The sequence below is a fragment of the Gilliamella sp. wkB178 genome (genome assembly GCF_001690705.1).
Taxonomy (GTDB): domain Bacteria; phylum Pseudomonadota; class Gammaproteobacteria; order Enterobacterales; family Orbaceae; genus Gilliamella; species Gilliamella apicola_K.
On sequence record NZ_LZGK01000014.1, the window covers coordinates 115344 to 287599 of the forward strand.

Sequence of the window (172256 nt, forward strand, 5' to 3'; positions counted from 1 at the left end):
CCATTTTTAGAAGAAACGGTAATTGACTATGTTACTGATGAACTAGGCTCTCAATTAACATTAAAAGCACCAAATTCAAAAATGAAAAAAGTTGCTGATGATGCTCCTTTAATAGAGCGTGTTAATTATGTGATTCAAGCACAAGTGAATCCACAATTAGCAAGTCATGGAGGTCATGTTAGTTTGATTGAATTGACCGAAGATAATTATGTAGTGTTACAATTTGGTGGTGGTTGTAATGGTTGTTCAATGGTAGATTATACCTTGAAAGAAGGAATCGAAAAGCAATTATTAGCCGAGTTTCCAGAGCTTGCGGGTGTTAAAGATGTTACGGAACACCAAGCAGGAAGTCACTCTTATTACTAAAATAATTTTTATTTTATTCTTGCTTATTATGGTGATTAAGTCATAATCGCATGATGTTTTTCAGTTCACTATAAGATGGGGTTTTATGAATCAAGTTAGTATTATTTCAGATCTTATCGTTTGGATTGAGAAAAATCTGGAGCAGCCGTTATCTATCGATAATGTGGCGCTAAAATCTGGCTATTCAAAATGGCATCTGCAACGGATGTTTAAAGAAGTAACTGGTCAAGTATTAGGTACATATATTCGTCATCGACGTTTAACTTATGCGGCGCTATCTTTACGCATGACCAGCAAACCTATTTTAGATATAGCCATGCAGTATCGTTTCGATTCCCAACAAACGTTTACGCGGTCATTTAAAAAACAGTTTAATGAAACTCCAGCTAGCTATAGGCGAGCAGAGTTTTGGGATCCTACCGGATTAACACCAGCAATTGATTTAAATAAAAACCATCTTGCGTTACCCGAGCCAACTTTTGTTGATATGCCAAAGCAAAGATTTTGGGGAATTACTTATAAAAATAATTGTAATTTAAGTAGATTGTTGGATGAAGAAAATAATTTAAGAGTACAATTCTTTCATAACTATTTGTCTCGATATTCTAATAAAAAAGAACAATTACCCGATAAGATTTATGCTTTTAGCCGAATTTTAAAAAGTAATGATAATGCTAATGAACAAGAATTACTTTATACAATTGCTTTAGATCACAATAATGATCTTGAATATATTGAAGAAATTACCAGTGAAGGTGGGTTATATTTGTGTTTTAAATATATAGGTTCACTTGATAATTTTAAAGATTTTATTTCTCAGGTACATCTGGCAGCAATGCCAGCTTTAAAGGTTCGTTTACGGGTAGGCAGTATAATTGAAATTCATCATAACCGTCACGATGAGACGGTTGAATCGGTTAAAGATGTTCAATGTATGGAATGTGATTATTGTGTTCCTGTAGTAACAGAAGATGAAGTTAATCTTCATTAAGATCTGTAATCTTAAATACAAATTTATTCATCATTCAATTTTAATAAAGTCTTTTCTAACCAAGTTTTAAATTCTGGTGTGGCTTCTTTTAAACTATTTGATCCCCGGGTTACTGTTGCTATACCTATCCCTAGTTGTTCTTTAAGTTGACGTTGATTAATTGAACCATCAAGTAATGAGTGAATAATTTTCACTCGTGTGATTAAAGCTTCCCTTTCATCAGCCGTCATGAGCAGTTTTAACATATCAATTGCATAACCATCATTAAATGCTTGGTGTAAGATTGCTATTGTTTGTTGCCATTGTTCAGTTTTCATTTTAAATACCATTAATATTGTCGTTCGAATTCATTTTTAGAAAGAATATTAGTGTTTGGTTGCCCTAAAATTATTTGATAAATATAAGCGTAAACTAGTACATTTTTGACATAGTTGCGCGTTTCTGTAAAAGGAATGCTATCAATAAAAGCGATAACATCAAGCTTACCATCACTGGTGTTAAGCCAACGTTTTACTCGGTTAGGTCCAGCGTTATATGCAGCAGAAGCTAGAATACGATTATTATCATTTAGTAGGTATAAATTATTTAAAAAATAAGTACCTAATTGTATGTTTATTTGAGGGTCAAATAATTGTGACGGTGAGTAATAAGTCACAGAACTAACTTTTTTTGCTGTTTCTTTTGCTGTTGCTGGCATTAATTGCATTAAACCACTAGCACCAGTAGGTGATTGTACGCTGGAGTCAAATGCACTTTCTTGACGAGAAATGGCTAATGCATAGGATAAAGGAATTGCTTTATCATTTAATGCTTGAATATAGAAATCATTATACATAATAGGTAAACGTTCAGTCCAATTATCCCATAACTTGCCGACAATTGTTGCTTGGATGCTAAGATCCCCCCAACCTTTTTGGTAAGCATATTTGGCCAAATTTAAGTATTCATTGTTGGCTGTATGGTTATTTAACATATAGCGCCATTCACGATTAGACTCAGCTAACATGCCCCAATATCGTAATTCAGCAATTCTTTGTATAACTGGTTTATTTTCATATTTATCTTTTAAGTTAGTAAATTCGGTTTTTGAAATATTAGTTGATTGATTATTAAGTGAATAGGGTTTATTCAATTGCTGAGCACTAACCATGCCATAAAAACCGCGATTATTTGTTAGTGTTTGTAAAATAGTATTAGCTTCATTTTTTTGATTATTATTGATTAACACTTGTGCTTGCCAATATTGCCAATCTTCTTTTGTCTTTGCTTCAGAAGGTAGTAGATCCAACCAATAACTGATATCCGTATAATTATTTTCGCTAATTGCCAAACGAATGCGTTTTTCAATTAATGTAGTATCGTGGCTTTTAGCAATATAATCATCGCGCCATTTAATTTGATCGTTAGTTACTGAATCATTAAAGTAACTATTGGCTAAACTTTTTTGCAATAAACTTTGTTCAGTTTCATTTAATGTTTGTTGTTTAATTAATTGTGGTAACAAGGAGGCAGCTAGATTCATATCTGCTTTAACTAAACGAGGAAAAGATGCTATAACAATTTTTTTAGTAAATGGGCTAGGGGTTATATTCTTCGAAAAATCAGCTAGTTTTCGCGGATTATCTAATAAAGCTAATAAATTAGCTTTGGTGGTTTTGTAGTCGGATTCTAATAAATTAGTTAGATGACGAGCTAGCCTTAAATTGTTTGTTTCAAAGGCTAATTCTGTACGCAGTAATATCAAATTAGCCGTTCGATTACCTGCTTGAGCCCAGGCATCTAATAATGGATCGCATTCTGAAGGCAGTTCTTTACCTGTCCTCCATAATTCGTCAATAGTACTAAAAGCAGATTCATTATCACCTTGCTGTAATAATGCATAGTTATATCGACAAGTTGATATCATAGAGTTGTCTTTAGGAAACGCAACAATTGAATTCCAATCTTGGCGATTGGTTAATTCGGTTAAGTAAGCTTGAATAAGTGATGAAGTTAAAGGAAATTCATTATATTCATTAACAAAATTGCTTACTATTTGTGGTTGAAGCATTGTCAGGTTTTTTTGAAAAAATTGAACGGCTACATAAGGATATAGAGAATAACTCTTTAAGGAGTTAAGTAATGTTTGTTGTTCATCAAAATTCATTGATTGATAGGAGTTAAGCCATTTTTGATAATTTACTCGTAGATCTTGTTGAGAATAACTTGCTAAACTATTTCTTGAAAAAAAGAATAGCCCTATTATCAAAAAATAACGTAAAACTAATTTCATCCTTAAACTCCTGTATCAAATTAGTTTATTAGATTAGCATATTATGTTATTGCTCGTCGATGAAGAACTATAGTTTAATTCCTACTAAAATGCTCAACTAAATACTTGACTAAACTAAGAGGATATATACAATATTAACTATCAATAATTGAGGGATATGATTAATGAAGTTAACATCAAAAGGGCGATATGCAGTAACTGCAATGCTGGATGTTGCATTACATTCTAATGCCGGTCCAGTATCACTTGCCGATATTTCAGTGCGTCAGGAAATCTCTCTCTCTTATCTTGAACAATTGTTTGCCCGATTACGGAAAAATGGCTTAGTTATGAGCGTAAGGGGTCCTGGTGGTGGTTATGTACTCAGCCGAAGCATGGATCAAATTGCGATTAGTTCTATTGTTAAAGCAGTAAATGAAAATGTACATGCAACAAAATGTAATGGAGAAAAGGGTTGCCAAGGCGGTGTAAAATGTTTAACCCATTCTCTATGGAATGACCTAAGCGATCGTATAGATGATTTTTTAACCAGTATTACCTTAAGTGAATTAGTTAATAACAAAGAAGTTAAAGCGGTAGCTGATAGACAAACCAATTTACAGCGCGTTAGAGTTAATTAATAAAAGAAAAATATAAAGTTTTTAATTTGGAGCAATTAATGAAATTACCTATTTATATGGATTATGCAGCGACTACTCCAGTAGATCCAAGAGTTGCTGAAAAAATGATGCAATATCTAACTCCAGATGGGATTTTTGGTAATCCGGCCTCTCGATCACATAAATTTGGTTGGCAAGCAGAAGAAGCCGTCGATATAGCACGTAATCAAATTGCTGATCTGATTGGTGCAGATTCTCGAGAAATAGTGTTTACATCAGGTGCAACAGAAGCTGATAACCTTGCTATCAAAGGTGCTGCTCATTTTAATCAAGCAAAAGGTAAGCATATTATTACCTGCAAAACGGAACATAAAGCTGTACTGGATACTTGCCGTCAATTAGAGCGTGAAGGATATGAGGTTACTTATTTAGCACCAGAATCAAACGGTATAATTGATCTCGCTAAATTAGCGGCTGTAATGCGCCCAGATACAACAGTTGTATCAATTATGCACGTAAATAATGAAACTGGAGTGGTTCAAGACATTGAAAAAATAGGTGAAATGTGTCGGCAAAGAAAAATTGTTTTCCATGTTGATGCGACCCAAAGTGTTGGTAAATTACCAATAGATCTTACTAAATTAAAAGTTGATTTAATGTCTTTTTCAGGTCATAAGATCTATGGTCCTAAAGGTATTGGTGGTCTTTATGTAAGGCGTAAGCCTCGAGTACGTATTGAAGCTCAAATGCATGGTGGTGGACATGAAAGAGGCATGCGTTCAGGTACTTTACCAGTTCATCAAATTGTAGGTATGGGTGAAGCTTATCGTATTGCTAAAGAAGAAATGGCAACAGAAATGCCACGTTTATTGGCTTTGAAAAACCGCTTATGGAATGGCTTAAAAGATATTGAAGAAGTTTATCTTAATGGTTCTTTAGAGCATAGTGCACCAAATATTATTAATATTAGCTTTGCTTATATTGAAGGTGAATCATTGATGATGGCACTAAAAGATTTAGCTGTGTCATCGGGATCTGCTTGTACATCTGCTAGTTTAGAACCTTCTTATGTTTTGCGAGCATTAGGCCTTAATGATGAGTTGGCTCATAGTTCAATTCGTTTTTCCTTTGGTCGTTTTAGTACTGAAGAAGAAGTCGATTATGTTATTAAACTAATTAAAAATTCTATAGGTAAATTAAGAGATTTATCCCCAATTTGGGAAATGTTTAAACAAGGCGTTGATCTAACTAAAATCAAATGGTCTGCACATTAAAATTAGGAGTAAATTATGGCGTATAGTGAAAAGGTTGTTGATCATTATGAAAATCCTCGTAATGTAGGTTCTTTTGATCAAAATGATCCTAATGTGGGTAGTGGCATGGTGGGTGCACCTGCGTGTGGTGATGTTATGCGCTTACAAATCAAAGTGAATGATGATGGGATTATTGAAGATGCTAAGTTTAAGACTTATGGATGTGGTAGTGCAATTGCATCGAGCTCACTGGTGACTGAATGGATAAAAGGTAAGTCTTTAGATGAAGCTGAAGCGATAAAAAATACCGATATTGCTAAAGAACTTGCTTTACCACCTGTTAAAATTCATTGTTCAATTTTGGCTGAAGATGCAATCAAAGCTGCAATTGAAGATTATAAAACTAAAAAAGGACAACACTAATGGCAATTACCTTAACCAGTAGTGCAGCTAATCGTGTTCAATCTTTTTTAGCTAATCGAGGTAAAGGAGTCGGTCTTCGATTAGGAGTTAAGACATCGGGTTGTTCTGGCATGGCTTATGTTTTAGAGTTTGCCGATACCATCAATGATGAAGATAGTGTATTTGAAGATAAAAATGTCAAAGTGATTGTTGATAAAAAAAGTTTAGTTTACATTGATGGAACTGAACTTGATTTTGTTAAAGAGGGATTAAACGAAGGTTTCAAATTTAATAATCCCAATGCACAAAATGAATGTGGTTGCGGCGAAAGCTTTAATGTTTAATTGGATCTATTATCATGACTAATTACTTTGAGCTATTTGAATTACCTACTCAATTACCTGTTGATACCACAATATTGACCAAACATTATCAGCAATTGCAAAGGCAATACCATCCAGATAATTTTGCTTCCGTAAATGATAATGAAAAAGTCTTAATCATTCAGAAATCAGCAATGATTAATGATGCATATAAAATATTAAAGAATCCTATTACAGCAGCAGAATATTTTTTATCTCTCCAAGGTTTTGACGTTTCAACAGAACAGAATATTATCCATGATGCTGATTTTTTACTGGAACAATTTTCTCTACGTGAGAGGCTTGATAATATAGAAAATCAGGATGATTTTGATTTATTAGATGATTTTCATGCTGAAATTGTTGAATGTAGAAAAAATGTTTATGATCAATTATTGCAATATATTAAAGAGCAAGATTGGAAAGCTGCACTTAATCACATCTATAAAATTCGTTATCTCAACAGATTAATTGAACAAATTGAAAAGATACAAGAAAAGCAGTTTGCTTTATAATTTGAGATAAATAAATGTCAATTAGAGATATATTACATGGTACTTTTACAGATCAGTGAACCCGGACAAACACCAGCCCCTCATCAACGTCGTTTAGCAATAGGCATTGATCTAGGAACAACTAACTCATTAGTTGCAACTGTACGTAGTGGAAAAAGCGAAGTTTTAGCTGATTTAGAAGATGAACCATTATTACCTTCAGTTGTACATTATGGGCGCGACCATGATGACAATCTTATTGTTACTGTTGGGAAAAATGCTAAAATTAATTCAGCTAAAGATCCACAGAATACTGTTAGTTCAATCAAACGACTCATGGGTAGAAGTTTATCTGATCTTGATCTATCCCAGTTCCCTTATTCATTTTCGCAAAGTGAAAATGGTGTACCTTTGCTTAATTTACCTAATGATCAAGTTAATCCAGTACAGGTTTCCTCAGAAATTTTATTGGCACTAGTTAATCGAGCTAAAGAGGCATTAACTGGCGAAATTGATGGTGCAGTGATTACTGTTCCTGCCTATTTTGATGATGCTCAACGGCAAGCAACTAAGGATGCAGCTAAATTAGCTGGACTACATGTATTACGTCTTTTAAATGAACCAACATCAGCAGCTATTGCTTATGGTTTAGACTCCGGTAAAGAAGGGGTAATTGCAGTTTATGATCTAGGTGGTGGGACATTTGATATTTCTATTTTGCGTTTACATAAAGGTGTATTTGAAGTTTTAGCAACTAGTGGCGATTCTGCACTTGGTGGTGATGATTTTGATCGCTTGCTTGCAGACTACATAAAATTAGAATTGGGAATTGATAATAATACCGATCCTTTTCTTAATCAGACAATCATTAATCAAGCTGTTAATGCAAAAATTGCCTTAAGTAATCAAGATTCCGTTTTATTTAATCTTGATAATCAATCATTGGTAATAACTCGAAAGCAATTTGAAAAGTTAATCGAACCGTTGGTAAAAAAAACTTTAGCTGTGTGTCGAAGAGCGCTAAAAGATGCCAATATTAGTATTCATGAAGTAGTGGAAGTTGTCATGGTTGGAGGGTCTACCCGAGTACCGTTAGTTCGCCAGTTAGTGGGGAATTATTTCCAAGCAGAACCTCTAACTTCTATTGATCCCGACAAAGTGGTTGCGATTGGTGCTGCCATACAAGCAGATATCTTGGTCGGTAATAAACCTGATTCTGATATGTTATTGCTAGATGTAATTCCCTTATCTTTAGGAATTGAAACTATGGGGGAACTGGTTGAAAAAATTATTCCTCGTAATAGTACTATTCCATGCGCAAGAGCTCAAGAGTTTACAACATTTAAAGATGGTCAAACCGCGATGTTAATCCATGTTTTACAAGGTGAGCGAGAAAGTGTTGCTGATTGCCGATCATTAGCAAAATTCACTTTGCATGGAATACCTCCTATGTCTGCTGGAGCAGCTCATATTAGAGTCACCTTTCAAGTTGATGCTGATGGTTTATTAAGCGTTACTGCTATGGAGAAATCGACGGGAATTGAAGCTGCAATTCAGGTTAAACCATCTTATGGGCTAACGGATAATGAAATTGCTAGTATGATTCAAGATTCAATAAATTATGCTGAACAAGATAAGCAATCTAGACTACTTACAGAACAAAAAGTTGAAGCAGCAAGAGTACTTGAAAGTTTGCAAAGTGCTTTAGATAAAGATGCAGATTTATTAAATGAACAACAACTTAATCAAATTTTAGTTGCTAAGCATCAGTTAGAGGCAGCTAGTCATGCGAACAATAGTTACGAAATTGAAAAACAAATTAAAATTGTTGATAACGTTACTCAAGAATTCGCAGCAAAGCGTATGGATCGATCTATTCGTGAAGCATTAGCTGGTCATAAGGTTGATGATATTTAATTAACGGGATTATTATGCCAAAAATTACTTTTTTACCCAATGCTGATCTTTGCCCAGAAGGGAAAGTTGTTGAGGCAGAGGAAGGGGAATCTATTTTAGAAGTCGCGTTACGCAATGATATTGAAATTGAACATGCTTGTGAAATGTCCTGTGCTTGCTCAACATGTCATTGTATTGTTCGAAAAGGTTTTGATTCTTTAGAAGAAAGCGATGAACAAGAAGATGATATGCTTGATAAAGCATGGGGTGTTGAACCTCAGAGCCGTTTAAGTTGCCAAGCTCGCGTTACTGATGAAGATCTTGAAGTTGAAATTCCAAGATATAGCTTAAATCATGCCAAAGAAGATCATTAATGCCACATTAAAGTGGGTTTATTTTTATAATTTAACTATGTATTTTATTAATTTTTTATTTTAGTAATCTTACTGTGATAATAATCATATTTTCTTACTAATATTGTTACCTAGTTTTTAACTCTATTATCATAAAACAGATGACTTAACTTGCCAAATTAGCTTCAGAAATAGCTCTCCATTATTGCAATATCCGATAAGTTATATTATAAACTTACTCCGTAAAAATGCGAAAATCACAATCATGTGTTCGCACAGTATTAGTAAGGAGAATTTATGGATGCATTTAGAGGATTTATTGCTATTGCAGTATTACTTTTAGTTGCTTATATTTTTTCGAAAAATCGTCGGAAAATAAATGTACGGACAGTTGGGTCTGCATTATTACTTCAATTTGTGCTTGGTGGATTGATGTTATTTATTCCTGCTGGGCGTTGGTGTGTTGAAGTTGCAGCAAAAGGTATTACTGATTTAGTTTCATTTGCGAATGCTGGTGCTGCATTTGTTTTTGGCGGATTAGTAGGTCCAAAAATGGGTGAACTTTTTGGTGACGGAGCTTTTGTGTTTGCTCTAAATGTTATTCCATCTATTATTTTTGTTACCGCTTTAATTTCCCTTTTATACTATATTGGATTTATGAAATGGTTTATCCATATTTTAGGTACTTTGTTTCAAAAACTATTAGGTGTAAGTAAAGTTGAAGCCTTTGTTGCGGTAACAACAATGATTCTTGGACAAAATGAAATTCCGGCCGCGGTTAAACCATTTATTAATAAGATGAATACCAATGAACTATTTACTGCAATGTGTAGTGGTATGGCTTCGATAGCTGGTTCTATGCTAATTGCATATGCGGGATTTGGTGTACCATTGGAATATTTACTAGCTGCATCGTTAATGGCAATCCCTGGCGGTATATTATTTGCACGTATTTTAAGCCCGGCAACAGAGGAATCTAGAGTAGAATTTAAAGAAATGTCTTTTGGTGATAAAAAAGCTGCGAGTATTATTGAAGCAGTTTCTACAGGTGCTATGGTTGGCTTAAAGATCGGTGTTGGTGTTGCTACTGTGGTTATGACATTTGTTGCATTAATTGCTTTAATTAATGGTCTTTTAGGTGGTATTGGTAATTGGTTCGGCTGGGAATCATTAAGTCTACAAGGTATTTTGGGTTATGTGTTTTCTCCATTAGCTTATGTAATGGGGATTGGTTGGGATGATGCAACACTAGTAGGTGGTTTGATTGGTGAAAAATTAGCAATTAATGAATTTGTTGCTTATGCAGATTTATCTCATCATATGGCCTCATTAGATACAAAATCGGTTGCAATTATTTCATTTGCATTATGTGGTTTTGCTAATTTTGGTTCTATTGGTGTTATTGTTGGTGCATTTGGGGCAATATGTCCAGAACGAATTTCTGAAATTGCCAAATTAGGAGTCAGAGCTTTATTGGCGGCAACACTATCTAATTTAATGAGTGCAACTATTGCCGGAATATTTATAGGATTTACTCTTTAACTATTATTTTTAAACGTTGAACATTATCAATAAAGCTAATGGTGAAACCAATAGCTTTATTGATAATTACTGTATAATGATCATATATAAATGAATCAATATTTATTATATAAGAGTATATATCCAAAAAATTTTTAGTATCATTGTAATTATTTAATTACTCCTTGCAAAAACTAATAATTTACGTATAATTAACCGCACTTTGCTTATTGGTCTTCCTTAAGTAAATGCGTACGAAGATATAAGCAATAGTTAAATATATTGAATTATATCAACAATACTCCCGATTTGGGGGTTACGAAAAAGAACGGATTACACTCTCCTGTCAATCGAAACAGGATAAGAGGAGTAGTCTTTTGTTATAACTTTTAAATAGTGGAGCTCTGGTCTCATGTCGAACCAAAGAATCCGTATTCGGTTAAAAGCGTTTGATCATCGTTTGATTGATCAATCAACTGCTGAAATTGTAGAAACTGCGAAGCGCACTGGTGCGCAGGTTCGTGGTCCTATTCCATTACCGACACGCAAAGAGCGTTTCACCGTATTGATTTCTCCGCATGTTAATAAAGATGCGCGTGATCAGTATGAGATTCGCACTCATAAACGTCTAGTTGATATTGTTGAACCAACTGAAAAAACAGTTGATGCTTTAATGCGTCTAGATCTTGCTGCCGGTGTTGATGTGCAGATCAGTTTAGGTTAGTCCTAGGCTGAATGATTGAGAGGTTTAAACAATGATTGGTTTAATCGGTCGTAAAGTGGGAATGACACGAATTTTCACCGAAGAAGGTGTTTCTATTCCTGTCACCGTAGTTGAAGTTCAAAGCAACCGTGTTACTCAAGTTAAAACTCTTGAGAATGATGGTTATCAAGCAATTCAGGTTACTACTGGTAGCAAAAAAGCAAACCGTGTAAACAAACCTGAAGCAGGTCATTTCGCTAAGGCTGGCGTTGAAGCTGGTCGTGGTCTATGGGAATTCCGTTTTGAAAATGGTGAATTTACTGTAGGTCAAAGCATTAACGTTGATATTTTTACTGACGTTAAAAAAGTTGATGTTACTGGAACATCTAAGGGTAAAGGTTTTGCTGGCGTAACTAAACGTTGGAACTTCCGTACTCAAGATGCAACACATGGTAACTCTTTGGCACACCGTGGTCATGGTTCTATTGGTCAAAATCAGACTCCAGGTAAAGTGTTCAAAGGTCGTAAAATGGCTGGTCACCTAGGTAATGAACGTGTAACCGTTCAAAACTTAGATATTGTACGTGTTGATGCAGAACGTAATCTTTTATTAATTAAAGGTGCAGTTCCAGGTGCAATCAATAGTGACGTAATTGTTAAACCGGCAATCAAGGCTTAACGTCGAGGAGATAGAGATGGAATTAGTAGTAAAAGACGCGCAAGCGCTTTCTGTTTCCGAAACTACCTTCGGACGTGAGTTTAATGAAGCGCTAGTTCACCAAGTAGTTGTTGCTTATGCAGCTGCAGCTCGTCAAGGTACTCGTGCACAAAAAACTCGTGCAGAAATCGCTGGTTCAGGTAAAAAACCATGGCGTCAAAAAGGTACAGGTCGCGCTCGATCAGGTTCTATTAAGAGCCCAATTTGGCGTAGTGGTGGTGTAACATTTGCAGCAAAACCACAAGATCATAGCCAAAAAGTTAACCGTAAAATGTATCGTGGTGCATTAAAGAGTATCTTCTCTGAATTAGTGCGTCAAGAACGTTTAATTGTGGTTGAAAATTTTACTGTTGAAGCACCTAAGACTAAATTATTAACTCAGAAATTAAATGAGATGAATCTTAATGATGTTCTTATTATTACTTCTGATGTTGATGAAAATCTTTTCTTAGCAGCAAGAAACTTATATAAAGTCGATGTGCGTGATGTAGCAGGTATTGATCCAGTTAGTTTGATTGCATTTGACAAAGTGCTTATCACTGTTGATGCTGTTAAACAAGTAGAGGAGAGATTAGCATGATTCGTGAAGAGCGTCTGCTTAAAGTCCTGCGAGCACCACATGTTTCTGAAAAAGCATCTATTTCAATGGAAAAAACAAATACATTAGTATTGAAAGTTGCTAAAGATGCTACTAAGAAAGAGATTAAAGCCGCAGTTGAACAGCTATTTGAAGTTAAAGTAGATGACGTTAATACTCTTATTATTAAAGGTAAAGTTAAACGTCGTGGTCAACAAATTGGTCGCCGTAGCGACTGGAAAAAAGCTTACGTTACTTTAGCTGAAGGTCAAAACTTAGACCTTGCTGGCGTCGCTGAGTAATTCGGAGGAGTAAGAACAATGGCAGTTGTTAAGTGTAAACCTACATCTCCGGGTCGTCGCCACGTTGTTAAAGTGGTTAACCCAGAGTTGCATAAAGGTAAGCCTTATGCACCGTTGCTTGATTCAAAAAGCAAAACTGGTGGTCGCAATAATAATGGTCGAATCACTACCCGTCATATTGGTGGTGGTCATAAACAACATTATCGTATTGTCGACTTTAAGCGTAATAAAGATGGTATTCCAGCAGTTGTTGAACGTTTGGAATATGATCCAAACCGTAGTGCAAATATTGCATTGGTTTTATATAAAGACGGTGAACGTCGTTATATTTTAGCGCCTAAAGGCTTAAAAGCAGGTGATCAGATCCAATCTGGTATTGATGCATCAATAAAAACAGGTAACTGTTTACCTATGCGTAATATTCCAGTCGGTTCTACCGTACATAATATTGAAATGAAACCAGGTAAAGGCGGTCAACTTGCTCGCTCTGCTGGTAGTTATGTGCAAATCGTTGCGCGTGATGGTGCGTATGTAACATTGCGTTTGCGTTCAGGTGAAATGCGTAAAGTATTATCAGATTGCCGTGCCACTATTGGTGAAGTTGGTAATTCAGAACATATGCTTCGCGTGTTAGGTAAAGCGGGTGCAACGCGTTGGCGTGGTATTCGTCCTACTGTTCGTGGTACAGCAATGAACCCGGTAGACCATCCACATGGTGGTGGTGAAGGTCGTAACTTTGGTAAACATCCTGTGTCTCCATGGGGTCAAAAAACCAAAGGATTGAAAACGCGTAGCAACAAACGTACTGATAAGTATATTGTTCGCCGTCGCAATAAGAAATAATTAATATAGAGGATTAGCTATGCCACGTTCTCTCAAGAAGGGTCCTTTTATTGACCTACACTTGCTGAAGAAGGTAGAGAAAGCGGTGGAAAGCGGGGACAAGAAACCAATTCGTACTTGGTCCCGTCGTTCAACGATCTTTCCTAACATGATCGGTTTGACCATCGCTGTCCATAATGGTCGTCAGCACGTTCCAGTTTATGTATCCGACGAAATGGTTGGACATAAATTGGGTGAATTCGCGCCGACTCGGACTTATCGCGGCCATGCGGCTGATAAGAAAGCTAAGAAGAAATAAGTAGGAGAAAGAGATGGAAACAATTGCAAAATATCGCCACGCTCGTTCTTCTGCACAGAAAGTTCGCTTAGTAGCAGATCTTGTTCGCGGTAAGAATGTGTCACAGGCACTAGATATTTTAACGTACACCAATAAAAAAGCGGCTGTACTGGTTAAAAAAGTATTAGAGTCTGCTATTGCTAACGCAGAGCATAACGATGGTGCTGATATTGATGATCTAAAAGTTGCGAAAATTTTCGTTGACGAAGGCCCAACCATGAAGCGAATTATGCCTCGTGCAAAAGGTCGTGCAGATCGAATTTTGAAGCGTACGAGTCACATTACCGTGATCGTCTCAGATCGCTAGTCTGGAGAATAGCAATGGGTCAAAAAGTAAATCCAAATGGTATCCGATTAGGTATTGTCAAACCTTGGACATCTACATGGTATTCGGGTACAAAGACATTCGCTGATAATTTAGAAAGTGATTTTAGAGTGCGTCAATTCTTAAATAAAGAATTAGCACAAGCGTCAATCTCTAAGATTGTGATCGATCGTTCAGCAGAAACTAACGTTCGCATTACTATTCATACTGCTCGTCCAGGCATTGTGATTGGTAAAAAAGGCGAAGATGTTGAAAAATTACGTAATGCCGTAGCTTCTATTGTCAATAAATACAAAGACAAAAGAGAGAAACGTGATGTTGCAGTACAAATTAATATTGCTGAAGTTCGTAAACCTGAACTTGATGCAAAATTAGTTGCTGATAGCATTACTTCTCAATTAGAACGCCGTGTTATGTTCCGTCGTGCAATGAAACGTGCGGTTCAAAACGCAATGAAAGCGGGTGCTAAAGGTATTAAAGTGGAAGTAAGTGGTCGTTTAGGCGGTGCAGAAATTGCCCGTAGCGAATGGTATCGTGAAGGTCGTGTTCCTTTACATACATTACGTGCTGATATCGACTATGGATTATCTGAAGCGTTAACTACCTACGGTATTATTGGTGTAAAAGTGTGGATCTTCAAAGGTGAGATCCTTGGTGGTATGGCTGCCGTTGAACAAGCAGAAAAACAACCTGCTGCTCAACCTAAAAAGCAGCGCAAAGGCCGAAAACAATAAGGAGCGTCGCTGATGTTACAACCAAAGCGTACAAAATTCCGTAAAATGCACAAGGGCCGCAATCGTGGTCTTGCTGTAAGTACTGATGTTAGTTTCGGTACATTCGGTCTTAAGGCTGTTGGTCGCGGTCGTTTGACTGCGCGCCAGATCGAAGCAGCACGTCGTGCAATGACTCGTGCAGTTAAGCGTCAAGGTAAAATCTGGATTCGAGTTTTCCCTGATAAACCAATTACTGAAAAACCACTTGAAGTGCGTATGGGTAAAGGTAAGGGTAACGTTGAATACTGGGTTGCACAGATTCAACCAGGTAAAGTCCTTTATGAAATGGACGGTGTACCGGAAGAAGTTGCTCGTGAAGCATTTGCGTTGGCAGCTGCAAAACTGCCAATTAAAACCACCTTTGTGATTAAGACGGTGATGTAAATGAAAGCAAAAGAGCTACGCGAAAAAAGCGTTGAAGAGTTAAATACTGAACTTCTTAATTTATTACGTGAGCAATTTAACTTACGTATGCAATTAGCTGGAGGACAGTTAACACAAACTCATATGTTGAAACAAGTGCGCCGTAATATAGCACGAGTTAAAACATTATTAACTGAAAAGGCGGGTGCGTAATATGACTACTGAAGTAAAAATTCGTACTCAGCAAGGTCGTGTTATTAGTGACAAAATGGATAAATCTATTACAGTTGCTATTGAACGTAAAGTGAAGCATCCGTTATATGGTAAGTTCATTAAACGTACGACTAAATTGCATGTACATGATGAAAACAATGAGTGTGGTATTGGTGATACTGTTGAAATTAAAGAGTGTCGTCCATTGTCAAAAACCAAATCTTGGACTCTTGTTCGCATCGTTGAAAAGGCAGTTATCTAATCAGTTTGATTAAAAACTGTACATAAAATCATAAACGGCTTAATTTAGCCGTTTATTTTATGCTATCCATTTTATTTGAGTGGTGTTATACTATGCGCCCTCACGTAAGTGGGTTTTGGTTGTCTATTCTTATCCATGGTAGTTGAGGTGGATGAAGGTAGATTAGACAATAATTTATTTATACGGAGCATTAAAATGATCCAAGAACAGACTAGGCTCGATGTTGCTGATAACTCTGGCGCACGTAGCGTAATGTGTATCAAGGTTCTCGGTGGATCGCATCGTCGTTATGCAGCAGTAGGTGATATCATCAAAGTTACCATTAAAGAAGCAATCCCACGTGGTAAAGTAAAAAAAGGTGATGTACTTAAAGCTGTTGTGGTGCGGACTCGAAAAGGTGTTCGTCGTCCTGATGGATCTGTCATTCGTTTCGATCGTAATGCTTGTGTTATTTTAAATAATAACAGTGAGCAACCGATTGGTACGCGTATTTTTGGACCGGTCACTCGTGAACTTCGTTCTGAGAAGTTTATGAAGATCATTTCATTAGCACCAGAAGTACTGTAAGGAGCGGGTAATGGCAGCGAAGATCCGTCGAGAAGATGAAGTTATCGTGTTAACTGGTAAAGATAAAGGTAAACGCGGTAAAGTAAAAAGTGTTTTGTCTACTGGTAAAGTGATTGTTGAAGGTATTAATTTGGTGAAAAAACACCAAAAACCAGTACCTGCATTAAATCAAGATGGTGGAATTGTTGAAAAAGAAGCGGCTATTAATGTTTCTAATGTAGCAATTTTTAACCCTAATACAGGCAAAGCAGATCGTGTAGGCTTTCGTTTTGAAGACGGTAAAAAAGTCCGTTTTTATAAGTCTACTAATGAATTAATCAATTAAGTAATTTGGAGTGTACGATGGCGAAACTGCATGATTACTACAAAGCACAGGTAGTAAATAAACTGCAAGAACAGTTTGGCTACAAATCTGTCATGCAAGTCCCTCGGATCGAAAAGATCACCTTGAATATGGGTGTGGGTGAAGCAATTACTGATAAAAAATTATTAGATAATGCGGTTGCAGATTTAGCTGCAATCAGTGGTCAAAAACCACTAGTCACTAAAGCACGCAAGTCAGTTGCTGGTTTTAAAATCCGTCAAGGGTATCCTATTGGTTGTAAAGTGACTTTACGTGGCGAACGTATGTGGGAGTTTTTTGAACGCCTAGTTTATATAGCACTTCCTCGAACTCGAGATTTTCGTGGTTTAAGCACAAAATCTTTTGATGGTCGTGGAAATTATAGTATGGGTGTTCGGGAACAAATCGTTTTCCCTGAAATCGATTATGATAAAGTTGATCGTGTTCGAGGTTTAGATATTACAATCACTACTTCTGCACAATCAGATGAAGAAGGCCGAGCTTTATTATCTGCCTTTAACTTCCCATTTCGTAAGTAAGGTAGGGCATAATGGCTAAACAATCAATGATTGAACGCGATAAGAAACGCGTAAAGCTAGCAGAAAAATATTTTGCAAAGCGTCAAGAATTAAAAGCGATTATCTCTGATCTTAATGCATCAGATGAAGATCGTTGGAATGCAGTGCTAAAATTGCAAACGCTTCCTCGTGATTCTAGTCCATCACGTCAACGTCGTCGTTGTCGTCAAACTGGTCGTCCTCATGGCGTCCTTCGTAAGTTTGGTTTAAGCCGTATTAAGGTTCGTGAATCTGCCATGCGTGGTGAGATTCCTGGTCTTAAAAAGGCAAGTTGGTAATCAGGGGAGTGTTATAGATGAGCATGCAAGATCCTATTGCAGATATGTTGACCCGTATTCGTAACGGTCAATCTGCGAATAAAGTTGCAGTCACCATGCCTTCCTCTAAGCTAAAAGTGGCAATCGCCAATGTGCTGAAAGAAGAAGGTTATATCGGGGACTATAAAGTTGTTGGTGACACTAAACCAGAATTGGAAATTACTTTAAAATATTTCCAAGGTAAGGCAGTAGTAGAAAGTATTAAACGTGTTAGCCGTCCAGGTTTACGTATTTATAAACGTAAAGATGAATTGCCAAAGGTAATGGCTGGATTGGGTATCGCGGTTATTTCTACTTCTAAAGGTGTTATGACTGATCGAGCAGCCCGCCAAGCAGGACTTGGTGGTGAAATTATCTGCTACGTAGCGTAAGGAGGAAAAGAATGTCTCGTGTTGCAAAAGCACATGTCGTTATTCCTGCTGGCGTAGAGGTAAAACTCAATGGTCAGGTAATTACGATTAAAGGTAAAAATGGCGAGTTAACTCGTTCTATTAATAATGCGGTTGTAATTAATCAAGAAGAAAAAAATATTAAATTTTCTCCTCGTGATGGTCATGCTGATGCTTGGGCGCAAGCAGGTACTGCACGTGCATTGATTAATGCAATGGTGGTTGGTGTTACTGAAGGTTTTACTAAAAAACTTCAGCTAGTAGGTGTCGGTTATCGAGCACAAGTTAAAGGTTCAACAATTGGTTTATCACTTGGATATTCACATCCAATTGAACATCAATTGCCTAAAGGTGTAACCGCTGAGTGTCCATCCCAAACTGAAATCGTTCTGAAAAGTGCTGATAAACAGTTAATTGGACAAGTTGCGGCAGATATCCGTGCTTATCGTCGTCCTGAACCTTATAAAGGTAAAGGTGTTCGTTACGCAGATGAAGTTGTGCGTACTAAAGAAGCTAAGAAAAAGTAAGGTAACACTATGGATAAGAAATCAGCTCGTATCCGTCGTGCAACTAAAGCGCGTCGCAAGATGCATGAACTACTTGCTACTCGTTTAGTAGTTCACCGTACTCCGCGTCATATTTATGCGCAGATTATCGCACCAAACGGATCAGAAGTACTGGCAGCGGCTTCTACGTTAGAAAAAGCTATCAGTGAAAGTTTAAAATACACCGGAAACAAAGATGCAGCAGCCGCAGTTGGTAAAGCAATAGCAGAACGCGCATTGGCGAAAGATATCAAAGAAGTTTCATTTGATCGTTCGGGTTTCCAATATCATGGTCGAGTTCAGGCGCTAGCAGATGCTGCTCGCGAAGCTGGCCTACAGTTCTAAGGTAGGAGTTAAAGATGTCAAACATCGAAAAACAAGCTGGTGAACTGCAGGAAAAATTAATCGCAGTTAACCGTGTTTCTAAAACCGTTAAAGGTGGCCGTATTTTTAGTTTTTCTGCACTAACCGTGGTTGGTGACGGTAATGGCCGTGTAGGTTTTGGATATGGTAAAGCACGTGAAGTGCCAGCAGCAATCCAAAAAGCAATGGAAAAAGCACGTCGCAATATGATTAACGTTGCTTTAAATAATGAAACTTTACAGCATCCTGTTAAAGGTGCTCATACGGGTTCTCGTGTTTATATGCAACCAGCATCAGAAGGTACAGGTATTATTGCCGGTGGTGCTATGCGTGCTGTGTTAGAAGTTGCTGGAGTTCGTAACGTTCTAGCTAAAGCTTATGGTTCTACTAACCCAATTAATGTGGTTCGTGCAACTATCGATGGCTTAGAAAATATGAAATCACCAGAAATGGTTGCTGCTAAGCGTGGTAAAACCGTCGAAGAAATTTTGGGGTAATTAGCCATGGCAAAGACAATTAAAATTACACAAACTCGTAGTTCTATTGGTCGTCTACCGAAGCATAAAGCAACGTTAGTAGGTCTAGGATTACGTCGTATTGGTCATACTGTTGAACGCGAGGATACTCCAGCAATCCGCGGTATGGTAAACCAAGTTTATTACATGGTTAAAGTAGAGGAGTAATAGTAATGCGATTAAATACTTTATCTCCTGCTGAAGGTTCAAAGCATGCACCTAAACGTCTAGGCCGAGGTATCGGTTCTGGATTAGGTAAAACTGGTACTCGTGGTGTTAAAGGTCAAAAATCTCGTTCAGGTGGCGGCGTACGTCGTGGCTTTGAAGGTGGGCAAATGCCTTTATACCGTCGTTTGCCTAAATTTGGTTTTACTTCTCGTAAAGCTTTAGTTACAGCTCAAGTTCGCCTTTCAGATCTTATGAAAGTTGAAGGTGATATTGTTGATCTAAATAGCTTAAAAGTTGCGAATGTGATTAATTCACAAATCGAATATGCAAAGATTATGTTATCTGGTGAAGTGACTAAACCAGTAACGATCCGAGGAATTCGAGTAACTAAAGGTGCTAAAGCTGCAATTGAAGCTGCTGGCGGAAAAATTGAGGAATAATTAGAAAGATGGCAAAGCAACCAGGATTAGATTTCCAAAGTACACGAGGTGGTAGCGGTGAGCTTAAAAGACGATTGATATTTGTGCTTTTAGCGCTTATTGTTTTCCGTCTTGGTTCTTACATTCCCGTTCCTGGTATTGATACTAAGGCGTTATCGGACTTACTAACACAAGCTTCATCAAATGGGATTGTGGGTATGTTCAATATGTTCTCTGGTGGTGCTTTAAGCCGTGCTTCAATTTTTGCATTAGGGATAATGCCTTATATTTCTTCATCAATTATTGTGCAGTTATTGACAGCAATTAGCCCTAAATTAGCAGAATTGAAGAAAGAAGGTGAATCAGGTCGTAAAAAAATCAGTCAGTACACCCGTTATGGTACATTAGCCATAGCTGTTGTTCAGGCTGTTGGGATTGCAACAGGTTTGCCAAAAATTCCAGGTTATGGTCACGTAGTGATTAATCCAGGTTTTTCTTTCTATTTTATCGCATCGGTTAGCTTAGTTACTGGCACTATGTTTCTTATGTGGTTAGGTGAACAGATCACTGAACGAGGCGTAGGTAATGGTATTTCTATCATTATCTTCGCTGGTATTGTAGCTGGTCTTCCTCATGCAATATATGAAACAATTGAACAAGCTCGTTCTGGTTCATTGCATCCGATTTTATTATTAGTTGTTGCAGCATTAGTAATTGGTGTAACTTACTTTGTTGTATTTGTAGAACGTGGTCAACGACGTATCGTAGTTAACTATGCACAAAGACAACAAGGTCGTCGTGTTTATGCAGCACAAAGTACACATTTACCATTAAAGATAAATATGGCAGGTGTTATACCTGCAATATTTGCCTCAACAATTGTTATGTTACCATCAATGATGGCTTCTTGGTTTCAAGGAGATGGTGAAGGGTGGAGATATATTATTGTTCTCATTGGGCAATACTTTTCACATGATCAGCCGTTATACATAATCTTTTTTGCGGCAGCGATTATTTTCTTTTGTTTCTTCTATACGGCATTGGTTTTCAATCCAAGAGAAACAGCTGATCAACTTAAAAAATCAGGCGCATTTATTCCAGGTATCCGTCCAGGTGAACAAACATCTAAGTATATAGATAAAGTGATGACTCGTTTAACACTAGTTGGCGCAATATATATTACTTTTGTATGTTTGGTACCAATGTTTATGACAAGCGCAATGAAAGTTCCAGTTCAATTTGGTGGAACCTCATTATTAATTGTGGTTGTGGTAATCATGGATTTTATGGCACAAGTACAGACTTTAATGATGCCAAATCGTTATGAGTCAGTGTTAAAGAAAGCGAATCTTAAAGGCTATGGCCGATAAGTAAGCAAGAAGTTACGGAGAAAAAAATGAAAGTTCGTGCTTCAGTCAAGAAATTATGCAGAAATTGTAAAATCATTAAACGTAATGGCATAGTTCGTGTTATTTGCGTTGAAGGTAAACATAAACAACGTCAAGGTTAATTAATTTAACTATAACGTTGAACTTTTGTATATTTTACTTGCCAAAGTATAGTAAAGCTGGCTAGAATAGCCAGCCTAAATTTATTTGTAAATCCACTGTTTGAGTATCCTGAAAACGGGCTTTTCAGTATAGTGGATTTGCTAAACTTTAAAAATAAAGGAGTGCATAGTGGCCCGTATAGCAGGCATTAACATTCCTGATCAACAACATGCAGTGATTGCATTACAAGCAATCTATGGTATTGGTAATACTCGTGCTAAGACTATTTGTGCTGAAGCCGGGGTTCCTGAACATGTTAAGATCAGAGAACTATCTGAAGATCAGATTGAAAAGTTACGTGAACAAGTCGCTAAATTTACTGTAGAAGGTGATTTACGTCGTGAAGTAACTATGAGTATCAAGCGTTTATTAGACCTTGGTTGTTATCGTGGCATGCGTCACCGTCGTGGACTTCCGGTTCGTGGTCAACGCACTAAGACTAACGCTCGTACCCGTAAGGGACCGCGTAAGCCAATCAAGAAATAATTGAGGTGATAAACAAATGGCAAAGACACCTGTTCGTACACGTAAACGTGTAAAAAAACAAGTTTCTGATGGTGTAGCTCATATTCATGCATCATTTAACAATACAATCGTGACCATTACTGATCGTCAAGGTAATGCGTTAGGTTGGGCAACCGCGGGTGGTTCTGGTTTCCGCGGCTCTCGTAAGTCAACTCCTTTTGCTGCTCAAGTAGCTGCAGAACGTTGTGCCGAGGCCGTAAAAGACTACGGAATTAAGAACTTAGAAGTTATGGTAAAAGGACCTGGTCCTGGTCGTGAGTCAACTATTCGCGCATTAAATGCAGCGGGTTATCGCATCACTAATATTACTGATGTTACTCCGATTCCTCATAACGGTTGTCGTCCACCAAAGAAACGTCGCGTTTAATTTCAATTAAACAGCGATTGTTTAGGATTATTGGAGAAATAAAATGGCAAGATATTTGGGACCAAAACTCAAATTAAGTCGTCGTGAGGGTACAGATTTATTCCTTAAGTCTGGTGTCCGAGCGGTTGATAGTAAATGTAAATTAGAACAAGCTCCTGGTCAACACGGTGCGCGTAAACCGCGCTTATCCGATTATGGTGTCCAGTTACGTGAGAAACAAAAAGTTAGACGTATTTATGGAATATTAGAACGTCAATTCCGTAATTACTATAAAAATGCAGCGCGTATTAAAGGCAATACAGGTGAAAACCTTCTTGCTCTTTTAGAACGACGCTTAGATAACGTTGTTTATCGTATGGGATTTGGTGCTACTCGCGCTGAAGCTCGTCAATTAGTTAGTCATAAAGCCGTTCTTGTTAATGGTCGTGTAGTAAATATTGCATCTTATCAGGTATCTCCTGAAGATGTTATTAGTGTTCGCGAAAAATCAAAAAAACAAGCACGTATTAAAGCCGCTTTAGAGTTAGCTGAACAACGTGAAAAACCAACATGGTTAGAAGTTGATGCTAGCAAAATGGAAGGTGTTTTTAAACGCTTACCAGAACGTTCAGATTTATCTGCTGACATCAACGAACATTTGATCGTCGAACTTTACTCTAAGTAAAGTTTAGCACTTAAGAGAGGACATAATGCAGGGTTCTGTAACAGAGTTTTTAAAACCTCACCTAGTTGATGTTGTTCAATACAGTCAAACTCACGCTAAAGTGACTTTAGAGCCACTAGAGCGTGGTTTTGGTCATACTTTAGGTAATGCACTACGCCGCATTCTATTATCATCAATGCCTGGTTATGCAGTAACTGAAGTTGAAATTGACGGTGTTCTGCATGAATACAGTACTAAAGAAGGCGTTCAAGAGGATGTACTAGATATTTTGCTTAATTTGAAAAAATTAGCTGTGCGTGTACATACTAAAGATGACGTTATGCTGACTTTAAATAAATCAGGGATTGGCGCAGTAACTGCATCTGATATTACTCATGATGGCGATGTAGAAATTGTTAATCCTGATTTAGTAATTTGTCATCTTACTGATGAAAACGCTTCAATTAATATGCGTATTCGTGTACAACGAGGACGTGGTTATGTCCCTGCTTCTGCTCGCGTTAAGTCAGAAGATGAAGATCGACCAATCGGTCGTCTATTAGTTGATGCATGCTATAGTCCTGTTGAGCGTATCGCATATTCTGTCGATGCGGCTCGTGTGGAACAACGTACAGATTTGGATAAGCTGGTTATCGATATGGAAACCAATGGTACTATCGATCCGGAAGAGTCTATCCGTCGTGCATCTACTATTTTGGCTGAACAACTTGAAGCTTTCGTTGATTTACGTGATGTACGTCAACCAGAAGTAAAAGAAGATAAACCGGAATTTGATCCTATTCTTCTACGTCCAGTAGATGATTTAGAATTAACTGTTCGGTCTGCTAATTGCTTAAAAGCAGAAGCAGTTCATTATATTGGTGATTTAGTCCAACGTACTGAAGTTGAGTTACTTAAAACCCCTAATCTTGGTAAAAAATCACTTACTGAAATTAAGGATGTACTCGCATCACGTGGTTTATCTTTAGGCATGCGCCTTGAGAACTGGCCACCTGCAAGTATTGTTGAAGACTAAAATAAAATTTATATAAGAAGGATAAAGTTATGCGCCATCGTAAAAGTGGTCGTCAACTGAACCGAAATAGCAGCCACCGTCAAGCAATGTTTCGTAACATGACTAGTTCACTTGTTGAACATGAAATCATAAAAACTACATTGCCAAAAGCAAAAGAGTTGCGTCGTGTTGTTGAACCGTTAATTACGCTAGCCAAAAGCGATAGCGTAGCTAATCGCCGTTTGGCTTTTGCACGTATCCGTGATAAAGATACAGTAAAAAAATTATTTTCTGATTTAGGACCACGTTTTGCTACCCGTCCTGGTGGTTATGTACGTATTTTAAAATGTGGTTTCCGTGACGGAGATAATGCTCCAATGGCTTATATTGAATTAGTTGATCGTCCTGCTGTAGAAGCAGAAACCGCAGCTGAATAATTATTAAATCATTGTTTATTAAAACCGGCATATATTGCCGGTTTTTTTATTGTATTGATTAACACTAGTATGCTCAAACAATCATAGTAATGTCATAATGGTCAATAGAGTAATTGTTAGTTTCAATTTCTTTAATAATCTAATAGTAGTAATTGCATTTATATATCAATAATATGGTTTAGTTTTGCTTGACGTTAGATCTTAATAGAAAAATAATTTAATAGTGCGGTGGTGGGGTTTCTTCAGTTAAGTTTGCAATATTAGATGGTTGGATAGATTGTAATTTTTGAGATAGCAACATTAATTGTTCTTTTAATTTACATACATCTACTTGTAGATTTGTTACCATTTGATTAAGTTCTTCAATCGTAATTTCTTGGAAGGCTATTTTAGTTTCTAAAAGTTCTAGCTGCTGTTTCATAAAAAATAGTTACATTAATTAGTTAATTATTCACTTATTGTAAGTAAAAAAAACTATTAAATCCATCCTCGTTCTGCAAAAGATACATATTCTCCCTTACCTATTACAATATGATCAAGTATGCGAATATCGATCAATTCACAAACTTGTTCAATTTTTTGAGTTAGATTACGATCTGCTTGACTAGGTTCAGATATTCCAGAAGGATGATTATGGGCTAAAATCAATGCGGCAGCATTATGTTGTAACGCTCGTCTGGCAATTTCTCGAGGATGAACTTCTACACAGTTATAAGTACCAATAAACATTTCTTCTGAAGTAATCACATGATTTTGATTATCTAAAAAAATAACCATGAAAATTTCACGATCTTTGTTTACTAATCGACTAGCTAAGTAGTGGTGGGTTAATGATGTTGAAGTTAATGAATTTGTATTAGTCATCTTTATTTTTAAATAACGATGAGCAAGTTCAACGACTGCTTGTAATTGCGTATATTTTGCTGTACCAAGCCCACGTATTTTACAAAAATCACTATGGTCGGCATTAATTAAATGATAGAAAGAACCAAATTCACTTAATAATCGCTGCGATAATTCCAAAACAGGTAAATTCCGTGTACCTGTACGTAAAAATAACGCTAATAATTCAGCATCACTTAATGTTTCAACACCAAATTTTAAAAGTTTTTCACGCGGCATCAATGCTGGGGTAGGTGATACCATAATAATTTTTCCAATTAGATTAAAAAAAGATTATTAATGGTATTATTGAAAAGGTAAAACGATATTTAAAAATGTTGCGAAGTATCTCTCAGAAGCATTAAAACATTTAAATATAAAAAAGAAAGCGCTGTCACAGCGCTTATCTTAACTAAATTAGTTACCAAAATTAATGACAACCACAACCACCATGTCCACCACCACAGCAACCGCTATTTTCATCATCTTCATCATGACCTCCACAACCGCAACCACCGTGGTCATGAGCTCCATGAATATGTCCATGAGCAATTTCTTCTTCAGTGGCATCACGAATATCAACAACCTCAACATTAAACAACAGATCTTGTCCGGCTAACATGTGATTGCCATCAATAGTAATTGTATCACCATCAATAGCTGTGATTTCAACCGGTAATGAACCATGTTCAGTATCAGCAAAAAAACGCATACCCACTTCAAGTTCATCAACACCGACAAAAACATCACGAGGAACATTTTGTACCAATGAATCATTAAAATCGCCATATGCATTAATTAGTTCAACATCAAATTTATCACCAATTTGGTGACCGTCTAATGCAGTTTCAAGATTTTGTAATAAATTACCTGCACCATGTAAGTATTTAAGAGGAGAAGCAGTTGTAGCCTCATCAACTAAAACTCCATCTTTTGTTCTAACTTGATATGCCAAGCTAACTACTTTATTTTTTGCTATTTTCATTTTTTCTCCGACAAACTATTACTAAGCAAACTAGGAGTAGATTTTAACGGAAAATGAAGCATAAGTATTCATAATTCTTTTATATAAAACCGATAAAATATAATTTAGACTGATAAATGGTACTTTATATATATACTTAATTAATTATACAATATGGTATAACCACTGGATTGGTTTTTTATCAAAATTTGTTTAATTCAATATACTATTAACCTGCTTTACCTGTTTATTATTTATTGAGGATTTTTATGTCGTACGATATGTTACAAACTTTAATAGGGCTGGCATTATATTTGTGGTTCCCTTTATGTACTATCTTTTTTATTTATCTTATTTGTCGAGTCAGAAGAAAAGTGTTAAAGCGTTGTAATGAAAAAGGTGGATCAGTTATTAGTATGTGTTTTATCTATTCGTTACCTTCACTATTTATCTATATCATTATTATTATTCCGGTTTTTTATATTAATCATTTAGGTAGTCAATATGATGTATGTATGAACATTGTTAGAGTGAACAAGATAACAACAGTAGATAATGAGTTCTTACAAGAAAGATGTGGAACTTTCGATTTACCTGAATTGATTCAAAAATCAAAGGCTGAAGTCAAAGTTGATAATTAAGTTCAGTTAAAATAGGGCTCTAAATTCATAAATTTAAATATGCATAATTGCAGCTGATTAATGTGTTTACTGCCCTTTTTTATCATAAAAAATCAGAAAATAGACCAATAAACAAGGCATCAAGATAATCATTGATGCCTTGTATTATTTTTAATAATACATGTTATTTAAGTTCTAATTCATTCATTGCTGCAATGCTAAATCCACCATCAACATGTACTACCTCTCCAGTGATACCTGAAGCTAAGTTTGAACATAAAAATGCAGCAGAATTGCCAACATCTTCAGTGGTTACTGTACGACGGATAGGGGTAACTGATTCGCAGTGAGATAACATCTTTTTAAAATCTTTAATACCAGATGCGGCTAGTGTACGAATTGGTCCTGCTGAAATGGCATTAACACGAATACCTTCAGGTCCCATTGCATTTGCCATGTATCGAACATTTGCCTCTAATGACGCTTTAGCTAGCCCCATTACGTTATAATTAGGGATCGCACGTTCAGCACCAAGATAAGAAAGAGTTAATAAAGCAGCATTTGGGTTTAGCATTGTTCGACATGCTTTCGCTAAAGCAACAAAACTATATGAGCTAATATCATGTGCAATTGAAAAACCTTCGCGAGTAACTGCATTAACATAATCACCATCTAATTGATCACTAGGGGCAAAAGCTATAGCATGTACAAATCCGTCAAATTTAGTCCAGACTTTTGCAAGCTCTGTAAACAAGTCTGTAATGCTTTCGTCATGTGCAACATCACAAGGTAGAACGATTTTAGAACCAAAATCAGCTGCAAATTCTTCAACACGGCCTTTTAATTTTTCACTTTGATAAGTAAAGGCTAATTCAGCGCCTTCACGATGCATTGATTGCGCGATACCGTAAGCAATAGAACGATTACTTGCAACACCCGTAACGAGTATACGTTTGCCTGTTAAAAATCCCATAAATTATTCCTCTAATGTTTTTTCTCTATCGTCTAGGATGATGACGATTATATGTTGATAAAGCCAACTTCGCTACCATAAATTTATTTATAGCCATCTTATTGTTATTAAAATTTCGCTAAAAAAACTGTTTACTATTCGAATAGTTTACTATAATAGTCAACTATTCATTGTTATTAATAGTGATATCATCATGGAAAATTTAGTTTGTTATAAAAAGTTACCTATCTGGAATGCAAAAACACTACCACAACCATTCTGTGAAAAACACAACACTCAAATTGGTACTTGGGCAAAGCTACAAATTATTGCGGGTAATTTAGATTTTGATATATTAACTTCAGAAGGTGAAATTGTTAATCGGCAACATTTTAACACTCAACATCAGCCACCATTTATAGCCCCACAGCAATGGCACCGTATTGCAGCGGTATCAGATGATCTTAGCTGCCAATTATCTTTTTATTGTTTACCTGAAGATTATACTAATAAAAAATATCAAATGACGAAAACACATTCTGACGTATTAGAAACATGCCAATTAGTACCAGTTGGTAGAGCATTAGATCTTGGTTGTGGTTCTGGACGAAATTCGTTATATCTACAATTACTCGGTTTTAATGTTGATGCGGTTGATAAGTCCGAACTAAACATTGATAATTTGCAAGAAATTATTACTAATGAACATTTACCCCATATTAATACGTTTGTTTATGATATTAATCAAGCAAGTTGGCAAGGTGAATATGATCTAATTATTTCAACTGTGGTAATGATGTTTTTACAACCAGATCGTATTCCAGATATTATCTATAATATGCAAGTAATTACTAAAACAGGCGGTTATAATTTAATTGTTAGTGCCATGTCTACTCAGGACTATCCTTGCCCAGTTGGTTTTTCATTTACTTTCAAAGAACAAGAACTACTTAATTACTATAAAGATTGGGAAATTCTGAAGTATAACGAAGATATTGGTGAACTACATAAAACAGATATACATGGCAATCGAATTAAATTAAGATTTGCCACTTTATTAGCTAGGAAAAAATAATAACAGGGCATTGCCCTGTTATAGCGGGACATTAATATGTCTTAATTAGTACTGAGTATCTGACCAACAACAAACCATGCTTTGCGGGAATTTAATAAATCTTGTGCTGACATCGGTTTTTTACCGGCAGGCTGTAGCAACGTCATATTTAACGCGCCGTCACTTGTTGCAATGCAAATCCCTCGTTTATCAGCTTGAAGAATTGTGCCTGTAGGTTGTTTATGTTTAGTAGCTACTACTTCAGCTTGCCAAACTTTAACCATTTCTCCATTGACTTCGAAATAACTTACCGGCCATGGGTTAAAAGCACGAACACATCGTTCAAGTTGTATGGCTGATAAATTCCAGTCTAGCTTTGCTTCTTGTTTAGATAACTTTTCAGCATAAGTAACAAGTGTTGGATCTTGTTTTTCGGGTTTAATTTTTCTTTCACTTATCAATGTTAGTGTTTCAAGTAGGGCTTTAGGACCTAGTTTAGCTAATTTGTCATAGAGTGATGCACTGGTGTCGTGTGATTCAATAGGGCAAGCAAGTTTATAAAGCATATCACCTGTATCAAGACCAGCATCCATTTGCATTATGGTGATACCAGTTTGTGTATCACCAGCCCAACAAGCGCGCTGAATAGGTGCCGCTCCACGCCATCTTGGCAAGAGTGAACCATGCACATTCAAGCAACCTAAATTAGGCATATCAAGCACAGCTTGCGGGAGAATCAAACCATAAGCCACTACAACCATAATATCGGCGTTAAGTTTGGCAATCATATTTTGGCTTTCTTCGCTTTTAAGTGTAGCAGGTTGATAAACAGGCAAGTTGTTTGCTAGCGCTAACTGTTTAACCGGACTGGACGTTAATTTATTGCCACGACCAGCAGGACGATCAGGTTGGGTAAAAACAGCTATTACATTATGTTTAGCTTCTATTAGGGCTTGTAGATGTCTGGCTGCAAAATCAGGGGTACCTGCAAATATAATATTTAGTGGTTTAGTCGTGTGAGGCATAGTAATGTCCATAATCTAGAAATTATTGGCATTATACTAGAAATTTTATAGAGAAGCTTTAATCTGAAAGGAGTCACTATTGAATAGTTTCCCCTTTCTTTATCTTATTGTATATTACAAAGGTAGATTACGTTTAATTATACCTTGCTCATAAGCTACAAAAATATCATTTTGTATTGTTATCCATTGTTTATAAAAAATACCAGCAGACATAATTGCTGCAAATTTACTATCTTTCCCTTTTTTACATTGATTATATAAGCGTATTAATTTTGCATCACTTATTTTTCCAGCATTAATTTGACGGATAAGTGTTTTGCTTTTGAGTTTACCTACTATAACTAACATAAGACTTAAAAATAAAAGTATAGCTATAACTAAATCAAAAGCGAGAATATAGCGTAATAAAACATTCATTTTTACCATTTCTTAAATATACAAATATAATCATTTTGTAATCAATAAAAACCTATTAATATGATTTATAAGGTTATCATGGTTAAAAAAACTTAATTTATACATAATAATAGGTATCTGAATTTAAAAAGGGAAAAATATGGGTACTATTGCAATATCTATAGCCATTACTAGAAAGGTTAACGGGACGCCAATTTTTACAAAATCACCAAAGCTATATCCACCTGGAGCTACAATCATTGTCTTAACAGGAGATGATACAGGAGTAATAAATGATGCCGAGGTGGCAATAGCAACTGTCATAGCAAATGGATAAGGTGAATAACCAAATTTTATTGCTAAATCGATGGCGATTGGGGCTATTAAAATTGCTGTAGCTGTATTAGATATAAATAACCCAACTGTTGAACACAGTAAAAAAATAAATGTTAGCACCATATATGGGCCATAAGATTTTAAATGTATTTCCAGCCAATCCGAAATTAGTGAAATGCCACCAGTTTTACTTAATGCTATTGCAAAAGGCATCATACCGATAATTAAAATTAATGATGGCCAGTGTATGGACTTATATGCACTGTTCATATCTATGCAACGGGTTGCTCCCATTAATAAGCAGGCAATGAGTGCAGCAACTACATTAGGTACAATACCTGTTACCATTAATAAGATCATTATGGCAAGATTTATTAATGCTGCATAAGCTTGAGAACTTGCTGGTGCAATATCATCTATATCTGCTGGGAAATCTAATACTACAAAATCATTGGTGCGTGTTTGCAATTTTTGAATCGATCCCCATCCACCACAAACTAGCAGAGTGTCACTCATTTCTAAACGTTCTTGAAATAGGTTATTTGTTTCAACTGGGGCATGGTTACGCCAAATACCAATCACTGTCAAAAAATATTTTGCTCTGAAATCGATTTCATTTAATGTTTTGCCACATAGTGTTGATTCGGGTAGTAATGCTACTTCGGCCATACCTACTTCTTTAACTTGTTCGGAGAAATATTCACCACGTAAAACTTTAGGTTCAAGGTTATTGTTGGCTAAAAAAGTACGGTAATCATTTTCGGAATGCGACATATCAAGTAATAAGATATCATTTTCACGAAATTCAGTGGTACCGTTAACTGGGATTAAAACTTTTCGGAATTTACGCCAACGTTCAATACCTATAACATTTACTCCATGTTCGCTACGTAAATGCAAACTATCTATAGTTCTCCCAACAAATGGTGAACCAGCTAATATTTGTGCGCGATGGGCGCGACCAGTTAATTTATAATCTTTGATTAAGTCAGTAATTTTTCGTCTTTGTGGTTGTGATTTTGTTGGCGTTACTTGTTCAGCGGTAAGTAACCAATTGCGAGTAATTATGCAATAAATAATCCCAAATATTAAAACGCATAAGCCAATTGGTGTAATGGAGAAAAATTTAAATTCAATTAATGAAGATCGGCTTAGTTCACTATTCACAACTAGGTTAGGTGCTGTAGCAACCAAAGTCATCATACCGCTAATTAACGCCGCAATACAAATTGGCATCATCAATTTTTTGATATGAATGCCAGTGTGATTAGCGATACTAATTGCCACTGGAATAAAAATAGCAACCACTCCGGTTGAACTCATTACCGAACCGAGTAAAGCAACACCTAACATAATATAAGTAATAATACGAATATCATTTTTACCAGCTATTTTTAATATATACTCGCTCATCTTATATGAAATGCCAGTTCTGACCAGACTTTCGCCAATAATAAAAAGTAATGCGATTAAGATGATGTTGGGGTCACTAAAGCCAGCTAATGCTTCGGCTGGTGTTAATACACCAGTAATGGTAATGGCCATAATTGTTAGTAAGGCAATAATGTCCATTCTTAACTTGCTGAATGAGAACAGTAAAATTGCAATTAATAATAGTAAGCAGACTGTAATGAGAGAATAGTTTTCAATAACATAATTAGGTAAAATATCAGTAATCGATGATATCCAATTATGTCCCGATGACGATGGTTTCACAGAAAGTAACTCTATTTTAAACTGACTATATTTTCGACATAATACCTTGATTTATTGCAATAGGGAATATTTTTAATCAAAGTTTATTGTATAAAATCATATTAATCATTGATCTTTTAACATTTATTGCTATTTGTTATTAAGTCTATTCGCTTTTTTGAAACTTGGGTGTAATTTAACCAAAAAATTCTATTTAATAATTAAATTTATCAGGAGAGCTTATGTCGTCAAAAAAAACTGTCGCACAAATTATAGTTGATATTTTAGCAGAAGCTGGAGTTAAACATTGTTATGGTATTGTTGGCGATACATTAAATCACATAACTTCTGCCATCAGAAAGAGTGATATTGAATGGGTACATGTCCGTCATGAAGAAGTCGGTGCTTTCGCTGCAGGAGCAGAAGCTTATTTAACTAATCAAATTACTGCTTGCGCCGGATCTTGTGGCCCTGGTAGCTTGCATTTTATTAATGGTATTTATGAAGCACAACGTAATAAAGTACCAGTTATTTTATTAGCTAGCCAATTAGTTACATCGCAACAGGGAACGGATTTCCCACAAGAGGTGGATTTTGAATCTCTTTATAAAAATTGTTCAGTATTTTGTCGACAAATTAATGATCCTACGCAAGTAAGAGAAATTACAACTGCGGCTATTCAAGCTGCCATAAATCAACGTGGTGTTGCAGTATTAGTAATACCTTATAACATTAGTAAAGAGCATGTAGAAGATAAAAGCAGTCATAAAATTTATCATCCTAACCCAGTTATACGCCCATCTGACACAGAACTCACTGAAATAGCGAATATTTTAAACCAACACAAAAAAGTTACAATTTTTGCAGGACAGGGTGTTTTTGATGCACATGCTGAATTAATTGATCTAGCAGAAAAATTGAAATCACCAATTGTACATACTTCCCGAGCTAAAGATTTTGTTGAATATGATAATCCTTATAATGTTGGTATGACCGGTATGTTTGGTATGGAATCAGGTTTAACTGCTATTAAAGATTGTGAAGTACTCTTAATGTTAGGTGCTGATTTTGCTTGGTCACAGTTTTATCCAGATAAAGCAATTATTATTCAAGTTGATATAGATGCCACTCACTTAGGTCGCCGGCATCCAGTGGATATTGGCGTAGTGGGTAGTAGTAAACCGACTTTATCTGCATTATTACCATTAGTTAATGAAAAACATGAAACTAAATTTTTAGAAGGGTGTTGCCAATTATATACAAAATCCATGAACAAATTGAATAAAAAGGCTCTCCCATCACATTCTACCATTCACCCACAATATTTAACTGAACTTATTGATAAATATGCTGCAGATGATGCAATACTTTGTGCTGATGTTGGTTCAGCAATGGTGTGGGCATGTCGTCACTTCAATACTAATGGCAAAAGACGTACATTAATAAGTTTAAAACATGGAACCATGGCGAATGCTATGCCACAAGCTTTGGGAGCACAAAAAGCATTTCCAAATCGACAAGTGATTACTTTATCTGGTGATGGTGGTATTAGTATGTTATTAGGTGATTTATTAACTACAATACAAGAAAAATTACCCATAAAAATCATTGTACTCAATAATGGTTCCTTAAACTTTGTTGAATTAGAGCAAAAAGTTGAAGGGTTAATTGATCACTATACTGATTTACAAAATCCTGATTTTGCGAAAGTTGCTGATTCAATTGGTTTGTTTTCCATCAGAGTTAATGATTCTGATTTACTTGAGGCCGCGATGCAATCATTTTTATCTCATCCTGGACCCGCGTTATTAGATGTTAAAACTAGTCCTAATGAACTAGTTATGCCACCAGAAATTCAAACATCACAAGTAATGGGTATGGCTCTTTATGGTGTTAAGGCATCTTTAAATGGAAAAATGGGCGATGTGGTTAATTTATTGGTAGATAATTTTGTTAAAAAATAGAATTACTCAACTGTCTAATTTGAGAGTCTTACACTTTTGTAAAGATGTTTCCTGAGAACTATACGTTTCAGTATATTTTAAAAAATTCTGCCGCTTTATACGGCAGAATAATTAGGATTAGAAGTTAACCGCACCTTCTTCTGCAGAAGTAAGATTTTCACGAATAATCGTAAAAAGTTCACGACCAAAGCCATGATGAGAGTCGGTTAAATTAAATGGATAAGGTTCACGTTTCGCAAGTTCCGTGTCATCAACTAGTAATGTTATTTCACCTGTTTGACCATTAACTCTGATCATATCGCCATCTTGTACCTTACTTAATAAACCACCTTCATAAGCTTCGGGAGTAACATGAATAGCCGCAGGCACTTTTCCCGAAGCACCAGATAAACGGCCGTCGGTTAATAATGCTACTTTATAGCCGCGATCTTGTAATACACCTAATGGTGTAATAAGTTTATGAAGTTCTGGCATACCAATAGCTTTTGGTCCTTGGTAACGGACCACAACAACACAGTCTTTATCAAGTTTGCCAGCTTTATATTCAGCATCTAAATCATATTGGCTATTAAAAACTACGGCGGGCGCCTCAATAATTTGATGTTCAGGAGCAATTGCAGATGTTTTCATAACTGCACGCCCAATATTACCAGACATTACTTTTAATCCTCCATGTGAATTAAAAGGTTTTTTTATTGATGCAATGACATTTTCATCAAGTGATTTTGTTGGTCCTTCACGGTAGATTAATTTACCATTTTCTAAAATAGGTTCTTTGGTATAACGGCTTAGACCTCTACCTACAACTGTCTCGACATCTTCATGAAGCAAATCACCATTTAGTAGTTCTCTAACTAATAATGAAGTACCACCCGCAGCTTGAAAATAATTGATATCAGCTGGTCCATTGGGATAAATTCGACAAAGTAAAGGGACAACTGTAGACAAATCAGAAATATCATCCCAATTAATGATAATACCTGCTGCTTTTGCCATAGCAACAATATGCATCGTCAGATTGGTTGAGCCGCCAGTAGCAAGTAAGGCAACTAAACCATTTACAATTACTTTTTCATCAACCATTTTACCTACTGGCATGTAATTTCCTGATTGATTTGTTAGGCGGGTAATTTGTTTGGCCGCAGCATTGGTTAATTCAAAGCGTAACGCTGTTTCTGGATGAACAAATGCGGCACCCGGTAAGTGCAAGCCCATTAACTCAATAACCATTTGGTTACTATTCGCGGTTCCATAAAAAGTACAAGTACCACTGGTGTGGTATGAGGCGGATTCTGATTCTAATAAATCTGCACGGGTTGCTTTACCTTCAGAATACAGTTGACGAATACGGACTTTTTCTTTGTTTGGTAACCCGGAAGGCATTGGTCCGGCTGGTACAAAAATTGCGGGTAGGTGGCCAAAGGTTAAAGCGCCAACAAAGAGCCCAGGTACAATTTTATCACATATCCCTAAGTATAAAGCGCCATCGAACATATTGTGAGATAAAGCAACGGCAACAGACATAGCAATTATATCACGGCTCATTAGGGAAATTTCCATTCCAGGTTCACCTTGAGTAACGCCATCACACATAGCTGGTACACCTCCAGCCATCTGACCGACAGCACCTACTTCATGTAGTACTTTACGGATTTGTTCTGGATAAAACTCATAAGGTTTATGAGCAGAAAGCATATCATTGTAAGAATTAATAATACCAATATTACTTTTTAAGATGTTTTTTAAATCATTTTTATCATTAATACAACAAGCGGCGAAACCATGTGCCAAATTACTACATGGTAAACTAGCTCTGGTCACTTTTTTTAACATGGCTTGTTCTATTTTTTGTAAATAAGCCTCACGTGAAGCTTTAGAACGATCAATAATACGCTGAGTTACAGCTTTAATAGTAGGATTCACATTAACCTCTTAGCTTTTATTATTTTTTAATTCTATTTATAATTTTAGCAATGACAGATTGCTCTTATAACTTCTTCGGTATCATGCACGACATTATTTAATGGTTGTTCAATATTAACTGTGTAGACATCCTTTTCATCGGAAGTTGGTTCTTCAAGGGTATCAAATTGTGATTGCAGCATGCCGGTTTTTTGATAGTGACCTATACGTTTAGCTAAACGATTTGCAATAACTTCAAAGCTACCTTTTAAATAAATAAAATGAACATTCTCATTTTCACCACGAATAATATCCCGGTATTGTCGTTTTAATGCTGAACATATAATAATTGATATATCATTGACATTACTCATTGCAAAAGCGGCATTACTAATTAAATGAAGCCAAGGAAAACGATCTTCATCATTTAAAGGTGTACCACTGCGCATTTTTAAAATATTAGCTTTAGGATGCAAGAAATCACCATCTAAAAAAGCTGCATCCAGATCGTAAGCTACTTGTTTAGCAACTGCCGATTTCCCACAACCAGATACCCCCATTAATATAAAAACCTGTTTATGTTTTTTCATTATAATTATTCCTATATCGTTATTTGTTACTGGTAACATTTTGCTATGTTAATCTTTTTTGGCAATTTAAAATATCTTTTTTTGTGATCTAGATCAGATTTTTAATAAAGTTATTAAAATAAAGGAAATAATAAATTAAAAATATACGATATCCCTATAAAACGTTATAGGAATATCAGCTAAGTCCTTACGATTTTATGAATTAGCTGATTTTTTCATTTTAGTTACAAAAATCATCACAATAAAAGCGATTATAGTTAAATAGATGAGAAAAGCTCCATAAGTAGCTAACATATCTATGAGTGAACGTCCTCGCATGGCAAAGTCACGGAAAAAACGGAATAACCAGACTAATGGAAATGCGTGACTGACATAGTAAGTCCAGATAGGCATAATCCCTACCGCCATTGTTGACCCACCCATGATAAATCCAGGTGGTACTAAAAATATCATCCGACTAGCACCTTCTCCTGGATTGTTAGTATTCCATGAAAGTAATAATCCTAACCAACCAAATGCTAATCCGGTCATAAATACACTAGGTAAGTAAGCAAAATAGTTTCCGTCAAAGCGTAATTGCCCAAAGATGACTAACACCGCTGTAATTAAGGTTAAGGCGGTAGTGTAAAATAACGCATATGGAATTGTTCTAGCTAATAAAGCTAATGGTCCTCTTTCTAATGCAATATTCCACATTCCGGTTACTTTTAAGCGACCTATTATCATCAATGAGGTTAAACCATAAGTTAATGATGAGAAAAAATAAACAAAATAAATAATTGTTGATATTGTTGAAGAGCTTGCTGGATTAAACATGTACCTTGTTTTAAGTTGCATTGGCGACAAGACTGCTTCAGTACTATCTTTACCTAATCCTAGGGCCGCTACTTGATTAACACTTATTTCAGCACCTAATTCAGGTATATATTCATTAAGATTCTGTAATACTTTAGCATTTTGTGCATCATTGGTATCATCAGCAAAATAACCTAAGCGAACAGTTTGATCGCCCTTTTTTAAGCTTTTTTCTAAACCTTTAGGAATATATAACACCCCTAAATTGCGATCATGGGAGACCAATGGTATTGGATTTACTGGAGCTCTAAGCACCTCAGATACTTCAATGTAAGGAGAAGTATTAATTTTACTAATTAATTCTGTAGAATATTTGGAACCATCTAGATCAATAACTGCAATTTTTCCCTCAAAAACTGCACCATGACTTAAAACTAAGGAAAAGATTAGTGCAACGATAGTAGCTAATCCAATCGATACTTTATAATAAGGTATGAAATGGCCTGATAACATTGCATCAAGCTCTTCAAAAATAGATTTAATGATGTTTTGCATCATCGACCTCAAGTGTCATTCCTGTTAATAATTGTGGAATAGATTCCATATAAATTCTAACTTGATAAGAAGTTAGATCTGCTTGGCCTCGTTCTCGTGTCATTCTTAAGTCTGCAAAGGAAGGTGCGGCTGTAGCAAAGCGAATAATGCCTTTGACTTTTTTGTCAAGAGCAATGGCATTAGCTGTCACGGATGTTCCTGGTTGATAATCTTTAACCATATTTTCATTAACATAAATATCCACATATTTACGATCGGTTTCTAATAATACTGCCGGTGCTCCATTTGGTACTACTTCACCATCTTCATACATAATCTTCAATACTTTACCACTTTCAGGTGCAACTAAAGTAAGTCGTTTATAGTTAACTTGTAATTGCTTTAACTCTGCTTCAGATTGATTTAATTGACCACGTAATTGTGCTAATTGATTTTGACGATTTTTGATTTTATCTCTAGCAATAGTAATCGCCTGTAAAGTCATGCCTGTTGCATTTTTAGTTTGTTGAAACTGACTAATTTGTTCTTTTGTAGCACCTATCATCAATGTTGCTAATTGACTTTCTATCTGTATTACTTGCATTTTAGTCGCAATAAAAGTATTACGGGTACTATCTAATTGTGATTGTGAAGTACCACCCGTTTTACGTAATTGGCTATGGCGATCAAATTCTATACTTGCTAAATCTCGTGCAGACCTAGCTGCTTCTAAATTAGCTTGAACTTCTTCTATTTTTCGCCAAGTTGATAATTCAGTTAAATCTGTATCGTTTTCTGCTATGCTGATTGCAGCTTGTTCTTGATTAACTGAAGCTTGTTGACTATCAACAACTGCTTGAAGGCGTTCAATGGCAATTTTTGTATCAACATCATCAAGTTGCATTAAAGGATCCCCTTTGTTTACAAATTCCGATTCTTGTACAAACCGTTTAATTACCCGCCCTCCAACATTTTCAAATGCCACATTAACTTCATCGGCAGTTAATACTCCCGATTTGATACTTTTAGCTACCGAAACAGCATCATTTCTTGAACCAAAGTAAATCAGCAAAGATCCGAAAGTAAGTAATAATAAAAATATGGCTGGGATTTTAATATTTTTTTTCATCATCATAATATAGCTTATTTTCCATTTTATTTAGTCAGCTAACTATTTAAGTAATATATAACCACTTTAATCTTTTTAAAGTTAATTATTTTCGTAATAATTTACGTAACATAACTATTAAAGACTCTTGTTCTTGGCGGTTTAAAACCTGAGCAAAAGCACGAATCGATTTTAGGTGGTTAGGTAATGCATTTTGAATAAGACGGATACCCGCTGGGGTTAAGGCTATTAAACGCGACCGACCATCTTCATCATTTTTTGACATTGAGATTAAAGGTTCTTTAGCAACCAGCATTCGTTTAACCATTACCGATACTGTAGCCGCTGTTACCCCTAAACGTAATGCCAGATCACCGGCACAGGTTTCACCTTCTGAAAATAATGACATCAATAAGGCAAACTTACCTTCAGATACATCATAATCTTTAGCCAATTGGGCATATATATTTGAACGAATTAAATCGGCGGTGGTAATCAAGCTAAGTACTAAATCAACGCCAGAAACATCTACGATATCATCATTAAGTCTTTGAGCTCGAGCTAAGGTTTCACGAGAAGGAAGCTTTCTAGAATTATAATTCAATGATCATTACCTAATTTATTTAGTCGGCTAATTATACTAGTCTAATAATAATTTGCAATATTTTTAGTGATGATTTTTTTATTTTTATAGGGTTTTACACTTAAGAAATAAAATGAACTATTTTTACTGTTAAAATAATTGTCACTAAGAAATAGTATATTGTGTGATCTTTTATTCGATATGATGATATTTACACGTTTATTAAAATAAATATATTACATACTAGATAATATTTAATAGAGCTAATGAAGCTAAAATAGTATCTCCCTGATCTTTTTTTATAACTTTTTGCGATCTTTTGCTAAAGAGCACTTGCAACCAACTCTATTTTTGCGTAAAATTCACGCCCTATATGATTAATCAATGCAGACATATTTGTTAAATCAGTGATCGTCTGCTTTTTATGCGGAGTTAAGTATGTACGCAGTTTTCCAAAGTGGTGGTAAACAACACCGAGTTAGCGAAGGACAAGTCGTTCGCTTGGAAAAAATTGAAGTCGAAACTGGCGGTGAAGTTGTTTTCGATAAAGTTTTAATGGTAGCAAATGGTGAAGACATCAAAGTTGGTGCCCCGTTTGTTGAAGGTGCAACAATTAAAGCAGAAATTGTTGAACACGGTCGTGGTGACAAAGTAAAAATTGTTAAATTTCGTCGTCGTAAACACTATCGTAAACAACAAGGTCATCGTCAGTGGTTTACTGATGTGAAGATCACTGCAATCGCTTAATAGGAGTATCTAACAATGGCACATAAGAAAGCTGGTGGTTCATCACGTAATGGTCGTGATTCCCAGAGTAAACGTTTAGGTGTAAAACGTTATGGTAGTCAAGAAGTTCTTGCTGGTAATATTTTAGTTCGTCAACGTGGAACTCAGTTTCACCCAGGCACTAATGTAGGTTGTGGTCGTGATCATACTTTATTTGCTTTAATTGATGGACAAGTTAAATTTGAAGTCAAAGGACCTAAAAACCGTCGTTATGTTAGTGTAGTTGCTAACAGTTAATTTTATTACGGTTTGACAGTTTCTAAAGCCTCACAATCATTGTGGGGCTTTTTTCATTTCTTGAAACTTACATAAATATACTCATTATGATAAAACAACAAAATGTTAAATTAGGTTTTGCATTAGCTATGTTAACTGCAGTTATGTGGGGAATAGTGCCGATTGCAATGAAATATGCACTAGTTGTTATAGACCCATTAACGTTGGCATGGTCTCGTTTAGGACTGTCAGCGATAGGTATTACTATCTGGTTAGCTTATAAAAAACAATTTCCTAATTTTGCTATTTTTAAAAAACGGCGTCGTTTTATCTTATTGATGGTTGCCGGATTTGGATTACTAGGTAATTTTGCGTTATTTGCTAGTGCCGTACAATATCTATCCGCAACAACAGCTCAAGTTATCGGGCAAATGGGTATTGTTGTATTTATGATTTCAAGTGCGTTTGTCTTTAAAGAAAAGCTTCGCCCAACACAGATTATTGGTATAGCTGTATTACTTATAGGATTAGTTCTATTCTTTAATAAGAATTTTGCCGATCTTTTTACTAATATGTCTTCATATGCTATTGGCGTTTGGCTTGGATTATTAGCTTCAGTTTCTTGGGCTTGTTATGCATTGGGGCAAAAAGCATTATTACGTAAATTACGAGCAGAACAATTACTGTGGTTAATTTATCTTATTTGTACCATTTTTTTATGGCCATTTGCTTCCCCGAGTAAGATAGCTAAAGCAGATGCTACACAATTATTTGCAATAATATTCTGTGGATTAAATACTATTATAGCTTATGGCGCTTTAGTTATGGCAATGGAAAGGTGGCAAGCCGCTCAGGTGAGTGCGATAACCACACTCACTCCATTATTTGCATTGATTTTTTCAGATTTATTCGCATTAATTTGGCCAGAAAAATTTGCTATGCAATATTTAAATATTTTAGGTTATATTGGCGCAATTTCTGTTGTTGCTGGTGCTATGTTTGCCACAATAGGGCACCAAATATGGCACCCTAGAAAAGGTTGGCTGATTAACCGCAGAAAAGAGGAAAAATAATGAAATTTGTTGATGAAGCTTCAATCCGAGTCGAAGCTGGTGATGGCGGCAATGGTTGTGTCGGGTTTCGTCGTGAAAAGTATATTCCAAAAGGTGGTCCTGACGGCGGTGACGGTGGTGATGGCGGTGATGTATTTTTTATCGCTGATGAGAATTTAAATACTCTGGTAGATTTTCAATTTGAAAAAAATTATCGAGCGGAACGTGGTCAGAATGGACAAGGATCTGATTGTACAGGTAAAAGAGGACGAGATATTACAGTTAAAGTTCCTGTAGGGACAAGAATCACTGATAAATATACTGGCGAAATTATTGGAGATTTAACACATCACCAACAAAAAGTTCTAGTAGCTAAAGGTGGATTTCATGGGCTTGGTAATGCACGTTTTAAATCATCAGTAAATAGAGCACCGAGGCAAAAAACAGATGGAACCCCAGGTGAAAAGCGCGATGTATTATTAGAACTATTATTACTAGCTGATGTAGGTATGTTAGGGTTACCGAATGCGGGTAAATCAACTTTTATTCGATCTGTTTCAGCAGCTAAACCAAAAGTCGCAGATTATCCATTTACAACCTTAGTACCGAGTTTAGGCGTAGTAAGAATGGATAATGCACAAAGTTTTGTGATCGCTGATATACCAGGTTTGATTGAAGGAGCGTCAGATGGAGCAGGACTTGGGATTCGTTTTTTAAAACATCTTGAGCGTTGCCGAGTATTGGTGCATTTGATTGATATTGCGCCAATTGATGGTTCTGATCCAATTGAAAATGCCAAAGTGATTATCAATGAACTCCATCAATATAGTGAAAAATTAGCCCATAAACCACGGTGGTTAGTTTTTAATAAAATGGATGTGTTAGGTCCAGAAGAAAGTTATAAACGCGCAGCTGAAATTGCTGCAGCTCTCGATTGGCAGGATAAATATTACGTTATTTCTGCAGTTAATCAAGCTGGTGTTAAAACACTATGTTGGGATTTAATGGAATATATAAACACTCATCCTCGTGAAGCCGAACCAGAAGAATTATTATCTGAAAAAGTAGAATTCATGTGGGATGATTATCATCAAAAAGCCATAGATGAAGCATTTGATGATGAAGATGATTATGATGATTGGGATGAAACTGATGAAGAAGGAGTAGAAACTATTTATCAACAATAATTATTATGATATATTCATTCATCATAACTGAAATAATTAAGAATATTTTTTAAAAATGCAGGGAAATTCCCTGCTCAATTCTAGTATTTTTCATTTCTATAATCCAATCCATATTTTATAAAGCCATTGAGTTAGAAAAATTTTTTTAACATTTTTTGAAAAATATCAAAAAAACACTTGCTTTTAATAATGAGAATGATTATCATTATTTCGTACTTTGTTAGCAAGCTTAATTGCTTCTAAGAAAGTATGACATTGCTCACATTGCTTCCAATGTTTGCCAGCCTAGTATAACTAAGCTGGCTTTTTTGTTTTTATAATATAATTATCTTATTTATACTAAAGTCATAACTATAATTTAATATTAAATATAAATGGTTAAGAATAATGATTATCAGCTAGTTCATTATTGATATCAAATAAAACCAGTAATGCAGCAGTGCCTCCAAATTCTTTAGGAGCTTGATGAAAACAGATAATTTGTGGGTGTTGTGCTAACCACATCGGTGTTTGCTTTTTTAGTATATTTTTACCATGCCCATACATAATACAAGCACAATGTGCTCTTTCTTGCAGACACGCAGCAATAAGAGCAGATATTTCTTTTTTTGCCTCAGCAAGTGTTAATCCATGTAAATCCAAAAAAAATTCTGGATCATAAAAACCACGGCGTAATTTTTTTATTTCGTTGGGATCGGCATTTTCTCGACTATATCGAATCGGATCTTCTTGTAATAATGGATGATAGTCATCAGAAAAATAGAACTCGGTATTAATTTTTTCATATTGTTGTTTTTGAGTTGCTATTGCTTGTTGTGAACGTTTTATCGGTTTATGAATAACAGTATCTTGTTTTAGTCTTTTGGTATTACCGATACTATTTTTAAACAAGTTTATTTCATCATTGCTTAATTTAAATTTCTCTGACATTGCGCCTCACTCTGGGTAGATTTTATGTTTGAATTCACATAAATCTTCAATAACACAAGAACCACACCTTGGTTTTCTTGCGATACAGGTATAACGCCCATGCAAAATTAACCAATGGTGGCAATTTAATTTATATTCATTAGGAACCACTTTGAGCAATTTTTTTTCAACATCTTCAACAGTTTTTCCCGGAGCAAATCCAGTTCGATTACAGACTCGAAAAATATGTGTATCAACGGCAATAGTTGGCCAACCATAAGCGGTATTTAAAACAACATTAGCGGTTTTCCTACCAACACCCGGAAGTTCTATAAGTGATTCAAAATTTTCTGGTACTTCACCTTGATATTTATCTACTAATATTTGACAAGTTTTAATAATATTTGTGGCTTTGCTATTGTAAAGCCCAATCGTGCGAATGTAATTTTTTAATTTATCAACGCCAAGATCTAAAATTTTTTCAGCAGTATTGGCAACAGCAAATAGTGGTTTGGTTGCTTTGTTGACACTAACATCAGTTGCTTGAGCAGAAAGTACTACAGCAATAAGCAACTCGAAAGGGGTTGTATAGACAAGTTCAGTTGTTGGATCTTTGATATGATCCTTTAACCGATCTAAAATTTGAATTCGAGTAGCTTGTTTCACAAAATATTTCTAATTAAAAAATTGATACTTATTATTATATACTTTATTTATTGAGTTTATGTAAATTAAAAGTCATTTTTATAATAGCTGAAATTAATAAATCAAGTAACATTGTAAAAAGTCGCTTTTGTCTATAATATCTTTTCTGTTACCAGACGTGATATTCACTCATCACCTGCTTTTTAGCATGCTGTTTTTATGATAAGCTTACCGACTTAATTTTTAAATTTATAAACAGGATTTTATAATTATATGTCATTACCAATGATTGTCACTTTTGCTGTGTACATTTTAGGCATGATTGCGATTGGTTTTTTTGCGTTTCGTGCAACGCAGAATTTTGGCGATTATATTCTGGGCGGGCGCCGTATTGGTAGTGTTGTAACTGCACTTTCAGCAGGGGCTTCGGATATGAGCGGTTGGCTGTTGATGGGGTTACCTGGTGCTGTTTTTTTATTTGGTATCTCTCAAAGTTGGATTGCAATTGGCTTAATTATTGGCGCCTATTTAAATTGGTTACTTATTGCTGGACGCTTACGAGTTTTTACTGAAATCAATCATAATTCATTAACCTTACCGGATTATTTTGCTCGTCGTTTTGACGATAAAAGTTCATTATTACGCATTATATCTGCAGTTATTATTTTAATCTTTTTTACTATTTATTGTGCTTCTGGAGTAGTTGCTGGTGCAAAACTATTTGAAAGTACTTTTGGTATGAGTTATGGTTGGGCAATGTTAGCTGGTGCTGGGGCTACTATTGCTTATACTTTTATTGGTGGTTTTTTAGCAGTTAGTTGGACAGACACGATTCAAGCTAGTTTAATGATGTTTGCCCTTATCTTAACTCCAATTATGGTAATGATTAATTCAGGAGGATTTACTGGTGCATTGGTGAACATTGAATCTTTGAATCCAGATTATACCAATTTATTTGCACATATGGATTTTATTGCCATTATTTCATTATTAGGTTGGGGGCTTGGCTATTTTGGGCAACCACATATTTTAGCTAGATTTATGGCTGCTGATTCCCATGAAGTAATGAAAAATGCCCGCCGCATTAGTATGACTTGGATGATTTTATGCTTATTAGGAGCCATTACCGTCGGTTTTTTTGGCATCGCTTTTTTTGCTAATCACCCTGACTTAGCTTATTTAATTGATAATGGTAAGCATGAACGTATTTTTATTGAATTATCTAAATTACTTTTTAATCCTTGGATTGCAGGTGTTCTATTGGCAGCTATTTTGGCGGCGGTAATGAGTACTTTAAGCTGTCAGTTACTTGTTTGTTCCAGTGCTTTAACTGAGGATTTTTATCGTGCTTTTCTTAGACCTAAGGCAAAGCAAAGAGAACTAGTTTGGGTTGGTCGTATAATGGTATTGTTTGTTTCAGTCGTAGCCATTTTATTAGCAATTAATCCAAACAATAGTGTACTTGATTTAGTTAGTCATGCTTGGGCTGGATTTGGTGCCGCATTTGGTCCTATTATTGTTTTTTCAGTTTTTTGGTCACGTATGACGCGAAATGGTGCACTAGCAGGTATGATAACTGGTGCCATAACAGTGTTACTTTGGATTAATTTTAAATGGTTTGATCTTTACTCACTTATTCCTGGGTTTTTACTAGCTTCAGTAGCAATAATTATTTTTAGCTTATGTAGTAAAAAACCGAATCCAATAGTGGCAGATCATTTCAAACAAGCGTATAAACGTTATCATAATAAAACAGAATAATTTTAGCTAACGTAATAGAATATAAACAAAAATTTAATAGGTAAAATATCATGACAAAAAATGTGATCAAACAACTTCAAGAGCGTGGATTGATTGCTCAGCTTACCGATGAAAAAACTCTAATAGAGTTGATTGAACAAAATCCTATTGCACTTTATTGTGGTTTTGATCCAACGGCAGATAGTTTACATCTTGGGCATTTAGTCCCATTACTTTGTTTGAAGCGTTTTCAATTAGCTGGTCACAAACCAGTAGCCTTAGTCGGTGGGGCAACCGGTTTAATAGGAGATCCAAGTTTTAAAGCAGTTGAACGGAAATTAAATACCGAACAAACCGTTGTGGAATGGAGCGAAAAAATTAAACAACAAGTTTCGCCATTTCTAGATTTTAATTGCGGGGAAAATGCTGCTATTGTCGCCAATAATTATGATTGGTTTGGTGGCATGAATGTACTCACTTTTTTACGAGATATTGGTAAATATTTTTCAGTCAATGCCATGATTAACAAAGAATCAGTTAAACAACGTATTGATCGTGATGATGTTGGTATTTCGTTTACTGAATTTTCTTATAGCTTATTACAGTCTTATGATTTTGCATGTTTAAATAAATCACATAATGTGGTTTTACAAATTGGTGGTTCTGATCAATGGGGAAACATTACTGCAGGTATAGATTTAACTCGCCGTTTACAGCAAAAACAAGTTTATGGTTTAACCGTTCCGCTAATTACTAAATCTGATGGTACTAAATTTGGGAAAACAGAAAGTGGTGCGGTATGGCTTGACCCGAAAAAGACTAGTCCATATAAATTCTATCAATTTTGGATTAATACTGCTGATGCAGATGTTTACCGATTCCTAAAATTCTTTACTTTTATGGCATTAAGTGAAATTGATGCGTTGGAAGTAGAAGATAAAAATAGTGGCGTGGCGCCGCGGGCACAATATGTTCTTGCAGAACAAGTAACGCGGTTAGTGCATGGTGAAGAAGGATTAACTGCAGCTAAACGTATTACAGAAAGTTTATTTTCCGGGAAGTTAAGTGATTTATCGGAGGATGACTTTGCTCAATTGGCTCAAGATGGTATGCCAACATTAGCAGTAGCAAATGATGTAGATTTACAACAAGCAATTGTTAATGCAGAGTTTGCACCATCTAGAGGACAAGCAAGAACCATGATCGAATCAAATGCAATCTCAGTTAATGGTGAGCGCAACGCTACGATAGATTATCGTTTTTCAAATAATGATAAACTTTATAATCGTTATACATTATTGCGTCGTGGTAAAAAATACTATTGCTTGCTGATTTGGAGTTAACAGGTGAAAAATATTTTACCTATTTAGTCAAATATAGTGACCATGTTGGGAATAGCTCTGTTGTATTCCCCATGGTGAATTATTTTTTTGTAAGTATTCTTACTAAGAAAATAACTAGTTGGTGTGTTTGAACATACAATTGTAAACAGTAAAACAGGATAAATAAGAATAGCAATTAGTTGTAGCACTAAATGAAATAGATAGACTAACTTAATAGTTTACTGCAAAAAAAATTGATTAATTGTAAAAATATGTAAAAATGAAAGCGGATAATCATAAAAATAAATTATGAGGGGATAATGGACAATATTTCGTTGGGTGTGATGCTATCAAATTTGAGGGAACAAAAAGGGCTAACTCAAGATGATATTGCCAGTAAACTCCATGTGCGTAAAACAATAGTAGCCGACATTGAAAATGATAAAATAATCGATACACCTCTGGTTTTTATAAAAGGCTATATTCGTTCTTATGCTGAGATAGTAGGGTTATCCGCTGAAGAATATCAACCTTTTATAGATGTCTTAACTCAACAATATAAGTCTTACCAAGTAAAAAATCATATACCCAAGTATCAAAAAAGAAAACGAGGGATAAAATTATTATTTATCTGCTTGATTATTCTTATTGGTGCTCTTGGTGTAACCATATATTGCGTAAATAAAGAAAGTAAAAGTAATTTAGTCGAAGTTAGTCATTATATTTCCCCATCATCCAATCATATTAATAGTTAACAAATTTTGTTATTCTGATACAGACATTTGTTTTAAATCTTGTTAAGATCGCTGGCTAGTTATTTTATGATAAAGTTAGGCGTGTTATGAGTCATCAAGATTCACCAATTATAAGGCGAGAGTCAACCCGAATTTATGTCGGCAGTGTGCCTATTGGTGGCGGAGCTCCAATTGCAGTTCAATCTATGACGAATACGCGAACGACTGATGTTGAAAAAACAGTCGCTCAGATCCATGCTCTTGAACGAGTTGGGGTAGATATAGTTCGTGTTTCAATCCCAACGATGGATGCTGCAGAAGCCTTTAAATTTATTAAACAACAAGTAAAAGTACCACTAATTGCAGATATTCATTTTGATTACCGCATAGCTTTAAAAGTGGCAGAATATGGTGTGGATTGTTTAAGAATTAATCCAGGTAATATAGGTAACGAATCTAGAATTCGTTCAGTAGTTGATTGTGCCAAAGATAAAAATATTCCGATCCGAATTGGTGTTAATTCAGGATCTTTAGAAAAAGATATTCAAGAAAAATATGGTGAGCCTACTCCGCAAGCGATTGTTGAATCGGCCATGCGTCATGTTGATATACTTGAACGGCTTGACTTTGATCAGTTTAAAGTTAGTGTTAAAGCGTCAGATGTTTTTACTGCTGTTGATGCTTATCGATTATTAGCCAAACAGATTAAACAACCTCTACATTTGGGAATTACTGAAGCTGGAGGTGTTCGTAGTGGAGCAATTAAATCAGCAATTGGTTTAGGACTATTATTATCCGAAGGAATTGGCGATACTTTGCGAGTATCCCTTGCAGCTGATCCAACGGAAGAGGTAAAAGTCGGATTCGATATTTTAAAATCATTACGAATTCGTGCGCGCGGTATTAACTTTATTGCTTGTCCGACTTGTTCACGGCAAGAGTTTGATGTGATTAGTACGGTAAATACTTTAGAACAACGCCTAGAAGATATTATTACGCCAATGGATGTATCCATTATTGGTTGTGTTGTAAATGGTCCCGGTGAAGCTTTAGCCTCTACTATGGGAGTTGCCGGCGGTCATAATAAAAGTGGTTTTTATGAAGATGGAGTGCGAATTGGTCGGATTGATAACGAAAAGATGATAGATGAGCTAGAGGCTAAAATTCGTGCCAAAGCTTTAATATTGAAAAACCGAATTGCCACGACGGAATTATAATTTTATTAAATAGTGAATAAACGAATGACAGATAAAAAAATCCAATCCATACGGGGAATGAACGATTTACTGCCAACAGAAAGTGCTAGTTGGCAACAGATCGAAAAAATAGTTAAAAATGTATTAAATAGTTATGGTTATAACGAAATCAGAACCCCAATTGTTGAAGACACTGCATTATTTAAACGTGCGGTTGGTGAAGTAACAGATATCGTTGAAAAAGAAATGTACACTTTTAACGATCGTAATGATGAAAGTATCACTTTACGTCCTGAAATTACGGCAGGATGTGTTAGAGCTGGAATTGAACATGGTCTATTTTATAATCAAGAACAACGACTATGGTATTTAGGACCAGCGTTTCGTTATGAAAAACCACAAAAAGGCCGTTATCGCCAATTTCATCAATTCGGTGTAGAAGTATTTGGGCTTGAAGGTCCAAATATTGATGCTGAACTTATCTTATTAACAGCCCGTTTTTGGAAAGCTTTAGGTATTGAAAAGCATACTACACTTGAACTTAATTCCATTGGTTCATTAGATGCTAGGGCTAATTATCGTAATGCATTAGTGAGTTTTCTTGAGCAGCATAAAGATAAATTGGATGAAGATTGCTTACGTAGAATGTATACTAATCCACTACGCGTACTTGATTCAAAAAATTTAGTGGTTCAAGAACTACTGAATCAGGCACCAAAACTGTTTGATTATTTAGATGATGAATCGAAAACGCACTTTGATGGATTATGTCGCTTATTAGATAATGCTGGTATAAAATACAATATTAATCAAAGATTAGTGCGAGGTTTAGATTATTATAATCGTACAGTCTTTGAATGGGTGACCAACAGTTTAGGTGCACAAGGTACTGTATGTGGTGGTGGTCGATATGATGGACTGGTTAGCCAATTGGGCGGGCAGTCAACACCAGCTGTTGGTTTTGCAATGGGTGTTGAACGATTAGTTTTATTAGTTCAAGCTGTAAATCCATTACTAAATTGTGATAACTCAATTGATATTTATATGATTTCATCAGGTGATGAAAAAACCCTTTCTTCAGCACAATGTGTTGCCGAACAATTAAGAGATGGTTTACCAGATAAACGGATTGTAACCAATTATGGTTCGAGTAACTTTAAGAAACAATTTGCCAAAGCCGATAAATTGGGTGCTAAAATAGCGGTTATTATTGGGGAAAATGAAATAACTAACCAATCAGTAACGATTAAAAATTTACAAACAGGCGAACAAGTTGAAGTAGCACAAAAAGAGGTTGTTCAAACTTGTTTGGCTTTAGTGTAAAGTAAAAGTACGGGAAACAGGAGAAAAACGTGAGTCATCAATTATCGAGTGAAGAACAATTTGCCGAGATAAAAGAGTTTCTTGCTAAAACTTGGAAAATCATTGTTGCTGTTATTATTATCGGATTATTAGCTTTTTGGGGTTGGCGTTATTGGCAATCTTATCAAAGCCAAAAAATGATAGACGCATCAGATAAATATGAACAATTAATTGCAAAGTTAGATGATACTAAGGCTGATTCAGTTAATGAATTAGTCGCTTTTGCTAAAGAAAATAATACAGTTTATGGTGTGTTTGCTAATCTCCGTGCAGCACAATTTTATGTTGAGGTATTAAAGGATTATTCCGGAGCTCAAGAACTATTAGTTGATGGATTGAAAAAAAATAAAGCAGAGCCGATTAAAGCTGTTATTAATATTCGAATTGCGCGTTTGCAATACCAACAAGGGCAATATGAACAGAGTTTAAATTCTTTAAATAATGTTACTGAGGAAAGCTGGGCTCCAGTTGTTAATGATATTCGAGGTGATGTATTGGCGAAAATGACGCGATATGCCGATGCCGTTGATGCTTATAAAGTTGCTCTAAACTCGCAACCGACTAAAGAATTAGAAGTAAATATTAAAATGAAATTGAACCAAACCGAATATTTAAGCGAACAACAACAAATTGAACAGAAAGCTCAAGCTGATAAAGAAAAAGCAGAGCAAGAGGCTCAGGCTAAAGAAGCTGAAAGCGAGCAAAGTAAAAATTAATTTATCCTGATATTAAGGGTCATATACAATGAAGTTATTAAAATGTGTCTTTACCAGTGTTTTTATGTTATCACTTGCTGGATGTTCTTTATTTGGTGGTGAAGAAGAAGTCGTTCATGTTTCCCCTTCGCCGACAGTAAACAATCAATTCCCTATACAACAAATATGGCAAAATAGTACCTCAGGTAACACTCATATTTATTCATTATTGGGGCCAATCAATTATGACAATGCTATTTATGTCGCCAGCCGTAGTGGACAGGTGAAAGCAGTAGATTTATCGAGTGGTAATACCTTATGGGATGTGAATTTATCCAAAAGCACACTGTTTAGTAGTCATACGGCATTATTCTCTGGTGGGGTAAGTGCGGATGATAAATATGTCTATGTTGGTAGTGAGCGTGCTGTGGTTTATGCATTAGAACGTAATACTGGCAAAGTGATTTGGGAAAAAGCTGTAAAAGGCGAAGTCCTGGCTCGCCCGGTATCATCTGAAGATAAAGTAATTTTGCATACAGCTAATGGTTTTTTACAAGGATTAAATCGTGATACAGGTGAGGATTTATGGGATATTTCTCTTGAAGTTCCACCTTTATCATTAAGAGGTAATTCAACACCAACGATCGCACATGGCGCAGCAATTGTTGGGGATGATAATGGCCGAGTAAATGCTTACTATATTAATGATGGTGAACTAATTTGGCAGCAACGTATTTCCCAACCATCAGGATCAACTGAAATAGCCAAATTAAACGATGTTGATTCTACCCCTGTTGTTGAAGGCAATTTAGTTTATTCAGTGGGTTATAATGGTAATGTGGTTGCGCTTGATTTAAGTAATGGTCAAATTGTATGGCGTAAAGAACTCGGTTCTACCCATAGTTTTGCGGTTGATTCCACGCGATTATTCGTTGTTGACCAAGATGATAACGTTCAAGCTGTTTCTAAAAATGGTGGTGCAGAAATTTGGAAACAAACTGGTTTTTTACATCGTCAATTGACCGATCCTGTAATTTATCAAAATTATATTATTGTGGGTGATTTCGAAGGTTACCTTTACTGGCTAAATATTGACAATGGTGAAGTTGTTGCGAAAACACAAGTAAGTAGTAGCGGCCTAATATCTAAACCATTAGTAGTGGATAATAAATTAATTGTTCAAGCCAAAAATGGTGATATTTACGCTTTTATAAAGAATTAAAGTAATCAGAGAATAAGCATGATACCAGTTGTAGCACTTGTTGGCCGACCTAATGTTGGAAAGTCCACTTTATTTAATCGGTTAACACGAACACGTGATGCGTTAGTTGCTGATTTTCCCGGATTGACCCGTGACCGTAAATATGGTCGCGCTGAAATTAAAGGTCATGAATATATTGTCATTGATACCGGTGGTATTGATGGCACCGAAGATGGCGTAGAAAGTTTTATGGCTGAACAATCCTTACAAGCCATAGAAGAAGCTGATATTGTCCTTTTTTTAGTAGATGCCAGATCCGGAGCGATGCCTGCCGATCATGCAATTGCTAAGCATCTACGAGCTCGTCAAAAAGCTACATTTTTAGTTGCCAATAAAATTGATGGCATTGATGCTGATACAGCAATTTCCGATTTTTATGCCCTAGGGCTAGGTGATATTCATCCAATTGCGGCCAGTCATGGAAGAGGGGTAAGTTCGTTAATAGAAACGGTATTAGATCCTATTTTCCAATTTGAAAATGATGAAAACATTGTCGATGCTAATCCGGATGAGCAATTTCAAGATTTGCCTGAATCATACGATGATTTAGTATTAGATGAAATTGAATCAGATTCACTAATTAATCAACCCATTAAAGTGGCTATTGTTGGTCGTCCTAATGTTGGTAAGTCAACACTAACTAACCGGATTTTAGGTGAAGATCGTGTTGTGGTTTATGATATGCCCGGTACCACGCGTGACAGTATCTATATCCCTATGACGCGCGATGAACGCGAATATATATTAATTGATACCGCAGGGGTACGTAAACGAGGCAAAGTAACTGAAATAGTTGAAAAGTTTTCGGTTATTAAAACATTACAAGCCATTGAAGACGCTAATGTCGTCATTTTGGTCATAGATGCCAGAGAAGGCATATCTGATCAAGACTTGTCGTTACTTGGTTTTATTATTAATAGTGGGCGCTCACTTGTTATTGCTGTCAACAAATGGGATGGTTTAACCCAAGATATTAAAGAACAAGTAAAAACCACTTTAGATGATAGGCTTGATTTTATTGATTTTGCGCGCTTACATTTTATTTCTGCATTACATGGTAGTGGGGTTGGCAATTTATTTGATTCTATCCAAGAGGCCTATGATTGTGCCACTCGTCGCGTTAATACGGCATTATTAACAAAAATTATGCAAATGGCGCAAGATGATCATCAACCACCATTAGTTCGTGGTCGTAGAGTTAAATTAAAATATGCTCATGCTGGTGGTTATAATCCTCCTATTGTGGTTATTCATGGTAATCAAGTTGAAGATTTGCCTGATTCATACAAACGTTACTTAATGAACTATTTTAGGCGGTCATTGAAAATAATGGGTTCACCAATCCGTATTCAATTTAAAGAAGGTGCTAATCCATTCGAAGGTAGAAAAAATAGTTTAACGGCGTCGCAACAACGTAAACGTCGTCGATTAATGAAACATGTTAGAGGTCGTAAATAGTTTATGCCAAACCAAACATTGGATAGTAATAATCAAGAAGGTTTATGCCCTAAATGTCATAATAAAATGAATGTGGTTTCACCACAGCATTATAATTGTCCGCATTGTAAACAACATTATCGTGAGCAGTTTATTTGCCCAACTTGTCAAAAGCCAGCTCAAATGATTAAAGGTTGTGGAGCTATTAATTACATTTGTCAAACAGACGGACTCATATCGAGCAATAAAGTTATATTTCATTATTTACCAGAATAAAGAAGTCTTTTCAATAAAGCCATAAGAGGTTATTTCATGCGAATTATTTTATTAGGAGCACCCGGAGCGGGGAAGGGAACCCAAGCACAATTTATTATGCAAAAATATGGTATTCCTCAAATTTCAACCGGCGATATGTTACGTTCAGCTGTAAAAGCTGGAACTACCCTAGGTTTGCAAGCTAAAGAATTAATGGATGCCGGTAAATTAGTTACAGACGAATTAGTTATTGCATTAGTTAAAGAACGCATTGCACAAAGTGATTGTGCTAATGGTTTTTTATTGGATGGTTTTCCACGGACTGTTCCACAAGCAGATGCGATGAAAGCTGAAGGCATAAATGTTGATTATGTTCTTGAATTTGATGTGCCGGATTCAGTCATTATTGATCGAATGAGCGGGCGTCGAGTTCACCCAGGATCAGGTCGCGTTTATCATGTTCGTTATAATCCGCCGAAAGTTGATGGTATTGATGATGTAACTGGGGAGCCATTAACCACACGTAAAGATGATAATGAAGAAATTGTCCGCAAACGTCTGGTTGAATATCATGATTTAACTAAACCGCTAATTAGTTATTATCAACAGGAAGCTAAAAACGGTAACACCAAGTATTTTTGTATCGATGGTACCAAAGCGGTTGCTGATGTAACTAAAGAGTTAGCCAAAATTTTAGGCTAATAGCTATTTCCAATCAAAAAATGGGGAAGCTATATAGTCTTCCCCATTTTCGTATCTTATAAAAGCTGAGTAGCTTTTATAACCTGCTTATGGTCTGCAATAATATCATTAAAAGGCTCTATCTTTGGCTAAGAATAATACAACCGTAAAAGGTTATAAAACCATTCTTACAATATCAATTTCACCTAACTCTTTGTATAAATTTTCAACTTGATCAATATGTGTAGCATTAATTGTGATTGAGACGGAATGATAGTTGCCTTTACTACTTGGTTTTATTGACGGCGAATAATCCCCTGGCGCATGGCGCTGGATAACGGTGATCACTTTATCAACTAATTCAGGTTTAGCTTCGCCCATCACTTTATAAGTGAAAGAGCAAGGAAAATCTAATAATTCATTTAATTTAGTCTGTTGCATAATTTTATTGTTCTCATTTTTTATGGCATATGTACAAGGTATCACTACCTATGGTAACAAGTATATATAGGCATTTTGTTCTACTTCAAGTCAGTTAAGTTTAAACACTGCTTTTTAAAGTATATAAATTGATCTATGATGGACAAATTTTAGCACAATTCAGTTTTAAATATTTTTATTTATTAATATAAGGTCAATGCAGCATGTTAGTTAATCCAGATCATAAGGAACCTTTTGGCACATTATTAGGTTATGCACCAGGAGGAGTGGCTATTTATTCATCTGATTATGACTCAGTGGATAAGCAACAATACCCCGATGATTCTTCATTTCGCAACTACTTGGAGCGTGAATATATGGGCTATAAATGGCAATGTGTTGAATTTGCTAGACGGTTTTTATATTTAAACCATGGGCAGGTTTTTACTGATGTTGGAATGGCGCATGAAATTTTCTCACTACGTTTTTTACGGCAAGCTATCACTGAAGCTATTTTACCACTGCAAGCATTTGCTAATGGTAGTAAAAAACGACCTGAAGTTGGCGCTTTATTAGTTTGGGATGACGGCGGTGTTTTTAAACGTACCGGGCACATTGCCATTATTACAGAAGTATTCGATGATAAAATTCGAATTGTTGAACAAAATCTAACACACACTCGACTGCCAAATGGCCAGCAGTGGACTCGCGAGCTGTCAATGACTGTTTCAGATAGTGGTTATCTTTTACATGACACCTTTAATGATACTACTATTTTGGGGTGGATGATTCAAACCAGTGATACCAAATATAGCTTGCCACAACCACATGTACCCAAAGCGTTGCTTACTATACATAGTGCGCATATAAATAATCAAAATCAATTTGATAGTAAATGGTTAAACGAACAAGAACCGCTGGAAAAAGCCTATATATTAGCTTCCGGACATGCGATTAATCATGACGATCATTATCGTTATTTCACTATATCTGAAAGTGCTGAACAAGAACTGATTCGAGCGACCAATGAATTACATTTGATGTATTTACATGCAACCGATAAAGTCTTAAAAGATGATAATTTATTGAAATATTTTAATATCCCTGAAATATTATGGCCAAGATTACGTTTGTCTTGGCAACAACGTCGTTACCAAATGATTTCAGGACGATTAGATTTTTGTATGGATGAACGTGGTTTAAAAGTTTATGAATATAATGCGGACTCCGCTTCTTGCCATACGGAAACCAGCGTTATTTTACAAAAATGGGCAATTCAAGCAGGATTAAAAGTAGGTACCGATCCTGGTAGAGGGTTACTTAATTCTCTGGTTAGTTGCTGGAAACATAGTGATGCCCAACCTTTTGTTCACATTATGCAAGACAATGACAGTGAGGAAAACTATCATGCACTTTTTATGCAAAAAGCGTTAACTCAAGCAGGCTTTAGTAGCAAAATTTTGTGTGGATTAGAAGGGTTGCATTGGGACAAACGTGGGCGCCTAGTCGATGATGAAGATCGCCAAGTTACTTGTGTATGGAAAACATGGGCGTGGGAAACAGTTTTAGAACAGCTACGAGAAGAAAGCGAAGCACAAACCGCTGGCTTACCAATTCGTACCGGTCATCCTGAAAATGTCGTTAGATTAATTGATGTTTTATTGCGACCCGAGGTATCGGTTTTTGAACCACTATGGACAGTCATTCCAAGTAATAAAGCTATCTTACCCGTATTATGGTCTTTGTTCCCTAACCATCGTTATTTATTAGAATCAACTTTTACGCTTAATGATAGTTTAATAAAAAAAGGTTATGCGGTTAAACCTATTGCCGGTCGTCGCGGTAGTGATATTCAACTAGTGAGTAATCAAGAACAGATTTTAGATCAAACAGTTGGGAAATTTGCTGAACAGGAAAATATTTATCAAGAATTATGGTGCTTACCCAAAGTGGACAACCGTTATGTTCAAATATGTACTTTTACTGTCGGTGGGCATTATGGCGGCACATGTTTGCGTTCAGATCCGTCTTTGGTTATTAAAGGTGAAAGTGATATGCAACCATTACGAGTTTTAGCAGATGAAGATTTTTTAAAACAGTAATGGATTGTCAAGATGTTTCCTGAGAAGTATACGTTTCAGTATAAAAATAAAATAAATGTTACCCTATAAAAAGTTAAAAATGATTATGTTGTCGACATAATCATTTTTTATATTTTGTTATTGCTCAAATCTTACTCAAATTTTTATAAAAAAATGACTAAAAAGTCATAATATCTGTTTATCTACCAATTACATCAACTCGTATTTCTGTTAAAATCAATCCAGTTATCTAAAAAGTATAAAAATTATATGCAGGGATACCAAGGAATATATGGCAAATACATTACTAAGAAGTGGTGATATTAAGGATTTTAAAATACTCGGTCATGATGGTAAAGCCGCTTATTTAGTCGCTACTCAAATCCGGGAAATGTTTAGAGTAAAATTAGGTAAACAATATGCCGATTTTCTAGCTATTCCCCAACGCAATGATCAAGGAAATATTATTGATTGGTATATCCCTTTTGACTCCAGTCAACCCGATGGCCAGTATGATATTGTGCCTTGGACTTCGGCTAGCGAAGCTGAACAAAGCTCGGCACTGATTTTACTTAAAGAGTTTGAACAACAGGTTGTGAATCTAGGTAAGAAGTTAGCCAATAACCCTAATCTGGAAGGTGATCAATTACTTTTTAGTCGTTTGATTTATGATCCTAAGCATGATGCTAATAGTCTCGAACCTAATTTGATGGCAATACGTTTTCCAAGTAATCAGTTTGTTTACATTGTTGATGGCAAACCAGTGATTACCTTTTGGGGATTTATTAATTCACAAACACCACAAGCCAGTTCGCCATTTTATTGCTTAGAGCCAGTAAAAAAACAACCAGCGGTCGTACCACCTGTTATTCCTGCAAGTGAAGAGCCCGTTATAGCCAAAAAACCTTGGTGGCAACGTTGGTGGGTATGGTTACTAGGGTTATTACCTTTGTTGTTACTATTGTTGGCAATATTTTGGCTCCGAGGTTGTTTTCTAAAACCACAAGCTTCACTTAATCCAAATCTATCATTAAATAATGATAATACCAGCTTACCTGCTGCAGTAACTGAACAACAAAAGGAAAAAGATCCACAAGCTAGAGACGTTATCATTGATAGAAACGTCGGCGTTGTTAATGGAACAGCAACCAATGGTACTACTGCGCTTGATAATAATGGTGTAGCGACGAGTGTTGATGAAAAAGATGCCAATATAGCCAATGCAGGTAATGCAGATAATGCAGCTAAAGATAGCGGCGATAATAACCAAAATTTAGGTGAACAACCCAATAACGATGGCCAAGCTAATACTCCTGAGACTAATAATCCAGATAATCAAAATCAACAACCGCAGCCAGCTGATTTGAACAATAAAGATAATCCACAACCGCAAACCGGTACTGATAGCCAAGATCAAACTTCAATGCCAGCAAATAAAGATAATAATGCTGAAGCAAATGTTGATGCTAATAAGCTAACTTTGCCAAAAGATGCAATGCAGCAAGGCTCGACAAAATTTCTTAATGGTCAATGGTCTGTAGGTGGTGGTATTCAAGATAAGGCAACCGGCAAACCATTACAGTTATCTTATAATTTTAACCAAGGGAATGGTGAAGTCACAGTTACACGCAGTGACGGCGTTAAATGTGTTGGTAAAGTGGGTAGTGGTATTCAAAATGCCAATTTAAATATTGCTAGTAATACCGAAGCTATCTGTAGCGATAATTCTAAATATCAATTACCAAAAATTCAATGTACATCTGGCAAAAACAATCAAGCTAATTGTCAGGGAACTTATAATAACGGGATTTCGTTCCCAATTACTATGAAACAACAATAGGGTTGTATATGCTTCCGGAAATACGCAACTATGGTCAAGAAGTCACTTTAATAATGAATAGTGGTATTCAATTTCTTGATTTTGCACTAAAAATAGATTGGAAAAATAATCAATGGCGTAATAAATTAAATGGTTGTTTTATCGACCCTTCAGAAAGTGGCGCCCTCATTAGACTGATTGAAGATGTTGATAGTGGTAAATTTTTTGCTCCTGATAATCTATCTTTTGCTGTTACACCAACACAAGAAATTAGTGTTGATCAATCTTTGAAACTATATGATGGCATTTGGTTACCGATTCCGGTGTTAAGATCAATACCACCTGAACGTTTTGATAAAGGCCCTCATAATTGGAGTCGAGTCCGTATTGTTAGTATTCCTGAAGGGGCAGATCCGGATGGCAACACTCACCGTATCACCTTTGCGTTTGATACTAAGATTTTTGCTAATATGCAAGATGTTGCCTATCTTGCTCCAACCGACAACGATGTTAAAACTGGCTCGGTATTTAGCTTAGCTCATCGTTCCGATCAAGTTTCATGGTTTTTAGAACTTAAATGGATAACTAACTGGTTAATAGACTTATTCAAAGAACTAGCACCACAACCTGAACGTTTGAAATTGCATAAAGATGATATTAACCAAGAAATTAACAATAAAGTCTATTATGGTCATTATTTAAATATTATTAATTTACTAGCCGATTCATTACATATGCCCACCATTAAGATCGTTTCTAATAATAGAGATGATATTGTCAAATCAATTCCAGTGGATATGATTCTTGATGTGGGTAATTCCAGAACCTGCGGAATTTTGATTGAAGATCATGTTCAGGATAAAGATAGTTTAAATCGCCGATATGAGCTTGAAATCCGAGATTTGACGCAACCAGAGCACATTTATAACGAACCTTTTGAAAGCAGAGTAGAATTTGCGCAAACTTTTTTTGGTAAAGAACATTTTTCATTACAGAGTGGGCGCCGAGATACATTCCGTTGGCCAAGTATTGTTCGCGTGGGTAAAGAAGCCAGTCGTCTGGCTAGCCGACGAGAAGGCAATGAAGGTGCTACGGGGCTTTCTAGTCCAAAACGTTATCTATGGGATCAAGATAAATATGAACAAGGTTGGCGTTTTAATTCTCACTATGTAAAAAGTGATCATGAACCATTTGCAACTTCAGAACCTTTTTCCAGCTTAATTAACGAATATGGTGAAGCTTTGCATATTCTCAGTAATGATATTGCTGAAGAATATGATCGTAAAATGCCGGTCTTTCATCCTAAATATTCGCGTAGTTCTTTGATGACATTTATGTTATGCGAAGTATTAATGCATGCTTTAATGCAGATGAATAGTGTTGCTCAACGTAATAAACTTGAACACGCCAAAACACCACGTAATTTACGCTCGATTATTTTAACCATTCCACCGGCTATGCCTAAACCTGAGCAAGTTATATTTAAGTCGTGTGTATACCAAGCTATTGGACTTGTTTGGAAAAGTCTTGGTTGGGATAACTCGGATGATAATATTGATTTTAACAATCCGGAACAATTAAAAAGTGTTTGGCCTAATATTCCTGAGGTACATGTTCAATGGGATGAAGCAACTTGTGGTCAAGTTGTTTACCTGTTTAATGAAACCCAAAATAATTATAACGGTCGGTCAGAAGAGTTTATTGCTTCAATGGTACGTCCGGGTAAAACTAATAAGCAGAAATTAACAATTGCGACAGTGGATATTGGCGGTGGCACTACTGATTTAGTGATCAACGATTATGAACTTGATTATGGTGCAAGTAACCAAGTAAATAGCAGTAATGCTTATATTGTGCCAATACAACGTTTTCGAGATGGTTTTAAAGTTGCTGGTGATGATATTCTGCTTGATTTTATACAAGATACAGTGCTAACAGCATTAACTAATGGCTTAAAACAAGCAGGGCTGGCTGATCCTAATCCTATTTTATCTACAATTATTGGTTCGCAGCAGCTTTCAATTCAAGATGCAGTATTACGACAGCAGCTTACTTTACAATTATTCACACCGATTGGTTTACAGGTATTAAAAGAGTATGAACTTTATGATCCGCTACACGCGGAACAACATGTTAATAACGCGACTTTTAGAGAATTATTACAACATCATGTAATGACTGATAATGTGCTTAATTTTATTAATGAACCAATTAGACGCGCATTAAATAACCCAGAATTTTCAGTACTGGATTTGAATATTGAAATTAATCTAAAACGTATTCATCATTTGTTTATTCGCGGTGACTATTACAATATTTGTAAAACATTTGATGCCTTATCTGAGATTATTAGCTGTTATCAATGTGATGTGTTGTTATTAACCGGTAGGCCTTCACGGTTACCGGGTGTCCAAAGTTATTTCCGTTCCCGGTTATCAATGCCAGCTGGGCGCATTTTACCTTTGCATGGTTATTATACTGGTAGCTGGTACCCATTCCATAAACAGGAACGGATTGATGATCCAAAAACTACCGCAGCAGTTGGAGCAATGCTTTGTTTTTTAAGTAAGAACCTACGGTTACCTAATTTCTATTTTAGATCATCTAATATAAATTTATATTCAACTGTTAAATTTATTGGGTTGTTAGATAACCTAAATATGATAAAAAAAGAAAATGTCTATTATCGCGACATTGACTTAGACGATCCGGATTATGATTTCCCTGAGATTTCTTTTGAAATTAGGGGAACGACTAGACTTGGTTTTAAACAACTGGAAATTGAGCGATGGCCGGCATCACCAATTTACACAATTACTATTGAGAATAGTGAAGTAGCTAAAAGGCTTAGCGCTGATGGTGCTGTGCTTGAAGTTACATTAGGAATTAATAATAGGCAAAAATCTGTCGAAAGTTTTTATATTAAAAATGTCAGTGCCTCGGATGGTCGTTCATGTAGTAAAAATCAAGATATTAAACTCAATTTAAATACGATGGTTAATTCGGGCTTAATTAGTACGCAGTATTGGCTGGATAGTGGAATGATAAAACGATGAAAAATTTAAACGAACAACTTCCTAAATCTTGGGATCAGGTTTATCAAGCGTCAGCTAAAGCAATTACATGGGTGGAACAAACTCGCGCTTCATCAAAACGTTTACATAATGAGGCGGATGGTTTAATTCTTGAATTACGTCGATTACGCAATAGTGCAAAGCGATTAGGTGATGTATCAACTAAATCTGTGGCGGTAGGATTTTTTGGCTTATCACAAGCGGGTAAATCTTATCTTATCTCGGCATTAGCTGCTGGAGCCAATGGTAAACTTGAAACTGTTGTCGATAATGAAGTTTTAGATTTTATCGATCATGTTAACCCAGTTGGTAGTGGTAAAGAAGCAACTGGTTTGGTAACCCGCTTTAGTCGAATTGCCAAGGGAGGCATTGCTAACTATCCATTAGAGTTGAAATTATTCCAAGAAATTGAAATTGTTAAAATTCTTATTAATGCCTATTTTAAAGATTTCGATCAACAAAAAGTAACCAATAACATAGAGTTTTCACAACTAAACCAATTGATTCAACGATTAGAAAATAAAAAACAAGCGGATAAAACCGGTGGTATTACTGAAGATGATATTGTGGATCTTTATGATTACTTATCTGAAAATTTTGGTAATTCACTTGAAGGATTAAAAGGTGGTTATTGGGAAAAAGCCATACACTTACTACCTTACCTTTCGATTGTAGAGCGTGGCGAACTTTTAGCTGTTCTTTGGGGTGGAATTAGTGAACTGACAACCATTTACGTACAATTAGCCACTACTTTATCCAGTTTAAACCATGCTAATACCGTATATGCACCACTGACAGTATTAATTAAAGATAATAATGGTACTAAGTCACAAATTGACAGTATTATGAATGTGGATATTCTTGAACGGTTAAATACTGATCGCGATTCCTCTGTGACTATAACCCCACTTAATGGTGCCCCAACTTCTATATCTTTAGCACAATTGGCTTTTTTGACTGCAGAGTTAATTTTCCCATTAGTAAATAAAACTCGAGTCCCCACTTTTGAAAATGTCGATTTATTGGATTTTCCTGGTTATCGAGGTCGTTTAAATTTGATTTCTATTGCGGATGTTAAAGAGGGTAACCCTATTGCCCAACTTTTGTTGCGGGGTAAAGTCGCTTATCTTTTTGAAAAATACACCGATAGTCAAGAAATGAATGTTTTAGTTGTTTGCACCCCTTCAGATAAACAGTCCGATGTTAATGATGTTGGGCCTGTGCTTGAACGTTGGATAGACAAAACCCAAGGTGAAACAGCCGAAAAAAGAGCCACTAAAAAAGCGGGATTATTATGGGCAATTACGATGTTTGACAAGCGTATTGGCACATCATTAACACTGTCTGAAGATAATCTCAAAAACAGTTGGGGTAAAGGTGGTTTACTTCAACAGACTATATTGGAACGTTTTGGTAGTTATGATTGGTTAACCAATTGGTCGAATGACCGTAAATTCAACAATGTTTTTCTAGTACGTAAACCAGGATTTGATGTGCCGTTTTTAACGGTGGATCCTGCTACTCATCAAGAGCAATCTTATAATGATAGTTATCAGGAAAAGATGCTTATGCTGAAAAATACTTTTGTTCACAATGTGGACATTCAAGAGTATGTGAATGAACCTGAACTAACTTGGGATGCCATGTTAAAGTTGAATGATGGTGGAATAGGACGTATTAGTCAATATTTGGAACAAGTTGCTATTACCGAAGTAAAACAGCAACGTATTGTTGAGCAACTTAATGAGAAAATTGACTATATCATCAATATGCGTTTTGATACTTGGTATCAAGCTGATAGTGATGAAGAATTGGGCAAGAAAAAACAAATTATTGCTGATGTTATTAAAAAACTACAAGGTAAAGCTTTATTACTTGGTGAATTATTGAAAACGCTTGAATTACCAGAACAGACTGTTAGAGCTCTTTACCACTCAAACGAAGCAGATAGTGAGGTAGCCAAAGATAGCCAAGATGATAATATCGGTGATTTAACCAATGATTTTGGATTAAATACTGATTTTGAATTATTCTCGGATAATAATTCACCTTTAGATATTCAACCAGCTACTACTTTACCCACTGAATCAAAATTTGCTAAGACAGTATTTACTACATGGTTAGAGCATTTAAGAAATATTGTGTTGGATAAACATATAGTGCAATTTTTTGGTTTAGAACAAAAAACGCTATCTTTTGTAGTTGAAGAACTTATCACTGCTGCCAATCGTTTAAAACTGGAAACCAATTTAAGCGAACGAATTTTAAAAAATGAAAATACGGGTAATAAACGTGATGATCTTGAGTCTCGCCAACTTAGTACCATTCATACTTTGTTAGCTGATTTTATTGCATGGCTCGGTTTTATCCAAGGGCAAGTAAGCGATATACCAATGAGTCGGGTTAATCAAGGTAAGCCAATATTTTCTTCGCCAGTAAGCGAGTTTACTAATCAATCATCGCACCCGTTACCAAAATTGGATGATAAAACCAAGAATTATTCTCAATATGCCATATTTGATTGGTTTATTGCTTTTGCTATCTTGGCTCAAGAAAATGTTGGTCATCATGCCGGACGTGAAATAAGTCAGGAACAAAATAGTCAACTAGGTGAGATTTTAAATACGTTTAAACAGTCTCAGATAAATTAAAGTAGTCTGAAAATGATTGATTAGATTATTAAAAATAAAATAGTGGGGGTGGCGCCCTATAGATAATTACCTTTCTTATAAGTGTTAATGGAATGGTACATAGGTATAAATATAGAGGATATCATGGCATTACGAATTGAATTAGATGGCTATAAACCAGGGATAGCTAAGTTTTTGGCTCAAAAGTGGGATGGTAGTTCTGATATTGATATGCTTATCCAACGCAATCAAGATGGTTATTATTTATTAGGTCTAAAACAATGGAGCCCTGAAAAAACTTGGCACCCCGTTACTAATTTAATGGTTGATAACCAGCAATTAACCGGAGAAGTTAGTGAGTGGTTAGTTGATTCGTTATTATCCCAAGATAATTCTGTCAGATTTTTTATCCAGATACGGGATCGACAAAATGAAAACTATATTGATGGTGGTGTAGCCAATATTACTGAGTCAGTATTAGCATCTTCTGCATTAGATAATTCTTCGTCATCGATTGATAATAATCAAGTTGAAACAGAATCAGAACCAGAATTATCGGTTGAACAGGCCATTAATTCACCACAAGACGAACCTATTACTGAGCAGGAAGTTAAACCCGAACCCACTTTGCCTGATGAGCCACAGGCAACAGAATCGACAATTAAGTCAGAAATTAGTGAACCAATAAAATCTAAAAGTAAGTTGGGGTTAATAATCACTATTGTGGTTATTCTATTACTATTAGTGGGAATAGGTATCGCTACATGGTACTTTTTATTTTCCCGTAATCAACAAAAAGACACTTCTTCAGTACAAATCGATAGCCAATGTAGCTTAAATAATGCTACAGGAGATGATTTAAGTTTTATTCAACAATGTTTGCAAACAAAACCTGATGCGGATGCAATTATTCAATTAATAAATGAAGCTAAAAAAACAGACAAATGTAATATCGCTCAGCGTTTATATGCTAATCAAGCACAGCAAAATGCCAAAATTGCTATGCTTTATGCCAAAGAGTATGACGATAAGTATTATCAAGAGAATAATTGTTTTAAAGCTGATAAAGAAACAGCTATTTATTGGTATGAAACTTCTTTAACTCATGATGCTAATAATTCATTAGTTAAAGAACGGTTATCTGAGTTACAAAAATAGTTAGGAATAGCATATGAAAAAATCAGTGATCTCAAATATAGTTATCGCAGTAAGTTTAATTAGTCTTCCTTGGATTAGTTTTGCGGCTGAGCCGCTTAAACAAGCAGGTAAATCAACACTATATCAGCGTATTCTTAGCACACCAACCTGTGAGTTAAAAAAAAATATTACTGATACAACCGGTACGTCTGTAGCTGCTTTTTCGCGTTTTTATGTTTATGAACGTAAAAATGATAATAACCAAGAATGGCTTAATGTTGGGCCTGATTCTTATGGAAAAACTGTTGGCTGGCTTAATGATTCGTGTGCTATTCCTTGGAATATGCAAATGACACTGGTATTTACTAATCCAGTTGATCGTGATCCATTGTTATTTTTTAAAGATAAAGCATCGTTAACTAATATTATTGATGCCAGCCAACCAGAATCTTTGTTAAAACCTATTCGAGATGCTTTAAAAGCAGATAAACCAACAGCAGAAATCCTTGCTCAAGAACCTAAAGAATATGTAGATTTTAAAAATAACTTTTATTTATTGCCTATTTTACAAGGTGAAGAGGTAATGAATGGGCAAGGATTTTATGAACGAGTTTTAGAGATTGCTTCTGTAAGTAAGCAAGATACACTGATTAAAAAGAATAGCAAATCAACCGATCCAAATACCGCTGATAAAAATGCTAACCAAGTTGCACCATTTAAAGCTGCTATTGTGTTTGTAATTGATTCGACCATTTCTATGGATCCTTATATTTCACGAACTAAAGAAGCAGTTGAACGTGTTTATCAACATATTGAAAAAGAGAAGTTACAAGAACAAGTAAGATTCGGCCTGATATCTTTCCGTTCCAGTCTAAAAGCATCGGATAAACTTGAATATGTCACTAAGGTGTTTGCCGATCCTAACCAAGTTAACACTAAAGAAGATTTTAAAAAGTTAAGTGCATCCCTAAAACAGGCTAGTGTTTCGACAGCTTATTTTGCTGAAGATTCTTATGCTGGAATTTCGCAAGCATTAAATGATATTAATTGGAATAACTTTGGTGCACGTTACATGATATTAATTACCGATGCTAGTGCAATTCCTGGTGATGATAAACTTTCTAGTACTGGTATGGATGCTGCGCAACTCCGATTAGAAGCACAACATAAAGGTGTGGCCATTTATGCTTTACATTTAAAAACGCCAAGTGGTGAGAAAGATCATCAAGTTGCTGCAACCCAATATTCTGACTTAACTTATAATGATTTCATTCATAAGTCATTATATTACCCTGTTAATGCTGGTGATGTGAATGAGTTTGGTAAGAAAGTTGATTCATTAGCAAAAGCATTATCTGAGCAAGTTAAACTTGCCTATCAAGGCGAGGCATCAGTTGGTAATGTACTTAATGCCAAAGATGATAATTCAGATATGTTAAAAGATGCTTTGTTATTAAGTAAAGCAATGCAATTGGCTTACCTAGGTGATACCAAAGGGACTAAAGCACCAACAGTTTTCAAAGCATGGATTGCAGATAAAGATTTTATTAAACCAACTATTCCTACAGCTGAACCTCGGATTTTATTAACTAAATCTCAACTAAGTGATTTGAGCGATGTAGTAAGTAAAATCGCTAATGCAGCTAATGATGGTTTGATTTCTGCCGATAATATGTTTTCACAATTGCGTTCTGTTGCCGCTGCTATGGGGCAAGATCCAAGCAAATTAAAATCAGATTCCGTGACCAAAATTGCTGACTTAGGCTTGCTTGGTGAATATTTGGATAATATTCCATATAAAAGTGATGTAACTGGCCTTGATCAAGATACATGGAAAAGTATGAGTGGGCTTGAACAAGAAAAATTTATTCGTAATTTAAATAGTAAAATCCGCTATTATCAAAAATGTAATGCGGATGTGGATCGTTGGATTTCGTTAGCTGAAGGAAGTGATCCACGTGAAAATGTTTATCCTATTCCTTTAGAAATGTTACCGTAAAACCAATGTTAACCATAAAGCAACTGGCAATTTCACGTTTTACCGGTAAATCTTTGTTTAAGGTTTGCCTGCCAGAACTGATGGTTAAAGCTGGTGAAGTTGTAGTCATTAAAGGCGATAGTGGCAGTGGTAAAAGTACTCTTTTAGAAATGATTGGTATGATCCTCAAACCAGATGAGATAGATTGTTATAATCTCATTGTTGATGATCAATATATAAATATTGCTTCACTTATTAATGACGATAACATTGATCAACAGGCTAAAATTAGAGCTCATTATTGCGGATTTATGTTGCAAACTGGTGGTTTACTCCCATTTCTGAGCATACGCGATAACATTTTATTGCCATTTGAGTTGTTAAAACAAAAAATTGATTATGTGCGCTTTGACTATTTGGTGGACAAATTAAGTATTTCTCATTTATTAAGTAAATACCCTAAACAGTTATCTATTGGCGAAAGGCAACGCGCCTCTTTTATTCGCTCAATTATTCATAAACCAGCTTTACTATTAGCGGATGAACCTACTTCAGCTCTTGATCCATATAATGCCAACTTACTGTTTGATTTAATTATACAACAAGCACAACAAGATAATATCGCCGCGATAATTGTTACTCATGATTGGCAACGTATTGCCGATAAAGGGTTATTCACCTTATCAGCTAATTTAGCTTCTCCACAATCATCAGTATTTTTACCACTACAAGTTAAGGTAGGTAACGATGATTAATGTTATAGTAAAATGGCGGCTTATTACACGGTTATCTTTAGCTGATTTATGGTATGACAAAAAAGTTTCATTTTGTATTATTGCTGCAGTTATATCGGTAATTACACCATTATTACTGTTACTTAGTTTAAAATATGGTGTGGTTTCACAACTGCGTCAGCAATTACTTAGTGATCCACAAAATTTAGAAATTAAAATAGTTGGTAATTTACAACTTGATAATGCTAAGTTAGCTTGGATAAAAAAACAGTCGGAAACAGCTTTTGTTATTCCCCTTACGCGTTCATTAAATACTCAAGCAGATTTAATTAATGATTCCAGTCATTTTGTTAATAATGCAGAGATTATTCCGACTGACTCCCATGACGACCCTATCACTCAAACCCTCCCTTCTCTTGATAGTAACAATCAAATTTTATTAAGTGCACTCGCCGCCGAAAAAATGCAAACAACTATTGGTAGTCGGGTGAAAATGGTTATTACACGACAACTTGATGGTAAACTTGAGAAGGGAATAACTCAATTAGAAGTAAAAGGTATTATACCGGAAAGTCGTTATAGCCGTACCGCAGCTTTTGTTACATTAGATTTGCTTATTGAGATGGAAAATTTTTATGACGGTTATCAAAGCGAAGTTTTTCAAACCGCGACCGGTCAACTGCATCCACCTAAGCATACTTCATTTGCTCGAGCAAGAATTTATGCTAACTCATTAGATGATGTTGCTCCATTATCTTTCAAATTACGTGAACAACATATTGAAACTCGAACACAGGCAAATGCAATTGAAAATATGCAAGCAATTGATCGAGTACTTACTTTTATTTTTAGTGTTATTGCTATTACAGCTATTTTTGGATGTATTTTGTCATTTACAGGATCTTTTTTATCTAATATTGAACGTAAGCGTAAAGATATTGCTTTTATGCGCTTGATTGGTTTTCAGTCGCAAGAAATTATGCTGTACTTAATTACTCAAGCTATGATTTTGAGCTGTTTAGCGTTTGTTATATCTTGTTTATTATTTTTATTAGGGAATTATGTATTTAATATGGTTTTAGGTAAAAATTTAGTTTCACAACCGATCGTAAGTCAATTACAATTTTATCATCTTACTATCGCATTTTTACTGACCTTATTTATTTCAAGTATAGTAGTGATTATAGGAGGGCGGCGTGCTGTTAAAATTCAACCAGCAGAGAGTTTGCGGGAAGTATAATCAGATAAAATATATTTTTTGCGGTTTGCTAATAAGTCTATTGCCAATATTAAGCTATGCTGAACCTTGGGATAGTAAATTTTATAACCCAAAACCAGCCAAAGATGATGTTATTTTACCTATGCCTTGTGATGGTAGTTTGGTAATGAAAAAGGTTTTTACACCAACTAGTAAACCTTTAGATGACGTTAAAGTGGTGTTAGGTAGTAATCAAAAAGAGTTAGGTTTTGCTGAGTATGCAACCCCTAACTATATTTCAGGCAGTTTTTCTGATGCTGGGAATGAACGATATTTCCTAATTGGTAAATATGAACTGACAATACTGCAGTATCAAGCAGTAATGAATGACACTTGTCCAACAGCAAAAATTACACTTTCTTTCCCTATGACAGATGTAAGTTGGTTTGATGCTGTTGCATTTACTGATAAATATAATCATTGGTTAATAGAAAATCAGTCAAAAATTAAAGCAAATAGCCTACCTAAAGGTTATGTGCGTTTACCTAATAATACTGAATGGGAGTATGCAGCTCGAGGTGGATCTAAAGTGACCGAATCAGAATTTCGGGAGGCACGTTTCCCAATGGTTAATACTGTAGAAAATTATGCATGGTTTTCGGGAGCAAAATCGGCAAATGGGAAATTACAGCTAATTGGAAAACTTGAACCTAATCCACTTGATCTCTACGATATTTTGGGTAATGCCAGTGAAATGTTATTTGATTCTTTTCGAATGAATAAGCTTGATCGTTATCATGGCCAACTTGGTGGCATTACAGTCCGTGGAGGCAGTTATTTAACTCCAGAATCGGCAACTAACTCGTCTTTTCGTACTGAAAAGCCTTTTTACGATGATAAAGGTGCATACAAAAGTAAGGATGTTGGATTCCGTGTGCTTTATACTACAGAAATAATGAATTCTAATGATCTTATTAAAGAGTTAGATAAAGAATGGAATGCTCTTGGTGGTGATGCGGGATCTTCAAAGAATGGCAGTGTTGTTAATGAACTAGAAAAAATAACTAAACAAGTAGAAGATGAAAAAACTAAAAAAGAATTAAATCAATTAAATACTTTGTTACGCAGTGCAAATCAGGCTCGTGATGAACAGCGCGATCGTTCTATTCAATCCGCTTTGCAATTAGGTGCTTTTTTATGTGCTAATGTTTCAGATCTTAATAGTAAGTATGAATACAATAATAATTTATATAATACGATGACTAATGAAGTTTGTGATGTCAAAGAATCTGAAAATGTGGATAATAATAATATGTGCTCAAAAGCAAAATTAAATAATTTAAAACAAGTACTGGATGATTCAAAAAATGCACGAGATTTTATTTTAAAATATTATTCAGATACTATTGTTAACACTGCATCAAATTATGAAAAAAGTACCATTAATGACCAAGCAAAAGCAACACAATTTATTCTCGAAAGCAGTGGCAAAGCGAATATGAGTGATTATTTAAAACTCTATTTTAAACATATTAATCAATATATTGAATCAGGAAATATTGAAAGAACAATTTGGCTAAAAACTTGTAATGAAGTGAAAGGAAATAAATAATGAATAAAATTATGCTAATAATAACACTATGTGTGTCACTAGTACTAACGGGTTGTCAATCTTCATCTGGTGTTAATACTAAAGATGTTGATCCTACATTAACTAAAAGTAATTCCGCTCAATTTTTTAGTAAATCAGCGTGGCAATCTTGTGCTATTGGTGCTGGTGTAGGAGGTGTTGGTTGTCTTTTATTAGGTGGTAAACCTGGGGCATGTGTTGCATCGGCGGCAGTGGGTTGCGGTGTAATGATGGGAGCAAACTACTATCTTGATTCAAAACGTGCTGAATATGCAAATGAAGAGATGCGTATTGATGCTTATATTCAAGATGTTCAAAAAAATACACTAGAAGTACAAGCGGTAACGCAAACAGCTAAAGGTGTATTGGATAAAAATTTAGCTACACTTAAAGTTTTAAACCAACAAATCAAAAATTCTACTGTAAATACTAAACAAGCTCAAAATGATTTGACTCAAATTGATGCTAATATCGCTTACTTAACTGATAAATTATCCCGTATGAAAGAGGTTGAAAAAGATTGGGTTTCAGTTTCAGCTAAAGAAAGGCAATCAGGGGTTAATGTATCGAAATTAGATAAAGAAATTAATCAATTAAATAAACAAATAGCAGGACTAGAAAAACAAATTGATCTTGTAACTCAACAACGTTCAGCAGTAAGGGTGGGCTAATTATGAAAAAAAGATATCTTATTTTACTCTGTCCGCTAATTTTATTAGTAGGTTGTTCAACAACTCCTGAGCAGTGTGATCCAACTAATACTAATATAGGGATTATGGATAAGATTAGTTGTAATTATTCAGGAAATTACCAAGCTAGAATTGACCAGAAAAAGCAGATTTTAGACAATGAAAAAAGAGCTAATCAACAGTTTAAAGAGATTTATGCAACCATAGAAAAACAAAAAAATGATACGTCATTAAGTGTTAAACAAAAACAGGCTCAGATGCAAAAATTAAAAACAGATTTGACTAAGTTAACTAATGAAGTGAAACAAAAAGCTAAAGGTCGCGATGATTTACAAGCTCAAGTTAATGATATTGAACAGCAACTTAAAAAAGTCAATACATCAAATGGTTCTGAGATTGAAAAACAAGTTGAGTTAGATAAGTTAAATAAAAAACTCCAACAATTACAAAAAGCATTAAATATATAGAACTGTTGCAGTAGGGAAATATGTTTTAGTGAAAACATAGAGTTTGATATTAAGGGAAACGCTAACTATGCAACGCATAACAAGAATTATGTTTGATCCTAATAATTCAGACAAGATGTCTTTGTTGGATCAATATAATTTCTTGTTATTTTTTTTAAAGCCGCATTTAACCGAACGAGCTTTTTCTATTTTGCCAATACCAAAATTGATCGATAACAATCAATATGTTGGTTGGTATACCCACCTTGAAGGACAACCCATTTTACTGAGCAGTATAACCGATGAAGCTCGTAAAAATCAGATTGAAAACACACTTAAAACGCGTATTAATGATATTGAAATAACTGTTAATTCAATACCATTAACAGGTGAACAACAAAAGTTAGTTTTGTTTTGGTTACCCAGAATTAAAAGTTTAGGTAACCAAATTTATGTTATCAATGATGATCCAGTAATCGTAAATTCTTTCGAAGAACCTATATTACCTAAACCAGCTATAGCACCACTAGTTACTCATTCTAAAACTCTGTGGCGTTGGTGGCATTTTTTATTGTTAGCTTTATTATTAATTGTATTTTTGAGCTTACTTGGCTTGCTTTGGTATTTCTTTAGTTCAAATGAAAAAGAAAAAGTATCTGATTCCTTACCTATAGGAAACCAGCCAGTAACAGAAATAAAACCTGATCCTATAGCGGTTATTGAAAAACCAGAAGAAGCAAAAGCAGTTGCAACAACAGAACCAAATTTACCACCACCACTAACTCAAGAACCTAAGCCAAAAGTCATCAATTTGCCTAATTGTATTAGTAAGGAAGAGATTATTAAAAATCCCAATCCATCAAAAATGGTACTTATATTTGATAATTCCTTATCAATGATTGCTACAATAGCTGAATCTCCATCTAAAGTTAGACAGTATTTCGAGTACTTAGGTTATGGTTATCCAGCTTATATGTCAAAACAAGAAATAGTTGCGTATGAAAAAAGGATGACTCGTTTACCAAGCCGTTTATCAGCAAGTAAGCAGGTCGCATTATCCAGTATCGATAAAATACAGCAAGATATAGATATTTCACTGGTTACGCTCTCGAGTTGCCCACGTGCTGGGGCAACTTCATTTTTTAGTTATCCAAATCGAGGTACACTAAAAAATAAAATTAATCAACTTCAACCTATTAATGCCGAATATTTTAGTTATGCCAACCGTAATGTTCTAAAAAGCAAAGTTAATGTACCTAATAATTCAGCACAATCGGGAACACCACTTTATAGTGGCTTAGAAAAAGCGAATAAAATGCTTGATGGGGTAACACATGATGATTATATTCTTATTATTAGCGATGGCGAAGATACTTGCATAAAGAAAAATATTTGTACTTTAGCTAAATCTATAGCAACACAAAAACCACGCTTAAAAATTAATATTATAGATATAGCTGGTGAACATAAAATTGATTGTGTAGCTAAAATGACCAACGGAAAGGTTTATATAGCTCAAAATCCAAAAGATATGATTAAGCAGATGAATAATGCAGTTTCAGATCTAAAGATTAGCCGACCTTTGTGTCAATGAGTTAGCAAAATAACAAGTTATTTAGTAAGATAATTTTGCGATGAAGTTTAATTTTTTAAGCAATTATAAACATTAAATATTTAAGAAAGGAAGTTAAGAATGCAACGGATAACGCGGATTGTATTAGATAATAATGATTTAAATAAAATGTCTTTATTGGATCAATATAATTTCTTGTTATCTTTTTTAAAGCCGCATTTAACCGAACGAACTTTTTCTATTTTGCCAATACCAAAATTGATCGATAACAATCAATATGTTGGTTGGTATACCCACCTTGAAGGCCAGCCTGTTTTATTAAGTAGTTTAACCGATGAAGTGCGTAAAAAGCAGATAGAAGAGACACTTAAAACACGAATTAATGATATAGAAATGACCATTAATTCAATCCCATTAACTAGTGAACAACAAAAATTGATCGTGTCATGGTTACCCAGAATTAAAAGTTTAGGTAACCAAATTTATGTTATTAATGATGACCCAGTCATTGTAAATTCTTTTGAAGAACCGGTGTTACCTAAACCAGCTATAGTGCCACCAGTCACTACTTCAAAGACTTTGTGGCGCTGGTGGCATTTTTTGTTGATAGCTTTATTATTAATTGGATTTTTGAGTTTACTAGGTTTGCTTTGGTATTTATTTGGTCCTTCTGCAAAAGAAAAAGCATCTAATCCATTGCCTGAGGTAGTTCAACCAGTAGAAGAAAAGAAACCTGAAATTGTTCAAACTATAGAACCACCAAAAGAACAAAAAGTGGAACCGGTTGTTACCGAAGAACCAAAGGTTGAACCAGATGTTGTTGCTGTAACCGAACCGAAAATAGAACCAAAACCGGTCCCAGCCCCCAAAGAGGATCCAAAACCAAAAGTTAAGAATCCACCTAACTGTATCCCAAAACAGGAGATTATAAATAATCCAAATCCATCCAAGATGGTGTTAGTATTTGACAATTCGTTATCTATGAATGTAACTCTTTTAGAACCTCCATCAGAAATTGAAAAATATTTTCTTTACCATTTTGAAATTGGTAGTTATCCAAATTATATGTCTAGACAGGATATAACTGAATTTGAAAATAGAATGACTCGTTTACCCACTCGTTTGTCAACAAGTAAAAAAGTTGCATTATCAAGTATTGATAAAATACAGCAAAATGTAGATATTTCTCTTGTTACGCTATCAACTTGTCCTGTGGCTGATACTACACCATTTTATAATTATGCTAATCGAGGTAAATTAAAAAGTAAAATTAATGGATTAATTCCAATTGATTCTTCTAAATCTGGAACAGCACTTTATAGTGGGATTGAAAAAGCTAGTGGAATGCTGGATGGGGTAAAACGTGATGATTATATTCTGGTTATTAGTGATGGTGAGGATACTTGTGCAAAGAAAAATATTTGTACATTAGTTAATTATATTGCAGCACAAAAGCCAAAGTTAAAAATTAATATCGTGGATATAGCTGGAGAACATAAAATTGATTGTGTGGCTAATATGACTGGTGGCAAAGTTTATATTGCTCAGACTCCAAACGATATGATTAAACAGATGAATAAGGCCGTTTCTGATATGAAATTAAATAGACCAGTTTGTAAATAATACTTATCTATCTAAAATCGTTTATTTAGTTTAATAAGTGTTAGATTTATTAATACAACCAGACAAAAATCTGGTTGTTTTATTTTAATTAGTACAATTTCTAATAGTTTTTTAAAAATCTAAATTAGCTGCTTTTAGGGCATTCTCTTCAATGAATAAACGTCGAGGTTCAACTTCATCACCCATTAGCGTAGTGAACAATTGATCTGCCTCAATGGCATCTTTAATTGAAACTTGTAACATGCGGCGACTAGTAGGATCCATAGTTGTTTCCCATAATTGTTCTGGATTCATTTCACCCAAACCTTTATAGCGTTGAATAGTTAGTCCACGACGCGATTCTTTGATTAACCAATCCACAGCTTCTTCGAAAGAACTTATTGGTTGATTGCGCTCGCCTCGTTTGATATAGGCTCCTTCTTCAAGTAGATCTTGTAATTGCGCCCCCAAATGACAAATATTACGATATTCATTGCTATGAATAAATACTTGATCTAACGCATAATTAGTATCAACACCATGAGTTCTAACTTTAATAACCGGTATATACAATTGAGATTTTTCATTAAATTCGGCAGAATAACGATAGCTGCTACCGTGTTGTTCTTTGTTGGATAACTTCTCAACAATGGTTCTAGCCCAATTTTCAGCTTGTTGTTTATTCTTTAATATATTTTCATCTAATACATTTTGATAAACCAATTCAGACAGTAAAGCTTTAGGATAGCGACGTTCCATTTTTGTAATGAGTTTTTCAACTTTTTGATATTCAGCAATGAGCTTTTCTAAAGCTTGGCCTGCTAGTGCTGGTGCATGATTATTTACATGTAATGATGCATCTTCGAGCGCTAAAGCTATTTGAAATTGTGTCATGGCATCATCATCTTTAATATATTGTTCTTGTTTGCCTTTTTTAACTTTGTATAGAGGTGGTTGAGCAATGTAAACATATCCACGTTCGATTATTTCGGGCATTTGGCGATAAAAGAAGGTCAAAAGTAAAGTTCGAATATGCGATCCATCGACATCGGCATCGGTCATGATAATGATACTATGATAACGCATCTTATCTGGATTATATTCATCTCGACCTATTCCACAACCTAATGCAGTAATGAGAGTCGCAACTTCTTGTGAAGATAGCATCTTATCAAAACGAGCTTTTTCAACATTTAAAATCTTACCTTTAAGTGGTAGAATTGCTTGATTTCTACGGTTGCGCCCTTGTTTAGCCGAACCTCCCGCAGAGTCCCCTTCCACTAGATAAAGTTCAGATAAAGCCGGATCTTTCTCTTGGCAATCGGAAAGTTTACCAGGTAATCCACCTAAATCTAAAGCACCTTTACGGCGAGTCATCTCCCGAGCTTTTCGTGCTGCTTCACGCGCTCTAGCTGCATCAATTATTTTACCAACAACAATTTTGGCGTCGCTAGGATTTTCAAGTAAATATTCGGTTAATTTTTCACCCATTACCGATTCAACAGCGGCTTTTACTTCTGATGAAACTAATTTATCTTTGGTTTGTGATGAAAACTTAGGATCCGGCACTTTAACTGATACCACAGCAATTAGACCTTCACGGGCATCATCACCTGTCGCACTTATTTTAGCTTTTTTGCTATAACCTTCACTTTCCATATAATTATTTAAAGTACGTGTCATAGCACCCCTAAATCCAGCTAAGTGGGTACCACCATCTCTTTGCGGGATATTATTAGTAAAGCAATAGATGTTTTCTTGATAACCATCATTCCATTGCAATGCCACTTCAACCCCAATATTGTCTTTTTCAGTACTAAAATAGAATATTTTTGGGTGAATTGGGTTTTTGTTTTTATTTAAATATTCAACAAAGGCTTGAATACCACCTTCATAGTGATAATGTTCACTTTTCCCTATGCGTTCATCAATTAATTTAATGGAAACACCAGAATTTAAAAAAGAAAGTTCGCGTAAGCGTTTAGCTAATATTTCATATACAAATTCGATATTGGTAAATGTTTGTGGGCTAGGCCAAAAACGAACATAAGTACCCGATTCAGTAGTTTCGTCGATAACTTTCAAAGGTTCTTCTGGAACACCTAAATGATAAATTTGTTTGTGTATTTTTCCATCCCGGTAAATAACTAATTCTAATTTATCTGATAGAGCATTAACCACAGAAACCCCAACCCCATGTAAACCACCAGATACTTTATAAGAATTATCATCAAATTTACCACCAGCATGAAGTACAGTCATAATAACTTCTGCAGCAGAAATGCCTTCTTCTTTGTGTATACCTGTTGGGATCCCACGACCATCGTCGCGCACAGAAACAGAATTGTCCGGGTGTATAGTTACTTCTATATGGCTACAATAACCAGCTAATGCTTCGTCGATGGCATTATCAACCACTTCAAAAACCATATGATGAAGTCCAGTCCCATCATCAGTATCACCAATATACATACCAGGACGTTTCCGTACGGCATCAAGACCTTTAAGCACTTTTATGCTAGATGAATCATAAGAATTAGACATGAATTTCTCGACTTATTTAATTTTATTTATCATTTTGTATAATTAGGAAATTATACCAGATTTTATGTAAAAAATCTTATCATTTTCATCAATAATCTGGGTAATTTGGTCTTGGCTGACTGCAGTAATGAAAACTTGCGATTGAGCAGATTTTAATCGTTGTGATAACAAGTTACGTTTAAGGTGATCTAATTCAGATGCAAAGTCATCAATTAAGTAAATACATGATTGCTTCGTTTGTTTAGAGTAGTATTCACCTTGCGATAACCGTAATGCACACATTAATAATTTAAGTTGTCCTCGAGATAATAAATCTTCAACAGGTATATTATCGATACGTAATTTGATGTCAGCCTTATGTGGTCCAGAGGAAGTGTAGTTTATTAGTTTGTCACGCTCATATTGTTTATATAATATTTCTGTGTAATCAATATCGTGATCCCACCCCTGATAATATAAACAATTAAGCTGATATTCGGGAAGAAAATCCTGACTTGTGCGTATAATTTCAGGAAAAATGTGTTGGGTATAATCTGCCCTTATTTGGCTAATCTTTTGTGCTATAGGAGCTAGTTCTTTGTCCCATGGCAACAATTGATTATAGCTATTTGATTGTTTTAATAATGCATTGCGTTGTTTAAATAAGCGCTTTAGATTATTCCAAAGATAAACAAATTCAGGATAATGGTGAAAGCAACCCCAATCAATAAACGCTCGTCGGTATTTTGGGCCACCTGTGAGTAAATCAAAACCTTCTGGTGTAATTAATTGAATTGGCAATAATTTTGCCAAATCAGTTAATCGAAAACCTTCATCACCATCTATCTTTATTTTATTATCATTATTACGTGTTTTTGCTAGACCAATTGAACGCGTTTGGTGATTAGATGATTCAATTTCACTATATAAAACTAATTCAGATTGATCATGTTGAATTATGCGATTTGATTGAATATGCCTAAATGATCTACCATGCCCTAGCATGTAGATAGCTTCAAGAAGGCTAGTTTTTCCACTACCATTATTACCAACAATAAAGTTAAATTCGGGGGATAAAATTAATTCAGCATAATCAATATTACGAAAATGATGAATTTTGATTTTTGAAAGAGTCATAGCCTTGATATAAATTGTCCGGCCGAGGCCGGAATATATAATTTGATTAAATTATAGTCGCATTGGCATAACAACATAAGTAGCAGATTGATCATTGATATCTTCAATTTGCACACTTGAAGTGGCATCTGTTAATAGTAGTTGAACACTATCACATTTTAATGTGTTTAATATATCTAATAGATAGGTTACATTAAAACCAATTTCCAACCCAGATGATTCATATTTTACATCAATAACTTCTTCAGCTTCTTCTTGTTCCGGATTGTTTGCAGTAATTTTTATTTGATTATTGTGAACATAAAGTCTTATTCCTCGAAATTTCTCATTTGATAAAATTGCCACCCGTGAGAGTGCATTTCTTAATTCTTCACAAGATACTTCAAGTGGTTTGTCCGGGTTTCTAGGTAGTACTCGTTTATAATCAGGAAATCGACCATCGATAAGTTTAGAAGTAAAGGTGAAATCGGCAAGACTTACACGCAAATTATTGTTACCGACTTGTACGTGGATTGGTTCATCACTATCGTTAACCAATTTAGCCAGTTCGATCACTCCTTTTCTTGGTAAAATGACCGAACAGGATGTAGGAACATCTTGACCAATTGGCTGTGCACAAACGGCCAATCGATGCCCATCAGTGGCCACTGTTTTTAATAAACCGTCGTCAATTTCGAATAACATTCCATTTAAATAATATCTTACATCTTGATTTGCCATGGAAAATTGAACTGCATCAATAAGTCGTTTGATGGTTTTTTGTGAAATTGAAAAATTAATATCGCTTTGCCAATTTTCTAAATTAGGAAAATCACTTGCAGGTAAAGTTGCTAAAGAAAATTTACTCCTACCTGATTGAATTATTAATCGGTTATCATCAACGGTTATCGAAATTTGGGCATTATTGGGAAGGTTTCGACAAATATCAAGAAATTTCCTAGCAGGTACCGTTGTTGCTCCAGATTCATTTTCGTCAATAAGAGGCAAATGAGAAATCATTTCTATTTCGAGATCTGTCCCAGTCATTGATAAAGTGTTATCACTAACTTGTAGTAATAAATTGCCTAAAATTGGTAATGTCGGACGACTGCCTAAAGGTGCACTAACAAGTTGTAATGGTTTAATAAGTTTTTCGCGATCAATAATAAATTTCATAATGTCGATTCTTTTTTAAGTTGATAATGTTCGAATTAAATTAGAATAATCTTGTTTAATATCATTGCTTTCTTCTTTCAATTCAGCGATTTTGCGACAAGCATGTAATACTGTTGTATGATCTCTACCACCAAAGCCATCGCCAATTTCAGGAAGGCTTTTATTGGTTAATTCTTTAGCTAGAGCCATTGCTACTTGACGAGGTCTTGCCACTGAACGTGAACGCCGTTTAGATAATAAATCAGATACTTTAATTTTGTAGTATTCAGCAACAGTTTTTTGAATATTATCAATAGTAATTAATTTTTCTTGTAATGCAAGTAGATCTTTTAAAGCATCTTTAACAAACTCAATAGTTATTGATTTGCCAGTAAAGTTTGCGTTTGCAATGACTCGATTAAGGGCTCCTTCTAATTCTCGAACATTAGAGCGTAAACGTTTAGCAATAAAAAAAGCTACTTCTTCTGGTAATTTAATATTATTTTCTTCGGCTTTCTTCATCAGAATAGCGACACGAGTTTCAAGTTCAGGCGGTTCAATGGCAATAGTTAAACCCCAACCAAAACGTGATTTTAAACGATCCTCAACACCATCAATTTCTTTTGGATAACGATCTGAAGTTAAAATAATTTGTTGATTACCTTCTAATAAAGAATTAAAAGTATGAAAAAATTCTTCTTGTGATCTTTCTTTATTAGCAAAAAATTGTATGTCATCAATAAGTAAAGCATCAACAGAACGATAATAGTTTTTAAATTCTTCAATGGCATTATTCTGTAAAGCTTTTACCATATCTTGTACAAATCTTTCAGAATGCATATAGACAACTTTTGAATTTGTTTTTATAGCCATTATCTGATTACCAACAGCATGTAATAAGTGAGTCTTACCTAGACCTGTTGATCCATATAAAAATAGTGGGTTATAAGCTTTTCCTGGATTTTCAGCTACTTGTTTGGCCGCAGCAACCGCAAGTTGATTAGATTTACCTTCAACAAAACTATCGAAAGTATGTTTATGATTAATTCCTGAATGGTAAACGTGATTACTTTTATTATTTTCTTTTGTTGTTTTCCACGAAGGTTTAATGGATTCTTTTAGTCCATTATTTTTTACTTTTTTATTTGCTGTTAAAGTAGAACCAACTTCAAGATATAACTTTAAGCTATCATTATCAAATAGTTTATTTAGCAATAGAGATATAGTAGTTAGATATTTATTTCTTACCCAATCTAAGACAAATCGATTGGGTGCATAAATGTACAGTTTGTTATCGACCAACTCCGCTTGTAGTGGACGAATCCATAAATTGAATTCCGTTGTGGGAATTTCTTCTTGTAATTGAGAAAGACAATCTTGCCAAATAGCGGTAGGCACAGTAATTCCTTTTAATTTTGATTACTAACAGAGTGTTTATAAGTATAAGCTTTTTTGTGGATAATTTATAGTGTAAAGGCAATATATAATTTAGTTACTAACAAATTATAAAAAGAAAATAAAAAACCCGGATTTAACCGGGTTTTTAAAGAAATTAAAAATATTAATTAGTTTGATTCAATTACTTTAATTTCTTGAACATTACGTGCTTTAACTTCAATTTCAACACGACGATCTGGTGCTAAACAAGCTTTTAATTCAGCGCCACGAAGTGCATTACATTTAGTACCAGTAACTGGTTGTGATTTACCCATACCACGAGCACTAATTAGGTTAGATGGAACACCTTTAGCAACTAGGTATCGCATTACAGAATTAGCACGTTGTTCTGATAGTTTTTGGTTATAGCTATCTGAACCAATTCGGTCAGTATGACCAATAACTACTACAGCACTTTGAGTTGGGTTAATTTTAACTAATGATGTTAATAAGTTGTCTAATGCTTGACGGCCTTCTTCTTTAAGATCAGCTTTTGCATAAGCAAATAGAACATCTTCATTTAATACATAACGATTTTCTTGAGTTTTAACTTCAACTTGTGGTGCAGCAACTTCCGGTGAACCTAGGCGGTAAGTAATACCTAAAGTTAACAAGCCATTATCTGGAGATGCATCAGTTTTAGTATGAATATGGTTAACATATTGATATTCTAAACGAGTAGAAAAATCTTCAGATAGGCGATAATCAAGACCTAAAGCAAAAACTGGAGATACATCAGTTTTAGAACCACCGCGACCAAATGCTTCTTTATACTCGCCACTATTTTTCCATTTAGCAATAGTTACCATTCCTCCAGCACGACCATAAATATCTAAGTCATCAGTAAGGAATGATAGAGGGTAACTTAGTTTACCTGTTAAAGAGACACCTTGCGCATCAATTTTGCTTTTTCCAGCATTAGTGCCATCAACTGTCCAAGTTCTTTTATATCTAGCTGAACCTAACCAGTCATAACCTAATTCGAATGCAAGATAAGGATTGGCTTGGAAACCAACAAAAGCACCACCACCAATATTACTACGATCGGAAGTTTTAATACCAACTACATTTTTATCAGCACCACGAACTTTATTGGAATCTAAATTATACATTTCAGACCAACCTAATTTACCACCAATGTAAAAAGTGTTGTCTTCGTACGCTGCATTAGCTGCAGTTGCTGTTAAACTTGCTACTGCGATTGCAAGAGCTAGAGTTGTTTTTTTCATTTTATTGCCTCAACTATATGTTGTTATAGACGTTGTTTAGTTTCCTTTTGTTTAAATTTTACTTTAAATAAAAGAATAATTACTTATTTTTATTAATTATGTTATACATAATCTTCTGTGATTATAGCACATTTAATATGCAAATCTATAATTATCGACGTTCTAATATAAAAATATTTAAATAAAATTATCAAATAATTTTATTAATAACAATATAAAAGTCATTAATGGTATTAGATAATATTTTAACCATAATCAGAAAATCTGCTTCAAGACGTTTATCGGATTCATCAGAACTAATATCCTCATTTTCTTCTAGAAGACTTGCATCAAATATAATACGTTTAAAGGTTAAATCAGTATTAACTATAAAACTTACTCCACGTTCATCAATTATTTGAACTTTAGTTACCCATTTACCTGAAGTAAAATGAACCAATATTTCGTCACTGGTAATTTCCTGATTTTTACATACAATAATACCATTACCATCAATAGGGTCTTTAAGTTCAACTTGATTACCTAATACAAATGGAGGATAACTAAGTTTTTCTTTGACCCATGTTGTGGTTATTTGCTCCAAAGGTTTATCAATTGATAAAGGTGTTAATGCAAGTGAACCCAGTTCTTTGCGCAAAATAGCTAAAATATCTTCTGCTTGTTTAAAACTACTACAATCAACAATAATTCGTTTATTGTGTGTATCAATCCATAACCAGTAATAATTATATTTACTAAATGCTCTGGGCATTAGATCTATCAAAACTTCATCTTTTAAAGTAGCTTTTTCATTTTTTGTTAACTTTCTATTTAATATTTGTTCTTGTTTATCAATTTTCTCTAATAAAGCTTGTTTGATTACTGGAGAAGGCAATATTTTAGTTTCTTTTTTTATTCGTAAAAGTAAATGTCCTTGTATATCGACAATAAGGTCATCTTGATTATTATCATTGTATGGTGATACCCAACCCATTTTATTATTATCTAAATTACCACAAGGTATAAAAGGATGAGATTTTATCGCTTTTTCGATTGTTTCTTTATTAAGTAAAGTATCATTACTCATTTGATAAATGATGGTATTTTTAAACCAAAGCATACTGTAATTTTTCCTGATTTTTGATTCACGATAATAATTTATCGCGATTAATATTGCATAACGCTTATACTAAAAGCAGTAATAATGTTATTAGTTAGTTTATAAAAGAAGAATGGTAATAATTAAAAATTATAAGAGACCCCCATATAAATAGAAGTTACAGCACTATTGTCTACCATTGGGCTATCAGCCGCATCTCCGGTTAACTTATCTATATGAATACAGCCATAAGTTGCAAAGTGATTGGTCAATTTATATTGTGCACCTAATTCTGCATAAGGAGTAAATGAACTTTCAGCATTATAATAACGTAATTTTGAGCGGGATGATTCTTTATGTGAGATACCATAATAATAGTTATTGTGATTGCTATTGGCCCAGTTAATGCCTATGGTAGGTACAAGAATAAGATCACCTTCTACAATAGGCAGGCTATAGTCAGCATTTACTAAAAAGCTATTACTTTCATTTAACACATCTGCGCCAACATTACTAGAAAAACTCCCCCAATTAGTATTAATGTTATATTCAATTTCTGCTAGTAAAGTTGAGTAACGCTTATCTAATTTTTTTAACTGGTGATTGTCTGAATCATGGGGTTTAAATTCGTTGGCTAAATAACGGCCACCAATAGAAATACTCTGATTATCAGTATTGTAAATGTAGACTCCAGCTGATAAATCATCAATAAAAAATGAACCATTATCATAATCAATATGAGGGATAGGATAAAGGTTAGAACTGTAACTTTTATAAGGTGAGTCTGTCCAACCAACCCCAACCCCCAAGGAAGTAGAATCTGCAACGGCACTTAAAGTGTATCCTAAAGTAATTATTGATAACATAGAGGTGATACATAATGTTTTTTTCATTTTTTAATACTCTTAAATAAGCTTTTTTTACTTATCCTAAATGCTATGAATAAGGTTATTTATAGTGTTTGATATTATTAGTCTAAATTTAGCGAATATATCGTCACAAAATCTATACATTAATTGCACATTGTAACAAGTAAATTTCTTAGATAATAATGCCACATTTTATTGTGTTTGAATATGGATTAGTGAGATAACTTATGAGTAAACCAACTTTAGAAATGATCAACAGTCACCCTGATGACGCGACATTACTTGCTGATGAAGCTAAATATTGTTCTTTTGGTGATACTGTGCATTATGTTGAACCACCAAAAATCTTTGATGGTTGTGAAGGTAGTTACATGTATGATAAAGAGGGTAAAGCCTTTCTTGACCTTCAAATGTGGTATTCAGCTTGTAACTTTGGTTATGCAAATGAGCGTTTAAATAATGTGCTTAAAAAGCAAATTGATACATTACCACAATGTGCCAGTCAATATTTACATCCAACTAAGATAGAATTAGCCAAAACCATTGCCCAAGGTATGAAACAGCGATTTGGTTATGATGGACGAGTACATTTTAATGTTGGTGGTTCACAATGTATTGAAGATTCCCTTAAAGTAGTACGTAATGCAACTAATGGTAAATCGTTAATGTTTGCTTTCCAAGGTGGATATCATGGACGTACATTGGGTGCATCATCAATTACATCAAGTTATCGTTATCGTCGTCGTTATGGTCACTTTGGCGATCGTGCTATGTTTGTGCCATTCCCTTATCCATTTCGTAGACCAAAGGGTATGACAGCAGAAGAGTATGGCGAGCATTTAGTGGCTGAATTTGCACGATTATTTGAAACTGAATACCACGGTGTTTGGGATCCGAAAGTTGGACAAGCTGAATATGCTGCATTTTATGCTGAACCTCTACAGGCAACAGGTGGTTATATTGTTCCTCCTCGCAATTATTTCAAAGGTCTTAAAAAAGTCTTAGATCAATATGGAATTTTATTAGTAGTTGATGAAATTCAAATGGGCTTTTATCGCACAGGTAAACTTTGGTCAATTGAACATTTCGATGTTAAACCAGATGTCGTTGTGTTTGCTAAGGCATTAACTAATGGATTAAATCCATTAGGTGGTTTATGGGCACGAGAAGAGTTAATTAATCCACAAGTATTCCCTGTTGGATCTACTCACTCCACATTTGCTTCTAATCCTTTAGGCACGGCTGTAGGTCTTGAAGTTTTAAAAATGACTTCTGAAACTGATTACGAAACCAAAGTCATGGAAAGTGGTGCTTATTTCCTTGAAGGCTTAAAAACACTAGAAAAGAAACATAAAGAAATCGGAGAAGTTGATGGTTTAGGTTTAGCTCTTCGAGCTGAAATTTGTACTGAGGATGGCTTCACCGCTAATAAAGCATTAGTGGATAAGATGGTTGATATTGGTATGTCTGGTGATCTTGATTGGAAAGGCACTAAAATGGGCTTAGTACTTGATATTGGTGGTTATTATAAAAATGTAATCACATTTGCTCCATCATTACATATTTCTCGCCAAGAAATAGATCAAGGTATTGAACTACTTGACCAATTAATAACTCGTGCCAAAAAAGAACTTTAGTTTTTTTATTTTTTTGCTTATCTTTTGTCCCGTCGATGGTTGACGGGACTGCAACATTAAAAATAAATCATATAAATGTGACTATGAAATATATCAATCAGTTAGAACCTAATCAATTAATAGATAATTTTTTAACTCATCCACCCAAAAACTTCTCTGCATGGTTAAGTGAAGATCGTGTACCTGTGTTTTCTACAAAATTTAATTTATTAACAACAGCTGATGAAAATTTCAAAAGTAAGATTCAAAAATTACCTTTTTATAAGAAGTGGTGCCATTGGCTTAAACAAAAAACTTGTTTTGTTGGAGCAACTGTTTCTGAATATACTTTACTTAACCATCACATTGATCCGGAGCAATTAGCACATAATCTGAAAGCAGCTTATGCCAAAAAATATCCCTTTTTGATTGTTAAAGATATGCCTTTGGCGTCACCATTACTAAGTAACAAAGAAAATCAATATTCAGAACAACTTATTTCATCATTAAAAAATTGTGGGTTTGTTGAAGTAGAAGGACAAGCCTTAGCTTGGGTACTAATTGATTTTACCGATCTTGATGAATTTTTATCACGTTTTTCGTATAGTCGTCGTAAAAATTTTAGAAGGAAATTAAAATCGCGCGAAAAGTTAGCCATCGATGTTTTACATAGTGGTGATGATTGTTTTTTTAATAATGCTGTTTTAGATGAATATTATCAACTTTATCTTAATGTATATCAGCAAAGTGAAGTACATTTTGATTTATTAACTAAACCATTTTTTACCCAGTTGTTACAAAGTAAGACTTCTCAAGCACGTATTTTCACTTACCACCATAATAATGAATTAGTCGGTTTTAATATTTGTTTTGTAGTTAATAATATGTTGATTGATAAATATATTGGGTTAGTTTATCCTCAAGCTAGAGAGCTAAATCTTTATTATGTAAGTTGGTTTGTTAATCTAGAATATGCGCTACAACAAGGATTTAGTCATTATGTTGCAGGTTGGACAGATCCTGAAGTTAAAGCATCTCTGGGAGCTAATTTTACATTAACAAAACATTTAGTTTATATTCGTAACCCATTATTAAGATTAGTTTTACAGAAATTGATTGGTTATTTTGAAAATGACAAGGAAAAATTGGCATGACATATCCAGTTATACTCAATTTCGATCAGAGTGTAGGTGAGATTAATCATGCTAACATGATCGATGTTACTCATTGGCAAGATGATATTCGTTTTGGTTGTTCTGTAAAAAAGTTTAGAGAGTTTGCTAGATCTCTTCAACAATTGTTACCTGAAAATCATGGCACAGTGCTAATGGGTAGTGGTGATTATCACCATATATCCCTTTTACTTATTGAACGTCTAAATAAACAATACTCAGTAGATAACCCTATTCAGGTGATTATTTTTGATAATCATCCAGATAATATGCGTTATTTGTTCGGTATTCATTGTGGTTCATGGGTAAGTTATGTGGCTAGTTTACCATTTGTTAGTCATGTACATGTATTAGGTATTACTTCTAATGATATTGGTATTGCACATTTTTGGGAGAATAGGTGGAAGCCTCTTTATCACAAAAAACTTACTTATTGGAGTCTAAATGTAAATGTTTTATGGGCGAAGAAAATTGGTTTAGATCATGCTTTTCGGCATTCTGCTACACCTGACGAGTTAATTGCAAGTTTTTTATCAGAACAATACCATAATACTCAACCGATTTACTTATCTATTGATAAAGATGTATTGAGTGAAGAAGTAATTCATACGAATTGGGATCAAGGTACGCTTCAAACCTATCACATACTCGACACGATTACATCAATTAAGCAGCGTATTATTGGTAGTGATATTACCGGTGAATTATCAATATGGCAGTCACTCAACCGGTTTAAACGCTTTTTAAGTTCATTAGATAAACAACCAACGATTTCCCCAGCCAACCTTAGTAATTGGCAGCAAGAACAACATCTACTGAATTTGATATTATTAAAAGCATTGAAGTAGATTTAAAAAATTAAATTTTTCAGAAATGCTATACGTTTCAATATAAAATGTATCTTATGCGCAATATATTAGAGTGAATTAAGTAAATGAATACTTGAATTTAAAACCCTTTAAATTGCTTATTTAATGACTTTAAATTAAGTTCACTTATTCGGAACTTGTTTAGATAACTTATTTTCGGCTAGAGCTAAAAATAAAATACCTGAAATAATTAATATTGCGCCAATTAATTTATATTTTGTAATAGGCTCATGGAATAACCAAACTGAGGCAATCATCACTGTTACTACCTCAAAATGTGAAGCAGCAAAAGCGGGTCCAACAGGTGCTTTTTTTAACAACGTCATCCAGGTAAAGAAAGTTAAAATATACCCTGCTATGGAAATATAAATCCAAGGATTAGTAAACACACGAATTAACCATTCAATACTCATGGCTAAAGGTTGCGCATGAATGGCTGTTAGTTTAAAACTGCATTGAGCTATGGTATCGAAAATTAGTAATACGGTAAAACCGATTAAGTAAAATTTTGCCATTTCAACTCATTCCTACAAAAATCACACCGGCAGTAATTAACAACATCCCTACTACACGATGTAAAGTTAATAATTCTTTAAAAAGAATACGTCCCACTAGCATAATGGTAATAATATTAAATGAAGCAAGCAATACGCCCTGAGAAAGTGGAACTAGAGTTAAAAATGCTAGCCATAATAAAAATTCCACAATGTAAGCAATAATTCCAACCCAGATCCAAATGTTTTTTGCTAGATCTAGCCAGTAATACCAACCATCACGATTATTGGGTGAAATAGCCGCAAACTTAAAAGCAACCTGTCCGAGAGTATCAAAACAAATATTACTGATCCAAAGTATAATAACTAATGGCGACATTACACTTTTATCCCTTCTGCAATTTTATTGAAAAATGAAACGGATTCGTTAATGACTTCTCGTCGTTGACTATCAATGGTGACTAAGTGGTAACTATCATTAAGTACAATAAGTTTCTTTAATCCAGAAACGTTTTTTTCGACCAATTTAGCATTGGTTTCAATATTGGCGATATCATCATTACCGGAATGAATGATTAAACAAGGGGAAGTTACTTTGGCTAAATCCTTACGTACATGTTTAGCTAATAGCTGCATTTCGGCTAGAGCAGGGAAAGGGTTACCTGCTAATCCAGCAGCTCCGCTATCACCGCTGAGCATACTTTCCGATACCACTGCTCGAATGCGTTCATCTTTTAGTCCATAAGGTGGTTTTTCAATAAAAGAAACTTTCTGAAAAATACCAAGCTTTTTAAAATAGACTAATAAAAAGAAAAACTTTTTAGCCCAAAAAGGCATACTCCAGCCATCATAATAAAATGTTGGCGCAAAAACACCTACGCCTTTGATTTGTTCAGGTCTATCAGCAGCAAGTTGTAATGCAAGCAGAGCACCCATTGATAATCCGGCAACAAAAACATTATCAACATGCTCAGCCAAATAATTTGCACCGTCTTGCACACTTTTGTACCAATCTTGCCATGTTGTTTGACATAGATCAGCTTCGGTACCGCAATGGCCAGCAAGTTGCACCGCATAGACAGTAAATCCGGCTTTATGTAGTCCATTGGCTAAAATACGCATTTCATTTGGAGTGCCAGTTAACCCATGAATCAAAAGTACACCATTTTTGCTACCTGGTAAAAAATAAGATAAATCTTGAGCTGTATCCATTATAATTCCTAATTTACTTTACCATCACGAATGGAATTGCTGCTAATTGTGTTTGTTTTAATGCTTTGGTTACATCAGCAAAGCAATTAATTGCACTATATTCAATCTTATTTTTTTCACAATAATTAATGAGTTTGTCCTTAGCAAAAACAAAATCAACATTGTGGGATACACAGTAATCAGAAGTACCATCGCCAACATAAAGTATTTGATTAAAATGTTGTTGTTTTACATGATTACATTTGCAATTACCACTTTGTTTAATACAATTTTTATTAGAATAAGGGAATTCTAATCGCCAACTACGATCATTATCATGCAATAGCTTATTAGCAAAAATGGGTAAATGTTCCATTCCATGACGTTTTAAAATAAACTGAATAGCATAATCTAATCCATCACTAACAATATGTACGGGAATATGATTTATGTCGGTATACTCAATAAAAGCTTTAAATGTTGGATCAATTTCTATTTGTGATAAGGCACAATTGAGTTCATCAAGACTGGCTTCCAACAAGGCAATTTGCTTACTCATGCACTCTTGAGAACCAATCTTACCATTAACCCATAATTCTTCGAGTTCTTCGCAACCATCTTGACCAAAATGACTTAGTAATGTATCTGTTACATCTTTTACGCTAATTGTGCCATCAAAATCACATAAAACAATGGATGTTTGGTGTTGGGTATAAGATGGATAAAAAATATGATTTGCAATCGATGAAAAAGTATTCATTTATTAATAAAGATAGTCAGTTTATATAAATATGACGATTTTCTCATAGGCTGGGAGAAAACTTTGTAGGCTCTTTGTATATATTTTGTAACGGGTTTGAAATTGTCTGTATAATAAGGTATCTCTAATTTACACCTTATAGTAATAAGAAGGAAAAATGAGTGAACGCATATTAATTATCGAAGATGATGAACGGTTAGCTAATCTAATTCAAGTTTATCTTATTAGACAAGGTTATACTGTTGAATGGTATAATAGCGGTGATGGAGCAGAAGAAAAAATTCAAAAACTCAATCCTGACCTAGTGATTTTGGATGTCATGTTACCAGAAAAATCGGGTTTTGATATTTGCCGTGATATACGTACTTGGTTCAATAATTTTATTCTTATTATGACAGCTAGTGAGGATAATATCGATGAAATCGTCGGGCTTGAATTGGGCGCTGATGATTATTTAGCCAAGCCGGTTGAACCTAGGCTACTTTTAGCTAGAATTCGCGCTTTATTACGAAGGAAACAGATTGAGTTAGATAAAGAAGATAATAAAGAATTGATTATGCCTTTTAATGGTAAAATAATAGTTTTTGATAATCTGATAATTGATGCTGAAAATCGTAAAGTATCATTACAAGATCAAGAAATTGATTTAACTACAGCAGAATTTGACCTTTTATGGTTACTTGCTAGTAATGCAGGCAAAATTCTATCTCGAGATGATATTTTTTCTCAAGTTAGAGGTATTGATTTTGACGGCAGTGATCGTTCAATTGATGCCCGTATTTCAAGACTTCGTCGTAAATTGCTTGATGATCCAGATAACCCATTACGAATCAAAACAGTACGAGGTAAAGGTTATTTATTCTTGCGAGAAGGGGATAACCATTGAGTCAATTACTAGCTAAACCACTGTTTTTTAATCGACGAATTGTATTTTATCTTGTTATCTTACTTTCATTACAATGTATTATTGCTTATGGAGCTTTATTGGTATTTGATTCCTTGCCATCATCATTAACCGATATGCCTGATGACCATATTGTGTTTCGTGAATCTCAGCGTGGAACAGTAAATTTAATCCGAATGCAAATTAATGAAAATAAAGATCGTCCACTACAGGAAGTCGTAAATGAATTACAACCTTATTTTGGTTATCCAATTGAAGTACTGCCAATTACTACATCATTACCACATTCCGTGCAAAACGAATTAGTAAAACTGGGTTTCTCGTATGATAGTGATAAAGAGGTAGTATACGTTGATTTAAACGATGGTAATTTGCTGCAATTAGGTCCTATTGTGATGCGTGATATTTTAGAATCTAATACCATGTCATTAAGTGTTTTTCTGATAATTTGGGCATTATTTAGTGCCATTATCTTTTTTATTTTGATCTATTTTGCTTTTAGTGCAGTCTGGAAAGATTTAGTTAATATTCGTCAAACTGCAGAACAACTTGGGCAAGGAAATCTACATGCTCGTACTGAAAATGTTAAAGGTTGGTTATTTAAGCCATTAGCAAATGTCCTTAATAATATGGGTACCCATATTGAACATTTAGTCAGTACTAATCAAACTATTTCACATGCAATGGCACATGAGTTACGAACTCCTCTTGCTAGAATGCGATTTGAACTAAGTATGCTCGAAGAATCGAATGATGAACAAGAAAGATCACTATTACAAAAAGGTATGAGTGATGATATTAATGAATTAGAAGCACTTATTAATGCAAGTTTAAATTACTTTAGAATGCAGCAAAGTAATATTGAGTTGAATTTAACTAGTGTATCATTAAAAGAGTGGGGTAATAAAGTTTGTCAGTCACTAGAACTTTTCAAGCCACCAAAGTTTGAATTAGTTTGTAATTGCCAAGATGTAGAAGCATTAATTGACACTAATCTAATGGAAACAATTGTCAAAAATTTATTACTTAATGCGTTTAAATATGCGGCACATAAGGCTGTTTTACATCTTACTAAACAGCAAAATAGTGTAGTAATTGAAATTGATGACGATGGTGCAGGTATTCCTTTTGATGCACGGGAAAAGATTTTTATGCCTTTTTCTCGACTTGATACCAGTAGAACTCGTTCCACTGGAGGATATGGTTTAGGTTTAGCCTATGTAAAATTAATGGCTGAATTCCATAATGGTAAAGCGTTTGTGGTAACTAGTCCACTAGGTGGGGCTAGGTTTGTGGTATCACTCAAATCCGAAGGATAATTATTAATTTTTATTTAACAATAACCGGTTGTTTATTAAAAAAATCATAAATGTGAGGTGCTAAATAGTTATTATATAGACTTTATTAAATAATATATATCATATTGCCTAATCGTGGAAAGAAATATGTCTAGTGATTCAAAAAATCCTGTTCCAGCATCTTATTGGATTAAACTTGTTATTATTTTCTTTTTGGGATGGATTGTTATTTATGCTGGACGGTCTGTATTAAGCCCTCTTAGTGGTGAATTACAAGAAGCCTTTGGTCTAACTAAAGCTGAGACAGGGGGGATTATGAGCTTATTTTTCCTTACCTATACTCTGTTTCAAATTCCATCAGGAATTCTTGGCGATAAAGTAGGAAGAAAACGTGTTTTAGTCATCGGTTTTTCTTTATATGCTATTTTTATTGCATCAGTTTATTTAGTTCCAACATTTAGTATTTTTATTATACTTTGGATGTTAGCTGGAGCTGCTCAGGGATGTTATTATGGACCTCAATACGCATTATCTTCTGAAGCGATTCCTAAAAAATGGATCACTTTGGGTAGTGCTATTATTGGTAGTGGTATGTCTTTTGGTATTGCGATGAGTTACTATCTTTCTAGTGTTATGATATAGGTTTTCCATATATCATGGAAAATGCCATTTGTAGTAGTCGCTATCCCAATAATAATAGTCACACTATTGATGATAGTATTCGTAAAAGAAAAGGCTTCAGCACCGATTTCGACTCAAGCAGCACCAAAAACAAATTTCTCACAATTATTTAAAAATAGAAACCTAGTTTTAGCTTATATAACGATTTTTTGTTCAATTTATGGTTTCTTTGTCATTATTACGTGGTTACCTAATTATTTAGAAGTAGAGCGTGGAATGGATAAAATTGAAGCATCTAAGATTGCATCAATTGTTCCTTGGATTTCAATTATAGGAACATTATTATGTAGTTCTGTTTCAGATAAATTGGGTCGTCGCAAACCTGTGGTATTATTTATGATGCCTTTATCATTGATAGCTATTTTTTCAATTGTTCATTCTGATTCATATACGTTACTTATTGCTGTTTTAATTTTATACGGTTTTATTGGTAAAATTAGCTTAAATCCAGTTCTAATTGCCCTTGTTGCAGATAATGCTCCAAAAGCATCACTTAGTACTGCATTTGGCTTATATAATTTCTTTGGTATGGCTGCATCAATTTGTGCTCCATACTTTACTTGGCTTATTGCTGATAAAACAGGAAGTTTAAATAGTGGTTTTTATTTAGCTGCAGCAATCACTTTGGTTGGAATTACGGCTATGTTATTTGTAAAAGAAGGTCCAAAAAAATAATAATTAGCTATAGAAAATATTTTATTTAAGCCTTATGTTTTAATACTAATCAAAAAATAAGGCTTGAATAAATGATTGTAATTTATTGTTATCATATATTTGATTGGTTATTAGAAAATTTAGATAATTTTTATAGAAACTTAATTTATTAGTAATAGCTATACATTATGCTATTTATTCTGTCTATTGGCACTTTTCTTATTACCTTATTCTTATTAGTAATATCACTGTAATTAAATTGTATTTATCATTTTGTTTTTATTATAAAATTTAATTAATATTTTCTATTCATAGTGTTAACTGAAATCATTGGTTAATTATAAAACTCAAATCTTAGAAAAATAATTTTTCTTAATATGGTCAAACAAAATAATAACATCAGAAAAATAAATCCTAACTATTTATAAAATAAAAGGTTTAATTTGCTTGCTATCCTTAACTGAAACGTGAATAATAGAGGTGGATAATTTTATCCTTGTAATGCAGCAATGGCGTTAGACATTACAAGTTTTTAAAAGAAAATAGCGTAAGTAGAATCGTTATAGTTAGATAATATGTTTATTTTAAACAATTAAATAAAGATTTAGTTTTTTTGCTAAAAAACAACAAAAAGTTGGATTGCAAATTAACCATAAAATGATATCAATGGATTATATTTTAGGGATAGTTTGAAAAACGTGCACAGCTTTTGGATTTAAAGCTATGCCTGAAATATGGAATTGTTATTTAGGTAAATAATAGCGGATTCACATAAAATAATAACAAAAATAACACAAATAAAATAATGAATACCGTGTAAAAGTACAGCGTTTAGTATCATTTGTTAACATTGTTAAAATAAGCACTCTATAAATAATTTGATTCTACCTACAATTAGTTAAGATTAATTAAGAGTGTAGAATAATGAAAAGAATGCTAATCAACGCAACCCAGCAAGAAGAGCTGCGAGTTGCTCTTGTTGATGGCCAACGGTTATATGATTTAGATATCGAAAGCCTTGGTCATGAGCAAAAAAAAGCTAATATTTATAAAGGTAAAATCACCAAAATCAATCCAAGTTTAGAAGCTGCTTTTGTTTCATATGGTGGTGAACGTGATGGATTTTTGCCATTAAAAGAAATTGCTGAAAGTTATTTCCCTTCTAATATTTCCGGACGCCGTAGCATCAAACATTTACAAGAAGGTCAGGAAGTATTAATTCAAATTGAAAAAGAAATTCGTGGTAAGAAAGGTGCAGCACTAACTACCTATATTAGCTTGGCGGGTAGTTATTTAGTTTTAATGCCTAACGATCCGCGTGCGGGTGGTGTATCACGTCGTATTGAAGGTGAAGAACGCGCTGATCTTAAACGAATTATTGATTCAATTGAAAAACCAAAAGGTATGGGGGTTATTGCAAGAACCGCTGGTGTTGGTAAAACCCAAGAAGAGTTACAACAAGATCTTGATGCTTTGGTTAATTATTGGACTGCTATTCAAAATGAAGCTAAAAATCATCCTGCTCCAAGTTTAATTCATAAAGAAAGTGATATTATCACTCGTGCATTTCGCGATTATTTACGTGATGACGTTGGCGATATTCTGATTGATAATCCCAAAGTACTTGAAATAGCTAAAAAACGTTTAGTGGATTTAGGACGTGTAGAGTATGTAAGCCGCCTTAAACTCTATGAAGGTGATGTACCATTATTTAATCATTTTCAAATCGAAGGTCAAATTGAGTCAGCATTTCAACGTGAAGTCAGGTTACCATCTGGTGGATCAATTGTTATTGATGCTACTGAGGCTTTAACTGCAATTGATATTAACTCAGCAAAATCAATTCGTGGTAGTGATATTGAAGAAACTGCTTTTAATACCAATCTTGAAGCAGCGGAAGAAATTGCTCGTCAATTACGCTTACGCGATCTGGGTGGTTTGATTGTTATTGATTTTATTGATATGACACCGATTCGTAATCAACGTGAAGTAGAAAATCGCCTTAAAGAAGCAATGAAAACAGACCGAGCAAGAATTCAAACTACACGAATCTCACGTTTTGGTTTGCTTGAAATGTCGCGCCAACGTTTAAGTCCTTCTTTACGTGAAGCAACACATCATATCTGTCCACGTTGTCAAGGAACGGGAACCATCAGAGATAATAATTCATTATCCCTTTCTATTCTTCGATTGATTCAAGAAGAAGCGATGAAGGATAATACGGTACAAATTGATGTGATTGTACCGGTACCCATTGCTAGTTATTTATTGAATGAAAAACGCCGAGCTATTACTAATATTGAACGCATGCATCCAGATGTCAAAATAGTGATTGCAAGCGATGAAGAGATGGAAACGCCACTTTATAAAGTCATTCGTAAGCGTGCCGGTGAAGAAACAGATGTGCTAAGTTATAATTTACCTAAACTTATTCGTGAACTTGAAGAAGAGGAAGAAGAAGAAATTGCTGAAGCTATAGTTGAACAGGCAGTGCTTTCAGGTCCAAAAGTTGAAACGAGTATCACATCTAAAGTTAGAAAAGTTGAACCTAAACTAAAATCTGAGAAATCAGTTGGTCTATTTAATGGCCTATTTTCGAAATTACGTAAATTGTTTGCAGCCGAAAAGACTGAATCTCAACCTATCGTAAAGGCACAACCAACTAAAAGACGCGAGAATCAGCGATCACATAATCGGCGTCAACGTAATAATAAAAATAACAGCTCAACTACCACCAACACCACCAATATTGTAGCCGAAGAACTAAAAGAGCCAGTTAAAAATAACAGTCGTAGAACTAAACAAAATAATAATACCGTTAATTCGGTCTCAAGTAACACATCTAAAGTCGTTAATGAAGTTATTCAAACAAAACAGCGTGAAGTTAAACCTAGGCGTCAACAGAGATCATTAACTAAGAGTGTGCGAATTAAAACATCAGAGGTGACTAATGAAACATCTGTTGTACCAGTTGTACAAGAGAAAGTAATTATACCTTCTGTGTTGCTGCCAGTCATTGTATCAGAAACAACAGATGTATCGACTATAGAGTTACAACCAAAACGTCAACGCCGTACTTCTAGACATTTACGGATGAATGGACAACGAAATAAGCGTCGTGTTAAAAATAACTATCTCAAACAATCTCCGGTTCCATTACCATTTGCAGCTGCTTCACTAGAATTAGCGTTAGGAAGAGTGGTAATTGATTATGGTAGTTTGATTAATAACGACGAATCAAATAATGTTGTTCCAGTTATTCCGTCATTATTGTTACCAGTTATTATTAAAGGTGAAATAGAGAGTACTAATAAGTTTGTTGATTCAAATATTATTGATGAAATACAACAAAATGAAACACCTATTAATGTTGAATTAAATTTTGAAAATAAAGATGGTGAACAAAATGACAGTAATAGTGTTAATTTGGCAGTGACTGATCATAATGAAATAGTAGGTTATTCTTCATCTGCTATGACCAAAGCACCAGCTCCTGAAAATTTGGTACCAGAGGTGGCAATAAAACTTCGTGAGGAATCGGAATATCACTTTAATGGTAAAGGTAATGCAGGTGGTTTAAGTGCACAAGATCATGCGTATGCTGAGGCAAGTAAACCAATATTACCATCTGATTGAAAAACTATTATTAATAAAGTGAGGTGACATGTGTCACCCACTGCTTCTATTTGAGTCATTGATTACGATAAAGATGTATAATGATAATTTATATTTTAAAAAAAATAGTAACATTCTTATTTATTGTCTGTATATTGGCTCAGATTAGCTTTTGTCTTGTTTATTTTGTTCCCCACTCAATGTTTTACAATTTGAGTTTTTCAGATGCCTATACTGCTTTTTTTAAGCAGTTAATGCAAGGTCAATTCATATTGTTATCCGGAGAACATGTCCCTTTTTTACATACATTATCTGCTACATTTGAGCTTTGTATTTTAGCTTTAGTTATTACCTTATTTATTGGTATTCCTTTGGGTGTTTTTCTTGGATTGAGTAATATTAATTGGTTAAATAATACTATTAGGTTAAGTTGTTTGCTTCTTTATTCATGTCCTTTAGTACTAATTGTTATTGTAACTATGTATTTATCATCTTCCAGATGGTCATTATTTATCAATTTTAATGTTGCACCTCCAGTTAGCAGTACTTCTTTATTAGATATTATTATTTCATCTAAAACAGATAAAATAAAATTATTGTTTGAACAGATGCAATATTTACTTTTGCCCATTACTATTTTATCTATTCAACCAAGTATTGTAACTATTCAATTAGTTAGCCAGAATGTAAAAAATACAGCTCAACAAAATTTTATTAAAATGGCGATTATTCGTGAAATTTCACCATTTAAAATTTTACGTAAACACTTATTACCTAATTCAATTCCTGCAACTATTCCATTGTTAACTTATAATACTACGACGTTATTATTTTCTACGATGGTTGTTGAGATCTTATTTAATCGGGTAGGATTAGGACAATGGATTATGATGGCTTATCATCATCATAATTATTCCATTATCGCTATTGCAATTTTAGCATGTGGATCTTTGATTAGTTTATTGACATTGTTTGGTGAAATTTCAGCTATTGTTATTTACCCTATGCGGCATAAGGAAAATTATGTTTAGTCGAACAAAGTTAATTAATAGGTTAACTCTATGTTTTAATAAATTACATAGCGATCTTTATTGTGTAATAGGGTTCTATGGAATTTTGGCTATCCTATTTGTAGCTTTATCTACTCGTTGGTTTTTTCATGCTCATTTAGATCCTATTTATGCTGTTTCTCTACCGCCAGCTTGGGTTGTTAATGGCGATATTAACCATATTCTTGGAACTAATGCTCAAGGACAAGATATATTTTATTACCTATTAATTGCATATCGGTCAACTATCGCTATGACTATGAAAGCTGTATTTTATGTGATTTTGATTGGTAGTGCATTAAATTATCTAATGTTTTTTGTTCCAATTTTACGAACTCTCATATTATTATTATTTCGATTTTGTATGGTAATTCCTCCATTGTTGGCAGTAATCGTAATTAGCTTATTAATTGAAGACAATATCACTAATATGCTAATAGTTATTGTTTTATCTTACATGCCTCGTTTTATTCACAATATTTACCAACAAATGTTCAAGGAATGGCATAAAACCTATATTACAGCCTATCGATTAGATGGATTATCGTCGTTTACAATTTTAAATAATTATATTATTCCTAATATATTACCTGTTTATTTAACTGAACTGGTTTCTTTATTTGGTACTGCTATTTTAGCAATTACCACTTTAACTTTTTTAGGTTTTGCCAATGATATTTCTCGTCCTGATTTAGGTATGATGATGTTTCAAATGAAAGATATTATTACTACTAATTATTGGGCTTTTTTATCACCAGGGATTGCTGTCGCTGTTACTATTACATTAGTTTATTTATTTATTTTTGGTCTATATGGTCGTCAAGAGAGTAATTAGTTATGGCATTATTAGATATCCGCAATTTGACTATTGAATTTATTACTCCTGATGGATTTTTAAGGGCAATTGATCGAGTAAACCTAAAATTATCTGAAGGTGAAATTCGTGGATTAGTGGGGGAATCTGGTTCTGGTAAAAGCCTGATAGCAAAAGCTATTTTAGGGGTAACTAATAATAATTGGAGGATTTCAGCAGATCGCTTTCATTTTGATAATATTGATTTATTAAATCTTACACCAAAACAACGGCGAAAGGTTATTAGTGCTAATATTTCAATGATATTCCAAGAACCACAATCTTGTTTAGATCCTTCAATGAAAATAGGCCAGCAATTAATTGATGTGATCCCAAGAAGAACTTTTAAAGGTCATTGGTGGCAACGTTTTTTTTGGCGCAAAAATCGCGCTATCGAGTTATTACATCGTGTAGGTATTAAGAATCATAAAGAAATATTAAAATCTTATCCTTTTGAATTAACTGAAGGTGAATGTCAAAAGGTAATGATTGCTATTGCACTTGCTAATCAGCCAAAACTACTTATTGCTGATGAACCTACTAATGCGATGGAGGCAACAACCGAAGCGCAAATTTTTCGATTACTTGCAAGTATGAATCAAAATATGGGGACAACTATTTTATTGATTAGTCATGATTTACAAATGGTAACTCGGTGGACCGATCGTATTAATGTTCTATATTGTGGGCAAACGGTGGAAATAGCAGATAGTAAAGATTTGTTCAAGTCACCCTACCATCCTTACACGCAAGCACTAATTTATGCTATTCCTGATTTTGGAAAAGCGATGCCTCATAAAAGTCCTTTAAATACTTTACCAGGAGTAATACCTTCTCTCGAACATTTGCCGATTGGCTGCCGATTGGGACCGCGATGTCCTTATGCACAAAAAAAATGTATACAAACCCCGGAATTGATATCAATAAAGGATCATTCTGTTGCATGCCATTTTCCATTGAATACTGATGAATAGCTATTTACTAAAAAGGGATAACCATGAATCCAGTTTTAAAAGTACGTAATTTATCCAAACAATTTATTGTTCCTAAAGGAATTTTTGGTCACTTGCGTATTGATGCAGTTAAACCGCTATCATTTTCACTTAATGAAGGTAAAACACTCGCAATTATTGGGCAAAATGGTTCAGGAAAATCAACTCTTGCAAAAATGTTAGTGGGAATGATAAAACCTGATAGCGGTGATATTTGGATTGATGACCTCAAAGTCAAATATGGAGATTATGATAGCCGGTACCAACTAATTCGTATGATTTTCCAACATGTTGAAAGCTCGTTTGACCCAAGGCTTCGTATCGGCCAATTGTTAGAAATTCCGTTAAAGAGGAATGCTAATTATGATGCAATCGAACGCGAAAAATTAATTAATGCTGTATTGAAACAGGTGGGTCTATTACCGGAACATGCATCATATTATCCATCAGTTATGGCGGCAGGGCAAAAACAACGAGTGGCACTTGCCAGAGCATTAATTTTGAAGCCGAAAGTTATTATTCTCGATGAAGCTTTAGCTGCTTTAGATATTTCAATGCGATCTCAAATTGTAAATTTAATGTTGTCATTACAAGAGGAACAAAAAGTATCTTACGTTTATGTAACTCAAGATATTGGCATGATGAAACATATTAGCGATGAAATTTTAGTCATGCATAATGGTGATTTAGTTGAATATGGCAATACCGCTGAAGTATTAGCTTCACCATTAAGTGATATTACTCAAAAACTCATCCATAGCTATTTTGGTGAAGCATTGACCGCTGATACGTGGCGTACTGATACTAGGGCATTATAATATCAGTTTTGTTTACTTTATTTTAATCATTACTTACCTCATAAAAAATCTCGACAAATAATCTAAAACACACTATATTTAGCTATATAGATTTCTAGACGTCTATTATAAATGGCTTTTGAATAGACTAAAATACCTTTTTAGGAGCTTGTGTTATGCCTATCTGTATCCCTGATTCTTTACCAGCTGTTGATGTGCTTCGTAATGAAAATGTATTTGTGATGACTTCATCTAGGGCAAATACGCAAGAAATTCGCCCATTAAAGCTTCTATTTCTGAATCTTATGCCTAAAAAAATTGAAACTGAAAATCAGTTTTTGCGATTATTGTCTAATTCATCTTTACAAATTAATATTCAGCTATTACGTATTGATCAGCGTGAATCAAAAAATACACCAATTGAACATTTAAATAGCTTTTATTGTGATTTTGATAATATTCGTGAACAAAATTTTGATGGCTTAATTATTACTGGCGCTCCACTCGGTAAAGTGGCTTTTTCTGATGTAGTTTATTGGCCAAAACTAGCTGAAATTATTGACTGGGCAAAAGAGCATGTAACGTCAACGATGTTTGTTTGTTGGGCGGTACAAGCGGCTTTAAATGTTTTATATGATCTTCCAAAATTAACACGTACTCATAAATTATCAGGGGTCTATCAGCACAATACCATCGAACCTAAAGCTATTTTGACACGTGGTTTTGATGATACATTTTTAGCACCGCATTCGCGGAACGCTGATTTCCCATTAGATAAAATAAAAGCTTATACTGATTTAAATATTTTAGCTGCATCTGACATTACTGGTGCTTATTTAATGGCTACTGCTGATAAACGCATGGCATTTGTTACAGGTCATCCTGAATATGACTCTTTTACACTAGCCAGTGAATATTATCGTGATTTAAAAGCTGGTATTAAACCACAAATCCCGGAAAATTATTTTCCTGAAAATAATCCACATTTAACACCTAAAGCAACTTGGCGTAGCCATGCTTACTTATTATTTAGTAACTGGCTGAATTATTATGTGTATCAATTAACACCATTTGATTTGACTACACGTAATATGACAATAGATGATTAAATGAAAATACCTATTAGGTAGTGCTATGGTGAGTTAAAAGTTATATAGATATATTTTTCGGCATGAATATTCGTCTGTTTAAAAAACTAAAAAGTACTATTCATATTATAAAAATTAACTAATAATTAACCCATAAGATCCTTGTCTTGCATCATGTTAGGCATAGTTATATTATTAGTGTAATAATTTATCATTTAAGGAATTTATCATGTTAAAGTCAATAGATCCAACAACAACCTCTTCTTGGAAGTCGCTACAAATTAGCTATGAAACAAACAAAAATAAAACAATCGCACAAATACTAAAAGAAGAACCTAATCGAGTTGAAAAACTAAGTATTCCTTTTGAAGAAGAATTCCTCGTTGATTTATCCAAAAACCGTATTACACAAGCAACTTTAGAAACACTTTATAAACTGACAGATGAATGCGATCTACACGGTGCAATTAAAGCTATGTATAGTGGTGAAAAAATTAATCGAACTGAAAATAGAGCAGTATTGCATGTAGCTCTGCGTAATGTATCAAATACCCCTATTTATGTGGATGGCAAAAATGTCATGGATGATGTTAATGCGGTATTGACTAAAATGGAAAAATTTAGTAATAAAATTATCAGTGGTGAATGGAAAGGTTATACCGGTAAAGCTATTACAGATGTTGTAAATATTGGGATTGGTGGTTCTGATCTTGGTCCGCATATGATAACAGAGGCTTTAAGACCCTACAAAAATCATTTAACCATGCATTTTGTTTCTAATGTTGATGGCACCCATATTGTAGAGGCACTTAAGGGCTTAAACCCTGAAACAACTTTATTTTTAGTGGCCTCAAAAACTTTTACTACACAAGAAACTATGACCAATGCACAAACTGCTCGTGATTGGTTATTAGATACTGCAAAAGATGAGAAAGCGGTAGCCCTTCACTTTGTCGCGCTGTCAACCAATACGAAAGAAGTTGAAAAATTTGGTATTGATACTGCTAATATGTTTGAGTTTTGGGATTGGGTTGGTGGACGTTATTCATCTTGGTCAGCAATTGGGTTATCAATTGTTTTGTCAATAGGTTATGAGAATTTTAAGCAGTTTTTAGCTGGCGGTCATGCAATGGATAAGCATTTTCAAAATGCGCCAATCGATAAAAATATCCCTACTTTATTAGCACTTATTGGTATTTGGTACAATAATTTTTTTGGTGCGGAAACAGAAGCTATTTTACCATATGATCAATATATGCACCGCTTTGCGGCTTATTTCCAACAAGGTAATATGGAATCTAATGGCAAGAGTGTTGATCGCAATGGTCATAAAACTACTTATACAACAGGTCCTATCATTTGGGGTGAACCGGGTACTAATGGTCAACATGCTTTTTATCAATTAATTCATCAAGGAACTAAACTCATTCCTTGTGATTTTATTGCACCTGCCATCAGCCATAATCCTGTCGGCGATCATCATCCAAAACTTCTTTCTAACTTTTTTGCGCAAACTGAAGCATTAGCTTTTGGCAAAACAGCGGATCAAGTTGAACAAGAATTTATTGCATCAGGTAAAAAACTTGATGAAGTTAAAGCAATTGTGCCATTTAAAGTATTTGAAGGCAATAAACCAACGAATTCGATTTTAGTCAAAAAGATCACCCCTTATACGTTGGGTGCATTAGTAGCCATGTATGAACATAAAATCTTTACGCAAGGTATAATTTTAAATATCTTTAGTTTTGATCAATGGGGTGTTGAATTAGGTAAACAGTTAGCGGGTAGGATTTTGCCTGAATTAGCTGATGATAAGCCAGTAACGTCACATGATAATTCAACTAATAACTTGATTAATCAATATAAAAAATGGCGTTAGTAAGTAGAACCTAATTTGAGGATTGAATATTTAATTGAAAAATTATAATAAAGAACCTTCAGCTTTAAACTGAAGGTTCTTTTATGCAAGAATATTTATTTTTTTACCCGCATTACGGGTGTTTTACCAGCTTCAACTTTGCCAGATAGTTTGGTTAATTCAGTAATACTCTCCATATTGGAAATTACCACTGGAGTTAAGACTGATTTTGCTTTGCTTTCTAATAATTGTAGATCGAATTCAATAATGGTATCGCCAACTTTAACTTGTTGCCCTTCTTCAGCAATACGTGTAAAGCCTTCGCCTTTTAATTCCACCGTATCAATGCCAAAGTGAACAAACATCTCAATACCTTCATCTGATTCAATCGCAAAAGCATGATTAGTTTCGAAAATTTTACCAATTTTGCCATTTAAGGGTGCAACTATTTTATTACCTGCTGGTTTAATAGCGATGCCATCACCAACAATTTTTTCTGCAAAAACCACATCTGGCACATCTTCAATTTTAACAATTTCACCACTCAATGGAGCAATAATTTCGATGCTATCTTTACTATCATCGGATACTAATTGCTTTATTTTATCGAATAAACCCATTATTGTCTCCTAACTAACTTGCTTTTCTGTTGTATAATTTTCAATTAAATTAATAATTTCTTTAGCGGTTGCTTTTTCAAGCGCTGTATCGGCAAGTTTTTTAGCATCAGCATAAGTAGTATTGCGAATCAATTTTTTAATTTTAGGAATTGAAACCGCACTCATACTAAATTCATCAAGTCCCATTCCTAGCAATAAAATAGTTGCTCTTTCATCACCGGCTAATTCACCACACATACCTGTCCATTTACCTTCTTGATGAGAAGCATCAATAACATTTTTTATTAAGGTTAATACTGATGGTGCTAGTGGATTATAAAGATGAGAAATTAATTCATTACCACGGTCAACGGCTAGGGTATATTGAGTTAAATCATTGGTTCCTATACTAAAGAAGTCGACTTCTTTAGCTAAATGGCGCGCAATAACTGCTGCTGATGGTGTCTCAATCATCACCCCAATTTCAATATTTTTGTCAAAAGCTTTACCTTCAACATTTAATTGTTCTTTTAGAATATTAATTTCAGATTTTAATAAACGAATTTCTTCGACTGAAATGATCATCGGGAACATAACACGTAATTTACCAAATGCGGATGCACGTAAGATAGCTCTTAATTGCGCATGGAGTATTTCTTTACGATCCATACAAATTCGAATAGCTCTCCAGCCTAAAAATGGATTTTCTTCTTTTGGTAAATGCATATAAGGTACATCTTTATCACCACCGATATCCATAGTTCTTACAATAACAGATAAACCATTAGTTGATTCGGCTACCTCTTTATAAGCCTTAAATTGTTCTTCTTCGTCTGGATAAGAATCTCGATCCATGAATAAGAACTCGGTACGATAAAGACCAACACCTTCATAACCATTACGTTCTGCACCAGCGATATCACGAACAGTGCCAATGTTGCCACATATTTCAACTTGATGACCATCAAGTGTTACTGCAGGTAGGTCTTTTAATTTTGCTAGTTCTTCCTTATCAGCGATAAATTTTGCTTGAACTTGTTTTAATTTTTCCTGTGTAGTGTGATCAGGATTAATGTAGATGGCATTATTAATAGCATCTAAAATAATAAAATCCCCTTGTTTGATTTCTTGAGTGGCATTTGTTGTACCAACAATAGCTGGGATTTCTAACGAACGAGCCATAATCGAAGTGTGAGAAGTACGACCACCAACATCAGTAATAAAACCTAAAACCATGTCTAAATTTAATTGGGCTGTTTCGGATGGAGTTAGATCGGTAGCGACTAAAATACATGGTTGGCTAATAGCACTTAAATCAACAATTTCCATACCTAAAATATTTTTAAGTAATCGTTTCCCTATATCACGAATATCTGCTGCTCGTTCTTTCAAATATTCATCATCCAGATTTTCAAGTTCTTTAGCTTGGGTTTCAAATACAGATTGAACAGCGGCATCAGCGGTAGAATGTTTGCTTTGAATTTGAGAGATAACTTCTTGCTCAAGATCTTCATCTTCAAGAAGCATTATATGCCCTTCAAAAATAGCGGCTTTATCTTCACCAAGTGTAGATTTTGCACGTGTCATAATAGCATGAAGTTGCTCACTTGATTTTTTGCGAGCTTCTTTAAAACGCTCAATTTCAGCATCAATTTTATTATCAATAATTTGTCTATTATTAATAACAATAGGCTCTTCTTTTAATAATAAAGCTTTTGCAAAAGCGATGCCTGGGGAAACAAGTATACCTGATACCATAACATTTAATCCTTATGTAATTTCAAAACTGTTCATAGCTAATTGGGAGTTATTATTCCAATTCAGGAATTAATTTTACTAAATGATTGACTGCTTCTTTTTCATCTTCTCCTTCAGCAGAAATGGTAATTACTGTACCTTGGGTTAAACCTAAGGTTTGTAATTTAAAAAGACTTTTAGCACTAGCACTTTTACCATTTGAAGTAACAGTAATTTCAGCATTGAAGTTTTTTGCTTCCTTTACAAACTGTGCGGCAGGGCGAGTATGAAGACCATTAGATGCAGTAATGGTTACATCTTGTTTATACATAATTATTTAACTCCCAAAATTATATCATTTGTGCAATCTAGACCAATATAAATAAAAACTACTAGAAAGGCTAGTAAGATTTCATAGATCTTTTAGAAACTGTTAATATTGTCTAAATTAATATCGGTAAATTCGAGTGATCCTATCACTACATTTTTTGAATTCAACAAATCCATGGATTCCATGTTTGATATTTTCAAAAACCATTTCTTCACTGCCATCAAGTTGTGAGGCTTTAATTTCCTCTCGACAGTTAATTTCAAACTTTTTAAGTTCTTGCTCGCTATTACTCAATTTGTAATAGGCTGGTAAATCTTGTCCTGTTACATAAGTCTGTGTTTTATCTTGTAAATCAAGCGTGATTATTCCTTGATTTGACTGCCATGAACTACAAGCACTTAAAAATGTAGGGATCGTTAAAAATAGCAAAGCTATTTTCAAAGATAATCTTGTAATCTTCAAAATAATTCCTTTATATAGCAAATTAATCTGTTTATCATTTATAATTTGGCTATGAATTATATACTAATAATCAGTTAAAGTGCAGGGTGGAATATATGACTGACAAGATTAATTATGACGAACTTAATCGTCAACTAGTGCGCCATAAACTTGGTATCACTGCTGCTGAATTACATGGTTTTTTATCAGGAATTTTAGCTGGGGGAAATCATGATGAAAGTTGGTACCCATTAGTTAAAGATATATTAAATGATGGGCAAACTATCATTGAACCTTTAAATCAACAAATTAAACAACTTTATAGCTTAACCAAGCAACAACTCGCAGATAAAGATTTTGAATTTCAATTATTATTAAGTGAGCATGATTTATTTACACAAATAGATGATTTAGTTGGATGGGTAAATCATTTCTTACTTGGGATAGGGTTGGTTCAACCAAAGCTTAATCGACTTAAAGGTGATGTTGGTGAAGCTATCTACGATTTACGACAAATTGTTAAACTTGGTTATGACGAAAATGAAGATCTCAATGAGCTAGGATTTGCATTCGAAGAAATTAAAGAGTATGTTCGTATCACATCTATATTATGTTTCGACGAATTCAATGAAGCTGATATAACGCCAACTATTCATTAAGATTTATAGCTAATCATACTTAGGGTAATCATCATGATAAAAACGGAATTCAAAACTGAGCTTTTAACTCGCCGTGAAAAATTGTTAGCACAAATGGAATCTAATAGTGTTGCACTTTTTTTTGCTGCCCCAGAGGTAGTACGTAGTAATGATACCCATTACCCATATAGGCAAAATAGTGATTTTTGGTATTTTACGTTTTTTTCTGAACCAGAAGCAGTATTTGCTATTGTAAAGCAATCAGATAATAATTCTAGATGTGTGTTATTTAATCGAAAAAAAGATCCATTAGCAGAAACATGGACAGGTTATCGTTTAGGACAACAAGCTGCATTAGATGCAATTTTGGTTGATGAAGCCTATCTGTTTGATGAAATAAATAATGTACTCCCTGATTTATTAAATGGCAAAACTGCGATTTATCATGCGGATCAACAATATGAATATGCTGATCAAATTGTCAAAAAAACACTAACAATTTTACGACAAGGCACAAGGTTAAATTTATCTGCACCAAGTAAATTGATAGATTGGCGACCTATAGTACATGAGATGCGTATGTTCAAATCTGAATTTGAAATGGCAATTTTGCGAAATTCTTGCAAGATTAGTGCTCAAGCACATATACGGGCGATGCAAAAATGTAAACCACAAATGTTTGAGTATCAGTTAGAGGCCGAGATTTTACATGAATTTGCTAGGCATGGGGCTCGTTGGCCATCTTATAACACTATAGTTGGCGGCGGTAATAATGGTTGTATCTTACATTATGAAAATAATAGTGCCGAATTAAAAGATGGTGAATTAGTGCTGATAGATGCCGGTTGTGAATATCAATATTATGCGGGTGATATTACGCGAACTTTTCCTGTAAATGGCAAATTTAGCAAAGCGCAACGTGAAATATATAACATTGTATTAGCATCACAATATCAAGCTATTTCATTATTTAAACCTGGCACATCAATTAAAGAAGTTAATGAACATGTGGTTCGAACAATGGTTGAGGGTTTAATTAGACTTGGAATAATGCAAGGTAATGTTGATAGCTTAATTGCTGATAGATCATACATTACTTACTATATGCATGGTTTAGGGCATTGGTTAGGAATAGATGTGCATGATGTTGGTAGTGGTCGAGATCGTATTTTAGCACCAGGTATGGTATTGACTGTTGAACCTGGCTTGTATATAAATCAAGATGCTGATGTACCAGAACGTTATAAAGGTATTGGTATTCGTATAGAAGATAATATTTTGATTACAGAGTCTGGAAATGAAGTTCTTACTGCTGATGTTCCTAAAGATCCAGATCAAATTGAAAAATTAATGCTAAAATAAATCTCATCGATTGAGAAAAGTGTTTTATATATTATGTTGGTATTATTAAGCTGAAAAATATAAATAATTAAAATAGATTAGTAAAAACTAATAGACTTAAACGCCATCTAAATTGATTGATTTATCACGATTAAAAATAATTTTAATTTTTAAATTATTTGCAGCTATAGGTTTATACTTCCATGTTTTCATTGCAGTAATAACTGAGCGATTAAAAATATTATTGGGATTGGCTTCAACAATACGTATATTTTCGACTCGTCCATCACTATTTACATCAAAAATCGCTATCACATATCCTTCTAAACGCATGTCTAGAGCCCGACGCGGATATTCTGGTTGGTTGCGACTAATGGGGGATGGTGTCGCCGAAAATTGACGATTATCAGAAATTGACGGTGCTACAGCAGTTTTGGCGATATTATTATCACTGACAATTTCTTGCCTAACTCGTTGGTATTCAGACTTTTGTGCGGGAGGTTGCTTCTTTTTGGGTTTCACTTTTTGTTCTTGTTTAATAACAGCCTCTTTTACTGGTATTGGTTCGGGCTTAACTTCTTCTTTAACCACTTCCGGTTCAGTAACTGGCTCTATAGTCGGTTCTTCGACTGGAGGAGTCTCAACTACTTCATTATTTTCTTTATTTTGAGTTTCAGTGGTATTTTCAACTAATGATTGTTCTGGGGCCGCCAATTGCGTTAAATCAACCATAACAGCTTTAATACTATCATTACCTTCATCGACTACAATATTGTTTGCAAATAGAGCCGAACTAAATAGCAAACCAGCAAAACAAAAGTGTGACAATACCGAAAGCGTTGCATATAAAAAAACGCTTTTAGATTTTTTATCTGTATGAGATAGGGGAATCTCCTTATCATTGATGTCTATATCAAAGTTGATCTTCATAACTATTGTCATTGCTAATTTAAGGTGGATAGTTTAAATGAAAATGCTTATCATTTGTAGCATTTTCTTAAAACTATAAAATAACCAATATCAAAAACTTGTTGTGGGATGATATTTATCAGATAATAGCTATTAGCTATTTATATACTTATTTATAACGGTTAACCTGATGAATAATCCATCGATAAATCAAATTATTGAACTCGTTAAAGAAGATTTAATTAAAGTAAATGAAGCGATTCAAGCAGAACTGAGTTCTGATGTAGCTTTAATTAATCAATTAGGTAATTACATTATTAGCAGTGGTGGTAAACGTATTCGTCCTATTATTGCATTATTAGTAGCGAAAGCCCTTAATTATCAGGGGGATAAGCATATTATTACCGCAGCTTTTATTGAGTTCATACATACTGCCACTTTACTGCATGATGATGTGGTGGATGAATCAGATTTGCGCCGAGGTAAATCGACAGCAAATGCACTTTTTGGTAATGCTGCAAGTGTTTTGGTAGGGGATTATATTTACACTCGTTCATTTCAAATGATGGTGCGCACAGAATCGTTTAAAGTATTAACCATTATGTCAGCGGCAACCAATGTGATAGCTGAAGGTGAAGTACAACAATTAATTAATTGTAATGATCCTGATATTACTAAGGAACAATACTTAGAAGTTATTTATCGTAAAACTGCCCGTTTATTTGAAGCTACATCCCATTCTGCGGCGGTACTCGCTGGCGCCGATGAACGACAAGAGTTTGCACTGCAAGAGTATGGAAAATATTTAGGAACCGCTTTTCAAATTATTGATGATTTACTTGATTATAGTGCCGATAGCAATCAAAAATTAGGTAAAAATTTGGGTGATGACCTTAATGAAGGTAAACCTACATTACCACTTTTACATGCTATGCATCATACTAAAAATCCTCAGGATTCGCGTTTAATTCGACAAGCTATTGAACAAGGTAATGGTAGACATTTGTTAAATCGTATTTTACAAATAATGGATGAATGTGGATCACTTGAGTTTACTTTACAAGCTGCACAGCAAGAAGCAAAAAAAGCATTTGATGTTATAGATGTTTTACCTGATTCCCCATATAAACAAGCATTGCAAGATCTAGCTTTACTTTCAGTCAAAAGAGAAAACTAGTTATTAATTGGTGCGTTTTTATACTTAAACATAGGGTTCTCCGCAAACATCTTGTCATTGACTATGTAAGCTATAATCCATTATATAAAATAAGGTATTACTTATGTTTAAACGGTCTTGGCCGGTCTTATTAATTGTTATTTCGATGATTTCGGTACAAGGTAGTGCTTCAATGGCCAAATACCTTTTCCCAGTACTTGGGCCAGAAGGAATGACTGCGTGGCGTTTAATTTTTTCATCAATCTTATTAGTTATCATTTTTAAGCCTTGGCGCAAACCAATGACTAAGTTAGCATTTAAATACATATTTTTATACGGCATTGTAATGGGATGTATGAATTTATGCTTTTATAATGCAATTGCGCGGATCCCAGTTGGTATTGGAGTAGCAATTGAACTCACTGGACCAATCATGGTCGCAATGTGTTCTTCACGCCGCTTAACGGACTTTATTTGGTTAGCAATTGCTGTGTTAGGTCTAGCAATATTATTACCAATTCATCAAGCATCAAGTAACTTAGATCCCATTGGGATTTTATTGGCATTAGCAGCAGGTAGTTGTTGGGCTGGTTACATTTTATTTGGTCGTAAGGCTGGAGCCATTCACGGTTCGTCAAGTGTTGCTATTGGTTCAGTAATAGCCTCGTTATTTATATTCCCAATTGGGGTGTGGCAATGTGGAAGTGTGATGTTTTCCGTGGATCTTTTGCCATTAGCTTTTGTGGTGGCATTACTTGCATCGGCTATCCCTTATGGTTTAGATATGATTGCACTACCAAGATTACCGGCACAAACATTCAGTACTTTAATGAGCTTATCGCCGGTTTTCGCCGCCTTTTCTGGTTTTATTATTTTGCATGAACAGTTGAATTGTTATCAATGGTTAGCTATCGGTTTTATTATTATCTCTTCTATAGGTACGGTGCTAACTATGAATCGACAGACTAAACTTAAATCAATTAAATAATCAGTTTAAGTAATAGTGGTATGTGAATATCGCGCATAAAATAGCGCGATAAAGTAATAATAATCAATAAGTTGAAATCTAGTTATGATTTCAATTTATGCTAATGACATAAAATCAGGCAAATAACTCAGATTAACGAGGGAATCCCATGCCACCGCCCATTATGCCTTTCATTTGTCGCATCATTTTCATCATGCCACCACCTTTCATTTTTTTCATCATCTTTTGCATGTCTTCAAACTGTTTGAGTAATTTGTTAACATCTTGTACTTGGGTACCAGAACCATTAGCTATACGACGTTTGCGTGATCCTTTGATAATTTCGGGATTAGCGCGTTCTTTTAAAGTCATAGAACCAATAATTGCTTCCATTTTTATGGTAATTTTATCATCCATTTGCGCTTTTATATGATCGGGTAATTGACCAACACCTGGCAATTTAGCTAACATGGCACCCATTCCACCCATATTGCGCATTTGTTTAAGCTGATCTTGAAAATCATTAAAGTCAAATTTATCGCCTTTTTTAAGTTTTTTGGCAATTTTTTCTGCTTTTTCGCGATCAACATTACTTTGTAGTTCTTCTATTAATGAAATTACATCACCCATACCTAAAATACGTGACGCAATGCGATCTGGATAAAATGGTTCTAAAGCATCAGTTTTTTCACCCATCCCTAAAAATTTGATTGGTTTTCCGGTAATATGACGGATAGAGAGCGCTGCACCCCCGCGAGCATCACCATCAACTTTAGTTAGAATTACTCCAGTTAGTGGTAAAGCATCATTGAAGGCTTTAGCAGTATTGGCGGCATCTTGACCGGTCATGGCGTCAACCACAAATAAGGTTTCAATAGGGTTAATTGCTTGATGAAGAGCTTTAATTTCATCCATCATATCACTATCAACATGTAAGCGACCGGCGGTATCGACAATTAATACATCAAAAAATTGCAATTTAGCATGAGAAATCGCTTTATTAACAATATTAACAGGTTTCTCATTGACATCTGATGGAAAAAATTCTACATCTATAGCTTTGGCTAGTGTTTCTAGCTGTTTAATCGCAGCAGGGCGATATACGTCAGCAGATACTACCAGTACTTTCTTTTTCTGTTTTTCTTTAAGAAATTTAGCTAATTTAGCTACACTAGTAGTTTTACCGGCACCTTGTAAACCAGCCATTAAAATCACGGCTGGAGGTTGAGTCGCCAAATTAAGTGAGCTATTCACTTCACCCATTGCAGTGGTGAGTTCGGATTGTACAATTTTGATAAACTCTTGACCCGGGGTTAAGCTTTTATTAACGTCGAGGCCAACAGCTTTTGTTTTAACTTGATTAATAAAGTCACGGACAACTGGTAATGCAACATCTGCTTCGAGTAGTGCCATACGTACATCGCGCAGCGCATCTTTGATATTTTCTTCTGATAATCGCCCGCGACCACTAATATTTCGCAATGTCTGTGATAAACGGTCAGTTAGGTTCTCAAACATAATTAATCTCAATAAATAAAAAATTTCCGATTATCATATCAGAAAATTGTCAGAAGTCCCATGTCCATAATTTTGTCCTAACTTGACATAAAATTATGATCCTGTTCAAATGTTAAGAGTTAACAGTGTGACTTTGAGTCATCATATAAAGAATAGCTATACAGGAGATAAAACGATATGGCGAAGATTATTAATACCGATCAAGCACCTGCTGCGATTGGTCCCTATGTTCAAGCAGTTGATCTAGGTAATATTATGTTTGCATCAGGGCAAATTCCAATAGATCCAGCTACTGGTGCCATGCCAAGTTGTGTTAAAGAACAAACCAAACAAAGTCTGGCAAACGTTAAAGCGATTATTACTGCGGCAGGTTATGCCGTAAATAATATTGTCAAAACTACAATCTTTTTAGCTGATATGAATGATTTTGTAGCGGTAAATGGAGTCTATGAGTCATTTTTTAGTGAAAACAATGCCTCATTCCCTGCGCGTTCTTGTGTACAAGTTGCCAGAATACCCAAAGACGCTAAAGTTGAAATTGAAGTGATTGTAGCTAAATAGATTTATTAGTTAAATTAGCACATTATGGTGCTAATTTAGCAATTTAATTTGTAAAAGCATTTCGAATAGCCTATTACTTTAGCATTATATTTTCTATTAAATAATAATTTAATAAACACTATAATTCTTCAAAAGACCTTCAATCATACTATAAATTTATTTTCAATAATCAATAAAATAATCTATTATTAAACTAGCATTTATTGATTGATTGCCTCTTGACTTGGTGCAATAATCTACAATAGATTATTACTATTTAGTACATAAATTAGGTTATATATATGTTTGAAAAAGTAGAGCCATATGCTGGAGACCCCATTTTATCATTAGTGGCTGATTTTAATAATGATAATCGAAAAGATAAAACAAATTTAAGTATTGGTTATTACTATGACGAGTATGGTGTTGTTCCACAATTAGAATGTGTTAAAACTGCTCGTGATTATGTTTATAATAACCAAAAAGAAGCACAACTCTATTTACCAATGAGTGGTTTACCTAGTTATTGTCAGGCTATTCAAGCTTTATTATTGGGTGAGGGACATCCTGCATATCAAAACAAACGTATTGCAACCATTCAAACATTAGGCGGTTCCGGCGCCTTGAAAGTGGGAGCTGATTTTTTATTTCGTTATTTCCCTTCATCAGAGGTTTGGGTTAGTGATCCAACTTGGGAAAATCATATTGCGATTTTTAATGGTGCAGGGTTTAAGGTTAATAAATATCCTTATTTTGATCCACAAACTTGTGGGGTTAAATTTGATGCTATGTTAGCAGTATTGAATCAATTACCGGCTAAAAGTATTGTGTTATTACATCCTTGTTGTCATAATCCAACTGGAGCAGATTTAACTCACACTCAGTGGGATCAAGTAATAGAGGTGTTATTGGCACGAGATCTTATTCCTTTTATGGACATCGCTTATCAAGGATTTGGTGAAAGTATTGAAGATGATGCCTATGCTATTAAAAAAGTTGCAGAAAAAGGACTATGTGGTTTTATAAGTAATTCATTTTCAAAAATATTTTCGCTATATGGTGAGAGAGTAGGTGGTTTATCCGTACTATGTGAAGATAGTGAAGTTGCTAATCGGGTTTTAGGTCAACTTCAAGCAACAGTAAGGCGTAATTATTCAAGCCCTGCCGCTTATGGAGCGCAGCTAGTATCATATGTTTTGAATAATTCTGCTCTAAAATCGCAATGGTATAAAGAAGTTGCATTAATGCGTGAACGTATAGTATTAATGCGATCCACTTTAGTAGACTCGTTAAAAAAAGCAGTACCCGATCGAGATTTCGATTTTTTTGTCAAGCAGCGAGGCATGTTTAGTTATACTGGTTTTACTCAAGCACAAGTTACTTACTTAAAAAATAATTTTGCTGTTTATTTGGTGGGCAGTGGAAGGATGTGTGTGGCTGGTTTAAATCATCATAATATTTACCGTGTAGCTGAAGCTTTCGCTGCATTAAAATAATAACGTTGTTGAATGAAAGGAGTACTATTTATGTTTCGTAAAATGTTTGTTTTGATGTTAGGTGTTATTATGGCGACTCTAGTTGTAGGTTGTAATACTGTCAAGGGTGTAGGCCAGGATGTTCAGTCAGGTGGAAAGGCTATCTCCAAATCAGCTGAAAAAGTCAGTGAAAAAATGTAAGTTAGTAAATATTGTTTATACTTATATTTGAAATAATAAATAAGTTTGGATAAAAAATGCAGCGAGTGTTAATTGGCGTAACATTATTTTTACTCGTTGGTTGCGGTTCGTTATTAAATTATCGGACCGCACCTTTAGTAATGCAAAATTGTCAGTATACAACACGTCCAGGTGTAGAATTTTTGTTTAATCCATTGCCTGCTAACATATCAAGTTATCAACATGTATATATTGCTCAAAGTCGAGATAGCCGGGTTTTACCTGCTGAATATGCAGGTATGAGAGGTAAATTGACGAATCAGTTTTTCGTACGCGATTATCCAAAAGAAACCTTTTGGCGAGCTCAAACTTTATTAGAACGGGCAACTTTATATGATGATGGATATGATGACGTGTATATCAGTCCTCAACAAAAAGAAGATCGTGATCGCAAAGCTAAATTTGTAGTAAGAAAGGCAATATTACAAAATTGCCAAGTAGTGTATATTGCGATTGATTCTTTAACTACCAATAGAGATAATCCTCAATTAATAGAAGCGGCTGGTTTAACGATTATAAAATAACGATAAAATATAATAGTAAAGATAGTATCCCAAAGGTTGCTCAGTTAGTTATTATCTTAATACAACTAGTTATTGGTATTGTTAATTGGATTTCGTATATGTTAATGGATATTATAATGAGTTAACATATAAGGTGTGTATAGATTAATTTGTTTTAAGGAAAGAAAATGTCATTAAATTTAGATAATTCTATAACAGGAAAAGTAAAAAAAGCTATTATTCCAGTTGCTGGACTCGGTACTCGTATGTTACCGGCTACTAAAGCAATTCCAAAAGAGATGCTACCAGTTGTAGATAAACCTCTTATTCAATATGTGGTTAAAGAATGTATTGCTGCTGGTATTACTGAAATTATTTTTGTTACTCATTCTTCTAAAAATTCAATCGAAAACCATTTTGATACCAGTTTTGAATTAGAAGCAATGTTAGAAGCGCGCGTTAAGCGTCAATTATTGCAAGAAGTACAAGGTATTTTACCTAAGCACGTAACGATTACTAGTGTCCGTCAGGGGTTAGCTAAAGGGCTTGGGCATGCGGTGCTTTGTGCCTATCCTTTAGTGGGCGATGAACCTTTTGTAGTGGTGTTGCCTGATGTGATTATCGATGAGTATGATAGTGATTTAACTAGTGATAATTTAGCAGCAATGATTAACAATTATCATGAAACTAAACATAGTCAAATTATGGTTGAACCGGTACCTAAAGAATTAGTTTCTTCCTATGGTATCGTGGATTGCCGTGGTGAAGAATTATCGGCTGGTAATGTAGCTCAAATGTACAGCGTGGTAGAAAAACCGACAATAGAAGAAGCTCCATCCAATCAATCAGTTGTTGGTCGTTATGTATTATCGGAAAAGATTTGGCCAATGCTAGCTAAAACTCCATTAGGAGCAGGTGGTGAAATCCAGTTAACCGATGCTATTGCTATGTTATTAGAAGAAGATCCAGTAGATGCTTATTGTATTAAAGGTCGCAGTCATGATTGTGGTAATAAACTCGGCTATATACAAACTTTTGTGCAATATGCGATGCGCCATAAGAGCCTGGGTGAAGATGTTAAAGCATGGTTAAAAACAATTTAATGTTCGCAATTCAACTCTAGTTGAAAAAGGACGCTAGCTAGCGTCCTTTTTATTGTACTTATGGTTCACATTGTAATGATCGAGTACTTTTTATGCGATGAATAGCCTACGTTACCTTAAGTTACAATGTTGTAAAGATGTTTCCTGAACACTATACGTTTCAGTATAATTAATTAACTCTAAGAGCAAATTGATGTGTATATCGGAGTCATTTAATGCGGGAATATAGAAGAAATTTTCACCACCAGCATTTAAAAAGATTGCACGATTTTGTTCATCAATTTCATAAATTGTTTCAATACAATCAGCTGAAAATCCTGGACACATAACTTGGATAGTTTTTTTGCCATTGTTAGCTAATTTTTGTAATACATCGCTGGTATTAGGTTCAACCCATTTACCTTTACCAAATTTAGATTGGTAAGCCATGTGTATGGGTAAATTAATACCATTTGCTTGGCATTTTTCTACTAACAGTTTTGTGGTTAGCTCACAACGCTCAATATAATCATCCTGTCTTTTACTAATGTAACGCTCAGGGATACCATGATAAGAAAGAAGTAATACTTCAGGTTGCCCATGTTCTAAAAAAGATTGTTTTATTTGTAAATATAACGCATGGATATAACTTGGATGGCTGGCATAATCACGAATAAATTGAGCATGGGCTAAAATGGGATAAGTCGATATAAGTGGCTTCAATTTGTCAAATACGGCAAGTGTAGTGGTGGTTGAATATTGTGGGAATAATGGCAGTATAATGAGTTCATCACATGATTTAAGATTTTCTAATGCCGATTGCATATTGGGTTCACCATACGTCATTGCTAGTTCACATCTAACATAGGGTAGAGTATAGCTTAATTTATCTCGTAGTAATTGACTGAAGTGTAATAAAGGAGAAGCACCGTTTAACCAAATTTTACGATAATGATTAATAATATAAGGTACTCGCTTAGGTAGTACAATATATTTTAAAATCGTATACCAAATAAAATAGGGCAGATCAACTACATGCCGATCGAGTAGAAATTCGGTTAAATAGTTTTTAATTGCAGTTGGTGTTATGTCACTGGGGGTACCTAAATTAATCAATAACAGACCGTGTTTTTTCTGCACAGGCAATCCTTATTTTCAGATAAGATAATAGTTGATTATTTCAAGTAATCGTTTAAGAGCACCTTGATTTTGTTTTAATACTTGATAGGCATGTTCACCTATCTGTTTACAGATAATTTTATCATTTAACAAATGGTTTATCGCCGAATATAGATCATTTGCTGAATTTGTGCAAACTATCATTGCGTTAGCAGCAATTAATTGTTCACATATTATTTTAAAATTAAAAAAATGTTCGCCACTAATAATTGGAATATGGTGGAGAGCTGGTTCTAATGGGTTATGACCACCATGCTCAACTAAGCTACCACCCACGAAGGCAATATCGGCCAGGCCATAAAGTTCTAATAGTTCTCCCATGGTATCACCCAAAATAACTTGTGTTTGTGCTGTTGGGATTGCATTACTACTACGGCATAGATAATTAAATCCATTTTCTATAATTAATTTTTCAACTGTTCTAAAACGTTCAGGATGACGAGGTACTAAAATTAATAACAAATTTGGATGTTGTTTAAGTAAACGCTTAAAAGCTGTTAAAATTATTTCATCTTCACCACTATGAGTACTAGCGGCAATTAAAGTTGGGCGATTTAATTGCCATTGCTGTTTTAAGTCTATTATTTTTTGTTGCTGCTGCGCAGTTAATTCAATATCAAACTTAATACTTCCAGTAACCGATAAGTGATTACTCGGTAGACCAAGTGAAAGAAAGCGTTCACCATCTTGTTGATTTTGTGCTGCCACCATACTAATTTTAGGTAATAAGTTACTAATGGCTTTTCCTAATTTGCGATATCCTTTAGCTGAGCGTTCAGATAATCTGGCATTAGCAATAATCAAAGGAATCTGGCGTTTGTTGCATTGACTAATAAAATTAGGCCAGAGTTCTGTTTCCATAATTATCACTAGCTTTGGGCGAAGTATTTTTAAAAAACGTCTGATTGCACATGGTAAGTCATAAGGTAAATAGACATGGCTAACACTATTTTTTAAGAGATCTTTTACGCGCTGAGAACCAGTTGGTGTCATGGTAGTGACAGTTATTGGTAAATTAGGATATTGTTGCTGTAAAGCTTTAATTAAAGGAATTGCCGCTATGGTTTCGCCAACGGAAACTGCATGGACTAAAATACCATCAGGTTTGACTTTATTTTTGCAAAAGCCATAACGTTCAAATATGCGTTGACGATAAGCTGGGGCTTTACGACTTCGCCATAACAATTTTAACCAAACTAATGGTTGTATTAAATAAACTAGAATAGTGTATAAAATTTGCATATAAACTAATTAGTTAGATTAAAAAAGTGTTGGCGATAATAATTAAGTTCGGCAATAGAATCACGAATATCATCTAATGCTTGGTGAGAACTCTGTTTACTGATTGCTTTTAGAATTTCTGGTTTCCAACGTTTAGCCAGTTCTTTGATAGTACTTACATCTAAGTAACGATAATGAAAATAACTTTCTAACATGGGCATATAATTAAATAAAAATCGACGATCTTGTCCAATAGTGTTACCACAAATGGGTGAACTATTTTCTGGCACCCATTGTTTTAAGAATTCAATAGTTTGCAATTCAGCTTGCTGTTCATTAATGGTGCTTTGACGAACACGATCAATTAGGCCGGATTTTCCATGAGTTGTTTTATTCCAATCATCCATTAGAGCCAGTTGTTCATCAGATTGATGCACGGCTATAACCGGACCTTCAGCAAGAATATTAAGGTCTGAATCAGTAACAATTGTGGCAATTTCAATAATACGATCAACGCTTGGATTGAGTCCTGTCATTTCAAGATCTATCCAAATAAGGTTATTGCTATTAATTTGAGATTGTGTAGTCATATTTTGCTATAAAAATTTCTTTTTGATGTCGAGTAGTGTAGCATAACTGACAAACTGTTTTAGTAAAAATTAGTGACTGTGGCAAAAAATAAACTCTCTCAAAATCAAAAAAGACGTGTTGCAGCAAAACATCAACAACGTTTAACAACTCAACAAGATGAAAATCTATCGAATTTTTCCTTTCCACGTGATGGCGTGGTAATTAGTCGTTTTGGTAAATCAGCTGATGTTGAGGATAATGCAGGGCTAATGTATCGCTGTAGTATTCGCCGAACATTACCATCTTTGGTAACTGGTGATAAAGTAGTGTGGCGCGAAAGTTTAGAACCTAATACTAATGGTATTATTGAAGCTGTACATCCGCGTCATTCCGAACTCGTACGTCCTGATTTTTATGATGGAGTTAAACCAGTAGCGGCTAATATTGATCAAATTGTGATCATATCAGCCGTATTACCAGAATTATCTCTTAATATTATCGATCGTTATTTGGTTGCATGTGAAGCAACGAATATCAAACCGATCATTGTATTGAATAAAATTGATTTATTGAGTGATGAACAACGGTTAGACGTTGAGACTCAATTAGCTATTTATACTGAAATTGGTTATTCAGTGTTATTGGTTTCTTGTCAAAATCAACAAGGTATCACATTTTTACAAGAAGCTTTGCAGAGTAAAATATCTATTTTAGTTGGTCAATCTGGAGTTGGTAAGTCAAGTATTATCAATTTACTACTTCCTCATCAATTGCAATCTGTTATGACTGGAGCAGTGTCCGAACTATCAGGGCTTGGTCAACATACTACTACTTCGACCAGACTTTATCATTTGTCAAATGGTGGTGATATTATTGATTCTCCAGGTATTCGGGAATTTGGTTTGTGGCATTTACAGCCAGAACAGGTTATCAATGGTTTCAAAGAGTTTGGTAATTATTTAGGTGGGTGTCAATTTCGTGATTGTAATCATTTAAATACTCCGGGATGTTTGTTACAACAGGCAGTCAAAGAGGGTAAAATTGCACCATCCAGGTTGGAAAATTATCATCGAATTTTACATACAATGCAGGAAGTTAAAGCTAAAACTAATAAAAGTTATAAATAGTATTTTTAACTTAATTAAGCAAAATCTTTTAACATACTAATTAAATTTAAGCTGTTTTTAATTAGCTTTAATTGCCTACAATATACAAATATATACCTTGTAGGCAATCTAACTATTAAAAAATTATCGATTTTTTAGAGCAAAACCAATAGCGACATAAGCCCAACCTTGGAATATCAAGTCAATTCCTAAAAACATACCTAATATCCAAAGGCTATCATTTGGCCAACCAGTAATAATCATTAATCCTAAAATAACATTGATAATACCAGATGTTAATACCCATCCCCAACTAGGTAAATTACGATTATTAAACGCGGCAAATATTTGGGTAAAGCCACTCATTATCAATAAGAAGGAAATAACTAAAGTTAACGCAGAAGAGACGGCAATTGGTTGGAAAAATGACATTAGTCCCGTAAAAATATATAAAACTCCCATTATTGCCCATAATGCAGTTTGACCAAAACCTTTAATACTAAATGAATGTACTGCTTGAGCAATACCCGCAATTAATAGCAATGAACCGATGAAATAGACTGAAAAAACTGTAGCAATAAACTGGTAACCTAATGCTAAGCACCCTAAGACAATTAAGATTATACCAACTAAGATAAACCAGCCTGATTTTTGTTTAAGATCATTAATATTTTTTAATTCAGATATCATATAAATTTTCCTATTTCGTTACGTTAAATTTCTATATTTATTTAAAAATTTTTTTAAACCAATAGATCTGCCAATACTTGTCGGCAGAAGAAGAGAACTTTAGTAGGTATACACAATGATGTTTTTCATCACATTATTGTGTTTATTGAAACTCGATTATAATAAAGCAAAATTTAAAACTAGCTTTTATCTTTCAGTGCTTCCTCAAGCGTTGAAAAAAACATTAATTTATTAGGAATTGGTGTGATTTTTGCTCGAGCCAATGTTTTAAGCGGTTGAAATTGTAATTCACAAATTGATAAATCCACTTGTTCAGGTAATTCATCAATAAAGCGTATTAAAGCATTTAAGCCACCTGCATCTAAAATTGGTACCGCATCCCATTGTAATATGATGTGATGATAGCCATTAATTTTTTGATATAGTTCAAAAAATGTACGCTCAGCAGCAGCAAAAAACAACGGTCCATTAATACGTAGTACTAAGGTTGTATTATTCGTTTTATTTAACTCAACTAGGCGAGTCATACGAGCAATACGACGCATAAATAAAATTGATGCAAGTACGATCCCAAGGGTAATGGCAATAACCATATCGAACAATACAGTTAAAGACATGCAGATAAGCATAATTATAATATCATCTTTGGGGGCGCATTTAATAATATATATAACTCGTTGGAATGCACTCATGTTCCAAGCCACTATTAATAATAGTGCTGCCATTGCTGACAATGGAATAAAGGATAATATAGGAGCGAAGCAGATAAGTGCTAGTAATACAATTAATGAATGTAAAATTGCAGCTACTGGTGAAGTAGCTCCAGCTTTAACATTAGCAGCTGAGCGTGCAATTGCTGCAGTGGCTGAAATACCACCAAAAAATGGTGCAATAATATTTCCAAGGCCTTGTCCAATAAGTTCACTGTTTGAGTGATGTTTAGTATGAGTCATTTCATCCAATACCACCGCACAAAGCAATGATTCAATCGCGCAAAGCATTGCCATAGTTAATGAAATTGGTAGAAGGGCAGAAAGTGTTGACCACTCCCAATGGAAATCAGCATATTGCCAAGGTAGAATAAATTCTGGTAATACGGAGGGGATTCCATGACCAACAGTATTATCACTCAAAGTATAAGTAAAACGTGAACCAATTGTTTCAATATGATAATCAAATTGATTAAATATCAACATAACAGCAATCCCGGCAATTAATGCTGGTAAATGCCCAGAAATTTTGACGCGTACTTTTGGCCAGACAATTAAGACACATAAGGTTACTAGTCCGACAATTGTGTCAGCTATATTAATTGTTGGTAAAGTTGTAGCTAAAGCAATTACTTTACTGATGTAATTTTCAGGCATATGTTCAAGTGTTAAACCAAAAAAATCTTTAATTTGCATCGTGGCAATGGTAATTGCTATGCCAGAGGTAAAACCTAAAACTACAGGTAACGGAATATATTCAATTAATCTGCCTAATCGAACGACTCCCATTAAAATTAGAAATATTCCGGACAGTAATGTTGCAATTAGGAGTCCAGATAAGCCAAATTGTAATGATACCGGGTATAAAATAACTACAAAAGCGGCTGTTGGACCAGAGACACTAAAACGTGAGCCACCAGTTAAAGCAATCACAAAACCAGCAATAATGGCGGTATAAAGCCCGTGTTGTGGAGGTACACCACTAGCTATAGCTAGTGCCATTGCCAGAGGTATAGCAATAATACCAACGGTGATACCAGCAATTAAATCTTTAAAAAAGCGAGATAGATTGTAAGGAGTAGTTATACATGCTGAAATAAAAGCGCAACAAATTGTAGTGCTACTAGTTCCAAATAATTTCATTATTTTTTAATCAATTATGTCTAAAGTTATCGTTAATAGTGTATAAGATAATCTTTTTTTTAAAAAATAAAAGAGTGTTGCGAAAATAATCGCTTAATTTTTGACGTACGTTATGTAAAAGGATAAAATTTATACAAAATATAACGTTATAAAATTAGTTATATTTATTTCGTAGATTCTATAGATTTCATAATTGTTAAAAATATATTTATTATAATAATCGATACACTTTTATTAATTCATATATTTGATTACTTTTGTAATCAAATAAACTACTTAAAAATCAGGTGTTTTGATGAATAACTCTAATAAATTGTTTTTTATTGTATTATTCTTATTTTCTTCAATGAGTTTTGCACAGCAAATGACTGTTTCTGGTTCTAAAACTAGTTATCAATACGATACTAAACAGAAGTTAACTTCAGTACCAAAAGGTTATCAAGCTTTTTATATTGACCATATTGGGCGTCATGGATCACGTTATATTAGTAAAGCAAAATATGAAGATATAGCCTATAACACTTTACTATTAGCTGAAAAAGAACATCAATTGACAGATATGGGTAAAGAATTACTTCGACAAATTGCAATTATTATACAACTTAATAAAAATCATTATGGTGAGCTGACTGATCTTGGTCGTCAAGATATTAGTTTTATCAGTCAAAGAATGTTAGCTAATAATCCTTCGGTTTTTAAAGGTCAAAAACTTGATGTAATGGCATCTAGTTCACCAAGAGCAAAAGAAAGTGCAAAAATTTTTATACAAGTTTTTAGTACTAAATATCCTAATATTCAAATAATGCAGCAACCCGATGATGAGCAAACGTTATTGCGTTTTTTTGATTATTCACCAAATTATAAAGCATATAAAAATAGTAAAGCTATTAAAAATGAGATCAAATCTTTAGAACATGCCTCACAAACAATACAAATGAGTGATGAGATTGCTAAAAAAATATTTACCTATGATTTTTCAAGTAGACTAGCTAATGGAATTGAAATAGTAGATTTCCCATCAATTAAGACCGATGATTTTGCGATTGCAATTTATCAACTTTATCAAGAATTATTGGCGTTTCCACCACAAGTTTTAGTTAATAATAATCTTGATCTCAGTATGTATTTTTCAACTAAGGAACAAATCTGGTTTGATACTGTGGTAGGTGTGAAAAATTATCTACAAATTGGTCCGGCTTTTGATAACAATGGTATTCAGATTAAAATTGCGGCGCCATTATTATGGAATATGATACATACCGCTGATGCGGCTCTAGCTGACCAAAAAATAGATGCTAATTTACGTTTTGCCCACGCTGAAACAATTTCACCTTTAGCAACTTTGCTTGAAATTGAAGGTACCAGGAATGTGACAGATAATCTTTCGGAGTATCCTTCTGTTTGGCATGCCGATAAAATTATTCCTATGGGGGCAAATATACAATGGATCTTTTATCGAAGTAGGGAAGCAAATCAACCAGTTTTAGTTAAAGTGTTATTAAATGAGCAGGAAGTAAAAATTCCTGTAGCAACCAATAATTATCCTTATTATCGTTGGCAGGATGTTAAACAGTTTTATGTAAATAAACTAAACAAGTTAGGTCTAAAAGAAACACAAAATCCCCTCAAGATGTTAAAAACTTTGCAATAAATGTTTAGTAGAGGTTATGTTTATTATTGGTAATATGAAATTTTTAAATGGATTATACTTGTAACCAAAATGTTACTGGCCCATCATTGATAAGTGATACTTGCATATTAGCGGCAAATTGACCGGTTTGAGTTCCGATTTGTTGTTGGCATTGTTGAACAAAAAATTGATAAAGGTTATTAGCTTCTTCCGGTTTGGCTCCCCGAGTAAAACTTGGACGCATTCCTTTATGTGTGTCAGCGGCTAAAGTAAATTGAGATACAACTAATATTTCACCGTTAGCTTGTTTTACATTTAGATTCATTTTTCCTTCATCATCACTAAAAATACGATAACCTAGAACCTTTTCACAAAGACGAATGGCTTTTTGTTCATTATCTTGTTGCTCAACGCCAAGCAAAACCAGAATCCCATGATTAATCTCTCCAATGATTTGATCATCAACAGTAACACTGGCTTGTTTAACACGTTGGATTAAGGCAATCATGGTTTAGTTACTCCGATTTCTGTTCATGATTAAGAGTGAGTTGTTTTTGTCGATTATAGTCAGTGAGAGTGGCGGCAAATTCTGCTCCAAAGAGAACTATGCACCAAGAACAATAAATCCACACTAACATAATAGGAATTGATGATACTACACCATAAATAAGTTGATAAGTTGGAAATGAGGTAACATAAAATGCAAAAGCTCGTTTACTTAATTCAAATAATATTGCGGCTACAAAAGCGCCAATAATCGATTCTTTAAACGGTACTGTTTCAGTTGGAATGATGCAGTAAAGTAACCAAAATCCAACAATTGAAATGATGAATGGTAAGGTAGTAAGTAAAATATTCCCAGTTGTAGCTGCAGATAACCATTTTAAGGAAAAAATATAAGAACTAATTGCTATACTGGAACCAACTAAAATTGGGCCTAACGTTAAGATCGTCCAATACATGGTTAAATTGTAAATTAATGAACGTTTACGTTTAGTTTTCCAAATATGATTGAGCGCATTATTAATAGAATTAATTAATAATAAAGACGTTACAATTAGTCCCACTACTCCTAGAATGGTCATTTTTTTGGTATTGGCAATAAATTGTTCGAGATAATTTTGAATGGTATCACCAGCAGTGGGAACAAGATTGTTGTAGATTAACTGTTTTAAAGAACGACTAATTTCATTAAACATTGGGAAAGCAGATAATAATGAAAAAATAACAGTAATCAGCGGTACTAGTGCCAATATTGTGGTGTAGGCAAGCCCAGCAGAGGATGTAGTTAGACGGTCTTGGTTAATACGAGACCATAACATTTTTGAAAATATCTGTATCTGCTTACATGTTTTCATAGGCTTCTGTTATTGATTAGTAACAGTACAACTATTGATACCATTACTTTTTAATGAATTTACAACTTTATCTGCATCATTTTTATTAGCATAAGGACCAACAGTAACACGATATAATTGACCTGAAGTTATATTACCACTAAACCCAGACATAGCTAATTGCGCCCTTAGTGTATCAGCATTGAATTTGTCTTTAAATGCACCACACTGTAGTAACCATTTGGTTTGTGATGATACAGGAATTGATGTTGCTTTGGCAGCTTGTGTTGTAGTATTCGTCTGTACTTGCGGCGTGACAACACGAGTATTATTGACAAAACTATCTAAAATTTGTTGTCGTTCACTAGCGACTGAACTAGAAGAGGTTCCAGAACTAGCGTTAGGTGTTTCTAGTTCTTTTAAATATGTCCAGCGTTCCTGAGGTTGTTCGGGTAAAGTTAGTGCTGGAGGTTCAGTTTTTTTCTTTGATTGTTCAACAACTTTATCTGTTTTGTTGTTATTTGAAATAACATAAAGAACGGCAGAGAATAAAGCGATAAGAACAATAGCGATGAATATCATTAGCTTTGGCATGAGCCGAGACTTATTTTTTTTTGTTCGGCCCTTTTTTCTAACATAATCACGCTGAACCACAATATACTCTCTTTTGATGTTATTGATCTTGAATGATAGATTAGTATACAAATAAAAAAAGTGGCTTTCACCACTTTTTATGATTTTCTATAATTATTATCACTAACAGACTAAAACATTAAGCCAATGCTTTGATCTGTTTGATTAAATTTGCTTTATGACGTGCAGCTTTATTTTTGTGAATTAAGCCGCGGGCCGCTTGACGATCAACAACTGTTTGCATATTTTTAAATGCTTCTTCAGCTGTTTGTTTTTCACCAGCTGCGATAGCTGCGTAAACTTTTTTGATATAAGTACGCATCATTGAACGGTTACTAGCATTATGTTTACGGCGTTTTTCGGATTGAACCGCACGTTTCTTAGCTGATTTGATATTAGCCAAAGTCAACTCCCAAGTTAAAATAAAAAATATATATTAATAAGGCGGGTGAATATGCCTTATTTTCTCTCTTTTGTCAATGCATTCGCATAAAAAAAATTAATGGTTATGATAATTAATTTCAATTGTAAATGTTTATTATTTAGCTCCTGAGGGGAGTAACCTAAAGTATTTTTTTATGTTAAAATGGCTATAATTTTATTTTGTTTTTATTTTACAAGAGGAAGTGTCATGTCTATTATAAGAATGCAAGATCTTGATCTAAAAGGTAAACGTTTATTTATTCGTTCAGATCTTAATGTACCAGTTAAGAATGGAAAAGTAACTTCTGATGCACGTATTAAAGCATCATTACCTACTATTGATGAAGCAATTAAAAAAGGCGCTAAAGTGATGGTTACTTCTCATATAGGTCGTCCGACAGAAGGAGAATATAATCCTGAATTCTCATTACAGCCTGTTGTTGATTATTTAAAAGCGCATGTTTCTTACCCTGTACGTTTAGTAAAAGATTATCTTAATGGAGTAGACGTTAAAGAAGGTGAACTGGTTGTTCTTGAAAATGTTCGTTTCAATGTGGGTGAAGGTAAAGATGACGAAGCTTTATCTAAAAAATATGCTTCCCTTTGTGACATCTATGTAATGGATGCTTTTGGTACTGCTCACCGGGCACAGGCCTCAACTCATGGAGTTGGTAAATTTGCACCAGTTGCTTGTGCAGGTCCTTTATTAGCAGCTGAATTAGATGCATTAGGTAAAGCACTAGATAATCCAGCACGTCCAATGGTGGCTATTGTTGCCGGTTCTAAAGTTTCTACTAAATTAACAGTACTTGATTCACTATCTAAAATTGCAGATCAAATTATTGTTGGCGGCGGTATTGCTAATACCTTTATTGCGGCTGAAGGTTATGATGTAGGTAAATCTCTTTATGAAGCTGATTTAATTCCAGAAGCAAAAAAACTAATGGCAAATTGCCAAATTCCTGTACCTACTGATGTACGTGTTGCAACAGAATTTAGTGAAACTGCTACAGCAACTGAAAAATCAGTCAAAGATGTTAAAGAAAATGAACAAATTTTAGATTTAGGTGATAAATCTGCGCAAGTTCTAGCTGATATTATTAAAAATGCTAAAACTATTTTATGGAATGGTCCAGTAGGTGTTTTTGAATTTCCTAATTTTCGCCGTGGTACTGAAATCGTTGCCAAAGCTATTGCCGATAGCAAAGGCTTTTCAATTGCAGGTGGTGGTGATACATTAGCAGCAATTGATTTATTTGGTATTGAAGATAAAATTTCATATATTTCAACAGGTGGTGGTGCTTTCCTTGAGTTTGTGGAAGGTAAAAAATTGCCTGCTGTTGCAATGTTAGAAGCTAGAGCAAAGGCGTAAATATAAAGTTTAATAATAAAGGGTGAGTTATTTATTCATCCTCTACTTTTTTATATAAATAAAATTATAGGTAATAGAATGGCTACAAAGATTTCAGATGTTGTTAAACCTGGTGTAATTACTGGAGATGATGTGCAAAAAGTATTTCAAGTTGCACGTGAAAACAATTTTGCATTACCAGCAGTTAACTGTGTTGACACTAATACTATCAATGCTGTTTTAGAAACAGCAGCTAAAGTTAGATCGCCTGTTATTGTGCAATTTTCAAATGGTGGAGCTCAATTTTTAGCTGGTAAAGGTTTAAAATTAGATGGACAAGAAGGTGCAGTTTTAGGTGGTATTTCTGGAGCCAAACATGTACATCTTATGGCTGAAAAATATGGTATACCGGTTATTGTTCATACTGACCACTGTGCCAAAAAATTACTTCCATGGGTAGATGGTTTACTTGATGCAGGTGAAACTCATTTTGCAAAAACAGGTAAACCATTATTTTCTTCTCATATGATCGATTTATCAGAAGAAACATTAAAAGATAATATTGATATTTGTTGTCAATATCTTGCTCGCATGTCTGCCATGAAAATGACTTTAGAACTAGAATTAGGCTGTACTGGTGGTGAAGAAGATGGCGTAGATAACAGTCATATGGATAGTTCCGCACTTTATACTCAGCCTGAAGATGTAGCTTATGCTTATGAACGTTTAAGTGCTATTAGCCCACGTTTCACAATCGCTGCATCTTTTGGTAACGTTCATGGTGTTTATAAACCAGGAAATGTTAAATTAACTCCGAAAATTTTAGATAATTCTCAAAAATATGTATCTGAAAAATTTAATTTACCAGCTAAATCATTGAATTTCGTTTTCCATGGAGGATCTGGATCAACTGCTGAAGAAATAAGTGAAGCAGTAAGTTATGGTGTTATCAAAATGAATATTGATACAGATACTCAGTGGGCTAATTGGGCTGGTATTTTAGGTTATTACCAAGCAAATGAAGCATACTTACAAGCTCAATTAGGTAATCCTGAAGGCCCAGACGCACCAAATAAAAAGTACTACGATCCACGAGTTTGGCTACGTAAAGGTCAAGATTCCTTGATTGCTCGTTTAGAGCTTGCATTTAAAGAACTTAATGCGATTGATGTACTTTAAATCCTTACCACCGGCAGGGCAATCGCCCTGCTGTTAATTTTAGTCATAAATAAGTCTTGCAATTTTTACTCAGTTATAGGATAATTCTGCCCTCATTTAACTTAGGGGAGCTGTCTATTTATTAATAGTTATTATTAATGGAGGCGTTTGCACCCAAGATAAGGAAACTAAAAAATGGCAAAAAAAGTACAAGCTTACATCAAGTTGCAAGTTGCAGCTGGTGCAGCAAATCCAAGTCCACCAGTTGGTCCAGCTCTTGGTCAACATGGTGTTAACATCATGGAGTTCTGTAAAGCATTTAATGCAAAAACAGAAAGCATCGAAAAGGGATTACCAATTCCGGTTGTTATTACAGTTTATTCAGATCGTTCATTTACATTTGTAACTAAGACCCCACCTGCGGCAGTATTATTAAAAAAAGCAGCTAAGATTAAGTCTGGATCTGGTGAACCTAATAAGAAAAAAGTTGGTAAAGTAACTAGTGCACAAGTGCGTGAAATTGCTGAATTAAAGGCTGCCGATATGAATGGTGCAACCATTGAAACAATGATGCATTCAATTGAAGGTACGGCTCGTTCAATGGGCTTGGAAGTGGAGGGTTAATTAATGGCTAAATTATCTAAGAAAGCTAAACTTATCCGCGAAAAAGTTAATGCAACAAAACAATATGAAATTAATGAAGCAATTGCTTTATTAAAAGAATTCGCAACAGCTAAGTTTACTGAAAGTGTTGATGTCGCTGTCAATTTAGGTATCGATTCTCGTAAATCAGATCAAAATGTTCGAGGAGCAATTGTTCTTCCTCACGGTACTGGGCGTAGTGTACGCGTTGCTGTATTTACTCAAGGAGCAAATGCAGAAGCAGCTAAAGAAGCTGGAGCTGAATTAGTAGGTATGGACGATCTTGCGGATCAAATCAAAAAAGGTGAAATGAATTTTGACGTGGTTATTGCATCTCCAGACGCTATGCGTGTTGTTGGTCAATTAGGTCAAATCTTAGGACCACGTGGTTTAATGCCTAACCCTAAAGTGGGTACAGTAACTCCAAATGTAGCGGAAGCAGTTAAGAATGCTAAAGCTGGTCAAATTCGTTACCGTAATGATAAGAATGGTATTATTCATACTACTATCGGTAAAGCAGATTTTGATGCCGATAAACTTAAAGAAAATTTAGAAGCATTACTTATTGCTTTAAAACGTGCAAAACCAGCATCTTCTAAAGGTATTTTTGTGAAGAAAATTAGCCTATCTACTACAATGGGCGCTGGTGTTGCGATTGATCAAGCAACATTGAATGCAACTGTTTAATTACAAATTAGTAATTAAACAAAAGAATCGGTTGGTGTCTGGCCTTAACCAGACCCCGTCCAAGACCGTAGGTGTAGTCATAATTTGATTACTTAATTTTCCTACGTAGACGGTGACAGAACCTGATAAGATATAATACAGGAATTCTGCTCATCGTGGTTGTGCTAACTATTATTTGTAGTTAGTTAAAATAATTCTAGGCTTTGCCTAGTTTAATCCAGGAGCAATACCAATGGCACTAAATCTTCAAAATAAACAAGAGATTGTTGCTGAAGTTACTGAAATCGCCAAAGGTGCGCTATCTGCAGTTGTTGCTGATTCTCGTGGCGTGACTGTAGACAAAATGACAGCATTACGTAAATCTGCTCGTGAAGCTGGTGTTTATATGCGTGTTGTTCGTAATACGCTATTACGCCGAGTTGTTGAGGGTACTCAATATGAGTGCTTAAAAGATGCGTTTGTTGGTCCAACTCTAATTGCATTTTCAAATGAGCACCCTGGTGCTGCAGCGCGAATTTTTAAAGCGTTTGCAAAAGAAAATGATAATTTTGAGATTAAAGCCGCAGCCTTTGAAGGTGAGTTAATTTCTGCAGCGAACATTGATCGCTTAGCAACATTACCTACTTATGAAGAAGCATTAGCTCGCTTGATGTCAACCATGAAAGAAGCCGCAGCTGGCAAATTGGTTCGCACTCTTGCAGCGGTTCGCGATCAAAAACAAGCTGCTTAATTGTCAGTATGATTGTGAATTTTATTAATTAAAAAAATGTAAATTTGGGAAACTATATTATGTCTATCACTAAAGAACAAATTTTAGATGCAGTTGCTGAAATGTCTGTAATGGATGTTGTTGAACTTGTATCAATGATGGAAGAAAAATTCGGTGTTTCTGCAGCAGCAGCAGTTGCAGTTGCTGCAGCAGGTCCTGCTGAGGCAGCAGAAGAAAAATCTGAATTTGATGTAATCTTAAAAGATGTTGGCGGTAACAAAGTTGCTGTTATCAAAGCAGTTCGTGGCGCAACAGGTCTAGGTTTAAAAGAAGCTAAAGATCTTGTTGAATCAGCTCCAGCAACAGTTAAAGAAGGCGTTAGCAAAGCTGATGCAGAAGAACTTAAAAAGGCACTTGAAGAAGCTGGTGCTGCTGTCGAACTTAAGTAAGATTATTGATAACACCATAAATGGCTGGGGGTTTTGTACCTCCAGCCTTTTTGCGCTGTAATAAGTCCAAGAATTATATTTGAAGACTATTAATAAAAAGCAATAAAGAAATAGTATATTTATTAAACCTAATCAATTGATATTTATAGATATTTTCGATGAGGTGTCAGGTGTTATTATTTAATTAATAATATCCCTGATGAATATTTAATCATGCTAATATAGCAGATAAGCAAGTTGAGGAACTAATGGTTTACTCTTATACCGAGAAAAAACGAATTCGTAAGAATTTTGGTAAGCGTCCACAAGTCTTGGATATACCGTATCTTCTTTCTATTCAACTTGATTCGTTCCAGAAATTTATTGAGCAAGATCCTGAAGGCCAATATGGTTTAGAAGCCGCTTTTCGTTCAATATTTCCGATAAAAAGTTATAGTGGTAATGCTGAGTTACAATACGTGAGCTTTAAAATGGGCGAACCTGTGTTTGATGTAAAGGAATGTCAAATTAGAGGAATCACATACTCAGCACCGTTGCGCGTTAAATTACGTTTAGTAATTTATGATAAGGATGCGCCAGAAGGAACAGTAAAAGATATTAAAGAACAAGACGTCTATATGGGCGAGATTCCTTTAATGACGGACAATGGAACCTTTGTGATTAATGGTACTGAACGTGTAATCGTATCACAATTACATCGTAGTCCTGGTGTGTTCTTTGATAGTGATAAAGGTAAAACACACTCTTCTGGTAAAGTATTATACAATGCTCGGATTATACCTTATCGTGGTTCTTGGCTTGATTTTGAATTTGATCCAAAAGATAACCTTTTTGCACGTATCGACCGCCGTCGTAAGCTACCAGCAACAATTATTTTACGAGCTCTAGGTTATGATACTGAAGAAATTTTAGATATTTTCTTTGAAAAAACTAATTTTGAAGTTGGTAAATCCAAATTAAAAATGGAACTTGTTCCAGAGCGTTTACGTGGTGAAACCGCATTATTTGATATTGAAGCTAAAGGTAAAGTTTACGCTGAAAAAGGTCGTCGTATTACAGCTCGTCATATTCGTGAATTAGAAAAAGATAAAATTACCAAAATCGATGTGCCAGTTGAATACATTGTCAATAAAGTACTAGCTAAAAATTATGCTAATGCGGAAACAGGCGAAGTTGTAGCATTAGCTAATACCCCTATTTCTTTAGAGTTATTGGTAGAATTAACCAATGCTGGTCATAAAAAAATTGAAACATTATTTACCAATGATCTAGATCATGGTTCTTTTATTTCTGAAACATTAAATGTTGATTCAACTCGAGACCGATTAGGCGCATTAGTTGAAATTTATCGAATGATGCGTCCAGGTGAACCACCAACAAAAGAAGCGGCAGAAGCGTTATTTGATAATTTATTCTTCTCTGATGAACGTTATGATTTATCAGCAGTAGGCCGAATGAAGTTCAATCGTTCTTTAGGTCGTGATGATATTGAAGGTGAGAGCGTCTTGACCAAAGGCGATATCGTCGATGTAATGAAGAAGTTAATTGCCATCCGTAATGGTCATGGTGAAGTGGATGATATTGACCATTTAGGTAATCGTCGTATCCGTAGTGTTGGTGAAATGGCTGAAAACCAATTCCGTATTGGTTTGGTTCGCGTAGAGCGAGCAGTAAAAGAACGTTTATCTTTAGGCGATCTTGATGCATTAATGCCACAAGATATGATTAACGCCAAACCGATTTCAGCGGCAATTCGTGAATTCTTTGGTTCAAGCCAATTATCGCAGTTCATGGATCAAAACAATCCATTATCTGAAATTACGCATAAACGTCGTATTTCGGCATTAGGTCCTGGTGGTTTAACACGCGAACGTGCTGGATTTGAGGTGCGTGACGTACACCCTACGCATTATGGTCGAGTATGCCCAATTGAAACACCTGAAGGTCCAAACATTGGTTTGATTAACTCATTAGCTGTTTATGCGCGTACGAATGAGTATGGATTTTTAGAAACACCATACCGTCGTGTTATCGATGGTGTGGTTACCGATGAAATTAACTATTTATCTGCAATTGATGAAAGTGAATTTGTTATAGCGCAGGCTAACTCAAACTTAGACGATAATGGTCGCTTCAAAGAAGAATTAGTGACATGTCGTTTGAACGGTGAGTCAGGTTTATATAGTCCAGAACAAGTTCATTATATGGATGTATCCACACAACAAATTGTATCTGTTGGTGCTTCTTTAATTCCATTCTTAGAGCATGATGATGCTAACCGTGCCCTAATGGGTGCTAACATGCAACGTCAAGCCGTTCCAACCTTAAAAGCGGAAAAACCGTTTGTTGGTACTGGTATGGAACGTGCGGTAGCGGTTGATTCTGGTGTAACTGCAGTTGCTCGCAGAGGTGGTACTGTACAATATGTGGATGCTTCACGTATTGTGGTGAATGTAAATGCTGATGAAATATATGCTGGTGAAACAGGTATTGATATTTACAATTTAACTAAGTATACCCGCTCTAACCAAAATACTTGTATTAATCAAATTCCGTGTGTGGAATTAGGTGAAAAGGTTGAACGAGGTGATGTACTTGCAGATGGTCCTTCAACTGACTTAGGTGAATTGGCATTAGGGCAAAACATGCGTGTGGCATTTATGCCGTGGAATGGTTATAACTTTGAGGATTCTATTTTAGTTTCTGAAAAAGTAGTTCAAGATGACCGTTTTACCTCAATTCATATTCAAGAACTATCATGTATTTCTCGTGATACTAAGTTAGGTGCAGAAGAGATTACTGCTGATATTCCAAATGTCGGTGAAGCAGCACTTTCTAAACTGGATGAATCAGGCATTGTTTATATTGGTGCTGAAGTTAAAGGCGGTGATATTCTAGTTGGTAAGGTGACACCAAAGGGTGAAACTCAATTAACTCCAGAAGAAAAATTACTCCGCGCTATTTTTGGTGAAAAAGCATCTGATGTTAAAGATACTTCATTGCGTGTACCAAATGGTGTTTCTGGTACAGTTATTGATGTGCAAGTCTTCACTCGTGATGGTGTACAAAAAGATAAACGTGCACTAGAAATTGAAGATATGCAACTTAAACAAGCACGAAAAGATTTAACTGAAGAGTTAAAAATCTTAGAAGCAGCGTTATTTGCTCGCATCCGTGATGTACTAATATCGGGTGGAATTAAAGCTGATAAATTAGATGCTTTGCCACATGAAAAATGGCTAACTATTGGTATTGCAAAAGAAGATAAACAAGCTCAGTTAGAACAACTAGCTGAACAATATGAAGAAATTAAAGCTGACTTTAACAAAAAACTTGAAGCAAAACGCATTAAAATTACACAAGGTGATGATTTGCAACCTGGTGTACTCAAAATTGTTAAAGTTTATTTAGCTGTGAAACGCCAAATTCAACCAGGTGATAAAATGGCTGGTCGTCATGGTAATAAAGGGGTTATTTCTAAAATTAATCCAATTGAAGATATGCCATATGATGATAAAGGTCGCCCGGTAGATATCGTTTTAAATCCATTAGGTGTTCCGTCTCGTATGAATATTGGACAGGTTCTAGAAACACACTTAGGTATGGCGGCTAAAGGTATTGGTCAAAAGATCGATGCAATGTTAAAAGAACAGCAAGAACTAGCTAAATTACGTGAATTTATTCAAAAAGCGTATGATCTTGGATTGGGGGCTGCACAAAAAGTTAATGTGGCTGAATTTACTGACCAAGAAGTCATGACTTTAGCACAAAACTTACGTAATGGTATGCCACTTGCAACACCAGTATTTGATGGCGCTAAAGAGCAAGAAATAAAATCATTATTAGAGCTTGGTGATTTACCAACGTCTGGTCAAATTACTTTGTATGATGGCCGTACTGGTGAACAATTTGAACGTCCGGTAACAGTTGGTTACATGTACATGTTGAAATTAAATCACTTAGTTGATGATAAAATGCATGCCCGTTCTACTGGGTCATACAGTCTGGTTACTCAACAACCATTGGGTGGTAAAGCTCAATTTGGTGGTCAACGTTTCGGTGAGATGGAAGTGTGGGCACTAGAAGCATATGGTGCTGCTTATACCTTACAAGAAATGTTAACGGTTAAATCAGATGACGTAAATGGCCGTACTAAGATGTATAAAAATATTGTAGATGGGGATCATCGTATGGAACCAGCGATTCCGGAATCATTTAATGTACTATTAAAAGAAATTCGTTCGCTTGGTATTAATATAGAATTGGATGAAGAGTAATCTTTGACTAATTCTAAATGATTTCTATTTATAGGGATAACTTATTAGCAATAATAAGTTATCTAATTGGTTTAACTCCATAGGAGCCAATTGTGAAAGACTTACTTAAGTTTCTAAAAGCACAAACAAAAACTGAAGATTTTGATGCTATCAAGATAGGCCTTGCCTCTCCAGATATGATTCGATCATGGTCTTTTGGGGAAGTTAAAAAACCAGAAACAATCAACTATCGTACGTTTAAACCTGAACGTGATGGTTTGTTCTGTGCGCGTATTTTCGGACCTGTTAAAGATTATGAATGTTTATGTGGAAAATATAAACGTTTAAAACATCGTGGTGTGATCTGTGAAAAATGTGGTGTTGAAGTTACTCAAGCCAAAGTACGTCGTGAACGTATGGGGCATATCGAACTTGCATCACCTACTGCACATATTTGGTTTTTAAAATCATTACCATCTCGAATTGGTTTATTACTTGATATGCCACTACGTGATATTGAACGCGTACTTTATTTTGAATCATTTATGGTTCTAGATGGTGGTATGACTAATTTAGAACGTGGTCAGATTTTAACTGAAGAACAGTATTTAGATGCGTTAGAAGAGTTTGGTGATGAGTTTGATGCACGTATGGGTGCGGAAGCTATTCAAGAATTATTGTGTAATATTGATGTACAGTCTGAATGTGAAATACTACGTGATGAACTAGCTACCACGAATTCAGAAACTAAACGCAAGAAATTAACCAAACGCATTAAGATCATTGAAGCATTTATCCAATCAGAAAATAAACCTGAATGGATGATTTTAAATGTATTACCGGTGTTGCCACCTGATTTACGTCCATTAGTGCCACTTGATGGTGGCCGTTTTGCAACCTCAGATTTGAATGACCTTTATCGTCGGGTAATTAACCGTAATAACCGTTTAAAACGTTTATTAGATCTAGCTGCACCAGATATTATCGTACGTAACGAAAAACGTATGTTACAAGAATCTGTTGATGCCTTATTAGATAATGGTCGCCGTGGTCGAGCAATCACTGGTTCAAACAAACGACCATTAAAATCACTTGCCGATATGATTAAAGGTAAGCAAGGTCGTTTCCGTCAAAACTTATTAGGAAAACGTGTTGATTATTCAGGCCGTTCAGTAATTACAGTGGGGCCATACTTACGACTACACCAATGTGGTTTACCGAAAAAAATGGCGCTGGAATTATTCAAACCATTTATTTATGGCAAATTGGAACGTCGTGGTTATGCCACAACCATTAAAGCAGCTAAAAAAATGGTTGAACGTGAAGATGCAATAGTTTGGGATATTTTAGATGAAGTCATCCGTGAACATCCTGTATTGCTTAACCGTGCACCAACGTTACATAGATTAGGTATTCAAGCGTTTGAACCAATCTTAATTGAAGGTAAAGCGATTCAATTACATCCATTAGTGTGTGCGGCATTTAATGCTGACTTCGATGGTGACCAAATGGCAGTTCACGTACCATTAACTCTAGAAGCACAATTAGAAGCGCGGGCGTTAATGATGTCAACTAATAACATTCTTTCACCTGCGAGTGGTGAGCCTATTATCGTGCCTTCACAGGATGTGGTATTAGGTCTTTATTATATGACTCGTGATAAAATTAATGCTAAAGGTGAAGGCATGATCCTAACCGGTCCGAAAGAAGCGGAAAAACTATATCGCTTGGGGTTGGTAGAGTTGCATGCAAAAGTTAAAGTACGTATTACTGAAAATCATCGTAATGCTGTTGGCGAATGGGAAGAAACAACATCAGTGATTGATACCACTGTTGGCCGAGCTATTTTATGGCTAATCATGCCGAAAGGTATGAACTTCTCAGTAATTAACCAACCACTCGGTAAAAAAGCCATTTCACGGATCTTAAATATCTGTTATCGCCAATTGGGTATGAAAGAAACTGTTATTTTGGCTGACCAAATTATGTATACCGGGTTTGCTTATGCAGCACGTTCTGGGGTATCGGTTGGTATTGATGATATGGAAATTCCTGCGAAAAAAATACAGATCATCAATGAAGCTGAAATTGAAGTTGCTGAAATTCAGGAACAATTCCAATCTGGTTTAGTTACGGCTGGTGAACGTTATAACAAAGTTATCGATATTTGGGCGGCAGCCAATGAACGTGTTGCTAAAGCGATGATGGATAACTTATCAACCGAGAAAGTAATCAACCGTGAAGGTAAAGAAGAAGTTCAATCTTCTTTCAATAGCATTTATATGATGGCCGACTCTGGTGCTCGTGGTTCTGCTGCTCAGATTCGTCAGTTAGCAGGTATGCGTGGTTTGATGGCGAAACCAGATGGTTCTATTATTGAAACACCTATCACAGCAAACTTCCGTGAAGGATTGAACGTACTTCAGTACTTCATTTCAACTCATGGTGCGCGTAAAGGTCTTGCTGATACAGCATTAAAAACAGCTAACTCTGGTTATTTAACCCGTCGTTTAGTTGACGTAGCCCAAGATTTAGTAGTTATTGAAGATGACTGTGGCACTTTAGAAGGTGTGGTAATGACACCAGTTATTGAAGGTGGTGATGTTAAAGAACCTTTACGTGAACGCGTATTAGGACGAGTCACTGCTGAAGATGTGTTAAAACCAGGCAGTGCTGATGTTTTAATCCCACGCAATACCTTACTTGATGAAGGATACTGTGACTTACTTGAAGCCGAATCTATTGACAGTGTAAAAGTTCGCTCTGTAGTGTCTTGTGATACTGATTTTGGTGTTTGTGCTAAATGTTATGGTCGTGACTTAGCTCGTGGTCACTTGGTGAATAAAGGTGAAGCCATCGGTGTTATTGCTGCGCAATCAATCGGCGAACCAGGTACACAGTTAACCATGCGTACGTTCCATATTGGTGGTGCGGCGTCTAGAGCGGCTGCTGAATCCAGTATTCAGGTTAAAAATAAAGGTAGTATTAAATTAGCTAATGCTAAATTTGTGATTAACCCAGATAAGAAATTAGTTATTACTTCACGTAATGCGGAATTGACTATTATCGATGATCTTGGTCGAATGAAAGAGACTTATAAAGTTCCTTATGGTTCGATCTTGACTAAAGGTAATGGCGTCGCGGTTAATGCTGGAGAAACCATTGCTAACTGGGATCCACATACTATGCCAGTTATCTCTGAAGCCAAAGGTTTTGTTCGCTTTGTAGATATGGTTGATGGTCAAACTATAACCCGTCAAACTGACGAATTAACTGGCTTATCATCTATCGCTATATTAGACGTGGCTGAGCGTACAGGTGTTGGTAAAGATTTACGTCCGGCAATCAAAATTGTCGATGCCAAAGGTAAAGATGTTTACGTTCCTGGTTCAGAAATGCTAGCACAATACTTTTTACCAGGTAAAGCATTAGTACAGTTAGAAGATGGTGCTGAAATCAACGTCGGTGATACTCTTGCGCGTATACCGCAAGCATCTGTTGGTACTAAAGATATTACCGGTGGTTTACCACGAGTTGCTGACTTGTTTGAAGCGCGTAAACCGAAAGAACCGGCAATTCTTGCAGAAATTGACGGTATTATCTCATTTGGTAAAGAAACTAAAGGCAAACGTCGCTTAATTATCACTCCTTTAGATGGTAGTGAACCATACGAAGAGATGATTCCGAAATGGCGTCAACTTAACGTATTTGAAGGTGAACAAGTTGGTCGTGGTGACGTGATTTCTGATGGTCCTGAATCAGCACATGACATTTTACGCTTACGTGGTGTGAATGCAGTAACTCGTTATATTGTTAACGAAGTTCAAGAAGTTTATCGTCTACAAGGTGTAAAAATTAACGATAAACACATTGAAGTTATTGTTCGTCAAATGTTACGTAAAGCAACGGTTATTCATCCGGGTGGTTCTCGTTTACTTGACGGTGAGCAACTTGAAGTTTCACGCTTGAAGATTATTAATCGTGAACTTGAAGCACAAGGTAAAGAGCCAATTGTTTACTTGCATGATTTATTAGGTATAACTAAAGCATCATTAACAACTGAATCGTTTATCTCTGCGGCATCATTCCAAGAAACGACTCGTGTGTTAACTGAAGCCGCGGTTGCAGGTAAAGCCGACGAATTACGTGGATTGAAAGAAAACGTAATTGTTGGTCGCTTAATCCCAGCGGGTACAGGTTATGCTTACCATAAAGAACGTTTACGTAAACGAACAATGCCATCTAATGATGAACAGCAATCAACTATTTCGGCAGAGGAAGCAACAGCTAATTTGGCTGAGTTACTAAATTCTGCTGATGAAAATCAATAGACCTAACTCAGGTTTTGTTTATAAAATAGCACGCATAGACGTGCTATTTTTTTGTCTATTATTTGTATATCAAAAGGAGATTTGTATGTATATTGTCATGAATCGCTTTAAAATTAAACGTGGTAGTGAGGATGCTTTTATTGAAATATGGCGTAACCGCGAAACACATTTGAATGAAATGAAAGGTTTTAATCGCTTTTATTTTTTACAAGGAAAAACAGAACAAGAATATACTTTATTTTCATCATTTGCTGAGTGGGAAACCAAAGCAGATTTTGAAGCGTGGGTAAATTCTGAACAGTTTCATGCAACACATAGAAATACCAGTAGTCGGCCAAATAATAGAGATATTTACTTTGAACCAGCTGAACTAGAGTTTTTTGATGTCATTTTGTAATATTCATTAATAAGAATTATTTTGGGTATCATTTATAAAAATAATAAGGGATATAAGTGGACGAGATATTTAATTTTATTAATCAGTTTTTTGCCTTCCTAGCGCCTATTACTGATGCAATTTGGGATTTTCCAACTAATTTAACTTGGTATCGAGAAATTCCGATTCTAGGGCAATTTTCTTTTCCTGTTATTTTATTAATTGGTGTCGGCATTTACTTTACGATTCGGACCAAATTTATTCAAAGTTTGAGTTTTCGCCCGGCAATTAAAATTATGTTAGCAAGGCAACCATCAAAACAAGGCATTAGTGCCATTGGTTCATTTATGCTAGGTCTTGCAATGCGAGCGGGCCCAGGAAATATTGTTGGGATCACTGGGGCTATCTCGATTGGTGGTCCAGGCGCTCTATTTTGGATGTGGATTGCCGCTTTTTTTGGTATGGCATCAGCTTTTATGGAATCCGTATTAGCACAGCTTTTTAAAGAGAAGAAAAACGATGAATATGTAGGCGGATTACCTTTTTATGGTAAACGAATTCTAGGTAATAAACGTTTTGTCGGTATCTTTTTATCGTGTTTATTCATTTTCTATGCACTTTTCAATATTCCGGCACAAACTTTCAATGTGTTTTCTGCGATTGGTGCTATTGCTGAAGCTGCTACTGGTGAAGTGTATAGTCGTCAATCAACGCTCTATTATACCATTGCTGCTTTACTTGTAATTACTTGCGCTTTTATTATTTTTGGTGGTATTCGTCGGGTAGTGGCATACTCGGATCTGCTAGTGCCACTTAAAGCAATTATCTTTTGTGGAATGTCAGTTATTATTATTTTGATTAATTTTCCACTTATTCCCTATTTTTTTAAGGAAGTAATTGTGGGTGCGTTTTTACCTCATGCAATTTTCGGAGGAACAATTGGCACGGCGTTAGCTCAAGGTGTTAAGCGGGGATTGATGTCAAATGAAGCCGGACAGGGTACCATTACTATGGCAGCAGCAGTTGCCAATAACCGTCACCCTTGTGAACAAGGCTTAGTTCAAAGTTTTGGTGTCTTTTTTGACACCATGGTAATTTGTACAGCGACAGGTTTTATTGTAGTCATGGCACACGTTTGGACCGGATACACTGATGGAGCCATGTGGGAATCCGTGCGCGCATCTAAAATTGGTCTCTATCTTACTTCAGTTAAAGAGCTTGCCCCTAATGGTATCGCAACAGCTGTTGAAATTATTATGTGTACCTGCTATGGACTATTTGCTTTTACTACCTTACTCGGAATGATTTCATTCGCCGAAATTTCAGCAAATTTTATTTCCAAAAAATACCGTTTTATTTTGGTGATTCGTATTTTGGGATCACTTATCTTTGTTCCTTTTGGGGCGTTAACAATTTTAGCCGGACTTGAATTGGGTAATTTATGGTATATCTCAGATTTAATGAATATCATTATGGTCTATCTAAATATCCCATTATTGCTTCTTGGGTTACCTTTTGTTTTAAAAGCTATGGCGCATTATCGTAAAACCAATGGTGCTAAATTTGTCTCCAAAGAGTTTGGCTTTGAAACGGAATGTTGGGTGGAAGATCAAGAGTTTAAACATGATAAATTGAACTGATATTGTATTACAAATGGTCTTAGCTGTTTTGTATATTCACAATGTGCTTAAAGTTGAAAACAGACTATATTCTCATCAGTTTTAAAATTAATAAGAAATAGTTTGTTTTAGATTTAGAAATACTGGGACAGAGGAATGATAAATTTAATTAAATCTTGATATAATTATTTATCTTTCCTTAAACTGCTTAATAATTTATTAACTATTAGGGCTTACCATGAAATTAAAACCAATTTATATCCTTCTTGCGTTAGTTATTGTGGGTGCATTTGTTTTTTTCAATAACTATAACAATATTCAAACTCAAGACGAAAAAGTAGCGGCGTCATGGGCTGAAGTACTTAACCAGTATAAACGTCGTGCTGATCTAGTTCCTAATTTAGTTAATACCGTAAAAGGTTATGCTGAACACGAAAAAACAGTGCTAACCGAAGTAACTGAAGCACGAGCTAAAGTCGGTTCTATTCAGATTAATGCAGAACAGCTTTCGGATCCTACAATATTTGCGAAGTTCCAACAGGCACAATCTGAATTAAGTACTGCTTTAAGTCACCTAATTGCGGTTAGTGAAAATTATCCAAAACTTCAAGCCGATAATCTCTTTCAAGATCTAATGAGCCAACTAGAAGGCACCGAAAATCGTATCACCGTTGCTCGTGGTCGGTACATTGAAACAGTGCAAGCTTTTAACACCTATATTCGTAAGTTACCAACTAAATGGGTAGCAGACATGTTAGGTCAGCAACCGAAGCAACAATTTACTGTCGATAATGAAAAACAAATATCGGATGCGCCTGCAGTTAGTTTTGGGCAGTAAAGTTAATGAAAAGGTATTTGGCAATTAGTTTTCTGTTAATAATCAGCTGGTGTAGCTACGGCTTAACTGATATTCCTGCTTTGCACCAGCGGGTTATTGATACAACTAATACATTAACCTCAACGCAACTACTTAATTTAGAGTTAAGTATAACCGAATTTGAAAAAACAAGAACAGATGGCGCCCAAATTATAGTATTAATGACTGCTAAACTCGATAATGAAACCATTGAACAATATGCTGAACGAGTGTTTAGAACATGGGGTATAGGTAGAAAAGGTCTGGATAATGGCATTTTATTACTGATTGCCAAGGATGACAGGCGAATGCGTATTGAAGTTGGTTATGGATTGGAAGGCACGATTACGGATTTAGTAGCTAGCCATATTATTCGAGAACAATTAACCCCACAGTTTAAACAAAATAATTATTATCAAGGTATCAATAATGCCATTATTGCATTGAAAAAAGCCTTAGCCAACTCCGAAGAACAAGAACAAAGTCGGATTGATGATCTTAAAGCGGATAAATATGCTGAAGATTATTCTCAATGGGTTGGTTTATCTTTTATTGTCTGTTTTATCTTTGCTCGCTTTGTATTTGCAACTTTAGTTAAACGGGTATTGGCTACTGGAATATTGAATGGTATTTCTATGACTGGATTCGAATTATGGAACGGCTATTCATTATTCGAACAACCAGAAATTTTACTAATGAATGTTATTTCAAGTGCGATTATATGTTTATTAATCTATGGGTTTCTTTTTTTAACCAAAGCACGAAGTAATCGTAATGATGATAATGATCATTTTTCTGGTGGTAGTTTTGGCGGAGGTTCCAGTAGTGGCTCTGATAGCTTTAGTGGTGGAGGCGGTGGTCGTAGCGGCGGCGGCGGTGCATCGGGTAGCTGGTAAATTAAAAAATAGTTAATTTTAAACTTAGTGATTTTATTCTTAATTATATTTTTGTTGAGATTATTCACTTTTTTTCTATTATTGAATCACAATGAATTCATTTTTATTGATTAAATGTGTCAATTAAGTAGTAAAAATAGTAATTTTATTGTGTATCTATATGCTTATTTATACTTCATTTTATGATCCAAATCACAAAATTAAAAATTGATTATATCCAATAAACTGCGATATTCATTAATACAATTCTAACTTATTACAGTATTTAACCCAATTTATAATAAATTTCCTGTTGGTGATGGAAAAAGTCTCTATCCACATCAGTTCATGTTTAATTTACGCTTAAGTAATCTTAAAAAACAAAAAAAATTGTATTTAGTATGAAACAAATAAAATTTCGAATGATCGAAGACAACCTTAAACCTGAATTAGTAACAGAACAAACTATTAAAATTATTAATAATTGGTTAGCGGAACATAAAATTACTCAAGATGAAGTACAAAAAGCAATGTTATTTTCACATGTTAAAGCTATGGTTGAAAGAGCCAAAACATTAGAAAAAATACCAGAAGTAGATCCGACATTGTTTGCAGAAATATCAGAAGAATCCTTAGAGTTAGCACGTAAAACTGTGAAATTGTTTGATAACTTACCAATGGAAGAGGCTTATTTATTGGCAGTTCATTATGAAGTGGCCAAAGCAAATTAAAAATAATACTAAACTTTTAAAAAACAATAATTAATAGGAGAAACTTTATGGCAGAAGTTGTCATTGTCATCGGCGATAGAATGGGAAAAGGGCAAAAAATTGCAACTGGTATTAATTCTGTAGAAGGTTGTCGAGCTATTGTCATTCCAGGTATGGCTGCTGATATGAAATTAGGTGATGTAATGAATAAAGAAAATGCCGATCTAGGGCTATCTTTTTGTGGTAGTGGTGGTGCTGGAGCAATTACAGCACAAAATAAGTATGGTTATACTCAACGACATGGTATGCGATCTATTGAAGAAGGTGAAACAGCTATTAATGATGGTTGTAAAGTGCTTGGTTTTGGTTTTATGGATACTGAAGAATTAGGACAACGTATTGCTAAAGCATTTCTAAAAAAGAACCCTCGTTAATAAATGGAAGAACAGCATGAAAAAAAATCAGCAGTTAGTTGTGAGGGTAAAAGGGCAAGGTGATTCTAAGCAGCGAGCATTTGCTCTAGCTTTAAATCAGGTCCAAAAGGAGGTCCTAAAAAATACGCATAATATTATGTTGCGTATTGAACCTCTTAATATTTTAGTGGTGTCGGCTATTGAAAATATAACTACCGAACGCTTTTTATTTATTTTTTTACCAAGGAAAAGAACCTTTTATGAAATCACACTTGATGTGACTGTTGATGTAAGTTTTGTTGATCTAAATAACATTGAATTTACCTCTAAATAACGTAACAAAAAAGGAAAGTTATGGAAATTCTAATTATTGCATTGAAGTCTATTATTATTGGTGGACTTTGTGGTTTTGGGGTCGGTGCAGGAGCAGCTCGTATGTTTCATGCGCCAACATATCAAGGTATGGGTGCGTTCCGTACTTTGGGAGAACTTAATTCCTGTGAAGGAGATCCAGCAGCACATTTTTCATTTGGGCTAGGTTTCTTTTTTAATGCTTGGGCGTCATCGGTAGCTGCAGGTTCTTTCACACAAGATGTAGATCACCGTATCATACCAAACTGGGGTGCATCCTTACTGATGATAAAGAATCGAAATCTTGCAGAAACATTACATGATCCTAAAAAAATGGCATTTGCGTGTATGCTTGTTGGCGTGATTGTTGTGTTATTTCTAAATACAACAACTTCAGCTATACCAGATTCACTAAAAATTACTGCAACCAAAGTATTAGTCCCTGCAGCCAATTTACTTGTTGCCACCGTGATGCCAGTAATTTTCTGGTTGGCTGCTTTAGATGCCGGGCGTCGTAGTGGTTTTTGGGGAACATTATTTGGTGGGCTAGCTCAATTAATTATGGGTAATGCGGTTCCAGGCTTAGTATTAGGTATTTTGATCGGAAAAGGTGTAGATGATAGTGGTTGGAATCGGGTGATGAAGATCATGTTAGTTGCAGTAATTATCCTATTTGTATTGAGTGGATATTTCCGTGGTTTTGATATGAAGTTGATCAATTCTTTTAGAGATGGTCTATCTTATTGGTTTAAATAATAAAGGGAATAAATTATGAATACAGAAACAACTATCAATAAAAGTTTTTGGTATGCTGATTGGTCATTCCCTATTATCTGTGGATTATTATCGGCAGGTATTTTTGCAGGAACGCATACTTTTTATGTTTATGGTATAGGCGCATTTAATGAAATTGCTTTTGTTGCTATGCTTAAGTCAGGCATGACCACAGGTGATTATGGAGCTGTTGCAGCTTTTGGCGCTAGTTTTTTATTTGCGCGAGTTATTGAAGGATCGTTAGTTGGAATACTCGATATTGGTGGAGCATTACAAACTGGTATTGGTTTAGGTGTGCCAGCATTATTACTAGCTGGTGGCTATACTTTACCGATTGAAAACTTCATCGTAGCTTTGGTAACCGGTCTAGTATTAGGAATATTAATTGGTTTAATTATTATCCTCATTCGTAAATTTACAGTTAATAGTGGTGGGGGTTCAACATTTGGTGCCGATGTAATGATGGGCGCCGGTAATGCTTCAGGAAGATTTTTAGGTCCAATGATTATTTTATCTGCTATGGTTGCTTCCATTCCTATTGGTATTGGCTCATTACTTGGTGCATTACTCTTTTATGTCTGGAAAAAACCTATTACGGGTGGTGCAATTTTAGGAGCAATGATCTTTGGTGGTATTTTCCCAATTCTATAATGCTAATGTTCCTCTGTAATCACTTATATTACAGAGGATTTGGAACTAATTATGTATGATTTAGTTATAAAAAATGCCAAGTTAATAAATGATTCGGTTACCGATATTGCTATTTATCTTGGAAAAATTGTTAAGATTGATAAAAATATCACTGAACAATCGCAACGAGTTTTGGATCTTCATGCAAAACATTATGTCAGTGCCGGGTGGATTGATTCTCATACTCACTGTTTTGCTCGTTCACCTATCTACCATGATGAACCAGATTTAATTGGTGTTAAATCTGGAGTAGCATCGGTTGTTGATGCAGGCAGTGTAGGTGCATTAGATATTGATGAGTTTTATCAATTAGCACAGCAAGCAAATACCAATGTTTATTCTTTCTTAAACATTTCCAAAATTGGCTTGATTAGGCAGAATGAACTTGCAGATATGAATGACATAGATGTAGCTTTATTTGATGACAAACTAACTAAATATCCTAATTTTATTATAGGTATTAAAGTACGAATGAGTCGTAGTGTTGTTGGTGAAAATGGAATTCTGCCGTTAATTAAAGCTAAAGATATGCAAAAAAAGAGTGGTTTACCTTTAATGATTCATGTTGGAAATAATCCTCCAGAACTTGATGAAATAGCCGATATATTAACAGCTGGTGATATCATTACTCATTGTTTTAATGGTAAGCCGAATCAAATTTTTGATAAGCAAAATAACCTTCGTGATTCAATTAAACGTGCAATTGCGCGAGGTGTAATTTTAGATATTGGGCATGGCGGTGAAAGTTTTAGTTTTGCTGTAGCTGAACGCGCTAAATGTTTAGATATTTATCCAAATACTATTAGTTCTGATATTTATTCTAAAAATCGTCTACAAGGACCGGTATTTAGCTTAGCTAATGTGATGACTAAGTTTATTTGTCTAGGTTATAGCCGTCAACGCATTATTGATAGTGTTACCATAAACGCAGCACAAATTTTGCATCTTGAAAATAAAGGTAAATTGGAGATTGGTTATGATGCAGATCTCACTATTTTTGATATAAAACAAACCGATATTTCATTGATGGATTCAGAAGGTAAAGTGCGTCAGAGTCATGAACAATTTGTTCCTTTAGCATGTATTGTCGCGGGTAAAGCTGAAAATCCTGCACTCTTTGAAATAACAGAAGAAGGTAGTAAAAATGGGCTTAGAATCTCAAACTGAAAAAAGTATATATGAAAAATACAACTTAAAAAAAGTAATTAACGCTTCAGGCCGTATGACTATATTAGGTGTATCAACACCCAGACCAGAAGTAGTTAATACTGTTTGTAAAGGCTTAAATGAGTATTTTGAAATAAAGGATTTAGTAGATAAAACAGGGCAATATATTGCTAACTTGTTAAATGTTGAGAATGCCGTCGTGGTGTCATGTGCATCAGCTGGTATTGCACAAGCCGTTGCCGGGGTCATTGTTAAAGATGATCTTGACCTATTGTACAATTTACATGCATCAGATAAATATGTGCCACGAGAAATTATTGTCCCTAAAGGTCATAACGTTAATTTTGGCGCTCCAATAGGCACAATGGTTGGTTTAGGTGGCGGTATTGTAGTTGAAGCCGGTTATGCCAATGAGTGCAAACCAGACCATATTGAATCGTTAATTAATCCTGATACGGCAGCTATTTTATATGTTAAGTCACATCACTGTGTTCAAAAGAGCATGTTGTCGGTTACGCAAGCGGCCAGTATTGCTAAAAAGTATAATATTCCACTAATTGTTGATGCGGCGGCGGAAGAAGATTTGCAAACTTATTATCAACAGGGTGCTGACTTAGTTATTTATAGTGGTGCTAAAGCGATCGAAGGTCCAACGAGTGGTCTGGTGATTGGTCGTCAACAATTTGTTGAGTGGGTAAAACTGCAATCACAAGGAATAGGTCGACCAATGAAAGTCGGTAAAGAAGGTATTTTAGGCTTAACTAAAGCTATTGAACTTTATGTTACCGATCCAAGGCAAGAAACTGGTCAACAAATGGTCACAAAAATGACACCATTTATTGAAAAATTAAATGCTATAGATGGTATATCAGCTAGAGTTGTTTGGGATGGAGCAGGGCGAGATATTGCTAGAGCCGAAATATCGTTTGATGCAAAAGTTATAGGTAAAAGTGCCACAGAAATGATACATCTAATGAAACAAGGTGAAATAGCTGTTTATTTTCGAGAATATAAAGCGAATGAAGGCAAATTAGATGCTGACGTGCGTAGTGTGACAGCCGAACAACTCGATATCATCTACAACAAAATTAAAAGAATTATTCAAGGAGCAAACTAATGCAATTGACACCTAATTATTACAATGACCGTGTCTGTTTAAATGTTTTAGCAAATTCAATTGATAATGCAAAAGCAATTTATGAAGCGGCACAAACCCACGTAGTTGTGGGTATTTTATCCAAAAACTATGCAGATAATAGTTCAGCAATTGCAGATATGAAAAAGTATGCCTTGGCAATTGATAATGCAATTTCAGTTGGATTGGGTGCTGGTGATCCGAATCAGTCAACGATGGTTTCGGAAATTTCAGCGGAACTGCAACCGCAACATATTAACCAAGTTTTTACAGGTGTTGGCACAAGTAGGGCTCTGTTAGGACAAAAAGAAACCGTTATTAATGGGTTAGTCTCACCAACTGGAAAAGTAGGTTTAGTTAATATCGCCACTGGGCCATTAAGCTCTAAATCTACTGCCGCAATTGTACCAGTTGAGACAGCTATTGCTTTATTAAAAGATATGGGTGGCAGTTCGATAAAATATTTTCCGATGGGGGGATTAAAACATCAAAATGAATTTGAATATGTAGCTAAAAGTTGTGCAGAAAATGATTTCTATCTTGAACCAACAGGAGGAATAGATTTAGATAACTATGCAGCTATTTTGAAAATTGCATTAGATGCCGGTGTGAAAAAAATCATTCCACATATTTATAGTTCAATTATCGATAAAGCAACGGGAGCTACCAGAATAGCTGATGTTAAACAACTTTTGGCAATTACGCAAAGACTCGTAGGGTAATAAATGACATCTAAAGTGCTGTTTCCTTCTCAGCGATTAGCCTATTTATTTGATACCATAAAAAGCGAAGTATTACCTCAGCAAGAGTTAGCTAATCGTTTTGCAGTGTCGACTCGAACAATTCGCACTGATATAACAGCACTTAACGATATCTTAAAGGATTATGGCGCACAAGTGTCATATACCAAAAATATCGGTTATCAACTTGAGATATCTGATCCCGACCGTTATGCTAAATTACCTATTACACAATCAATAAAGCAAGTACCAAGATCAAGTAAAGAACGGGTATCTGCTTTATTAATTGCCTTTTTAACTCAATCAAATTCGGTTAAATTAGACGATATTGCTAGTGATTGGTTTTTAAGTCGAAGCACTTTACAAAATGATGTGTTTGCAGTTAAACAGTGCTTAGATAAATATAATTTGTCAATTGAAAACCGTCCCTACTCTGGAATGCGATTAATTGGTGATGAATCGTCAATTAGAGCATGTTTAACTGATATTTTATGGCAACGCCATATGGCCGAAGATGTTTTAGCTATCGATAGATTAAGGAAAACTATTTTAAATGACATTGATTTAACTTATCTAGAAAAAATACTACAAAATCAATTTGAACGTTTTGAATTAAAATTAAATGCTGAAGGGCAAAGATATTTAGTCTATAGTTGTGCAGTTTCAATAACCCGTATTACTCAAGGGCACGAACTTCTTGAATATCAAGTGGATAAAATTGACAGTACAATCATTGGTGCCGCGCGAGAGATTTCTGAAGGATTTTCTTATTTTCTAGGTAGTGTACTTTCTGATGCAGAATTTAATTATTTATGTGTGCAAATTATTTCGCGCATCATCATGGATTCTCCAAATCAAACAAAAAGCTTAGCTTTAGTTGAACATATTTTATCTTATATTAATGATTCTTATCATTATAATTTATGGCAAGATAAAAAATTACGTCAAGATATGTTAATCCATATTTCATCAATGCTATCTAGGATTAAATATCAGATCCACACCACAAATCCTCTATTACATGAAATTAAACAATACTATCCCTTTGCTTACGATATCACTTTGTCAGCCTTAACCAATACTGAAAAATATACAGAATCGAAAATGACAGAGGACGAAATTAGTTACTTAGCGGTTCATATTGGTGTTGCCTTAGAACGTAATTATAGTTCCGGTCATGAGCGATTTGCACAAATTTTGTTGGTTAGTGAACTGGGTAATGCAACTTTACGTATGATTGAATCAAAAATTAAGCGTGATTTTCCACATATTAAAATCAACCGTACCCTTTCTTATAGAGAATATGAACAACTTTCACAAATTGAAGAAGATTTCGTAGTATCAACTGTTCGTTTGACTGAAAAAGATAAGCAAATTGTAAAAATTGCCCCATTTCCTACTCCTTACCAATTGGAACAATTAGGTCGATTGGCGATGATTGACCGTACCATGCCTTATATTATTGAACGCTTTTTCGACGAGAAGTTTTTTCTGGTTATAGATAAGCCTATTACCCAAAAAGAACTTTTTAAAAAAGTTTGCCAAAAACTTGAAAAAAGTGGTTATGTTGATGCAGATTTTTTACCGTCAGTAATAGAAAGAGAAGCAATCGTATCAACCTTGTTGGGTGAAAATATCGCCATCCCTCATTCTGTAGGGTTATTAGCAAAGAAAACCGTAGTAACTACAATCCTTGCACCACAAGGCATTGTGTGGGATAAAAACGAAATAGCACATGTCATCTTTTTATTGGCAATTAGTAAAGATGAATATGAAGATGCTATGCGGATCTATAATTTATTTGTTAATTTGGTTAAAGAGAAATCGACCAAACGTTTATTAGAGTGCAAAAAATTTGATGATTTTCGAGTGATAGTAAAAGATAGTTTTGGCCGGCTGTCATAGGAAATTTATAATATTGTGTTTTTATACTGAAACGTATATGTCTCAGGAAACATCTTGGCAACACTAACAATGATTATTTAAATTAATAATCAATAACTAATACAAATTATATTATACGCGCCCATTGACGAAATCCTTATTTAAAGGTAATATGCGCGCCTTACGGCTTTGTGTATTTTTTAACAACACCGAATAAATTTAAGGTAGCATGCATATATTATGCAAAATAAATTACCATTAACAATCGACCCGATTAAAGCAGCACAAAAAAGGCTTGATTATGTTGGATATTATCCGGCAAAAAGTATAACTAGGGTTGAGAGTCCAAAAAGTGATATTGAGTGTAGCTTGTCTTTTGATTATGATGAGCAAAAACTTTGTGTTGTCACAATTGATGCTAAAATAACGTTAGAGCTAATTTGTCAACGTTGTTTTAAACCTTTTATCACTGAAGTGCATGTGATGAATAAATTTAGTCCTGTTAAGAGCGATGCTCAAGCAGAGACACTACCGGATTATTACGAACCTGTTCTCATGAACGAGTTTGGTGAAATAGATATATTGGCGTTACTTGAGGATGAAATTATTCTCTCATTGCCAATAGCACCGGTACATGATAGTAAACACTGCGAAGTGTCAGAGGCAGATATGGTATTTGGTGAAATTCCAGCTGAGAATGAAAAACCGAATCCATTTGCAATTTTAGATAGTTTAAAGAATAAGGGGTAAGTCCATGGCTGTTCAACAGAATCGTAAAACTCGTGCAAAACGTGGTATGCGTCGTTCTCATGATGCATTAACTGCTGCTAATATCTCAGTTGATGAATCAGGTAAAACACATTTACGTCATCACGTAACCGCTGATGGTTATTATCGTGGTCGTAAAGTGATTTCTAAGTAATTAGCTTATAATTAGAAATCCTTAGGTGACATTTTGGATAATCTAACCATTGCGTTAGATGCTATGAGCGGGGACTTCGGTCCTCGTATTGTTGTTCCTGCTGCAATACAAGCACTAAATCGTTACCCAAATCTAGCAATTTTTCTGGTGGGTGAACCAACAGAAATCAGTCTTTTTTTGTCCAAAGAAAATACTCAACTTGTTACTCAATATCAAAATAGTGATCGTTTAATTATTGTTGAATCAACATCTATTATTGCTAATGATATGAAACCTGCTTATGCCATTCGGCATAGTCAAGGTTCGTCAATGAGAATAGCTCTTGAGTTGGTTAAAGACAATAAGGCTCAAGCATGCGTAAGCTCTGGTAATACTGGTGCGTTGATGGGATTATCTAAATTATTGCTTCATTCGCTAACCGGTATTGATCGTCCTGCATTAGTTGCAACTATACCCGCACTAAATAATCAAAATACCGTCGTCCTCGACTTAGGTGCTAATGCTGAATGTGATACTAATATGTTAGTGCAATTTGCCATAATGGGCGAGATTCTGGCCAAAACAGTGCTTAAGCTCCCTCATCCTCGGGTAGCTTTATTAAATATTGGTGAAGAAGATATTAAAGGGTTGGACAAGATTCGTTCAGCTGCTGCTATTTTGAAAGCCAATGAGCAAATTAATTTCATCGGTTATTTGGAAGGGAATGAACTGTTAACAGGTAAAACAGATGTATTAGTATGTGATGGTTTTGTTGGTAATGTGACGCTAAAAACGGTAGAAGGTTTGATTAAGATTTTTATGTCATCATTTAAATTATCATTACAGAAAAATTCGTTATTCATGAAATTATTGAGTAAGTGGCTACAAAGAAAGATCGCAAAAAATTTTGGTTATTTAGACCCCGGACGTTATAATGGAGCTTGTTTGCTTGGACTTCGAAGTATTGTGATCAAAAGTCACGGTAGTGCCAATCAAAAATCCTTTTTTGCAGCAATAGAACAAGCTATTTTGGCTATACAAACAAATATACCAGAGAAGATTGCTAGCAGTCTTTCTTCCGCACTACCTAAGAGCGAATAAATAGATGTATACAAAGATATTAGGAACGGGGAGTTATCTTCCCAAACACATTAGAACCAATGCCGATCTGGAAAAAATGGTGGATACCAGTGATGAGTGGATCACAACCCGTACCGGTATCAAGGAAAGGCGAATTGCTGCTCCAGATGAAACAGTCGTTACTATGGCTTATGAGGCAGCAATAAATGCCATTGAAATGGCTAAGATTGATAAAAATGAAATCGGCTTAATTATTGTTGCCACAGCAACATCAGTTAATGCTTTTCCAAGTTCTGCTACTGAATTACAAGCCAAATTAGATATTGCTGACATGATTGCGTTTGATGTGTCCGCTGCATGCTCAGGATTTGTTTATGCATTAGATATTGCCGATAAATATATTAAAAGCGGCGCCATAAAATATGCTTTAGTTGTTGGTTCTGACATGTTAACTCGAGGAGTTGATCCAAGCGATCGTGGTACGGTCATTATTTTTGGTGATGGTGCCGGAGCCGTCGTCGTTGGAGCATCGGATGAACCCGGTATTATTGCTTCACATTTACATGCAGATGGCCGTTATGGGGATTTGTTAAAATATCCATACGTAGATCGTCGTGACATCACTAATCCTGTATATATGACAATGCATGGAAATGAAGTGTTTAAAATTGCAGTTAAAGAGCTTTCAAATTTAGTAGATGAGCTTTTAACTGAAAATGCCTTTAATAAAACCGATTTGGATTGGTTAGTCCCTCACCAAGCTAATTTAAGAATTATTACTGCTACCGCTAAACGTTTAGATATGGATATGAGCAAAGTTATTGTTACCCTTGATAAACAAGGCAACACTTCAGCTGCTTCGGTTCCCTGTGCTTTAGATGTTGGTGTCCGAGATGGGCGTATTAAACGCGGGCAATTGATTTTATTAGAGGCTTTTGGTGGTGGATTTGTTTGGGGATCAGCCCTAATTAGATTTTAATAATAAGTTATATTTTTGAATGATCAAGGATTTAGTAATGACCAAATTTGCAATGGTATTCCCGGGACAAGGCTCACAAGCCGTCGGTATGTTAAAAGATTTAGCCGATAATTATCCTATTGTGAAAGCAACATTTGATGAAGCTTCTGAAGTTTTGGGCTATGATTTATGGGCTCTCGTACAACAAGGCCCGGCGGAAGAATTAAATAAAACCTGGCAAACACAACCAGCATTACTAGCTTCATCGGTAGCTATTTTTAGAGTTTGGCAGAGTTTGCATGGCAACCTACCAGAATTTATGGCTGGTCATAGTTTGGGGGAATACTCAGCTTTAGTTTGTGCCGGAGTAATTGATTTTAAAGATGCGATTAAGTTAGTTGAACTTCGTGGAAAATTAATGCAAGAGGCCGTACCAAGTGGAACCGGTGCAATGTATGCCATTATTGGATTAGATAATGAGTCAATCAGCAAAGCCTGTGACCAAGCAGCACAAGGCCAAGTGGTGGCTCCTGTTAATTTTAATTCACCAGGACAAGTTGTTATCGCTGGTAATAAAGAGGCGGTTGAGCGAGCAGGTGTGTTATGTAAAGAAGCTGGTGCTAAACGAGCGCTGCCACTTGCAGTGAGTGTGCCATCGCATTGTGCATTAATGAAACCGGCAGCCGATAAATTAGCCGATACATTAAATACCATTACCTTCAATTCACCAAAATTTTCGGTGATTAATAATGTTAATGTTAAAATTGAAACATCAGCTGAAAATATAAAAGCAGCTTTAATTGCGCAACTGTATAGCCCGGTTCGTTGGACTGAAACAGTTGAATTTATGGCTAAACAAGGAGTGACACTTTTAGTTGAAATGGGACCTGGTAAAGTGTTAACTGGTTTAACTAAACGTATTGTTGATTCACTTTCAAGTTGCGCTGTTAATGATAAAGCTTCATTAGATGTGGCACTAGAAAATACAAAGTAAATGATAAACAGAGGTAGTTATGAATCTATCAGGAAAAATTGCTTTAGTGACTGGCGCTAGCCGTGGTATTGGTAAAGCAATTGCAGAAAAGTTGGTTGCTTGTGGTGCCACTGTAATAGGTACGGCAACAACCGAAAAAGGCGCTGAAGCTATTAGCCATTATTTAGGCTCAAAAGGTAAAGGTTTTGCTTTAAACGTAACCGATGAAGCCTCTATTGAGTCAGTGATTAATGCTATTAAAACGGAATTTGGTGATATTGATATTTTAGTTAACAATGCTGGTATTACTCGTGATAACTTGTTAATGAGAATGAAAGAAGACGAATGGCAAGATATCCTAGATACTAATTTAACTTCGGTATTCCGTTTATCTAAAGCATTAATGCGCACTATGATGAAAAAACGTTATGGACGAATTGTTACAATTGGTTCAGTCGTTGGTACTATGGGCAATGCCGGGCAAGCTAATTATGCGGCTGCAAAAGCTGGATTAATCGGTTTTAGTAAATCACTAGCACGAGAAGTCGCATCACGAGGTATTACTGTTAATGTTGTAGCACCAGGTTTTATTGCTACTGATATGACCGAAGCACTAACTGATGAACAAAAAGCATTAACTCTGGCTCAAGTTCCTACCGGACGTTTAGGTGAACCAGCAGAAATTGCTAATGCGGTAGCATTTCTAGTTTCCGACGAGGCATCTTACATCACAGGTGAAACTTTACATGTCAATGGTGGCATGTATATGGTGTAATGAGTCAGAATAGTGTAAAATAGATCAAAATTTTGATAATTTGTACAAAAATTAAGCAATTGGGTTGAAAAATAGTTTGCATCTTTTTCAACATTTTATAAACTTACATTCACTGCCACTTTCGGCGATTTTTATAGGAAAAAAAAGAGTATGAGCACTATTGAAGAGCGAGTTAAGAAAATTATTGTTGAGCAACTTGGTGTGAAAGAGGAAGAAGTTAAAAATGAATCTTCTTTCGTTGAAGATCTTGGCGCTGACTCTCTTGATACTGTTGAACTAGTTATGGCTTTAGAAGAAGAATTTGATACAGAAATTCCTGATGAAGAAGCTGAGAAAATCACTACTGTTCAATCAGCAATTGATTATATTACTGCAAATCAGTAAGGTTACCAGCGTTTTCATAATAGGCGGTCAGATGATCGCCTAGTTTGTATTTATGTCAATATTATTAAATTAATATAGATATGATGCAAAACTAGTGGAAACCAAGAAGTAAAATTCTCATTGATTCAAATTTCATTTCAATCCTTTTCTGGAGGACAATGTGTCTAAACGCAGAGTTGTTGTTACTGGAATGGGCATGATATCTCCAGTCGGCAATACAGTTGAATCCACCTGGCAAGCATTATTAGCAGGTCAAAGTGGCGTTGAACTCATAGAACACTTTGATACAGCCCCATTCGCTACCCGTTTCGCCGCAATGGTTAAAAACTTTAATGGCGAAGATTATAATATTTCCCGTAAAGATGCACGTAAAATGGATTATTTTATCCAATATGGTATTGCTGCGGGTATGCAAGCAATGCAAGATGCTGGTATTGATATTACCGAAGAAAACGCAGAACGTATTGGTTGTGCTATTGGTTCAGGTATTGGTGGATTAGGCTTAATTGAAGAAAATCATAGTGCACTAGTTAATGGTGGCCCTCGTAAAATTAGCCCATTTTTTGTACCTTCAACCATTGTTAATATGATAGCGGGTCATTTGTCTATTATTTATGGATTAAAAGGACCAAGTATAACTATAGCAACTGCTTGTTCATCAGGCGTGCATAATATTGGTCATGCAGCGCGTATTATTGCTTATGGTGATGCAGATGCAATGTTAGCAGGTGGTGGTGAAAAAGCTAGTACTCCGTTAGGTATTGGTGGCTTTGGCGCAGCTCGGGCATTATCGACTAATAATGACAATCCTAAAGGCGCTAGCCGACCATGGGATAAAGACCGTGATGGTTTTGTACTTGGTGATGGCGCAGGAATTTTGTTCTTAGAAGAATATGAACATGCCAAAAAACGTGGTGCTAAAATCTATGCCGAGGTTGTTGGTTTTGGTATGAGTGCAGATGCATATCATATGACTTCTCCCCCAGAAGATGGTAGTGGAGCAGCGTTAGCAATGAAATGTGCAATCCGCGATGCCGGTATTACTCCTGAGCAAGTGGGTTACATTAATGCTCACGGCACATCGACACCTGCTGGTGATAAGGCTGAAACCCAAGCAGTAAAAAGTATTTTCAAAGAAAATTCTCACAAAGTATTGGTTAGCTCTACCAAATCAATGATTGGTCATTTACTAGGGGCTGCCGGAGCTGTTGAATCAATTTTTACGGTGCTTGCATTGCGTGATCAAGCGGTTCCACCAACAATTAATCTAGATAATCCTGATGAAGGGTGTGATTTAGATTATGTTCCACATACTGCCCGCCAAGTCAAAAACTTAGAATATGCTTTATGTAATTCTTTCGGTTTTGGTGGTACTAACGGCTCCGTATTGTTTAAAAAAATCTAGTTCTTTTTTATTCCGCCGATTATCTTAAATATCGGCGGACTTCATTTATATTATTACTATTATCTATTATTTTTCTTTCATAAACGGAATAAGAATATTTAAACTGCTTATGTTATAATTACGAATATTTTTATTTTGTAATTTTTTTGGTAATTATGGCAGAACATAAGTTTATTCATCTTCATTTGCATAGTGACTTTTCGATGGTTGACGGCATTGCAAAAGTTAATACGTTAGTAAATGAGGTGAGCAAATTGCAGATGCCTGCTTTTGCAATTACTGATTTTTGTAATCTTTGTGGATTAGTAAAATTTTATGGTTCGGCAATGTCTAAAGGAATTAAGCCGATCATCGGTGCCGATCTAGCAATTAGAAGTGTCAATTTACCAGATGATATTTACCATCTGACAATCTTAGCCGCTAATAATGAAGGGTATCAAAATCTTACTCTATTAATATCTAAAGCTTATCAACGAGGCTATATTGGTGATTTACCAGTTGTTGATGCTGAATGGTTAGTAGAACACTGTAAAGGTTTAATTGTACTAGCTGGTCGAAACAGTGATATTGGTATTGGCATTATCCGTAATAATCACACAATAATTGATAAGGCAATTCAATTTTATGTTGATAATTTTGCTGATCATTTTTATTTTGAATTAGTACGAACTAAACGACTTAACGAAGAATTATTTATCCATACCGCAGTACAACTTGCTGAACAACATACGTTACCTGTTGTGGCAACAAATGATGTCCGTTTTCTAAATTCTTCAGATTTTGAAGCTCATGAAATTCGGGTGGCAATCCATGATGGTAATACATTAGACGATCCGAATAGACCAAAAAATTACTCGCCAGAACAATATTTACGCACTGAACAAGAAATGTGTGAACTATTTTCTGATCTTCCTGAAGCATTAGAAAATAGTGTTGAAATTGCAAAACGGTGTAATGTTACAATTCGATTAGGGGAATATTTTTTACCTAAATTTCCTACGGGAGATATGTCGACTGAAGATTTTTTAGTACATAAGTCTCGGATAGGATTAGAGGAACGGCTTGAATTTCTTTTCCCTGACCCTGAAATTCGAAAACAAAGACGATCAGTGTATGACGAACGCTTAGAAACAGAATTAACCGTAATTAACCAAATGGGCTTCCCTGGTTATTTCTTGATTGTTATGGAATTCATACAATGGTCAAAAGATAACGATATTCCTGTTGGTCCAGGAAGAGGTTCAGGTGCTGGTTCATTAGTTGCCTATTCTCTAAAAATTACTGATTTAGATCCTTTAGCATTTGATCTCCTTTTCGAACGATTTTTAAATCCTGAACGTGTTTCAATGCCTGATTTTGATGTCGACTTTTGTATGGAAAAGCGTGATCTAGTTATTGATCATGTTGCAGAAATGTATGGTCGCGACGCAGTATCACAAATTATAACCTTTGGTACAATGGCAGCTAAAGCTGTTATTCGAGATGTGGGGCGAGTACTTGGGCATCCATATGGTTTTGTAGATCGGATTGCAAAACTGATTCCTTTAGATCCAGGCATGACATTAGCTAAAGCTTTTGAAGTAGAACCTCAACTTCAAGAATTATATGATAATAATGAAGAAATTAAATCACTAATTGATATTGCTCGCCAATTAGAAGGTGTAACTCGTAACGCTGGTAAACATGCCGGTGGTGTGGTGATTTCACCTACTAAAATCACTGATTTTTCACCAATTTATTGTGATCCGGAAGGAAATCATCCGGTTACTCAATTTGATAAAAATGATGTTGAATATGCTGGCTTAGTCAAATTTGACTTTTTAGGACTGAGAACATTAACCATTATTGATTGGGCTATCAAAATGATTAATGAACGCCAAGCTAGAGAAGGCAAGAAGAAAATTGATATTACTCATATCCCGCTTAATGACGAAAAATCTTTTGAATTATTATTAAAGGCGGAAACGACCGCGGTATTTCAGCTTGAATCCCGAGGCATGAAGGATTTAATCAGACGGTTAAAACCAGACTGTTTTGAAGATATGATTGCTTTAGTAGCATTATTCCGTCCAGGACCGTTACAATCTGGTATGGTAGATAACTTTATTGATCGTAAACATGGTCGAGAAGAAGTTTCCTATCCAGATATAAATCACCAACATGAATCTTTAAAGCCTATTTTAGAACCAACATATGGCATTATTTTGTATCAAGAACAAGTGATGCAAATTGCACAAACCTTATCAGGTTATACTTTAGGTGGTGCTGATTTGCTTCGACGAGCAATGGGTAAGAAAAAACCTGAAGAAATGGCTAAACAACGTTCGGTGTTTAAAGAAGGCGCCGAAAAACAAGGTGTGGATGGTGAACTTTCCATGCGCATATTTGATCTAGTTGAGAAGTTTGCGGGTTATGGATTTAATAAGTCACATTCTGCTGCATATGCTCTTGTTTCTTATCAAACTTTATGGTTGAAAACGCATTATCCTGCGGAGTTTATGGCAGCAGTAATGACAGCTGACATGGATAATACTGATAAAATTGTTGGTTTAGTTGATGAATGTTTACGAATGGGGTTAAAAGTTAATCCGCCCGACATAAATAGTGGACTTTATCACTTTCATGTAAATGATAAAGGTGAAATTGTTTATGGTATAGGTGCCATAAAAGGTGTGGGTGAAGGTCCAATAGAAGCAATTGTTGAAGCACGTAATAGTGGTGGCTATTTTAAAAATATTTTTGAACTTTGTGCTCGTAGTGATATGAAGAAAATTAATCGCCGAGTACTCGAAAAACTAACTATGGCTGGTGCATTTGATAAATTAGGACCACATAGGGCTGCGATTTTACATAGTATTAATGACGCAATGCAAGCCGCTGATCAATATGCTAAAGCTCAAGATATTGGTCAAGAAGATATGTTTGGTGTTTTAGCCGAAGAACCAGAACAAGTAGAACATGCTTATGCCGCGGTTCCTGAGTTGCCAGAACAAGTTTTACTTGATGGTGAACGTGATGCATTAGGTCTTTATTTAACCGGACATCCAGTTACTCAATATTTAAAGGAACTGAATCGTTATGCTGGCGGTCTACGTATTAGTGAGGCTTCACCAACTGGTTGGGGGAAAATGATAACCCTTGCAGGCATTGTGGTTGATGCTAGAGTAAGGATCACTAAGAAAGGTAATAGAATTGGTTTATTTACTTTAGACGATCGATCTGGTCGTATAGAGGCTATGCTTTTTGCCGATACATTAGAAAAATTCGAACACTTGTTAGTAAAAGATAAAATTTTAATAGTTACTGGGCAAGTCAGTAATGATGATTTTAATGGTGGGCTTAAAATGTCAGTTCGTGAAATTGTTGATCTGAAAGATGCTCGGGCTAAATATGTTAAAGGACTCGCCGTAACTTTGGTTGAAAATGAAGTTAATCGTGCAATGTTACCGCGGTTACAACAAGTTTTTGAACCTTTTCGACATGGAAGTGTACCAGTTAATCTTTATTACCAGAGAGATGATAGCGTTGTAAGAATTCAATTTGGAACCGCATGGAGAGTAATACCAGAAGATGCACTTATTATTGAATTAAAGACATTATTTGGTAATGACCGCATTGAGTTTGAATTTTAATAAGTAATCAATTAAATAGTAGTATTTAGTTAAATACATAATGCCATGTTAATGAGTATAAATAGGATATTTTATTATTAACGCAAATGAAATAAATATAGATGACTTCAATGAGTGTTACATAGTAGAATTGGCTTAATTTTATTTTAAGAAATAGTCAGTATATTAAGTTTATGTAATGTATTTATAAAAAATACAAAATAAAACAAGAGGCAATCATAATCGTTATGAACAATTTTTTGGAATTTGAAAAGCCGATCGCGGAATTAGAAGTTAAAATTAATTCCTTAAAGAATATTGATTCACAACAAGTTGAATTAAATATCAATTTAGATAAAGAGATTAAACAATTAAATCAAAAAAGTCGTGAACTAACTAAAAAAATATTTTCAAATTTATCTCCTTGGGAAGTTGCACAATTAGCTAGGCACCCCAATCGACCTTATACTCTAGATTATATTAAAGAAATTTTTACTGATTTTGACGAATTAGCAGGTGATAGGGCTTATGCTGATGATAAAGCAATTGTTGGTGGTATAGCGCGTATTGATGAGCGCCCAGTAATGGTCATTGGTCATCAAAAAGGTCGTGAAACTAAACAAAAGATTTATCGTAATTTTGGTATGCCCGCACCTGAAGGCTATCGTAAAGCTTTGCGATTAATGCAATTAGCTGAGCGTTTTAAGCTACCAGTTATTACTTTTATTGATACACCCGGGGCTTATCCAGGAATTGGTGCTGAAGAACGCGGACAAGCCGAGGCGATTGCTCGTAATTTACGAGAAATGTCTCGTTTAAAAGTTCCTACTATTTGTACGGTAATAGGTGAAGGTGGTTCCGGAGGCGCTCTTGCTATTGGGGTATCAGATAAAGTTAATATGCTTCAATATAGTACTTACTCGGTGATTTCACCAGAAGGTTGTGCTTCAATTTTATGGAAAAGTGCGGATAAAGCACCTGTTGCTGCTGAGGCGATGAATATGACGGCGGATAAATTGTTAAAATTAAATTTAATTGATTCCGTCATTCCTGAACCTCTTGGAGGAGCTCATCGCGATTATACCACTGTAGCTAGTTCTCTTAAAAAACAATTAATTAATGATCTTAATGAACTTGAAAATATGGATTTATCAGTATTACTTGAAAGAAGATTTCAACGACTGATGAACTATGGTTATGTAAGATAATTTCAATTTTGGAATGCTATTATGGAAAAAGCGACCGGATTACAACGCATTATTAATGCAACCAAATATTCTATAAAGGGTTTTAAATCTGCGATTAAATATGAAACAGCTTTTCGCCAAGAATTGATTTTACTGATTGTTGCTTATATAACTGTTATGTTAATTGATTTTTCCATCTATGAACGTATTTTATTACTTGGTTCTATTGGGGTAGTGATGATTGTGGAACTAATTAATAGTGCGATTGAGTGTGTTGTAGATCGAATTGGTAGTGAGCGACATGAGCTATCAGGTCGTGCCAAAGATTATGGTTCAGCTGCAGTTTGTCTATCGCTGGTACTAACGGTCATTTTGTGGATTTATCTATTTTCTTGTCACTTTTTTCCATAATTTAAGTTAAATATTATTAGTTTCTTATGTAATAAGTCTTGGTTATTATTGTAAACTTCAAGTTTGAAATGCGAGGTTATCCTCGCATTGAACTAATAAATCTATTCTGAAACTAGCTGTTTAATGGTGAAGCTTCCTGTTTTTTCGGTATCTAAAATCTCTTTTAACCATGGCATTATTGTTTGCATTTGTTGCTGTAATTTCCAAGGTGGATTTATAACTATCATACCGGATGCAGTCATACCTTTTTGGTTATTATCTGGTTTTATAGCTAATTCAAATTGTGAAATTCGTTTAATACCTAAATTTACAATATTTTCAATCATTCTCTGAGTTTGGGTACGAGAAACTACAGGGTACCAAATTAAATAAACTCCAGTAGCAAAACGTTTATATGCATCTAGTATGGCTGTTGGAATTTGTTGGTAATCGTTTTTGATCTCATAAGAGGGATCAATCAATATAATACCTCGGCGTGATTTAGGCGGTAATTTCGATTTTAGTTGGGCAAAGCCATCTTCACGTAACACCCTGGATCGTTTATGTTTACTGAATTCCTGTCTTAATAATGGATAATCAGTTGGATGTAATTCAGTAAGATTGAGTTGATCTTGTTCACGTAATAACTGTTTGGCAATTAATGGTGACCCCGGATAATATTTTAAGGTTTCATAAGGATTATAACGTTTTAAAATAGAAATATAGGTATTGAGTAAATCAGGGATGTTTGGTTGTTGCCAGATTAAGTTAATACCTGATAAGTACTCCCCAGTTTTTTCTGCATGTTCACCTTGCAATAAATATCGTCCAGCACCGGAATGAGTATCTAAATATAAAAATGGTTTTTCTTTTTCTTTTAATGCTTCTATGCAAAGGGTTAATACAATATGTTTTAATACGTCAGCATGATTGCCAGCATGATAACTATGGCGATAACTTAACATTATGAATTTAACCTTTTCTGTTCATTTTTTTGCATATAAAAAGTAATTAAAGCTAAACTGAGTAAACAAGGTATTTCCATTAATTCCTCAATTAGATCTTTTCTATCTCTAGTAATTACTAAAAATTGATGACCAAGGCGATGATGTTCCGCAATATCGGCAATACCTAAAAAAAGAAATGCAAATACAATATGCCAAACAGGGATCTCTTCAAATTTAAAGCGTCTTGCAATTTCTCTACGAATAGTTGGTAAAAATATACTAAGTATAGGAATTGCCATTAAAATACTAGCTATTATTTTATAATAAAAACGAGGTACTTCTGGAAAAAAATCTCTTCCCCAACTTATTCCACGTCCAAACAACATAAACCACCAAAATATTGTCCAAATCCAGAATTTATACAGATCGGGATCATTATTGACTCGTTTAGCATAATGATAAGTATAAGCACACATAAATAATAAAAACAGGGATTGAGAATGTTCTATTAATGTCACAGTTAGCCCATCATATAAAGGTAGAAAGAAATTACCTATGACATAAAGAAATATACTAAGAATTACTATAAATATAGAACTTTTATAGAAATGATAATCAAATTTACACATAAAATATTTTAATTTCAGATAGAATTTCTAAGTTTGAGTATAGTACCGCATTTCCTACATAAATACTCGGTTTTATTGTGTTGAATTTTATTATGTCTTACTTTGGATAAATAATGTTCTTGGCATAGGCAATAATATAAATAATTGTTATTATTATGCACGCTGAAATTATGTGTAGTTTTAGGTGTTCTACCTAAAATTGCCGACATTATATATTGCCATTCTTTACCGTGTGGTTTTACTTTACCAAACTTTTTGAAAACGATTAGATGAGCTAATTCATGAGGAATTACCTCTTCAATAAAAGTTTTGTCATTTTCATGAAGCATTGTGGTATTGAGCTGAATTTCCCAGCGAGTTAAAAAAGCGCTACCTGCAACACTACCTTTCGGCCTATAGGTAATTTTGGGCTCAGTATATTCTGACTGTAGAATTTTATTGGCTTGCGCTAAGTGTTGTCTTAAACAAGCCAATACTTGATTATGCAAATAAATTGGTATTCGTTTTTTATAAACCGGCTGCATCACGTAAAACTGCTGCTTTATCTATTTGTTCCCAAGGGAATATATCTCGACCAAAGTGACCATAAGAAGCTGTTTTTTGGTAAATTGGTTGAATCAGATCTAGCATTTGGATAAGACCATAAGGTCTTAAATCAAAAAATTCTTTAATTAATGCTACTATTCTTTCATGATTTATTTTTTCAGTACCAAAGGTATTTACATAAATTGAAGTTGGGTTTGCAACACCAATTGCATAAGATATTTGTAGTTCACACTTATCTGCAACCCCTGCCGCAACAATATTTTTAGCTACATAACGAGCCGCGTAGGCAGCAGAACGGTCTACTTTAGATGGATCTTTACCAGAAAAAGCACCGCCACCATGTCTTGCTGCACCACCATAAGTATCAACAATTATTTTTCGTCCAGTTAATCCACAGTCCCCCATAGGGCCACCAATAACAAATCGTCCTGTAGGATTAATGAAATATTTAGTTCTAGCCGTTAACCATTCTGCAGGCAAAGTTGGTTTAATAATTTCTTCCATTACAGCTTCATGTAGTGCTTTTTGTTCAATTTCGGGTGAATGCTGTGTAGATAAAACAATGGTGTCAACCCCTTTAATTTGATTATTATCATATATTAATGTAACTTGGCTTTTAGCATCAGGCCTTAACCATGGCAGTGAACCATTTTTTCTTACTTCCGCTTGACGACGCATTAAATCATGGGCATAACTAATTGCTGCTGGCATTAAATTTGGCATTTCATTGGTGGCATAACCAAACATAATGCCTTGATCACCGGCTCCTTGTTCTAAAGGATTTCCTCGGTTAACACCTTGATTAATATCAGGAGACTGTTTACCTATTACATTAAGCACTGCACATGAATTGGCATCAAATCCCATTTCAGAGCTAGTGTAACCAATGTTATTAATTGTTTTTCTGGTTAATTCTTCAATATCAACCCAAGCAGAAGTCGTAATTTCTCCGCCTACAAGAGCCATACCTGTTTTTATATATGTTTCACAGGCTACATGAGCTTTAGGATCTTGTTTTAATATAGCATCGAGTACAGCATCTGAAATTTGATCAGCGATTTTATCTGGATGACCTTCTGAAACGGATTCTGAAGTAAATAGGAATTCTGACATGATATACCTTCTTAATTTATCGGATGTAATGCTTGAAATATGAAGTAGAGCTGTAAGATGTTTATTTTAGCAGTTTTACCATCTAGACGTCTATTTTAATTATTTATAAACTAAAAAGCTAGTATTAGCTTAAATAAAATTACTTGCATTAATTTGTAATCAATTTACGATAGTGCGCATTTATTCTACTTATTTACAATTGATTGTTAGTTAACAAATATGAATATTAGAAGGCAACCTCCATCAATATTAGTGTTTGATTCTGGTATTGGTGGATTATCTGTCTATAATGAAATTCACAAAAAAATGCCTAATTTGCATTATATTTATGCATTTGATAATGAGATGTTTCCCTATGGTGATAAATCCACAGAATTTCTTATTAATCGAGTAAATTCGGTTATTGAAGCAATCACCAAATCTTATTCAATTGGTCTAGCTGTAATTGCTTGTAATACAGCAAGTACAATTTGTTTACCTAGTTTACGCTCTAAATTTTCCTTCCCGATTGTGGGAGTGGTACCAGCTATTAAACCAGCAAGTCAAATTACCCAAAATAAAAGTATAGGACTTTTAGCAACCAAGGCAACAATACAACGGACTTATACAACGAATTTAATTAATGAATTTGCCAAAAATTGTACAGTTAATCTCCTTGGTTTGTCAGAATTAGCTCTTATTGCAGAAAATAAATTACAGGGTATACCTGTAGATATGCAACAATTAAGGGATTTATTGCAGCCATGGCTTAGTTTGCCGACAGTACCAGATACCATAGTTTTAGGTTGTACCCATTATCCATTCATAAAAGAAGAACTACAGATCATTTTTCCACAAGCTACTTTTATTGATTCAGGTAATGCAATCGCTTTTCGTGTTCATAATCTACTTACTGAACAATTTGATGCAAATAAGATAATCAGATCTAATATAGATAATATTGTATTAAGTACAATATATAATCAATATGTAGAAAAACTTGTTCCTAAATTAGTAAATTATAATCTCAATAAATATCAAACAATTAAAATTGTTAGTGTTTAAAGGTTATGCGACCGAATAAATAATTACTCTTTTTTACTTGCTAAAAAAAATGAAGCCCCTATAATGCGCATCCACTGACACGCAGTCATGAGTAATCAGACAGTGGTGAGTTAGTGAAGAAGATCGAAATTTTAGAAAAAAGATCTTGACGAATAAGAAGGTGTGGCGTAGTATACGCAGCCCTTGAGACAGCAAACTGAATCAGCCGAGAGGTTGAAGGAAGTTAAAGTAAAAGAAGCTGTCAGCTCTTTAAAAATTAAGAAACAGACAATCTGTGTGGGCACTTGCGAGACGAAAAGATTAAAGTCTACGGACTTAAAAAATAAAGTCTTGATAAGTGACACTGAAGATTCATTTGAATATGTCAGAGACAGTTATTGAGCATCAAACTTTAAATTGAAGAGTTTGATCATGGCTCAGATTGAACGCTGGCGGCAGGCTTAACACATGCAAGTCGAACGGTAACATGAGTGCTTGCACTTGATGACGAGTGGCGGACGGGTGAGTAAGGTATGGGGATCTGCCGAATGGCGAGGGACAACAGTTGGAAACGACTGCTAATACCTCATAAAGTTGAGAAACCAAAGCATGGGACCTTCGGGCCATGTGCCATTTGATGAACCCATATGGGATTAGCTAGTTGGTGGGGTAAAGGCTCACCAAGGCGACGATCTCTAGCTGGTCTGAGAGGATGACCAGCCACACTGGAACTGAGACACGGTCCAGACTCCTACGGGAGGCAGCAGTGGGGAATATTGCACAATGGGGGAAACCCTGATGCAGCCATGCCGCGTGTATGAAGAAGGCCTTCGGGTTGTAAAGTACTTTCGGTAATGAGGAAGGTGTTGTATCTAATAGATGCAACAATTGACGTTAATTACAGAAGAAGCACCGGCTAACTCCGTGCCAGCAGCCGCGGTAATACGGAGGGTGCGAGCGTTAATCGGAATGACTGGGCGTAAAGGGCATGTAGGCGGATGATTAAGTTAGGTGTGAAAGCCCTGGGCTTAACCTAGGAATTGCACTTAAAACTGGTTATCTGGAGTATTGTAGAGGAAGGTAGAATTCCACGTGTAGCGGTGAAATGCGTAGAGATGTGGAGGAATACCGGTGGCGAAGGCGGCCTTCTGGACAGATACTGACGCTGAGATGCGAAAGCGTGGGGAGC

171 protein-coding genes, 1 rRNA gene and 1 pseudogene (1 of these 173 only partly in view) are annotated in these 172256 nt (G+C 34.9%); 126 read left to right on the forward strand and 47 right to left on the reverse strand.

Features of this window, described 5'->3' with window-relative positions; genetic code table 11:
* Window positions 1-366, forward strand: partial view of a Fe-S biogenesis protein NfuA gene (nfuA, locus tag A9G13_RS08705; protein ID WP_304363228.1) — the 3' portion only. Its footprint begins 219 nt before the window's first position; only the last 366 of its 585 coding nucleotides appear in the window; its start codon lies beyond the left edge, outside the window; it ends in the stop codon at window positions 364-366.
* 85 nt (window positions 367-451) lie between these two features.
* Complete coding sequence (robA, locus tag A9G13_RS08710; protein ID WP_065557233.1) at window positions 452-1357, forward strand: MDR efflux pump AcrAB transcriptional activator RobA; 906 nt, start codon at window positions 452-454, stop codon at window positions 1355-1357.
* A gap of 23 nt (window positions 1358-1380) precedes the next feature.
* Here the strand turns inward: robA and trpR are convergent, their stop codons facing one another.
* Window positions 1381-1674, reverse strand: coding sequence for a trp operon repressor (gene trpR, locus A9G13_RS08715; RefSeq protein ID WP_218059218.1), 294 nt, complete (start codon window positions 1672-1674; stop codon window positions 1381-1383).
* An 11-nt stretch (window positions 1675-1685) separates the two neighbouring features.
* Entirely contained in the window at window positions 1686-3629 is a 1944-nt protein-coding gene (gene sltY, locus A9G13_RS08720; RefSeq protein WP_065557235.1) for a murein transglycosylase, read from the reverse strand.
* A gap of 164 nt (window positions 3630-3793) precedes the next feature.
* Between sltY and iscR the strand changes: the two genes are divergently transcribed.
* The 36 genes from iscR to rplQ all read left to right on the forward strand — a co-directional run bounded on the left by iscR (window position 3794) and on the right by rplQ (window position 24666).
* Complete coding sequence (gene iscR, locus A9G13_RS08725; RefSeq protein WP_065557236.1) at window positions 3794-4249, forward strand: Fe-S cluster assembly transcriptional regulator IscR; 456 nt, start codon at window positions 3794-3796, stop codon at window positions 4247-4249.
* Window positions 4250-4287: 38 nt separating this feature from the next.
* Entirely contained in the window at window positions 4288-5502 is a 1215-nt protein-coding gene (locus tag A9G13_RS08730) for an IscS subfamily cysteine desulfurase (RefSeq protein ID WP_065557237.1), read from the forward strand.
* A gap of 15 nt (window positions 5503-5517) precedes the next feature.
* On the forward strand, window positions 5518-5904 hold the full coding sequence (gene iscU / locus A9G13_RS08735; protein WP_065557238.1) for a Fe-S cluster assembly scaffold IscU: 387 nt from the start codon (window positions 5518-5520) through the stop codon (window positions 5902-5904).
* Window positions 5904-6227 carry an iron-sulfur cluster assembly protein IscA gene (gene iscA / locus A9G13_RS08740; protein WP_065557239.1) on the forward strand — a complete coding sequence of 108 codons (324 nt, stop codon included), beginning with the start codon at window positions 5904-5906 and terminating at the stop codon, window positions 6225-6227. The genes iscU and iscA overlap by 1 nt, the downstream gene beginning before the upstream one ends.
* Window positions 6228-6241: 14 nt before the next feature.
* Window positions 6242-6760: a Fe-S protein assembly co-chaperone HscB gene (gene hscB, locus A9G13_RS08745; RefSeq protein ID WP_065557240.1), complete on the forward strand. Its 519-nt coding sequence runs from the start codon at window positions 6242-6244 to the stop codon at window positions 6758-6760.
* Window positions 6761-6796: 36 nt separating this feature from the next.
* A complete protein-coding gene (hscA, locus tag A9G13_RS08750; protein WP_065557241.1) occupies window positions 6797-8656 on the forward strand; it encodes a Fe-S protein assembly chaperone HscA in 1860 nt (619 codons plus the stop codon).
* A gap of 14 nt (window positions 8657-8670) precedes the next feature.
* The gene (gene fdx, locus A9G13_RS08755; protein WP_065557242.1) at window positions 8671-9009 is read left to right on the forward strand and encodes an ISC system 2Fe-2S type ferredoxin; all 339 of its coding nucleotides are present in this window, start codon (window positions 8671-8673) and stop codon (window positions 9007-9009) included.
* A 276-nt stretch (window positions 9010-9285) separates the two neighbouring features.
* Complete coding sequence (locus tag A9G13_RS08760; protein WP_065557243.1) at window positions 9286-10530, forward strand: NupC/NupG family nucleoside CNT transporter; 1245 nt, start codon at window positions 9286-9288, stop codon at window positions 10528-10530.
* A 391-nt stretch (window positions 10531-10921) separates the two neighbouring features.
* Window positions 10922-11233 carry a 30S ribosomal protein S10 gene (rpsJ, locus tag A9G13_RS08765; RefSeq protein WP_006120582.1) on the forward strand — a complete coding sequence of 104 codons (312 nt, stop codon included), beginning with the start codon at window positions 10922-10924 and terminating at the stop codon, window positions 11231-11233.
* 31 nt (window positions 11234-11264) lie between these two features.
* Window positions 11265-11891: a 50S ribosomal protein L3 gene (gene rplC / locus A9G13_RS08770; protein WP_065557244.1), complete on the forward strand. Its 627-nt coding sequence runs from the start codon at window positions 11265-11267 to the stop codon at window positions 11889-11891.
* 16 nt (window positions 11892-11907) lie between these two features.
* Window positions 11908-12510 carry a 50S ribosomal protein L4 gene (gene rplD / locus A9G13_RS08775; RefSeq protein WP_065557245.1) on the forward strand — a complete coding sequence of 201 codons (603 nt, stop codon included), beginning with the start codon at window positions 11908-11910 and terminating at the stop codon, window positions 12508-12510.
* Window positions 12507-12809 (forward strand): 50S ribosomal protein L23, encoded by a 303-nt coding sequence (rplW, locus tag A9G13_RS08780; protein WP_065557246.1) that lies wholly within the window; start codon window positions 12507-12509, stop codon window positions 12807-12809. The genes rplD and rplW overlap by 4 nt, the downstream gene beginning before the upstream one ends.
* 18 nt (window positions 12810-12827) lie before the next feature.
* A complete protein-coding gene (gene rplB, locus A9G13_RS08785; RefSeq protein ID WP_065557247.1) occupies window positions 12828-13652 on the forward strand; it encodes a 50S ribosomal protein L2 in 825 nt (274 codons plus the stop codon).
* A gap of 19 nt (window positions 13653-13671) precedes the next feature.
* The gene (rpsS, locus tag A9G13_RS08790) at window positions 13672-13950 is read left to right on the forward strand and encodes a 30S ribosomal protein S19 (RefSeq protein ID WP_024496505.1); all 279 of its coding nucleotides are present in this window, start codon (window positions 13672-13674) and stop codon (window positions 13948-13950) included.
* 13 nt (window positions 13951-13963) lie between these two features.
* Window positions 13964-14296 (forward strand): 50S ribosomal protein L22, encoded by a 333-nt coding sequence (gene rplV, locus A9G13_RS08795; RefSeq protein WP_034947997.1) that lies wholly within the window; start codon window positions 13964-13966, stop codon window positions 14294-14296.
* Window positions 14297-14310: 14 nt separating this feature from the next.
* Window positions 14311-15048, forward strand: a complete 738-nt coding sequence (gene rpsC / locus A9G13_RS08800; RefSeq protein WP_065557248.1) for a 30S ribosomal protein S3 — start codon at window positions 14311-14313, stop codon at window positions 15046-15048.
* Window positions 15049-15060: 12 nt separating this feature from the next.
* Window positions 15061-15471 carry a 50S ribosomal protein L16 gene (gene rplP / locus A9G13_RS08805; RefSeq protein ID WP_065557249.1) on the forward strand — a complete coding sequence of 137 codons (411 nt, stop codon included), beginning with the start codon at window positions 15061-15063 and terminating at the stop codon, window positions 15469-15471.
* Window positions 15472-15663 (forward strand): 50S ribosomal protein L29, encoded by a 192-nt coding sequence (rpmC, locus tag A9G13_RS08810; protein WP_034902373.1) that lies wholly within the window; start codon window positions 15472-15474, stop codon window positions 15661-15663.
* Between the two features lies 1 nt (window position 15664).
* On the forward strand, window positions 15665-15925 hold the full coding sequence (gene rpsQ, locus A9G13_RS08815; RefSeq protein ID WP_034911151.1) for a 30S ribosomal protein S17: 261 nt from the start codon (window positions 15665-15667) through the stop codon (window positions 15923-15925).
* 195 nt (window positions 15926-16120) lie between these two features.
* Window positions 16121-16492, forward strand: coding sequence for a 50S ribosomal protein L14 (gene rplN / locus A9G13_RS08820; RefSeq protein ID WP_025314392.1), 372 nt, complete (start codon window positions 16121-16123; stop codon window positions 16490-16492).
* Between the two features lie 10 nt (window positions 16493-16502).
* On the forward strand, window positions 16503-16817 hold the full coding sequence (gene rplX, locus A9G13_RS08825; protein WP_065557250.1) for a 50S ribosomal protein L24: 315 nt from the start codon (window positions 16503-16505) through the stop codon (window positions 16815-16817).
* A 17-nt stretch (window positions 16818-16834) separates the two neighbouring features.
* On the forward strand, window positions 16835-17374 hold the full coding sequence (rplE, locus tag A9G13_RS08830; RefSeq protein WP_065557251.1) for a 50S ribosomal protein L5: 540 nt from the start codon (window positions 16835-16837) through the stop codon (window positions 17372-17374).
* 11 nt (window positions 17375-17385) lie between these two features.
* On the forward strand, window positions 17386-17691 hold the full coding sequence (rpsN, locus tag A9G13_RS08835) for a 30S ribosomal protein S14 (RefSeq protein ID WP_025314395.1): 306 nt from the start codon (window positions 17386-17388) through the stop codon (window positions 17689-17691).
* A gap of 17 nt (window positions 17692-17708) precedes the next feature.
* Window positions 17709-18101 (forward strand): 30S ribosomal protein S8, encoded by a 393-nt coding sequence (rpsH, locus tag A9G13_RS08840; protein ID WP_065557252.1) that lies wholly within the window; start codon window positions 17709-17711, stop codon window positions 18099-18101.
* A gap of 11 nt (window positions 18102-18112) precedes the next feature.
* Window positions 18113-18646 carry a 50S ribosomal protein L6 gene (gene rplF / locus A9G13_RS08845; protein WP_065557253.1) on the forward strand — a complete coding sequence of 178 codons (534 nt, stop codon included), beginning with the start codon at window positions 18113-18115 and terminating at the stop codon, window positions 18644-18646.
* Between the two features lie 9 nt (window positions 18647-18655).
* Window positions 18656-19009 (forward strand): 50S ribosomal protein L18, encoded by a 354-nt coding sequence (gene rplR, locus A9G13_RS08850; protein WP_025314398.1) that lies wholly within the window; start codon window positions 18656-18658, stop codon window positions 19007-19009.
* Between the two features lie 14 nt (window positions 19010-19023).
* Window positions 19024-19524, forward strand: coding sequence for a 30S ribosomal protein S5 (rpsE, locus tag A9G13_RS08855; protein ID WP_065557254.1), 501 nt, complete (start codon window positions 19024-19026; stop codon window positions 19522-19524).
* A 6-nt stretch (window positions 19525-19530) separates the two neighbouring features.
* A complete protein-coding gene (rpmD, locus tag A9G13_RS08860) occupies window positions 19531-19710 on the forward strand; it encodes a 50S ribosomal protein L30 (RefSeq protein ID WP_025314400.1) in 180 nt (59 codons plus the stop codon).
* A 5-nt stretch (window positions 19711-19715) separates the two neighbouring features.
* Window positions 19716-20150, forward strand: a complete 435-nt coding sequence (gene rplO / locus A9G13_RS08865) for a 50S ribosomal protein L15 (RefSeq protein ID WP_065557255.1) — start codon at window positions 19716-19718, stop codon at window positions 20148-20150.
* Window positions 20151-20158: 8 nt separating this feature from the next.
* Complete coding sequence (gene secY / locus A9G13_RS08870) at window positions 20159-21499, forward strand: preprotein translocase subunit SecY (protein WP_065557256.1); 1341 nt, start codon at window positions 20159-20161, stop codon at window positions 21497-21499.
* A gap of 26 nt (window positions 21500-21525) precedes the next feature.
* Window positions 21526-21639: a 50S ribosomal protein L36 gene (rpmJ, locus tag A9G13_RS08875; protein ID WP_025314403.1), complete on the forward strand. Its 114-nt coding sequence runs from the start codon at window positions 21526-21528 to the stop codon at window positions 21637-21639.
* A gap of 169 nt (window positions 21640-21808) precedes the next feature.
* Window positions 21809-22165, forward strand: coding sequence for a 30S ribosomal protein S13 (gene rpsM, locus A9G13_RS08880; protein ID WP_065557257.1), 357 nt, complete (start codon window positions 21809-21811; stop codon window positions 22163-22165).
* A 16-nt stretch (window positions 22166-22181) separates the two neighbouring features.
* Complete coding sequence (rpsK, locus tag A9G13_RS08885) at window positions 22182-22571, forward strand: 30S ribosomal protein S11 (RefSeq protein WP_034948028.1); 390 nt, start codon at window positions 22182-22184, stop codon at window positions 22569-22571.
* A 43-nt stretch (window positions 22572-22614) separates the two neighbouring features.
* On the forward strand, window positions 22615-23235 hold the full coding sequence (gene rpsD / locus A9G13_RS08890) for a 30S ribosomal protein S4 (RefSeq protein WP_065557258.1): 621 nt from the start codon (window positions 22615-22617) through the stop codon (window positions 23233-23235).
* Window positions 23236-23260: 25 nt separating this feature from the next.
* Entirely contained in the window at window positions 23261-24250 is a 990-nt protein-coding gene (locus A9G13_RS08895) for a DNA-directed RNA polymerase subunit alpha (RefSeq protein ID WP_065557259.1), read from the forward strand.
* A gap of 29 nt (window positions 24251-24279) precedes the next feature.
* Window positions 24280-24666 (forward strand): 50S ribosomal protein L17, encoded by a 387-nt coding sequence (gene rplQ, locus A9G13_RS08900; protein WP_065557260.1) that lies wholly within the window; start codon window positions 24280-24282, stop codon window positions 24664-24666.
* A 217-nt stretch (window positions 24667-24883) separates the two neighbouring features.
* On the opposite strand, the gene A9G13_RS08905 is transcribed toward rplQ, so the two are convergent.
* The 3 genes from A9G13_RS08905 to slyD all read right to left on the reverse strand — a co-directional run bounded on the left by A9G13_RS08905 (window position 24884) and on the right by slyD (window position 26533).
* Window positions 24884-25087, reverse strand: coding sequence for a SlyX family protein (locus A9G13_RS08905; RefSeq protein WP_065557261.1), 204 nt, complete (start codon window positions 25085-25087; stop codon window positions 24884-24886).
* Between the two features lie 56 nt (window positions 25088-25143).
* Window positions 25144-25812: a RadC family protein gene (radC, locus tag A9G13_RS08910; RefSeq protein WP_065557262.1), complete on the reverse strand. Its 669-nt coding sequence runs from the start codon at window positions 25810-25812 to the stop codon at window positions 25144-25146.
* 166 nt (window positions 25813-25978) lie between these two features.
* On the reverse strand, window positions 25979-26533 hold the full coding sequence (gene slyD, locus A9G13_RS08915) for a peptidylprolyl isomerase (RefSeq protein WP_065557263.1): 555 nt from the start codon (window positions 26531-26533) through the stop codon (window positions 25979-25981).
* 248 nt (window positions 26534-26781) lie between these two features.
* Between slyD and A9G13_RS08920 the strand changes: the two genes are divergently transcribed.
* Window positions 26782-27153, forward strand: a complete 372-nt coding sequence (locus A9G13_RS08920; RefSeq protein WP_065557264.1) for a hypothetical protein — start codon at window positions 26782-26784, stop codon at window positions 27151-27153.
* Window positions 27154-27316: 163 nt separating this feature from the next.
* Here A9G13_RS08920 and fabI read toward each other — a convergent pair whose 3' ends face one another.
* Window positions 27317-28105 carry an enoyl-ACP reductase FabI gene (fabI, locus tag A9G13_RS08925; protein ID WP_065557265.1) on the reverse strand — a complete coding sequence of 263 codons (789 nt, stop codon included), beginning with the start codon at window positions 28103-28105 and terminating at the stop codon, window positions 27317-27319.
* Window positions 28106-28298: 193 nt separating this feature from the next.
* Here fabI and tehB point away from each other — a divergent pair, with 193 nt between their 5' ends.
* Window positions 28299-29159: an SAM-dependent methyltransferase TehB gene (tehB, locus tag A9G13_RS08930; protein ID WP_065557266.1), complete on the forward strand. Its 861-nt coding sequence runs from the start codon at window positions 28299-28301 to the stop codon at window positions 29157-29159.
* Between the two features lie 41 nt (window positions 29160-29200).
* Here tehB and fmt read toward each other — a convergent pair whose 3' ends face one another.
* The 3 genes from fmt to A9G13_RS08945 all read right to left on the reverse strand — a co-directional run bounded on the left by fmt (window position 29201) and on the right by A9G13_RS08945 (window position 32581).
* On the reverse strand, window positions 29201-30163 hold the full coding sequence (gene fmt, locus A9G13_RS08935; protein WP_065557267.1) for a methionyl-tRNA formyltransferase: 963 nt from the start codon (window positions 30161-30163) through the stop codon (window positions 29201-29203).
* A 114-nt stretch (window positions 30164-30277) separates the two neighbouring features.
* Window positions 30278-30580 carry a hypothetical protein gene (locus A9G13_RS08940; RefSeq protein ID WP_065557268.1) on the reverse strand — a complete coding sequence of 101 codons (303 nt, stop codon included), beginning with the start codon at window positions 30578-30580 and terminating at the stop codon, window positions 30278-30280.
* Between the two features lie 123 nt (window positions 30581-30703).
* The gene (locus A9G13_RS08945; RefSeq protein WP_442902807.1) at window positions 30704-32581 is read right to left on the reverse strand and encodes an SLC13 family permease; all 1878 of its coding nucleotides are present in this window, start codon (window positions 32579-32581) and stop codon (window positions 30704-30706) included.
* Window positions 32582-32832: 251 nt separating this feature from the next.
* On the opposite strand from A9G13_RS08945, the gene A9G13_RS08950 reads away from it, so the two are divergent.
* Window positions 32833-34554, forward strand: coding sequence for a thiamine pyrophosphate-dependent enzyme (locus A9G13_RS08950; protein WP_065557269.1), 1722 nt, complete (start codon window positions 32833-32835; stop codon window positions 34552-34554).
* A 117-nt stretch (window positions 34555-34671) separates the two neighbouring features.
* Here the strand turns inward: A9G13_RS08950 and edd are convergent, their stop codons facing one another.
* The 5 genes from edd to A9G13_RS08975 form a co-directional block, all read right to left on the reverse strand.
* Window positions 34672-36477, reverse strand: coding sequence for a phosphogluconate dehydratase (gene edd / locus A9G13_RS08955; protein ID WP_065557270.1), 1806 nt, complete (start codon window positions 36475-36477; stop codon window positions 34672-34674).
* 44 nt (window positions 36478-36521) lie between these two features.
* Complete coding sequence (locus A9G13_RS08960) at window positions 36522-37046, reverse strand: gluconokinase, GntK/IdnK-type (RefSeq protein WP_065557271.1); 525 nt, start codon at window positions 37044-37046, stop codon at window positions 36522-36524.
* A gap of 195 nt (window positions 37047-37241) precedes the next feature.
* Window positions 37242-38396, reverse strand: coding sequence for an ABC transporter permease (locus A9G13_RS08965; protein WP_065557391.1), 1155 nt, complete (start codon window positions 38394-38396; stop codon window positions 37242-37244).
* Complete coding sequence (locus A9G13_RS08970; RefSeq protein WP_065557272.1) at window positions 38380-39510, reverse strand: HlyD family secretion protein; 1131 nt, start codon at window positions 39508-39510, stop codon at window positions 38380-38382. Before A9G13_RS08970 ends, A9G13_RS08965 begins: the two co-directional genes overlap by 17 nt.
* 79 nt (window positions 39511-39589) lie before the next feature.
* Entirely contained in the window at window positions 39590-40087 is a 498-nt protein-coding gene (locus tag A9G13_RS08975) for a MarR family winged helix-turn-helix transcriptional regulator (protein WP_065557273.1), read from the reverse strand.
* A 417-nt stretch (window positions 40088-40504) separates the two neighbouring features.
* On the opposite strand from A9G13_RS08975, the gene rplU reads away from it, so the two are divergent.
* The 4 genes from rplU (at window position 40505) to cgtA (ending at window position 43307) form a co-directional block, all read left to right on the forward strand.
* On the forward strand, window positions 40505-40813 hold the full coding sequence (gene rplU, locus A9G13_RS08980; RefSeq protein WP_065557274.1) for a 50S ribosomal protein L21: 309 nt from the start codon (window positions 40505-40507) through the stop codon (window positions 40811-40813).
* A 15-nt stretch (window positions 40814-40828) separates the two neighbouring features.
* Complete coding sequence (gene rpmA, locus A9G13_RS08985) at window positions 40829-41089, forward strand: 50S ribosomal protein L27 (RefSeq protein ID WP_034915250.1); 261 nt, start codon at window positions 40829-40831, stop codon at window positions 41087-41089.
* 86 nt (window positions 41090-41175) lie between these two features.
* Window positions 41176-42141, forward strand: a complete 966-nt coding sequence (locus A9G13_RS08990; protein ID WP_065557275.1) for a DMT family transporter — start codon at window positions 41176-41178, stop codon at window positions 42139-42141.
* The gene (gene cgtA / locus A9G13_RS08995) at window positions 42141-43307 is read left to right on the forward strand and encodes an Obg family GTPase CgtA (RefSeq protein ID WP_065557276.1); all 1167 of its coding nucleotides are present in this window, start codon (window positions 42141-42143) and stop codon (window positions 43305-43307) included. Before A9G13_RS08990 ends, cgtA begins: the two co-directional genes overlap by 1 nt.
* Window positions 43308-43685: 378 nt before the next feature.
* Here the strand turns inward: cgtA and smrB are convergent, their stop codons facing one another.
* Together smrB and nth are read right to left on the reverse strand one after the other, a co-directional pair.
* Window positions 43686-44237, reverse strand: coding sequence for an endonuclease SmrB (gene smrB / locus A9G13_RS09000; RefSeq protein WP_065557277.1), 552 nt, complete (start codon window positions 44235-44237; stop codon window positions 43686-43688).
* Window positions 44238-44243: 6 nt separating this feature from the next.
* Window positions 44244-44882, reverse strand: a complete 639-nt coding sequence (gene nth / locus A9G13_RS09005) for an endonuclease III (RefSeq protein WP_065557278.1) — start codon at window positions 44880-44882, stop codon at window positions 44244-44246.
* A gap of 252 nt (window positions 44883-45134) precedes the next feature.
* Here nth and putP point away from each other — a divergent pair, with 252 nt between their 5' ends.
* The 10 genes from putP (at window position 45135) to adk (ending at window position 55565) form a co-directional block, all read left to right on the forward strand.
* On the forward strand, window positions 45135-46622 hold the full coding sequence (gene putP / locus A9G13_RS09010; protein WP_065557279.1) for a sodium/proline symporter PutP: 1488 nt from the start codon (window positions 45135-45137) through the stop codon (window positions 46620-46622).
* Window positions 46623-46672: 50 nt separating this feature from the next.
* Window positions 46673-47944 (forward strand): tyrosine--tRNA ligase, encoded by a 1272-nt coding sequence (gene tyrS, locus A9G13_RS09015; RefSeq protein WP_218059219.1) that lies wholly within the window; start codon window positions 46673-46675, stop codon window positions 47942-47944.
* 299 nt (window positions 47945-48243) lie between these two features.
* Window positions 48244-48678 carry a helix-turn-helix domain-containing protein gene (locus A9G13_RS09020; RefSeq protein WP_065557281.1) on the forward strand — a complete coding sequence of 145 codons (435 nt, stop codon included), beginning with the start codon at window positions 48244-48246 and terminating at the stop codon, window positions 48676-48678.
* A gap of 86 nt (window positions 48679-48764) precedes the next feature.
* Window positions 48765-49874: a flavodoxin-dependent (E)-4-hydroxy-3-methylbut-2-enyl-diphosphate synthase gene (ispG, locus tag A9G13_RS09025; protein ID WP_065557282.1), complete on the forward strand. Its 1110-nt coding sequence runs from the start codon at window positions 48765-48767 to the stop codon at window positions 49872-49874.
* A gap of 24 nt (window positions 49875-49898) precedes the next feature.
* The gene (gene hisS / locus A9G13_RS09030; RefSeq protein WP_065557283.1) at window positions 49899-51176 is read left to right on the forward strand and encodes a histidine--tRNA ligase; all 1278 of its coding nucleotides are present in this window, start codon (window positions 49899-49901) and stop codon (window positions 51174-51176) included.
* A 29-nt stretch (window positions 51177-51205) separates the two neighbouring features.
* A complete protein-coding gene (locus tag A9G13_RS09035) occupies window positions 51206-51931 on the forward strand; it encodes a YfgM family protein (protein ID WP_065557284.1) in 726 nt (241 codons plus the stop codon).
* Between the two features lie 28 nt (window positions 51932-51959).
* Entirely contained in the window at window positions 51960-53132 is a 1173-nt protein-coding gene (gene bamB, locus A9G13_RS09040; RefSeq protein WP_065557285.1) for an outer membrane protein assembly factor BamB, read from the forward strand.
* Window positions 53133-53150: 18 nt separating this feature from the next.
* Window positions 53151-54629, forward strand: a complete 1479-nt coding sequence (gene der, locus A9G13_RS09045; RefSeq protein WP_065557286.1) for a ribosome biogenesis GTPase Der — start codon at window positions 53151-53153, stop codon at window positions 54627-54629.
* Window positions 54630-54632: 3 nt separating this feature from the next.
* Entirely contained in the window at window positions 54633-54884 is a 252-nt protein-coding gene (locus A9G13_RS09050) for a YfgJ family double zinc ribbon protein (protein ID WP_065557287.1), read from the forward strand.
* 36 nt (window positions 54885-54920) lie between these two features.
* Complete coding sequence (adk, locus tag A9G13_RS09055; RefSeq protein WP_065557288.1) at window positions 54921-55565, forward strand: adenylate kinase; 645 nt, start codon at window positions 54921-54923, stop codon at window positions 55563-55565.
* 153 nt (window positions 55566-55718) lie between these two features.
* Here adk and ybeD read toward each other — a convergent pair whose 3' ends face one another.
* Window positions 55719-55985, reverse strand: coding sequence for a DUF493 family protein YbeD (ybeD, locus tag A9G13_RS09060; protein ID WP_065557289.1), 267 nt, complete (start codon window positions 55983-55985; stop codon window positions 55719-55721).
* 203 nt (window positions 55986-56188) lie between these two features.
* Here ybeD and gss point away from each other — a divergent pair, with 203 nt between their 5' ends.
* The 13 genes from gss (at window position 56189) to A9G13_RS09125 (ending at window position 76576) form a co-directional block, all read left to right on the forward strand.
* Entirely contained in the window at window positions 56189-58066 is a 1878-nt protein-coding gene (gss, locus tag A9G13_RS09065; protein WP_065557290.1) for a bifunctional glutathionylspermidine amidase/synthase, read from the forward strand.
* Window positions 58067-58337: 271 nt separating this feature from the next.
* On the forward strand, window positions 58338-59885 hold the full coding sequence (locus A9G13_RS09070) for an SrfA family protein (RefSeq protein WP_065557291.1): 1548 nt from the start codon (window positions 58338-58340) through the stop codon (window positions 59883-59885).
* An 8-nt stretch (window positions 59886-59893) separates the two neighbouring features.
* On the forward strand, window positions 59894-62920 hold the full coding sequence (locus A9G13_RS09075; protein ID WP_065557292.1) for a virulence factor SrfB: 3027 nt from the start codon (window positions 59894-59896) through the stop codon (window positions 62918-62920).
* Window positions 62917-65589: a putative virulence factor gene (locus A9G13_RS09080; protein WP_065557293.1), complete on the forward strand. Its 2673-nt coding sequence runs from the start codon at window positions 62917-62919 to the stop codon at window positions 65587-65589. The genes A9G13_RS09075 and A9G13_RS09080 overlap by 4 nt, the downstream gene beginning before the upstream one ends.
* Window positions 65590-65712: 123 nt before the next feature.
* Window positions 65713-66726 carry a hypothetical protein gene (locus tag A9G13_RS09085; protein WP_065557294.1) on the forward strand — a complete coding sequence of 338 codons (1014 nt, stop codon included), beginning with the start codon at window positions 65713-65715 and terminating at the stop codon, window positions 66724-66726.
* 13 nt (window positions 66727-66739) lie between these two features.
* Window positions 66740-68704 (forward strand): vWA domain-containing protein, encoded by a 1965-nt coding sequence (locus A9G13_RS09090; RefSeq protein ID WP_065557295.1) that lies wholly within the window; start codon window positions 66740-66742, stop codon window positions 68702-68704.
* 5 nt (window positions 68705-68709) lie between these two features.
* Window positions 68710-69438: an ABC transporter ATP-binding protein gene (locus A9G13_RS09095; RefSeq protein ID WP_065557296.1), complete on the forward strand. Its 729-nt coding sequence runs from the start codon at window positions 68710-68712 to the stop codon at window positions 69436-69438.
* Window positions 69431-70657 (forward strand): ABC transporter permease, encoded by a 1227-nt coding sequence (locus A9G13_RS09100; RefSeq protein WP_065557297.1) that lies wholly within the window; start codon window positions 69431-69433, stop codon window positions 70655-70657. Before A9G13_RS09095 ends, A9G13_RS09100 begins: the two co-directional genes overlap by 8 nt.
* A gap of 40 nt (window positions 70658-70697) precedes the next feature.
* On the forward strand, window positions 70698-72227 hold the full coding sequence (locus A9G13_RS09105; protein ID WP_218059220.1) for an SUMF1/EgtB/PvdO family nonheme iron enzyme: 1530 nt from the start codon (window positions 70698-70700) through the stop codon (window positions 72225-72227).
* Window positions 72227-72916, forward strand: a complete 690-nt coding sequence (locus tag A9G13_RS09110) for a hypothetical protein (RefSeq protein WP_065557298.1) — start codon at window positions 72227-72229, stop codon at window positions 72914-72916. Before A9G13_RS09105 ends, A9G13_RS09110 begins: the two co-directional genes overlap by 1 nt.
* Window positions 72917-72918: 2 nt before the next feature.
* Entirely contained in the window at window positions 72919-73401 is a 483-nt protein-coding gene (locus tag A9G13_RS09115) for a hypothetical protein (protein WP_065557299.1), read from the forward strand.
* A 67-nt stretch (window positions 73402-73468) separates the two neighbouring features.
* Window positions 73469-74974, forward strand: coding sequence for a hypothetical protein (locus tag A9G13_RS09120; protein ID WP_065557300.1), 1506 nt, complete (start codon window positions 73469-73471; stop codon window positions 74972-74974).
* A 99-nt stretch (window positions 74975-75073) separates the two neighbouring features.
* Entirely contained in the window at window positions 75074-76576 is a 1503-nt protein-coding gene (locus A9G13_RS09125) for a hypothetical protein (protein ID WP_065557301.1), read from the forward strand.
* A 111-nt stretch (window positions 76577-76687) separates the two neighbouring features.
* Here the strand turns inward: A9G13_RS09125 and gyrB are convergent, their stop codons facing one another.
* From gyrB to A9G13_RS09160, 7 genes are all read right to left on the reverse strand, one after another.
* On the reverse strand, window positions 76688-79099 hold the full coding sequence (gyrB, locus tag A9G13_RS09130) for a DNA topoisomerase (ATP-hydrolyzing) subunit B (RefSeq protein ID WP_065557302.1): 2412 nt from the start codon (window positions 79097-79099) through the stop codon (window positions 76688-76690).
* Between the two features lie 42 nt (window positions 79100-79141).
* Window positions 79142-80215, reverse strand: a complete 1074-nt coding sequence (recF, locus tag A9G13_RS09135) for a DNA replication/repair protein RecF (RefSeq protein ID WP_065557303.1) — start codon at window positions 80213-80215, stop codon at window positions 79142-79144.
* A gap of 51 nt (window positions 80216-80266) precedes the next feature.
* Window positions 80267-81370 carry a DNA polymerase III subunit beta gene (dnaN, locus tag A9G13_RS09140; protein WP_065557304.1) on the reverse strand — a complete coding sequence of 368 codons (1104 nt, stop codon included), beginning with the start codon at window positions 81368-81370 and terminating at the stop codon, window positions 80267-80269.
* Window positions 81371-81385: 15 nt separating this feature from the next.
* A complete protein-coding gene (gene dnaA, locus A9G13_RS09145; protein ID WP_065557305.1) occupies window positions 81386-82747 on the reverse strand; it encodes a chromosomal replication initiator protein DnaA in 1362 nt (453 codons plus the stop codon).
* A gap of 167 nt (window positions 82748-82914) precedes the next feature.
* Window positions 82915-84015, reverse strand: coding sequence for a porin OmpA (gene ompA / locus A9G13_RS09150; protein ID WP_065557306.1), 1101 nt, complete (start codon window positions 84013-84015; stop codon window positions 82915-82917).
* Window positions 84016-84205: 190 nt separating this feature from the next.
* Entirely contained in the window at window positions 84206-85114 is a 909-nt protein-coding gene (locus A9G13_RS09155; RefSeq protein WP_065557307.1) for a recombination-associated protein RdgC, read from the reverse strand.
* A 122-nt stretch (window positions 85115-85236) separates the two neighbouring features.
* A complete protein-coding gene (locus A9G13_RS09160) occupies window positions 85237-85986 on the reverse strand; it encodes a MipA/OmpV family protein (protein ID WP_081301216.1) in 750 nt (249 codons plus the stop codon).
* A gap of 203 nt (window positions 85987-86189) precedes the next feature.
* On the opposite strand from A9G13_RS09160, the gene A9G13_RS09165 reads away from it, so the two are divergent.
* From A9G13_RS09165 to A9G13_RS09175, 3 genes are all read left to right on the forward strand, one after another.
* Window positions 86190-87599, forward strand: coding sequence for an aspartate aminotransferase family protein (locus tag A9G13_RS09165; protein WP_065557308.1), 1410 nt, complete (start codon window positions 86190-86192; stop codon window positions 87597-87599).
* 83 nt (window positions 87600-87682) lie between these two features.
* The gene (locus A9G13_RS09170; RefSeq protein ID WP_081301217.1) at window positions 87683-88732 is read left to right on the forward strand and encodes a GNAT family N-acetyltransferase; all 1050 of its coding nucleotides are present in this window, start codon (window positions 87683-87685) and stop codon (window positions 88730-88732) included.
* Window positions 88729-89598, forward strand: a complete 870-nt coding sequence (locus tag A9G13_RS09175; protein ID WP_065557309.1) for an arginase family protein — start codon at window positions 88729-88731, stop codon at window positions 89596-89598. The genes A9G13_RS09170 and A9G13_RS09175 overlap by 4 nt, the downstream gene beginning before the upstream one ends.
* Before the next feature lie 143 nt (window positions 89599-89741).
* Here the strand turns inward: A9G13_RS09175 and A9G13_RS09180 are convergent, their stop codons facing one another.
* Genes A9G13_RS09180 through A9G13_RS09195 form a run of 4 tightly spaced genes read right to left on the reverse strand, consistent with a single transcriptional unit; the run spans window position 89742 to window position 92064 of the window.
* Window positions 89742-90134 (reverse strand): DMT family transporter, encoded by a 393-nt coding sequence (locus A9G13_RS09180; protein WP_065557310.1) that lies wholly within the window; start codon window positions 90132-90134, stop codon window positions 89742-89744.
* A gap of 1 nt (window position 90135) precedes the next feature.
* Window positions 90136-90492, reverse strand: coding sequence for a hypothetical protein (locus A9G13_RS09185; protein WP_065557311.1), 357 nt, complete (start codon window positions 90490-90492; stop codon window positions 90136-90138).
* Window positions 90492-91325 carry an alpha/beta hydrolase gene (locus A9G13_RS09190; RefSeq protein ID WP_065557312.1) on the reverse strand — a complete coding sequence of 278 codons (834 nt, stop codon included), beginning with the start codon at window positions 91323-91325 and terminating at the stop codon, window positions 90492-90494. The genes A9G13_RS09185 and A9G13_RS09190 overlap by 1 nt, the downstream gene beginning before the upstream one ends.
* A gap of 13 nt (window positions 91326-91338) precedes the next feature.
* Complete coding sequence (locus A9G13_RS09195; protein ID WP_065557313.1) at window positions 91339-92064, reverse strand: MtnX-like HAD-IB family phosphatase; 726 nt, start codon at window positions 92062-92064, stop codon at window positions 91339-91341.
* Between the two features lie 157 nt (window positions 92065-92221).
* Here A9G13_RS09195 and A9G13_RS09200 point away from each other — a divergent pair, with 157 nt between their 5' ends.
* The 10 genes and pseudogenes from A9G13_RS09200 (at window position 92222) to pgi (ending at window position 105874) form a co-directional block, all read left to right on the forward strand.
* Window positions 92222-92950, forward strand: a complete 729-nt coding sequence (locus A9G13_RS09200; protein ID WP_065557314.1) for a response regulator transcription factor — start codon at window positions 92222-92224, stop codon at window positions 92948-92950.
* Complete coding sequence (locus A9G13_RS09205) at window positions 92947-94287, forward strand: ATP-binding protein (protein ID WP_065557315.1); 1341 nt, start codon at window positions 92947-92949, stop codon at window positions 94285-94287. The genes A9G13_RS09200 and A9G13_RS09205 overlap by 4 nt, the downstream gene beginning before the upstream one ends.
* A gap of 126 nt (window positions 94288-94413) precedes the next feature.
* Window positions 94414-95622 (forward strand): annotated as a pseudogene (locus A9G13_RS11265) (MFS transporter).
* A 903-nt stretch (window positions 95623-96525) separates the two neighbouring features.
* The gene (gene rne / locus A9G13_RS09215; protein WP_065557316.1) at window positions 96526-99237 is read left to right on the forward strand and encodes a ribonuclease E; all 2712 of its coding nucleotides are present in this window, start codon (window positions 96526-96528) and stop codon (window positions 99235-99237) included.
* A 191-nt stretch (window positions 99238-99428) separates the two neighbouring features.
* A complete protein-coding gene (locus A9G13_RS09220; RefSeq protein WP_176701967.1) occupies window positions 99429-100247 on the forward strand; it encodes an ABC transporter permease subunit in 819 nt (272 codons plus the stop codon).
* Entirely contained in the window at window positions 100240-101100 is an 861-nt protein-coding gene (locus A9G13_RS09225; protein ID WP_065557318.1) for an ABC transporter permease subunit, read from the forward strand. Before A9G13_RS09220 ends, A9G13_RS09225 begins: the two co-directional genes overlap by 8 nt.
* A gap of 2 nt (window positions 101101-101102) precedes the next feature.
* On the forward strand, window positions 101103-102092 hold the full coding sequence (gene sapD / locus A9G13_RS09230) for a putrescine export ABC transporter ATP-binding protein SapD (RefSeq protein ID WP_065557319.1): 990 nt from the start codon (window positions 101103-101105) through the stop codon (window positions 102090-102092).
* 23 nt (window positions 102093-102115) lie between these two features.
* On the forward strand, window positions 102116-102928 hold the full coding sequence (locus A9G13_RS09235) for a peptide ABC transporter ATP-binding protein (RefSeq protein ID WP_065557320.1): 813 nt from the start codon (window positions 102116-102118) through the stop codon (window positions 102926-102928).
* A gap of 155 nt (window positions 102929-103083) precedes the next feature.
* Complete coding sequence (metA, locus tag A9G13_RS09240) at window positions 103084-104016, forward strand: homoserine O-acetyltransferase MetA (RefSeq protein ID WP_065557321.1); 933 nt, start codon at window positions 103084-103086, stop codon at window positions 104014-104016.
* 208 nt (window positions 104017-104224) lie between these two features.
* On the forward strand, window positions 104225-105874 hold the full coding sequence (gene pgi / locus A9G13_RS09245; RefSeq protein ID WP_065557322.1) for a glucose-6-phosphate isomerase: 1650 nt from the start codon (window positions 104225-104227) through the stop codon (window positions 105872-105874).
* A gap of 95 nt (window positions 105875-105969) precedes the next feature.
* Here pgi and crr read toward each other — a convergent pair whose 3' ends face one another.
* From crr to A9G13_RS09265, 4 genes are all read right to left on the reverse strand, one after another.
* Window positions 105970-106473: a PTS glucose transporter subunit IIA gene (gene crr, locus A9G13_RS09250; protein WP_065557323.1), complete on the reverse strand. Its 504-nt coding sequence runs from the start codon at window positions 106471-106473 to the stop codon at window positions 105970-105972.
* Window positions 106474-106482: 9 nt separating this feature from the next.
* The gene (ptsI, locus tag A9G13_RS09255; RefSeq protein WP_065557324.1) at window positions 106483-108210 is read right to left on the reverse strand and encodes a phosphoenolpyruvate-protein phosphotransferase PtsI; all 1728 of its coding nucleotides are present in this window, start codon (window positions 108208-108210) and stop codon (window positions 106483-106485) included.
* Window positions 108211-108262: 52 nt separating this feature from the next.
* The gene (gene ptsH / locus A9G13_RS09260; protein ID WP_065557325.1) at window positions 108263-108520 is read right to left on the reverse strand and encodes a phosphocarrier protein Hpr; all 258 of its coding nucleotides are present in this window, start codon (window positions 108518-108520) and stop codon (window positions 108263-108265) included.
* Window positions 108521-108637: 117 nt separating this feature from the next.
* Complete coding sequence (locus tag A9G13_RS09265) at window positions 108638-108982, reverse strand: hypothetical protein (protein WP_141670905.1); 345 nt, start codon at window positions 108980-108982, stop codon at window positions 108638-108640.
* A gap of 95 nt (window positions 108983-109077) precedes the next feature.
* Between A9G13_RS09265 and A9G13_RS09270 the strand changes: the two genes are divergently transcribed.
* Both A9G13_RS09270 and pepP read left to right on the forward strand, forming a co-directional pair.
* A complete protein-coding gene (locus A9G13_RS09270) occupies window positions 109078-109620 on the forward strand; it encodes a UPF0149 family protein (RefSeq protein ID WP_065557327.1) in 543 nt (180 codons plus the stop codon).
* 33 nt (window positions 109621-109653) lie between these two features.
* Entirely contained in the window at window positions 109654-110961 is a 1308-nt protein-coding gene (gene pepP, locus A9G13_RS09275) for a Xaa-Pro aminopeptidase (RefSeq protein WP_065557328.1), read from the forward strand.
* 96 nt (window positions 110962-111057) lie between these two features.
* Here the strand turns inward: pepP and A9G13_RS09280 are convergent, their stop codons facing one another.
* Window positions 111058-111870: a TonB family protein gene (locus A9G13_RS09280; RefSeq protein ID WP_065557329.1), complete on the reverse strand. Its 813-nt coding sequence runs from the start codon at window positions 111868-111870 to the stop codon at window positions 111058-111060.
* Window positions 111871-112039: 169 nt separating this feature from the next.
* Between A9G13_RS09280 and ispB the strand changes: the two genes are divergently transcribed.
* A complete protein-coding gene (gene ispB, locus A9G13_RS09285; protein ID WP_065557330.1) occupies window positions 112040-113026 on the forward strand; it encodes an octaprenyl diphosphate synthase in 987 nt (328 codons plus the stop codon).
* Window positions 113027-113129: 103 nt separating this feature from the next.
* Complete coding sequence (locus A9G13_RS09290) at window positions 113130-113993, forward strand: EamA family transporter (RefSeq protein WP_065557331.1); 864 nt, start codon at window positions 113130-113132, stop codon at window positions 113991-113993.
* Window positions 113994-114125: 132 nt separating this feature from the next.
* On the opposite strand, the gene ffh is transcribed toward A9G13_RS09290, so the two are convergent.
* Window positions 114126-115490 carry a signal recognition particle protein gene (gene ffh, locus A9G13_RS09295; RefSeq protein WP_065557332.1) on the reverse strand — a complete coding sequence of 455 codons (1365 nt, stop codon included), beginning with the start codon at window positions 115488-115490 and terminating at the stop codon, window positions 114126-114128.
* Between the two features lie 177 nt (window positions 115491-115667).
* Between ffh and A9G13_RS09300 the strand changes: the two genes are divergently transcribed.
* From A9G13_RS09300 to galU, 5 genes are all read left to right on the forward strand, one after another.
* The gene (locus tag A9G13_RS09300; protein WP_065557333.1) at window positions 115668-116051 is read left to right on the forward strand and encodes a RidA family protein; all 384 of its coding nucleotides are present in this window, start codon (window positions 115668-115670) and stop codon (window positions 116049-116051) included.
* A 281-nt stretch (window positions 116052-116332) separates the two neighbouring features.
* Window positions 116333-117526 carry an amino acid aminotransferase gene (locus tag A9G13_RS09305; protein ID WP_065557334.1) on the forward strand — a complete coding sequence of 398 codons (1194 nt, stop codon included), beginning with the start codon at window positions 116333-116335 and terminating at the stop codon, window positions 117524-117526.
* Window positions 117527-117556: 30 nt separating this feature from the next.
* A complete protein-coding gene (locus tag A9G13_RS11055; RefSeq protein ID WP_081301220.1) occupies window positions 117557-117706 on the forward strand; it encodes an entericidin A/B family lipoprotein in 150 nt (49 codons plus the stop codon).
* Between the two features lie 56 nt (window positions 117707-117762).
* Entirely contained in the window at window positions 117763-118269 is a 507-nt protein-coding gene (locus A9G13_RS09310) for a hypothetical protein (RefSeq protein WP_065557335.1), read from the forward strand.
* A gap of 167 nt (window positions 118270-118436) precedes the next feature.
* The gene (gene galU / locus A9G13_RS09315) at window positions 118437-119351 is read left to right on the forward strand and encodes a UTP--glucose-1-phosphate uridylyltransferase GalU (RefSeq protein WP_065557336.1); all 915 of its coding nucleotides are present in this window, start codon (window positions 118437-118439) and stop codon (window positions 119349-119351) included.
* 111 nt (window positions 119352-119462) lie between these two features.
* Here galU and hemH read toward each other — a convergent pair whose 3' ends face one another.
* The 3 genes from hemH to orn are packed head-to-tail and all read right to left on the reverse strand — an operon-like array spanning window position 119463 to window position 122320.
* Complete coding sequence (gene hemH, locus A9G13_RS09320) at window positions 119463-120470, reverse strand: ferrochelatase (RefSeq protein WP_065557337.1); 1008 nt, start codon at window positions 120468-120470, stop codon at window positions 119463-119465.
* 15 nt (window positions 120471-120485) lie between these two features.
* Window positions 120486-121751: a lipid IV(A) 3-deoxy-D-manno-octulosonic acid transferase gene (gene waaA / locus A9G13_RS09325; RefSeq protein WP_065557338.1), complete on the reverse strand. Its 1266-nt coding sequence runs from the start codon at window positions 121749-121751 to the stop codon at window positions 120486-120488.
* 5 nt (window positions 121752-121756) lie between these two features.
* Window positions 121757-122320, reverse strand: a complete 564-nt coding sequence (orn, locus tag A9G13_RS09330; protein WP_065557339.1) for an oligoribonuclease — start codon at window positions 122318-122320, stop codon at window positions 121757-121759.
* Window positions 122321-122398: 78 nt separating this feature from the next.
* Between orn and rsgA the strand changes: the two genes are divergently transcribed.
* Complete coding sequence (rsgA, locus tag A9G13_RS09335; protein WP_065557395.1) at window positions 122399-123427, forward strand: small ribosomal subunit biogenesis GTPase RsgA; 1029 nt, start codon at window positions 122399-122401, stop codon at window positions 123425-123427.
* A gap of 123 nt (window positions 123428-123550) precedes the next feature.
* Here rsgA and A9G13_RS09340 read toward each other — a convergent pair whose 3' ends face one another.
* On the reverse strand, window positions 123551-124096 hold the full coding sequence (locus tag A9G13_RS09340; protein ID WP_065557340.1) for an HdeD family acid-resistance protein: 546 nt from the start codon (window positions 124094-124096) through the stop codon (window positions 123551-123553).
* 179 nt (window positions 124097-124275) lie between these two features.
* Window positions 124276-125949, reverse strand: a complete 1674-nt coding sequence (gene dauA, locus A9G13_RS09345) for a C4-dicarboxylic acid transporter DauA (protein ID WP_065557341.1) — start codon at window positions 125947-125949, stop codon at window positions 124276-124278.
* Between the two features lie 295 nt (window positions 125950-126244).
* Here dauA and A9G13_RS09350 point away from each other — a divergent pair, with 295 nt between their 5' ends.
* Entirely contained in the window at window positions 126245-127600 is a 1356-nt protein-coding gene (locus A9G13_RS09350) for a histidine-type phosphatase (protein WP_065557342.1), read from the forward strand.
* A gap of 52 nt (window positions 127601-127652) precedes the next feature.
* Here the strand turns inward: A9G13_RS09350 and dtd are convergent, their stop codons facing one another.
* From dtd to rpsT, 4 genes are all read right to left on the reverse strand, one after another.
* On the reverse strand, window positions 127653-128087 hold the full coding sequence (gene dtd, locus A9G13_RS09355; protein ID WP_065557343.1) for a D-aminoacyl-tRNA deacylase: 435 nt from the start codon (window positions 128085-128087) through the stop codon (window positions 127653-127655).
* Window positions 128088-128094: 7 nt separating this feature from the next.
* Entirely contained in the window at window positions 128095-128937 is an 843-nt protein-coding gene (locus A9G13_RS09360) for a virulence factor BrkB family protein (protein ID WP_065557344.1), read from the reverse strand.
* Window positions 128938-128946: 9 nt separating this feature from the next.
* Window positions 128947-129510, reverse strand: coding sequence for an SPOR domain-containing protein (locus A9G13_RS09365; RefSeq protein ID WP_081301222.1), 564 nt, complete (start codon window positions 129508-129510; stop codon window positions 128947-128949).
* Between the two features lie 178 nt (window positions 129511-129688).
* A complete protein-coding gene (gene rpsT, locus A9G13_RS09370) occupies window positions 129689-129952 on the reverse strand; it encodes a 30S ribosomal protein S20 (protein WP_065557346.1) in 264 nt (87 codons plus the stop codon).
* A gap of 228 nt (window positions 129953-130180) precedes the next feature.
* Here rpsT and pgk point away from each other — a divergent pair, with 228 nt between their 5' ends.
* The 32 genes from pgk to A9G13_RS09530 all read left to right on the forward strand — a co-directional run bounded on the left by pgk (window position 130181) and on the right by A9G13_RS09530 (window position 166830).
* A complete protein-coding gene (pgk, locus tag A9G13_RS09375) occupies window positions 130181-131344 on the forward strand; it encodes a phosphoglycerate kinase (RefSeq protein ID WP_065557347.1) in 1164 nt (387 codons plus the stop codon).
* Window positions 131345-131422: 78 nt separating this feature from the next.
* Window positions 131423-132502, forward strand: a complete 1080-nt coding sequence (gene fbaA, locus A9G13_RS09380; RefSeq protein WP_065557348.1) for a class II fructose-bisphosphate aldolase — start codon at window positions 131423-131425, stop codon at window positions 132500-132502.
* A 174-nt stretch (window positions 132503-132676) separates the two neighbouring features.
* Window positions 132677-133105, forward strand: a complete 429-nt coding sequence (gene rplK, locus A9G13_RS09385; RefSeq protein ID WP_065557349.1) for a 50S ribosomal protein L11 — start codon at window positions 132677-132679, stop codon at window positions 133103-133105.
* Between the two features lie 3 nt (window positions 133106-133108).
* Window positions 133109-133810: a 50S ribosomal protein L1 gene (gene rplA / locus A9G13_RS09390; RefSeq protein WP_065557350.1), complete on the forward strand. Its 702-nt coding sequence runs from the start codon at window positions 133109-133111 to the stop codon at window positions 133808-133810.
* A 232-nt stretch (window positions 133811-134042) separates the two neighbouring features.
* Entirely contained in the window at window positions 134043-134540 is a 498-nt protein-coding gene (gene rplJ, locus A9G13_RS09395; protein ID WP_065557351.1) for a 50S ribosomal protein L10, read from the forward strand.
* Between the two features lie 59 nt (window positions 134541-134599).
* Complete coding sequence (gene rplL / locus A9G13_RS09400; RefSeq protein WP_065557352.1) at window positions 134600-134968, forward strand: 50S ribosomal protein L7/L12; 369 nt, start codon at window positions 134600-134602, stop codon at window positions 134966-134968.
* A 248-nt stretch (window positions 134969-135216) separates the two neighbouring features.
* Window positions 135217-139245: a DNA-directed RNA polymerase subunit beta gene (rpoB, locus tag A9G13_RS09405; RefSeq protein WP_065557353.1), complete on the forward strand. Its 4029-nt coding sequence runs from the start codon at window positions 135217-135219 to the stop codon at window positions 139243-139245.
* A gap of 92 nt (window positions 139246-139337) precedes the next feature.
* Window positions 139338-143555 carry a DNA-directed RNA polymerase subunit beta' gene (gene rpoC, locus A9G13_RS09410; RefSeq protein WP_065557354.1) on the forward strand — a complete coding sequence of 1406 codons (4218 nt, stop codon included), beginning with the start codon at window positions 139338-139340 and terminating at the stop codon, window positions 143553-143555.
* 85 nt (window positions 143556-143640) lie between these two features.
* Entirely contained in the window at window positions 143641-143952 is a 312-nt protein-coding gene (locus A9G13_RS09415) for an antibiotic biosynthesis monooxygenase family protein (protein ID WP_065557355.1), read from the forward strand.
* Between the two features lie 56 nt (window positions 143953-144008).
* Window positions 144009-145571 carry an alanine/glycine:cation symporter family protein gene (locus A9G13_RS09420; RefSeq protein WP_065557356.1) on the forward strand — a complete coding sequence of 521 codons (1563 nt, stop codon included), beginning with the start codon at window positions 144009-144011 and terminating at the stop codon, window positions 145569-145571.
* A 217-nt stretch (window positions 145572-145788) separates the two neighbouring features.
* Window positions 145789-146388, forward strand: a complete 600-nt coding sequence (locus A9G13_RS09425) for a LemA family protein (protein WP_065557357.1) — start codon at window positions 145789-145791, stop codon at window positions 146386-146388.
* Between the two features lie 5 nt (window positions 146389-146393).
* Window positions 146394-147302 (forward strand): TPM domain-containing protein, encoded by a 909-nt coding sequence (locus A9G13_RS09430; RefSeq protein ID WP_081301223.1) that lies wholly within the window; start codon window positions 146394-146396, stop codon window positions 147300-147302.
* Between the two features lie 401 nt (window positions 147303-147703).
* A complete protein-coding gene (locus tag A9G13_RS09435; RefSeq protein ID WP_081301231.1) occupies window positions 147704-148012 on the forward strand; it encodes a PRD domain-containing protein in 309 nt (102 codons plus the stop codon).
* A gap of 47 nt (window positions 148013-148059) precedes the next feature.
* On the forward strand, window positions 148060-148425 hold the full coding sequence (locus A9G13_RS09440) for an SFCGS family glycine-rich protein (RefSeq protein WP_065557360.1): 366 nt from the start codon (window positions 148060-148062) through the stop codon (window positions 148423-148425).
* A 16-nt stretch (window positions 148426-148441) separates the two neighbouring features.
* Entirely contained in the window at window positions 148442-148738 is a 297-nt protein-coding gene (locus tag A9G13_RS09445; protein ID WP_065557361.1) for a DUF4312 family protein, read from the forward strand.
* A gap of 20 nt (window positions 148739-148758) precedes the next feature.
* The gene (locus tag A9G13_RS09450; RefSeq protein WP_065557362.1) at window positions 148759-149511 is read left to right on the forward strand and encodes a DUF4311 domain-containing protein; all 753 of its coding nucleotides are present in this window, start codon (window positions 148759-148761) and stop codon (window positions 149509-149511) included.
* 15 nt (window positions 149512-149526) lie between these two features.
* Entirely contained in the window at window positions 149527-150180 is a 654-nt protein-coding gene (locus A9G13_RS09455; RefSeq protein WP_065557363.1) for a DUF4310 family protein, read from the forward strand.
* A 51-nt stretch (window positions 150181-150231) separates the two neighbouring features.
* The gene (locus A9G13_RS09460) at window positions 150232-151386 is read left to right on the forward strand and encodes an amidohydrolase/deacetylase family metallohydrolase (RefSeq protein WP_065557364.1); all 1155 of its coding nucleotides are present in this window, start codon (window positions 150232-150234) and stop codon (window positions 151384-151386) included.
* Window positions 151364-152503, forward strand: a complete 1140-nt coding sequence (locus tag A9G13_RS09465; protein WP_065557365.1) for a DgaE family pyridoxal phosphate-dependent ammonia lyase — start codon at window positions 151364-151366, stop codon at window positions 152501-152503. Before A9G13_RS09460 ends, A9G13_RS09465 begins: the two co-directional genes overlap by 23 nt.
* Window positions 152503-153243: a 2-dehydro-3-deoxy-phosphogluconate aldolase gene (gene dagF, locus A9G13_RS09470; RefSeq protein WP_065557366.1), complete on the forward strand. Its 741-nt coding sequence runs from the start codon at window positions 152503-152505 to the stop codon at window positions 153241-153243. Before A9G13_RS09465 ends, dagF begins: the two co-directional genes overlap by 1 nt.
* 3 nt (window positions 153244-153246) lie before the next feature.
* Complete coding sequence (locus A9G13_RS09475; RefSeq protein WP_065557367.1) at window positions 153247-155166, forward strand: BglG family transcription antiterminator; 1920 nt, start codon at window positions 153247-153249, stop codon at window positions 155164-155166.
* A gap of 216 nt (window positions 155167-155382) precedes the next feature.
* Window positions 155383-155895: a 23S rRNA accumulation protein YceD gene (gene yceD, locus A9G13_RS09480; RefSeq protein WP_065557368.1), complete on the forward strand. Its 513-nt coding sequence runs from the start codon at window positions 155383-155385 to the stop codon at window positions 155893-155895.
* Between the two features lie 4 nt (window positions 155896-155899).
* Window positions 155900-156067: a 50S ribosomal protein L32 gene (gene rpmF, locus A9G13_RS09485; RefSeq protein WP_065557369.1), complete on the forward strand. Its 168-nt coding sequence runs from the start codon at window positions 155900-155902 to the stop codon at window positions 156065-156067.
* Between the two features lie 33 nt (window positions 156068-156100).
* Complete coding sequence (gene plsX / locus A9G13_RS09490; RefSeq protein WP_081301224.1) at window positions 156101-157147, forward strand: phosphate acyltransferase PlsX; 1047 nt, start codon at window positions 156101-156103, stop codon at window positions 157145-157147.
* 4 nt (window positions 157148-157151) lie between these two features.
* Window positions 157152-158105: a beta-ketoacyl-ACP synthase III gene (locus tag A9G13_RS09495; RefSeq protein ID WP_065557370.1), complete on the forward strand. Its 954-nt coding sequence runs from the start codon at window positions 157152-157154 to the stop codon at window positions 158103-158105.
* Window positions 158106-158142: 37 nt separating this feature from the next.
* Window positions 158143-159078, forward strand: coding sequence for an ACP S-malonyltransferase (fabD, locus tag A9G13_RS09500; RefSeq protein WP_065557371.1), 936 nt, complete (start codon window positions 158143-158145; stop codon window positions 159076-159078).
* Window positions 159079-159097: 19 nt separating this feature from the next.
* A complete protein-coding gene (gene fabG, locus A9G13_RS09505) occupies window positions 159098-159832 on the forward strand; it encodes a 3-oxoacyl-ACP reductase FabG (RefSeq protein WP_065557372.1) in 735 nt (244 codons plus the stop codon).
* Window positions 159833-159982: 150 nt separating this feature from the next.
* A complete protein-coding gene (acpP, locus tag A9G13_RS09510; RefSeq protein WP_034948180.1) occupies window positions 159983-160216 on the forward strand; it encodes an acyl carrier protein in 234 nt (77 codons plus the stop codon).
* Between the two features lie 160 nt (window positions 160217-160376).
* A complete protein-coding gene (fabF, locus tag A9G13_RS09515; protein WP_065557373.1) occupies window positions 160377-161621 on the forward strand; it encodes a beta-ketoacyl-ACP synthase II in 1245 nt (414 codons plus the stop codon).
* A gap of 155 nt (window positions 161622-161776) precedes the next feature.
* Complete coding sequence (dnaE, locus tag A9G13_RS09520) at window positions 161777-165253, forward strand: DNA polymerase III subunit alpha (RefSeq protein ID WP_065557374.1); 3477 nt, start codon at window positions 161777-161779, stop codon at window positions 165251-165253.
* A 227-nt stretch (window positions 165254-165480) separates the two neighbouring features.
* Complete coding sequence (gene accA / locus A9G13_RS09525) at window positions 165481-166440, forward strand: acetyl-CoA carboxylase carboxyl transferase subunit alpha (RefSeq protein WP_065557375.1); 960 nt, start codon at window positions 165481-165483, stop codon at window positions 166438-166440.
* A 21-nt stretch (window positions 166441-166461) separates the two neighbouring features.
* Complete coding sequence (locus tag A9G13_RS09530; protein WP_065557376.1) at window positions 166462-166830, forward strand: diacylglycerol kinase; 369 nt, start codon at window positions 166462-166464, stop codon at window positions 166828-166830.
* A 101-nt stretch (window positions 166831-166931) separates the two neighbouring features.
* On the opposite strand, the gene A9G13_RS09535 is transcribed toward A9G13_RS09530, so the two are convergent.
* The 4 genes from A9G13_RS09535 to metK all read right to left on the reverse strand — a co-directional run bounded on the left by A9G13_RS09535 (window position 166932) and on the right by metK (window position 170044).
* Entirely contained in the window at window positions 166932-167774 is an 843-nt protein-coding gene (locus A9G13_RS09535; protein ID WP_065557377.1) for a 23S rRNA (adenine(2030)-N(6))-methyltransferase RlmJ, read from the reverse strand.
* Complete coding sequence (locus A9G13_RS09540; protein WP_141670906.1) at window positions 167774-168274, reverse strand: hypothetical protein; 501 nt, start codon at window positions 168272-168274, stop codon at window positions 167774-167776. The genes A9G13_RS09535 and A9G13_RS09540 overlap by 1 nt, the downstream gene beginning before the upstream one ends.
* Before the next feature lie 125 nt (window positions 168275-168399).
* A complete protein-coding gene (locus tag A9G13_RS09545) occupies window positions 168400-168909 on the reverse strand; it encodes a SprT family zinc-dependent metalloprotease (RefSeq protein ID WP_065557379.1) in 510 nt (169 codons plus the stop codon).
* The gene (gene metK, locus A9G13_RS09550) at window positions 168893-170044 is read right to left on the reverse strand and encodes a methionine adenosyltransferase (protein ID WP_065557380.1); all 1152 of its coding nucleotides are present in this window, start codon (window positions 170042-170044) and stop codon (window positions 168893-168895) included. The genes A9G13_RS09545 and metK overlap by 17 nt, the downstream gene beginning before the upstream one ends.
* A gap of 219 nt (window positions 170045-170263) precedes the next feature.
* On the opposite strand from metK, the gene murI reads away from it, so the two are divergent.
* Together murI and A9G13_RS09560 are read left to right on the forward strand one after the other, a co-directional pair.
* Window positions 170264-171088, forward strand: coding sequence for a glutamate racemase (gene murI / locus A9G13_RS09555; protein WP_065557381.1), 825 nt, complete (start codon window positions 170264-170266; stop codon window positions 171086-171088).
* Between the two features lie 393 nt (window positions 171089-171481).
* Window positions 171482-172256, forward strand: a 16S ribosomal RNA gene (locus A9G13_RS09560); the annotation flags it as partial.

Bases quoted from the DNA above. Each gene is read 5' to 3' on its own strand.
- fbaA (WP_065557348.1), top strand. From the start codon at position 131,423: ATGGCTACAAAGATTTCAGATGTTGTTAAACCTGGTGTAATTACTGGA.
- trpR (WP_218059218.1), bottom strand. From the start codon at position 1,674: ATGAAAACTGAACAATGGCAACAAACAATAGCAATCTTACACCAAGCA.
- ispB (WP_065557330.1), top strand. From the start codon at position 112,040: ATGAATAATCCATCGATAAATCAAATTATTGAACTCGTTAAAGAAGAT.
- A9G13_RS09495 (WP_065557370.1), top strand. From the start codon at position 157,152: ATGTATACAAAGATATTAGGAACGGGGAGTTATCTTCCCAAACACATT.
- A9G13_RS08940 (WP_065557268.1), bottom strand. From the start codon at position 30,580: ATGAATGTTTTATTACGCTATATTCTCGCTTTTGATTTAGTTATAGCT.
- A9G13_RS09090 (WP_065557295.1), top strand. From the start codon at position 66,740: ATGAAAAAATCAGTGATCTCAAATATAGTTATCGCAGTAAGTTTAATT.
- rplK (WP_065557349.1), top strand. From the start codon at position 132,677: ATGGCAAAAAAAGTACAAGCTTACATCAAGTTGCAAGTTGCAGCTGGT.
- A9G13_RS09180 (WP_065557310.1), bottom strand. From the start codon at position 90,134: ATGGCAAAATTTTACTTAATCGGTTTTACCGTATTACTAATTTTCGAT.
- fabI (WP_065557265.1), bottom strand. From the start codon at position 28,105: ATGGGATTTTTAACAGGCAAACGTATACTCGTTACGGGTGTTGCAAGT.
- ybeD (WP_065557289.1), bottom strand. From the start codon at position 55,985: ATGCAACAGACTAAATTAAATGAATTATTAGATTTTCCTTGCTCTTTC.
- A9G13_RS08920 (WP_065557264.1), top strand. From the start codon at position 26,782: ATGTCGTACGATATGTTACAAACTTTAATAGGGCTGGCATTATATTTG.
- A9G13_RS09075 (WP_065557292.1), top strand. From the start codon at position 59,894: ATGCTTCCGGAAATACGCAACTATGGTCAAGAAGTCACTTTAATAATG.
- A9G13_RS09360 (WP_065557344.1), bottom strand. From the start codon at position 128,937: ATGAAAACATGTAAGCAGATACAGATATTTTCAAAAATGTTATGGTCT.
- A9G13_RS08760 (WP_065557243.1), top strand. From the start codon at position 9,286: ATGGATGCATTTAGAGGATTTATTGCTATTGCAGTATTACTTTTAGTT.
- dagF (WP_065557366.1), top strand. From the start codon at position 152,503: ATGCAATTGACACCTAATTATTACAATGACCGTGTCTGTTTAAATGTT.
- rpmJ (WP_025314403.1), top strand. From the start codon at position 21,526: ATGAAAGTTCGTGCTTCAGTCAAGAAATTATGCAGAAATTGTAAAATC.
- rpsN (WP_025314395.1), top strand. From the start codon at position 17,386: ATGGCTAAACAATCAATGATTGAACGCGATAAGAAACGCGTAAAGCTA.
- A9G13_RS09270 (WP_065557327.1), top strand. From the start codon at position 109,078: ATGACTGACAAGATTAATTATGACGAACTTAATCGTCAACTAGTGCGC.
- sapD (WP_065557319.1), top strand. From the start codon at position 101,103: ATGGCATTATTAGATATCCGCAATTTGACTATTGAATTTATTACTCCT.
- hscB (WP_065557240.1), top strand. From the start codon at position 6,242: ATGACTAATTACTTTGAGCTATTTGAATTACCTACTCAATTACCTGTT.
- iscU (WP_065557238.1), top strand. From the start codon at position 5,518: ATGGCGTATAGTGAAAAGGTTGTTGATCATTATGAAAATCCTCGTAAT.
- A9G13_RS09100 (WP_065557297.1), top strand. From the start codon at position 69,431: ATGATTAATGTTATAGTAAAATGGCGGCTTATTACACGGTTATCTTTA.
- A9G13_RS09535 (WP_065557377.1), bottom strand. From the start codon at position 167,774: ATGTTAAGTTATCGCCATAGTTATCATGCTGGCAATCATGCTGACGTA.
- rplF (WP_065557253.1), top strand. From the start codon at position 18,113: ATGTCTCGTGTTGCAAAAGCACATGTCGTTATTCCTGCTGGCGTAGAG.
- A9G13_RS09050 (WP_065557287.1), top strand. From the start codon at position 54,633: ATGCCAAACCAAACATTGGATAGTAATAATCAAGAAGGTTTATGCCCT.
- A9G13_RS09425 (WP_065557357.1), top strand. From the start codon at position 145,789: ATGAAATTAAAACCAATTTATATCCTTCTTGCGTTAGTTATTGTGGGT.
- A9G13_RS09340 (WP_065557340.1), bottom strand. From the start codon at position 124,096: ATGATATCTGAATTAAAAAATATTAATGATCTTAAACAAAAATCAGGC.
- A9G13_RS09305 (WP_065557334.1), top strand. From the start codon at position 116,333: ATGTTTGAAAAAGTAGAGCCATATGCTGGAGACCCCATTTTATCATTA.
- ptsH (WP_065557325.1), bottom strand. From the start codon at position 108,520: ATGTATAAACAAGATGTAACCATTACTGCATCTAATGGTCTTCATACT.
- rplQ (WP_065557260.1), top strand. From the start codon at position 24,280: ATGCGCCATCGTAAAAGTGGTCGTCAACTGAACCGAAATAGCAGCCAC.
- rpmF (WP_065557369.1), top strand. From the start codon at position 155,900: ATGGCTGTTCAACAGAATCGTAAAACTCGTGCAAAACGTGGTATGCGT.
- iscA (WP_065557239.1), top strand. From the start codon at position 5,904: ATGGCAATTACCTTAACCAGTAGTGCAGCTAATCGTGTTCAATCTTTT.
- A9G13_RS09115 (WP_065557299.1), top strand. From the start codon at position 72,919: ATGAAAAAAAGATATCTTATTTTACTCTGTCCGCTAATTTTATTAGTA.
- adk (WP_065557288.1), top strand. From the start codon at position 54,921: ATGCGAATTATTTTATTAGGAGCACCCGGAGCGGGGAAGGGAACCCAA.
- tyrS (WP_218059219.1), top strand. From the start codon at position 46,673: ATGACAAAAAATGTGATCAAACAACTTCAAGAGCGTGGATTGATTGCT.
- fabG (WP_065557372.1), top strand. From the start codon at position 159,098: ATGAATCTATCAGGAAAAATTGCTTTAGTGACTGGCGCTAGCCGTGGT.
- hscA (WP_065557241.1), top strand. From the start codon at position 6,797: ATGGTACTTTTACAGATCAGTGAACCCGGACAAACACCAGCCCCTCAT.
- A9G13_RS09350 (WP_065557342.1), top strand. From the start codon at position 126,245: ATGAATAACTCTAATAAATTGTTTTTTATTGTATTATTCTTATTTTCT.
- rpsE (WP_065557254.1), top strand. From the start codon at position 19,024: ATGTCAAACATCGAAAAACAAGCTGGTGAACTGCAGGAAAAATTAATC.
- A9G13_RS09110 (WP_065557298.1), top strand. From the start codon at position 72,227: ATGAATAAAATTATGCTAATAATAACACTATGTGTGTCACTAGTACTA.
- metA (WP_065557321.1), top strand. From the start codon at position 103,084: ATGCCTATCTGTATCCCTGATTCTTTACCAGCTGTTGATGTGCTTCGT.
- acpP (WP_034948180.1), top strand. From the start codon at position 159,983: ATGAGCACTATTGAAGAGCGAGTTAAGAAAATTATTGTTGAGCAACTT.
- A9G13_RS09120 (WP_065557300.1), top strand. From the start codon at position 73,469: ATGCAACGCATAACAAGAATTATGTTTGATCCTAATAATTCAGACAAG.
- A9G13_RS09195 (WP_065557313.1), bottom strand. From the start codon at position 92,064: ATGAATACTTTTTCATCGATTGCAAATCATATTTTTTATCCATCTTAT.
- ptsI (WP_065557324.1), bottom strand. From the start codon at position 108,210: ATGGTATCAGGTATACTTGTTTCCCCAGGCATCGCTTTTGCAAAAGCT.
- A9G13_RS09020 (WP_065557281.1), top strand. From the start codon at position 48,244: ATGGACAATATTTCGTTGGGTGTGATGCTATCAAATTTGAGGGAACAA.
- bamB (WP_065557285.1), top strand. From the start codon at position 51,960: ATGAAGTTATTAAAATGTGTCTTTACCAGTGTTTTTATGTTATCACTT.
- A9G13_RS09070 (WP_065557291.1), top strand. From the start codon at position 58,338: ATGGCAAATACATTACTAAGAAGTGGTGATATTAAGGATTTTAAAATA.
- metK (WP_065557380.1), bottom strand. From the start codon at position 170,044: ATGTCAGAATTCCTATTTACTTCAGAATCCGTTTCAGAAGGTCATCCA.
- waaA (WP_065557338.1), bottom strand. From the start codon at position 121,751: ATGCAAATTTTATACACTATTCTAGTTTATTTAATACAACCATTAGTT.
- A9G13_RS08990 (WP_065557275.1), top strand. From the start codon at position 41,176: ATGATAAAACAACAAAATGTTAAATTAGGTTTTGCATTAGCTATGTTA.
- A9G13_RS09175 (WP_065557309.1), top strand. From the start codon at position 88,729: ATGACATATCCAGTTATACTCAATTTCGATCAGAGTGTAGGTGAGATT.
- A9G13_RS09170 (WP_081301217.1), top strand. From the start codon at position 87,683: ATGAAATATATCAATCAGTTAGAACCTAATCAATTAATAGATAATTTT.
- A9G13_RS09460 (WP_065557364.1), top strand. From the start codon at position 150,232: ATGTATGATTTAGTTATAAAAAATGCCAAGTTAATAAATGATTCGGTT.
- A9G13_RS08895 (WP_065557259.1), top strand. From the start codon at position 23,261: ATGCAGGGTTCTGTAACAGAGTTTTTAAAACCTCACCTAGTTGATGTT.
- accA (WP_065557375.1), top strand. From the start codon at position 165,481: ATGAACAATTTTTTGGAATTTGAAAAGCCGATCGCGGAATTAGAAGTT.
- rpsQ (WP_034911151.1), top strand. From the start codon at position 15,665: ATGACTACTGAAGTAAAAATTCGTACTCAGCAAGGTCGTGTTATTAGT.
- cgtA (WP_065557276.1), top strand. From the start codon at position 42,141: ATGAAATTTGTTGATGAAGCTTCAATCCGAGTCGAAGCTGGTGATGGC.
- rpsJ (WP_006120582.1), top strand. From the start codon at position 10,922: ATGTCGAACCAAAGAATCCGTATTCGGTTAAAAGCGTTTGATCATCGT.
- A9G13_RS09290 (WP_065557331.1), top strand. From the start codon at position 113,130: ATGTTTAAACGGTCTTGGCCGGTCTTATTAATTGTTATTTCGATGATT.
- fabD (WP_065557371.1), top strand. From the start codon at position 158,143: ATGACCAAATTTGCAATGGTATTCCCGGGACAAGGCTCACAAGCCGTC.
- rpoB (WP_065557353.1), top strand. From the start codon at position 135,217: ATGGTTTACTCTTATACCGAGAAAAAACGAATTCGTAAGAATTTTGGT.
- dauA (WP_065557341.1), bottom strand. From the start codon at position 125,949: ATGAAATTATTTGGAACTAGTAGCACTACAATTTGTTGCGCTTTTATT.
- rpmC (WP_034902373.1), top strand. From the start codon at position 15,472: ATGAAAGCAAAAGAGCTACGCGAAAAAAGCGTTGAAGAGTTAAATACT.
- A9G13_RS09095 (WP_065557296.1), top strand. From the start codon at position 68,710: ATGTTAACCATAAAGCAACTGGCAATTTCACGTTTTACCGGTAAATCT.
- rplW (WP_065557246.1), top strand. From the start codon at position 12,507: ATGATTCGTGAAGAGCGTCTGCTTAAAGTCCTGCGAGCACCACATGTT.
- dnaN (WP_065557304.1), bottom strand. From the start codon at position 81,370: ATGAAATTTATTATTGATCGCGAAAAACTTATTAAACCATTACAACTT.
- A9G13_RS09365 (WP_081301222.1), bottom strand. From the start codon at position 129,510: ATGCCAAAGCTAATGATATTCATCGCTATTGTTCTTATCGCTTTATTC.
- fdx (WP_065557242.1), top strand. From the start codon at position 8,671: ATGCCAAAAATTACTTTTTTACCCAATGCTGATCTTTGCCCAGAAGGG.
- dtd (WP_065557343.1), bottom strand. From the start codon at position 128,087: ATGATTGCCTTAATCCAACGTGTTAAACAAGCCAGTGTTACTGTTGAT.
- orn (WP_065557339.1), bottom strand. From the start codon at position 122,320: ATGACTACACAATCTCAAATTAATAGCAATAACCTTATTTGGATAGAT.
- tehB (WP_065557266.1), top strand. From the start codon at position 28,299: ATGGAAAATTTAGTTTGTTATAAAAAGTTACCTATCTGGAATGCAAAA.
- secY (WP_065557256.1), top strand. From the start codon at position 20,159: ATGGCAAAGCAACCAGGATTAGATTTCCAAAGTACACGAGGTGGTAGC.
- A9G13_RS09225 (WP_065557318.1), top strand. From the start codon at position 100,240: ATGTTTAGTCGAACAAAGTTAATTAATAGGTTAACTCTATGTTTTAAT.
- recF (WP_065557303.1), bottom strand. From the start codon at position 80,215: ATGACTCTTTCAAAAATCAAAATTCATCATTTTCGTAATATTGATTAT.
- A9G13_RS09435 (WP_081301231.1), top strand. From the start codon at position 147,704: ATGATCGAAGACAACCTTAAACCTGAATTAGTAACAGAACAAACTATT.
- rpmD (WP_025314400.1), top strand. From the start codon at position 19,531: ATGGCAAAGACAATTAAAATTACACAAACTCGTAGTTCTATTGGTCGT.
- A9G13_RS09475 (WP_065557367.1), top strand. From the start codon at position 153,247: ATGACATCTAAAGTGCTGTTTCCTTCTCAGCGATTAGCCTATTTATTT.
- radC (WP_065557262.1), bottom strand. From the start codon at position 25,812: ATGGTATCACCTACCCCAGCATTGATGCCGCGTGAAAAACTTTTAAAA.
- rpsH (WP_065557252.1), top strand. From the start codon at position 17,709: ATGAGCATGCAAGATCCTATTGCAGATATGTTGACCCGTATTCGTAAC.
- rplJ (WP_065557351.1), top strand. From the start codon at position 134,043: ATGGCACTAAATCTTCAAAATAAACAAGAGATTGTTGCTGAAGTTACT.
- rplO (WP_065557255.1), top strand. From the start codon at position 19,716: ATGCGATTAAATACTTTATCTCCTGCTGAAGGTTCAAAGCATGCACCT.
- A9G13_RS09235 (WP_065557320.1), top strand. From the start codon at position 102,116: ATGAATCCAGTTTTAAAAGTACGTAATTTATCCAAACAATTTATTGTT.
- murI (WP_065557381.1), top strand. From the start codon at position 170,264: ATGAATATTAGAAGGCAACCTCCATCAATATTAGTGTTTGATTCTGGT.
- A9G13_RS09165 (WP_065557308.1), top strand. From the start codon at position 86,190: ATGAGTAAACCAACTTTAGAAATGATCAACAGTCACCCTGATGACGCG.
- A9G13_RS09440 (WP_065557360.1), top strand. From the start codon at position 148,060: ATGGCAGAAGTTGTCATTGTCATCGGCGATAGAATGGGAAAAGGGCAA.
- A9G13_RS09310 (WP_065557335.1), top strand. From the start codon at position 117,763: ATGCAGCGAGTGTTAATTGGCGTAACATTATTTTTACTCGTTGGTTGC.
- A9G13_RS08970 (WP_065557272.1), bottom strand. From the start codon at position 39,510: ATGATGATGAAAAAAAATATTAAAATCCCAGCCATATTTTTATTATTA.
- A9G13_RS09465 (WP_065557365.1), top strand. From the start codon at position 151,364: ATGGGCTTAGAATCTCAAACTGAAAAAAGTATATATGAAAAATACAAC.
- rplE (WP_065557251.1), top strand. From the start codon at position 16,835: ATGGCGAAACTGCATGATTACTACAAAGCACAGGTAGTAAATAAACTG.
- rpsK (WP_034948028.1), top strand. From the start codon at position 22,182: ATGGCAAAGACACCTGTTCGTACACGTAAACGTGTAAAAAAACAAGTT.
- pgk (WP_065557347.1), top strand. From the start codon at position 130,181: ATGTCTATTATAAGAATGCAAGATCTTGATCTAAAAGGTAAACGTTTA.
- A9G13_RS09160 (WP_081301216.1), bottom strand. From the start codon at position 85,986: ATGAAAAAAACATTATGTATCACCTCTATGTTATCAATAATTACTTTA.
- rplA (WP_065557350.1), top strand. From the start codon at position 133,109: ATGGCTAAATTATCTAAGAAAGCTAAACTTATCCGCGAAAAAGTTAAT.
- A9G13_RS08730 (WP_065557237.1), top strand. From the start codon at position 4,288: ATGAAATTACCTATTTATATGGATTATGCAGCGACTACTCCAGTAGAT.
- rplX (WP_065557250.1), top strand. From the start codon at position 16,503: ATGGCAGCGAAGATCCGTCGAGAAGATGAAGTTATCGTGTTAACTGGT.
- robA (WP_065557233.1), top strand. From the start codon at position 452: ATGAATCAAGTTAGTATTATTTCAGATCTTATCGTTTGGATTGAGAAA.
- putP (WP_065557279.1), top strand. From the start codon at position 45,135: ATGTCATTACCAATGATTGTCACTTTTGCTGTGTACATTTTAGGCATG.
- A9G13_RS09545 (WP_065557379.1), bottom strand. From the start codon at position 168,909: ATGCAGCCGGTTTATAAAAAACGAATACCAATTTATTTGCATAATCAA.
- galU (WP_065557336.1), top strand. From the start codon at position 118,437: ATGTCATTAAATTTAGATAATTCTATAACAGGAAAAGTAAAAAAAGCT.
- rpmA (WP_034915250.1), top strand. From the start codon at position 40,829: ATGGCACATAAGAAAGCTGGTGGTTCATCACGTAATGGTCGTGATTCC.
- A9G13_RS09530 (WP_065557376.1), top strand. From the start codon at position 166,462: ATGGAAAAAGCGACCGGATTACAACGCATTATTAATGCAACCAAATAT.
- A9G13_RS09155 (WP_065557307.1), bottom strand. From the start codon at position 85,114: ATGCTTTGGTTTAAAAATACCATCATTTATCAAATGAGTAATGATACT.
- smrB (WP_065557277.1), bottom strand. From the start codon at position 44,237: ATGTCAGAGAAATTTAAATTAAGCAATGATGAAATAAACTTGTTTAAA.
- A9G13_RS08960 (WP_065557271.1), bottom strand. From the start codon at position 37,046: ATGAAAAAACATAAACAGGTTTTTATATTAATGGGGGTATCTGGTTGT.
- A9G13_RS09455 (WP_065557363.1), top strand. From the start codon at position 149,527: ATGAATACAGAAACAACTATCAATAAAAGTTTTTGGTATGCTGATTGG.
- rplD (WP_065557245.1), top strand. From the start codon at position 11,908: ATGGAATTAGTAGTAAAAGACGCGCAAGCGCTTTCTGTTTCCGAAACT.
- gss (WP_065557290.1), top strand. From the start codon at position 56,189: ATGTTAGTTAATCCAGATCATAAGGAACCTTTTGGCACATTATTAGGT.
- rplU (WP_065557274.1), top strand. From the start codon at position 40,505: ATGTACGCAGTTTTCCAAAGTGGTGGTAAACAACACCGAGTTAGCGAA.
- rpsC (WP_065557248.1), top strand. From the start codon at position 14,311: ATGGGTCAAAAAGTAAATCCAAATGGTATCCGATTAGGTATTGTCAAA.
- ompA (WP_065557306.1), bottom strand. From the start codon at position 84,015: ATGAAAAAAACAACTCTAGCTCTTGCAATCGCAGTAGCAAGTTTAACA.
- A9G13_RS09280 (WP_065557329.1), bottom strand. From the start codon at position 111,870: ATGAAGATCAACTTTGATATAGACATCAATGATAAGGAGATTCCCCTA.
- A9G13_RS09430 (WP_081301223.1), top strand. From the start codon at position 146,394: ATGAAAAGGTATTTGGCAATTAGTTTTCTGTTAATAATCAGCTGGTGT.
- A9G13_RS09190 (WP_065557312.1), bottom strand. From the start codon at position 91,325: ATGGATACAGCTCAAGATTTATCTTATTTTTTACCAGGTAGCAAAAAT.
- A9G13_RS09085 (WP_065557294.1), top strand. From the start codon at position 65,713: ATGGCATTACGAATTGAATTAGATGGCTATAAACCAGGGATAGCTAAG.
- rplB (WP_065557247.1), top strand. From the start codon at position 12,828: ATGGCAGTTGTTAAGTGTAAACCTACATCTCCGGGTCGTCGCCACGTT.
- A9G13_RS08905 (WP_065557261.1), bottom strand. From the start codon at position 25,087: ATGAAACAGCAGCTAGAACTTTTAGAAACTAAAATAGCCTTCCAAGAA.
- der (WP_065557286.1), top strand. From the start codon at position 53,151: ATGATACCAGTTGTAGCACTTGTTGGCCGACCTAATGTTGGAAAGTCC.
- A9G13_RS09415 (WP_065557355.1), top strand. From the start codon at position 143,641: ATGTATATTGTCATGAATCGCTTTAAAATTAAACGTGGTAGTGAGGAT.
- hisS (WP_065557283.1), top strand. From the start codon at position 49,899: ATGACAGATAAAAAAATCCAATCCATACGGGGAATGAACGATTTACTG.
- rpsS (WP_024496505.1), top strand. From the start codon at position 13,672: ATGCCACGTTCTCTCAAGAAGGGTCCTTTTATTGACCTACACTTGCTG.
- A9G13_RS09185 (WP_065557311.1), bottom strand. From the start codon at position 90,492: ATGTCGCCATTAGTTATTATACTTTGGATCAGTAATATTTGTTTTGAT.
- gyrB (WP_065557302.1), bottom strand. From the start codon at position 79,099: ATGTCTAATTCTTATGATTCATCTAGCATAAAAGTGCTTAAAGGTCTT.
- iscR (WP_065557236.1), top strand. From the start codon at position 3,794: ATGAAGTTAACATCAAAAGGGCGATATGCAGTAACTGCAATGCTGGAT.
- dnaE (WP_065557374.1), top strand. From the start codon at position 161,777: ATGGCAGAACATAAGTTTATTCATCTTCATTTGCATAGTGACTTTTCG.
- fmt (WP_065557267.1), bottom strand. From the start codon at position 30,163: ATGCCTCACACGACTAAACCACTAAATATTATATTTGCAGGTACCCCT.
- slyD (WP_065557263.1), bottom strand. From the start codon at position 26,533: ATGAAAATAGCAAAAAATAAAGTAGTTAGCTTGGCATATCAAGTTAGA.
- A9G13_RS09300 (WP_065557333.1), top strand. From the start codon at position 115,668: ATGGCGAAGATTATTAATACCGATCAAGCACCTGCTGCGATTGGTCCC.
- A9G13_RS09450 (WP_065557362.1), top strand. From the start codon at position 148,759: ATGGAAATTCTAATTATTGCATTGAAGTCTATTATTATTGGTGGACTT.
- rne (WP_065557316.1), top strand. From the start codon at position 96,526: ATGAAAAGAATGCTAATCAACGCAACCCAGCAAGAAGAGCTGCGAGTT.
- rplP (WP_065557249.1), top strand. From the start codon at position 15,061: ATGTTACAACCAAAGCGTACAAAATTCCGTAAAATGCACAAGGGCCGC.
- crr (WP_065557323.1), bottom strand. From the start codon at position 106,473: ATGGGTTTATTCGATAAAATAAAGCAATTAGTATCCGATGATAGTAAA.
- rplN (WP_025314392.1), top strand. From the start codon at position 16,121: ATGATCCAAGAACAGACTAGGCTCGATGTTGCTGATAACTCTGGCGCA.
- A9G13_RS09445 (WP_065557361.1), top strand. From the start codon at position 148,442: ATGAAAAAAAATCAGCAGTTAGTTGTGAGGGTAAAAGGGCAAGGTGAT.
- A9G13_RS09200 (WP_065557314.1), top strand. From the start codon at position 92,222: ATGAGTGAACGCATATTAATTATCGAAGATGATGAACGGTTAGCTAAT.
- A9G13_RS11055 (WP_081301220.1), top strand. From the start codon at position 117,557: ATGTTTCGTAAAATGTTTGTTTTGATGTTAGGTGTTATTATGGCGACT.
- A9G13_RS09125 (WP_065557301.1), top strand. From the start codon at position 75,074: ATGCAACGGATAACGCGGATTGTATTAGATAATAATGATTTAAATAAA.
- A9G13_RS09080 (WP_065557293.1), top strand. From the start codon at position 62,917: ATGAAAAATTTAAACGAACAACTTCCTAAATCTTGGGATCAGGTTTAT.
- pepP (WP_065557328.1), top strand. From the start codon at position 109,654: ATGATAAAAACGGAATTCAAAACTGAGCTTTTAACTCGCCGTGAAAAA.
- ispG (WP_065557282.1), top strand. From the start codon at position 48,765: ATGAGTCATCAAGATTCACCAATTATAAGGCGAGAGTCAACCCGAATT.
- pgi (WP_065557322.1), top strand. From the start codon at position 104,225: ATGTTAAAGTCAATAGATCCAACAACAACCTCTTCTTGGAAGTCGCTA.
- sltY (WP_065557235.1), bottom strand. From the start codon at position 3,629: ATGAAATTAGTTTTACGTTATTTTTTGATAATAGGGCTATTCTTTTTT.
- rplL (WP_065557352.1), top strand. From the start codon at position 134,600: ATGTCTATCACTAAAGAACAAATTTTAGATGCAGTTGCTGAAATGTCT.
- rpsD (WP_065557258.1), top strand. From the start codon at position 22,615: ATGGCAAGATATTTGGGACCAAAACTCAAATTAAGTCGTCGTGAGGGT.
- A9G13_RS08965 (WP_065557391.1), bottom strand. From the start codon at position 38,396: ATGCAAAACATCATTAAATCTATTTTTGAAGAGCTTGATGCAATGTTA.
- ffh (WP_065557332.1), bottom strand. From the start codon at position 115,490: ATGTTTGAGAACCTAACTGACCGTTTATCACAGACATTGCGAAATATT.
- rplV (WP_034947997.1), top strand. From the start codon at position 13,964: ATGGAAACAATTGCAAAATATCGCCACGCTCGTTCTTCTGCACAGAAA.
- A9G13_RS08950 (WP_065557269.1), top strand. From the start codon at position 32,833: ATGTCGTCAAAAAAAACTGTCGCACAAATTATAGTTGATATTTTAGCA.
- rplR (WP_025314398.1), top strand. From the start codon at position 18,656: ATGGATAAGAAATCAGCTCGTATCCGTCGTGCAACTAAAGCGCGTCGC.
- rplC (WP_065557244.1), top strand. From the start codon at position 11,265: ATGATTGGTTTAATCGGTCGTAAAGTGGGAATGACACGAATTTTCACC.